Origin of the sequence: Amycolatopsis taiwanensis DSM 45107, from assembly GCF_000519205.1 — a bacterium.
GTDB classification, from domain to species: Bacteria; Actinomycetota; Actinomycetes; order Mycobacteriales; family Pseudonocardiaceae; genus Amycolatopsis_E; species Amycolatopsis_E taiwanensis.
Genome location: NZ_JAFB01000009.1, coordinates 1 through 230,686 on the forward strand (window position 1 = coordinate 1; position 230,686 = coordinate 230,686).

Annotated in this window: 136 protein-coding genes and 4 pseudogenes (1 of these 140 cut by a window edge); 77 read left to right on the plus strand and 63 right to left on the minus strand. The window is 68.9% G+C overall.

The features are described 5' to 3' along the window. Both A3CU_RS0108370 and A3CU_RS0108375 read right to left on the minus strand, forming a co-directional pair. Positions 1 to 208: helix-turn-helix domain-containing protein (locus A3CU_RS0108370; RefSeq protein WP_027941909.1), on the minus strand; the 208-nt coding region annotated here is incomplete at its 3' end. A gap of 740 nt (positions 209 to 948) precedes the next feature. Continuing rightward, positions 949 to 1,272, minus strand: coding sequence for a PepSY domain-containing protein (locus tag A3CU_RS0108375; protein WP_027941910.1), 324 nt, complete (start codon positions 1,270 to 1,272; stop codon positions 949 to 951). A gap of 135 nt (positions 1,273 to 1,407) precedes the next feature. Here A3CU_RS0108375 and A3CU_RS0108380 point away from each other — a divergent pair, with 135 nt between their 5' ends. From A3CU_RS0108380 to A3CU_RS0108415, 8 genes are all read left to right on the plus strand, one after another. Next, the gene (locus A3CU_RS0108380) at positions 1,408 to 2,109 is read left to right on the plus strand and encodes a response regulator transcription factor (protein ID WP_027941911.1); all 702 of its coding nucleotides are present in this window, start codon (positions 1,408 to 1,410) and stop codon (positions 2,107 to 2,109) included. Continuing rightward, complete coding sequence (locus A3CU_RS55095) at positions 2,106 to 3,500, plus strand: sensor histidine kinase (RefSeq protein WP_052371557.1); 1,395 nt, start codon at positions 2,106 to 2,108, stop codon at positions 3,498 to 3,500. Before A3CU_RS0108380 ends, A3CU_RS55095 begins: the two co-directional genes overlap by 4 nt. After that, positions 3,497 to 4,174, plus strand: a complete 678-nt coding sequence (locus A3CU_RS0108390; RefSeq protein WP_043840801.1) for an ABC transporter ATP-binding protein — start codon at positions 3,497 to 3,499, stop codon at positions 4,172 to 4,174. The genes A3CU_RS55095 and A3CU_RS0108390 overlap by 4 nt, the downstream gene beginning before the upstream one ends. Next, positions 4,171 to 5,001 carry an ABC transporter permease gene (locus A3CU_RS43935; RefSeq protein WP_052371558.1) on the plus strand — a complete coding sequence of 277 codons (831 nt, stop codon included), beginning with the start codon at positions 4,171 to 4,173 and terminating at the stop codon, positions 4,999 to 5,001. The genes A3CU_RS0108390 and A3CU_RS43935 overlap by 4 nt, the downstream gene beginning before the upstream one ends. Before the next feature lie 64 nt (positions 5,002 to 5,065). Continuing rightward, positions 5,066 to 5,443 (plus strand): hypothetical protein, encoded by a 378-nt coding sequence (locus A3CU_RS0108400; protein WP_027941913.1) that lies wholly within the window; start codon positions 5,066 to 5,068, stop codon positions 5,441 to 5,443. Between the two features lie 177 nt (positions 5,444 to 5,620). Beyond that, a complete protein-coding gene (locus A3CU_RS0108405; RefSeq protein ID WP_245616941.1) occupies positions 5,621 to 6,712 on the plus strand; it encodes a DUF1259 domain-containing protein in 1,092 nt (363 codons plus the stop codon). 165 nt (positions 6,713 to 6,877) lie between these two features. Further along, on the plus strand, positions 6,878 to 7,381 hold the full coding sequence (locus A3CU_RS43940) for a Chromate resistance protein ChrB (RefSeq protein WP_245616943.1): 504 nt from the start codon (positions 6,878 to 6,880) through the stop codon (positions 7,379 to 7,381). After that, positions 7,378 to 7,809 carry a chromate resistance protein ChrB domain-containing protein gene (locus A3CU_RS0108415; RefSeq protein WP_027941915.1) on the plus strand — a complete coding sequence of 144 codons (432 nt, stop codon included), beginning with the start codon at positions 7,378 to 7,380 and terminating at the stop codon, positions 7,807 to 7,809. The genes A3CU_RS43940 and A3CU_RS0108415 overlap by 4 nt, the downstream gene beginning before the upstream one ends. A gap of 137 nt (positions 7,810 to 7,946) precedes the next feature. Here the strand turns inward: A3CU_RS0108415 and A3CU_RS43945 are convergent, their stop codons facing one another. Continuing rightward, entirely contained in the window at positions 7,947 to 9,194 is a 1,248-nt protein-coding gene (locus tag A3CU_RS43945) for a permease (protein WP_084143157.1), read from the minus strand. A gap of 553 nt (positions 9,195 to 9,747) precedes the next feature. Then, positions 9,748 to 10,572, minus strand: coding sequence for a DUF72 domain-containing protein (locus A3CU_RS0108425; RefSeq protein WP_027941916.1), 825 nt, complete (start codon positions 10,570 to 10,572; stop codon positions 9,748 to 9,750). 312 nt (positions 10,573 to 10,884) lie between these two features. Here A3CU_RS0108425 and A3CU_RS55565 point away from each other — a divergent pair. Beyond that, positions 10,885 to 11,028 (plus strand): annotated as a pseudogene (locus A3CU_RS55565) (IS256 family transposase); the annotation flags it as partial. A 487-nt stretch (positions 11,029 to 11,515) separates the two neighbouring features. Here the strand turns inward: A3CU_RS55565 and A3CU_RS0108440 are convergent. Genes A3CU_RS0108440 through A3CU_RS0108450 form a run of 3 tightly spaced genes read right to left on the minus strand, consistent with a single transcriptional unit; the run spans position 11,516 to position 14,552 of the window. Continuing rightward, entirely contained in the window at positions 11,516 to 12,733 is a 1,218-nt protein-coding gene (locus tag A3CU_RS0108440) for a metal-dependent hydrolase family protein (protein WP_027941918.1), read from the minus strand. After that, positions 12,730 to 13,164: a GAF domain-containing protein gene (locus A3CU_RS0108445; RefSeq protein WP_027941919.1), complete on the minus strand. Its 435-nt coding sequence runs from the start codon at positions 13,162 to 13,164 to the stop codon at positions 12,730 to 12,732. The genes A3CU_RS0108440 and A3CU_RS0108445 overlap by 4 nt, the downstream gene beginning before the upstream one ends. Next, a complete protein-coding gene (locus A3CU_RS0108450; RefSeq protein ID WP_027941920.1) occupies positions 13,161 to 14,552 on the minus strand; it encodes an MFS transporter in 1,392 nt (463 codons plus the stop codon). The genes A3CU_RS0108445 and A3CU_RS0108450 overlap by 4 nt, the downstream gene beginning before the upstream one ends. A 137-nt stretch (positions 14,553 to 14,689) precedes the next feature. Between A3CU_RS0108450 and A3CU_RS0108455 the strand changes: the two genes are divergently transcribed. Next, the gene (locus tag A3CU_RS0108455) at positions 14,690 to 15,565 is read left to right on the plus strand and encodes a MurR/RpiR family transcriptional regulator (RefSeq protein ID WP_027941921.1); all 876 of its coding nucleotides are present in this window, start codon (positions 14,690 to 14,692) and stop codon (positions 15,563 to 15,565) included. A gap of 143 nt (positions 15,566 to 15,708) precedes the next feature. Here the strand turns inward: A3CU_RS0108455 and A3CU_RS0108460 are convergent, their stop codons facing one another. The 8 genes from A3CU_RS0108460 to A3CU_RS0108495 form a co-directional block, all read right to left on the minus strand. Next, a complete protein-coding gene (locus tag A3CU_RS0108460) occupies positions 15,709 to 16,008 on the minus strand; it encodes an acyl carrier protein (RefSeq protein ID WP_211246369.1) in 300 nt (99 codons plus the stop codon). A 244-nt stretch (positions 16,009 to 16,252) separates the two neighbouring features. After that, a complete protein-coding gene (locus A3CU_RS0108465) occupies positions 16,253 to 17,848 on the minus strand; it encodes an acyl-CoA ligase (AMP-forming), exosortase A system-associated (RefSeq protein ID WP_027941923.1) in 1,596 nt (531 codons plus the stop codon). Between the two features lie 198 nt (positions 17,849 to 18,046). Then, complete coding sequence (locus A3CU_RS0108470; RefSeq protein ID WP_027941924.1) at positions 18,047 to 19,051, minus strand: TauD/TfdA family dioxygenase; 1,005 nt, start codon at positions 19,049 to 19,051, stop codon at positions 18,047 to 18,049. Between the two features lie 12 nt (positions 19,052 to 19,063). Continuing rightward, a complete protein-coding gene (locus A3CU_RS0108475) occupies positions 19,064 to 19,261 on the minus strand; it encodes a hypothetical protein (RefSeq protein ID WP_027941925.1) in 198 nt (65 codons plus the stop codon). 33 nt (positions 19,262 to 19,294) lie between these two features. Then, the gene (locus tag A3CU_RS0108480) at positions 19,295 to 22,558 is read right to left on the minus strand and encodes a Pls/PosA family non-ribosomal peptide synthetase (protein ID WP_425388227.1); all 3,264 of its coding nucleotides are present in this window, start codon (positions 22,556 to 22,558) and stop codon (positions 19,295 to 19,297) included. Positions 22,559 to 23,178: 620 nt separating this feature from the next. Then, entirely contained in the window at positions 23,179 to 24,285 is a 1,107-nt protein-coding gene (locus A3CU_RS0108485; protein ID WP_211246370.1) for a sensor histidine kinase, read from the minus strand. Then, a complete protein-coding gene (locus tag A3CU_RS0108490) occupies positions 24,282 to 24,932 on the minus strand; it encodes a response regulator (RefSeq protein ID WP_027941928.1) in 651 nt (216 codons plus the stop codon). The genes A3CU_RS0108485 and A3CU_RS0108490 overlap by 4 nt, the downstream gene beginning before the upstream one ends. Before the next feature lie 316 nt (positions 24,933 to 25,248). Further along, positions 25,249 to 26,139, minus strand: coding sequence for a YwqG family protein (locus tag A3CU_RS0108495; protein ID WP_027941929.1), 891 nt, complete (start codon positions 26,137 to 26,139; stop codon positions 25,249 to 25,251). 559 nt (positions 26,140 to 26,698) lie between these two features. Between A3CU_RS0108495 and A3CU_RS0108505 the strand changes: the two genes are divergently transcribed. Next, positions 26,699 to 28,270, plus strand: a complete 1,572-nt coding sequence (locus A3CU_RS0108505; RefSeq protein ID WP_211246371.1) for an FAD-binding oxidoreductase — start codon at positions 26,699 to 26,701, stop codon at positions 28,268 to 28,270. 42 nt (positions 28,271 to 28,312) lie between these two features. On the opposite strand, the gene A3CU_RS0108510 is transcribed toward A3CU_RS0108505, so the two are convergent. Next, the gene (locus A3CU_RS0108510) at positions 28,313 to 29,254 is read right to left on the minus strand and encodes an alpha/beta fold hydrolase (RefSeq protein WP_084143160.1); all 942 of its coding nucleotides are present in this window, start codon (positions 29,252 to 29,254) and stop codon (positions 28,313 to 28,315) included. 193 nt (positions 29,255 to 29,447) lie between these two features. Here A3CU_RS0108510 and A3CU_RS43960 point away from each other — a divergent pair. Both A3CU_RS43960 and A3CU_RS0108525 read left to right on the plus strand, forming a co-directional pair. Next, a pseudogene (locus A3CU_RS43960) lies at positions 29,448 to 29,817 on the plus strand (N-acetyltransferase family protein); the annotation flags it as partial. Positions 29,818 to 30,579: 762 nt separating this feature from the next. Then, the gene (locus tag A3CU_RS0108525; RefSeq protein WP_027941933.1) at positions 30,580 to 30,876 is read left to right on the plus strand and encodes a GYD domain-containing protein; all 297 of its coding nucleotides are present in this window, start codon (positions 30,580 to 30,582) and stop codon (positions 30,874 to 30,876) included. Positions 30,877 to 31,281: 405 nt separating this feature from the next. On the opposite strand, the gene ykgO is transcribed toward A3CU_RS0108525, so the two are convergent. Genes ykgO through rpmB form a run of 5 tightly spaced genes read right to left on the minus strand, consistent with a single transcriptional unit; the run spans position 31,282 to position 32,389 of the window. After that, a complete protein-coding gene (gene ykgO, locus A3CU_RS0108530) occupies positions 31,282 to 31,404 on the minus strand; it encodes a type B 50S ribosomal protein L36 (RefSeq protein WP_027941934.1) in 123 nt (40 codons plus the stop codon). Between the two features lie 22 nt (positions 31,405 to 31,426). Then, positions 31,427 to 31,672: a 30S ribosomal protein S18 gene (gene rpsR / locus A3CU_RS0108535; protein ID WP_027941935.1), complete on the minus strand. Its 246-nt coding sequence runs from the start codon at positions 31,670 to 31,672 to the stop codon at positions 31,427 to 31,429. Between the two features lie 9 nt (positions 31,673 to 31,681). Then, on the minus strand, positions 31,682 to 31,987 hold the full coding sequence (gene rpsN / locus A3CU_RS0108540; protein WP_027941936.1) for a 30S ribosomal protein S14: 306 nt from the start codon (positions 31,985 to 31,987) through the stop codon (positions 31,682 to 31,684). Next, the gene (rpmG, locus tag A3CU_RS0108545) at positions 31,987 to 32,151 is read right to left on the minus strand and encodes a 50S ribosomal protein L33 (protein WP_027941937.1); all 165 of its coding nucleotides are present in this window, start codon (positions 32,149 to 32,151) and stop codon (positions 31,987 to 31,989) included. The genes rpsN and rpmG overlap by 1 nt, the downstream gene beginning before the upstream one ends. Position 32,152: 1 nt before the next feature. Then, a complete protein-coding gene (gene rpmB / locus A3CU_RS0108550) occupies positions 32,153 to 32,389 on the minus strand; it encodes a 50S ribosomal protein L28 (protein ID WP_027941938.1) in 237 nt (78 codons plus the stop codon). Between the two features lie 50 nt (positions 32,390 to 32,439). Between rpmB and mrf the strand changes: the two genes are divergently transcribed. The 8 genes from mrf to A3CU_RS0108590 all read left to right on the plus strand — a co-directional run bounded on the left by mrf (position 32,440) and on the right by A3CU_RS0108590 (position 38,367). Next, on the plus strand, positions 32,440 to 33,687 hold the full coding sequence (gene mrf, locus A3CU_RS0108555; protein WP_027941939.1) for a ribosome hibernation factor-recruiting GTPase MRF: 1,248 nt from the start codon (positions 32,440 to 32,442) through the stop codon (positions 33,685 to 33,687). Further along, positions 33,684 to 33,941 (plus strand): type B 50S ribosomal protein L31, encoded by a 258-nt coding sequence (locus A3CU_RS0108560; RefSeq protein ID WP_027941940.1) that lies wholly within the window; start codon positions 33,684 to 33,686, stop codon positions 33,939 to 33,941. Before mrf ends, A3CU_RS0108560 begins: the two co-directional genes overlap by 4 nt. Then, positions 33,941 to 34,099 (plus strand): 50S ribosomal protein L32, encoded by a 159-nt coding sequence (rpmF, locus tag A3CU_RS0108565; RefSeq protein WP_027941941.1) that lies wholly within the window; start codon positions 33,941 to 33,943, stop codon positions 34,097 to 34,099. The genes A3CU_RS0108560 and rpmF overlap by 1 nt, the downstream gene beginning before the upstream one ends. Before the next feature lie 61 nt (positions 34,100 to 34,160). After that, positions 34,161 to 34,892, plus strand: coding sequence for a class I SAM-dependent methyltransferase (locus A3CU_RS43965; RefSeq protein WP_043840805.1), 732 nt, complete (start codon positions 34,161 to 34,163; stop codon positions 34,890 to 34,892). A gap of 24 nt (positions 34,893 to 34,916) precedes the next feature. Beyond that, positions 34,917 to 35,057, plus strand: coding sequence for a hypothetical protein (locus A3CU_RS52265; RefSeq protein WP_156960288.1), 141 nt, complete (start codon positions 34,917 to 34,919; stop codon positions 35,055 to 35,057). 320 nt (positions 35,058 to 35,377) lie between these two features. Further along, positions 35,378 to 35,656 (plus strand): DUF1490 family protein, encoded by a 279-nt coding sequence (locus A3CU_RS0108580; RefSeq protein WP_043840806.1) that lies wholly within the window; start codon positions 35,378 to 35,380, stop codon positions 35,654 to 35,656. Between the two features lie 23 nt (positions 35,657 to 35,679). Next, a complete protein-coding gene (locus A3CU_RS0108585; protein WP_281174100.1) occupies positions 35,680 to 37,815 on the plus strand; it encodes a heavy metal translocating P-type ATPase in 2,136 nt (711 codons plus the stop codon). 159 nt (positions 37,816 to 37,974) lie between these two features. Next, entirely contained in the window at positions 37,975 to 38,367 is a 393-nt protein-coding gene (locus A3CU_RS0108590; RefSeq protein WP_027941944.1) for an SCO5389 family protein, read from the plus strand. Between the two features lie 124 nt (positions 38,368 to 38,491). Here the strand turns inward: A3CU_RS0108590 and A3CU_RS49685 are convergent, their stop codons facing one another. The 6 genes and pseudogenes from A3CU_RS49685 to A3CU_RS0108620 all read right to left on the minus strand — a co-directional run bounded on the left by A3CU_RS49685 (position 38,492) and on the right by A3CU_RS0108620 (position 42,761). Next, a complete protein-coding gene (locus A3CU_RS49685) occupies positions 38,492 to 38,875 on the minus strand; it encodes a hypothetical protein (RefSeq protein ID WP_052371560.1) in 384 nt (127 codons plus the stop codon). A gap of 29 nt (positions 38,876 to 38,904) precedes the next feature. After that, positions 38,905 to 39,163 (minus strand): annotated as a pseudogene (locus A3CU_RS43975) (type B 50S ribosomal protein L31). Positions 39,164 to 39,208: 45 nt separating this feature from the next. Next, a pseudogene (locus tag A3CU_RS0108605) lies at positions 39,209 to 39,451 on the minus strand (CobW C-terminal domain-containing protein); the annotation flags it as partial. A gap of 237 nt (positions 39,452 to 39,688) precedes the next feature. Further along, positions 39,689 to 40,651, minus strand: a complete 963-nt coding sequence (locus A3CU_RS0108610) for an ATP-binding protein (protein ID WP_027941946.1) — start codon at positions 40,649 to 40,651, stop codon at positions 39,689 to 39,691. Positions 40,652 to 40,929: 278 nt separating this feature from the next. Next, positions 40,930 to 42,099 carry a sensor histidine kinase gene (locus tag A3CU_RS43980; RefSeq protein WP_063628802.1) on the minus strand — a complete coding sequence of 390 codons (1,170 nt, stop codon included), beginning with the start codon at positions 42,097 to 42,099 and terminating at the stop codon, positions 40,930 to 40,932. Then, complete coding sequence (locus A3CU_RS0108620) at positions 42,099 to 42,761, minus strand: response regulator transcription factor (RefSeq protein WP_027941947.1); 663 nt, start codon at positions 42,759 to 42,761, stop codon at positions 42,099 to 42,101. Before A3CU_RS0108620 ends, A3CU_RS43980 begins: the two co-directional genes overlap by 1 nt. 182 nt (positions 42,762 to 42,943) lie before the next feature. Here A3CU_RS0108620 and A3CU_RS0108625 point away from each other — a divergent pair, with 182 nt between their 5' ends. The 5 genes from A3CU_RS0108625 to A3CU_RS0108645 all read left to right on the plus strand — a co-directional run bounded on the left by A3CU_RS0108625 (position 42,944) and on the right by A3CU_RS0108645 (position 48,767). Further along, positions 42,944 to 43,879: an ATP-binding cassette domain-containing protein gene (locus A3CU_RS0108625; RefSeq protein ID WP_027941948.1), complete on the plus strand. Its 936-nt coding sequence runs from the start codon at positions 42,944 to 42,946 to the stop codon at positions 43,877 to 43,879. 29 nt (positions 43,880 to 43,908) lie between these two features. Then, a complete protein-coding gene (locus tag A3CU_RS0108630) occupies positions 43,909 to 45,423 on the plus strand; it encodes a DUF1349 domain-containing protein (RefSeq protein ID WP_027941949.1) in 1,515 nt (504 codons plus the stop codon). Beyond that, on the plus strand, positions 45,420 to 46,196 hold the full coding sequence (locus tag A3CU_RS0108635; RefSeq protein ID WP_027941950.1) for an ABC transporter permease: 777 nt from the start codon (positions 45,420 to 45,422) through the stop codon (positions 46,194 to 46,196). Before A3CU_RS0108630 ends, A3CU_RS0108635 begins: the two co-directional genes overlap by 4 nt. Positions 46,197 to 46,464: 268 nt before the next feature. Beyond that, on the plus strand, positions 46,465 to 47,661 hold the full coding sequence (locus A3CU_RS0108640) for a type VII secretion protein EccE (protein ID WP_027941951.1): 1,197 nt from the start codon (positions 46,465 to 46,467) through the stop codon (positions 47,659 to 47,661). After that, positions 47,658 to 48,767, plus strand: a complete 1,110-nt coding sequence (locus A3CU_RS0108645) for a hypothetical protein (protein ID WP_027941952.1) — start codon at positions 47,658 to 47,660, stop codon at positions 48,765 to 48,767. The genes A3CU_RS0108640 and A3CU_RS0108645 overlap by 4 nt, the downstream gene beginning before the upstream one ends. Positions 48,768 to 49,079: 312 nt before the next feature. Here the strand turns inward: A3CU_RS0108645 and A3CU_RS0108650 are convergent, their stop codons facing one another. The 3 genes from A3CU_RS0108650 to A3CU_RS0108660 form a co-directional block, all read right to left on the minus strand. Further along, positions 49,080 to 51,104 (minus strand): hypothetical protein, encoded by a 2,025-nt coding sequence (locus tag A3CU_RS0108650; protein ID WP_027941953.1) that lies wholly within the window; start codon positions 51,102 to 51,104, stop codon positions 49,080 to 49,082. 6 nt (positions 51,105 to 51,110) lie between these two features. Next, positions 51,111 to 52,133 (minus strand): hypothetical protein, encoded by a 1,023-nt coding sequence (locus A3CU_RS0108655; RefSeq protein ID WP_027941954.1) that lies wholly within the window; start codon positions 52,131 to 52,133, stop codon positions 51,111 to 51,113. A gap of 101 nt (positions 52,134 to 52,234) precedes the next feature. Next, complete coding sequence (locus A3CU_RS0108660; protein ID WP_027941955.1) at positions 52,235 to 56,200, minus strand: type VII secretion protein EccC; 3,966 nt, start codon at positions 56,198 to 56,200, stop codon at positions 52,235 to 52,237. A 175-nt stretch (positions 56,201 to 56,375) separates the two neighbouring features. On the opposite strand from A3CU_RS0108660, the gene eccD reads away from it, so the two are divergent. From eccD to A3CU_RS0108680, 4 genes are all read left to right on the plus strand, one after another. Next, positions 56,376 to 57,776, plus strand: a complete 1,401-nt coding sequence (eccD, locus tag A3CU_RS0108665) for a type VII secretion integral membrane protein EccD (protein ID WP_027941956.1) — start codon at positions 56,376 to 56,378, stop codon at positions 57,774 to 57,776. Between the two features lie 10 nt (positions 57,777 to 57,786). Beyond that, positions 57,787 to 59,193, plus strand: a complete 1,407-nt coding sequence (gene eccB, locus A3CU_RS0108670) for a type VII secretion protein EccB (RefSeq protein WP_027941957.1) — start codon at positions 57,787 to 57,789, stop codon at positions 59,191 to 59,193. A 148-nt stretch (positions 59,194 to 59,341) separates the two neighbouring features. Next, on the plus strand, positions 59,342 to 59,665 hold the full coding sequence (locus A3CU_RS0108675) for a WXG100 family type VII secretion target (RefSeq protein WP_027941958.1): 324 nt from the start codon (positions 59,342 to 59,344) through the stop codon (positions 59,663 to 59,665). A gap of 36 nt (positions 59,666 to 59,701) precedes the next feature. Continuing rightward, complete coding sequence (locus A3CU_RS0108680; RefSeq protein WP_245616945.1) at positions 59,702 to 59,995, plus strand: WXG100 family type VII secretion target; 294 nt, start codon at positions 59,702 to 59,704, stop codon at positions 59,993 to 59,995. Positions 59,996 to 60,124: 129 nt separating this feature from the next. Here A3CU_RS0108680 and A3CU_RS0108685 read toward each other — a convergent pair whose 3' ends face one another. Beyond that, positions 60,125 to 61,390 (minus strand): S8 family serine peptidase, encoded by a 1,266-nt coding sequence (locus A3CU_RS0108685; RefSeq protein ID WP_063628803.1) that lies wholly within the window; start codon positions 61,388 to 61,390, stop codon positions 60,125 to 60,127. A gap of 80 nt (positions 61,391 to 61,470) precedes the next feature. Here A3CU_RS0108685 and A3CU_RS0108690 point away from each other — a divergent pair, with 80 nt between their 5' ends. From A3CU_RS0108690 to A3CU_RS43985, 3 genes are read left to right on the plus strand one after another with little or no spacing between them, the layout of a single operon-like run. After that, positions 61,471 to 61,890: a YbaB/EbfC family nucleoid-associated protein gene (locus tag A3CU_RS0108690; RefSeq protein ID WP_027942054.1), complete on the plus strand. Its 420-nt coding sequence runs from the start codon at positions 61,471 to 61,473 to the stop codon at positions 61,888 to 61,890. Beyond that, complete coding sequence (locus A3CU_RS0108695) at positions 61,887 to 62,213, plus strand: hypothetical protein (RefSeq protein WP_027941961.1); 327 nt, start codon at positions 61,887 to 61,889, stop codon at positions 62,211 to 62,213. Before A3CU_RS0108690 ends, A3CU_RS0108695 begins: the two co-directional genes overlap by 4 nt. Positions 62,214 to 62,267: 54 nt before the next feature. After that, the gene (locus tag A3CU_RS43985; RefSeq protein WP_043840807.1) at positions 62,268 to 143,918 is read left to right on the plus strand and encodes a preprotein translocase subunit SecA; all 81,651 of its coding nucleotides are present in this window, start codon (positions 62,268 to 62,270) and stop codon (positions 143,916 to 143,918) included. Between the two features lie 68 nt (positions 143,919 to 143,986). On the opposite strand, the gene A3CU_RS52270 is transcribed toward A3CU_RS43985, so the two are convergent. Then, positions 143,987 to 144,496 carry a hypothetical protein gene (locus A3CU_RS52270; RefSeq protein ID WP_156960290.1) on the minus strand — a complete coding sequence of 170 codons (510 nt, stop codon included), beginning with the start codon at positions 144,494 to 144,496 and terminating at the stop codon, positions 143,987 to 143,989. Between the two features lie 384 nt (positions 144,497 to 144,880). On the opposite strand from A3CU_RS52270, the gene A3CU_RS0108720 reads away from it, so the two are divergent. Further along, positions 144,881 to 145,780, plus strand: coding sequence for an SseB family protein (locus A3CU_RS0108720; RefSeq protein WP_027941963.1), 900 nt, complete (start codon positions 144,881 to 144,883; stop codon positions 145,778 to 145,780). Positions 145,781 to 145,782: 2 nt separating this feature from the next. Here A3CU_RS0108720 and A3CU_RS0108725 read toward each other — a convergent pair whose 3' ends face one another. Next, positions 145,783 to 147,465: a right-handed parallel beta-helix repeat-containing protein gene (locus A3CU_RS0108725; RefSeq protein ID WP_027941964.1), complete on the minus strand. Its 1,683-nt coding sequence runs from the start codon at positions 147,463 to 147,465 to the stop codon at positions 145,783 to 145,785. A 68-nt stretch (positions 147,466 to 147,533) separates the two neighbouring features. Between A3CU_RS0108725 and A3CU_RS0108730 the strand changes: the two genes are divergently transcribed. After that, on the plus strand, positions 147,534 to 148,436 hold the full coding sequence (locus tag A3CU_RS0108730; protein WP_027941965.1) for an SseB family protein: 903 nt from the start codon (positions 147,534 to 147,536) through the stop codon (positions 148,434 to 148,436). Positions 148,437 to 148,504: 68 nt separating this feature from the next. On the opposite strand, the gene A3CU_RS43995 is transcribed toward A3CU_RS0108730, so the two are convergent. Genes A3CU_RS43995 through A3CU_RS0108745 form a run of 3 tightly spaced genes read right to left on the minus strand, consistent with a single transcriptional unit; the run spans position 148,505 to position 151,337 of the window. After that, on the minus strand, positions 148,505 to 149,410 hold the full coding sequence (locus A3CU_RS43995; protein ID WP_052371562.1) for a 5-oxoprolinase subunit C family protein: 906 nt from the start codon (positions 149,408 to 149,410) through the stop codon (positions 148,505 to 148,507). Then, positions 149,407 to 150,018 (minus strand): 5-oxoprolinase subunit PxpB, encoded by a 612-nt coding sequence (gene pxpB / locus A3CU_RS0108740; protein ID WP_027941966.1) that lies wholly within the window; start codon positions 150,016 to 150,018, stop codon positions 149,407 to 149,409. The genes A3CU_RS43995 and pxpB overlap by 4 nt, the downstream gene beginning before the upstream one ends. After that, positions 150,015 to 151,337, minus strand: a complete 1,323-nt coding sequence (locus A3CU_RS0108745; RefSeq protein ID WP_027941967.1) for an MFS transporter — start codon at positions 151,335 to 151,337, stop codon at positions 150,015 to 150,017. The genes pxpB and A3CU_RS0108745 overlap by 4 nt, the downstream gene beginning before the upstream one ends. 207 nt (positions 151,338 to 151,544) lie before the next feature. On the opposite strand from A3CU_RS0108745, the gene A3CU_RS0108750 reads away from it, so the two are divergent. Beyond that, complete coding sequence (locus A3CU_RS0108750; RefSeq protein ID WP_027941968.1) at positions 151,545 to 151,781, plus strand: hypothetical protein; 237 nt, start codon at positions 151,545 to 151,547, stop codon at positions 151,779 to 151,781. Here A3CU_RS0108750 and A3CU_RS44000 read toward each other — a convergent pair. The 4 genes from A3CU_RS44000 to A3CU_RS52275 all read right to left on the minus strand — a co-directional run bounded on the left by A3CU_RS44000 (position 151,774) and on the right by A3CU_RS52275 (position 155,582). Further along, positions 151,774 to 152,667, minus strand: coding sequence for a 5-oxoprolinase subunit C family protein (locus A3CU_RS44000; RefSeq protein ID WP_043840835.1), 894 nt, complete (start codon positions 152,665 to 152,667; stop codon positions 151,774 to 151,776). The genes A3CU_RS0108750 and A3CU_RS44000 overlap by 8 nt on opposite strands. 1,318 nt (positions 152,668 to 153,985) lie before the next feature. Then, positions 153,986 to 154,222, minus strand: a complete 237-nt coding sequence (locus A3CU_RS0108770) for a hypothetical protein (RefSeq protein WP_027941970.1) — start codon at positions 154,220 to 154,222, stop codon at positions 153,986 to 153,988. Further along, a complete protein-coding gene (locus A3CU_RS44005) occupies positions 154,219 to 155,193 on the minus strand; it encodes an AraC family transcriptional regulator (RefSeq protein WP_052371563.1) in 975 nt (324 codons plus the stop codon). Before A3CU_RS44005 ends, A3CU_RS0108770 begins: the two co-directional genes overlap by 4 nt. A gap of 239 nt (positions 155,194 to 155,432) precedes the next feature. Beyond that, positions 155,433 to 155,582, minus strand: coding sequence for a hypothetical protein (locus A3CU_RS52275; RefSeq protein ID WP_156960292.1), 150 nt, complete (start codon positions 155,580 to 155,582; stop codon positions 155,433 to 155,435). Positions 155,583 to 155,812: 230 nt separating this feature from the next. Between A3CU_RS52275 and A3CU_RS44010 the strand changes: the two genes are divergently transcribed. Next, positions 155,813 to 159,121: a BTAD domain-containing putative transcriptional regulator gene (locus A3CU_RS44010; protein ID WP_084143163.1), complete on the plus strand. Its 3,309-nt coding sequence runs from the start codon at positions 155,813 to 155,815 to the stop codon at positions 159,119 to 159,121. On the opposite strand, the gene A3CU_RS0108790 is transcribed toward A3CU_RS44010, so the two are convergent. After that, positions 159,118 to 159,378, minus strand: coding sequence for a hypothetical protein (locus tag A3CU_RS0108790; protein WP_027941971.1), 261 nt, complete (start codon positions 159,376 to 159,378; stop codon positions 159,118 to 159,120). The genes A3CU_RS44010 and A3CU_RS0108790 overlap by 4 nt on opposite strands. A gap of 202 nt (positions 159,379 to 159,580) precedes the next feature. Here A3CU_RS0108790 and vanH point away from each other — a divergent pair, with 202 nt between their 5' ends. The 4 genes from vanH (at position 159,581) to A3CU_RS0108810 (ending at position 163,407) form a co-directional block, all read left to right on the plus strand. After that, positions 159,581 to 160,534: a D-lactate dehydrogenase VanH gene (gene vanH, locus A3CU_RS0108795; RefSeq protein ID WP_425388228.1), complete on the plus strand. Its 954-nt coding sequence runs from the start codon at positions 159,581 to 159,583 to the stop codon at positions 160,532 to 160,534. After that, positions 160,527 to 161,567 (plus strand): D-alanine--(R)-lactate ligase VanA-Sc, encoded by a 1,041-nt coding sequence (vanA-Sc, locus tag A3CU_RS0108800; RefSeq protein ID WP_027941973.1) that lies wholly within the window; start codon positions 160,527 to 160,529, stop codon positions 161,565 to 161,567. The genes vanH and vanA-Sc overlap by 8 nt, the downstream gene beginning before the upstream one ends. Continuing rightward, positions 161,564 to 162,172 (plus strand): D-Ala-D-Ala dipeptidase VanX, encoded by a 609-nt coding sequence (gene vanX / locus A3CU_RS0108805; RefSeq protein WP_027941974.1) that lies wholly within the window; start codon positions 161,564 to 161,566, stop codon positions 162,170 to 162,172. Before vanA-Sc ends, vanX begins: the two co-directional genes overlap by 4 nt. Before the next feature lie 125 nt (positions 162,173 to 162,297). Continuing rightward, complete coding sequence (locus tag A3CU_RS0108810; protein WP_027941975.1) at positions 162,298 to 163,407, plus strand: UDP-N-acetylglucosamine--N-acetylmuramyl-(pentapeptide) pyrophosphoryl-undecaprenol N-acetylglucosamine transferase; 1,110 nt, start codon at positions 162,298 to 162,300, stop codon at positions 163,405 to 163,407. Positions 163,408 to 163,569: 162 nt separating this feature from the next. On the opposite strand, the gene A3CU_RS0108815 is transcribed toward A3CU_RS0108810, so the two are convergent. Next, a complete protein-coding gene (locus tag A3CU_RS0108815; protein WP_027941976.1) occupies positions 163,570 to 164,670 on the minus strand; it encodes a sensor histidine kinase in 1,101 nt (366 codons plus the stop codon). Continuing rightward, complete coding sequence (locus tag A3CU_RS0108820) at positions 164,663 to 165,358, minus strand: response regulator transcription factor (protein ID WP_027941977.1); 696 nt, start codon at positions 165,356 to 165,358, stop codon at positions 164,663 to 164,665. The genes A3CU_RS0108815 and A3CU_RS0108820 overlap by 8 nt, the downstream gene beginning before the upstream one ends. A 375-nt stretch (positions 165,359 to 165,733) precedes the next feature. Here A3CU_RS0108820 and A3CU_RS55100 point away from each other — a divergent pair, with 375 nt between their 5' ends. The 4 genes from A3CU_RS55100 (at position 165,734) to A3CU_RS0108840 (ending at position 171,144) form a co-directional block, all read left to right on the plus strand. Beyond that, positions 165,734 to 165,868, plus strand: a complete 135-nt coding sequence (locus A3CU_RS55100) for a hypothetical protein (protein WP_281174102.1) — start codon at positions 165,734 to 165,736, stop codon at positions 165,866 to 165,868. Positions 165,869 to 166,034: 166 nt separating this feature from the next. After that, on the plus strand, positions 166,035 to 168,680 hold the full coding sequence (locus A3CU_RS0108830; RefSeq protein ID WP_043840808.1) for an HAD family hydrolase: 2,646 nt from the start codon (positions 166,035 to 166,037) through the stop codon (positions 168,678 to 168,680). Continuing rightward, entirely contained in the window at positions 168,677 to 169,726 is a 1,050-nt protein-coding gene (locus tag A3CU_RS44015; RefSeq protein WP_052371564.1) for a class I SAM-dependent methyltransferase, read from the plus strand. The genes A3CU_RS0108830 and A3CU_RS44015 overlap by 4 nt, the downstream gene beginning before the upstream one ends. 5 nt (positions 169,727 to 169,731) lie before the next feature. After that, positions 169,732 to 171,144 (plus strand): glucosyltransferase, encoded by a 1,413-nt coding sequence (locus tag A3CU_RS0108840; RefSeq protein ID WP_245616947.1) that lies wholly within the window; start codon positions 169,732 to 169,734, stop codon positions 171,142 to 171,144. Positions 171,145 to 171,174: 30 nt separating this feature from the next. On the opposite strand, the gene A3CU_RS0108845 is transcribed toward A3CU_RS0108840, so the two are convergent. Continuing rightward, on the minus strand, positions 171,175 to 171,471 hold the full coding sequence (locus tag A3CU_RS0108845) for a hypothetical protein (RefSeq protein WP_211246372.1): 297 nt from the start codon (positions 171,469 to 171,471) through the stop codon (positions 171,175 to 171,177). A gap of 174 nt (positions 171,472 to 171,645) precedes the next feature. Here A3CU_RS0108845 and A3CU_RS0108850 point away from each other — a divergent pair, with 174 nt between their 5' ends. Next, positions 171,646 to 171,858 (plus strand): DUF6086 family protein, encoded by a 213-nt coding sequence (locus A3CU_RS0108850; protein ID WP_027941981.1) that lies wholly within the window; start codon positions 171,646 to 171,648, stop codon positions 171,856 to 171,858. A gap of 459 nt (positions 171,859 to 172,317) precedes the next feature. On the opposite strand, the gene A3CU_RS0108855 is transcribed toward A3CU_RS0108850, so the two are convergent. Further along, the gene (locus A3CU_RS0108855) at positions 172,318 to 173,136 is read right to left on the minus strand and encodes an SAM-dependent methyltransferase (protein ID WP_169739605.1); all 819 of its coding nucleotides are present in this window, start codon (positions 173,134 to 173,136) and stop codon (positions 172,318 to 172,320) included. A gap of 411 nt (positions 173,137 to 173,547) precedes the next feature. On the opposite strand from A3CU_RS0108855, the gene A3CU_RS44020 reads away from it, so the two are divergent. The 4 genes from A3CU_RS44020 (at position 173,548) to A3CU_RS0108875 (ending at position 176,032) form a co-directional block, all read left to right on the plus strand. Then, positions 173,548 to 174,156, plus strand: a complete 609-nt coding sequence (locus tag A3CU_RS44020; protein WP_245616963.1) for an alpha/beta fold hydrolase — start codon at positions 173,548 to 173,550, stop codon at positions 174,154 to 174,156. 130 nt (positions 174,157 to 174,286) lie between these two features. Further along, positions 174,287 to 174,628, plus strand: coding sequence for an ArsR/SmtB family transcription factor (locus tag A3CU_RS0108865; RefSeq protein WP_211246373.1), 342 nt, complete (start codon positions 174,287 to 174,289; stop codon positions 174,626 to 174,628). Continuing rightward, positions 174,625 to 175,134 (plus strand): SRPBCC domain-containing protein, encoded by a 510-nt coding sequence (locus A3CU_RS0108870; RefSeq protein ID WP_027941984.1) that lies wholly within the window; start codon positions 174,625 to 174,627, stop codon positions 175,132 to 175,134. Before A3CU_RS0108865 ends, A3CU_RS0108870 begins: the two co-directional genes overlap by 4 nt. A 271-nt stretch (positions 175,135 to 175,405) precedes the next feature. Further along, positions 175,406 to 176,032 (plus strand): isochorismatase family protein, encoded by a 627-nt coding sequence (locus tag A3CU_RS0108875; protein ID WP_245616949.1) that lies wholly within the window; start codon positions 175,406 to 175,408, stop codon positions 176,030 to 176,032. Between the two features lie 120 nt (positions 176,033 to 176,152). Here the strand turns inward: A3CU_RS0108875 and A3CU_RS0108880 are convergent, their stop codons facing one another. Further along, positions 176,153 to 176,872, minus strand: coding sequence for a FadR/GntR family transcriptional regulator (locus A3CU_RS0108880; protein ID WP_211246374.1), 720 nt, complete (start codon positions 176,870 to 176,872; stop codon positions 176,153 to 176,155). A 24-nt stretch (positions 176,873 to 176,896) separates the two neighbouring features. Continuing rightward, positions 176,897 to 177,856 carry a dihydrodipicolinate synthase family protein gene (locus A3CU_RS0108885; RefSeq protein WP_084143166.1) on the minus strand — a complete coding sequence of 320 codons (960 nt, stop codon included), beginning with the start codon at positions 177,854 to 177,856 and terminating at the stop codon, positions 176,897 to 176,899. 35 nt (positions 177,857 to 177,891) lie between these two features. Between A3CU_RS0108885 and A3CU_RS44025 the strand changes: the two genes are divergently transcribed. Continuing rightward, complete coding sequence (locus A3CU_RS44025; protein WP_043840809.1) at positions 177,892 to 179,880, plus strand: beta-galactosidase; 1,989 nt, start codon at positions 177,892 to 177,894, stop codon at positions 179,878 to 179,880. A gap of 125 nt (positions 179,881 to 180,005) precedes the next feature. On the opposite strand, the gene A3CU_RS55395 is transcribed toward A3CU_RS44025, so the two are convergent. From A3CU_RS55395 to A3CU_RS0108925, 6 genes are all read right to left on the minus strand, one after another. Continuing rightward, positions 180,006 to 182,969, minus strand: a complete 2,964-nt coding sequence (locus A3CU_RS55395) for an exo-alpha-sialidase (RefSeq protein WP_084143167.1) — start codon at positions 182,967 to 182,969, stop codon at positions 180,006 to 180,008. 10 nt (positions 182,970 to 182,979) lie between these two features. Then, on the minus strand, positions 182,980 to 183,942 hold the full coding sequence (locus tag A3CU_RS0108905) for an oligopeptide/dipeptide ABC transporter ATP-binding protein (protein ID WP_027941988.1): 963 nt from the start codon (positions 183,940 to 183,942) through the stop codon (positions 182,980 to 182,982). Continuing rightward, on the minus strand, positions 183,929 to 185,875 hold the full coding sequence (locus tag A3CU_RS0108910) for a dipeptide/oligopeptide/nickel ABC transporter permease/ATP-binding protein (protein ID WP_043840810.1): 1,947 nt from the start codon (positions 185,873 to 185,875) through the stop codon (positions 183,929 to 183,931). Before A3CU_RS0108910 ends, A3CU_RS0108905 begins: the two co-directional genes overlap by 14 nt. Next, positions 185,875 to 186,831, minus strand: coding sequence for an ABC transporter permease (locus A3CU_RS0108915; RefSeq protein WP_245616951.1), 957 nt, complete (start codon positions 186,829 to 186,831; stop codon positions 185,875 to 185,877). The genes A3CU_RS0108910 and A3CU_RS0108915 overlap by 1 nt, the downstream gene beginning before the upstream one ends. Positions 186,832 to 186,868: 37 nt before the next feature. Then, entirely contained in the window at positions 186,869 to 188,473 is a 1,605-nt protein-coding gene (locus A3CU_RS0108920; protein WP_043840842.1) for an ABC transporter substrate-binding protein, read from the minus strand. Between the two features lie 225 nt (positions 188,474 to 188,698). Then, positions 188,699 to 189,478: an IclR family transcriptional regulator gene (locus A3CU_RS0108925; protein ID WP_043840811.1), complete on the minus strand. Its 780-nt coding sequence runs from the start codon at positions 189,476 to 189,478 to the stop codon at positions 188,699 to 188,701. Between the two features lie 149 nt (positions 189,479 to 189,627). Between A3CU_RS0108925 and A3CU_RS0108930 the strand changes: the two genes are divergently transcribed. From A3CU_RS0108930 to A3CU_RS0108950, 5 genes are all read left to right on the plus strand, one after another. Beyond that, on the plus strand, positions 189,628 to 190,911 hold the full coding sequence (locus tag A3CU_RS0108930) for an MFS transporter (protein ID WP_027941993.1): 1,284 nt from the start codon (positions 189,628 to 189,630) through the stop codon (positions 190,909 to 190,911). Between the two features lie 70 nt (positions 190,912 to 190,981). Continuing rightward, positions 190,982 to 191,920: a sugar kinase gene (locus A3CU_RS0108935; RefSeq protein WP_027941994.1), complete on the plus strand. Its 939-nt coding sequence runs from the start codon at positions 190,982 to 190,984 to the stop codon at positions 191,918 to 191,920. Between the two features lie 181 nt (positions 191,921 to 192,101). Beyond that, on the plus strand, positions 192,102 to 192,584 hold the full coding sequence (locus A3CU_RS0108940; protein ID WP_027941995.1) for a DUF6653 family protein: 483 nt from the start codon (positions 192,102 to 192,104) through the stop codon (positions 192,582 to 192,584). Between the two features lie 84 nt (positions 192,585 to 192,668). Next, positions 192,669 to 194,189 (plus strand): MFS transporter, encoded by a 1,521-nt coding sequence (locus A3CU_RS44035; RefSeq protein WP_052371567.1) that lies wholly within the window; start codon positions 192,669 to 192,671, stop codon positions 194,187 to 194,189. Positions 194,190 to 194,290: 101 nt separating this feature from the next. After that, a complete protein-coding gene (locus A3CU_RS0108950) occupies positions 194,291 to 194,905 on the plus strand; it encodes a TetR/AcrR family transcriptional regulator (RefSeq protein ID WP_027941996.1) in 615 nt (204 codons plus the stop codon). A 60-nt stretch (positions 194,906 to 194,965) separates the two neighbouring features. On the opposite strand, the gene A3CU_RS0108955 is transcribed toward A3CU_RS0108950, so the two are convergent. Continuing rightward, a complete protein-coding gene (locus A3CU_RS0108955; RefSeq protein ID WP_027941997.1) occupies positions 194,966 to 195,568 on the minus strand; it encodes a TetR/AcrR family transcriptional regulator in 603 nt (200 codons plus the stop codon). A gap of 149 nt (positions 195,569 to 195,717) precedes the next feature. On the opposite strand from A3CU_RS0108955, the gene A3CU_RS0108960 reads away from it, so the two are divergent. After that, positions 195,718 to 197,373 (plus strand): amidohydrolase, encoded by a 1,656-nt coding sequence (locus A3CU_RS0108960; RefSeq protein WP_052371568.1) that lies wholly within the window; start codon positions 195,718 to 195,720, stop codon positions 197,371 to 197,373. 90 nt (positions 197,374 to 197,463) lie between these two features. Here A3CU_RS0108960 and A3CU_RS0108965 read toward each other — a convergent pair whose 3' ends face one another. Continuing rightward, positions 197,464 to 198,426 carry a GlxA family transcriptional regulator gene (locus tag A3CU_RS0108965; RefSeq protein WP_027941999.1) on the minus strand — a complete coding sequence of 321 codons (963 nt, stop codon included), beginning with the start codon at positions 198,424 to 198,426 and terminating at the stop codon, positions 197,464 to 197,466. A 52-nt stretch (positions 198,427 to 198,478) separates the two neighbouring features. Here A3CU_RS0108965 and A3CU_RS44040 point away from each other — a divergent pair, with 52 nt between their 5' ends. The 7 genes from A3CU_RS44040 to A3CU_RS0109000 all read left to right on the plus strand — a co-directional run bounded on the left by A3CU_RS44040 (position 198,479) and on the right by A3CU_RS0109000 (position 208,116). After that, positions 198,479 to 199,768: an APC family permease gene (locus A3CU_RS44040; RefSeq protein ID WP_245616953.1), complete on the plus strand. Its 1,290-nt coding sequence runs from the start codon at positions 198,479 to 198,481 to the stop codon at positions 199,766 to 199,768. A 259-nt stretch (positions 199,769 to 200,027) separates the two neighbouring features. Beyond that, a complete protein-coding gene (locus tag A3CU_RS0108975; protein ID WP_027942000.1) occupies positions 200,028 to 201,260 on the plus strand; it encodes a styrene monooxygenase/indole monooxygenase family protein in 1,233 nt (410 codons plus the stop codon). 382 nt (positions 201,261 to 201,642) lie between these two features. After that, positions 201,643 to 204,033, plus strand: a complete 2,391-nt coding sequence (locus A3CU_RS0108980) for a sensor histidine kinase (protein WP_169739606.1) — start codon at positions 201,643 to 201,645, stop codon at positions 204,031 to 204,033. A 2-nt stretch (positions 204,034 to 204,035) separates the two neighbouring features. Next, the gene (locus A3CU_RS0108985) at positions 204,036 to 204,494 is read left to right on the plus strand and encodes a roadblock/LC7 domain-containing protein (RefSeq protein WP_027942002.1); all 459 of its coding nucleotides are present in this window, start codon (positions 204,036 to 204,038) and stop codon (positions 204,492 to 204,494) included. 2 nt (positions 204,495 to 204,496) lie between these two features. Further along, positions 204,497 to 204,892 (plus strand): DUF742 domain-containing protein, encoded by a 396-nt coding sequence (locus A3CU_RS44045; protein WP_052371569.1) that lies wholly within the window; start codon positions 204,497 to 204,499, stop codon positions 204,890 to 204,892. Beyond that, positions 204,882 to 205,460 (plus strand): GTP-binding protein, encoded by a 579-nt coding sequence (locus A3CU_RS0108995; protein ID WP_027942003.1) that lies wholly within the window; start codon positions 204,882 to 204,884, stop codon positions 205,458 to 205,460. The genes A3CU_RS44045 and A3CU_RS0108995 overlap by 11 nt, the downstream gene beginning before the upstream one ends. 187 nt (positions 205,461 to 205,647) lie before the next feature. Then, the gene (locus tag A3CU_RS0109000) at positions 205,648 to 208,116 is read left to right on the plus strand and encodes an NB-ARC domain-containing protein (protein WP_027942004.1); all 2,469 of its coding nucleotides are present in this window, start codon (positions 205,648 to 205,650) and stop codon (positions 208,114 to 208,116) included. A gap of 128 nt (positions 208,117 to 208,244) precedes the next feature. On the opposite strand, the gene A3CU_RS44050 is transcribed toward A3CU_RS0109000, so the two are convergent. Beyond that, the gene (locus A3CU_RS44050; protein WP_043840813.1) at positions 208,245 to 208,871 is read right to left on the minus strand and encodes a TetR/AcrR family transcriptional regulator; all 627 of its coding nucleotides are present in this window, start codon (positions 208,869 to 208,871) and stop codon (positions 208,245 to 208,247) included. Between the two features lie 107 nt (positions 208,872 to 208,978). Between A3CU_RS44050 and ccsB the strand changes: the two genes are divergently transcribed. The 3 genes from ccsB (at position 208,979) to A3CU_RS0109020 (ending at position 212,735) form a co-directional block, all read left to right on the plus strand. Then, positions 208,979 to 209,854, plus strand: a complete 876-nt coding sequence (ccsB, locus tag A3CU_RS0109010) for a c-type cytochrome biogenesis protein CcsB (RefSeq protein ID WP_027942005.1) — start codon at positions 208,979 to 208,981, stop codon at positions 209,852 to 209,854. Positions 209,855 to 210,297: 443 nt separating this feature from the next. Beyond that, entirely contained in the window at positions 210,298 to 211,185 is an 888-nt protein-coding gene (locus A3CU_RS0109015; RefSeq protein ID WP_027942006.1) for an ABC transporter ATP-binding protein, read from the plus strand. Continuing rightward, a complete protein-coding gene (locus A3CU_RS0109020; protein ID WP_027942007.1) occupies positions 211,182 to 212,735 on the plus strand; it encodes an ABC transporter permease in 1,554 nt (517 codons plus the stop codon). Before A3CU_RS0109015 ends, A3CU_RS0109020 begins: the two co-directional genes overlap by 4 nt. Before the next feature lie 56 nt (positions 212,736 to 212,791). On the opposite strand, the gene A3CU_RS0109025 is transcribed toward A3CU_RS0109020, so the two are convergent. Together A3CU_RS0109025 and A3CU_RS0109030 are read right to left on the minus strand one after the other, a co-directional pair. Continuing rightward, positions 212,792 to 213,373, minus strand: a complete 582-nt coding sequence (locus A3CU_RS0109025) for a hypothetical protein (RefSeq protein ID WP_027942008.1) — start codon at positions 213,371 to 213,373, stop codon at positions 212,792 to 212,794. Then, positions 213,370 to 213,660: a helix-turn-helix transcriptional regulator gene (locus tag A3CU_RS0109030; RefSeq protein WP_245616955.1), complete on the minus strand. Its 291-nt coding sequence runs from the start codon at positions 213,658 to 213,660 to the stop codon at positions 213,370 to 213,372. Before A3CU_RS0109030 ends, A3CU_RS0109025 begins: the two co-directional genes overlap by 4 nt. A gap of 145 nt (positions 213,661 to 213,805) precedes the next feature. Here A3CU_RS0109030 and A3CU_RS0109035 point away from each other — a divergent pair, with 145 nt between their 5' ends. From A3CU_RS0109035 to A3CU_RS0109045, 3 genes are read left to right on the plus strand one after another with little or no spacing between them, the layout of a single operon-like run. Further along, entirely contained in the window at positions 213,806 to 214,897 is a 1,092-nt protein-coding gene (locus A3CU_RS0109035) for a TetR/AcrR family transcriptional regulator (RefSeq protein ID WP_043840814.1), read from the plus strand. Continuing rightward, complete coding sequence (locus A3CU_RS0109040) at positions 214,894 to 215,520, plus strand: hypothetical protein (RefSeq protein WP_027942011.1); 627 nt, start codon at positions 214,894 to 214,896, stop codon at positions 215,518 to 215,520. Before A3CU_RS0109035 ends, A3CU_RS0109040 begins: the two co-directional genes overlap by 4 nt. Beyond that, a complete protein-coding gene (locus tag A3CU_RS0109045) occupies positions 215,517 to 217,031 on the plus strand; it encodes a pyruvate, phosphate dikinase (protein WP_084143170.1) in 1,515 nt (504 codons plus the stop codon). The genes A3CU_RS0109040 and A3CU_RS0109045 overlap by 4 nt, the downstream gene beginning before the upstream one ends. 27 nt (positions 217,032 to 217,058) lie before the next feature. Here the strand turns inward: A3CU_RS0109045 and A3CU_RS0109050 are convergent, their stop codons facing one another. Continuing rightward, complete coding sequence (locus A3CU_RS0109050; RefSeq protein WP_027942013.1) at positions 217,059 to 217,646, minus strand: histidine phosphatase family protein; 588 nt, start codon at positions 217,644 to 217,646, stop codon at positions 217,059 to 217,061. A gap of 24 nt (positions 217,647 to 217,670) precedes the next feature. Beyond that, positions 217,671 to 217,823, minus strand: coding sequence for a hypothetical protein (locus tag A3CU_RS52280; protein WP_156960294.1), 153 nt, complete (start codon positions 217,821 to 217,823; stop codon positions 217,671 to 217,673). Positions 217,824 to 218,095: 272 nt separating this feature from the next. On the opposite strand from A3CU_RS52280, the gene A3CU_RS0109060 reads away from it, so the two are divergent. The 5 genes from A3CU_RS0109060 (at position 218,096) to A3CU_RS0109080 (ending at position 223,670) form a co-directional block, all read left to right on the plus strand. Further along, positions 218,096 to 219,328, plus strand: a complete 1,233-nt coding sequence (locus A3CU_RS0109060) for a S53 family peptidase (protein WP_027942014.1) — start codon at positions 218,096 to 218,098, stop codon at positions 219,326 to 219,328. Positions 219,329 to 219,607: 279 nt separating this feature from the next. After that, entirely contained in the window at positions 219,608 to 219,988 is a 381-nt protein-coding gene (locus tag A3CU_RS44055; protein ID WP_027942015.1) for a response regulator transcription factor, read from the plus strand. An 831-nt stretch (positions 219,989 to 220,819) separates the two neighbouring features. After that, complete coding sequence (locus tag A3CU_RS54385) at positions 220,820 to 221,788, plus strand: C39 family peptidase (RefSeq protein WP_156960296.1); 969 nt, start codon at positions 220,820 to 220,822, stop codon at positions 221,786 to 221,788. Positions 221,789 to 221,964: 176 nt separating this feature from the next. Further along, a complete protein-coding gene (locus A3CU_RS0109075) occupies positions 221,965 to 222,909 on the plus strand; it encodes a daunorubicin resistance protein DrrA family ABC transporter ATP-binding protein (protein WP_027942016.1) in 945 nt (314 codons plus the stop codon). Then, entirely contained in the window at positions 222,906 to 223,670 is a 765-nt protein-coding gene (locus A3CU_RS0109080) for an ABC transporter permease (RefSeq protein WP_027942017.1), read from the plus strand. The genes A3CU_RS0109075 and A3CU_RS0109080 overlap by 4 nt, the downstream gene beginning before the upstream one ends. Here A3CU_RS0109080 and A3CU_RS0109085 read toward each other — a convergent pair. After that, positions 223,654 to 226,947, minus strand: coding sequence for an ATP-binding protein (locus A3CU_RS0109085; protein WP_027942018.1), 3,294 nt, complete (start codon positions 226,945 to 226,947; stop codon positions 223,654 to 223,656). The two genes, A3CU_RS0109080 and A3CU_RS0109085, sit on opposite strands and share 17 nt — an antisense overlap. 140 nt (positions 226,948 to 227,087) lie before the next feature. Between A3CU_RS0109085 and A3CU_RS0109090 the strand changes: the two genes are divergently transcribed. Both A3CU_RS0109090 and A3CU_RS49690 read left to right on the plus strand, forming a co-directional pair. Continuing rightward, positions 227,088 to 228,314: a cytochrome P450 gene (locus A3CU_RS0109090; protein ID WP_027942019.1), complete on the plus strand. Its 1,227-nt coding sequence runs from the start codon at positions 227,088 to 227,090 to the stop codon at positions 228,312 to 228,314. A 322-nt stretch (positions 228,315 to 228,636) separates the two neighbouring features. Further along, positions 228,637 to 229,404, plus strand: coding sequence for a phosphatase PAP2 family protein (locus tag A3CU_RS49690; RefSeq protein WP_052371572.1), 768 nt, complete (start codon positions 228,637 to 228,639; stop codon positions 229,402 to 229,404). Positions 229,405 to 229,508: 104 nt separating this feature from the next. Here A3CU_RS49690 and A3CU_RS0109100 read toward each other — a convergent pair whose 3' ends face one another. Both A3CU_RS0109100 and A3CU_RS44070 read right to left on the minus strand, forming a co-directional pair. Continuing rightward, entirely contained in the window at positions 229,509 to 230,558 is a 1,050-nt protein-coding gene (locus A3CU_RS0109100; protein ID WP_027942020.1) for an ABC transporter ATP-binding protein, read from the minus strand. After that, positions 230,555 to 230,686 carry the 3' portion of an ABC transporter permease gene (locus tag A3CU_RS44070; RefSeq protein WP_052371573.1) on the minus strand. 1,425 nt of this gene lie beyond the right edge of the window, so only the last 132 of its 1,557 coding nucleotides appear in the window; its start codon lies beyond the right edge, outside the window; it ends in the stop codon at positions 230,555 to 230,557. The genes A3CU_RS0109100 and A3CU_RS44070 overlap by 4 nt, the downstream gene beginning before the upstream one ends.

Here is a 230,686-nt window from a genome sequence, read left to right on the forward strand (position 1 = left end):
CCAACCCGGCCTCACCCTCGGCCAGCCAGCGCCGCCGCCACACATACACCGCATTCTGCGACACCCGCAGCCGTCTGGCGATCTCCGGCACCGCAACCTCCTGGGCCAGCATCTCCGCCGCCTGCAACCGAACCACCTCACGCCGGGCCCGGCCCTCGGCCGTCAGCCCACCACCATCGGGATAACGCACCCGAACCAGATACAGCACCCGACCAGCCAATGTCAGCCCGACACGCCGTGATCAAATCCTGACAATTCAACCTCTGTAGTTCGATGTCGGTCTTCAGAACGCAACGCCAAACACAGATCCCGGCCATCCATATCCGGAAGCCGCACATCGAGAACGATCAGAGGTTCGAGTCCCCTTAGCTCCACATTTTGATTATCCCTTTCGATCTGGCTGTTTTAGCTGGTCGGAGGGGATTTTGTTGTTGTGAAGTGCTCTTGTGTGATCGTTTCCGGTCTCGTCGGGATGTCCCCATTGGGGAGTTTCTGGAGCAGCCTGCTCCACGCCTTCGATGAACGAGCGGCCTCTTTTTCGTGGTTCCCAACGGGATGGGGTCGTTTCGGGTAGGGACTGCGGGTGGCCTTGTGCCATCGGCGCTGCAGGTCGGCAATGAGCCGGGTTTCGACCTCGGGGGCCAAGAACCGGTCGGCGTTGGTGGCGCGCGGGATCGCGTTCCAGGCGACCACCAGGCGCACGTGCCGGCGGCGACGGCGGTCAGCGCCACTTCGCGGCGTTCGCGGGCGGCCAGAACGAGAAGCACGGCGGGAACCGCGGAGCGCGCGGCGGTGTAGGCAATGACAGTCGACGACAGTATCGGTGTGGCCTTCCGGAAACCAAGCCGTGTGCGAGAAATCTACTGTGGACACCGACGCCCGAGTGATCACACTGGGCGTCGGTGCCAGGAGGTGCGACGCTCGGGCCGGCCGCGATGTGACGCGGGCTCACCCGCCGTCGGTGTCGTTTTGGTCTGCGGGTTGGATGCCGAGTACGTGGTAGCCGGGGTCGAGCCGCACCTCGACGTTGGTGCCGTCGGGTTTGGTGACGGTAACGCCGTAGCCGGTGGTGCCCTCATCGGCGCCGGTTTCGACCTTGCTGGCCCGGCCGCCGGGTACGGCTTGGGTAGCGGCGGCGCGGGCCTGGTCGGCGGCTGGGCCGCTGATGTTGCTGCCTTCGCTGTTCATGCCGTATGCCAAGCCGACGCCGCCCGCGCCGAGGGCGAGGAGTCCGGCGGCGACGCTGAGGCCGAGCTTGGTAGTGCGTTTCATGTGTTGCCTCCTTCGCCAGTGCGGTGCAACCGTGGTTGCATAGTGTTGGTGTAGGCGTGGTAGATGAAGGCCGGATGAAGACGGCTCGCTGATCGCCCGGATGGCGCCCGACACTGCCGTGGGAGGTGATGTGAAGTGCGGGTCTTAGTGGTGGAGGACGAGCCGAAGATGGCGGGGCTGCTACGTCGGGGCCTGGCCGAGGAGGGCTATGTCGTGGACGTCGCCGGCCAGGGTGTCGACGGGCTGGACGCGGCGGTGAGTCAGGTCTACGACGTGGTGATCTTGGATGTGATGCTGCCGGGTTTGTCCGGGTTCGAGGTGTGCCGCAGGTTGCGGCGCGGTCGGGTATGGGTGCCGGTGCTGATGCTCACCGCCCGCGACGGGCTCCGGGATCGGATTACCGGTCTGGATGGTGGCGCCGATGACTATCTGACCAAACCGTTTCACGTGGAGGAATTGTTCGCCCGGCTACGCGCCCTGACCCGGCGGGGACCGGTGCCGCGGCCGAATGAACTGGCCGTGGGGGATTTGCGGGCGGATCCGGCTGGCCGGCGGTGCTGGCGGGGCGAGACCGAGATCGTGCTGACCGCCAAGGAGTACGCGCTGCTGGAGACGTTCTTGCGTAATCCCGGCGCGGTCTTGACCCGGGACGTGCTGCTGGAGCACTGCTGGGATTTCGCCTACGAGTCCCGGTCCAATGTGGTCGATGTCCACGTGCGAGCGTTGCGGGAGAAGATCGACCGGGGTTTCGGTATGCAGTCGCTGGAGACCGTGCGTGGCGTCGGTTATCGGCTGCGCGCCGACGGTGGGATGCCGGCGGGGGCGGAGCCTCGATGATTTGGCGATGGCCGATCCGGGTGCGGTTGACCACGGCGTTCACGGTGATGATGGCGCTGGTGTTGTTCGGGGTGGCGGCGGCGACCGTGGCGCACGCCCGCTCCGTGCTGGACGAATCGATCGACGAGACGTTGACCTCTCGGCTGGGTGACCTGCAGTCGGCTGCGGCGGCAGCCCTACCGAACCCGATAGGCGGACGCAACACTGTCGAACAAGTTCTCGACCCCAGCGGCGCGGTGGTCGCGAGTTCTCCACCGGTATCCGCGGGATCGATGCTCAACGCCGGCGAGTTGGCAGCGGCCCGCAATGGCGCAGTCTTTGTGGATCACCCCGCCGCAGGCGGCTTGGCCGGGCCGGTCCGGCTCGCCGCCGGGCCCGCAGGGCCTCGGGTCGTGGTGGCCGCGACGAGTCTGGCCGAGCGTGATGCTGCGGTGGCCGACCTGCGGGCCGAACTCGCGGTCGCTTTCCCCCTGGTACTGCTCGCCGCAGCCGGCGGTGCGTACCTGCTGGGAGCCGGTGCGCTGCGGCCGGTCGAGCGGATGCGAGCACGTGCCGCGGCGATCACCGCGGAAGACACTGATCAACGGCTACCGGTGCCTAGTGCCCGCGACGAGATTTCCCGGCTGGGTACCACGTTCAACGACCTGCTTGCCCGCCTGCAGGCGGCACTGAGCCGCGAGCGACAGTTCGTCGCCGACGCCAGCCACGAACTGCGCACGCCGCTGGGGATGCTCACCACCGAACTCGAACTGGCGCTGCGTCGCCCCCGCAGCTCTGCCGAACTGACCGCCGCGATGCACTCCGCGCTGGAGGAGACCGAGCGGTTGTCCAGGCTGGCCCAGGACCTGCTCCTGCTGGCCCGCACCGACCAACCCGACACCGGCCAGGCCACCCGGCGCGCGGCGAGCACCGCGTTGCGGCCGGTGCTGGAGCGTGTCGCCACTCGCTACCGCCCCTTGGGGGAGGGCGACCCCCTGGCCATCGACTGCGCTCCCGACCTGAGCATCCAGGCCAGCGAGGAGGACTGTGAGCGCGCCGTGAGCAATCTCGTGGACAACGCCATGAGCCATGGCGCCCCACCAGTCATCGTCAAGGCCTGGCCCGCCGGGTCGGGGCAACCCGAGTGGGTGGCGATCGAGGTGCGCGACCACGGGCCGGGGTTCGACCCCGCGTTCCTGCCGCACGCCCTCGAACGTTTCACCCGCGCCGACACCGCCCGCGCTGGTGGCGAGGGAACGGGGCTCGGCCTGGCGATCGTCGCCGCGCTGGCCCGCCGCAACGGTGGGCAGGTGGACGCCGGCAACGATCCCGACGGTGGGGCCGTGCTCACGCTCACCCTGCCGGCCGCGCCGGCGTCGATCCTCGCCCAATACAGGGCGGTGCAGCAGTGAGTTCCGATCGTGGGTTTGTGCTCGACAACGTCAGCCTCACCGTCGGGTCGACTCAGGTCCTGGATAGCATTTCGATCCGGATCGAGGCCGGGCGGTGCACCGCGATACTGGGCAGAAGCGGTTCGGGCAAGTCCACCCTGCTGCGGACTCTCACCCGTCTTGCCGAGCCCACCAGCGGGCGGGTGCTGCTGGACGGGATACCCCTGACCAGGCTGGATGTGCTGGCGCTGCGGCGCCGCGTTGGTCTGGTCGCCCAGGGCAGCGTGCTGCTGACCGACCTGGTCGCCGACGACCTACGGGTCGGCCGCCCTGAACTCACAGACGTCCAGGTCGCTGACTTACTAGCCGGAGTGGGGTTGCCCGCTGGGTTCGCCTACCGGCGCACCAACGTGCTCTCCGGTGGCGAGGCACAACGCGTATGCCTGGCGCGGGCGCTGGCCGTGGAACCGGAAATCCTGTTGCTGGACGAGCCGACCTCGGCCCTCGACGGTGTCACGGTGTCCTTCGTTGCCCGCCTCGCGCGCGGCCATGTGGCCGACGGCGGAACCGTGGTGCTGGTCAGCCATGACCTCGCGGTGGTGCGCAGCATCGCCGAGCGGGTGCTGGTCCTCGATACCGGGCAGCTCGTCGCCGCCGGCCGGCCCGAGGACGTCGACTACCTGGAGGCCGGATGACGACCGGATTGTCCGTGCCCGACTGGGGTGAGGTCGCGGCGTCATTAGTGCTGGTCGCAGTGGCGGCGGCGATCGCCTACCGGCAGCGGCTGCGCCTGACCCGGGACTTGATCGTCGCCGCTGTGCGTGCGGGGATCCAGCTCGTCGCGGTCGGCGCGGTGTTGCTCGTGGTGTTCCAGCATGCCGGGTTACCGGGAGCCTTCGGGTGGGTGGCGCTGATGATCGTCATCGCCGGGCAGGTCGCCGGCCGCCGCGGGGCCGGGCTGCCGCACGCGCGCGGCACGGCCACCGCCGGGGTGGCCGCCGGCAGTGTGATCACACTCGGGACGCTGGTCGCCCTGGGGGTGACCTCCAGCGAATCACGGGTCGTGGTTCCGATCGGCGGCATGATCGTCTCGGGGGCGATGCAGGCCACGGGGCTGGCACTGCGACGGTTGCGGGAAGACGCCCAGAGCGCCCGGCCGGCGATCGAGGCCCGCCTGTCCCTTGGGCTGTCCGCCCGCGCGGCGTTCCTGCCGCACCAGCGCTCCGCCCTGCGCACCGCGCTGCTGCCCGCCGTCGACTCCACCAAGGTCGTCGGCCTGATCAGCCTGCCCGGCGCGATGACCGGGCTCATCCTGGCCGCGGTCGACCCGCTTACCGCGATCCGGTACCAGATCGTGGTGATGTACATGCTGCTGGCCGCCACCGCGCTGGCCGCCCTGGCCCCCACACGCCTGGCCGAACGCGCCCTGTTCGACCACGCGCATCGCCTTGTCCCCCTGATCGCTCCGACTCCACGCACCCGCTGGCGGTATGGCCCAGCTAATCGATCAGACCACGCATGACCTGACCCCGGAGGTCTGGGCTCCACTCAAACGCGCCATGCACGACGCCCGAAGGGACCGCGTTATGTCCAGCACCATCCTCGCTGCGGCGGCGGACACCTTTTCCGCCGGACACATCGCATTGACTGGCGCTATCACCGGTGTTCTCGCACTGATCGCGGCGGCGTGGCGGCTCCCGCGCCGCGCCTGGCCCGACACGATGGCCATCGGCGTCCTCGCCGGAGTCTCGGTGTTCCTCTGGCGAATCTCAGCCAACATGCCCCAACTCAACAGCGACGGCCTGCCCGGATTTTCCGCCAACGACTGGCTCGCCCCGGTCCTGACCTACGTCTTCCTCACCCTCTATGCCGACCTGCGCTCGTTGTCCAACCAGCCCCGCTTCCGCCACATTCGCGCGCTCGCCGTGGTCGCCTCCCTCGCCGTCAACGTCATCACCATCTGACCGCGGACCCGCGCGAGGTTGCGGAACGCCCCACAGTGCAACCATGGTTACAGTAATTGAGGGAGGGGATTCGGCCCGACACCCCCGACCGGCTCGCGTTCGTCGCCTGCGACCTGTATGGCCGCGAGTCGGTGGTGAGCGGAATGGCACCCCCTGTCCCGGTTTTCCCTCGTTCGCTTGTCCGGTGGGCGCCTTCATCGCTGCTTCATCTTCACCGCCTTCCATGGTCGTGCAACCACGGTTACCAGCAAGGCGCCGTGCTGTTTCACGACGAGGAGAGATGAGGACATGCTGTTCACCTGCACCACGGCAGGAATCCGCCGCGCAGCCGTGGCGGTGGCCTCGGTTGCGGCACTGGCCGCGCTGACCTCGTCCGGCGGTCCCACTCCTGCACCCGGCGGAGGCGGGACCGATCAAGGGCAGCGCCAACCCCTGCGCACGAAGCAAACCGACTGGACACCCGTTACCGACACCCTGGGCCGCACCGGAGCCTTCGGCGACGGCAACACCGTCTACCGCGTCTCGCTGCCCCGCAGCGACCTGCATGTCACCACCGGTGGTGTGGCCATCAAGCCCGGGCTCGCGCTCGGCGGCTACGCCGCTTTCGCCAGATATCCGGACGGCGTGATGCTGATGGGCGATCTGGTGGTCACCGAGGCGGAACTGCCCCACGTCACCGCTGCCCTGCAGGCTCATGGCATCCCGCAGACCGCCGTGCACAAACACCTGCTTGAACAAACTCCCCCGGTCTGGTGGACCCACATCGACGCCATGGCCGACGACCCCATCCCGCTCGCCCAAGGGCTGAAAGCAGCGCTCGACGCCACCGCCATCCCACCCGCCACACCATCGCCTGCCCAGCAACCGCCGATCGACTTGAACACAGCCGGCATCGACAAAGCGCTGGGACGCACCGGAAGCGCCGAGGGCGGCATCTACAAATTCACCATCGCCCGCACCGACACAATCACCGCCGACGGCCACGTCCTGCCCCCCACCTTCGGGACCACCGCCGGCGTCAACTTCCAGCCCCTCGGCGGCGGGAAGGCCGCCATCAATGGTGACATCATCATGACCGCACCCGAAGTGCAGAAGGTGATCCAGGCTCTGAGCGCGGGCGGCATCGCACTCGTCGAGGTTCACAACCACATGCTCACCGACCAGCCACGGCTGTTCTTCGCCCACTTCTGGGCCACCGGCGACGGCGTTGCCCTGGCCACGGCACTTCGACCCGCGCTCGACGCCACCAACCTGCAACCACCGCACTGACCGACCACGCCGCTGGTGTCCTGGACCTCCCCGTTGTCCAGGACACCGGTTCGTCGTCAGGCACCGAGTCGCCATCGCCTTTGTCGTCCCATCCAGTACCGCTGCTAGCCTTGTAACCACGGTTACACGACGGGTCCTTGGTGGACGCGGGAATGGAGAGCGCTGGTGGGGTACGCAAACCAGGGGGCGGCTCCTGGCACGTGGGTGTTGCTGTCCTACCGCCTTCCCCGTGAACCTTCCACGCCGCGCATCACGATCTGGCGCAAACTCAAGCGACTCGGCGTTGCCCAAATCTCCGACGGACTGGTTGCCCTCCCCGCCGACGCCCGCACCCGCGAGCACCTGGACTGGATCGCCGACGAAATCCTTGACGTAGGCGGTACCGCCGCGATCTGGCTCGCCCAACCCGGCACCCTCGCCACCGGACGCGACCTCGCCGCCGCGATGGCCGCGGCACGCGCCGCGGAATACACGAAGATCCTCACCGAAGCCGAAGCCGCCGCAAGGCTGGACGAGACCGTCCGGTTGTCGACCGCGCGTCGCCTACGCACGGAACTACGCCGGATCCACCGCCGTGATCACTTCCCGCCGCCGGAGCGCGATCAGGCCACGGCCGCGGTCGAAAGCCTGGTTCACCCCGCCCAGAGCCCTAAGGAGCAGCCCTCGTGAAGTGGGCGACCCGTGCCAGCATCCACATCGACCGCGCCGCCTGCGCCTGGCTCATCCAGCGCCATCTCGATCCCGATGCCGAATTCGTCTTCGTGACCGACCCCGCGGAAGTTCCGGACGACGCGACCGCGTTCGACATGCGCGGCGTCGAGTTGTCCCACCATCACGGCGACTGCAGCTTCGAAACCATCCTGCGCCACTACCACCTCGACGACCCGGTCCTGTGGCGGATCGCCGAAATCATTCACGAGGCCGACCTCGACGACGAACGCTACGACGCGCCCGAAGCGCCCGGCCTCGACGTCGCCCTCCGTGGCCTGTCGATGATCTGCACCGACCAGCAAATCCTCCGCCACACCGGCCCCGTCTTCGACGGCCTCTACGAGTACTACCGCCGCGCCACGCTCCTCGGCCACGAACCCACCTGAGCACCTACCTTGAGGAGTTCACCTCTGCCGCCCAGAGTGCTTCCGAGCCGTCGATCCGCGACCACGCTGACGCACCGAAGGCGCCCCGTGATCAGGCCGGATGCGACCTCGGCGACAAACCGGCGTCAACCGTGCCGTTAGCCGTGGTCGTGGCGCGGTTGATGACCCTGGTCGTGCCCGTCAGGCCGACGTTCCGCTCCCGATCCATGATGTGCACGGTCCGGGTGCGGGGAGTGGCTGTGGTCAGCCATGGCGTCCGGTGCGCCGCCCATCATGCGCAGCATCGCCCTGCCGCCGGTGCGGAAGAACCGCACAAGCAGCACGGCAGCGAGGATCAGGAAGGCGATGTCGAGCCAGGTGGTGTAGTTCCACGAGATCCCTTCCCGCATCACCGTCGCGGACCGCTGGGCGGGAATCAGACCGGTGCTGCCGAAGATCAGCTCGACGAGATAGCCGGCACCGACCATCGCGGCGTAGAAGGTGCCGAGCAGTGCCAGCGTCATCCGAGTGCCGTAGTACTTCCGGTAGATGTTCAGGATCGGAAGGATCAGCAGGTCGGCGAAGATGAACGCGACCACGCCGCCGAAGCTGATCCCGCCGTCCCACAGCACCGCGGCCAACGGCACGTTGCCGATCGAGCAGACGAAGGACAGGATCGCCACGACCGGGCCGATGATCGGCCCCCACAGAGCCGAGCCCAGCGGGTGATCGGTGAAGAACAGCGCACGCCACCAGGATTCAGGCACCCAGGCGCCGACCGCGCCGGCGATCAGCAGCCCGATCACCAGGTCCCGCAGGATCGCGGCCCACTCCATGACGAACACGTGCGAGACCGAGGTAAAGCCCTTCGGGGAGAGCAGCCGCCGCCAGAACGAGCCATCGCCCCCGACGGACATGTCCATCGCAGCGTGGCCCTCCATCGAACCGGCAAGCCCCTTCTGGGCCTGCTCACGCGCCTTGGCGATCAGCCGCTTGCGGACGAAAAGCCGGAACAGGACCGCGAGCAGCACGATCATGATCGGGCCGCCGACGAACTCCGCGGCGGTGAACTGCCAGCCCATCAGCAGCGCCATGATGATGCCCAGCTCGACAACCAGGTTAGTGGAGCCGATCTCGAAGGCCATCGCGGCGGTGAAGTTCGCGCCCTTGCGAAACAACGACCGTGCCAACGCGACCGCGGCGTAGGAGCACGATGACGAGGCCGCGCCCAGCAGCGAGGCCACCGCGAGAGTGCGGGGCCGGTCATCACCCATCACGCGGACGATCATGGACTTGCGGACCACCGCCTGCACTACCGCGGATAGAGCGAAGCCGAGGATCAGCGCCCACAGGATCTCCCAGGTCATCGACCCGGCCAACGCGAGCGCGTGTCCGATCTCGCTCATCCCCGCCACCTCCAAATACCCCATTAGGGTATCAGTTGGACGGTAGTCCGCCGTCCATCGCTTGTCACCCGATGGGACTACTGCTGGCCGCCTGCGGTAGTGGTTCCGCTTGGTCCTCCGGCATGTCCGGAATGGACCACAGCAATCACCGTGCCGGGCACTGTCGCGACCACGGCATACCGCTCACCTTTCGGCGTCGGAATACGAGCTACGGATCTTGTGATCGACTCCTCGCTCAGTGGGTTCAACCTCGGTCGTTTGCTCCTGCAAGGGATCTGGCCGAAGAGCCTTTCTGCCCGGGTTTCTCGGTCAACGGTTGTGTGCGGGGCTGGTCGAGTTTCCCGCGCCGCACGGGCGAGGACCTGGGACCTGCGCCGACCGGGGAGCCGGTAGCAGCACGTGATGGCTTTGGTGTTCCTGTTCACGCGGTTATGTCTGGGGCAAACCCGGGGCACGGGCCCGCGTGGAACCGCATCGAACGGCAGCCAACAGCATCCAACGGCAGCGTTTGACCACGGGATGCTCGATCTGTCCCGCTCGATCGTGACATCGCTCAGAACAGGGTCGCGGGCTCAACCGGCTCCGGCTCGGGCAGTGCGTCGAGGCCGGGAACCAGCGCTCGCACGTCGTCGTGGAACCGGCGGGCGAGCGCCGGCGCGTCGTTGTTGTCGGGGGTGTGCAAGAAAACCGTCGGCGACCGGCCCTCACGCAGCCAGCCGGCGACCACCGCGGTCCACGGCCGCCACCCTTCGACCGTCTCCTCGATCGAGTCCCCGCCCAGGTAGCGGACGATCGGCTGGTCGGTCAGTGCCCGCGTCCGCCGCGGCAGCCGCGGTTTCTTGGCCCAGGCGTCCTGCGCGGCCTCGCTGGTCGGCGGGCTCTGGAAGAAGACCGTGGTGTCGAACGACACCCACTCGGCGTCCGCGTCGGAGAGCGCCCCCTCCAGCAGCGACGTCGAGCCGACATCGGTGAAGAACCCGGGGTGACGCACCTCCACGGCGCGCCGGCGGTCGGCGGGGAGCCGGCGCAGGAAGCGGCCGAGGGCATCGACGTCCGAGGGGCCGAACGAGCCGGGCAACTGGGTCCACAGGACCGCCCGTTCGCCGAGGGGTTCGACCGAGTCCAGGAACGCCCGCATCTCGGCCTCGACCCCGACGAACCGGCGCTCGTGCGTGACGATCTTTGGCAGCTTGACCACGAACCGGAAGCCGGGGTCGGTCTGCTGCGCCCAAGTCGCGACGGTGTCCCGGGCGGGAGTCGCGTAGAAGGTGGTGTTGCCTTCGACCGCGTTGCACCAGCCGGCGTAGGCCCGCAGGCGCTCCTTGGCCGGCAGCGACTGCGGCAGGAACCGCCCCGGCCACGCCTTGTGGGTCCACATCGCGCAGCCGACATGAAGACGTGCCACTCCGTCAGCTCCCATCGATCGTCAGGTGAAAATTACTACCCGCCCTGCACACCCAGGGAGCCGCCGGCGGTCCTTATGACTGTGGGCGGGTAGTCATCCCAGTGGGGAGGGCTGCACGGTGACCGGAACGTCCAGCCCGGCCGGAGCCGTCAGCCAGGTAGGCGGAGCAGACGCCCTTACGAGCGCCGTCGGGGTGTCGTAGCGGACCAACATGGGCGGGCGCACCGGCGTCCCGCAGTTCGAAGTTCTTCGCCCAGCACTGAAGTGAGACCGGGCCGTCCAGGCGGCAGCGGTCGAGACGGCCGGTGGCCCGAGTTCAAACTCATCGAGTCCGCCCAGGCCCGCTGGCGCGCGGTCGACGCACTCCACCTCGTCGCTGTTGTCCGCGCCGGCGCTCGCTTCGACAACGGCCAACTCGTCGAGCGGCCGGAGATGGGGCCGGTGACCGTTGTAGTGGCCGACGTATTCCGTCGGGACGGTTCGCGCGTGTCGCTGGTTGTAGATCAGGAGCCGGTCTGTGCATTCGGAGCGGACGGTGTGCGAACCGTTCGGCATAGCAATTGGCCCTCGGCGTACGCGGCGGCGTCATGACGATCTGCGTTGCCTCGCCTTGGAACACATCGTCGAACGCCGCCGTGAACTTCGTGTCCCGGTCCCGAATCAGGAACCGAAAACCACCGATCCGATCGTCCAGGTCCACAGCCAGGTTGCGGGCGGGCTGAGTGAGGTGAGAATCTGGATGCGCTGGTGCAGCGTGCCCGCGACTTCGTTGAGCGCGGCGGGGTTCCACCGCTGACACCATTCACCCCGAAACACCCCCCACGTACTCGCAACTTCCCGGTCTAAGGGGTGAGCACCGAAAAGTCGGTGGCCCGCGCGTGAATTGCCTGACAGCACACCCGTAGGGGCCCCGGCGTCAGGTTCCGGAAACCACTTCACCGTCCTGGATGATGTGGCGGAAGTGCTTCGGCTCCGCCAAAACTCCGATGTCCGCCAGGGGATCTTCGTCCACCACCAGCAGGTCCGCATGCGCCCCCACGGCCAAAGTCCCGATCTCACCCGTCAGGTTCAGCAACTCCGCCGCCGTCGAGGTCGCCGAGCGGATCACCTCCAGCGGGGACTGGACCTCTCCGCGCAGGCGGAACTCGTGGTTCTGATGGCGGTGCATCCCGCCCAGCAAATCCGTTCCATACACCAGCTTCACACCACCGCGAGCCGCGCGCTCCAGGGCCGCCATGCCCGCGCCCAAGACCTCGTCGACCTTGCGCCAGCTCGACTCCGGCAGCCCGTGCTCGCGGCCCTCCTCCTTCAGCGCCCAGTACGTCACCAGCGTCGGGACCAGGTACGCCTCCCGGGACACGAACAGCTCGACACTGCGATCGTCGAGCAGGTTGCCGTGCTCGATCGAACGCACTCCCAGTTCCAACGCCCGGTTCACCGCGCGGGCGGTGTACGCGTGCGCGGCCACGTAGCGGTTCGCCGCCTCGGCCTCCTCGACGATCGCGCTCAGCTCTTCCGCCGAGTACTGCGTCGAGTCGATGCGGTCGGTCGGGGACGCGACGCCGCCCGAAGCCATCACCTTGATGTGGTGGGCGCCCTTGCGCAGCTCGTCGCGGGCGGCCGCGCGGACCGCGTCCACGCCGTCGGCCACCCGGCCGAGGCCCGCGCAGCATGGGTGGTCGTCCTTCGCGTGCGTGCCGCGGGTGCGGCTGTCGCCGTGCCCGCCCGTCTGGCTCAGCGCGCGGCCGCAGAACAGCAGCCGGGGGCCGCGGAACAGCCCCTCCGCCTGGGCGTCCGCAAGGCCGTAGTCGGCACCCGACGCGTCGCGGACCGTGGTGAACCCGCGATCGAGCATCCGGCTCATCGTGCGCGCGGCCTGAGCGGCCACATAGGACGGTGACGTCGACGACAGCGAGCCCAGGTCCGCCGTCGAGGCCGTGACGTGCACGTGCGCGTCGACCAGCCCGGGCAAGACGACCGCGCCGCGCAGGTCCAGAACAGGCACGTCGGCCGCGGCCAGACCCGGACCCACCTCGACGATGCGGCCGTCGGCGCACCGCAGGTCGCCTTCGGTGTATTCGCCGGAAAGCGGGTCGAGCAGCCGGGCGTTGCGCAGCAGCAGGGATCCGGTCACCGGTTCTCCTTTTCGAGGTCGAGCAGGGCGGACACGGCCAGCGGCGCGAGCGATTCGGCCACCACCACCGCATCCTCGTCGTAGGTGCCTTCCGCGTCGAGGATGTTGAGCACCCCGAGCGTCCGGCCATCGGCGACCACGGGCACGTTGATGATCGAGCCGCAGCCGAGCCTTTCGATCAGGTCGTGGTCGGCGAAGATCTCCCGCACCGCCGCACGGTCCGGCCCGAAGTACGGCTCCTGCGCGGTGATGCACCGGTCGAGCCAGCCGGTGGCGACCTCGACGGTCTTCTCCCCACCCACCGGGTACTCCGCCGGGTGGCTGCTGTGCACCCGCCGCAGCGCCCGGCGCTCCGGCACCCAGGCGAGCACCGTGAACAGCCGCACGCCGATCGCTTCGCGCACCTGTTCCTCCACAGTGGACAGTGTCACTTCGTCATCTCCTTCGCGGCGGCCTTCGGCGCGCCGTGTTCGGTCAGTTCTTCGAGCGAGCGGCCGGCGGTGGACAGGCCGAAGACGAGCACGCAGAGCACCCCGGCCGCGAGGACGGCCGTGGTCATGCCGAAGACGCCGGCGAACCCGAGGCTCGCCGAGGACAGGCCGATGATCGTCGGCGCGAGGATGCTGCCGACCCGGCCGAATGCGCTGGACAGGCCGGTGCCGCTGGCGCGGATCCAGGTCGGGAACACCTCGGGCGTGTAGGAGTACACGCCGGCGTAGGTGCCGTTGAGGAAGAACGACAGCACCGCCCCGGCGAGCGTGATCGACCACGGCGCGCTCGTCTGGCTCAGCCAGAACGCGCTCACGGCCGAACCGGCCAGGTACAGCGCGATGGTGTGCTTGCGGTCGAGCCGCTCGGACAGCCACGCGGCGGAGAAGTACCCGGGCACCTGGGCCAGGTAGATGATGATCGAGAACTCGAAGCTCTTCGTCACCGTGATGCCGCGTTCCACGAGCAGCGTCGGGATCCACGAGAAGAAGCCGTAGTAGGAGAAGGTGATCACGAACCAGACGGTCCAGATCACCGCCGTCCGGCGCAGCATCGCGGGGCTCCACAGGAACTTCAGCGCGCTGAAGAGGTTGACCTTCGGCGTCTCGGTGGCGGGCTGGGCGTCGGCGGCGGGCACCGGCGGGAGCGTCGAGCCGGTGGCCTTCTCGACGTCGCGTTCCAGCTTGGCGACGACGTTTTCGGCTTCGGCGGACCGTCCTTGGGCGAGCAGGAACCGCGGCGACTCGGGCAGGGCTCGCCGCCACCACAACAGCATGACGATCGGCACCGCCGTGACGAGCTGCGCGATGCGCCAGCCCTCGTCGAACGACGGCACGACGAACCGGCCGATCAGCGCGGCCCCGACGAAGCCGAAGGAGAAGAACCCGGCGAGCGCGCCGACGAACCAGCCGCGCCGCTTGGCCGGCACGAACTCGGCCAAAAACGGCGCGATGATGGCGCTTTCCGCCCCGGCGCCCGCCCCGGCCAGCACCCGGGCGCCCAGGAAGATCTCGTAGTTGGGCGAGAAGGACGCGATGACGGAGAACAGCGCGTAGAAGGCCAGCGCGTACATCATGACCTTCTTGCGGCCGATGCGGTCGCCGAGCAGGCCGGCCGCGATCGCGCCGAAGAGGAAGCCGAACGGCGTCGCGGAGCCGATCAGGCCGAGTTGGCCGTTGTCGAGGCCCCACGCCGCCTTGGCGCTGGGCAGCAGGAAGGCGACGACCGCCGAGTCCATGCCGTCGAAGGTGTAGCCAAGCCCGCCGATGAGCAGCAGTTTGTAGTGGGGCCGGCTCAGCGGGAGCCGATCCAGTCGGGCCAGCAGGGTCATGGGGGAACGCCTTCCGTGTCCGGGCGCCGGGGAGTGCGGACAACGTATACTGCACTTTCTTGGTTTTGCAATGTTCTTTGCAAATTCCAGCCGACATCCCTGCGTTACGGTCTACGCGATCGAGGGAGGGGGACGAAGTGGCGGAAACCGACGACGGCTTCGAGGCGTGGCTGCGGGACCAACTGCCCGAGCGGGGGCTGCGGCCGAAGTCGGCCGCGGTGCTGGAGGTGCTGGTCTCCCAGCCGAGGCGGGCGTCGTTCGGCTCGACGGCCGAGCTGGCGCAACTGGCCGGCGTCAACGTCGCGACGGTGACGCGCACGGCGCAGGCGCTGGGCTTCGCCGGCTGGCCGGCGTTGCAGCAGGAGCTGCGGGCGCGGTACCTGTCGTCGCTGAGCGCGCCGCAGGTGGCCGAGGAGCACCGCGGCGTCGACTCGCCGGGCTCGGCGTCGTTGCGCCGGGACCTCGACAGCCTCGCCCTGCTGAACCGGCGCTTCGACGAAGAGGTGATCCGCGAGGTCGCTCGCGCGATCGCCGTGGCCCGCCGGACGCTGGTGATCGCCGACGGCAGCTACGCGGCGGTCGGCATCGCCTTCGCGCACAACGCGCGTCTCGCGGGTTACGACGTCCACGCGGTGACGGCGGGCGACGCGGAACTCGCGAACCAGACGGCGAAGCTGACTTCGGACGACGTGCTGATGGCGATCAGCTTCTGGCGCCTGTACGAGAGCACGGTCCTGGCGGCGAGCGAGGCGAAGAGCCGCGGCGCGCGGGTGTTCGCCGTGACGGACGCGGCCAGCCCCGACCTGGCGGGCGCGGTGGAGCGGGTGCTGATGGTGCCGGCGGAGGGCGTCACGTTCTTCCCGTCGCTGACCGCGGGCATGGCGCTGGTCCAGGCGATCGTGGCGCAGCTGGCGGCGGTCGACCCGGCGCGGACGAGTGAGTCGATCGAGGCTGCGGAGGCGATGTGGTCGCGGTTCGACCTCCTCCACCGCCGCCCGTCCACGCACTCGTGAGTGAGAAACAGTGTTCCGGCCACAATCCGAGGCCGTACTGGAGCGGCTGGGGTGGAAGCCCGAGACCCGCATCGTGCGACTGGCCGAAGGGGGACAGGGACTGGGCTTCCTGGGCTACTCGGCCGTCATGCCGTGGCGCATCGCTAGCACTTGACTCCGCCGAGCGGCTCCCAGTACACCTTGGACTCCACGAAGGCCGCGAGCCGCCCAAGCGTGTCGAAGATGTCACCGACGATCTCGTTGATCTCGATCTCGATCCCGAACCGTTTCCGCAGGGCGACGATGAGCTTGACGACGGTGAGCGAATTGAGCTCGGGAAGATTGCCGTATAGTCCCGTCTCCGGACCGAGGTCATCGGCCTGGTCCTCGATGGCCAGCGTGGCCACCACGACGGCCTTGACGTCCTCGAAAATCGCTTGCGACATCTCTGGCGAGCGACTCATATGCATTCTCCTCATCGGTCATTCAGGCCCGGCGGCCTGCGAGCTACCCCAACAGCTCCCTCGGTGTCGGATGGCCGAAAACGCTGTAGGACCGGCGTCATCCGGTGGGCGCCGGCCTGAAAGAGCCGCCGCCACAAGTTCGCCGATCCCGGCACGCGGGAGGCAGACATCAAGTGCGAGCAAGTCCAGCGGGGGCACAAGATTGCGAACGGGCTGATCGTGGCGCGTGCGTGGGCGACTGTGGTCACGCGGGCTCCTGAGGGCGGGAAGCGGCGAGCTCGTGGCGAAGGGCCGCCCGGTCGAACTTGCCGTTCGGCGATTGGGGCAGGTCGCTGCGGACCATCACCTCGGCGGGCACCATGTAGCCGGGCAGTTCCTGCCGCAAGCGCGCGGTCACCGCGGCCGGATCGAAGCCGGCGGGATCGCGGGGGGTCACGACGAGGACGACCCGGTGGCCGAGCGCCTCGTCCTCGAGGCCGAGCGCCACGGCATCGTGGATCAGTCCGGTCTCGTAGGCCACTTCCTCGATCTCTTGGGGACTGACCCGATACCCCGATGTCTTGATCATGTCGTCACGCCGTCCGACGAAGTACAGGAAGCCCTCCTCGTCGCGGACGACGACATCGCCGGACCAAACCGCCAGCTCAGGCGTACACAGCTCGACTGGACGGTTCGGCGGCGGCCGGAACCGCTCGGCCGTCCGCTGCGCGTCGTTCCAATAACCCAAGGCGACGAGCGGACCTCGGTGTACCAGCTCACCCGGCTCACCCGGACCACACAGGCCGCCGTCCTCGCGGACTACGAGGATCTCCGCATTCGGGATAGCCTGGCCGATGGAATCCGGCCGCCGGTCGACCTCCCGGGGATCGAGGTAGGTGGAGCGGAACGCCTCGGTGAGGCCGTACATCAGGTACGGCGCCGCAGCCGGGAAGATCGCTCGCAGACGTTGCAGGGTGACGCGCGGGAGGCGCCCCCCAGTGTTCGCGAAGTAGCGCATCCCGGCTACGGCCTCGGATGGCCACGTCTGGGCCGCGAGCTGGATCCACAGCGGCGGTACACCGACCATCCCGCTAATGTGGTGCTCCGCGCACAGCCGGACGACATCTCCCGGCAGCAGGTAGTCGGCGAGCACCACGTTGGCACCAACGTAAAAGCCAGTCGTCAGTTGGCTCAGTCCGGCGTCGAAGCTCAGCGGGAGAACCGCCAGGATCCGGTCTTCTGCCGTGTTGTTCAGGTAAGTGCTGACACTCTCCGCGCCGACGACCAGGTTCCGGTGCGACAGCACGACGCCCTTCGGGGCCCCGGTGCTCCCCGATGTGTAGAGGATCGCGGCCATATCCGTATCGACGCCACCCGTTGGCGGACACGCCGCCTGGCTTGTGCGCTCGGCGACCTCTGACCAGGAACGCATGCGGTAAGGGGTTTCCTTGTCGTCACCAGGCGAGTCGCCCAACACGAGGACGTGGGAGAGTGACTTGCAGGTGGCGAGTTCGGCGCGCAGGGCCCGGAGCCGATCCGTGGACGTCACCATTACCCGCACGGCGCAGTCATCGAGAATGTGCCTCACTTGCCTGGCCCGCAGCGCGGGATTCACCGGGATGAACACGCCACCGGCCCGCGAGCAGGCGAACAGCGCCACGACGGTCTCGATCCTCTTGTCCAAAAAGACCGCGACGCGCTCACCACGATCGAGCCCGAGATCGCGCAGGCCGGCGGCCGCTCGCTCCGTCCGCTCGTACAGATCCGCGTAGGAGATCGTGGTCGTCCGCGCGGTCAGGGCGGGCGCGCCGGGGGCGCGTTGGGCGGACCTAGCGACGAGGTCCGGCAACCGGGTGATCATCTCGGAGGATTCCTTTCTGTTCCTTTCTGTTCCTTTCGCCCGGCAGCCGACGAGTCCCAGCTCCCCGCCCTGCGCCGGCTCGTCGCGCCGCTGACAACCGTGCCGGTGGATCCGCCGAACAGGAACCGTGCCGTCGCTCGCGCCACTCCAGCGCGCGGGCACCGGAGATGACTGCGAACAGTCGCATGAGCGACGTGGTCATCCGACGTTGACCTCGACCGTCGGCGAGCAGTCGGCCAGGCGAACCGGGTCAGCCATCCCGACGAGGACTTCGCGCGGTCCGGTGAAGGGCTCCCTGCTGTGTGCGCTGCGGATGTTGTCGACGAGCATCAGATCGCCCGCCTGCCAGGGTTCCCGCATGGTTTTGGCGTCGTACACCTCGTTGATCAGCTGCACGACGTCCACGCCTATCGGGTCGCCGCCGCCGAAGCGGGTGGTGAACGGCAGCCCTTCGGCGCCGTAGGTGTCGACCAGGAACTCGCGCACCTCGGGGTCGAGCGTCCACTCGTTGAGAAAGGCGATCTGGTTGAACCAGCAGCGCCGACCGGTGACCGGGTGCCGCACCACCGCGCTGCGGCGCTGCCAGGTGCGCAGCCCTCCATCGGGTTGCCACTCGAACTCGATGGCATTGGCGCGGCAGTAGCTCTCGACCGCGCCACGGTCCTCGGCGCCGAACGCCTCGGCGACCGACGCGCCGATCTCCTCGTTGTAGTTGCGGACGAGCATCCAGCCCTCCCGCTCGAGCCGTTCGACGAGGTCACCGGGCAGCGCGTCGAGCACGGCCGTCGAGTCCGCCACACCGGTTGCCCCGCCCTCGGCGGGCGCGGACAGGCACGCGAACAGCATCAGGCCGGGAAACTCGAGCCGGTAGCTCACTTCGTTGTGCATGCACATCGGCTGGTTCGGGGGCCACTTCGACGAGGAGTACACACCCTCGGCGTAGGTCTGCCGCTCCGCGAACGCCTCCCTCTCGGTCATCAGGCCTGCGGTGGCCAGCCCACGGAACACAGCGACGACGTCGGCCGCATCGCGGAGCCCGAGACCGCGGACCAGGACCGCACCGTGCTCGGCGACGACGGTACGCAACGCATCTCGGTGCCCGGCCGCCCAGCCCGGTCCGTCGCCGCCGGCATCGGCTCGCAGCATCGGCACCCTGCCGGGCTGCAGCTCCACGTCCAACAGCAATGACGATGAGGACGACATCTTGATCTCCCTTCATTCCGACCGGAGGAGGACGTCAGCATTTCCCGGGGCGTGTTCGCACTGCGGTAGCTCGGCCAGGTCATCGAGGGTCGCGGAGTGCTCGGCGACGCCCGGTGCCGGGTCGAGCGTCCACCGCGGGATCGCGGTCGCGCCGCCCGCGAGCAGGACAGCTCGCCGGAACTCCTGGCCGGTTTCACCCCGCTTGTCCATCGAATCATCCCTACGTTCAATGTTTGCGGGGTGTCAGCCGCCGGGGGCGAGCACGGCGGCGAGGCTGTCTTCGATGACCTTTCGGGCGTGCAGGTCGCCCGAGTGTTCGCGCATCTCGGTGGCGGGGTTCCCGCCCCACACCGCCTTCGGTGGCATTTCCTCGCCCTTCATGAGGAAGGAGCTGGTGGCGAGCACCGCGCCGTCGCCCATGGTCACGCCGTAGTGGACGAATGCGCTGACCCCGAGGGTGCAGCCGGCGCCGATAACGATGCGGTCCGACTTGAATCCGCCGTCCTCCTGTGAGTGGCACTGGATGATGGTGTCCACATTGATGGTGCAGTGGTCGCCGATCGTGGTGAATGACCGCTCGGGCACACGGAGGCCGTCATCGAAGACCTGTCGGCCGATCCGCATACCCAGCAGTCGCCAGATCACGTTCTTGAGCGGGGTGCCATTGAAGGCGAGGACATAGGTGAGGGTACTCACTTTCCAGAAGCGTTCATGGCGCCAGAAGGCGCGGTTGTAGATCGAGCAACCCTGCGGCACCAAGGCCTGCAGCGGCCGGAACAACCGGTCGACCAGGACGTTGTAGGCGACCGTGAAAACGACGACCACTGCGGTGGCCAGTGCGACCGCGAACGCACCGAGGGAGCCCCAAACGTCGATGGCAGCCAGGTAGACCACGGTGACGCACAAGAAGAAGGCCCAGCGCACCAGCAGGAACAGCGCCATGCTGATGGTGTTGTAGATGGTCTTGGCCCTAAGGCCGCGGCGCAGCTCGTCTGCCCTGCTCACGTCCAGCAGCTGCCGGTCGCGCTTGACCGATCGCGGGATCTTGAAGCTGGGCGCGCCGAGCAGGCCCACGCCTTCCCGCACCTGTCCGTCGACGGGAACCATGAGCTTCGTCGCGAGGAGGCAGTTGTTGCCCGCCTTGCTCTGTGGAGGGTAGGCGATCATGTTCCCCAGGAAGTTCTCCGGCCCGATCGACGCTTGGGACAGGCGGAAGGAAGTGCTCGAATAATCGGCATTGATGACGGACAGCCCGTCCGCGACCATCGTTCCGCTGCCGGCCGCGCTGAGGAACGGGGTGTCGTGCTTGACCATTTCGCCGAAGTTCGAACCGGTCTGCCGCACCCCGCGCAGGCGGTAGCCCAACCAACGCAGGTAGTAGATGATGTAGGAGGTTCCACCGAAGAGAGTCGTGTAGAACCTGATGTTGGTGGCGCGGGCGATCGCGCGCTGGACCCGGTAGTGGAATCCGTACAGCGGATAGACCTTGTCCGGCTTGATGAAGAGGTTCAGGAGCCGCGGAACGGTTCCCGCAAGCACGAGGCCGACGAGCCCGGAGCCGAAGAAGAGCACGGCGGAGACGACCAGCGCTTCACGAGAGAACATCCAGGTCGTGAGGGACACCGGTGCCGAGTCCAGCAGAGGGCCGAGCTCCGGGACCTGCGGGACCGCGAGGTTCGCGATGGCGAAGGTCAGCGGGAGGCCTAGCAGGAGCAGGTTCACCAGCTGCACGGCCGAGAAGAACACCCGTCGTCCTGTGCCCACGTTGCGCGCTGTGACCGTCATCTGGTTCGTCTTCTCGGCCCGCTGCGCAGGCGAGCCGACCCAGCGCTCGCCGGTAGGTATTGCCTGACCCATGTGCAGAGCGGACGAGTGCCCGAGTTGGGCCCCGTCACCCAGCGAGGTCCAGATGTCGAGCACCGTCGCCTCGCCGACGAGCGCTTCCTTGCCGAGGCTGACCGAGCCCGTCTGGAGGACACCATCGTGGGCCCGGTAGCCGTTGAAGAAGGAGTCCTTCCGGATCACCGCGTCGTCGCCGATGCTGAGCAGGTCGGTGCACACGGGCACGTTCCTGGAGAAGATGACGGCGCCGCGCCCGATCTTCGCGCCCAGTGCCCTCAGGTAGAGCGCGTAGAGCGGCGAACCGACGAACAACATCATCGGGTTTCGCTGGATCAAGGTTTTGACGACCCAAAAGCGGAAGTACGCCATGCTCCAGACGCGGATCTCCTGCGGCTTCCACCGGCCGACGAGCACCCACTTGAAGAGGATCGGAAGGGCGCACAGGCCGAGGAACATCGCGACGCCGAACGCGACCGACCGAAGGTAGACGTCGACCAGGTTCGGGCTGGTCGAAACCCAGTTGAAGCCCTTCACCCAGACGGCCGCAGTGAGGGCGGGGTAGCCGAGAAGGACCAGGAGCTGCAACGCCCCGCAGAGGACATATTCGCCATAGCGTGCTTGCCTCGGCGACTCGATGGGGGCCGCTGGGGTTGCCGGTTGTGAGGCAGGTGTGGTTGTGGTGTGGGTGAGGGCTGCTGCGAGGCTTCGGATTGTGGGGTGTTTGTAGGTGTCCGGCATGGACACTGATGGGAGGTCGGGNCGTTTGCGTACTCGGGCGCAGAAGCGGGCCATCACCATGGAGTCGGCGCCGAGGTCGTTGAAGAAGTTGCTGTCGACCGCTACGTGGTCGGTGCCCATGATGTCGGTGAGCACTTCGGTGAAGCGTCGCTCGCATTCGGTGAGCGTGGTCGGAATGGCAGGTGTGGTTGTGGTGTGGGTGAGGGCTGCTGCGAGGCTTCGGATTGTGGGGTGTTTGTAGGTGTCCGGCATGGACACTGATGGGAGGTCGGGCCGTTTGCGTACTCGGGCGCAGAAGCGGGCCATCACCATGGAGTCGGCGCCGAGGTCGTTGAAGAAGTTGCTGTCGACCGCTACGTGGTCGGTGCCCACGATGTCGGTGAGCACCTCGGTGAAGCGTCGCTCGCATTCGGCGAGCGTGGTCGCACTGGGAGCCAATGGGGTTGCCGGTTGTGAGGTAGGCGGGGTTGTGGTGTCGGCGAGGGCTGCTGCGAGGCTCCGAATTGTCGGGTGCTTGTAGGTGTCCGGCATGGACACTGATGGCAGGTCGGGCCGCTTGCGTACTCGGGCGCAGAAGCGGGCCATCACCATGGAGTCGGCGCCGAGGTCGTCGAAGAAGTTGCTGTCGACCGCTACGTGGTCGGTGCCCACGATGTCGGTGAGCACCTCGGTGAAGCGTCGCTCGCATTCGGCGAGCGTGGTCGGATTGTCAGCCGGCTCAGCGGTCAGGACGCCGTGGGAGTTTCCCATTTGGTGCACCTCTTGAATCAGAAATCGGAGCGGTCGGCGCGACAAGCGGGCCTGACTCATGACCGACATCCGCACTTGCCTGGACTGCCGAGATCGTGAAAGGAGTGGCTGCAAGTCGAGACGTGGTCGCCAGCGGCCGTCGGCCGGCGCGCTCGGACTCGATGGCCGGCGCATCATGCTGGGCCGTGCGGCGAAGGGTGCCGCGCTCCATCGGGCAGCGCCGGCGTCGCCTGAGCTTTCGCGGTGCGGACCCGTGTCTCATGCGACTGAGCTCGCGCCCATGATCACTCAGTTCCCGCCCGTGAACCGGAGAATCAACTCTCTCCATCGATTCACCACTGCTTCACGAATCAACAGCCTCGTGGAACCTGGAAAATCCCCACGAAGGCGTTCTTGACTCGCACCAGCGCGATACGGGATGATCGGAGCTAGCTCCACAAGACCGCACCCGTTTTGGTGCGTGAATCCAGACTAGTGGTGGGCGACGTCCGGCTGTCAAGCCTTCTGGAGTGATAACTTTCCAGGCTGAGTCAATCACGCGCAGGAGACAGCGCGACATTGGGGGATCCCTTGTGCGCCAGTCGTTCCAATTGGATCTTAAAGCCTGTCTTTGATCGTTGGGTGGCTGTGGCGCGCTGTTGCGCAGCGGCCTTCACACAGCAGGACCCGCTCACGGATCGCGGCGAAGAGCCGCCAGAACTCCAGCGGGCCAGAACGTGCCGTTGACAATGTATGCGTGCGTTGGCGGCCAGATTTTCCAAGGAAAGTTACCCACGATGCTGCAGTGATGCACGAGGTCATTTCGTGATCGGCAGGTGCAGGCTGATGCGGAAGCCGCCGTCACCGGTGCGTTCGGTGGTGAGTGTGCCGTGCAGGAGCTCGGCTCGTTCGCGGAGCCCGATCAGGCCGTGCCCAGCGCTGGGCAGGGAGAGGGCCTGCCGGGTTGGGGGTCCGTTGGTCACCGTCACGCCCACGACACTCCTGTCGTGCCAGAGTTCCACGTCAACTGGTGCCCCCGGCGCGTGCTTGCGCGCATTCGTGAGGCCTTCCTGGACTGTTCGGTAGATGGCACGCTGGGTCGCGGCGTCAAGGTCTTCGCGGAGTTGTCCATGCAAGGTCGCGTCGAGGCCGCTGTCGGTGACCAGGGCGTGGAGGTTGGTGAGAGTGGGCTGCGGGGCGAGGGGGGTGGCTCGACTGGCGGAAGCCTGCAGGATGTTGATCATGTGTCTGAGCTCGTTGAGAGTTTTCACGGCGAGCTCTCGTATCGTGCCCGCGGCGGCCGCGTCCGTCGGCTTCGCGCTGACCTGCAGCGCGGCGGCCTGGACCGCGATCAGGCTGACCTGGTGGGAGACCACGTCGTGCATCTCGCGGGCGAGTTGGGCGCGTTCGGTGGCGAGCACGGTCTGTGCGGCGAGTCTCTCGCTGCGTTCACGGGCTTCGACGACGTCTCGCAGCCTGGCCGTGAGATCGGCACGAGCTTGGACGAGCTGGCCGAGAAAGGCCGGGGCCGCTCCCAGGAGGGTCGAGTAGATCACCGTGATGAGCAAATCGCGGCTGCCGTGGCCGTGAAAGTCCAGCGGTGACGGGATGCCGTCTGCGACGGCGACCGTTACCGCGCATAGGACCACCACGCGCCGGTCCCGTGCGTGGCGGGCGACCGTGTATAACGCGATCAGTGCCGGCGTAGCTATGGATGTCATGATGAGCGCAGGCACGGTGAACAGAAAGGCGAGGTAGCGATGGTGACGCCGCATGAGCAGGGCCAGCAAGGCGACACCACCGCTGACAGTCTTCGCCACCGGCCACTGGGGAATCACGTGTAGCACCACGTCGGCCGTGGCCACGGCGATCAGACCGGCATCGACCGCTGCCGGGTGCCAAGCTGTCGGGAGTATCAGTCTCACGGACCGCTCACCTCGTCGGTCAGGCCCGCGGCCTGCGCCAGCAGGGCTGCCTGCACCCGACTCTCCACAGCCAGCTTGCCCAGGATGGCGACGACCTGCTCGGCGACGGCACTGGTGCTCCGCGTGAGTCTCGCGGCGATGTCGTCATTGGACGCTCCCGCCGCGACGAGCCTGAGCACGTCTCGTTCCTCTTCGGACAGGCGATCGATCTTGGCGGCGGCTTCGGTACGGGGTTCGCCGGCGCCGTCGAGTACCAGCCGGGCAGCCGAAGGGGCCAGCACGACCGCCCCCGCGGCCAGTGCCCGCACCGCGCGCGCGAGCTGTGCCGGATCGGTGTCCTTGAGCAGGAATCCGGCCGCTCCGTTCTGCAGCGCCGCCGTGATGTAATCATCCATGTCGAAGGTGGTGAGCATCCCCACGGCCGTAGGCTCCTGCATCGCGCGGATCTCGTTCAAGATGGTGAGCCCGTCCACGTCCGGCATACGGATGTCCAGCAGCACCACGTCCGGACGGTGCAGGCTTATTTCCCACATCGCATCGCCGCCGTTGGCCGTGGCCACGACGTCGATATCGCGGGCGGCTTTCAAAATCATTTCGATGCCGGACCGGACGAGCGCCTCGTCGTCCACCACCACGACTCGGATCACGGGGTCCTCCCCGTCCTACGCGGAGCATAACGACTTTACCACTCATTATGCGAGGGCCGATCCGAATGTGGGGGTTGAAGGCGTGGCACAGAATAGCGGAAACGAAACAGAAGGTGATTGGATCGGCTGATCTATACAGCGCACTGGAGCCGGCCGAGGTGGACGGAGATCCGGCGACAGCTTGGCAAGGTTCACCGGTCGCGGTGCGAGCAACGCCGGACAGCCCGCCCGGCCCATCAGCGGAGTAGTTCCTTGGGCCGTGATGTTCTGGCTGGTGGCTACGGCGCCGTTGCGGGTAGTCGGGCGGGCGGTCCGGTCAGGAACAGTCGAACCAGTGACTGATCGGGCGACCGGGGCACGATGGGCATTCGAAGATGTACACGCCGCCCACGTCTCCCAACATCAGGCCGGCCGCATCCGCCGCCGCCTTGCCCTCCTCGCTGTACCACGGCGGCTGTGTGTAGTCGGCCGCCCGGTCCTCGATTGGCAGCCAGGTGCGCCAGGATTCTCCGTCGTATTCCCGGCTGGCCACGGTGAGGAGGTGCTGCATGCGCCGGCCGCAAGAGTCACAGTCGGGCCAGGCCGGGTCCTGGGTCCAGCCTGGATAGCCACCCAGTTTGATCCCGGGGGCGTCGGCGAGATGGTAGTGATAGAGCCAACCCGTGTCGGTCTGAAGCTGTGCGAACCGGTCCTTGAGCGCGGCGTGAAGGTCGTCTGGGAAATCCCGGCTGGGGTATTCGGTCACGTGCTCGGGATGAACCACACACGGGTTGGGTACGTAGTCCTCTGGTGCTCCGGCAGGTGCGGCGGGAGTAGCCGCCACTTGGCCGACTGCGCGGGCATCTCGCCAATGGACCTGTGGTAGGGGATAGCAGTATTCGCCGTGTTCGAACGGGCACCACAGTACCTGCAGCAGATCGTGTCCTTGCGGGAACGACATGCTGGGAGCATCGCGTTGGTAGACCTGCGCGATCGGCACGACCGGCACCACCGCGTCATGCTGCCGTCCGTCCAGGTCGAAGTGTTCTTCTGCGCACACCGGCCAGGGCTCGTCTGCCGGCCACAGCAGTGGACCTCCGACCGAGCTGTCGCGGCAGGTCGGGTCGCCCGAACGGGGGTGAAGTCGTATCGCGTCTTTGCGCAGCGGTACCAGTTCGGGAAACAGCTCCTCGACGTCCACTGGTCGCGGCGGGGTGTGACGGACCATTCGCATCTCCTACAGGTCTGCGCAACAAACGCCGAGACCCTACAACCCAGATACGACATCCGACCGACGTCGGCGCCCCCGGGCCTGAGGCGTATGGACCAAAGCCTCGGTCGAGCCGCAGTTGCACTTGCGAGCATTGCACCAGGTAGCGACGGTCGACGTGCCACACCGTGACTGAGTTTCCGCTGCTTTGATTCGGTCTTCGGTCCGTCTGCCGGCAGTTCGGTGTTCTTACGCCGGCACCATCACTTATCTCATCGGGCAGGGCAAGGCGTTGGTCTCTATGGTTGAGGTCGTGGCCACGACAGGTGACCACGATCGCGCGAAACCATCGCCGGCACCATCACTGACCCCAACTGGCAGACCCAGGTGTTGGCCTCCCCGGCGAAGGCCGTGGGTATGCCAGGTGAGTACGACCGTGCCCGGATCATCGCCGAGACCATCACTGACCCAGACCGGCGGAGTCGGGCGTTGACCGGTGTGGACTGCCGCTGGTCGCGCACGCTGTGGCTGATCCGGCGCAGCCGGCCTTTGTGAGGTCGACCCACTCGGCCTGGCCTTGCGCGGCGCGCTGCCCGTCACCGAGGTCGATCGCCTCGGCCCGAAGGCTGATGGCCAGTTGATCGAGAGGATACGGAATATGCACGACCTTTCTCGTCGTCACTTGCTCAAGGCGACGGCGGCCGCCGGCGTCGGCGCGGTCGCATTCCCGGGTATTGCGGCCGGCGTTCCGGGTTCGTCCTCCGGCTCAAGCGAGTCCGGAAGCGTGAAAAGCCGGTCGGCGGAGCTGACCGGCCGTATCGTCCGTCCCGAGGACCCCGGCTACGCGAAGGCGAGTCTCGGCTGGGACGAACTTTTCGTTCACTATCCGCTGGTCATCGTCTTTGCCCAGGAGGCCCAGGACGTGGTCAACGCCCTCACGTGGGCGCGGCAGAACGACGTCGCGCTCCGGGTGCGGAGCGGCCGCCACAGCCTGGAGGGCTGGTCAAACGTAGACAACGGCATCGTGATCGACGTCAGCGAGCTGAAGTCGGTCCAGATCGACACTGCCTCTCGCACCGCGACCGTCGGCGCCGGGCTCAACCAGTTGGAGGCGGTGACCGCGCTCGGGAAGAAGGGCCTTGCGGCGCCGACCGGAACGGAGGGCAGCGTAGGCCTGTCCGGTGCGACGCTCGGCGGCGGCTTCGGTCTCCTCACCCGCTACCTCGGCATGGCTTGCGACCACCTGACGGCGGCTGAGATTGTCGTCGCGTCGGGTGCCGACGGCGCGGGCGCGATCAAGGTGGACTTGCAGGACAACTTGGATCTGCTCTGGGCGCTCCGCGGGGCGGGAAACGGCAACTTCGGGATCGTCACCTCACTCACCTATAAGGTGACTCCGCTAACGAGCGTCGCCTATGTGCAAGCGACCTGGAAAGGTCTTAATGACCTGTATGGGGTCTTCGACGCATGGCAGCGTACGGCACCGTTCGCCGACAACCGCCTCACCAGCCAGCTCGAAATCCACAAACCTCAGATCATGCTGTTTGCGGTTCTCGCGAATGGGTCGGAGGCGGAGGCGAAGGAGTTGCTAGCCCCGACCCTGTCGGTTGGCAGGCCCGATGTCTCGGTGCAGGTCGGAAGCTGGCGCGACATATACGCGGGATTCCAGATTCCGAGCACGAACGAACCCGCGAACTGGAAGTTCAACTCGCAGTTCATCACCGAGCCGTTCCCGGACAAGGCGATCAGTCTGATCGGCTCGTTCGTGCAAGACGCCCCCTCGGACGACAGCAACTACTTCACCAACGCCTTCGGCGGGGCGGTCAAAACGAGCGAGCCCACCGGCGGCACGGCCTTCCCGCATCGTGACGCGCTTTTCTATGCCGAACCCGGCGCCGGCTGGGGGACTCGCGGAAATGAAGAAAGCGGCGAGCCGACCACCCCGAAGGCCCAGGCCTGGATCGCCGAGTTCAGCCAGGCGCTGCGGCCCTACGTGAACGGCGCCTACGTCAACGTGCCGAACGTCGGAATGCAGGATTGGGAAACCGCCTATTGGGGATACAACTTCGACCGGCTGCGCAAGATCAAGGCGAAGTACGACCCCCACAACGTCTTCCAGTACGAGCAGAGCATCCCGCCCTGGTGCTGACCTCCCTGGCGGGTGGCCAGGCGGGACTGATGGCCGCTTCGCTCACGCGCGTGCGAGAATTTCGATCAGTCGGCGTGCGAATTCGGCGGGTTGGGACAGATAGCCGAGGTGACCGCCGGGGACCGTGACCGGGGCCAGACCAAGCCTGCGTGCCAGCTGCACGGTGGACTCGTGGGCCGGTAAACCACCCGACTCGCTGCCCACGGCCAGCACAAGCCGACCGGCGGATCGAGCCAGAGCGTCGAGGTCCAGGGGAAACGCCGGATACTGGCGCAACTCGCGCTCGAACCAGTACGTCTGGTTAACCAGAATGGGTGTGCCATTGGGTGGCGCTGGCGGACGGCTCGCCCGGTCCGACGGGGTCAGGTCCCGCTCGTCGAACAGCTGCTGTGCCGGCGCGGTGCCCGCTCGCCGGTACAGATCGTACAGGCTGGAATAGAAGTCCAACCAGGCGCGGCCGTCGGGCAACAGTGTCACCGCAGGCGGCTCGTACGGGACGAACGTACACACCCGCGACGGATCCAGAGTGAGCATTTCCAACGCGACCATCGCGCCGTCGCTGCTACCGAAGACGAACGATGGCTCGCTGCTCAAATACTCGATCAAGCGTCGGGCATCGTCGGCGTCGGTGGCAAGGTGATGGGCGTAGTCCTGGGCGCCACGAAGCTGGCTGCGTGAGAACCCACGGCGATCGTAGAGGACGACGGTGTAGCGCGCCGCCAGGTAACGGGTCACCTCTATGAAGCCGTCACCCGTGCCCCCGGCCCCAGGAATCATCAGCAGCAACGGACCCCGGCCGTGCGTCTCGTAGTACAGCGCCGCTCCAGGCACCTCAAGCACATTTCCCCGTGCGCCATCCGAGCTCGCCGACGCAGTGCCCGCACCAAGCAGCCCGGCGCCCACAGCCGTTCCACCGGCGAGAGCGACCGTGGCGGTGCCCGCGGCCGTCGCCTTGAGCACGTCACGACGAGAATGGTCCTGCATGGCCCGTTTCCTCTCGATCGGGTTACGCGAATTAATCGACTAAGCAAACTCTTACCCACCAGCCGACGCGGAATCCATTGTGGAGGACGGGCGGTATGAGCACCAGACCCTCGATGGTGGAGTGACCATCCGGTACACCAGTTAGTGGGTGGTCTTCCCGGCCTCGGCGGCACCGTTTCCGAACGGTACGAGGCTCGGCGCGAAATGGCTGTCCGGCCGCCACTGGGTCGCCGAGATCGATGGCGAGGTCGTCGGCTGGACCGTCGCCAGCCAAGTGTCCATGCGCGACTGCTAAGTCGGCGTCGCCGGGATCTGCGTGTACGTCGCCGACGGCTACCTCGGGGCGCGGCGTCGGAAAAGCCTTGCTGCACAAGCAAGTCACCGCCGCTGATGCGGCCGGAACCTGGACCCTGCACACCGCGATCTTCACCGAGAACCGCGCCGGCATCGCCCTGCACCATGCCGCTGGCTACCGCATCGTCGGTATCCGTGAACGCACCGCCCAACTCAACGGCGTCTGGCATGACACTATCCTCATCGAACGCCGCTCACTCGTTAACTGATCGCGCCGGCCGCTCCTTGTGAGAGGACATTTCGCGGATCGGCACGCGGTCTGCCAACTGACAGAGCGGCCCCATCTTAGTTCTCCTTAGTTATCCTCGCAGTGCGAAGGTTGACCACGCATCTCAGCGGGTTTCGACGTCCGCGGCAAACCCATCGCAACGGATGAGACAATCTCCGCACACCGAAGTGCGGTCACTTCCAGACCCTCAGCGTAGGTCGGAAGGATTTTGGTCCTGTATGAAATTGCCCCCGACGAATGCCGGTCGAATACCGGCTGTTGGATGTCGGCGTTCGGTGGGTAGCCTTGGTTTTCGTCTGGCCGGCTCCTGTTCTCGTCGTGCCGTGTGGTTTCCGGCGACGTGTGTGCTGTCCATGGTGGATGAAGAAGGCCTGGCTTCGTTGTCGTGATGAACCTTTGCCAGTGACGCCGCGCCCAGCGGTGTGCTTGTCGTGGAGAGCACGCGGAAGTCCATCGTCGTCACGCCGCCGTTGCAGACCGGTCCACCAGGCACGTAGCCAGCTCGTCCTGCAGGGACTAGGACTGCGGCGGGCATACGACGACAGGCGTCGCCCTCCGCCCGTGTCGCCAACTGCGGCCACTGGCCAGTGGTGAGGCGTCCAGCGATTGGGAGGACGTTGCGTGCTGTCATCGCTGAATGCGTTGCGTGTCTTGTGGACTGCTCATTTGACGCCAGATGCGGCCCTCCAGGTGGGCAATTAGGCTATTTAGCACCTACCTATCCTCAGGGAGGTGAGCACGCATGCCGACCTACATCACGCTATTGAGCTGGACTGACCAGGGGATCCGCGCCCACAAGGGAACCGCGGAGCGTGTTGACGCCTTCGCCGCTGCGCTACAGAAGCTCGGGGCGAAGCTTGTGAACATTTACTGGACTATCGGTCCGTACGACCTCGTGGGCGTCGTCGAGGCACCCGACGACGAAACCGCCACCGCTGCCCTCCTGCAACTCGGCGGGCTGGGCAACGTCCGTAGCACGACCCTGCGGGCCTTCGGCCGAGACGAGATCGAACGCATCATTGCGAAGACCTCCGCGTGAGAACAAGCGTCCCTGACTCACCACTATGACGCCGCGTTCGGTCGCTTCAGCACAACGGCCCGCGGCATGGGTGACAATCAGTTCACCATGGGGCCGATCAGCGCGGCCGCCCGCCGCTGGGAATCCAAACACCTACGCCTGCGACTGGGAGTCATGTTCGACCATGATCGCCCGGCGCTGCGGTATACGCAGGTCACTCCCTTCGGCACGCCACCGACGGATCGGCACCAGCAACGCCAACGAGCCTGGGGATGGTGTTGTGACGCGGTGATCGGGTACCGGCCTTCCGCCGGGCGAAGGCACCCCGCACAGTGCTGTCGTCGAGCTTCGCCATCCCGCCCGAGCCCGCGGCGATGTCCTTTGTCGCCGCGGGCGCGGGCGGTGAAATGCGTGGGCTGTCGGGCCTCAGCCCTGGCGCGCTTTCCAGCGCGGGTCACGCTTGTTGATCACGTAGACCTTGCCGTGCCGGCGAACCACCTGGGACCCGGGCTTTTGTTTGAGTGAGCGCAACGACTTGCGGACCTTCATTTTGTGCCTCTCTGATCGTGTTTCAGCTCGCGCGTTTGGGTGTGGGGTAGGGCAGCAGCGCCATTTCCCGGGCGTTCTTGATGGCTACGGCGATGTGTCGCTGTTCTTGCGGGGTGAGTCCGGTGACCCGGCGGGCGCGGATCTTGCCGCGGTCGGAGATGAACGTCCGAAGCAACTCGACGTCTGTCCAGTCGATCTCGGTGACCTGCCGTGCCCGCAACGGGTTGCGCTTGCGTCGGGTCGGGCGGGCTCGGTCCTTCTTCGCCACCTTCGCTCCTTACCAGCTCGATTTGGACACGCCAGGCAGTTCCCCGCGGTGGGCCATTTCCCGCAACCGGATGCGGGACAAGCCGAAAGCGCGGAAGTAACCACGCGGGCGGCCGTCGACGGTATCCCGGTTACGCAGCCGAGTGGGGCTGGCATCACGCGGCATGGCCTGTAGTGCCGACACCGCGGCCGCCTTCTGCTCAGGGGTGGATGCCGGTGAACGGATCACGGCCTTCACCTCGGCCCGCCGCCGGGCATAGCGCGCGACGACGGCGCGGCGCTGCTGGTCGCGGGCGATCTTCGATTTTTTCGCCATCAGCGTTCCTCCCGGAACTCGACGTGCCGGCGCGCCACCGGGTCGTACTTGCGCAGCACCAGCCGATCGGCATCGTTGCGGCGGTTCTTACGCGTCACGTACGTGTAACCGGTCCCGGCGGTGGAACGCAGCTTGATGATCGGGCGAAGGTCGTTACGCGCCATCTCAGAGCTTCACCCCCTTCGCCCGCAGCTCGGCGACCACGGCGTCGATTCCGCGCTTGTCGATGGTCTTCATGCCCTTGACCGAGACCCGCAGCCGCACCCACCGGCCCTGGCTGGGCACCCAGTACCTACGGGTCTGCAGGTTCGGATCCCACCTGCGCGAGGTGCGCTTGTGCGAGTACGAGACCTGCTTGCCGAACCCCGGCCGCCGGCCGGTCACCTGGCATACCGCGGACATCTACCCTCCCGAGTGTTAATGATAATGATAATCATTTACACTAGCTTACCGTGACAACTGAACTCCGTGTGCCTCTACTGCTGATCAGCGGTCTCGCCGGGGAGGCGGGCCGGTATCTCGCGGACAAGCTCCGGGAGACCGGCACCGCCGTTGTGGACTATGACCTGCGGCGGGTGACCGAGGGCGTGGTGCGCCGTCGGCTGCGGCAGGGCCCGCTCGATGCGCTGACCACGCTCGAACTCGCCCACGGCTGCGTGTCCTGCACCGTCCGGGAGGACCTGTTGCCCCTGCTGCGGAACCTCGCCCGGCAGCCGGCGGTCCGCCGCATTGTGGTGCGCTTGGACGAGGTGATGGATCCGGAACGGGTGTGCTGGGAGTTGCGGCATGTTCTCGTCGGTGACCGCGCGGTCACTGACGATGTGGAGATCGAAGCCGTGGTCACTGTGCTCGACGCGGCGACGTGGCTTGCCGACGCCCTCGGCGACGACACCCTGGCCGATCGCGACCTGCGCGGTGCTCCCGACGACGAGCGCACCGTCGCGCAGCTCACATTGTCCCAAGTGGAATTCGCCGATGTGCTCGTACTCGCCGGCAGCGCCCCCGATGCCTGGACCGCCGCGAAGACCGGGGCCGTGCTGGCACGCGTCGCCCCATCGGCCCCCATCCTCGATCTGTCTCATGTGGACTCGAAGGCACTGCGGGTGGCGGTGCCGCCGGACGCGCGCCGGGGCGAGCCGGCCGATCCGCACGGGACGCTGCTGCACGGCCAGCCACCCCTGGACCCCGACTGCGGGATCACGGTGCTGACCTTCGCCGCGCAGCGGCCGTTTCATCCCGAACGACTGCACGACGCCATCGACGTGCTGCTCGATGGTGTCATGCGTACGCGGGGCCGCGTGTGGGTGGCCAGCCAGCCGGATGTCGCGTTGTGGATAGAGTCGGCCGGCGGCGGTTTGGGCATCGGGCACGCCGGGCCCTGGCTGGACTCGCCCGATGGGCCCGCGTGGGAGGACGTCTCCGCCGAACGCCGCACCCTCGCGTCGCTGCGCTGGCACCCCGTCTGGGGCGACCGGGCGCAGGAACTCGTGATCGTCACCCACCAGGCCGAGACGGCGGAGATCGAACAAGCCCTGCAGGGCGCGCTGCTGACTGACGCGGAGCTCGCCGACGGACACCAGAAGTGGGCGCTCTACCCGGACCCCTTCGGCGAATGGCACGAAGAACCCTGCGACGACGATGTGACCGCGCCCGCCCGCCACGACGTCAACACCGGAACCGGAAAGGACGACACACCATGAAACCAGGCATCCACCCCGACTATCACCCAGTGGTGTTCCAGGACTCCTCGGCCGCTGACGCTGTCCTCGCCTGCTCGACGATCACCTCGGCCAAGACCATCGAAAGGAGCGACGGCAGCACCTACCCCCTCGCGGCGATCGACGTCAGCGCGTGGTCCCACCCGTGCTGGACGGGAGCACACCGGATCGTGGACACCGCCGGGCCGGTCGAAAAGTTCCACCGCGGCTACGGGCAGCGGGGAGGCCGGAAGTAATGGCGGTACCGAAGCGGAAAACCTCGCGCAGCAACACCCGCACCCGCCGTTCCCAGTGGAAGGCGACCGCACCCGGCCTGGTGCCGATCATCGTCGACGGCGAACGCATGCTCGTGCCACGCCGCCTGGTGAAACACTTCCAGCGTTTCGGGCGGTAACGATGCGTCTTCTGCCGTTATGACGATGACAATCACTATCAATTGTGCGTGAGGTGGCGGCATGAGTAGTGCTGGTTTCTACGACCGGACTGGGGAGTATGTGGCGGTCCTCTTGCCGCCGGTGTGGCGTGAGCTGGGCCCGGCGTTGGTGCGGGCACTGGAGGGACTGGATGGCGCGATGGGACCGATCGTGGATGTCGGCGCCGGCACCGGGCTGGGCACCGTGACGCTCGCCGCCGCGTTCCCGGACGCCGAGATCCTGGCCGTCGAGCCCCATTCCGGCCTGCGCACGGCCTTGTTGGCACGGGTAGCCGGAGACGACGCACTCGCGTCCCGGGTGACGGTAGTGGGTGCTGATGTGTTGTCCGCGCGACTGCCGGACCGAATCGCGGCCCTGGTCGCGATGAACGTGATCGGACATCTGAGTCCGGACGAACGCCTGTCGCTGTGGGCGATGCTGGCGGAGAAGCTGGCACCACGTGGGCGTGCGGTGCTCAATCTGTATCCCCCGACTCGGCCCGAGCCGGTGCCGGCCGGTCCGGTAGTCCAGGCCCGGGTAGGGCGGCTGCGCTACACCGGGACCGCATCGGCCGAACCCGCCGGGGAGGATGCCGTGACCTGGCGTATGTCCTACCGCATGTTCGAGGGTGAGGAGAAGATCACGGAGTTGACCGCGTCTGATCACTGGTATGTCTTCACCCCGGAGCAACTGGCAGACGAGCTCGCCGGGTGCGGGTTGCGGGTAACGCCTGCCGAGGGTGAGCACGGCCTGCAGGTCATCACACGCCGCTAGTTCCGGGTACGGGCAGGAGAAGCCATGACAGAGGCGAGTATCGCGGACGTGTTCAACGCCGCGGTGTCACGGGTTCGCGAGCGATATTGGAACGCGCTGGACACCGAGGGCACCACGACCTTTCCTGCCGCTGTCCTGATTGGACAGGACCGCCGACCACACTGAGCCGTCGCGGGCGCCTGGAGAGGCTTTCAAGTGCGCAGAAGGCCTGCTGGTGCAGGGCGTCGACGAGCCGGTCGTTGTGGACGAAGCGGGCCAGCACGGTCTTCTTCATGCCGGATTGGCGGGTGGTGGGGTTGGTGCCGGCGTAGTAGGGAAGCCAGGTAGCGAGCCTGTGGTGACGTGGGTCCGGCGTCATGACGTGGTTGGGCCCGTTGTTGATAAACGAGCCGTGGGTGCCGCATGACTTTGTCGACGCCGGTGTCACGGTGGCGTGATGCGCTGGCAGCTTCCGCGGTATGGCGTGCTGGCAAGGTGGAGGTCTGATGGTGAACGGCTTGGTCGCGAAGGCGGCGGGCGCGGTGGCGACCGGCTTCGTCGGTGCGGCCGCATACGACGGGGTGAAGCGGCTGGTCCGCTCGGCGGCGATTCGGAGCGCGACGGTGACGGTTACCTCCTGGGGTCTGCGTGGTGTGCGCGCGGCCGAGACGGGTGCGGAGAAGGTGCGTCTGGTCAGCGCGGACATTGTCAGTGAGGCGCGTGCCCGGATCGGTGAGGAGGCACCGGCTCCAGGCGCGACGAACGGTCACGGGCACAAACATTGAGTGCGTCGGCACGTGTTGCGGTGGTGGCCGACGCGGCTGGGCGTGTCCGGTTCACGAGTTCCGAACTGCGCGGGCGCACCGGGGTGGCGGTCGCGATCGAGGATGCGGTGGACCGGGTGGCGGGTGTGCGGCAGGTGCACGCGTATCCACGCACCGGCAGCGTGGTCGTCTGGTATCAGCCTGACCGGTGTGTCCGGGACGAGGTGGTGGCCGCGATCGGCACCGGCCTGGATGCGGACCCGCGCTTGGCCGGTGGCCGGACACCGCGGTCGGCGGATGTGCGCAATGGTGACCTTGTCCGGTTGATCGTCGGCGGGGTGGTGCTCGGCCTGCTCGGAATCCGTCGTTACGGGTTGCGTCGTCCCCCGGTCCTGGGCACCACCGGGCGGACTCTCGCTACCGGAGTCACGATCTTCACCGGGTATCCGTTTTTGCGGGGTGCGCTGCGGTCGCTGACCGGTGGGCGTGGTGCGGGGACCGACGCGTTGGTGTCCGCGGCGACGATCGCGAGCCTGGTGCTGCGGGAGAACGTCGTGGCACTGACCGTGCTGTGGTTGCTCAACATCGGTGAGTATCTGCAGGACCTGACGTTGCGGCGTAGCCGCCGGGCGGTGTCGGAACTGCTGGCCGGCGCGCAAACGCGGACCTGGGTGCGGTTGGCCGACTCGACCGAGGTCGAGGTGGACATCGCTCACCTGGTGCTCGGGGACGAGGTGGTCGTTCACGAGCGCGTGGTGCTTGCGGTCGACGGGGTGGTGGTCGACGGCGAGGGGATCGTGGACACCTCGGCGGTGACCGGTGAGCAGCTCCCGATGGCGGTGACCGCGGGCGTGTCGCTGCACGCCGGGTCGGTGCTGCTGCGGGGCCGGATCGTGGTGCGGGCCTCGGCGGTCGGGCCGGACACCGCGCTCGGGCGGATCATCGCCCGGGTGGAACGGGCGCAGGCGGACCGGGCGCCGATCCAGACCGTGGGTGAAACGTTCTCACGGCGGTTCGTCCCCGCCTCGTTCGCGCTGTCCGCGCTGACGCTGCTGGCGACCCGGGATGTCCGCCGCGCCATGACGATGCTGCTGGTGGCCTGCCCGTGCGCGGTGGGGCTGGCGACCCCGACCGCGATCAGCGCCGCGATCGGAAACGGCGCGCGGCGCGGGATCCTGATCAAGGGCGGGGCCCACCTGGAGGCGGCCGGCCGGGTCGACGCGGTCGTGTTCGACAAGACCGGCACGCTGACCCTGGGCCACCCGATGGTCACCAACGTCGTCTCTTTCGACGACGCCTGGTCGCCGGAACAGGTGCTGGCCTACGCCGCCAGCTCGGAGATCCATTCCCGGCACCCGCTGGCGCAGGCGGTCATCCGCTCGACGCAGGAGCGACGAATCGAGATCCCACCGCACGAGGAGTGCGAGGTCCTGCTCGGGCAGGGCATGCGGGTGCACAGCGATGGGCGGGTGCTGCTGATCGGCAGCCGAGAGCTGTTGCGCCGGCAGCGGGTGCCGATCAGCCGCCAGGCCCACGCCTGGGTGCGCCGGCTACAGCGCGCCACCGAGACACCCTTGCTGCTGGCGGTGGACGGGAAGCTGATCGGCCTGGTGTCGCTGCGCGACAGCGTGCGACCCGAATCGCGCGAGGTGCTCGACGCGCTGCGCGCCAGCGGTATCCAGCGCCTGGTACTCCTGACCGGCGACACCCCCGAGACGGCCGCCGCGGTGGCCGCGGACTTGGGCATCGGCGAGTACTACGCGCGTGTCATGCCCGAGGACAAGCAGGACCTCGTCAAGCAGCTACAGGCCGAGGGCCACGTAGTTGCCGTTGTGGGCGATGGCACCAACGACGCCCCTGCACTGGCGCTGGCCGACATCGGCATCGCGATGGGGGTTTCCGGCACGGATGTGGCCGTGGAGACCGCGGACGTGGCGCTGGCCGACGACAACCTGCGCGCCCTGCTCGATCTCGGGGACCTCGGACGGGCGACGATCACCGGGATCCGCCAGAACTACGGAATGTCGATCGCGGTCAACACCCTCGGCCTGCTGGTCTCCGCGGCGGGCGCGCTGTCCCCGGTCGTGGCCGCGATCCTGCACAACGCCTCGTCTGTCGCGGTCGTGCTCAACAGCTCCCGCCTCATCCGCTACCGGATCACCCCACCCACCCGATCCTGACCCAGGCATTCGGCAGCTCGGATTAGCCGCCCCGGGCGAGTTTGCTGGTCCGTCCTGGTGATCGTCGGCCGGATTCCTTGCTTACTGGTAATGAAAACCACTACCAGTGGAAGGGGTTGTGTTGTTCCATCGCATCGTTAGCCGTCGGAGGTTGTGATCATGTCGTTGGACGTTTCCCCGGAGTTGCTGGCGCGCGCCGAGCGCGGCGAGGTCGGTGACGGCGAATTCGTCGCCTGCGTGCGCGATTCGTTGCCGTATGCGTGGAAGGTGATCAGCGGAGTCGTGGCCGATTTGGAGGGCGGCGCGGCGGAGTTCGCGGACAACACGACTCCGCCGCCGAGTGAGACCGAACGTGGCCAGTTGTTGCGGGCGCTGGCCTCGGACGCGATCCGGGGTGGGCTGGAGCGGCATTTCGGGGTGAAGCTGGCGTTCCAGAATTGCCACCGGGTTGCCGCGTTCGCGCCCTCCGCGACGGGGAGTGCTCGGTATCGTGCGTTCGTCTCGGCACGTGGGCAGTTGCTGAATCAGAGCCCGGAGTTGCGTGACTGCTGACCCACCGGCCGCCGTGGGTCAGCCGCGTAGCCGGGGGAGTACCTCGGCTACGCGGCGGGCGACGCGCACAGCAGGTCTCCATCCTCGCCACCCGGATAGCAGGACGGTAGCGGGACGCCGCGGGTCAGTTCGTGGTGGCTCGCCCGGCCAGCGCCGCACGGAACCGGAGACCGGCGGGCAGCCGCGCAGGATCCAGGTGGGCTGTGTCCAGCCAGCGGCGGACGGCGGCGAGGTCGTCCTCACCGGACAGCGGCCCGATCCAGATCGGGAGCCCGAACGGTTGCCGGTCCACCGAGCAGGGCTGGACGACCAGCAGCGCACCGGCGGGGCGGGCGCTGCGGCCCAGGGCGTGGCAGCCGAGTCGCCCGAGCAGGCATCCGGTGGAGACGAGCACGCCGTGCCGCTGTCGCCGGACGCAGCCGCGCAGACCATCGACCACGGACCGCCCGTGCTCGTGGCCGCAGGCCGTTCCCTGGCAGACGACGGCCGTGAACGGTTCGGTGTTCACTGCGCGCCCTCGGAAGGGTTCTGGGCCGGTCATGAGCGGCCTGCCCGCTGCCCGTAGCGGCGGTGGAACTTTTCGACCTGTCCTGCGCTGTCCATGATCCGCCGCGCGCCGGTCCAGAACGGGTGCGACCACGAGGTGACCTCGACCACCACCAGCGGGTAGGTATTTCCGTCCCCCCACTGGATGGTTTGGCCGGAGGTGATGGTGGAGCGGGTGAGGAACGCGTCGCCGGTCGAGGAGTCCTGGAACACCACGGGGGTGGTAGTCGGGATGGAGGCCTGGTTTCATCGCGTTTCGTCCTTTCCTGATCCGGTGTTGACGTCATTGCGGGTCGCCGCCGGCGGAGGAGATCCACAAGGCGACATCCGGTTGGCTGGATGTCCAAGCCGGGCCTTGGATCCGTACGACACCGCCGAGCAGTACGTCGACGGCGTCGTGCGGCCGTGCCGGGTGAAAAGGCCGATGTGCGCGGAATGTCACCACGTGCACGCCGCAGTCCGGCGTCAGCGGCGGTTGCCCGCGCAGTAGCACGCCGTGCGGGTCGGTGAGCTCGCCGCGGCGCGCGTCCGGCGGGACCGTCGTCGCCAACGACTCGACGTCCGGTACGGGACGTTGGTGGTCACTCACGCCTACTATCGTAAATGACAATCATTATCGTTAGTAGGGGGATGGAGGTCCGCGGTAGATCAGGTGACCGGCCGGCGGCCGGGGTTCGGCAAGCTTTCGCACTCGCACCAGCGCACCTCGCGCAGGGGTGACCAGCCAGGGGCGGTGGGTGCGGTTGCGGGCGAAGGGAGTGAAGCTCTGCTCACCTCACGCGTCGGCCAGGGCGGCTGGGCCGGGGATGTAGTCCGGGTCGATCTGGGCGGCCAGATCCTGGCCGGTGCGGTTGTTGGCCCAGGAGCGGGCGTTGCGGAGGTGGAACTCGACCGCTTGGCGGTGGAATCGATCCCAGTCCCGCGGCGTCGAGTCCACAGTGGCCAGAATGGTGGCCAGAGCGGCCAGGTTCTCCTGCTCCAACGCGGAGATCGGGCGGGCCCGGCCGCGTTCGGCCGCGCGTACGTGGCCGGAGCCGGTCAGCCAGCACAGCAGGTCCTCGCCGACCTGCTGGCGCAGGAATTCGACGTCCTCGGTGTCGGTGGTCTTGTTGCCGACGACCGCGAGCCGCACGCCGAAGTCGTGTGCATAGTTGGCGTACTGCCGGTACACGCCGACGCTGCGCAGCGTCGGTTCGCACACGAGGAACGTGACGTCGAACCGGGTGAACAGCCCGGAGGCGAACGCGTCGGCGCCCGCGGTCATGTCCAATACGACGTACTCGTCGGCGCCGTCGACGGAATGGTTCAGCAGTAGTTCCGCCGCGCCGACTTTGGAGTGGTAGCAGGAGACGCCGAGATCGTCCTCGTCGAACCGGCCCGTGACACCAAGTCGCACACCGCCGACGTCGCGGAAGCAGGCGTGGGTGATCGGGTTGTCCTCGAAGGGCCGGATCAGCCGGGATCCGCGCCCGGGCGGGGTGGTTTTGATCATTGCGTCGGTGCTGGTGATGCGGGGGTTGTCGCCGCGTAGATGGTCCTTGATCAGGTCGAGGTGCTCGCCGAGTGTGGGCAGGGCGGCCGCGTCCTCCTCGCTCGCGCCCAGGCCGACCGCGAGGTGCTGGTTGATGTCGGCGTCGATGGCCAGCACGGGACGTCCCGTGTGGACGAGATATGCGGCGAACAGCGAGGTCAACGTCGTCTTCCCGCTCCCACCCTTGCCCACGAACGCGATCTTCACAACTCTGCCTTCCGTGTACTGAAAACGACATCGATTTTCATTTGATGGGCGCACGATACATCGAGTCTGCTCGGCCACGAACGGGTGATCACGGTGGTCGTGGCGGTGGCCAACGGTAGAGCGCGACCGTCACGGCCGTCTTCGGCACGTTACTGGGCACCGACCCCGCCACGCTCGATCCGGCACGGTCCTTCTTCGAACTGGGCGCGGCCTCACTGACACTCGTACCGGCACACGCCCTCCTGCGCACGGACCTCGCCATCGAGCTGACGGTGCGGTCACGATGGCTCTCGCTCTTGGTGATCTGGTTCGTCGTTCTTGAGCGCCCCGCTGTGCCGTCGAGTACTTCCGCTGTTGATTCCGAAGCTGACGGCGATGTCGAGTCCGCCCTCGGGCCGGGGATGTGCGGTGATCTTCGCGTGGTGGCTTTGCGCGATTGCCGAGACGATGGCCAGGCCGAGTCCATGGCCGTCGGTGCGGCGAAGACGTTGGGCGCCGGTCTGTTGGAACGGTTGGAAAAGCCGGTCGATCTCGTCGGGACGGATCGTGGGGCCGGTATTGCTTACGCTGATCGTTGCTCTGCCCGGGGCCGAGGTGGTGGAAACCTCGACCTTTCTGCTGGTGTTGTTGTGGCGAAGCGCGTTGTCGATGAGGTTGGCGATCAGGAGTTCGGCGAGTCGGGGGTCGCCGGCGGCGGGGGCGGGGGCGAGCGTGGCGTCGATGCGGATGCCGTGATCTTCGGCTTCGGCCCGGCGGCTGAGGAGAGCCGCTTCGGTGAGCTGGGCGAGATCGAACGGTTCCCAGCGCTCTACGCCTCCCTCACTGGTGGCGAGGGTGAGCAGAGCGTCGATGAGCTGTTCTTGTTGCTCGCCGAGTTGGAGCGCTTCTTCGCAGGCCGCACGCAGGGACGCGGCGTCGGCATGAGGGTCGGCGAGGGCGACCTGGAGGAGGGTTCGCTGTCCGGCGAGGGGGGTGCGCAGTTCGTGTGAGGCGTTGGCGACGAAGCGGCGCTGGGCCGCGAAGGCGGATTCCAGCCGGCTGAAGAGATCGTTGAGCGTGGTGCCGAGTTGGGTCAGCTCGTCATCAGGCCCCTTGACGGTGAGCCGCTGGTTGAGGTTGGTGGCCGAGATCTGTTGGGCGGCCGTGGTGATGGCGTGCAACGGTCGCAGAAACCGGCCGGCGAGCCACCAGGCGCCAGCCAGGGCGATGGCCGCGGCGGCCAGGCCGATGAGGGCGGGAACGAGGTCGAAGCTCCGGGTGGAGGTGACCGGATCGGGGATCACGCCGTCGGGGGCTCGGGCGGCGGTGTGGCCGTAGAGGAGATTGGTGGCGAGTAGCACGGCGGCGAGGACGACCAGGAACAGCCCGGAGTAGAGCAGGGTGAGCTGTAACCGCAGGACGGGCCGGTGGATCCGGCGAAGGGACGCGAGCGGTCGGTGGGCTGGCATCAGGCATCTCCGATGCGGTAGCCGCCCTCGCGGACGGTGTGGATGACGGGCGGGTCGCCGAGCTTGGCTCGCAGGCGCCGCATGGTGTGCTTCACGGCGCTGGTGAACGGGTCGGCCGCCTCATCCCAGACCCGTTCGAGCAACTGCTCGGTGGAGAGCACCAGGCCGGGTGCGGTGAGCAGGCATTCGAGCAGGGCGAACTCCTTGGGGCTGAGGTCCAGGCGCCGCCCCGCGCGGGAGGCCACGCGACGGGCGGGGTCAAGGGTGATGTCCGCGTAGGCGAGAGTGGGCGGCACGGGCGGCGTCGATCGACGTCCGAGGGCGCGGACGCGGGCGACCAACTCGGCGAAGTCGAAGGGCTTGGGCAGGTAGTCGTCCGCGCCGAGCCCGAGGCCGTCCACGCGGTCCTTGACAGTGCTGGCGGCGGTAAGCATCAGGACGCGGCTGTTGGCGCCCTCGGCGACAAGCCGGCGGCAGATGTCGTCGCCGTGAACGCCGGGCAGGTCCCGGTCCAAGACGATCACGTCGTAGCGGGTGACCACGAGGTGGCTGAGGGCGTCGGTCCCGTCGAGCACGACATCGACGGCCATGCCCTCCCGGCGTAGCCCGGTGCCGATCGATCGGGCCAGGACCTCGAAGTCCTCGACCACCAGCACTCTCATCGGCGACGACCTCTCGTCGTCGGAACTCGGCGGGGCCGGCGGCCGGCGGTTGCACGTGCCATGCGCTCAAGCATGGCGGGTGCCGGGTCGCAACTCGGTATCAGCCGCCGCGACCGGGTTGCACCCGCTCGGGTCGTACAAACGATCCCGACCGGCCCCACGACCCCGAACGGACAACCACTGTGAGTCAACCAACGATCGAAGTTTCCGGCCTGCGCAAGCGGTTCGGCACGACCCAGGCGCTCGACGGGATGAGCTTCACTGTGCCGCCGGGCCGAGTGACCGGGTTCGTCGGACCCAATGGGGCGGGCAAGTCGACCACTATACGGGTCATTCTCGGCCTGGACACTCCGGACGAGGGCCACGCGCTGGTCGGTGGAGTGCGCTACAAGCGTCTGCACCGACCGCTGCGCCACGTGGGTGCGCTGGTCGACGCCGCCGCGTTGCAGCCGAGCCGCACCGGGCGTAACCACCTGCTGTGGCTGGCCCGTTCGCAGAACATGTCCGCACGGCGGGTCGATGAGGTGATCGATCTGGTCGGCCTGGCCGGCGCCGCGCGTCGCAAGGCAGGGGGCTTCTCCTTGGGGATGCGCCAACGCCTCGGGATCGCCGCGGCGATGTTGGGTGACCCGCCGGCGTTGATCCTGGACGAGCCGTTCAATGGCATGGATCCCGAGGGGATCATCTGGATACGCCACCTTTTGCGCTCGCTGGCCGCCGAGGGGAGGGCGGTGTTGGTCTCCAGCCATCTGATGGGCGAACTGCAGGACACGGCCGACCAGGTGGTCGTCGTCGGCCGCGGCAGAGTGCTCGCTGATGCGCCAGTGGCGGAGTTGGTGGCCAGGGCCTCAAGCGATCAAGTTTTGCTCCGCACTCCCGAGCCATCCGAGGCGGCCGGAGCGTTGCACCGGGCCGGTCTTCGGGCGACGGTCACCGACCAGAACACCGTCGTCATAGCCGGTGCCGCCGCTCAGCGGATCGTGGCAGTGCTCAGCCAGGCCGGTGTGTCGTTCTCGGAGGTCACCACGCAACGGGCCACTTTGGAGGACGTCTACCTCCAGCTCACCGGTGACGAAACCGAGTATCGGGCAGCGGCCGGTCGGGAGCGGCAATGGTGACGGCCGACAGCGCTCTTTCGTGTTCGCCCATGGCTTTCCGGTCCGTGCTGTGGGCGGAGTGGGTCAAGTTCCGCACCGTTCGAGGCTGGCTGATCGGACTCGTCATCGCCGTTCTGGTGTGCGTGTTGTTCACCTACCTGGTTGCCAACGGCACCCACAGCGGAACATGCACCGGCACCGGCAGCACGTGCCAAAACGGCCACCCAGCCGTCCCGACCGGACCCGACGGCGAGGCTGTCGCCGACAGCTACCAGTACCTGAGCCGACCACTCAGCGGGAACGGGACCATAACCGTGCAGGTCACCTCGCTCACCGGGCTGGTCTCGACCAATCCGACGAACGTCGCTCCCACACTGTCCGCGACGCGTCCGGGGCTGGCCGGGTGGGCGAAGGCCGGCCTTCTGCTCACCCCGACGACCAGTCAGGGATCGCCCTATGCGGCGATCATGGCCACCGGCGGTCACGGAATCCACTTCCAGTACGACTACACCCACGACCAGCGCGGAACGGTCTCGGCTGATTCGGCCCGGTGGGTGCGCCTGACTCGCGTCGGGGACACGATCACCGGCTACGAGTCCGCGGACGGGACCTCCTGGCAGGACGTCGGCGCCGCCCACCTGTCCGGATTGCCCGCCACCGTCCAGGTGGGACTGTTCGTCACCGCACCCGTCACGTTCCAAGGCGAAACCGGCTACTCCACCCAGGCCACCGGCAGCTTCGACCACGTCACCGTGACCGGTACGACGGACGGTGACTGGCAGAGCCACAGCGTCGGAATGAACGAGGCCGACTTCTACCCGACCCTCGGCACCGGCGGTTCACGCTCCTCCGGTAACGGGTTCGTGCTCACCGGCTCCGGTGACATCGGTCCGGCCGTCGTCGAAGGAATCCTGGGCAGCGACACCGTTTCGAGCACGCTTCTGCTCGGGCTGATCGTCGGATTGATAGTGCTGATCGTGATCGCGGCGATGTTCATCACCAGCGAGTACCGCCGCGGCCTGATCCGCACCACCCTCACCGCCACTCCGCAGCGGGGACGGGTGCTGGCCGCCAAGGCCATCGTCATCGGCGGGATCGCCTTCATGATCGGCGCCGGCGCCGCCGCTGCCGCCGTGCCGGTCGGTGAGCACCTTCTCGCCGGCAACGGCGCCTACGTATTCCCCGCTACCGCCGCGACCGTGGGCCGCATCGTCGTTGGTTGTGGGCTGGTCACCGCGCTCACCGCCGTCGCCGTGCTCGCGCTCGGCGCGATCCTGCGTCGCAGCGCTGGGGCGGTCACCGCCGGGATCGTGGTGTTCGTCCTGCCCTACGTGATCGGGTCCAGCCTCTCCGGCAGCACCGCGACATGGCTGTTCCGCGTCACCCCGGCCGCCGCATTCTCCGTTCTCGATGTGCTGCCCCGATCGGCGCTGGTGGACTACCCCTACACCTTGGCCAACGGCTACTACCCGCTGCCGGCTTGGGCCGGACTGCTTGTCCTCGCCGCTTACGCCGCAGTCGCACTCGGTGCCGCCAGGCTTCTGCTGGGTCGGAGGGACGCATGACCGATGCGCTCCGCGCCGAGTGGACCAAACTCCGCACCCTCCCCAACACGGCCTGGCTGCTCATCGGTGCGGTCGCCCTCACGATCGGAGTCAGCGTCGTGGTCGTGGCCACCACCCACCAGTCCTCGGGCGGCGGCGGTGGCCAGGACCCCACGAAGCTCGCCCTCACCGGCATCGACCTCGGTCAAGCCGTCATCGCCGTGTTCGCCGTTCTGGTCATCTCCGAGGAGTACGGCACCGGTCTGATCCGCACCACCCTCGCCGCGATGCCCCGCCGGCGCACCGTGCTCGGCGCCAAGGCCGCAACCGTGGCCGTCCTCGCCCTTGCTGCCGGTGTGATCGCCGTTTCGGGCTGCCTCATCGCAGGACGGCTCCTGCTTCCCAGCAGCGGTCTCGACCCGGCGCACGGATACGCGCTCGTCTCGATCGCCCACGGCCCGACGCTGCGCGCCGCGGCCGGCAGTGCCGTCTACCTCACCCTTGTTGCCCTGCTCGCTCTCGGCATCGCCACCGCCATCCGCGACACCGCTGTCTCCATCGGGACCGTGCTCGCAGTGCTCTACCTACCGCCACTGCTCGCCCAAGCCGTGAGCGACCCGCTCCGGCACCACATCCAGCAGATCGCCCCGATGACCGCCGGGCTCGCCATCCAGGCCACCACCAATCTGCGCGACCAGCCCATCGCCCCCCTGGCCGGCCTCGGCGTCCTTGCCGCATGGGCCGCCGCCGCCCTCCTGCTCGCCGGGCTCCTGCTCCGACACCGCGACCCATGAGCCGGCAGGCGAATTTCGCCGTCTAGCGCGGTAATGCCGGGGTGGTCGTGCACGGCCCCGGGTTCGACATCGGACGGACGGCCTGACCGGCAGCTGACCACAAGTACCGGTCCATGGCAAAGGGAACCAGCAGGTCGGTGCCATCGCGCGAGGGGGCAGTACGGGGCGGTACGGAATACCTACGGTTTTGCCGCTGCATCGGCCGAGTTCGCACGGTGAGCGGGGTCGATTCCGGCGATATCGTTAGCTGGTGCAAGGGGCTTCGCAGGTGACCACGACTCCTCGGTCGTCGCCGGCGCGTGCGGCAGCGCGGTCCGGCGCGCATGGCGGTAAGCCCGTCGAGCCCGATCGCCGCACGCAGGGCGCGGCCTGGTTCAGCGCAGTGCGGACACGGGGCCGCCTCGGTGCGGTCAGTGTCGCCCGCCTTTTGGCGGTCGAGCTCGTCCTCGTCGTCGCCATGGTCGCCGTGCAGAAGATGTGGGCGTCGATCGTTGCCGGAATTCTCGGCGTGGCCGTGCTCGTGGTGCTGTTCGGACGCTCCGGCGGCCGCTGGTGGACCGAGAGCCTCCTGCTGTGGCTGGGTTTCCGGGCCCGCCGGGGCACGGCGGGGGAGCAGCGGGACGACCCGCGCCTGATGGCGCTGTGTGAACTGGCGCCGGATCTGGTGGTCGAGGACATCGACGGCACCGGAGAGACCCGGATGGGCATGGGCAGCGACGACGCCGGCTGGTTCGCCGTGATCGCGGTGTCCGCTCCGGGGGACGCGCCGGCGCCCGCCGTCCCAACGGCCGCGCTCGCCCGTATCGCGGCCGAGGCGGAACAAACGGGCGTCGTGATGCAGGTCGTAACCCAAAGCACTCCGGGAACCGAGGTCCGGACACGGGAGCGCTCGCTGTGGGTGGCCGTGCGGCTCGACGCCCGCGCGGTCGCCGAGTCGATGATCGGCAAGGGCAGCGAACAGGTCGACGTACCGGGGGTGCTGTCCGAGATCACCCGCCGGGTCGAGCGGGTGCTGCGGCGACGTGGCCTGCCCGCCCGGCTGCTGGCCGCCGACGAGATCGTGGACGCGCTGGCGCGATCCTGCGACCTGGTGCCCGGTACCGGGCGGCCGGGCACGGTCCCGGCGGTACGTGAGAAGTGGGATGCCTGGCATTCCGCCCGCCTGGCCCACGGCTGTTTCTGGATCAAGTCCTGGCCGGATGCCGACCGGAGCGCCGGACTGCTCGCCGCGCTGAGCGAGGTGCCGGCCGATCTGGTGAGCATCGCGTTCCTGCTCGAACCCTCGTACGAGGGCACAACGCTCCGCTGCCTCATCCGGGTCGCCGCCGATCCCCAGCGCTACCAGGAGATCTGCGATCGGGTACGCGAGCTGGCCCGGCGGTCCGGCGCCCGGGTGTCCCGGTTGGACGGACAGCATGGACCGGCCGTCTACGCGTCGGCCCCGAGTGGGGGAGGCGCCCGATGAACGCGGGGCAGTATCCGCCGCCGCAGCCCAGGCCGCCCAGGCCGATGGCCGCGCAGCCGGCAGCGCAACCCACCATCCCGCACCCCGGCGTGCCCGCCCCACCTCCGGCACGTCCCGAGCAGGGCGTGCTCGGCGCGCGGCCGATGCCGCCCGTACCGGCACGGACTCAACCGCAGCAGGCTCCGCCTCAGCAGGTTTCAGCGCAGCAGGCTCCGCCTCAGCAGGTCTCAGCGCAGCAGGCCCTGCCTCAGCAGGTCTCAGCACAGCAGGCACAACAGGGCAGCGCGAGGGAAGCGTTGGGGCGCTCGGGCCTTGCCGTCGGCATCCCGGCGCCCCTGCCGCCCGGCCCGCCGGCCCCCAGCGGTCCAAGCGGGCCGAGCGGCGGGCAGCGCCACGTCGTGCGTGAGCAACGGGAATGGCGGACGAGGCGGCACAGGTCGATCCCGCGGCTGCGGATTGGCGCGCACTACGCGTCCGAGCGTGCGCTGAACCTGCTGCAGGTGTCAGCATCGTCGTTCGGGATAGGGCTGGGCCGCGACAGCAACGGCGTCCCGATCGCGGTTTCCCTCTTCCGGCCGGAGCCGGTCACGGTTGATCTCGTCGGCGGGGCATGGGCGGCACGGCTGCTGGCCTACCGCGCGTTGCGATCCGGTGCCCGGCTGATGGTGTTCAGCGACCAGTGGGCCTACTGGGTGCAATTTGGACAGTCGGTGACCGGCCGGAGCGACCGGGTCGCGGTCCTGGCGCCGGACGCGGACGCCGGAGTGACCGCCAGTGCGGACGCGCCGGTGCTGTGCCTCCATGACACCGCACCCGCACCGGGGCAGCCACAGCCGTGGCAGACGCGTCTCCAGTTGCACAGGCGGGTCGCGCCGGAGCGTGTCGCGGCGGTCCGGGACGCGGATATGCTGCTGATGCAGCGACTCACCCCCAACGAGGCGGGGCTGATCGCGCCGGTGCTGGGTCTGCCCCCGCAGACCGTCGGGCAGTTGCAGACGTTGCGCGACGACATGATGGCCCTGATCACCCAAGGTGGGAACCGTTACGTGTGGCTGGACCAGGTCCCCGCCGAAGTCCATTGGCTCGGCCGCCCTGGCCGCTACTGATACCTCCGGGGGCAATCCCTTAGCAGCGCCTCCAGGCCGAACGATCGGTCATACAAATCGTGGCCGGTATGGACGATCGTCGGGACCCAGGCCCCGGCGTCCTTGTTTCAGCGGGTAGGCGTCACCGTCTCCGCGGTCGTCCTCCCCGCCCCCATCCCCTATCGTCTCGTCGCACGCTGACCGCGGGCGAATGGACGCACGCCGTTCCGTAGACGGCGCACGGCGTGCGCCCAACTCGATCGGGAAACGGCCCTCGCCAGAACGACAGCAGGTGTCAAGGTCACCTGCTGTCGTTCTGCGCGGGTCGCGACGCTAGTTTCCACCGCCCAGGGCGGATGGTGGGTTCGCGTGGTAGCGCTGCTCGCCCTGGCCGCCCGCGACCACCGGGCCGCCAGGGGTCTGGACCTCGAACGCGGACTCGTCGGTGACCGGCGCCTTCTCGCCGGGAACCGGGGTGGCCGGTAGTGGGCTGCGGGCGGTGCGGTCGGCGTGCACCGCGGGCCTGGCGTGCGGGTCCGACGTGGACACTTCGAGGCCGGATGTGCGCAACGCGGCCGGAATCTCTCCGGCGGGACCGACGGTGACCTTGTCCCGCTCGGCGAACCGGCCTTCGAGCATGGGTGCGGTGCCGGTGGGCAGGCCGGCGGCGAACTCCGACTCGGACCGCTTGCCGCGCTTGCGCCGCAAGGCCCGCCGGCCTTCCGCGATCCGCTCGGAGAACGTCTTGGCCGGCCCCGTCCGATGTGGATTCGACAGCACCGGTGGTGCGCCCAGACCGCCCGGCGGGGTCACCGGTGCCTCGGCCGCGCTTCCCGCGACGGATTGACCGCGCTTCCTGGCGTTGTCCAGCACGGACGGGGCGCTGCTCGGCGGCGGCTGGAAGCCCTGGGCGACCTCCGGGGCAACCGTCGAACTCGCGCTTGTCCCCTGCTGAGCCTGCCGGGGCCCCAGGCCGCCCAGCGACCCCGGCGGGACGGAACCCAGCCCCGGACTGCCCGCGTTGTCCTGCAGGCGCTTGTCCTGTTTGGACGCCGCCTGCGCTGATTGCGCGCCCGGGGGCGGGGTGACGCCTGGGGGCGGGGTGATCGTGCCCGGCGGGTACAGGCTGTTGGAGGAGAGGTTCGGTGCGCCGTTGCCGGCCCCCAAGGCCGTCTCGGGACTCAGGTTGCCCAGCGTCGGCGGAACTCCGGTGGGTGTGTTCGTGCTGAACAGGCCTGGGCCCTTGCCGGCGAACGGAGTAGGAGCGGTGTTGCGGGCGTTGAACAGGCTGGGTACGAGGTTGGGCAGGCCGGTCAGGCCGGGCGGTGTGGGGGCAGGGGCGGACGGCGCCGGGACGGTGGGCGGTGGGGCACCGGGTGGTGGGGCCGGTGGGGCACCGGGTGGAGGCGCTGGTGGGGCACCAGGTGGAGGCGCTGGTGGGGCACCGGGTGGAGGCGCTGGTGGGGCACCAGGCGGAGGGGCAGGCGGGGCACCGGGTGGAGGGGCAGGCGGCGGGGCACCGGGCGGTGGGGAAGGTGGCGGGCCTCCCGGCGGGAGGCCCGGCATCGGGGGCGTGGGTTGGCCGAAGGCCCCGGGATGCGCGACGGCATTGAGTTTTTCCACCATCTTCGCGTGCCCGGTGTTCAGCTTCGTTAGATACGGCGCGTACTCCGAAGCGTACTTGTTGGCCAGTGCTCGTGCCTTTTTGTTGTACTCCTCCTGGTTTTCCCTGTCCTTGCGGTCCATCCCGGCCGCGACATTAACGCCGCCGTAGGGGTTGGTAACAAGTTTGTCGGAGGCGTACTGCATCCCGGCGTGCACGAAGGCGTACTCGGTGTAGAGCTGGTCCATGTCGGCCTGTGCTTCACGCATCACCTGAGCAAGGCCGTAGAGCGCCACCTCGTTTTCGATGGCGGCCTGTTTCCAGACCTCGAGATAGCCCAGCGTCATCCCGACGTTGTGGAGGAACACCTGCTTGGCCTTGGGGGACTCCCAGTCCTTGATCAGATCCTGGGTCTGCTCGCGGAGCTGGTCCGCTACCCCTTGCAGCATCAACGAAATGTTGCCCCACTGCTGGGCTCGTTCCTCGGTGGTGCCCGGCTGCTCGCCCTTGATCCACAGGTGGATGGTCCCGATGTCCTTACCCGAGAAGTCCCAGCTTCGGGTACTCAGGTCGGGGTCTTCACGGTCGTCCACCTTCTGCGCGTCGGAGTAGAACGTCGGTAGCGCCGGGGCGTGCCCCGAGTACTGGCTGGTGTAGTTCGGATCGAACAGCGGCGAAGCGGGGTGTCCCGCCGACGCGTTCTGCAGTGCATTGATGTCGTAGCCGAAGTACGGATCGTTGTCCTGGTCTGACATGGCTTGTCACGCCCCGCCCGCGACGCGATTGGCCTCCGCGAGCCGCTGGTCCGCCAGCTCCGACCAGTCCTTGCCGGTGACCGGATCGCCCTGGAGCCCGATGTCGCGCTCGTTCGTCTTCTTCCCGTGGGCGTCTTCGGTGTAGTACTGCCGCGTGTGAGTGCCGTCCTGGTACGTGGTGGTGACCGTGTGGTTGGTGGTCGTCTTCTTGGGGACGACCTTGCCGTCCTTGTCGAGCTGGTCGACGGTCGTCTTCTGGTCGGTGACCTTGGAGGACTTGTCTGTTGCCGTGTCCGTGGTGGTCACCTGCCTCGTCCCACGCACCGGCTTGCCGTGCTGGTAGTAGGTCGTTGTGACCGTCTTGCCGTCGCTCGACTTCTCGATCTGGTAGACCGTGTTGCCCTTCTTGTCGGTGTACATCTCGGTCTCGCCATTCGAAGTGATCACCTTCGAACGGATCCCGCCGTCGGCCGTCTGGTAGGTGTAGACCTCGCCCGTGCCGAAGTTGAACTTGCTGAGCAGCTTGTCGCCCGAGGTGTCGGTCGGCGGGGGCGCGGTGGACTTTTCCGTCAGGCTTTCGAGCGTCTGTTTGGGATCGATGTAGTAGGGCAAATCGGCGGGCTTGTTCCCGCCCGGCATGACGAATGCCCATTCGACGGCGTTGAGCATGGCGGAGTTCTGGGCGTCCATGTCCTTGAACAGATCACCCATGATCAGCGCGACCGAGGAGATGGCGGCGAGGTTGTTGGTCAGGTCGGGAAGGCACTGTGCCATCTCTCGCGCATTGCGGCCGGCCAGCTTCTGGACGGTTGTGCCAGGGGGAAAGCCGCCCGTGCTCAATGCGACGTCCTGGCCGCCACCCGCCAGCGCCGTGTTCGCGGGCAGGCTGTCGCTTTCCAGGTTTCCCCGGAGCGTGGCCACGTTCTTGCCGTAGCCGCTGAAGGAGGACGGATCGGCCTTGAGCGCCTTGCCGTCGGTGGCCCACTTCGCGATCGGAACCGTCGGTCCCGGATCGTCCTTTTGCGTCATTGTGCCCTCCCGTAGCCTGTGACCCTCGGCGGCGGACTTTGGCGCGAACCGGTGGCCCGACCTCTTTTATTCAATCATCATCCGGCGTGTCAAGCCCAGCCTTACTGCTCGGGCGGCAGGTGGGCGAGCTGGACCAGCTGTGCCCCGCCGGCGCGGGTGATCAGCCAGCCGCGGCCCGGCGGCAGCGGCTTGGCCTTGAGATTGCCCAGCAGCGGCCCCTCTTCCGGGCTGCCCGACATCAGGATGCCGGGCGAGGCCAGGTCGCGGATCCGGGAGAGCACCGGGTCGTAGAGCGCCCGCCCGGCGCCCCCGGTCCGGCGGGTGACCACCAGATGGAGCCCGATGTCGCGGCCTTGCGTCATGAACTCCAACAGTGGCACCAGCGGGTTGTCGTGTGGGTTCGGCGCGACCAGGTCATAGTCGTCGACCAGGATGAACAGTTCCGGTCCACTCCACCAGCTTCGGGTGCGCAGTTGCTCCGGGGTGATGTCGCTTCCTGGTAGGCGCTTGGCCATCGCGTCGATGGTTAGACGCACCATTTCGGCGACGGTTCCACTCGCGGTCGCATAACCGATGAGATATTCCTCGGGCACCAAGCCGAGCAGACTGCGCCGGAAGTCGATCAGCGCGATCTGCGCCTGCTCCGGGCCGAACCGGGTCATGATGCCGCGCGCAAGCCCACGCAGGAACGAGCTCTTGCCCGACTCGACATCGCCCAGCAGCAGCAGGTGCGGTTCGGTCAGGAAATTCAGGCCGACCGGCCGCAGGTCGGCTTCCGAGATGCCGATCGGGATGCCGTGCTCGTCGGGTGCGGGAAGGTCGGCGTAGGGCAGTTCCGCCGGCAGCAGCCGGACCGCGGGCGCCGTCTTGCCCGGCCAAGCGGTGTTGACCGAGGCGACGAACTGCCGGATCCCGTCGGCGAGATCGGCGGCGGTGGACTTGTTGTCGGTGCGCGGCACCCCGGCGAGGAAGTGCATCCCGTCCGGCGCCAGGCCCCGGCCCGGTGTCTGCTCGGGCACGCTCGCCGCCTGGCGGCGACCGATCACCGAGTCGGTCGGATCGCCCAGCTTCAGTTCGAGCCGGCTGCCGAACATGTCCCGCACGGTCATCCGCAGGTCCATCCACCGGTTGGCGGTCGCGATGACGTGCACCCCGAACGCCAGGCCACGGTTGACGAGCTCGGTCACCGCGGGCTCGAGGTCCTCGAACTCGGCGCGCAGCGTTCCCCAGCCGTCCACGACCACGAACAGGTCACCGAAGCGGTCCTCCGGGAACCGGCCTTCGCGTAGCATCCGCCGGTAGGTCACCATGCTGTCGATGCCGCGCTCGGCGAACCGTTGCTCGCGTTCGGCGAGCAGCGTCCGCGCCTCGGCGACGCTGCGCCGTACCCGGTCCACCTCGCGCCGGTTCGCCACCCCGCCGACGTGGGCCAGCTCGCGCATCGCGGTCAGCCCGCCGCCGCCGAAATCGAGGCAGAAGAACTGGACCTCGGCCGGCGTGTGCGTCAGCGCGAGGCTGCCGATGACGGTCCGGACCACGGTGCTCTTGCCGCTGTGCGGGCCACCGACGACGACGAGGTTGCCGCCGGCGCCGGAAAGGTCCAGCCAGCACACGTCGCGCCGCTGGTCGGCGGGCCGGTCGATGATGCCGGCCGCGGCGCGCAGTGCTCCGTGATGCTCGGTCTCACCGGTGGTCAGGCCCCGTTCGGGACTGGTCATCAGCGGGTTGAGCAACTGGTCGAGCGTCGGCGGTTCGGCCAGCGGGGGCAGCCACACCTGGTGAGCCGGCCTGCCCTTGCCTTCCAGTCGCTCGACGAGGACGTCCAGCAGGGTTTCGCCGAGCTCGTCGGCTTCGCTTTCCGCGGGCTCCGGCGCGGCGATCTCCTCGGTCAGCCGTGGCCGGAGGAAGCGCGTCGAGTAGTTCTGCACCGGGTCGATGTGGCGGCCTTCGTCGTCGGTCCGGCCGACGACGGTGCCGCCCTTGCGGTGCACGCCGGAGACGTAGGCGGCCTTGAACCGGACGAGTTCGTCGGTGCCGAACTTCAGGAACCCGTTACCGGGCGAGCGCGGGAGTTGGAACGCGTCCGGTGAGCCGAGTACCACCCGGCTTTCCATGGCGGAGAAGGTCCTCAGCCCGATCCGGTAGGACAGGTGCGAGTCCAGCCCGCGCAGCCGGCCCTCCTCCAGCCGCTGCGAAGCCAGCAGCAGGTGCACCCCCAGCGACCGGCCGACGCGTCCGATTTGGACGAACATGTCGACGAAGTCGGGCCGCGCGGTGATCAGTTCGGAGAACTCGTCGACGATGACCAGCAGCGCGGGCAATGGGTCGAGCGGCGCGCCCGCGTCACGGGCACGGGCGTAGTCGCGCTGCGAGCCGTAGTTTCCCGCCTTGCGCAGCAGTTCCTGCCGCCGCAGCAGCTCGCCGCTGATCGCGTCGAGCATCCGGTCGACCAGATGCAGCTCGTCCGCCAGGTTGGTGATCACCGCGCTGGTGTGGGGCAGCCGGTCGAGCTTGGTGAACGTCGCGCCACCCTTGAAGTCGACCAGGACGAAGTTGAGGATCTCCGGATCGTGGGTGACCGCCAGCGCCAGCACCAGCGTGCGCAGCAGCTCCGATTTGCCGGAACCGGTGGCACCGACCAGCAGACCGTGCGGGCCCATGCCGTCCTGTGCGGATTCCTTCAGGTCCAGCTCCATCGTGCGGCCGTCGGCGGTGATGCCGATCGGCACCCGCAGCCGGTCGCGGCTCGACCGGGCCTTCCAGGTGGACGTGAGATCGAATTCGTACGGGTCGCCGACGCCGAGCAGGTCGGTCAGCTCGAGCGAGCCGGACAATGGCTGCTCACCGGTCGACAGCGCGGACAGCCGCAGCGGCGCGAGCGTGCGGGCCAAGCCGCGGATGCCTTCGACATCGATCCCGTCGGCCTTGCCGATGGCGCCTTCTCCGTCCATGGTCCGGCTGGTCAGGTTGCCGTCCGCGGGGGCGTCGAGGACCAGCGCCGCCGAGTCCAGCAGCCGCGGCGCCTTCTCGGTCAGTTCGACGACCGTGACACCTTCCAGACCGCCCTCGATCGCCAGATGCTCCGAACCAGTGGTGTCCCCGCCGTCCAGGAAAACCACCAAATGCGCCATTCCTTCGATCGGCGCCGAGCCGGGGTTGAACCTGGGCCGGTTCGCCAGCACGTCGTCCAGGATCGCTTCCAGCGCGGTCACGGACGGGGTCACCAGCCGGATCTGCCCGACCGCGTCGGTCTTGCTCGGGTGCAGGGCATGGGGCAGCCACTTGGCCCATTCCCAGGCTTCCCGATCGCGCACGCAGAACCCGATGAGCACATCGCCGGGAGCATGGAAGGCGCTCAGCTGGGCCACCATCGCGCGGACCAGCGCGCGCCTGCGCTCGTCGTCGCCGGTCAAATAGATCCGCGAGAACCCGCGCAGTGCCACGGCCACCGGAAGGTCCGGCACCGTCGCGTAGGAGGTGACGAACTTGCGCAGCGCGACCGCGCACAACGGTTCGAGTTCGTCGACCGGCTTGGTCTCCGGCGGCACCAGCGGGGTGGCGAGTTCCTGCGAGCCGAGGCCGATGCGGACCACGGTGAAGTCCCAGTCGCCCGGCCGACGCTCCCACACCCGCGTGCTCTGCGCGGTCGACCACAGCTGCGCGGGATCGGGATGCCGGTAGAACATGGCGCGGCGCTGCTGGTCGATCGTGTCGCGCACCTGCGTCCGCAGCTGCGACAGCCGGCGCATGTAACGGCGGCGGTTCGCGATCATCTCCTGCTTGCTCGCGCCCTGCCCGTTCTGACTGATGATCTGGAACAGGATCATGCCGAGCACCGCGACGCCGTAGAGCCCGCCCGCCACGTACATCAGTGGCCCGGACCGGCCGGCCCCGATCAGCAGCGCCATGCCGCCGGTGCCGGCCAGCATGGGCAGGATCATCAGCACGCGCGTCCAGCTCTTGCCCGACGGAGGCGGGTTCTCCGGCGGTGGATCGAGCACCACGTCGCCGGAGGGCAGCTCTGGTGCTGCCTGCCGAACCGGCCGTTTGACTATGATCGTTCCCAAGACTGAACCTCCCGAGCGCCCGGGGCGCCACCGTCGAGCTTCCCCGTAAACCTAGCGCCGCGCTTCAACGGGTACTCTCCCAGCCGGTCTCGGGGGCCGATTCGACAGGGACGCTGATGGGAAACGCAACATCCTGTAGCGGGAAACAACATCGTACGGGGCCGGGAGGCAGGAAATGACGTCGGCGATGGGCACGATGCTCACGAAGGTGACGATAACCACCCCTCAGCGCGGCATCGATGTCGCGCTGCCGGAAAACGTACCGGTCGCCGAGCTGCTTCCGTACATTCTGCGCCACGCAGGGGAAGAAGCGGCCGACCGCGGGGAACGGCACGGCGGCTGGTCCTTGCGGCGGCCCACCGGTGAACGCCTCGAGCCTCAGCAGACCCTTGCCGCGCAACAGGTGCGCGACGGCGAGATCCTGCATCTGGTACCGGGGCCGGTGGACTGGCCCGAGATCGAGTACGACGACCTGGTCGAGGCGATCGCCAGCGGCGCGCGCCGCTACGGCCGCAGCTGGGGCCCGGCCCAGACCCGGCGCACCGGGCTTGCGGTGTGCGCCGCGCTGCTGTCCGCCGGAAGCCTGGTGACGTTGTTGTTCGAACCGCCGTGGCTGGCGCCCGGGCTGATCATGCTGGCCGCGGCGGTGGTGCTGACCGCATTGGGGATCGTGATCGCACGAGCCGTACCGGACGCCGCGGCCGGCGCGGTGTTCGCCGGTTCCGGGCTGCCGTACGCCTTCATCGGCGGGCTGCTGTGCACCGCACCGGAGCACGCGCGCCTGCTTTCGATTGGCACGCCGCAACTTCTGCTCGGCACGGTCGCGCTGCTGATCTTCGGGATCATCGGCTACCTCGGGGTCGGCGCGCTGGGCCGGGTCTTCGTCGCGGCGATCGGCATCGGCGTGCTCGGTACGCTGGGCGTGGTCTGCGGTTCCGGACTGGACCCCGACGCCGTCGCGTCCGTGGTGGTCACCGTCGCGATTGGACTGCTGCCGGCCTATCCGTGGCTGAGCATCCGGCTCGGCAGGCTGCCGCTGCCCGCGCTGCCCCAGCGCTCGGCGGACCTGCTGAAGGACGAAGCGCAGCCACCGTCGCCGGAGGTGTTCGACGCCGCCGCCCGCAGCGACGAGATCCTCTCCGGACTGCTCTCCGGCGCCGCGGTGGCCAGCGGGTTCTCGGCGATCTTTCTGGCCACGCACGCCGGTGGCTCCCGGCTGATCATGCTGGCCCTGGTCGCCGTGGCGCTACTGCTGCGGGCGCGGCTGTTTCCGGTACCCCGGCACCGGATTCCGCTGCTCGTCGCCGGGTTGTGGGCGTTCGTCCTGCTCGGGCAGTGGTACTTCGGCACCGCCACGAACAATGCCGAACGGGGGCTGTTCCTGCTGGCGCTGGGCGTGATCGCGCTACTGGCCGCGGCGGCGGGCATGGTCTACTCGGGCAAGAATCCGACGCCGTGGTTCGGTCGCTTGGCCGACTTCCTCGACGTGGTGGCTATCGTGGCTTTGATCCCGTTCGCGGGATACATCACCGGCTTCTTCGCTTATGTCCAAGGCCTGATGGCCTCGATCGGTTGAGGGATCAAGCGTGCCCACTCGTCGCGACCAACTGCACGCCTACCAGTTCATGATGCAACGGGTCACCTCGGCGCTCATCGTGCGTGAGACCGACCCCGAGCAGACTCCGCTGCGCCGTGGCGTGGGCGGGGTGTTCGCGGGAGTGATGGTGGCGGTCCTGATCGCCGCCGGATTCGGTGTCTACGGTGTGTTCACCGGCGTGGGTGGCACGTCCTGGAAGGCCGATGGCGCGATCGTGATCGAGCGGGAGACCGGGGCGACCTACGTCTACCGCGCCGGCGAACTGCAGCCGGTGCTCAACTACGCCTCCGCCCGGCTGCTCAGCAATTCGCAGAACGCCGGCCCGCACCGGGTCGCCGGGGCCGACCTGGTCGAAATTCCGCGAAAGACCGTCGTCGGCATCCCCGGCGCGCCGGACTCGCTGCCCGATGCGGACCGGATCACCGGCACGCCATGGACGATGTGCTCGGTGCTGGGGAGCAACCTCGCCGGCGGCCCGATGACCACGACCACGCTGCTCGTGGGGCGCGCGATGCCGGATGGCACGCCGCTGGGCCAGCGAGCGATCCTCGCTCGTGACGACACCGACGGCGCCGTTTACCTGGTCTGGAACAATCACCGTTACCGGATCACCGACCCGTCCGTCATCCGCTCGGTCTTCGGGGCACAGGCGGGCACCGTCGAGGTGGGGACGGCCTGGGTGAACGGCCTGCCCTCCGGGCAGGACATCGGCCCGATCGATGTTCCCGGCCGTGGCCAGCCCTCCGCGGCGCTCAGTGGCTACACGGTGGGCGACATCGTTTACTACCCGCTCAGCCGCGGCGTGCAGTACAACCTGGTCCGGTCCGACGGCCTGGCACCGTTGACCGAGCTGCAGATGCGCATCCTCAGCGGTCAGTATTCCGTAGAGCCCAAGCCGATCCCGGCGGCGGCGGCCAACGCGGCGCCGGCGAGCCAGGCCCTGCCCGTGGTGCAGGGCGAAGCCGCGGCCCCGGTGACGCAGCCGGACCTGGCCGTGGTGCCGAACCAGGGCCGTGCCGCACTGTGCTCGCAGACCGACGACGCCCGCGGCGCACCGGAGATCTCGCTCGGTGGCGACGTTTCGGCGCTCGCCGCGGGAATCCAGACCAGGCAGGAAAGCGGGACCGGGACCAGGCTGGCCGACCGGGTGCTGGTGCCACCGGGTGGGGTGGCGCTCGTCCGGGTCCTGCCGTCCGGCACCGCGAGTGCCGGGGCGCTGAACCTCGTCACCGATGAGGGCCTGCGGTTTCCGGTGCCCTCGGAGGACGTGCTGGCGCAGCTCGGGTATTCGGCGGCGCAGGCGGTGCCCATGCCCGCGGCCCTGGTCCAGCGCATTCCCGAAGGGCCCACGCTCGACCCGGCCGCGGCGATGAGTGCGGCCACGGTGATCCCGTAGCAAGTCCGTGCCAAGACGGTTCCTGGCTCGCTCGCAGGTCACTGACGTGGGCTTTCATCCCACGCGTTGCCGACACCGTTCGATGGCGAGTTGACAGTCCGGCGTCTTATCGTTCGAGTCAAACGCCTATTTACTTGGGGGTTGCACTATGGCTTTGAAGCTGACGCCGGACCAGATCGACAGGCTCGTGAACCTGATCACGCACAAGAAGAGCGACGGCGAGGCCATCCTCAGCAACATCTACGCCGGGTACCAAAACATCGTGGGCGCGAGCTGGATGGGCGGTGCCGCGACGGCGGCGCTGGGCAAGCAGGACGAGTTTCAGCAGGAGTGGGCGAGGTTGCGCAACATCCTCGACGACCTGCAGACCGCCATCGTCGGTGGCAAGAACATCTTGACGAACCAGGACCACGACGACCGTGCGAAGATCAACGCGATCGCTGCTGGCGGCATGAACTTCCACCGGTTGTAATCGTTCGGACCAGCAGCAGAGGGAAAGGCGGGCATCATGGACATGCCAATGCGCTACGACGGGACCGTCGGCGACACCGGTAGCACCCACAGCAACAAGGCAGCCGAACTGATGCAGTTGTTCGAGGACCTCAAGCAGCAGGCCAAGAGCATCCTCGCGGACGACTGGCAGGGTGCCGCCGCCGACACCTTCGACCAGGCCCAGACAAAGTGGAACAACGAGATTTTGAATCTCAGCGACGCGCACTCGACCATGGGCCGGACCGTCGTCGACACCATGAACAACGCGTTCCACGCGGACAGCCAGGCAGCCGGCCTGTTCAACGTCTAAAGCGGATCCACCTGATCCACCAGCCGGTTCCGGTACGCACGACCTACCGGAACCGGCTCTTTGCGCGACTTGTCGACTGGGGGGAGGGGAATACTCGTGCGTTCCAGCGCCACTGCGCGCCCGAACCGGTCAGGTCCGCTTTGGACGGTCGGCGAACAGTTCGACCGGGGGTTCGGGACGCTCGTCCTCGGGCCGGTTCTGGGGTACTGGGGCGAACCCGCTGCGCCAGCGGCGTCGCCGGCCACGGGGTCCGAACACGACGATCGCGGTGACCACCACAACCAGACCCAAACCGGCCGCGGCCAGTTCGAAGGCCCAGGCGTCGCTGCGCTCTTCGGCGGCCTGCCTGGCCTGCTCTCGCGGGTCGACCGCGATCGGCGTCAGGTCCGGCAGCGCCGCGGGAGTTCCGTTGACGACACTGTCGGACACCGCGTGGTACGGGTTGACGATGCCGTAGCCGTAGCCGGGGCTTCCGGTGCCTTCCGGCGCGGGTGTGGCGGTCGCCAGCAGTCGTCGCTGGATGTCCACAGCGGACAGTCCCGGCCAGTGGGCGCGGGTCAGGGCAACCGCGCCTGCCACATAGGCGGTGGCGAACGCGGTGCCGGAGTAGCTGCCGAGCCCGGAGCCGGGCGATGTCGTGACCACGTTCACGCCGGGGGCGACCAGATCGACCCGGTCGGGGCGCGAGGACTGAACCAAGTGGCCGGTTTCCTCGATCTCTCCGACCCCGAGGACGCCGTCGTAACCCGCGGGATACGGGACGACGCCGACGGGTTCGTTCGACTGCATTTCGCCCACGGCGGCGACCACCACGATGTCGCGCTCCAGTGCGCGCCGCACCGCTTGGCGCAGCGCCCCGCTGTCGGTGTAGGTGATCGTCGGCACGGCGATCACGGTCGCGTTGCGGTCGACGGCCCAGTTGATGCCCGCGGCCAGGGTGTCCGGATCGACGGTCTGCCCCTGGCCGGAGGGGTAGGAGTCGCCGACCACCCTCGCCGCGAGGAGTTGCGCATCGGGCGCCATGCCGTGGAATCCCACCAGACCGGAACGCTGCGCGGCGATGACGCCGCCCACGCCGGTGCCGACGCCGAGGCAGTCGCCGTTGGCGCCTTGCGAGTTGCCGCCCGAGGCGAAGTCCTTCCGTTCGGCGATGTGCCCGGCCAGCAACGGGTTGTCGGCGATGCCGGTGCTGACTACCGCCACGCGTTGGCCCGCGCCGGTGCTCAGCGGCCACACCTGATCGGGCGCGAGCAATTGTTGTGCCCACGGAACGGGAACCACAACGTTGCCCGGAGCGACACATTGTTCGGCCGATGCGGCTGGCGCCGTGACCATCACGAGGGTCAAACCGGTTACCGCGGTGAGCAGTGCCGCCCACAGGCGCTTGACGTACACGGCGGAGATCGTAGCCGAGCTTCCGGTGGCGGTAGCGACACCGCGTTGCCGGACAGGACAGGGCAGGACAGGAGGTAGTCGTGGAAATCTCGTCGGACGCCGTGAACCCGGTGTTCCAGGACATGCTGGAACAGCTGAAGAAAATAACCGAGTCATTGCCGAAGACCCGGGAGAGGATGTTCGAGATCACCGGCGTGGCCTGGTCCCCGGACCGGATGGTGAAGGTCGTGGTCGGCCCGCGGGGCCAGCTCGTCGATCTCGAGATCGATCCCCGGGTGTTCCGCAGGCCGGACGCGACGCAGCTGCGCGCTACGATCCTCGACGCGTCCAGTGCGGCGGTCCGTGACGTGACCGGGCAGCTGAAGGAGCTCATGGAAGACCAGTTCCCGCCGGAGTTCACCGAACTGCGGAACCAGATGCAGCCCGAACGTGCCGACGCCGCGGAAAAGTCGCGGCTCACCGATGCCCAGCTCTACGCCGAACGGAAGGAACAGCGATGAGCGGTTACGTCGAATTCACCAGCGGCACCGGGGAGACCAAGTCCAAGGCCGGAGAGCTCGGCGTGCAGGGGCAGGATTTCGCTGCCTTGGCGAAGCAGGGCAAGGCGGAACACGAAGACTTGGCGAATCTCGGCACCTTCGGCAACGACAAGCTGGGCGCCCGGATCATGGAGCAGCTCAAGGACGTGCACACGGTCTTCGAGGCCATGGAGAAAATTGGTGGCCAGCTTCACACGGCCTCGAGTCAGCTCACCGATGGTGTCAAGATACAGGAGGGCTCGGAGCTGGAGAACTTCTTGAACGTCAACAAAATCAAGCCCTGAAGCTGAGTTTTCGCTGTCATTGCCGGCTTTTCGCGGTCCGAGTGGAGGTGATCGGTGTCGAACGCATGGGATGAGAGCTTCGACGCCTTCGCCACCGCGATGATCGAGTTCGCCAAGCAGGTCGACGACTTCATCAGAGACGTCAACAACTGGCTCCCCGTCCCGATCTTCCCGCCGATCTTCGAAGCGAGCGTGCACGGTCTGTTCGGTGACTACCCGAAGGCCGATATCGACAAGGTCAGGCAGGTCGTCGACCTGTGGACCAAGCACCAGGGCAACACCTACGAGTTCCAGGAAAAGGCCGGCCGGCTCGCCGGAGAAATCCAGGCCGGTTACCACGGCGACGCGTCGACCGAGTTCGGCCTGATGATGGCGGACTTCGCCAGCTCGGTGCTCAGCCTCGGCGACACGGCCGGCGACGTGAACCAGGGCGTGATCCAGTACCTGCAGAGCGTGGTGCTGACGAAGAACACCTATCAGGCCAACCTGATCGCGATGTCCTTCGAGGTCTCCCTGGCGCTGGCCAGGGCGATTCCCAACCTCGGGGAGCCGCTGCTCGAGATTCCCGGATACGTCACCGCCACGAGTTTCGCGCTGCGCAAGGCGTTCCTCAAGGCGGTCGAGGAAGTCGGCCAGATCGTCATCCGGCTCTCCATGAAGGATTTCCGCTATGTCGCCGAGCGGGGAGCACAACTCGGGACGGGCGCGTGGCGAGGACTGCTGTCCGGGGCCGGAAGGGGAGGTCGTGGCCTCGCCACCACCGGCCGTGGCGCGTGGAACGCGGCGAGGACCATGCCGGCCAGGATGCGGAATGCGCTCATTCCGGAGGGCTTCCGCATCGCATTCCGTACTCTGCCGAAAGACATCCGGCAGCTCGTCCTGCACAACTTTCGCCAGTTCGCCAGGAATGTCGCCGCCAGGCACGTGGCGAACGAGATCCAGAAGGATATCGTCCGGAACGCGGTCCGGAACGGACTGTCCCGGGACATCATCAAGCAGTTGGCCAACAAGGCCGTCACGCGGGAGATCGCTGAGCAGTCACTCGCCCGGTTCCGGAACGTGGCGCCGTCCGCGACGAGCCGCATTCCCGCGGAACTCCGGCCGGCGATCACCCATGCGGTAGAGAAGGCGTTCCAGGAAAGGGGCTTCACGGCGGCGGGGATGCTTCGCAACCGCCTGGTCGGCTACGGCGCGATGAGCGCGCTCAGGGTCGGGGTACCCACGGACCTGTACGCGCAGTTCAAGACCATGGCCGACACCGGCGGGTCCTACCATTACAACCCGGTGAACACCGCCGCCTCCGTCGTGGGCATGGGGCTCGGCGGCGCGCCGATGGCCTTCGCGGCCAGGATCCCGGGCATGATGGTCACCGGCGCCGTCGGTGGTGTGCTCGGCCACCTCGGCGCTACGGGCGTTAACGAGTTTAGTTCCGTTGTGGGGCTCACGGCCAAGGCCGACCGCGCTGCCGGCGAGGACCCGCTCAGCTGGCACACGCTGGCGAAAGCGGCCTGGGGCGGAGCCGTCGGCGGTCTACAGGAGAAGACCACCGGAGAAACGAGCTTGTCGGACGTCAAGCTCCAGTTCTCCCAGTTCGGCAACGCCGTGCACGATATCCGGCACACCGACAACATCGCGCAGTTCATCTCGCCGTCCCCGGTGACCGCACCGGCGATCGACGGGGTGGCCAACGTCACGGCGAGCACGTCGACCGGATCTCCGGCCCCCACCAGGGCGACGATCGAGGGCACTACGGCCACCCGCGGCCAGACCGCCGGTTCCGCCCCCACCACCCGCGGTTCGGAAAACGGAACTCCGACGCCCGAACGCGCACGGCCCGAGACGCAGGGGGCTGCGTCGAGCAGCAAATCTTCCGGCGGCAGCAACGAAACCACGCGGGCCACTGCGGGATCGACCGGCGAAAGCCACACCGCCGAACCGGAAACCACGCCGCGCCAGCGAACGGTGGCGGCAGCGGGCGAGACCGGTGCCGGGACGCAGAGCGATACCAAGGCGGGGCAGCAGGGTCACGTCACCGGGACACAGAACGGTTCCCTCGAGGCCGGGCGGCCTGCCAACGGTGCCACCACCGACAACGGGCGTCCGCACACCGGCGAGACGACCGGCGAAGACACCTCGAACCGCATCAAGATCACCGACCGGCGAGGCGCGGGGGAAGCGGTTCCCAGAATCGGTGAGCAGTCCAGTCACGACCCGGGGCAGACCGGCGAGCAGTCGACTCGCGACCCGGGGCAGACCGGCGAGCAGTCGACTCGCGACCCGGGGCAGACCAGTGAGCAGTCCACTCACGACTCGACACGGACCGGCGAGCACCGGGCCGAGCCGGCCACCGGCGAGGACCCCTCGAACAGGTCCACCGATCAGCGGAGTCCGGGAACCGGTGAGCAGTCCACTCACGACCCGGCGCGGAGCGGCGAGCACCGGGCCGAGCCGGCAACGTCCGAAGAGGACGGTCCCAGGGTCGGCGACCGCCAGGAGCCGGGGACCGCCGCGCCCCGGCGGTTCGGCTCGGAGGTGGAGCACAGCACGCAGTGGCCGGACGCCGCGAAGTCGGTCGCGGCCCGCGCGCTGCAGGAGTCGGCCGCTCACCTCGACGTCGACCCGGACACCGGGGTCTTCACCGTGACCTCGGCCGATGGCGCGATCGTCGAGGCCAAGCTGACCCTGGACAGCAGCCTGCCCGCCGGAACGGTGGAAGTCCGGCCCGGCCGGTTCGACGTGACCACGCAGACGGAACCCGCCGAGATCCGCATCTCCACGGCGGTCCCCTCGACCAGCCTGGACCACCTGAGCGAATCCGGCCGCGCCGCCATGGGCCAGGCGCTCGCGCACCTCTTCGCGCGCTCGCCGGTGGTCGATCCGGCCGCCGTCTCGGCGGCGCACGGGCAATCCGTCGCGCCGCGGGGCGGCGGGGAGCCGGAACGGGCGGGGACAGTCTGGCGCTCGCTGCCGCGGAGCATCCAGGTGGTCACCGGTAGTACCGAGACCGCGAGGGCAGTTGACGAACATGCCCTCAGCGAGGCCTTCGGCCGGCGACGCGTGGAAGCGCCGGACAGTACCGCCTTGCCGGACCGCCGCCGCGTGGTCGCGCTGACCGGCGACCCCGCCGAGGGCAGGGTGCTGGTCCATTACGAGGACGGCAGCCGGATCGCGGTCGAGCTCTGGACGGACTCCGGGGTCGAGCCGGGCCGGGTGGTGGCGGACGCCGGGTCCTGGCAGGTGCACGCCGACGGCACCGCGCACCAGACGCGCGAAGCGCGCATGTTCTTTCCCGAGACCGCGACACCCACCGAACTGGACAGTCTGCTCGACACCGGCCTTCGCGCACTGGCCGACGGCTTGCCGAGCCGAGGCCAGCCGCATGTCAACCTGCACCCGTCCGACTTCTTGCGGCCCGAGCCGATGGACGGTCAAATCCAGGTCCAGCAGGAGACCACGGAGCACCGCGCGGAGATAACCGGCGACGTCGAGGAGTATCTGCGCGGGCTGGGCGAGCAGGTAACCCCGATGGCCGTGCTCACCCCGTCGACGCCCACGCTGGGCGACCCCATGCCGCTGCCCCGCGGCAACGGCGAGAGCCTGCACGTGCCGGTGAGGGCCGAGTTCCTTGCTGACGGCCCCCTGGTCCGGCTGCACTACGGCGACGTGACCGTCGACGCGATCGTCCGGGTCGACCCGGACCTGCCGGCCGGGAGCTACCGGGTTCTGCGGCCGCAACTGGACGAACATGGTGCGCAGGCCACGCCCGCGATGGTCGAGCTGTCCGGGCAGGGCCCGGACGCGGCCGTCCAGCGGCGGTTCATGACCAGAGTCGTCGCCCGGCAGGCTCTGAGCGCGTTGCACCTGTCGATCGAGGGCCGGGGCATGCTGGCCGATGGTTCGGTCGGGTTCCGCCTGGACCCCAGGGTCGCGGCGGTCCGCGGCATGGTTTCGGACAGCTTGCCCGGCGCCGACGTGGTTCGCGATCCACTCGCCCCCGCCACCACCGGGCCGGCCGAGCCGGTGCGCGTTTCAGTGCGACTGCCGGGCGCGGACGACTTCCGCGCCGACGCCGAAACGCTGTTGACCGGACTGACCGAGCGGGGGTTGCGACTCGACTCCACCACGTTCGCCTGGGACCGGCGGGACCCCGGGGTCGTGACCGAATGGACCGATCCGAACAGCGGTCAGCAGTTCGTGGTGCGGCTGGAGACGCCGGAGGCGGTGGACGCCCGGCGGCACGTCGCCGGACTCGAGGGTTCGGACTACCTCGGGCGGCGCGAAATTCTGGACGGTGTCCTGGCGCCCCAGGAGGTCGAGGGGATCACGGCGCCGGACTCGGCCGGAACCCGCCCCAACGCCTGGGACTCGCCCGATGTTTTCCGCCATGAGGATCTTCCGCCGCTGGGCGACATCAGGCTGTCCGATGCCGTCCTGGACCGGGTTGTGGCGTCGCATGGACCGGAAGCCGTGGGCACCGGGGAATCCCGCATCGCGAGGACCTGGTTCGGCGAGGAGGGAAATCCGCGGCCGCTGATCCGCGAGCTCGTGAGCGATGTCGCCCGCCGTCCGGACCGGGTGGTGCACGACGACGAGAGCGGATTGTGGGTCGCCCGTGGCGAGCGCCGGGGCCTTGTCGTGGACGTGATCGTCCAGCCGGACGGCCACATCGTGTTCGCCTCGCCCGCCGAGGGACCGCACGTCGAGGCGGCCCCGGGCGGCGACCGCGGTTCCTGGATCTCGCCGCTGGTGGAAGCGGTGCACACCGCGGACGGAGCGATAGTGCTACCGGAAGCGGCCGGCTCGCCGGCCGATCTCGGCGCAGACCGGCCGTTGCCCTACACCGCCCGCCTGACCTCCGCCGACGATGTGAATACCGTGCTGCACGAACTCGGTGAGCGCGGCTTCACCCGCGTCGGCGAGACCCCGGACGGCCGGATCGAGCTGCGCCACGAGGATTCCGGTCAGACCGTCCATTTGCGACTGGAAGCTCCGGCGCCCGTGGCGGCCGGGGAGCCTTCGGTGCCGGTTCCACTTCGGACGGCCGTGAACGGCATCGACGGCGCGGCCGTCACCGCCGAGCCGGACGGGTCCACGCACACGGTCACCGTCCCGGCCGGCAGCTACGCGCGCGACGCCCAAGCCGTGGTGGACGACCTGGCGCGCCTCGGGTTCCAGCTCACGGACGTTGACGTCGCCTGGGGCCGGCAGGATGACCACGGCTGGGTCACCGAGTGGACCGAACCCGGCACCGGCCGGACACTCACGGTCCGGGTCACCACGGCGGAGGCGATCGACCACGCGCGCCGGCTCGCGGAGGTCGACGCCAAGATCGCCGAACTGCCGCGCGCCCAGCAGCTCGGACGTCTCTGGCTCGGTGCGCGCCGGCACGATCTCGTGGCGGGCACGCCCGTCCCGGACGGCGCGGACAAGCTGCGCCCGCCGGTTCGGCCCGAGGCCGAGCCAAACCCGAGCCCGGCCGCGGAGCCGGTCGCGCACGTCGTGGACGCTGGGGGGCAGGGCTGGCAGCACCCCGATCTGATGAACCATCCGGAAAGGCCGCCGCTGGACCGGATCCGGCTCGAGGACGACCGTGCCGTCCACGTTCTCGATGGTGACGGGACCGGTGGTGGACACCGCGCCGGCACCGGTAAGCCGGGCAAGTCGGAGTTTCCCCGGCGTTGGAACGACGACGAGTTCATCAAGGCCACCATCCTGGATGTCGCTGTCCACCCGGACCATGTCGAGTGGGAGGCGGAGCGGGGGAGCTGGCGGCTGACCGGTGAGCGCGACGGCGTGACGGTCGCCGTGGCTGTCCTGACCGACGGCTCGATTATCACGGCTTACCCCGAGCACGGCGACGGCGTGGTGACGAACCCATTGCCCGCTCCTGAGCGTTCCACCGACCCGGCCACGATCGCGCCCAAGACTCTCCGGCGGGTAGTGAACAAGTTCGGGCCGGACAGCCGGATGCCAGGAGTCGAGAAGTTCCCGGGCGATTGGTTCGACAAAGCGAATCCGACCAAGTTCGAGACCATCCTCACCGGCATGGTGGACGAGGGGGTGCGGGCCAACCGGCTCACGCCGAACCCGGAACGGTCCAATCAGGACTATGTGCTCGGCGACTACGATGGCACAAAAGCCGTGTTCGTCATCGACAAAGGCAACAAGATCCTGGGGGTGGAGCCCCAGCCGGGTGATCCGTCCGTAACACAGAACCCCGAGGGAGGCCCTGGTGCTGAACGAGGAACAGGTCGCGACGCGAATGGCGAACCTGGTGGAACGGTTCGCGGACCGGCTGACCCCGGCGCAGCGGGAGAGCGTGGCCCGCTATCGGAACGTGGGCGAATGGCTCCTGACCGTCCAGATGCTGCTGGGCGCGTTGAGCCGGGACAACCGGGCGATCTCGGCGAGGGAACGCGAGGAACTGCGGGAGTATCTGGCGACGTTCGCGGCGGTGACCCTGCCGGAACAGCTGAAGGCGGCCCTTCAGCGAATGACGGACAGCCTGGCGACGCTGACCGTGGTGCCGAGTCTGAGCGAGCAGGAAATGATCCAGCGGGTCAGGACACTGCCGAAGGTGTTCGGGGAGCGGATTCCGGACGAGGATCGCTGGGAACTGACGGACGCGGAGAACGCCCGGGACTGGGTGGATCTGACGGAAGCGACCGTGGCCCTGTTGCGGAGGCACCGGGTTCCGGTGACACCCGAGGAACGACAGATGCTCTGGCTGCTGCTGGACGCGATGGATCTGTCCCGCGCGACGCTGGCGAAGCTGACCGTGAGGTAGTCGCTCCTCGCGCGGTCAGCAGGGAGGAAGCTCACCAGGATCTGCTGAACGTGCTCAACGGCGAGGACCGCCAAGCCGCCGATGAGCTGTACCGGACGTACTACGACCGGCCGCGCGAGAGTGGACTCATCCAGCGAAAGTCGAGGGCCGCGACCTATCAGGGGCACGAGATCCCCCGGATCGAACGGGGCTCGGATGGTCTTTACCGGCTCAGGCCGGAGACCTCGAACTCCGTCGAGCCGTCTCACCCCGACACACCACCGGAGACCGGGGATCGCGGGACCCTGCCCGAGGCAAGCTCCGATGAGCCGATCGGGGAAAGGCCCGATTCCCAGGCGACGGCCGAGACGAATGACCCGGCGGCGGATGGGCAGACAGGCTCCGATGAGCCGGCTCACCGGCACCTGACTCCCGCGGAGCATGGCAGCCACGTGCCGGGTGTGGTCGTCGAGGGGGGCACGCGGTGGGTTCGTGATGGTGACGGTTGGTACGTGGCCGAGCATGCCCCGATCCTGGACCGGGGCCCGAACGCGGATGGGACGCGGTTTGTCGACCTGCCGGCCGGGTCGAAGGCGGTGGTGGACGGTTCGGGTGAGTTGCGGCATGTGGTGTTGCCGGACGGCGTCAGCTACGAGCGTGATCTGGCTGGCCAGTGGTCTCGGCCGCGGCACACCGAGGGTGAGCTGATCGTCAAGAAGATGGACGACCCGGTGCGGTTGGAGGTGGTCGACCCGGCCGGGGAGCGCTCGGAGGTGGTGCTTCCGGCGGAGAGCGAGATGGTGCATGACAAAGCCATCGGCGAGACGGTGGCTTACCGGCAGGTGAAGGACGCGGACGGGAGATGGTTGCCGGAGCCGCGCACGTTCCTGCCGGACGGTCGTGGTGGTTGGGTCGAGATGGACACTCCGCCGCATCCGTCGGGGTACGAGGGTTGGCTGGCGAGCGCGAACCAGGCGCATGAGGCGGCGCGGACGTTGTACGACATCGCGGCCCGTTCGGCGCCGGATGTTCCGGAGCACCTGCGGCTGAGCACCATGTCCGACGACGCTGTGAAGGCGTTGTTGCATGGTTCGCGGGATGACGCGATCGCGGCGGTCTATGAGGCGGCTCACCGTAAGGACAAGGTGGCCTTGCGGTGGACACAGATGTCGGCGTCGAACGCGTTCGCCGAGGGCAGGATCGTGAACATGGCTGCCGGTGAGGGCAAGTCGTGGCTGTTCCTGGTGGACGCGGCCCGGCAGGCGGTACGTGATGGTGTCGACGCGGTGCACGTGATCACGACGCGCGGGAACCTGGCGGATCGGGAGCTCGAGCACTACCAGCAGTTGCTGGAACCGCTGGGTTTTGATGTGCACCGGATGAACCCGGACGACCCGCCGCCGGCGCCGGCGGATGGCCGGCCGGCGATTTATATCGGGACCAGTCAGGATGTGGGCTTCACGTTACTGAAGAAGGACGTGATTCCGGGGCAGAGTGCCGACGGTCGCATGGTGATCGATGCCAGTGTGGATGAGATCGATGAGGCGTTCGTCTATTCGAACACGCAGTACATCATCAGTGAGGGCGCGGGGAACCTGGCGCCGGAGCATGTGGCGGCACCGGTGCGGTCGGCGAGGAAATTCCTGACCGAGCAGCTGGCCAGCGGACGGCTCACGGAGGCGGATTTCGGTCGCCAGCCGGGGCAGCGTGGTGGGCCGGCGGTGTTGACCGAGGCGGCCAAGGCCAAGGTCGAGCAGATCCTCCTGGAGAGGGGTCTGTCGCATGAGGACATCGCGAAGCGGATTGAGAAGCTGGACATGGCGGCCACCGCGCAGTGGGAATACGTCGAAAACGTGCACTACGTCCGGCACCTCGACAAGATTTACATCATCGATCAGACCACCCATGAGGTCATGTACGACCCGGAGACCTCCAGTGAAAGCCGGTGGAACGGGGGTTTGGCCCAGGCGATCGAGGCCAAACACGGTCTACCGATCCGGGATGACCCGGCCACCAGCAAGAGTGTCACCGCCCAGCAGTTGTATGCCCGGGACGTCTATCACCGGGTGGTGGGCGCGTCGGGGACCGCGTCGGGCAAGGGCGAGTTGTTCGGCCGCCAGGGCCTGTCCGATCAGATCACCGACATTCCGCGGTACTACGAATCTCGCCTGATCAGAATCGGTGACCACGACGGTACCTATGTCAGCGCCGACGAGGGCGCGAAGGTGCGCTTGGCTGCCGAGCACATCCGCGACATGCAAGCCACCACCGGGCAACCGCAGTTGATCATCGCCCCCCGCAACGATCTGGTCCCCGCGACCTCCGAGCAGCTGGACGCCTTGGGCGTGAAGCATGTCGCGATCCACGCCAAGTGGTTCCTGGACCAGGGCACCAACCGGGAGGCCGCGTTCAAGGAGGTCGCCAAGGCGGCCGGGGAAGTCGGCGCCGTCCTGGTGATCAACATGCAGGGTGCCCGCGGCTTCGACGTCTCCCTCAGCAACGCGGCCAAGGCCCTCGGTGGGCTGCACGTGCGGGTCCTCGGCCACTCCGACATATCCCGCGATATCGACATCCAGGCCGAAAACCGCGCCGCCCGCAGCGGTGACCCCGGCAGCGTGAGCTACTACATCTCCCCCGACGACGACGCGTTCCAACTGTCCCACAACCCCGACGTGCAACTCGCCGTCATCCAGTACACCGACGCCCACACCGCCGACCAAGCCAACTCCACCTCCGAAACTCGCACCAATCTCGACCGAGCCGAACAAGACCTGCGCGATCTCGTCCCTGGCCTGCAAACCAAGGCCGAGGAAAATCTCGGCATCCACCACGACACCACCACCGCGCAACCCAACGCCCCGCCGACCGCTACCTCAACCCCGACCACAACTTCCGATACCCACGAACCACGACCTGAGCAACGACCACCCAGCTCGGCCGGCCACCCCATCGGTACCCACGACCCGGCGAATCAAGATCTGTCCGATTTAGACAGTGAGCAGGAGCCGCTGGCGCCGGACACCCCGGGGGAACCGCCCGCCGCGCCGAAGCCGGATGCTTCCGTCGAGCCGGAGCTGAAGCCGGATGTTCCGGTGGGCGAGCGGTCTGCTGCGCCTGAGCAGGGGGTCGGCTCGGCGCCTCATGGCACTCCGGACTCGTCCGTTGTGCAAAACGCGGACTCCGACGCGTCATCGTCCGGAGAACAAAGCTTGCCGCACGGGGAAAGGGTCTCCCCGGAGCGGACCGGTGATGGTCTGGAACCGGCCTCCAGAGGGGAGGTTAACGAGGCCGCTCCGGACACGTCCACAACGGACAACGCCCCCGCTCGCGTGCCGTCGGTCGAAGACCACTTGCGGACGATCGAGGAGCAAATCGCGCGTGTCGCCGAAGATCCCGCGCTGGCCGCACATGCCGAGCGACTCGCGGGCTTGCGGGACCGGGCCCATGCGCTCGCCGGTCAGCCTGATGCGCATGCGTCGAGTCGGGATCTCGGCATCGACAGGCTGGCGAACCTGCGCGACCAACTGCGCGACTTCAGTCATGAGCTCTCCGAGTTCTGGGCAGCGCTCAACGCCGATGAGAAGGCGCTCCTGACCAGCCTGGGCTTCGAACCGTCCAGTTGGGACGCTCTCGACCGGGCGGCGCTCGTAGTGATCGGCCAGGACGAGCCGGTGTCGCCCGGTCGGCTTGTGGGGGTGCGCCGCTTCAGCCCGGCGATGGTCTTCCGGCAGTCCCGTGGCTTGCGGGACTTCGCCGGCACGGTCGCGGACCGGGTGGCGCAGGGGCCTGCTCAAGCGGTGAAGCGGGCCAGGGCTGATTATGCGCTGGCTTTGGGGGCGATTGATGAGGACGAGTCTTATTTGCCTTGGGTGGCGCAGCGGCTTGGTGAGCTGACTGATCAGCCTGTCGATGCTGAGCCGGTTGTGAGTGCGCTTGCGACGGTTTATCAGTTGACCGAGGGCGAGGTCCTGGCGCTGGTTTTGGAGCCGCGTGGTGTGGTTCAGAAGCGTGCTGTGACGGTTCCGCCGCCGGCGATCGCACGGGAGTTGACCGGTCAGGGTGCCGAGATCACTTTGCGTTTGGTCGGTGAGCGGCGGGAGCGGCTTTTGGCTGCGGCTGATGAGGCGGCCGGCCGGGTCGAAGAGGTGGAGCGGGACTGGGCCGAGGCTCGGGATGAGGCGCTTCGGGAGGTTGAGCAGGAGCACGGCAGGGCCCTCGAGGCTGGTCTGCCGCGGTGGGCGGCTGATCAGGTGGTGTCGTCGGCGCGGGATCGGATTGTTGATGAGGGCACTCGGCCGAGGTTCGACCCGAAGCCGGATGACCCGAAGCTGACGGAGTCGTTCGGGTCGACGGGTCGGAGTGCCCGGAATTTGGTGGGGGTCCGGCGTGAGCTGGTGAGAGCGGTGCGGCTTGCGGAGCCTCCGCGTCGGGATGCTGAGCGCGAGTACCGTGTCGCGGCGGCGGAGCTTCGGTTGGCGCGGTCGAGGGTGGCTGGCCGTAAGACTTCGGTGTCTGCTCTGTTGCGAAGCTCGGGTGGTGGCGAGGTCGCCGGCAACGTGGCGACGGCCCTTGACTTGCCGGTCCGGTATGTGACTGCTCGCCGGGCGACGGGGGAAGCCACGGCCGCTTCGTCTGCTGGTGGGAGTCTGTCTGAGCGGTTGCGTGCGGCCACCGACCGGGTCAGGGAGGACGAGGCCCGGCTGGAGCGCGCGATCATCGGCTTCCTGGTGGCCGAACAGGAGCGGGACAAAGCTCACCAGGACTACCTGGCAGAACTGAATGAGGTGATCGTCAAGGCAAGCGATCAAGGGGTCTCGCTGGGGGAGATTTCCCGGCGTACCGGCTTGACCTACGCCGAGGTCACCGAGATCGCGCGCCGGGTGGTCAGCCCGGGTACCTCCGAGACTCCGCCGCGGTATCGGCTTCCGGTGGTGGATGCCGTGCTCGAGTCGCGGGCGTTTTTGGCGCGTGCTGGGCGTCGCGTGTTCGGCATCAGCGCGATCATCCCGGACGTAGCGGAGTTGATCCGCTTCTTTGATTCGTTGGATCCGGATGATCCGGCCTCTTTGCAGGCGTTGTTGGATAAGGGTGTTTCGCCGCGCACGGCTGAGGCGCTGTTCCGTAATCGCTTGTCTACCAAGCATATGAGTGACGGCCACCACCATTTGCTTAGTTATGCGTTGGAACGAAAGACCTATCTCGGTGTTGGTAATGAGGAGTCGGAGCGGTCCCGGCTGGCCGAGGTGATGAGGTGGCTGAAGAACGAGCCGACGCGGAGCCTGGCCGAGAAGCAGTTGCGGTATCGCGAGGAGCTCGGTGACGAGGGCCGGATTTTGTATTCGGCGATCCGTGAGCGGGCGTTCGGTTTGGCGGCGGCGGGTGGTGCGACGTATTACGGGTTGATCAATGGTCTGCGGGCTGGCCTGATTGATAAGAAGCATGTGTTGGAGATGCAGGGCAAGCTCGCGGACGTGTTGATGTTCAAGATGTATCGCGAGCTGCCGCCGGATGTGCGGTGGCGGGCGGATATCGGGGTGGTCGGCACCCGGATGGATATTCCGGGCGCGTTTGGCTATGACCTGTTGACGGTGATGTTGGGTTTCACGAGCGGTGCTGAGCAGACGGCGGATAAGGAGGCGGTCGGGCAGCTGCTGGGGGATGAGGCCAACACGATCTACAGCCGGGCCTGGATCGCTCATCTTCAGCGGACGGTGGCCGCTGCGGTGCAGATCAAGAAGGACTTGGACGATCGCCGGTTCACCGAGGAGGGGGACGCGGCGCTGGCGAGGGACCTGGTGGTCGCGGATGGGCTGTCCTCGATGGACCAGGTCCGTTTCCTCGAACGCTTGGTGGAAAACGGCGACGCGTTGCGGGCGTTGTTGCGTGCGGTGGGCCGCGACAAGCTGGCGGAGAGCCTGCCCGAAAGCGTCCCGGAGATGTTCAATCCGCATTTCCTGGAGAAGATGCGGGCGAATCGCGAAACCGGTCAGATGACGCTGCTGCATCACGACAACGGATGGGCGAGGGTCGGCCTGAACGGGTTGTTCGAGTCGGGGGCGCCGGATGAGCGTGGTCTGATGCCGATGATGGCGTTGCTCGAGCACCATCCGGAGTTCCGGAACAACCACTTGACGTGGGCGCATCTGGGGGTAGGTAACTGGACGACGCTGACGGTTGATCACCTCGACCGGCTGGATTTGATGTTGGAGAAGTTCCCGGGGTTGAACTACGACTTTTCGTGGACGCCGCTGGGACAGTACATGGATGAAGATCCCGCGGTGTTCGAGCGGTTCATCGAGTTCGCGGCCAAGCATCAGGACCGGTTGTTGTTCGGATCGGATGGCATCAGTCAGATGCCCAGTGCGCAGATGTTCCGGCACTGGACGGAGATGGAGCCGGTCTTCGTCGCCATCATGGAACGTTACCCCGACGGTGCGGAGATCGTTTACAAGCTCGGTGGCGGTAACTACGTCAAGGCTCTGACGGAATCCGAGCGAGCGAGTAATCAGCGGTTCGTCGACGAGTATTTCTCCGATCACCACGACGCGTGGGTCGAGGTCTTTTCGGAATTGCCGGAGTCCTTCCAGCAGGAGTTCCACGAGCGGGCGCGGCGGTTGCGACAGTTCTTCGAGCCCGATCCTTCTCGTGCTGTCGGTCCCGGGGTGGGTCCGGAGGAGTGGCAGGGGGATTGGCGGCGTAATCCGCAGATCCAGTCCTCGATCAGGGCGCACAAGATTGTCTATGGCGATTTCGGACGCGTCGCGTCCGCCGATGTTGTGCGTTCCGACGCCATGGCGAAGATCCGCAAGTCGGTCACCGATTATTGGCAGAACCGTCGGGAACGCGGCGGGTTGCGTCCGGTGGACACGGCCGATGATCTGGGCCTGCCGGTCACGGTGCAAGCCTTGGCTTCGGCGCATTATGCGTTGCAAGCGTCTGAAGGGCTCTCGCCTGAGGAGCGGCAGGAACTGGTCGAGCGCGTGTATCGCGATGTCGAGGACACCGAGCGTGGTCGTTTCGCTTCCGACGCTTCGCAGAATGAGTTGCGTAAGTTCTGGCGCCGGCGTGCCGTCGTCGGCTGGACCACGGTCGGGGCCACCGTGGCGACGGGGGTGACGGCATATGCGATGGGAAGCGTCCCGGCTCTGACGCCGGGCGCCGTCGCACTAGCGAGCGGCCTTCAGTTCGTGGTGCGGTCGGTGCTGTCGAACATCAAGAACGCGCATACGACGGAGTTGCGGGTCACTACCGAGTCGCTCATGGAACGGGAGCGCGTCGACTTCGAGGTGGTCAACCGGCTTGCGAAGATGTTCAAGAAGCTGCTGATCCACGACATCAGTCCGGGTGGGAAGAAATTCCGCGAACGCTTCGCGGAGCACGCCACAGAGGTGATGCAGGACATCCAGAAGAAGACTACGCAGTTCGCTATCGACTATCTCGCCACTATCCATTTCAGACTGCCGAGTGGTGTTACCGCCTGGAGCCGGCGGGTCTGGGCGAACATGTTGTTCTCCCGGTGGAAGGACTACGTCAACCGGCTGGCCGGCGGGACGGTCGACTCGATCAACCGCCTGAATCCGCAGGCCGGGAAGCTCGGGCGTTTGTTCAACACGACCGTGGCCCTGACCTGGGTGGGGCATCTCCTGGTCCATCTGTATCAGGTGCTTACCCAGACCGGTTTGGCGCAGTGGGTGTCGGCGGGCTATCTGCCGGTGGACGCGATTTTCGCCGCGACCACCCTGCCCGCGATCTGGTCCGCCTACGACAAGGCCGTGGGCCCCGGGCTGCGCAAACTGCACAACATCGGTTTCCCCGTTCTGACCCTGGCCAACGCCGCACTGACTGTTCAGTACATCGCCGCCGGCCACTGGTTGCAGGCGGTCTCCGCGGTCAGCCTCACCGCGGGCACTGCCGTGCTGTCGAGGATGGGCATCAATATCGAGCTCAAGCGAGGGCGTGACTCCGCGAAGAAGGGGCCTGGCGCCATGTATGTGGCGCAAAGCGCTCTGCAGGGCGTCGGGTTGATGATGCTGAACCAGTCCCCGGAGATGATGGCGGCCGGGACGACGCTGGCGTTGTCGGGCCCGGCTATCTACCTCGCCCGTGGGGCCTGGAAGCGCTACCGCGCGCTCCGGCCGGCACCACGACACTCCTTCTACGAAGGCGACGCGCCACAACGCGCCCAACACCCCGAACTCACCGCAGCACCAGACACCAAACCAGACCACAACAACCCCCAACCCACCACGGCCCCGGAGACAGGGCCGAAGCGCCGTGTGGACCTCAAGGCGGCATTCGACGAGATCCGTCGGAGCATGCTCAACCAGATCCCGGCGGACTTCAACCCGGACATGGCCGACCCGAGCAAGCGGAACGAGGAGCTGCAACACAAGTTCGCCCAGGTTCTACAAGAACACGACACCAGGGCTTCGAAGGCCGGGGAACAAAGCGAGGAGCAAAGCCGGCCGCGCGGGGAAAGGGTCTCCACAGACACGACTATCGCTCGCGTGCCGTCGGTCGAAGACCGCGTGCGGACGATCGAGGAGCAAATCGCGCGTGTCGCCGGAGATCCCGCGCTGGCGGCACATGCCGAGCGACTCGCGGGATTGCGGGACCGGGCCCATGCGCTGGCCGGCGTGCTTCCCGATCGGCCGTATGTTTACGTGTCGAGCCGGGATCTCGGCATCGACGGGCTGGCGAACCTGCGCGATCAACTGCGCGACTTCCGCCATGAGATCGGCGAGTTCCGGGCAGCGCTCAGCGCCGATGACAAGGAGTCCCTGACCCGCCTGGGGTTCGATCCGTCCACTTGGGACCTTCTCGATCCGGCCGCACTGGCCGAGGCCGATGTCTCCTTGGACGCCTACGGGCACCTACGGCCGTTCAGCCTGCTCGCGCTGGTCAGCTTGGTCGAACGGTACGCCCCGGCCGAGCTCACCGGCGACCGGCTGCTGGAGCGGACCTTCGACTTCCGGTTCCGGCTGGAGGTCCGCGACGACGATTTCCGGCCCCGAAGCGGTTGGTACGCGGTAAGCCTCACCGGCGCGCTGGATCGGGGCATGCAGGTGATACTCGCCGACGACCGGTCGAGGCAGCGGATATCGGACGTCGCCGCCCGCTTCGTCGGTGAGCTCGCGGTCGCCTCGGCGGATCTCGCCGCGCTGGTCGATCAAGCGAGGCCGGTGGCGACTTCGCTTGTCGACCTCGAGCGTCGTCGCGACCGTGCGGTGCTGACCAGCGCCCTCGACGCACAACGCGCGTTCATGCGCCGCTACGCCGACGAAGCCGGTCAGGTGTTCCTGACGCCGTCCAATGTCTGGTTGCAGCACGCGAACTCCGGCGAACTCGACGACCAGATCGCCCGGCAGGTCCTCCGCGGCGGTGGGCTGAACCTAACCGCCGATGCGGGCACCCGGTCCTTCTTCGCGGCGAGGGCACGAGGAACCGAACTGCGCGACGGAGAGTTCGTCCGGCCGGAAGTGATCACAGCAGGGCTGGACGTGATCGCCGAAGCGGTGATGCGTGCCGAGCTCGAGTTCGGCTATCGCGACGACGGCGGCCTGCTGTCGCCGTGGGTCATGGGTGAGCTGAACCAGGCGATCGCCGAGCTCGCCGGAATCGTGCGGGAGCTCGGTCGCCCTCCGGCGACCGTGCGCGAGCTGGCCCCGTTGCTCGGCCGACTGCACACAGCGGTGGCGCGGGTCCGGGACACCTACGCCTGGTATAAGGGTGACCTCGCGTCGAATGTCGAGGTGACCGAGCGGATCGACGACTTCGTTCCGGCGGTGGACATCTTCGCCTGGGACCCGCTCAGCCTCAGCCTTCTGACGGACTTCCGGGTCGGTGAGGAAACGAGTGTGTGGGCTCGTGCCCTGGCCGCGGCCACGGTCGTGGCGTACGCGAACAGGCGCGACGAGCTGGGTGAACCGCCCACCGCTTTCTTCGCGCTGTTCGAGGATTCCGCCCTGCCCGCGCCGCACGACGTGGCGGATTACTTCGAGGGCTTGACGGATGACGACGGTCGCCGCCTGGTGGGTGCGGACGACGCGCGGTACGCCGAGGCGATGGCCGCCATCGGCCATCGCGACCTGGTGAACGACCGAGACCTGTCCATTCTGGATCTGGCCGGGCGGTACTTCGAAGACGGTTTACGCGCGTTGGGCTGGGAGCAGTCCCTGTCCGAAATCAACGCCCGCGAAATGATGCGGGTCATTCTCGCGCGGGCCACGTCACCCGCCGGACGGCTGGCCGCGTTCTATCTCCAGCCGCATGCCATGCATGCCGCGGCGATGCGGGAGCTGTTGTCGTTCCTGCCGGACGCCGACGTCGACCTGAGCTGGCGTGATGACCACACCCGCCGGGTGGGACTCACCGAAGAACAGCGGCGACTGCTCGAAACCTACCCGCGGGACATCGCCGCCAACCTGGTCGACGCCCATGGCGAACGGGCGCTCGCGGTCGCCGCGGCGGCACTCGGGGAGCCCGGGAGCGACGCCGCGGCGTTCGGCCCGCCGGTGGATCCGCGGATCGCCGCCGTGCAACGGGACGTCGAGGCGCTTGGCGACCCCGGCTCCATCCCCGGCCGGGCGCTGGACGCGGTGGCGGCTGAGTCCGCCCTGCTGCCGCCCGGCGACGAGAACCTCGCGCGTCGGCTGGAACTGGTCCGCCGGAGCGCGCTCAGGCTGTCCCAGTTGGACATCCAATGGGAAGAGCAGCCGTCGGATCCCTTGGACGCCTATCGGCACGCGACCTGGGAAGTACGCTCGCTGAGCGAGGACATCGAGCGGTACGTCGAGGCCAGGACTCCGTCCGTGGGCGACGACGCGACCGCCAGGAGCACTTTGCGGGCGTTGCGGGAGACCAGCCCGCTGAATCCGGAGAACCTGAAGCGTCCGATCGGCGGAGAGGACGGCAAGCCTTTCGTGCTGTCCGCCTTGGTCAGCGCGCACCATCTCTACGACGAGATCTCCCACGGAAGCCGCTTCGCCGGCGATCCGGACGCGCTGCCGTCGATGTGGGCGAGCGACCTTCCGCCGGGCCTGGCGTGGATCGACGGCATGACGGCCGAGGAAATGACGCTGCTGCCGTTCGCGAACGTCGTCGCCATGAACGACCACGCGGTCCGCGAGGCGTTCGGGGACGAGGCCCCGATGTTCCGGTTCGTGCTGGACTCCGGCGCTCCGGCCTACTGGAGCGTGCGGACGAACCGGCTGCTGGTCGCGGCGGACGCCACCATTGGCGACCTACTTGAATTCGGGTTCCAAGCGCTGGCGAACCGCGTGCTGGACAAGGAAGGTGAGTTCTTCGGACTGTCCGAAGTAGAATTCGGGCAGGCTGCCTCGAGTGCGGAGGTGTTCGCCCGGCGGCAGGCGGAGGTGGACCGCTACCGGCGCGCCGGTCTGTGGCGCCTGCGCAAGACGGCCGCACACCATTTCGGAGAGTCCGGCGAGGCCGTGGTCGCGGAGATGTTCTCGGACCGGCCCACGCCCACCGCGAGGCCCGCGGTCGAAGGCGAGCCGCGCTTCGAATACGGCGTTTTCCTTGACACGCCAGGCGAAGAGGGCGGCCCTGTGGTCCCGGACGGCGGCCACGGCGACAGTGGGCCGCGCACGCCCCCGGCCGCCGCGCTGCGCGCACTCGACACCGTCCCGGCGTCCTCCGGCGACGAGGGGCTGTCCGAGTCCGCGGAGTCCGTCCGGCGTCGGCTGGCGCTGATGGAGACGCGGCTCGCGCAGGCGCTGGCGCGGCTCGAAAACGGTCACGCGACCGCTGAGGGCGATGTCGTACGCCGACGGTTCCTGGTCAACGATCTCCGGATCAAGCACGCCGAGGCCGTGCACCGGGAGGCGGTCGAGGCGGCCCGGCACGAGGCCGAGGAGCGGTTCGTCGCCGAGATCCCGCGAGAACCGAGGTGGGCGACGGAGCTCTATCGCGTCGTCGAGGTGCGGAACACCGTGCGTGAATGGGCCGGGGAGCGGCCGGAGACCGGCCAGACCGCACGGCAGGTGTGGGACCTGGTGGCCTCGCTGGAGGACACCTGGCGCAAGATGGCGCAACTGGTGCAGAACGCGGACCGCCTCGGTGAGCGAGTAGAGAGCAGCGTCAGCCACGAGGTCGCCATCGCGATGCTGGCGCGCCTGGAAACCCGGATCGGCCCGCTGGTGCGGGCGTACGCGGAAACGTCGCGCCTCGGCCTGGAGGAGTCCGCGAAGGACGCGCTGATCGACCTCGATACCGAACTGCGTGCGTACAACGACGAGGCAAGGGCCGCGTTCGAGCGGCACGAGGCGCTCTGGCGGCTGCTGCCGCAACCGGCTGGAGCGGACATGCTGGCCAAGGACGGTCCGTTCGCACTGAACCCGCTCGGCCGCGACCACGCGCGCACGTTCCTGGTGGGCCAGAACGCGACCGAGACCCGGATCGTGCTCGCCGCGCTGCTGGAGGAGTCGCTCGCCGCCACCGGAGTGTCCGAAGCGGACCGGAAGGCGCAGGCCGCCGCCTACCTGGAGTTTGCCGCGACCACGCCGCTTGCGTCCACTTCGGAATCCCGGTCCCTGCTGGCCACGGTGGGACAGCGGCGGTACGCCGTGCTCGACGAGCGCAAGAGTCTCCGCCCGCTGACCGACGCCGACCGGGCCCGGTTCGACCAGCTCCGGGCCAGGCTGGAACAGCTGCACGGGGACCGGATCGTCTTCGACGAGATCAGCCCGGAAACGCTTGCGCACGCGGAGAACCTCGCCGGGTTCGACGACGCCGCGCACGTGGCGATCGCCCACTACTTCGAGACCACCGGCGGCGTGCTCACCGTGTCCGCGACGCCGGTGGACTACTCGGCGTCGCTCGTCCGGCGGGCCTTCGTCGGGCTGCACACCGGGTACGAGATCTTCGCGCCGTCGGGCGCGCTCGGCATGGCCTACCTCGCCGACCACGCGCTGGCGGTCGGCACCGACCCCCGGGCCGTGGGCTCCTCCGGCGAGCGCGGCGAGGACTCGTTCGTCTGGCACGAAAATCGGCAGTACCTGGAGGATCTGTTCGAGCTCGCCCAGCTGACCGGGGCGCACGAGTTCGCGCACATTCTCGCTCTGCTGGCCGGCCCGTCCGCGAACCGTGAGCTGCTCTACAGCGACGGGCCCGAGTGGGGCGAACTGCACGACCTGATCGTGGCGCTGCCCTACCACAACCTTTCGCCGTACGTCACCGGCGACCAGCGCGAGTCGTTCGCGCACGTGATCGGCGCGCTGCGCGCGGGCCGGGCCGGGCCGGCCGAACTGCTCGGCATGGACAAGCCGGTCGATCCGCCAGTGGTGCACGTGCACCGGGACACGGTCACCGTGTCCGCGCAGGGCGGCGTCGCCAAGGGCGTGACCGTGCGGGTCACACCCGGACGTGCCGTCGAGATCACCGACTCACACGGCACGACCATGCGCCTCGGCACGGACGGCCTGCCAGTGCCCGGGGTCTGGGTATCCGGCAACGAGTGGCAGCGCACGATCGAACTGGCCGACCTCGGGCACGGTCTCGACGCCCTGCCGGATGGCGAGCGCCCGCCCAGCACGGTCGTGACGATCGACGCGCGCGGCGTGGTGCGGGTGCGCGCCGCCGACGGTGCCACCACCACGGTCTATCCCGGTGGCGCGCTGGCGCTCGAAGCGCGGGTGCCCAGCCACGACCCGGTGGAGGAGCTCACGGGGGCCGAGGAAATCGCCGCGGTCGGCGCGGACGGCACACTGCACCTCGACCCGGGCTCGGCCGCCGTCCGCGGCGCGCGGGCCGAGCACCTCGACGGCGATGAGGCCGGGACCTACCGGATCAGCTCGGGCGACGGCCGGATCGCGTTGCTGCTCGACCAGGACGGCGGCGCCACGATCACCTCGACCCCGAACCGGGTCGGCGGGCAGCCGGACGGCCTGACCGTGATCGAACTCGCGGAGCGGATCAGAAGCTTCAACGACGGGCTGCTCCGGCCGCGCGCCGACCAGGTGTCGCTGCCCATGTGGCTCGACCACCTGGACCGGCGGACCCACCTGGGCACGACCGGCCCGCTCGACCCCCTGCTCGACTGGCTGGAGCAGCGTCCGGCCGGCCGGACGCACTTCGACGAGGCCGTGTTGGCGGACCTCGCGGACCGCTGGCGGCAGCTGACCCAGGTCGCGTGGGTCGGGCTGCGCGGTATGACGCCGGACGAGGCGCTGCGGACGCGTGCGGAGCTGTTCCGCCAGGCACACGAGCTGACCGGGCTGATCAACGCCGAGATCCGGCGGTTCGCCGACGTGGTGCGCACGGAGCTGCCCGCGGCGGAACGGCTGCCCGGCGAGGTCGCGCTCTACCAGGCGCGCCGGGCGGCGATCACGTCGCTGCCGCACGCCGCCCGCGGCCCGCTCGCCCAGGCGTTCCTCGACCGCGTTCAGCACGGCTCGAGCGAGTCGACGGCGCTGCTGGTCGCGGCCCTGCTCGACCTCGACGAGACACGCGCGGCCGACTGGTTCACGTGGGCCTCGGCGGTCGATGCGGCGCCGGAGGACGGGGTGTCGGTCGGCCACCTCGTCCGGCTGATCCGGTCCGCGATGGGGCGGCACGTCGCGGAGGGCGAGTCGCTTCCGGACCTGGTCCTCACGGCGGCACGGGCCGAGAGCGCGTCGCGCACCGGCGCGACCTTCGCCGACCAGGTGCTGCGGGACCGGCTGGAGGCCGTCCAGCAGGCCGCTCGTGAACTCGCGTCGGCGGCGCACAATGCGCTCACCGACGGCCTCGCGCCGGTGACGGAGCGGCTGCGCGGGCTACGTGCCGAGCTGGGCTACCTGCGCGATCTGGGCGTCGAGCTCCTCCCGGCGGGCAGGCCGGAGACCACGGTGGAGACACCGGCGGCGCCCAAGCGGGCCGGGGTCTCGCCCGAGGACGGTCCGCGCGAGCATCCCGGGGCGACCGTCGCCGAGTTGGAGAACGCGCTCGGCCTCGCGTTCTTCCGGGCCGGCAGCGGCGCGGCGGTGCAGGGCTACGTCGGCGACGGCGAGTGGGACATGGGCGAGCCGGGGCAGCTGGAGTGGCGGCTGCGGGTGCGCCCGAGCGACGAGGCACGGGCCGCGCTGGAGATCCCCGAACTCCGAATGGCCGGCGATCGCCTGGTGCTGGCCGGGCGAGTGGAACTCCGGCTCCCCCGGGGCATCGCGGTGGACGAGCCGGCGCTGGACCGGATGGTCGCGGAACTGCTCGACGTGGTGCCCCGCCAGATCCAGGACATGGTCGCGCACGCGCGCGCCGAGGGACGCCCGGTGCCGGAGCCGGGCAACCTCGTGCTCGGCGACGCGGAGGATTTCGGCCCAGCGGTCTCCACGGGCCAGACCGTCCATATCGGACCCGAGACCGAGGCTGCGGCCGTCGATCCGCTCGCCGACGTGCTGCGGCTCGCGGCCAAGACGCTGCCCGCGCCCAATGACCCGGAGAACGCGCACCTGCTGAACGGGTCACGGGTGGCCGTCGCGCTGGCGGACCTGAAGCGCGCACTGTCCGATCTGGACATCGACCGGCCGGGCCTCACGCTGCTGAACGAACTTGCCGAGGGCGCGGTCGAAGGCACGCCCGGCGCGGCGCACCGGGACCGGCTGCGGGCGTACGCCGCGGACCAGGCCGGAATCGACGTCGAGGGCACCACACTCGAACGGCTCGGTGGCGAGCGGACCGAACCGGCTCCGGCGGTCTATGTGCTGCGGGACGCCCAGGGTGAGGCGGTCGCGGTGCTGAGGGTCGTCGACATGTGGCGCCTGGCCTCCGAACTGGCCGCACGGGAGTTCCTCGGCCGCCTCCCGCTCCAGGACTTCCAGGTGCCGCGGCTGCACGGTGTGGCCAAGGCCGGCGCCGGGCAGGACACCCTTGGGGTGATCGTGGAGGATCTCGCCACGGGCGAGAAATGGGCGGACATCGCGCGCGAGGAGCGGTCGCGGGCGATCACCGCCTACGCCGGGGCCGTGGCGGAACTGGCGATCCTGAGCCGGAACGCGGCCGACGACGAGGGGCCGATCGGCTCGGCCTACTGGGCGGATGTCGTGACGGCGCTGCACGGGCTGCGCGACGCCGGGGCACCGGTGGACGCCCTGATCGAGGCGGCGGAGCGAGTCGCCGGGCGTGCCGCCGCCGCGCCGATCGCGTTCCGGTCCGCGATACACGGCGACCTGCACGGCCAGAACGTCCTCTACCGGGACGGCCATGTCACGCTGATCGATCTCGCGACGCTCCACCGTTCGCTGACCCCCGAGGGGGCCACGACGGGGCAGGCGGCCGGGGACATCGCCCGCTTCGCCAGGCTCGTGGCGGAACGGGCGCGCCTCGGCGGTGGCGCGGACTTCAGCGAACAGCTCCGGCGCGACTTCGAAAACGCCGTCCGCAGGCCGGTCCGCCCGGGTATGGCGACCAGCCAGGCGGCGCTCACCGCAGTGACGGAGTTGGCCGGCGCCCACCGCGCGGGCACGCCGATCGACGAGCACCTGGCGCGGCTGCGGGAACTGCTCGGCGAGGCCGCCACGACCACCGAGACGACCTCGGCTGTCGAGTCCCCGCGCGCACGCGCCGAGGGACGCCCGGTGCCGGAGCCGGGCAACCTCGTGCTCGGCGACACGGAGGATTTCGGCAGCGCGGTCGCCGTGGGCCGGGCCGTCCACATCGGACCCGAGACCGAGGCGGCGGCCGTTGTCCGTGAGGTCAGTGTTGAAGAGTTGCTCAGGCTCGTGCGTGGCACTCGTACCGGTGCGCCGGGCGAACGGTCCCGGTTGTCGTCGGAGGGCATGCGGGCCTTTGAAGACACGCTGACCGATATCCAGGGGTTCGACCCGCGCCGCCCGGCTGGTGAGCAGGTCGAGAGGTTGCGTGAGTTCGCCGCGGCGAAGATGGGGCGGCTGCCTCATGAGCTGAGGGTGGAACCGTTCGTCGAGGGCAAGGGGTGGATTCTCAAGGTCTCCGACGCCGAAAGCCGGGTGCCGCTGGCGGTGTTGAGCGTGTACGGCGACCCCGAGGAATCGCAAGCGCGGCGGCAAAATCGGCAGCATGAGGACGATTGGGGGAAGTCCGGGACGGAGCTGCTGGCGGAGCGCCTGTGGGGATTCGACCGGCTTGACCGCGAGCGTCCGGTGCATTTCGGGCTCGGTGAGGTGTATGGGGCCGGTGTCAGCCGGGGAACCGACGGGTCGGTCGGTGTCCTGCTGACCTCCTGGGCGCGCGGCCTGACCCTGACCGAGGTGGTGGACCGGATCACGGCGGCGCGTTCGGCTCAGGAGCGGGCGGAGGCCGTCGAGTACCTGCGGCGGATGCTGTCCAAGATCGCCAAGGCCTTGGCCGAGCTGCACATGCGCACCCGCGATGTGGCCAGCCCGGAAGGGGCCGCGAGCGGGTACTGGCTGGAGACCGCCGCCGAGTTCGCGCGTTCGGCACATGCGAGCGCGGTGGCCATGGGGCGCTCCGAACTGGTCGACGGCCGGCTGGTGGGGCGGCTGGCTGAGCTGGCCGACCGGGTGACGTCGTTGGAGACAGGCTTCTTCTCGTTGAAGCACCTGGATGCCCACGGCGAGAACTTCATCTATCACCTGGACCCCGTCCCCGATGAAGAAGACCCGATCGCCGAGAATGAGACTCTCACGCTGATCGACCTGGCCCGGGTGCACCAATCCGCCGACGCGGACGGCAACGCGACGCGCGAGTTCTCCGACAGCGATCCGGACACGATGATCCGGAACGTCTTGGACATCGAAACAGTCTTGAAGCGGGAAGGCCACGCGGACATCGCCACCGGACTGGCTCGCGATTTCCGGAATTCCTATGACTCCGCCGTGCACGGGCTGGCGCTCGGCTCGGCCACGAAGGCTTACCGGATATTCGAAGCCACCCAGGAATTGATGGCGGCGAGCCGGGAATTCGCGGACGGCGCCAATTCGGCGGAGCTGGTGGCCGAGCGCGCGAATATCCTGGGTGAGCTGCTGGCGGGCTTCGACCGTATCGCGGTGGCCGAGCTGTCGATCGACCAATGGGTTGAAACGGCCGCCGCGGTCGAAAGTCCGTTGGGGGCACTGCGGAACTGGCTCGCCGGGCCGGCGGCCGGGCCGGTCCGGTCGATGTTCGGTACCGACGAGGAGATCGAGCGCGTCCAGAGCGCGTGGGAATGGGTGCGGTCGCGAATCGCCGAGACCGAATCGAGCGAGCTGATCAATACGCTCGTTGTGGCGCATCAGGTCATGCTCGACACCGGCCGTCTGATGGCTCTGTGGGAGACGGCGATCACGCAACTTCCCGAGTCCGAACAACCGGCCGCGGGCCGCACGATGATCGCCGCGCAGCGCGAGAGCAGATGGTCGTTCGTGCGCGAGACCAGGGGAGTGCTCGACCCGCTTTTCCTGGATCACATCCGCCTCGACGGTAGGGAAACCACCGGCGCCCTGCTGGTGGCCGCACTGGTGACCCTCGGCCGGCTGGCTCCGGACCGGGCCGCAGACATCGCGGTGGGCATCCTCGGCACAGACGGTGGCTTCCTCAGTGATGGTCTTTCGGCCGGTGATGTGGTCCGGCTGGTCGTTCCCGGGCTCGGCGGTGAGACCCTGGTGGATCGGCTGCGTGCCGATCTGGGGCCGAGCTGGACACCGCGCAGTGTGGACGAGCTGGCGGCCGCGTCGGAGGCCGGCGATCTGGACGGCATCGTGGCCGCGCTCGGCCAGCTTCGGCCTTACCTGCGGGCTTACCGCGCCGGGGGTGCCGCCGCTTACTCCTTCCACGAATTTTCGACCGACGGCTCACCTGATGCCGCCCAGCCACGATCGGAACGCGATCTTGCGGCTGGTGACCCAGCGATGCCGCCGGTGGCATCCGGCGACGACGCCGCGCTGACTCCGGAATCCGAACCCGCCGGTGCGCCGGTCGATGTCCCTGGCACCGAACCGGCTTTCACCAGGGCCCGCACGGTGACCCTGCCCGCGCTCTCTGGTGACGTCGCGACCCCGTCGGCGCTGGAGCAGACGGTGCTGGAGCAAGCGCTCGGTGAAGCGTTCGCCCGGGCCGGCGCAGCCGTCGGCGAGTACACCGCGGGCACCACGCCCGGCCAGGCCGGTTACTGGTCCCTCACGCTGCCGGGCCAGGTGCCCGCGCACCTGTGGGTCAACTCCCGGCCGCTGTCCTCCGGCGTGCCCCAGGTGACCGTGCCGCAGGCGTGGCGGGGCGCGGACGGACGCTGGGTGTTCACCGGCCCGATCGAGTTCGCGCTGCCGCTCCTGCCCGCCGATGGGCAGGAACTGGGGCGCGTGCTGGACCAGATCGTGCCGCACCTTCTCCAAGCCATGCCGGCGATGTTCCAGGAGGCCGTACGGGCCGACCGGATCCTGCCGCTCGACCCGGACAAGGCGCTGGCCACGGCGGCCGCACGGCAGTCGGCGGCCGACGCCCGGCTGGCCACGGCAAGCGGCGCCGAACTCCAGGCCGCGCGAGCAGCGGCCAACCGCGCGCGGCTCGAGCAGGCGTACGTGCTGCGGTGGCAGGAGGCAGGGCAGGGCATCGCAGAGCGCGATGGCAGGCGCCAGGCGGAGATCGCGCGCGCCGAGGCTGCCGCCGCACGCGCCACCGCGCTGCGGGTGGAGCCGCCGGCCGCCTTCGTCGGCGAGCCACCGGCCGAAGGGTCGCTCGGGTGGCACCTGCGGAATGCGATCCAGCTGGAAGAGGACACCTGGCGACGGGCGATCGAGGCGGCCAAGGCCGCGCCGTGGAACCCGGCCTGGGTGGACGCGAGCGAGGCCGCCGCCACGGTGCTGGACAGCCTCGGGGAACTCCGCCCCCTGGTGGACCGGTTCACCACCGCGATGGCAGACGACGGCGTGCTCGACGCCGCGGCGGCGTTGACCGACCTCAGCGCCGCGATCCGGGAGCACAACGCGTGGGTGTGGTCGGTGCTCGATGCCGACGGGGAACTGCTGGACACGCTGCGGGATCTGCTTCCGCACCAACCGGTCGAGACGCTCACGCACGAAACCCAGGTGGGCGGGCAGTGGCCGGTGCGGATGGCCGGCGGCTGGACCTGGCGGCCGGAGCGGCTGAACCCGGTGCTACTGCACAACCCGGCGGGCCCGCTGCTGCATGATCCGCTGGGTGTCGCCTACGGTGCGGTGTTCGACCTGAAGCTGGGCTCCGACTCCATCTTCACCAGCGAGAGCCAGGTGATGCTGGTCGCCCTTTATCGCTCTCTGCAGGAAGCCAAGGGTTACACCGGAACCGAGCTGGCGGACCGGGTCGCCGGATACGCCGCGTTCCTGCGTGACACACCGGCGAAGCCGGAATCGCAGGGGGCGAGCCCGCTGCACGCGCTGGGCGCCAACCTCTACATCAACATCGATGTCTGGCGCGAAGGCCGGTCGGCCGCGGAGCCCGAGGATTTCCGGTCGAACCTCGCATGGCTGCGCGAGTTCTACGGCGACCGGCTCGTGCTTGACGGTGACGGCGCCAACCCCGCCGTGTACAAGCACGTGCGAATGCTTCGCCGCCAGCCCGCCTGGCGGCACGAGGAGAACGCGCGGCGGCTGGAGCTCACCAACGGCACTGTGCACCTGGGCGCCGGCTGGCTTGCCTACGTCGGCACCTTCGCCGAGGACAGCTTTGCCGGGCTGCACGTCAACTTCCCGGAAAGCGGGCAGTTCGAGGACACTGTCGGCGTCGCGAACATGGCCTTCGCCAGGGTCGCTCTCGGCAGCTCGCACCTGTCCGACCTGTCTGCTTCGGGGGAGCCGCACACCAGCGGCTACCGGCTGGTCGACGGCGAACTGCTGAACATGTCGTCGCTGACGACCGGGCTCGTCGGGCACGAGCTGGCCCACCCCGAGGACCACGAGCAGGGCCCCACTCGGGACGGGCACGAGCTGCACAGTTCCGGGGCCGAGTGGGCCAGGCTGCATCACCTGGTCGCCTCGTTGCCGGGGAACCGGCTGCGGCCGCACGCGAAGGGCGCGCTCGCGGAGTCGTACGCCGACCTGTTGGGGGCCTACCGCACCGATCTCGGCGACGGCGTCCACACCAATTACGGCGAGGTCGTCCACTCCGGCGACTTCGAGGGCTGGGTCCAGCTCGGCGAGGAGCTCGGCGTGGACCTGCCGCCGGACCCACCGACGATCAAGGTCAGGGGCCGGACGCTCACCGTGGCGGCCAACGGCGGCCGGGTCAAGGGCGTCGAGCTGCGGTTCGAGGCCGGTCGCCGCCCGGAGGCCGGCCGCGACTACCCGCTTGGATCCGATGCGCACCAGCGGATCCGGGTGTCCGACGACGGCCACGAGATCGAGTTGGCCGACCGCGGTGACGGCCTGGACGAACTGCCGGACGGGACGCGTCCGGCGGGGACCCGGATCATCTTCGACGAGGCCACCGGGGCCGTGACGGTGCGCGCCGCGAATGGGCTGACCGTCACGCTGGACGCCGACGGCAGGCTGACGGTGCTGCGCCTTGCCGATGGCCTTGAGCTCTCGGCCGAGGACGTACGCGCGAAGGTGGGCGTCGTAGTCGAACTCTCCCCGGACCGGCTGGTGGAACCGGCGGCGGGCCCGGCCAACGTCTTCGGCCTGGCCGGACCCACGGTGCGGGTGGACGAGTCGACCGGCGCCGTCCAGGCCGTCTCTGATGACGGCGTCGTGCGAGTGGAGGTGGACGCGAGCGGGGACGAGGTCACCATCACCTCGCCGACCAACCGCACTCCCGACGGACTGTCGCCGTTCGAGGTACTGGACCGGCTCCTCGAACACTTCCAGGAGAACGGCGCCAGGGCCAACGACCTCGAACTGGTCAGGTGGATCCGGACCGCAACCCGGTCGCGCAGCCCGTTGCAGAATCTGGGGGGCCTGCTGTCCGCGCAGGGCGACCTCGCACGGACCGGGTTCGACGTGGACGAGGCCACGCGGCTCATCCGGGCGTGGAGTCAGGCGCGTCGTGGTCTCGACCTTCGGCGCACCGCGGACCAACAGGTGGACCTGGCCATCGCCTTGCTGAACGCGCATGCGGTCGCGACCGAGACCACCGCTTTCCTCACGGAGTTGGAACAGCGGGTGCTGCGTGACGTGCCGGCGAAGGAGCGGTTCGCGATCGACGCGGCGTTGCGGACTGCCCGCCGGGAGTGGGCCGATGCGATCGGGCCCGGCGGCCTGCTGTCGCCGGCGCGCCTCGACCGGATCCAGCACGGCGGGCGGTGGAGCGTGGACGCCCTCCTGGCGGCCGCGCTCACCCACTATGCCGCCGACCAGCGGCCGGATCAGGTGCGGCTGGACGCCGCCATCCGGCTGGCACGGCGGCTCGTCCAGGACGGCGAACTGCCGCTCGACGGGGTGTCGGTCGGCGACCTGGTCCGGCTGTTCGCGCCCGGACTCGACGGCCCGTCGCTGACGGAACGGGTGCGCGCCGCGCTCGGCCCCGACCAGGTGCCTACCAGCGTCGAGAGGCTGGAGCGCGCGCTGTCGGGCAACGGTCGCGAGAGCGACATCGTCGAGGCGCTGCACGAGCTCCGCAGCGACCTGCGTGCGCTTGGCGCGGCCGGGATCGACGCACTTCTGCCCGCGAGGCTCACCACCGCGCCGGTGGTCGCGCAGCTCGTCAACGAGCGGCCGCGGCACGAACTGCACTCTGAGGCCGACAGCGACGGTCCGCCGAACCAGGTCGAGGGAACGCGCAGCGAACCGCGCGACCCGGCCGAGGGCGAGAACGCCCAGGTGCCGCCGGCCGTGGGCGAGGACGAGTGGCAGGCGGCCCAGGCGCCGCGGTTCCGGCTGAGCGACACTCCAGGCACGCCGCGCTTCGAGCCGGACCCGTCCAGCGCGTGGTACGCGCACCGGCCTCACCCCGATTTTCCGGCCGTTGAGCCGTTCCTCACCGACGAGCGGCTGGACCACGTCATCGCGGGCCACGGTCCACAAGCGACAGAACCCGACAAGACCCGGTTCCCGGAGGGCTTCTTCCCCGAGCTGTCCGAGGAAGGGGTCCGGGCGCGGGTCCGGGAGTTGGTGCTGCGGATCGCCCGGTACCCCGCCCCGGAGCGGATGAACCCGCACCTCGACCAGGACGGTGCGCCCGTCTGGACCGTGTCGGACACCGTCGGTGGCATCGTGGTCAGGGTCGTTGTCGCGAACAGCGGCCAGATCCTCATGGCGACGCCGGTGAAGAAGCAGTTGCTGTCGCGCACCGGCCTGCCGTACCCGGACAAGCTCCGGTTCGCTCCCGAGGCGCGCAACGCGTTCCTGTCCCTGCGCCGCCCCACCGGGCACGGCAACCCGCATCTGCGGCTACCCCATGTGAACGACGCGAGCGAACTGCTCGGCGCCGTCCAGACGGTGGCGCGGGATGCCCTGCGTGAGCCGACCATCCACAGTATTCGGTCGCATGTGGACGACTCGTTGTCGCATGTGGACAAAAAGTGGCTGGTGCGCGGCGCGTACCGTGGGTTCGATCTGACCGTGGTGGTTAGGTGGGACGGCGCGATCCTGGACGCCTGGCAGGGCGCCTTCGTCCCCGAGGACCGGCCGCGGCGCAGCGCGTGGGACGCGCCGGAGTTCGCGCCTGGATCGGTTTCCCCGGCGCCGGCCGCCTTCCGACTGCCCGCCGGCGTCCTCGACGAGATCGTCCGCACGCGCCGTCCCGGTGCCACGGTGCCGGGCACCACCGTGTTCGGCGAAGAGTTCTTCCCGGAGACGTCACCGGCCGCGATCCGGGACCGGATCGAGGACATCGTGCTGCGGGTCGCCAAGGCCCCGGCGCGCGTCGAGTTCGACCCGCGTACCAGCACCTGGACGGTGTACGGCCGGATCGACGACGTGACGCTGCGGGTCACGATGACCTTCGTCGGCGACATTACCGGCGCCCAGCCGCTGCACGGGCGCGACGCGATCACGCACCCGGGGCTCCCGGAACCGGGGCTCGACCGGGACACCGAACGCCGGATCGTGGCCGAGCGCCAGTTCAACGGCACCGGCCCGGCGGAGCAGCGGGTCGGCAAGGGCTGGCGTGGCCGGGAGATCGTCGAGGCGGCACGGGACATCGCCCGCGAGGTCGCGGCGAACCCCGACCCCGCCACCGCGATGACGCGCGACGGCCTGGTGCTCCTGCGCGGCACCCGCCGTGGCACCGAGTTCACCGTCGCGGTGCGCCCGGACGGCGCGATCGTGGATGCCTGGGTGGGCGGATTCGACGCGTACCCGCGGACACGCCAGAACACCGACCTGGCCTACCGCACGCCGGGGTGGGCGCTCGACCGGGACGGGTCCGACCCGGCCCGCCTGCCGGGACCGCGCCGCCAGGACCCGGGCACAGTCGCGAGGTACGACCAGGATCTGCCCTACGAGGGCCAGCCGCGGAGCCGGGGCTCGCTGTCGCTCGACGATGTGGTGCTGCCGTCGGGCGGCACGGTGCCGCACGAGGCGGCGACGGAGTTCTTCCGGAGCCTGGTGGACGGCATCGACTTCGCCGGGTTCGAGGTGCGGGCCACGGTGCTCGACTTGGACCCCGACATCGTGACGGTGAGCTTCGGTGTCCACGAGCGCGGCGAACACCAAGCCGGCGAGGTCATCCTGACGTTCCTGCCCACGGCCGGCGGCCAGTTCGTGGTCGAGAACTTCACGAGGTCGATGGTCGATGGGGAGCGGGGAAACGGGTTCGTCACGGCGTTCCACCGGCACCTGCGGTCGCGGTTCGAGCAATCCCGCCACTACGCCGGAACCGGTGTCAGCCTGACCGGTGACGCGTTGGTGGAGTGGGCCTTGCTCGGCGCCGGCTGGCTTCCGGCCCTCGGGGAGCACCCCGAGATCCGCGACCTGTTCCCGGACCCGCCTGACGACTACGGCCGCACCTCGGCGGCGCGGGTCTTCGAGTTGCTTCGCGAGGAGCGCACGGCCCTGGCCGCGTCCGCCGCCGAGCAGGGAGCACCGGCCGACGTCCAGCGCGATCTCGACGAGGCGGACGGGCTGCTGGCCAGGGTGGGCTATGCGGACGGGACCGGCTTCCCGACGGCCACCGAAGTCGCCCGCACCGTGCTGGGCCGGCGTGCGCTGCGCCGGATGGGGTCGGTCCACCTCTACGAGCCCCGCCGCTCGGCGACCCCGCCGAAGACTCGCGACGTCGTCACGAGCCACGTGCGCCGAGTGGTGCTGGCGCTGCGACAGGCCGAGCTCCCGGCAGGCCGGGCGGACGCGCTGAACCACATCATCGGCCGGATCGAAGAGACAGCCCGCGAGCTGGAGTCGAGCGCGAGGCACGGCGCGGCCCGGGGAGCCGAGTCCGCCGACCTGGAGGCCGAGTACGGGCGACGGCTGGTGGCGACGCTGAACGAACTCATCGACGCGGCCTACCGGATCGCGCCCGCAGGCACCGAGCGGCCCGGCACGCTCCTGGACAACGGTTTCTTGCAGAGCGTCGTGCCGTACTACGTATACGAGCGCGACCCGGCGGACATCGTCGCGTTCTTCGTATACCGCCACGTCCATCCGGACGTGTCCTATCAGGACTATCGAACGAACGTGGAGGCCAGTGGGCACAACCCGTTGCGGCTTCTGATCAACCCGGGGGCGCTCCTGGATGCCGGTATGCGGGATGCCCGCGCCCACCAGGTAGCGGTGGGTGCGGTCCTCGGCGAGGCGTTCGGGGCCCGGGACCACGTGACGGACGGGACGCCGCTGGAGCTGCTCGAACCCAGCCCCGCGCCCCCGGCGTTGACGGACGAGCTGCGGCAGCGGTGGGAAGCGCTGTCCGAGATCGACCGGGGTTGGTTGAGCCGGTTCGCCGAGAATCGCGACCGAGCCGGCCGTTATCTGTCCTATCTGGACCGGTGGAACGCCGACCCGCCGGTGCGGGACCGTGAGCTGGAGCAGCTTATCGACCACGTTCGCCGGATCGCCGCCGACCAGCCCCCGCTCGACGAGCCGGTGACGGTCGTCTACGGCATGAGCCTGCCCGACGCCGCCGAGTCGTCGGACCAGCTGGCCGGATTCCTGCATGGCGAGTTCGCGCGCGGTGCCGCGGTCACGGTCCCAGGGTTCGACTACGCGCACGTTCGGCCCGCGGTGGCGAGGCAGGATGTGGCGGGCAGTGCCCAGTCGCTGCTGGTCCGGGTCACGACGCGGCGGGTGGTCCCGCTCGGCGCCGATGGCCGGGTGCTGACCGTCGCCGAACCGGCCGAGGTCCGGGAGAACGCTTACCGCCGCGCGCTTTCGGGCCGGTCCACGGCGGTCGCCGACCTCGCCGCCGAAAGCGCCTCGGACGAGTTCTCCGCGCCGCCCGCGAATCTCGGGGAGCCGGCGCGGCCGCTGGACGAAGAGGCGGTGCGGGTCCGGGCCGAGCGGCTGACCGAGCTGTCCCGCCGCGTGCTTGGCGACTTGACGGAAACGCTGTCCGACGAGCTCGAACAGGAGCAGCTGGAGGCGTTGCAGGACGCGCTGCCGAAGATCGGCGACCTGCCGCCGGACGTGGCCTCGGACAAGTTCGGCGACGAACTGCTCGCGGGGCGCCATCCAGCGGAGCGCGAGGCGTTGCACCGGTTCGCCGCGGCGGAGCTGGGATTGCCGCCCGAGCAGGTGCGACTGGCCTTTCTCACCAAGGAGTCGAGCCACGTCTACCAGGTGGTGAACGTGCGTGGTGAGCCGCTCGCGATCCTGAGCGTCGAGCCCGACGTGGACACGCTGGCCCGCAGGCTGCACGGGGCGGAGCTGCTTTCCCGCCACAACTTCGAGCACTTCACGACGCCCGCGCTCATCGGTGCCGGGGTCATTGCCGGTGAGGACCCGAGCGAGAGTGTGGGCGTCACGCTCTCGACGGTCGCGCGAGGGCGCACGCTCGCCGAGGTGCTGGACTGGGTCGAGGAAGCCACCGGTGAGGAGCAGGCCCGCCGGGTCGACCATGCCACGCGGTTGCTGACCCAGCTCGCGAAGGCGTTCGCCGAGCTGCACCTGCGCACGCTCCCGGGCACACCCGGGGAACCGGCCGGTGCTCACTGGCTGGAGACGGCCGCCGCGTTCGTCGGCCAGGTCCACGCGGACGCGATCGGGCAGGGCAGGGTGGATCTGGTCGGCGGCGATCTGGTCGCCGCGCTCGAACGGCGTGCCCGTGCCGCCCAGCAGCGGCCCAGCGGCTGGTTCGGTGGCTTGCTGCACAACGACGCCCACCTGCGGAACGCGCTGTTGGAGGAGGTGGACGGGCAGATCCGGGTCGCACTGATCGACCTCGAGTACGTCGGTGGCGCGATGTCCACCTTGGAAGACGAGGTCGCGGGCACGCGCCCGAGCAGCGAGGCCGATGTCCGCGAGACGATCGAGAGCATCGAGGACCGGCTCGGCGGGCCGCACGACCTTTCCGGGACCTACCGTGACCTGTACGACTCGATGGCCAAGGGTTTCCCCGCTGACGGCTACCGGGCGTTCACCGCGGCTCAGCGCCTGCTGACCGCCTACCGCGACTGGCGGTCCGCGCCGGCCGGGCCGGAAGCGGACCTGCGTGAGGCCGTGGTCGCCGCCAGGGTGCGTGATCTCCGCGACGAGATCGCCGGCCGCCGCCCCGCCTCGCCGGACGCCCCGGCGGATGCCTTCACCGTCGGCCGGGACGGTGAGCTGATCCCGGTCCGGCCGCCGCGTACGCCGGAGGACAACGGGCGGGTGCCGGGCGCGTTCGCGTACCACCGCGACCCGCGGGTGACCGCCGCGGAGGCCGAGTTGAACGCGGCCCGCCAGCTGGGCGCGGCCGCCCAGCGCCAGGCGCCGGAAAGCGAGATCGGCCGTAGTGTGGACGCTCTCGTGTCCGGGATGCGCGAGGCCGTCCGGGCGGCGGCAGCCCAGCCGGCATTCCATCAGGCCGAGGCCCTGAACTGGATCGTCGACCGGATCGAGGGCGCCGTCGACGAGCTCGAGTCCGTGGCGCGGGGCTTCGCCGCCGTCACTCCCGCGGTCGCCCAGACCCGCGCCTTGCATGGCGCGCGGCTGGTCGCTCTGGTGAGCGACTTGGTCGACGCCTTCAATGAGGCCGCGGTCGAGCGAGCCGTTCCGTTGGACGGTCAGGCACTCGGCGCGGGACTACTGGTCGACGGTCGGGTGCCCGAACCGCTGTTGAGCCCGGATGTGCTGCGCCGGACCGAGGCTTCCGGCGCGGTCGCCTTCTTCGTGCTCCGGCGATTCCACCCTGAACTGTCCTATTCGGACTTTTCCAGGGTGGTCGCGGACAGCGGGCCGGGCACCACGCTGTGGACTCTCATCGGCGACGACGTCTTCCTCGAGACCAGCCTGCGCGATATCTACGACCACCGTAAGTCTCTCGGCGTGCTGACCGGCATCGCCGGGGCGCCGGCCGCCGCTACCGACGGCGAACCGGGTGGGGCCATCGGGCAGACGATCGGCTGGGAACTCGAAGCGGACGAGTTCACCCAGCCCTGGGACGCCGGACGAATCGAAGCGATGCGGCGGCGCTGGGCGGCACTGCCCGCTGCGGACCAGCGCTGGGTCGACCGGTTCCTCGCCGACCGCGACCGGCTGAGCCGGTACCTGGTGTACTCGGCCAAGTGGGACGGCAACCCGCCCGTTGCCAACCCCGGCTACGACGAGATCGTCCGGAACCTGCGCCGGATCGCGGAAAGCACCGCGCTCGACGAGCCGATGGTGTTCGCGCACGGTGTCTCGCTGACCGAAGTGCCGTGGCTGGCCGAGCTCGGCGAGCACCAGCCGGCCGGCCAGCTCCGCGCGCTCGCGGGCGGATACCTGGCTCCGGGCGAGCCGCTGACCTCGCCCACGATCAGCCACTCGTCCTGGCGGGCTGCGGACGCGAAGCAAAGTGCCAGTGGTGGGGAACAGTCGCTGTTCGTCCGGCTCACCACCCGGCTGGCCATTCCGCTGCCGACGGACGGGCAGGTGCTGATCCTGCCGGAAGCGTCGATCGTGCGGAACACGGCGTACTCGGCGTACCTTTCCGGCCGGTCCGCCGCCGTTGTCGACCTGGTTGCCGAGAGCGCCTGGCGCGACTCCGGTGGCGCGCCTGTGCGAGACGCGGCGAGTATGGCGGAGCTCTACGAGCTGGCCAAGCAGGCCCGGACGGATGGCCCCCTCTTCAAGGTGGAGGTCGGCGCGCCGGTGGTTCGAGAGCGGGTCGACGGCGAGGGCCTCGCAGCGTTCACCGATGGCCTCGCCCGGGTCGGCGGCTTTGCCCGAACCGGCGACGGCGAGCTGGTTTTCCCCGAAGGGCGTTGGTGGGAAGGACAATCGGCCGCGGCGACGAACGTCCGGCGGTACCTGGCGGAGGTGCTCGGGCGGCCGGACATCTCGTTCGCGCCGATCCCCGTGAGCGAGGCCGGAGACAAGCCGGTCTTCTGGGTCTTCAGCGGGGACGAGCGGATCGCCGTCCTGAAATTCCCGCCCATCGCGGATGCCGCGGCGGAGCTGTCCTTCCTTGGGCGTCTGGCCGAACACGGTGAGCGCGGGGTGAACCTGTACCACCAGGTGCACGGCGCGGCCGTGCTCGCGGACGAGAACGGGACGCCGTCGGGCCAGGGCCTGATGGTCGTTTCGTTCGCCGGCGAAACCTCGCCGCTGCTGCTGATGGAGGACGTGCGGCAGGCGGCGTCCGAAGCGGCCAGGTACAGGGCGCTGGTCAGGCTCGAACGAGCGGTCGTCGCCGTGGCCGAGTCGTTGTCCACTTTGCACACGTTGTGGCCTGGTTCCGGCCTCCGGGAGACTCCGAACCTGGTGGCGTCGGCTTATCGCAAGGCCCATTCGGCGGTCGCGGAACTCGCGGAGAACGAGAGCCTGATTCGGCGGCTCGGGCCGGACCAAGCCGGTTTGGCCGGCCTTCTCCGCGGCCTGGAGAATCGGACCGGTATTTCCGGCTCGGACCTGGTCGAACATATCGGCTTCACCCACGGCGACCTGAAACTCGACAATGTCCGGATCGGTTTCGACGCCGACGACAAGGTCGTCGACGTCCGGTTCATCGACGGCCCCGCCGGGCACACCGGCCTGGACGCCGAGGGTACCCCGATTTCCGACACGCAATTCGACGTGCGGCTGTTCAACACTCACCTCAAGAATCTTGGGCCCGACCGGATCGGTCAGGACACGACCCGGCGCCTGCAGGAATTGTTCCTCGAGAAATACCGTGCCGCCGGCGGCAGCTACGCGCCGAGCGACGCAGGGGCGGCCGAATACGCGGAGCACAAACACGTCTTCGACGCGGTCCGCTATCTCCTCGAGCACGCCTCGACCTTTGAGACCACCGACGATGTCGTCGAGCTGAGGAGACTGCGCAGGGGCCTGAACGTCCTGAAGCTCGAACTGGCCCGCGAAGTCCCCGTTGCCGAGCCGTTGGAGGCCGGCGCCCCGGCCGCGACCATGGACGATGCCGCGGCGCTGTTCGGGTTCGATCCGGCTGCCGAGGGGTCGGTCGAGACGTTCCGGTACCTGCTCGACGAGGCAGGCATCGGCGATGCGGATCCGGCGGTCCTGGTTGCGATCGCCCATGAGCTGACCACCACTCATGGCCTGGAGACGGGGCCGGAGCGGCAGTTGTACCTGATGGAGAACCCGGCTTGGCTCGGCGACGAGATCCGGTCCCGAGCCGCTGAGGAGTCCACATCGGACGCTGCGGAGACGGTGGTCAGCGCGGACGACATGCGGCTGGCAGTCGGGGCCGCCGTCCCGCTGAACTATCGCGACGTCGTCGGAGATCACCGAGTGCTCGTGCTCGACGGTGACGCCGAGATCCCTGCCAAGGCCGCGAAGAAACTGCGTGAAGCCGGCATCGAGTGGTACGCCACCGCCACCGAGCCGGGCGAGGCCACCACCGCGGCCATGCGCGACGCCGGCATCGAGCTCATCCCGCTCGAAGCGGCCGACGCCGAGGACGCCGTGTCGGTGCGGTTCGTGCGGGCGCGGCAGAACAACCGCAACCCCGAAAGCCTGACCGACCCGGAGGCCGTCCTCACCGCGGTCGCCACCGAGTTCGGCGTCGACAACCGTGACTTCGTCGTCCCCGGTGCCTCTGTGTTCGGCGATGGCGCCCCGGACCACGTGGTGCACCTGGTGCACGTGACCGAGACGGCCCCGGACGCCGGGACCCAGCTGGCCGAGCTCGTCGAGCCGATGCGGCGATCCCTGCGCGGCGCCGAAGGGTTCACCCCGGACCAGCAGCCAGTGGACTGGACCATCGGCGCGGCCAGGATCATCGACGCGGTCCGGCGGCTTGCCGCGGACCTGCCCGCCGACGTGACCAGCCTTGCCCTGCTCGATGACGGCACGGACAGCCTCGGCCGGGTCCGGGCGCGAGTGGAGTTCGCCTCCGGCGCCGAGACCGAGATCAACTTGACGCCGACGGTGCCCGTTTCCGGCGCGCACAGCGATCTGCGGTTCCCCGCGACCGCCCGCGACGGCGAGGGCTTCCGCCGGTCGCGGTCCCCGGTGACGGTCGGCCTCGACCCGAGTGTGTCGCAGCTACGCGAGCGGCTGCTGGAGACGCTGCGCGTGGTGGACGCCTGGTACGCGCCGTCGGACCTGATGGGCACCGTCACCACGCTCGACGACGTCACGCGGGCCCGGATCGAGGCGACCGTGTGGAACGGGGCGGTCCTGATCGCCGACGCGATCAGGGCCCGTGGCGGCGACGTGGTCGGCCGCGAGGTCCGCGCGCGAGTCCGTGACCTGCTCGCCGGCGCGTTCGAACTGCGCGACGGCGACTACGCGTCGGCGTCCGGCGTGTTCGACTGGCGCGAGCGCCGACTGGGCCTGCGCATGAACCAGCCGCTGTGGCTGGTGGCCACCACCGTGGTGAAGGAGGTCGCCACCTCGTTCCGCCCGTCGCCGGAACTGGAGGCGGCCGGATTGCGCGAGCCGGAGCTGATTCGCGACGGCCGGCCGAACGACCGCGTCGTGAATTGGCTGATCGACCGCGAGATGCAGGACCTGGAGATCGCGCGAAAGTGGCTCGCCCGGCAGCGGGACGGGCTCAGCGTGGTGCAGCAGTGGACCCCGGAGTTCCTGGCCGGCGCCGTGACGTCCGCGTACCTCGACGACACCGCACACCTGAAGCGTTTCGTGTCCGACGTGGCGCTGGGCGTCCCGCCGGTGGAGCCCAGCCTCGGCGGCGAGCACCGTGATCTCCGCCCGGAGACGGTCCGGGACGCGATCGCCGAGCAGCGAGAGCCCAACAGCGTGGACGACGCGCTCAGCCGCCTCGAGCTCCGTGCCGGCCAGGCGCCCGAGCACTGGATGTGGGAGGACTTTGGCGCACAGATCGGGGAGAACAATCCGTCGGAACCGCACCGGCGAAAGGCACGGCTTCGACTGGCGCGTATCGAAGCGGAGATGTTCGAGAAGGGCGTCCATCCCGCCAGCGTTGCCCCCGAGCACGACGCGCTGTTGCAGAAGTGGGTGCAGTCGGTGTTTGACCTGGCGGGTGTCTCGCCGGGCGCTAAAGGCCACTACAACCGCAATGTCAGGGTAGAGAGCCGCTTCGGCTTGCTGAACGTGCGAATGCCGATCGACCAGGCGCCGCCCGCTATGGATCCGTGGGTCTGGGACGAGATCGATCTGCTCAGGCACCTGCGATCGCAACAACTCGGCCTGGCTCCGGTACTGCCAAGCGTGTCCACCCTCGCGTCGAGCGTTGACGGAAAACAGATCCAGGTCTTCGAGGCGGGCGCGGTTCTGGCGCAACTCGCCCCTGCCGGCACGCCGGTGGGGGACCACGTGATCAATGCTGTCGTGGGGCTGTTCGTCGCCGCCAACGAGGTGTCGGGCGGCGAGGTTCCCCGGATCGATGGCTGGCCGCCCAGAGGTACTCGGCGCTTCGTGCGAAGCCTGACGGACCATACGGTCGGCGTTTACCGCAGCGGGCTCGACAAACACGGTCGGCTGCTTCGGGAAGCGTTCCGTATTCCAGAAAATCCGCTGGACGGGGTTCGTCAGAGCTTCGACGAGATGACCGATCGCGCGTTCGGTCTCCTGCACATGGACCTGCATCGGGGCAACATCATCGTCCGGCCGGACGGCACGCTCATGTTCCTGGACTGGGAACTGGCGCTCTATGGCGACCCGGTCGCGGACCTCGCCAACCACCTGCATCTCATGCGCTACTTGCCGGCGGAAGAGGCCCGGCTGATTGAGTTCTGGTCCGAGCGCATGCCGCCGGAGGCCATCGCGGGCTGGGAGATGGACCTCCCGCGCTATCGCGCGTACTTCAAGATCAAGTCCGCGATCGTCGACTCGGTTCGTGCCGCCGAAGCCTTCGCGGATCCGGCGGCCACGCCAGAACACCGGGAGACCTGGGTCCGTATCTCGACCCGCAGTCTCAACGAAGCCCATGAGGTGTGGGGTACCGGTCTCCACTTCAGCGAGGACGACATCCGCGCTCACCTCGAGCAGCACCGGAACTCCGGCGCCGAGGCCCGCGCCGCTCACGATGCCGTTGATCCGGGGCGGGTGGTGACCGCTCTTGATGCCTCCGTTCGGGAGGAGTTGGTCGCGTTCGCTTCGCGGGGGGTGGATGCGCTTGCCGACCGGCTCGGTGTGAGCAAGGAGATGTTGATCGGGCGGATCAGCGAGAAGGCGCGGTCGGCGTTCGATCTTGATTCGGCTGGGATCGCGGACGCGTTCCCCGGTGATGATGCCGCGGTGGCGAGGCTGGCGCCGTATGTAGGCGTTGCTGCCGGGGTTTATGACTGGGAGTCCGGTCGGGTCGGCTTGCGGTTGCGTGAGCCGTTGGCGTTGGTTGCCACGGCCTTGGTGAAGGAGGTTGTGACTTCGCTGCGGCTGCAGTCGCCGCTCGATGTGGTGCGCGTGTCGGCTGTGGCGGACCGGCCGGGTGAGCGTGCTTCCGCGGCGCGGCTGCTGCTGGATCGGCAGATTGCCGATCACGAAGCGGTTTTGGCGTGGATGCGCTCGTTGGAGGGACCGCTGCCGGCGGAAATGGAGGCGGTGCGGGCCTGGAGCGAGAGTGTGCTGCGGGGTGTGGTGGCGTCTCGTTACCTGGTCGACTTCGATCTCCCGGGTGCGGTCGTGTCCACTATGGACAGGGGGTTGTCGCCTGCCGAGCCGAACCTGGGTCCTGAGCGCCGTTCCGGCGCGAAACCGTCCACTGTAGACCTCGGGCATCGCCTGCGCGACGGGGAATGGCTCGACGAACACGATCTGACCGAGGTGCTCTCCGAACTGGGCGACATGGTCGGGCAGTGGCTGGACCCGGCCGGCGTGCAGGCAGCGGTGTCGAAGCGCGTCGACCAGATGGATGCGAACCTGCGCTCGACGCGCGCAGTGTCGTCCGTCGAACGGGCCGAAGGCTTCTACCAGCTGCACGACAGGATGCTCGTCATCCAGGAGCGGCTGCGGCGCTGGGAACAGGATTTCCGCCTGCAACCCCCGATGCCCCCTGGTTCGGGCTTGCTGGAGTACATCGGCCGGCGCACCGCGTTTACGACGTGGATGCGCGAGGTCGGCGGACCGCTGGATCGCCGCTTCCTGGCGCGAGTTCGGGCGCGCGGCGAGATGGCCCACGCGTTGCTGGCGGCCGCCCTCTCGCGGCACATCGGTCCCAGCCTCATCGACGAGTGGGTTGAGGTCGCCGACTTGCTGCTGCCCATGGACCGTCGAGCGGACGCCTTCAGCGACGGGATCTCGCTGCTCGACCTGGTCGATCTCGTCGCCACCGTGCACGGAATCGGCAACGGCGAGCTGCCCCTGGTCGACCGGGTCCTCGGCGGGGTCGAGCGCGCGTTGCGGCAGCCGGGCCTGACGGAAACGGCGCGAGACTTGTTGGGTGCGGTGGCGCGGCACGCGCGCGAACTCGACCAGGCCATCGACCGCGCTGTCTCGGCGAGCCAGGTCATGGTGCTGCGCATACCGCTGTGGGAGCTCCGCCGTAGCCTGACGGAACTCCATCGCACCGAGGGCATCGATGTGTCGGCGCCGGGGCGGGCGGGGCCCGCGGTGAGCCCGGCGCTGCCCGCTCGACCCGCGAAACCACTCCCCGGTGACACCCCCATCGGCGCTGGTTCAGGGCCGCACGCGGTCCAGCCGGCAACGTTCTGGCCGCGAATTCACCGGTCCCTCGGTCATGCCATCGCCGCCTTGGGTGCCCTGAGAGGCCATTCGAACGCGTCGTCGTTGTTGCGGCATTTCCTCGGCAATACGGGCGAGGATTTCGTCGTCGATCCGGATCGGATGTTGCGGGACATCCCGGGGTTGCTGGAGGACGTAGCCGGCCAGGTCAGGTTCGAGGTGCTGAGCATCGTGCGCGAGCACGAGGCGCAGGCTCGCGCTGAGGGCAGGCCTCGTGATGACGTCGAGCAGTTCTCGTTCAGCAGCGACTGGCGGCGATTCAACAAATGGCGTCTGCAGGACCAGAGCCCGGACTGGTGGTTCGCGATCGGGACCTTCTACTGGGCCGTCACCGGCGTGGTGACGATGCATGCCGACGAGCAGGTCCGGGTGGATTACCAGGTCCACGTCTACGATCGCTACAACTGGCATTCGGAGGTAATAACCCCCTTAGCCTCGTTCGTGCCGGGGTCGGCACCCGAACGGCTTGGCATCGACCACACCGTGTGGCAGGGGCTGCACCAAGCGGGGCTCGCGCGGGAATTCGACATTGTCGGTTCGACCGGCCGCAAGACCCATGTCGGTTCGGTGTCGTCGATGTACGAGCTGGAAGTCCCGGCCGGGGCCCCCGGGAACTGGCGGAACCGGCTGCTGGACGGGCTGCTCGGGCTGAACCGGGTTCCGTCGCCGATCTCGGTGGAGCGGGTGGCGAACCAGTGGTTGCACTTCTCCGCGGAGCAGGGCGAAGCCGACATCTGGGTCAGGCGGGACGCGGACGACTCGACGCTGACCGTGAGCAGCGGCGCTAGCCTCGAGTCCAGGCAGAGCACGCGGTGGGATGGCCGGCTGCGCTGGGATCCGTACGCGTCCGCTTACGTTGGTGAGCACGGCCGCATCAGCTTCCTGGGCAACGGTGGCTGGGGCCGGCTGACCGATGGTCATCCCGACCGGGCGTCGGTGCGGATCTTTGGACAGCCCACGCAAGAGTTCGCCTTCCAAGGGGCGTATTCGCCCGAGCCGGCGGCTCCGGCCGACGAGCACCCGGTGCGTGCGGCGTTCCGCGAGGAGCTGCGCGGACCGGTCGCGACGGCGCTGGCGCGGTTCCGGCGCAGACGGCTGACGGTCCCGGCGCGCGAGGTGCCGTTGCTGACGCACTGGCCCGAAACGGGCGGCGCGATGGCCGATCCCCATGCCGTGGCCGCGACGGTCGCGGAGGTGTTCGTCCGGGGTGTGCCGGGTGTGCGGGAGGTGCGGCCGGTGCCGGACCCCGCGGCGCCGGGCCGGCTGTGGCTGGTCGAGTTGGACGCCGGCCCCCAGTTCCTGCTGCGCGTCCGGGCGGGCGAGCCGGTCGGAACTCCGTGGCTGCACCTGCCGGAGCTGCGGGTCGTCGGCGGTGACGTGCGGACCCGGCAGGTCACTGGGCTGGGACCGGTCGAGGTCGTGGTGCCCGAGGTCCCGGCCGATGCGACCGAGCGCACGGCGCTGCTGGAGAGCGCCCTCCGGCAAGCGGTGGACCTGTTGCCGGACGGCCTGCGGGCTGCCTTGCCGGAGGCAGCCGGGGCCGGGCGCCTCGGCCAGGTGGCCGTGCCCCGCTCGGTGGTCCAGGGCGGTAGAGGCCCCGACGTCGGTGTCGCGGAGTGGCGGATGGCCGACGCGCTTGCCCGTCTCCGGCGCGGCGAGCTGGTCGACCGGGTGCGCCCGGAGGCGGGAATCGCGCTGTCGGAGGGGCTGCGAGACGGCACTCTCCGCATCGCCGACGGTGCGGTGTATCGAACACCTGACCATCCTGTGGAGCCGCATTATCTCCTACGATTGATTTCTCCGGAATTCCCCCGGCACGGGGTCACCGTTGTCGATCACGAGCCCACCCTGTCCGACGTCGACGACTTCGCCGGGGGCAGCGCGGGATCGAGGGCGGACCTGGTCGCCGCGCTCAGGCAGGCGTCGCAGGTCAAACCAAACCGGGTGTGGATCGCCGAGCACTACACGTCCGGCGGGCTGGATGTCGACGCCACGCAGGCCCACCACGGTACGGACGTGACCGGGCAGTCGCAGGTCCTGCATCGCGAAGTCGCCCTGAAGGACGTCTCGGGCTGGTGGGAGGTCGAGACCGACAAGGACGGCCGGATCACCACCAGGTGGACCGCGAACCCGGACTTCCTCGGCCCGCTTCCCAGCCTGGCCGACCAGGCGCGCATCGTCACCAGCCTCGACGGCGCCACCCAGGAGGCCATCGCCCGGTTCGCCAGGTATGGCGCGCGGGCGATCGCCGACCGGCTCGGGATCGATGAATCGGTGGTCGTCGACCGGATCAACGAGCTGGTCCGCGAGGCTTTCGTGCTCGACGAACAAGGCGTGGCCGAGGCCTTCCGCGACAACCCCGATGCCCGGGAGCGGATCAGCCCGTATGTGGGTGCCGCCGGTGTGTATGACTGGGGTTCCGGACGCGCCGGTTTGCGGATGGGTGATCCGCTGGCGTTCGTCACCGCGGCTTTGGTGAAGGAGGTGGTGACCTCCCTGCGGCCGACGTCGCCGGTCGATGACCTTCGGGCGCTCGGGATCACCGTCGCGGATCACCTGGCGTGGGCGGCACAGGAAGTGACCTTTGCTCGCGAGTTCAAGGATCACCGACTTGTGCAGGCGTGGATGGACGCGCTGGGCGACCAGGTTCACCCCGCCTTCGCCGAAGTGCGGGCGTGGCACGACTCCGTGTTGCGCGGTCTGATCCAGTCCCAGCTGGAGACCCTCGGCCACGCGCGCGAGATCCTGTCCGCGTTGACCGAGGGGCGTGCTCCGGTAGAGCCGAACCCGGGCGCCGAGCCGTTCGGCGCGGGCTTCCAGCGGGCGGTGTCCAATGTGCTGGACGATCCCGACGCGAAGTACCGGCTGCTTCTGGTCGATGTCGATCTGGCGGAGTTGTATGCGCGGTTCGGGAACGACCTGCACCCGGCCGTGGTCGTCGCCGGTGAATACGGCATGGATTACCTGCGCGGCCTGTACGAACGTTGGGCCAGGCGGCCGTGGTCGGATCCGGTGGTCCTTTCCACCGTGGGGCCACATGCGCGCGACGGCCTCGTAACCGCCCTGACCAGCGTCTTTCCGCTCGCTGAGCCGCGTTCGGTCCGGGATGCCATGCCGTGGTTCGGGTTCGATCCGCTGGAACTCGGGGAGGTAGCCCGGTTCCGCGATCTCCTGGCGCGTGCGGGTCTGCCCGATCCGTCGCCGGCCGAACTGCTGGCTTTGCGGGAGGTCGCGTTCAGCCAGGTCGGGTCGCTCGACCTGGCCGGCCGCCGGGAACTCCTCGAAACCATGCCGGGTGCCATCGGCGACGTGGTCCGGCAGGAGCTTGGGGAGGCAGCGAATCGTGGCGAACCGGGGTCGACCACGGCGGCGTCCAGGGAAACCACCCCGGCTGCCGACATTCCCGGGCAAGGGACTCCTGCCCCGGCCGTGACCGACCAGGGTGCGAATTCCGCCCCGGTCGCCGAACGCCCGGCCGACGACGGGTTGCTCAGGAGCATCGAACAGACGGGCACCGCACGGCTGGCGGGTCACCCGGTGCGCTTGGAAGCCACCCGCACGGGCCCGGATGAGCTGCGGGTCAACGTGTTCTACACCGACGACGCCCCGTTCGCCGTCGTGGTGCGCGAAGGCACCGAAACCTGGTCGTTCTACCAGGACTATCGCGATGGAGTCCGGGCGCGGGACGACCTCTTCGGGGTGGGATACGACGGGTACCAGCTCGAGTTGCCCATGCGCGCGCTCGGTGACACGTTGCCGGCGGTCCTCGCCGAACAGCTCCAGCTCATTCTGCTTTCCCGGTTCCGCCACGGCCTGACCACGCCGGCCGCGACGGGCGTCCCGCGCGGGGACGGGCCCGCGATCGCGATCTCCGCCGCCGAGGCCGGGCTGGCCTCGGCGGGCCTGGGTGACTCGGTGCGCGATCCGCGCGTGTTCGCGGATCCGGGAAGTGCGCGCGTCATCATCCGGGCGGCCGACGCGTCCCGGGCGCCGTTCCAGGTCGTGGTGCACACCATGCCGGGGCTCGACGCGCCCCGGCTGCGGCTGACCATGGCGACCCCGGATGTCCACTTGCTCGACCTGCCCACCCACTTCTCCGAGGCCGAGGTGGCACGCGCGATCGCCGACGCGCTGCGCGGGGCCGTGGCCTACCGGCATGTCGCGCTGGGGCTCGGGGACCTGCCGCCTGCCCGCGTCGAGCCGGCGCCGCCCGGCCGGCTCGCGGGGGTGCGCCGCTTCATCCCCGCGGTGGTCTTCCGGCCGTCCCGTGACTTGCGGAACTTCGCCGGCACGGTCGCGGACCGGGTGGCGCGGGGGCCCGCCGAAGCGGCGAAACAGGCTCGGGCCGCCTATGCGGAGGCGTTGCGGGCGATCGACAAGGACGAGTCCTACCTGCCGTGGGTGGCGCAGCGGCTGCGCGAGCTGACTGGCCTTCCCGCCGACGCTGAGCTGATCGTGAGCACTCTGGCGGCGGTTTACCAGCTGACCGAGCACGAGGTCGCGGCGCTGATCCTGGAACCACGTGGCGCGATCCAGAAACGTGCCGTGACGGTCCCGCCGCCTGGCCCCGACGGCGATTTGGCACGGCAGCTGATCGGCCGGCGGGCCGACACCACCCTGCGCCTGATCGGCGAGCACCGGGAGTGGCTGCTGGCCGCGGCCGATGAGGCGGCTACCCGGTTGGAGGAGGCGGAGCGGGACTGGACCGAGGCTCGGGACGAAGCGCTCCGGGAGGTCGACGAGGCGCACCGCAAGGCCATCGAAGCCGGCCTGCCGCAGTGGGCGGCCGACCAGCTGGTCTCGCCGGCGCGGGACCGGATCGTCGATGAGGGCACCCGGCCGAGGTTCGACCCGGAGCCGGAGGACCCGAAGCTGGCGGAGTCGTTCGGTTCGACGGGTCGGAGTCCCCGGAACCTGGTGGGGGTCCGGCGGGAGCTGGCGTCCGTGGTGCGGCGGGCGGAACCCTCGCGCCGGCACGCCGAGGCCGAGTACCGTGCGGCGGCCGCGGAGCTTCGGCTCGTGCGGTCGAAGGTGGCCGGCCGAAAGAGCAGGGCGCCGGGCCTGCTGCGGGAAGCGGGCGGTGCCGAAGTCTCCGGCACCGTGGCGGACGCCTTGCACCTACCGGTCCGGTACGTGACCGCCCGCCGCGCGACGGGGGAGACCACGGACACCGGCCGGTCGGCTACCGGCAGCCTGAGCGAGCGGCTGCGTGCGGCCGCCAAGGCGGTCAGGGAGGACGAGGCCCGGCTGGAGCGCGCGATCATGGGCCTCCTGCTGGCCGAACGCGCGCGGGACGTAGCTCACGTGGCCTACGTGGAAGAAGTGCGTGAGGTGATCGTCCAGGCGAGCGATCAAGGAGTTTCGCTGGGGGAGATTTCCCGGCGTACCGGCTTGACCCACACCGAGATCACCGAGATCACGCGTCGGGTGGTCAGCCCGGGTACCTCCGAGACGCCGCCCAAGTACCGGCTTCCCGTGGTGGACGCCGTGCTCGAATCGCGGGCGTTCCTGGCGCGTGCCGGGCGTCGCGTGTTCGGCATCAGCGCGATCATCCCCGATGTCGCGGAATTGATCCGCTTCTTTGATTCGTTGGATCCGGACGACCCGGCGTCGCTGCAGGCCTTGCTGGATAAGGGTGTTTCGCGGGACACGGCCGAGGCCTTGTTCCGCAATCGCTTGTCCACCAAGCACATGAGCGACATTCACCACCACCTGCTCAGCTACGCGCTCGACAACCAGTACCTCGGTGCCGGTAATGAGCGGTCGGAGCCGACCCGGCTGGCCGCGGTGATGAAGTGGCTGAAGAACGAGCCGAGGCAGAGCCTGGCCGAGCGGCAGTTGCGGTATCGCGAGGAACTCGGTGACGAGGGCCGGATCCTGTATTCGGCGATCCGTGAGCGGGCGTTCGGTTTGGCGGCGGCGAGTGGTGCGACGTATTACGGGCTGATCAATGGCCTGCGGGCCGGCATGATCGACAAGAAGAGCGTGCTGGAGCTGCAGGGGAAGCTCGCGGACGCGTTGATGTTCAAGATGTACCGCGAATTGCCGGCGGATGTGCGGTGGCGGGCGGATGTCGGGGTGGTCGGCACCAGGTGGGACATCCCGGGCGCGCACGGCTATGACCTGCTGATGGCGATGCTGGGCCTCCAGAAAGGCGCTGAGCAGACGGCGGACAAGGAGGCGGTCGGGCAGCTGCTGGGGGATGAGGCCAACACCATCTACAACCGCGCCTGGATCGCCCATCTCCAGCGGACGGTGGCCGCCGCGGTGCAGATCAAGACCGACCTCGACGAGGTGGGCCGGTTCACGGGGGCGGACGAGGCCCGGGCGAGAGACCTGGTGGTGGCCGCGGACGGGCTGTCCTCGATGGACCAGGTCCATTTCCTCGAACGCCTGGTGGAAAACGGCGACGCGCTGCGGGAGTTGCTCCGTGCGGCGGGCCATGAGGAGCTGGCGGACAGCCTGCCCGAACAAGTCCCGGACATGTTCAATCCGCATTTCCTGGAGAAGATGCGGGCGAATCGCGAAACCGGTCAGATGATGCTGCTGCATCACGACAATGGGTGGGCGAAGGTCGGCCTGAACGGGTTGTTCGAGTCGGGGGCGCCGGATGAGCGTGGTCTGATGCCGATGATGGCGTTGCTCGAGCACCACCCGGAGTTCCGGAACAACCGGTTGGTGTGGGCGCATCTGGGGGTGGGGAACTGGACGACGCTGACGGCTGGTCATCTCGACCGGCTGGATTTGATGCTGGACCGCTTCCCCGGGTTGAACTACGACTTTTCGTGGACGCCGCTGGGGCAGTACATCCGTGATGATCCCGCGGTGTTCGAGCGGTTCATCGAGTTCGCGGTGAAGCATCAGGACCGGCTGGCGTTCGGCTCGGATGGCATCAGTCAGATGCCCAGTGTTCAGATGTTCCGGCACTGGACGGAGATGGAGCCGGTCTTCGTCGCCATCATGGAACGTTATCCCGATGGTGCGGAGATCGTCCGTAAGATCGGCGGCGGTAACTACGTCAGGCTCATGACGGATTCCGAGCGCGAGACTGATCAGCGGTTCGTCGACGAGTATTTCTCCGACTACCACGACGCGTGGGTCGAGCTCATTTCGGAGTTCCCGGAGTCCTTCCAGCAGGAGTTCCACGAGCGGGCGCGGCGGTTGCGACAGTTCTTCGAGCCCGATCCAGCCCGTGCGGCCGGTCCCGGTGTGGGTCCGGACGAGTGGCAAGGGAACTGGCGGCGTAATCCGCAGATCCAGTCCGCGATCAAGGCGTACCGGATCGTCTATGGCGACTTCAGGTCCGCCGCGGCTGCCGATGTCGTGCGCTCCGACATTACGGCGAAGATCCGCAAGTCGGTCACCGATTATTGGCAGAACCGTCGGGAACGCGGCGGGCTGCGACCGGTGGACACGGCCGATGATCTGGACCTGCCGGTCACGGTGCAAGCCCTGGCCTCGGCGCACTATGCGTTGCAAGCGTCCGAAGGGCTCTCGCCCGAGGAACGGCAGGAACTGGTCGAGCGCGTATACCGCGACGTCGAAGAAACCGAGCGCGGTCGCCACGATTCCAACGCTTCGCAGAACGAGCTGCGCAAGTTCTGGCGCCGGCGTGCCGTCGTCGGCTGGACCACGGTCGGGGCCACCATGGCGACGGGGGTGACGGCATATGCGATGGGGCTCACCCCGGCTCTGACGGCAGGCGCCGTCACCGTCGCGAACGGCCTTCAGTTCGTGGTGCGGTCGGTGCTGTCGAACATCAAGAACGCGCATACGACGGAACTCCGGGTCACTACCGAGTCGCTCATGGAACGGGAGCGCGTCGACTTCGAGGTGATCAACCGGCTTGCGAAGATGTTCAAGAAGCTGCTGATCCACGACATCAGTCCGGGTGGGAAGAAATTCCGCGAAGTGTTCGCGGAGCACGCCACAGAGGTGATGCAGAACATCCAGAAGCGGACGAGGCAGTTCGTCATCGACTATCTCGCCACCGTCCACTTCAGACTCCCGCGCGGCGTCACCGCCTGGAGCCGGCGGGTCTGGGCGAACATGTTGTTCTCCCGGTGGAAGGACTACGTCAACCGGCTGGCCGGCGGGACGGTCGACTCGATCAACCGGTTGAATCCGCAGGCCGGGAAGCTCGGGCGCGCGTTCAACACGATCGTGGCCGGGACCTGGGTGTGGCACTTCTTCGGCCATCTGTACCAGGTGTTCACCCTGCACGGCTTGGCGCAGTGGGTGTCCGCGGGCTTCCTTCCGGTGGACGTCAGCTTCGCCGCGATCACTCTGCCCGCGATCTGGTCCGGCTACGACAAGGCCGTGGGCCCCGGGTCACGCAAACTGCACAACGCCGCATTTTCCATGCTGACTCTGGCCAACGCGGCACTGACTGTTCAGTACATCGCCGCCGGCCACTGGTTGCAGGCGGTCTCCGCGGTCAGCCTNACCGCNGGCACTGCCGTGCTGNCNAGGATNGGCNTNNNTATCGAGCTCAAGCGAGGGCGNGANTCCGCGAAGAAGGGGCCTGGCGCCATGTATGTGGCGCAAAGCGCTCTGCAGGGCGTCGGGTTGATGATGCTGAACCAGTCCCCGGAGATGATGGCGGCCGGGACGACGCTGGCGTTGTCCGGCCCGGCCATCTATCTCGCCCGTGGGGCCTGGAAGCGCTACCGCGCGCTCCGCCCGGCCCCACGACACGCGTTCTACGAGGGCGAAGCGCCGCAGCGCGCCCATCGCGTCGAACTCACCGCGGCGCCGGAGACCGAGCCGGACCAGAACGCCCCGGAGCTCGCCACGGTTTCGGAGGCGGGTCCGGCGCGCGGCGAACTGCGCCCGGTCGCGGGAATTGGTCCAGACCAGACGGTCGCGGAACCGGAGGCGGGTCCGGAGCACAACGGATCCGAGAATCCGGCTTCGACCGTCGAGCCCGCCGAACAGGTGGACCTCAAGGCGGGATTCGCCGAGATCCGGCGCATGGTCAACCGGATCCCGGCTGACCTCGACCCGGACGTCGCCGGCTCGCGCGAGCGGAACGAGGAGCTGCGACGGAAGTTCGCCGAGGTTCTGCGAGAGCGCGACCCTTATGGGAAGCTCCTCAAACGGGTGGAGGAGCACGACGCCGCCAGCGCGAACCCCGAGATCGGCGGCGCGAACAGGCCGCGCGATGGCCGGTCTTCGCGGCCGGATCATGGGCCGGGCGGCCGGGGACCGGGCAGGCAAGGGACGCCGCCGTCGCGGCCCAGCCAGACGGTCAGCCATACCCCTCAGATCGGCTCCGGCGCCTCCTCCGGCTCGGGCCGGACGGATCTCGCGCCGGTGACTCCGCCGCCCCCAGGCGGCACGTCGGAAGGCGGTGCCGATGCTCGTCAGCCCGCGGGCGGCGACGCGCCGCCACCGTCCGCGCCTGTTTCGGAGCCGGGCCGGGACACGCCGCGAAGGGTGACGCTGCCGTGGGCCGCCACGTCGGATACGAGTGCGGTCGATCCCGCGCTTGCCGAGGAGCTGGCCGCGAACTGGTTGCGGGCCAACGGCGCCGAGCGGGGTTCGGACGGGGTCTGGACCGTCTTCCTGCCGGATGGCAGGCAGGTGCGGCTCGATGTGGACGCGGTCGCCGCGGTCGACGAGGCGGTGCTGATCGGCCCCGATTCGGGTTCGGGACAACCCGCGCGCCTTCTGCTGCCCGCCTCGCCCGCCGACCGTTCGCAACGGGTTCTGCTGGGTGCGACGGCTTTGCGGCAGGCACTGGCCATCCTGCCCGAGGTCGTCAGCGCACCGTCTCGTCCTCGGGAAGTTCCGCCGGAGCACCGGCCCGAGCCGGCAACCCCACCGTCCACAATCGACACTCCGGCCGGCGGTGCCGATGTCCACCAGTCCGTTCCCGGCCCCGTGCCGGTCCCGGAGCCGGGGCTGGACACGCCGCGGCGGGTGGCGCTCCCGTGGGCCGCCACGTCGGATACGAGTGCGGTCGATCCCGGGCTTGCCCGGGAACTCGTCGCGGCTTGGTTGCGGGACAGCGGCGTCCAGCAGGCTTCGGACGGGGTCTGGACCGTCGAGTTGCCGGATGGCAGGCAGGTGCGGCTGGACGTCGACCCGGCCGCCATGAACGTCCCGGCCGACGAGGCGGCCCTGATCGCACCTGACCCCCGATCGGGAGAACCGGCCCACGTCCTGCTGCCCGCCTCACCCGCCGACCCGTTGCAGCGGAAGCTGCTGGGCGCGACGGCTTTGCGGCACGCGCTGGCTGCTCTGCCCGAGCTTGTCGGCCCGCCCGCTCGGGAGGCCCTGCCGGAAAACCCGGCGGTGACCGACCCGGCTGCCCCCGGGGAGTCCGCGGTGCGGCCGCGGGATCCCCGGCTCGACTTCATGCTGGAGCGGCCTGCCGAAGGCGAGTCGGCGGAGCTTCGTGGCCAGCCAGCAGGACAAGAGCCCCAGCAACCCGCCGAGCCGCGGGATCCGCGGTTGGACTTCATGGACCGGCTGGTGATCGACGGCGGCACACCGGAGGAGATCAACGCCCACCAGGGGGCGCCCGTCTCCGAGATCGTCCTGCAGACGATCGTCCGTGACCGGTCCACCGGCGGTTTCGCCGAAACGATCTACGCCGCCCGGCTTGCGCTGCGTTTCGACGGCCGGATGGTCGTGCTCGTCGACGGTGCTACGCCGGTCGAGGACATTCGCCGGGAAATGGGGTGGTTCTTCGGTGAGACCACGGTCGAAGCCGGCGCCGACGGAACGAGGCGGATCATCGGGTCGCAGCCCCGGCCGCGCCCGATGCGTCCCGACCTGCCGGCGGGCCCGCGTCTGGTGGTGGGGGGCCGTGCAGGCGATGGCGCGCGACACATCGACCCTGCCGAGCTGGGCGACGTCGCCGCGTCCAGTTCGGAATATCCCGTTGTCTTCTTCAAGAACGTTCATTTCGGGGACTTCACCGGCCCCGCGATCGGCGCGATTCCCGACGCGCTGGAGATCTTGGCGGACAACGGCGTGCTGTCGATCGAGACGGGTCACCACGCGGCGGCCCACCTTGGTGATCTGGCGGCGACCCTGGTCCGGCTCGGCGCGACAGAAGTCGATTTCGCGGGTGCGTGGCCCGGCGTCGTGGTCGCGGACGTGCGAAAGGGGCCGTACGACCCGGCGGCCTATGCCGCGGTGTACGCGGAGGCGGCAGCCCGGATCGAGGCGGAACTGGCGCGACCGTCGGGCGAATCCAGTGACGAAGAGCGCTTGCGGGCGATGCTTCAGCACGCCCGGGCCGAACACGACCTCCATACCCGCGAGGCACGGAACCAGCCGGGCAGGACGCCCGCGCCGGTACGACTACGCCTCGACAATTGGGCACACGACGACCTCACCGACAGCGTCCTGACGCATCTCGCGGCCGCCCTGCCGCCGCAGTCGACGTTGACCATCACCACCGGGCGAGCGGCTGATGACGGGCGGCTCGTCGCGATCCTGAGGGATGCCGGGGTCGATATAACCGCGGTGCACGGATCGGATCAGCGCACGATCGTCGGCGTCAAGCGGCCCGACGGGCCAGAGGATGACGACCCGTCACGACCGGATCCGGTCCCCGGGCCAGGGGCCACTCCACGGCCGGAGCCCGAGCCGCGGCCGGGCGCCTGGAACCTCCCACCTCGCACGCCCAGCCCGGCGCCCACCCCCNCCCCCGCCGAGGGCGACACCGCGGCTCCGGCCACCCCCACCGCGGACCCGGCCCCAGCCGAGGCCGCGACCCCGGCCACCCCCACCGAGGCAGCCCCGGCCGAGACGGTCGCCCCGACCGGGACGGCTTCCGCCACCCCGCCCGGCTCTACGCCGGTCCAGACCACCGCCGCTGGCGGGCTGTCCCCGCTGGCCCTGGCGAACGTCAGCCCCGTGGACCAGCGGCTGCCGCACCTGGCCGAGTTCGCCGCGGCGATCAATGCGCGCAAGGGGGACGACACACCGGCGATCACGACCGCCGAGCTGAACGCCAAGCTCACCGCGGTCCTGCCCCGCCTGCTCGACGGCCACGGCGTCACCCTCGTCCACGGCGAGGCCGAACTCGCCATGGGCTACCGGGTCGACGACGCGGCCCCGATGCCGACGCCGGTCCGGCTGGACCGCCGCGGCAGCATGGTGATGGGCATGCCCATGCTGGGTTCCATCGTGTCCCGCCTGCGCGAAAGCGCCTGGAAGGGCGGTGGTTTCCTAGGCCTCGCCGGATTCCGGTCGGGCGGGGACGCTCAGTGGAGCTTTGGCGAGACCCGCCGGTTCACCAACAGCCTGATGAGCCGCCTCGGGTCGGCGACCGAGCACCGCGGCACGTTCGAGGCTTACGCACTCACCGTCACCCCCTGGTTCGAAGGCGCCGGAAGCTGCACCGAGGCCGGCTCACCGTCCTCGCTGGCGGTGTGGGTCAACGCCGCCTACCAGCAACCGATCGGCGAGACCGTCACCTTCGCGGACGCGCACCGCGACGAGGCCGAGTTGCTGCGGGCCGGCCGCCTGGTGCCGACCGGCGACGCCGCCGAGCTCACCGGCCTCCTCGCCGGGAACCTCCCGGCCGAGGAGCGCCGTCAGTTGCTGGTGCACCTGGACAGTGAGGAACGGACCCGCGAAGCCCTCGCCCCCGGCGGTTTCCAGGCACAGCTGATGGACGGCGAGGGCAACGTCTCTCACCGGGTCATCGTGCGCACCAGGATTGAGTGGGACACCGCGAAACCCGCGCACGCCGCCGCGTCGGGCCTCTACCGCGGTCACGGTGGCATGCACACCCGCAGCTCCGGCGGCTCCCTCCAGGTGACGAGGAGCCTCCGCGGCGGGCTTTCCTTCGGGTTCTGGGCGACGGCGTTCCTCAACTGGTACCGGGAACGGGCGATGGCCACCGGTGGCCACCACTTCCACGGCCATGTCGAGTTCCCCGAGTTCTTCGACACCCGCCCGATGCACACCTACCAGGCCACCGTCGTCACGGAGGTCGAGCTCCACACCACCGGGAACGCGCTGGTCGCGGCGGCCGAGCGCATCGGCACCGGGCACGTCGAGCTGGCCGTCGAGGACGCGGCCGCGAACGGGCTGCCCGTCGGCCGGGACGAGCTCGTGTACGACAAGCGCGGCGAGATCGTCACCCGCACCGTGCGCGAGCCCAACGTCGACGAGCGCGGTGTCGCCCAGCCCGGCACCACCCAACGCCGGATGCCTGTGGTGCGCCGCGGGTTCACGCCACCGGACCCGCGGGCGACCCCGCTCCGGCCGCGCGAGACCGGGCTCGGCCCGATCGACGAGCTGACCCGCCTGACCGGCCTCGATGCCGTCCACCACGTCGTCTTCGACCAGTTGCCCGCGGCCGAGCACCAGGAACTGGAGTCGATTCTCGACAACCTGGACCCCGGCAACGCGCAGATGTGGCTCACCGAGGCACTCCAGGACGGCCATCGGGTGCCCACCTCGGGCGGCGGTGAGGTGGAGGTCCGCGCCGAGTGGGACACCGACCACGCCGAACTGCTGGGGCACCTCGACCACACACACGCCGTGACGATCTCGGCCGCGGTCACCGGCGTCGCCACCGATCTGCAGTACGAGCGGATCCGCGCCCGCATGGCGACCCTGGCCAAGTTCTTCGGCTGGACGCGGAACAACACGTTCAGCACCGGCGAAACCCGGCAGTGGGAGCAGTACGCGGGCACCAGGACCGAGTACCGCGGCCCGGCCGACAAGCTGCGTATCCCTCTCAAGTGGACGGTCACCGTGCGCGATCCCGGCGGCAGGGCCACGACGAGGGAGGTGGACGGGCAGTTCGCCGAGCTGATCGTGCCGCGCGAGCGCGCGATCGACGGGCCCGTGATCGCCACCCCGGACGGCGTGCCGCTGGAACTGCTCACCGACATGGCGTCGATGGGCCACGCGGACATTCGCGGGCTGGCCGCGGCGGCGGGCCGGGCGCTCGGTACCGAGAGCCCCGAGACCCCACTGAGCCAGATCAGCACGGGCGATATCCGCGCTCACATCACCGAGCTGCTGACCGACGGCCTGCCGGTCTCCGCCGGTGAAGGTCCCCGCGTGGTACTCACCGGCGAGGCGATCGGGCTCCAGACGGCTGCGCTGGTCGAGCGCGTCATGACCGGGCCGTTCGCGCTGACCCAGGCGGGGCAGGAGAGTATGGCGCGCCGGAGCCGGTCGGGCACGACGGGCACGCAGGTCACCGGTGAAGGGGCCACCGGCGGCGTGACCAGCGGTGGCCGCACCGTCTTCGACCAGGGGCGGCCCGGCGGGATCGAGGAGCTCGGCGCGTCTCTGCCGGGGCCCGCGCTGCGGTTGAAAGCCGACGTCGAGGTCACGGCCGGGGACGAGCGCGTGCCGGTGAGCTACGAGTGGTTGGTGCCGGCGCCGCTGATCCTCGAGTATTACGCGAACGGCATGGACGTCGTGGTGCGGGCCGTGCCGGGCGAGATCATCGACGAACTGCTGAACCGGTGGGCCGCGGGTGAGCTGAAGCTCGACCGGCGGGTGGCGGCCGGGGCGGTGCTCCGGCGGCGGGCCGGCCAGGCGCTCGTCGAGCGGGCGCTGGCGCGGTACCCGGACGCCGACCGGCACGCCCCGGATCCGGCCGCCGAACTTCGCCGCGTGTACACCGAAACCGACCACGAAGCCGAATTGGCCAGGCAGTACCAGCCGCCGGTGTACACGAACTCCTCGCCCACCGGCAGCAGGCTCGGCGCGGGCCGGGTCGTCGGCTGGCGGCCGGACCACGGCGAAGGCGTCACCCAGTACCGGCGCGCGATCCGCGTGCTGCAGCGGCTGCTGCCCAACGGCCTGGACATTCCCGGCGTTCAAAAGCACCTGAGCGCCGTACTCGCGCCGGGTGCCGCGCTGGGTAACACGCAGCGCGCCGCGATGACCCCCGGCGGCACCACCCTCTACTCCGGGGTGATCCGCCATGACGGCCGCTGGATGCGCCTGCACGGCCGGTACGAGCTGGTGCCGATCGGGGAGCCGGTGCCGGAGCTTCTCGAGGCCGCCGACGCCAGCATGGTGGGCAGCCGGGAATGGCCACATTCGAGCGTGGCGCGAATCCACACGCGGTCGATGAACGCCGGCGCGGTCGGCCACCTGTTCGGCGCCGAGGCCGAGCTCACCGGTTCGGCAAGCTGGGTGCGGGGCCTCGAAAGCGAGACGCTGTGGATGCGCGAACAGGGTGTGCTCGACACCAACGGCGCGGTGCGGTACCGGCAGCGCCACGAGGCCCGGTTCACGTGGATGCTGGAGCCCGCGCGCACCTGGCCGATGGCCCGCGTGCGCGCCGCGGTGGAGAACGCCGAACCCCGGACGAAGACGGAGGACTCGACCGGGACGCTGTATCTCCGGTACCCGGTGCACAAGGCGGCGCCGCTGCCGCACGGCCCTTACGACCGGTTGAACCATCGCAGGCTCGCGGCGCTGCCGGAGTGGCTGACCACCACGCCCGTCGAGGCGGAGGCCGAGAAGATTCTGGCGGCCGCGGAGGAGGCCGCCACGGCCCTGGTCAGCCCGGCCAAGGCCCGCCGGGTCGGGCGCACCCTGCGGGAGCTGTTCACCCCGGGGCAGCTGATCTCCAAGTGGCATGACCTGGCCCACGGCGAGGAGTACGAGATCGCCAGGCTTCCCACGGCGCCTGAGGAGCGGATGAGCCTGACCGTGCGCATGCACGACGTCGAGGTGGACATCGTTCAGTGGTATGGGCCGGGCGAGTACGGGCCGTACCGCGCCGAGCGCTACGAGCGCACCACGACCGCCGAATGGGAGTTCCAGGATGGCGGGGAAGGCGGCTTGGCCCCGGAGGGCGAGCTGCCGCTCGGCCACGGATTGTCCGTGGGCGGCGATGGCGGGGTGCGGCGCCGGGGCGAGGAAGGCACCGGGATGTCGGTGCGTACCGGGGTGCGGCACAACCTCGGTCTGGACCTGGTCGGCCCGCAGGCGCTGGTGCGGCTGCGGCCCCGGTTCGAGGTCATCGCGGAGACCGATGGTGCGCGCGCCGTGGCCGGCGTCGAGCCGGGCGACGTGTTCGTGGAGATTCCCGAGCATGAGGCGATACGGCTCCAGCGGGAGATGACCCAGCTGACGGCGTGGCGCCTGACCGATGAGAAGCCCGGTCTGGGCGAGGCCGTGGCGCGGCGGCTCGCCGAGCGGCGCCGGGTGGCCGAAGAGAACGTGCTGAACCTCGACGCCGCGCTGCGCGTCGCCACCGGGCTGCCCGGCCACGATCCGCGGTACCCGGCGCGTGCGCTCGCGGCGGTGACGCGCCGGTTGCGCCCGCAGGTGACCGAGCCGGGCGCGCTGCTGATCGTCACCAGCGATGAGACCGAATCACTGGCAGTGCACCACGAGCGGCTGGCGCCGAGGATCGTGGCCACCGTGAGGTCCACTTCGGACCTGCCGGCGGAGGCTGCCACGGCTTTCACCGAGGCCGCGGAGGAGCTCGGGCGCACTGCCGCGCTGCTGCGCGCGGCACGGCGCGAGCTGTTGGCGGCGCAGGACGCGTACCTGGCCGCGGGGGAGGACACGAAGCCCGATGCGGCCGAAGAACTGGTCACGCGCCGAAGGCGGTTCGCCGCGGACAGGCGGAACTGGATCGCGGCGATCGACACGGCCCGCGCGGTGCTCGGCGAGCTGCCGCCCCGGCTGGCCCCGTACCGGCACGAGCTGGTGCCGGCCGGGCTGACGCTCGACCCGGTGGAACTGGCCCGGGATCTGGCCGCTGAACTGTCGCCGACCGAACACGCCGCCGTCGAGATCGAGCTCTCGGTGACCGAGAACGACGGCACGATCGCGCGGTACCGCATCACCGGCGACGGCCAGGTATGGCCGGAGGCCAGGCCGTGGCCGCGGGAGGAACTCACCGGGGCGCAGCTGCGCGCGGCCGAGGACAAGCGCCTCGATCTCGCCGCGCTGCGGCTCAGGGCGCGCGAGACCGGGCGGCCGCTGGAGCGTCTGGTGATCGAGGGGCGCAACGAAGCCGCGATCCGGGCCGCCTGGGATGGCCGGTGGGTGGACGACGCGCTCGCCGACCCGCGGTCGGGCGCGAGGGTGCCGGCGTGGCGGCGAGGCCGGTTCGCCGACGAGGCCGGTTTCCGGCGAGCGCTGCTGCAGGTCATGCCGCTGCACGTGGAAACACTGCTGGCGCACAACGCGAACCAGTTCCGGCGAGGCGAGCGCGAGCTGGACCTGCGCGAGCTGTACCGGCTCTCCGGCGAGGACGGGTTCGTCGTGGCGGTGGCCGCCAACCTCACCCGGGGCGGCGAGGACGCGCTCCACACGATCGACGGCATCGCCGCCGTGTTCGGCTACGAGCCGGGCGAGGTGGACCGCTTCGGCGAGGCGCTGAGCCGGGCCGGGGTTCCGGTGGTGTGGGACCGCGGCGGGCACCTGGTGGATCTGCGCGAGGACGGCTGGGCCGCGCTGGTGGGCCTGGCCACGGAACTGGCGCTGCGGCACGACCTGTACGAGGGCTGGCAGCGCAGGCAGATCCTGGAGGTGGATCCGCGCTGGTTCGGCGACGGCTACTGGCTACGCCCGGCGTACGAGGACCCGCTCGCGACTCCGGAGGCGCCCGAGAGCGCGGAGCTGGACCGGGCGACGCGGATCGTCCTGGAGCGCTATTACCACGGGGTGCCGCTCGGCCAGAGCGGCGACGTGGTCGACGGTGAGTACCGGGAGCTGGTGCGCTCCGCGCTCCACCGACACGGCGTGCCCTACGCCGCGTGGCTCGCCAGTTCGCTGCCCGGCGCAGCCCCGACCGAGCGCCTTGCCGGCACCGACTTCGCCACCGAGACCGGGATTCCGGACGGCACCTTCGGCAGGGCGAAGCCGTCGCGGGTGACCGAGCCCGACGTTGTGGCGCTCGCGAAGCTGCCGGTGGGCCGGGAGATCACGTCGCTGGCAGACGACGCGTTCGCCATCGAGGAGGTGGCGCTCGCGGTGTCGGGCCTGCTGACCCGCGTGGTCGACGGGGTGACCGCGGAGCAGGCCGAAAAGACGGTGCGGGATCTCGTGCGGTCGATGTTCGAGCTGAGCCCCGACACGATCGGGGTCCCGTCGTGGACCCCGCTGGGCAGGGCGGCCGCCGACCCGCGGGTGCGCGCGGTGCTGGACACCGAATCGGGCCGGATGGGCATGCGGCTGACCCGGTCCGATGTGGACGGTGTGCGCCCTGCCATCGTGGCCGACGCGGTGGGGGCGGCGCTGCACGAGGCGGCCCACCTGCTGCAGGGCCCCCCGACGGGGCTGCCCCCCGAACAGGTCGTGGCGCGTGAGGTCGCGGGGCACGAGGTGGAGCGGCTGTTCTACCGGCTGCTGCCCGAGGACATGCTGCCCGCCGAGCTGGTGGCGGTTCTGGACTGGGACCGCACGATGGTCGAAGCCGTGGTGGCGTTCGCGGAGCACCCGGAGGACAGCGAGTACGTGCGGGCGCTGACGAACCTGCCCGACGGTTCCGGCGCGCTCCAGTACTCCAGGGGCGGCGATCCGGACCGCACCAGACACGGGATCCGCAAGGCGGATCTGGAGCCGCTCTCGAAAGAAGATGCGAGAATCCTGTGGCAGCACGGGATCCCCGTGGCGCCGGGCGGCGTGGTCGACCTCGAGATGCTGGCGAGGACCAAACCCGGGACGTTCACTTCCGCATGGGCGCGGATGGCCTTCGAGACGGACCGCTCCCAGTTCACGAACAGTCTCCTCCGCGATTACGGCGATACCGAGAAGCACGGCGACCTCGCGGAATGGTTGCTCCGCGAGTACGTGTGGGTCTACACCGCGGACCGCAGCGGGATGTTCCTGGTGAACCCGCGCGTGGTCGAGCTGGTCACCAAGTACGTCGATCCCGACGACCCGCGGCATCCGCAGAATCCGAATCTGCTCGTGCACCGGCCTCGGTTGCCGAGGGCCTGGCACCGGTGGACCGGGGGAGAGGACGGCGCCTTCTTCGCGGGTCTGGACGAGACCGTCGACGCGCGGCCGGACGGCATGGTGCTGCCCGGCGTCTTCCACGCGCTGGAGGCGATCGCGCTGACCCGGATGGACCTGCTGCTGGGCCTGCTGCCCGAGGACGGCCCGACCCGGTTCAAGACCTACCAGGTGTACCTGCATGACACCGACGAGAGCCGGCCCGGCCAGGTGCTGCCCGCGGGCCGGTTCGACCTGTTGCAGGTGACCGCCGACCTGCCGAAGCGCGACGCCGAGGGCACGCCGCGCTGGATGCGGCTGGTGGAGAAGGCGGTGGCGGGGATGGCCGGCGGCTACGGCCACGCCGCGAAGGAGACGGGTCCGCAGGCCGCCGCCAGGATGCTGACCCGGCTGTCCGGGCTGCCGACCACGGTGCGGGCAATCGACGCGACCCGGGCCGAGGCGCAGCTGCGTGAGGTGCTGTCTCAGCTGGGGATGGACCACCTGATGCTGGCCGACGTCACCGGCGACGGCACCTATGTCGCGGCGATCCCGGTGTTCTCCGACGGCGAGCAGAAGCTGTCGGTGCCCGAACTGGCCCGGCGCGGCGAGCGGTCCGTGCTGTCACTGCCCGAGTTCGCCGGCCGGTTGGCTGAGGGCGCGCACCTGGTGCACACGACTGACGAGCACCGGGGCGATGGCGGCGGTGGCGGAGACGACGACGGGCCGCCCTCGCCGCCTCCGCCGGACGGTGGCGGTCGCGAGGTGCCGATCGACCCGATGGCCCTGAATCCGATCGCGTCACCGTCGCGGCAGCGGGAACAGTTCGATCTCGTCGCCGCGTTCGACCACACTTCGCCGGACGGCAGGTACCGCGACAGCGGACCGGCGCCCATCGAGGACGGCCTTGCCGAGCGGTACCAGGAATACCTGGCGCGGCCGCATATCACCACCGTGCGGCTGACCGTGGACGAGCAGCAGCGGGACTTGCGCAGCTTGCGGCTGCTCGACCAGCCGGAGCAGCAGCTCCGCGGCACCCAGGCGGTGGACGAGGCGCGTGGCCGCCACACCGGGCTGATCGAGCGGATCCTGACGGAGGTGAACGAGACCTCGCCCGACCGCCCGTACGCGAGGCACGGGGTGAGCCGGGTCGAGGTCCTGCCGCCGCGCGATGGGGATCCGGACCACCTCACGCGGACGGTGGTGCTGTTCCGTTCCGGCGCGATGGCCGAACTGGAGATCCTGCCCGACGTCGCGGGCCACGGCTGGCATGCGCAGGTGAATCTCCCCCGCGAGATCCTCGTCGGCGCGGACGGTCATGGCCGGTCCGAGCCGATCCGGCTGCGGATCGACGTGGCGCGCACTCCGGCCGACGACAAGCGAGGCATGCCGGTGCTGCGGGACCGGATCTTCGAGGCGCTGGACGGGATCAACCGGAGGTACTCGTGGGTGGGGTCCGGTACCGGTGCGACCCGGCGCGCGGTGCTCGCGGCGGGCCTCGCCGGGGCGCTGGTCGCCGCGGAGCCGATCCGGCCGTTCCTGCCGGTGCTGTCCGGCCCGGCGCGGCCGGAAGGAGGTTTGGCCGGCGGCACATACCGGCTTTCGTCGTCCACATCAGACACTGCGACGGTGCTGAGAGTGGACGTGGCCGGCGAGCGCGCGGTGGGTGCCGTCGGCGGCACGATCACCACGAAATCCGGCGCCGAGCTCACCTGGTTCGCCAAGGTCGAATGGGACGGGCGGAACTCCTATCAGGGGCACATCGGCAAGGTGTCGGGCGATTCCTCGCTACTGCCCGGGTTGCGGGATACCTTCCGTACTGGGGTGCGGGTCGAGGCGGACGGCAGGGGCGGGGCCAAGGTCACGTTCTCGCCGTCGGGAATGCCAGACCTTGTTCAGGAATACCACTACGCACAAGACCATTTCCATGCGTTCACGTACGAGGTCATCCGCACGGAACACATGTACGTGCCGGAGTGGTTCACCCTGGCGAAGCGCCCGGGCGAGAGGCTGACGATCGAATCCGTGTACGCGGAACACGGTGTCGGGATGACCAAGGTCGCCGACAACACGATCCCCTATGTGCCCGCACGGGACGACTCCGGCGGTACGGGCTGGGACGTCGCCGAGCTCAACGACCTGATGGCGATGGACTCGGTCTTCCACGGCAAGGGCAAGGGCCACATCTCCGTCCTGTACCTCAGCCACGCCGGCCGGCTGCCCGAGGACGGCTTGATGATGGCCGGAATCATGTTCGACTCGCACGATTCGGAGCAGCGGCAAGGGGTCGCCGTCTTCACGAACCATCTCGGCAATGAGGCCGCCGGGATCGCGACGATCCACGAGATCGGGCACGCGCTGAACCTGACGCACTCCTTCGAAAAGCACAACGGCACTCCGTGGCTGGACTCGCCCGACAGCGTCCGCACGTTGAGCTTCATGAACTACGGCTACAGGTACCAGGCGGCCACCGGGCGCGATTACCACGCGGATTTCGAGGGCCGGTTCAGCAAGAGCGAGACGACGTTCCTGAAATTCGCCGATCGCAAGGCCATCACACCCGGTTACGACGCGTTCGGTGTCAACCACGCCATGGAAACCGCCGTTTCCGGGCTCGCCTTGACCCTGCACGCCGTGGGCGGATCGTTGCGGTTCGACGCGCTGGAGCCGGTGACGGTGGAGGTCCGCCTCACCAACACCTCGGACGCCCCGATCGAGGTGGACCGCGCGGTGCTGGAGGACGAGCACCTCGCGGTGACGGTCGCGGGTGAGGACGCACCGGCGCGACCGTGGCGGCCGTACACCCGGGACTGCTACCTGCCCTCGCCGGTCACGCTGGCGCCGGGCGAGTCGCTGTCCCGGTCGATCCTGGTGTCGGCGAGCGTGAACGGCTGGCACCTGGCCGATCCCGGCGACTACCGGATCTCCGCCATGCTGCCGGTGAACGGCGGCGTGGCCATGACGGGGGAACCGCTGGCGGTCAGGGTCGGCCCCGCGCCCACGCCGGGCCGGGACCTGCTGACCGCCCGGCTGGGCCGGGTGCTGGCGGCGGGCGGCACCCGGGACGAGGCGTCGGTGGCGGTGCTGCGGGCGGTGGTGGACCGGTTGCCGCACGGGCACGGCCTGCGGGTGCGCGCGGCGGCGGCGCTCGCGTACGGCCTCACCGTGCCGGGCCGGGCCGAGCGCGACGGGCGGATCGTGGTGACCACGTCGCAGCCGGACGAGGCCGAGCCTTTCCTCGCGGCGGCGTACCACGACGTCGCCGCGGCGGCGCGCACGTTCGGGCCGGAGCGTCTCGTCCACGACGTCCAGCGGATCGCCGGTGGACTCGCCGACGCCGGCGCGGGCGGGCGGGCGTCCGAGCTGCTGGCCCACGTCGCGGCGGGACTGGGCGGGCTGGGTGTGGCCGCCGCCCTCGTGCACACCCTGCGCACGGCCGCCACCAGGATCGCGCCGGCAGCGGCGCCAACGGGGCCGGATCTCACCCGGGTGTCGCCCGAGGACGCCAAGATCCTGCGGCGCGGGATTCCCGTCGACGGCGACTTCTCCGGGTTCGCGGTGGATCGCCCGGTGCGGATCGAGTCCACATGGGACGGTACGGACGACCCGGATTCCCGGCGCCGGGCACTGGACGAGGACCGGAGCGCGGCCGCCGGCCGGCTCACCGAACGGGACCCGGAGCGCGCCGAGGCGTTGCTACGGACGCATGTCTTCGTGTACGGGCCTTACCGGGATTCGATGCTGCTGGTGCGCCCGGAGTTGGTCGAGCTGGTCGGCGAGCACCTGGATCGCGCGAACCCACGCCACCCGGAGAACCCGAACCTGCTGGTGCACCGCCCGTCGCTGCCGTCGCTGCGGGAACGGTGGGTCGCGGGAGACGGCGGCCCCTTCTTCGTGGACTTCGGCGAGCCGGCCGGACTGCGACCGGAGGGCGTGCTGCTCGCGAGGGTCTTCCATACCGCCGAGGCGTTGCTGTGGACCCGCCCGGATCTCGTGCGCGAGCTCGCCGAGGACGAGCCGACGCGATTCGGCGACTACCGGGTGCGCCTTGCGTCCACAGTGGACGCCGGAAACGGCGTGTCCGAGCCGGGAGGCCGCTTCTCGCTCATGGTGACCGGCGACCTGCCACGGCACGACGGCGACGGCGCGCCACGCTGGTTGCGCCGGCTGGACAAGGCCGTGGCCGGGCTGAACGGCCCGGACGGTTACCGCGACACCGGCCGCTGGCCCGTCGGCGACGCGGACGACGCGCATGAAGCCGCCCACCTGCTCACGCGGCTGTCCGGGCTCACCGTGCGGAGCATCGTGCTCGACTCGCGGGATCCGGCAGGCTTGGACGATATCCTCCGGCCGCTCGCCACCGCGAAGCCGAAGCGCCCGGTGCTGGCCAGGCTCGCCGGGGAGGACGAGCCCTTCGCCGCGGTGATCCCGTACCTCGATGGCGACGAGCTACGGGTGCGGGTGCCCGAGTTGGACCGTCGGAACCAGCACTCCGACCTTTCGGTGGAGCAGCTCGCCGGGCACCTCAACGACCGCCCGGAACTCGTCTACGCCATTGTGGACGGTGACGCGGCGCTTTCGCTGCGACCGCCCCGGACGGACCGCGTGCTGCCGGTGCATCCGCAGGACCTGTCGCCGGTCGCGCCGTTCCGCGGCGCGGAGTATGGGGTGGTCGCCGCGTTCAACCCGTCGTCGCGGGACGGCGGCTACGACCCGCGGCCCGACCCCAGCGGGCCGCTGATGGGCCGCATCCTGCACACCGAGCGGCTCCGGTTCAAGTCGTCGGCGCCGACCGGTTCCGCTGACGAGGCCGCCACGCGGGAGGCGGTGGACCGGTGGCTGTCGTTGCCCGGCAACGGCATTGCCCGCGTCGGCGATCTCTGGGCGGTCACGCTGCCCGGCGGGCGGGCCGTCCGGTTCCGGGTGCTGATCAAGGCATCCGCCGAGCCGCCTGCCGTGCACCTGCTGGCACCGGGTCAGGACGCCACGGCCGAGATCGAGCTACGCCCACTGGCGGCCAACGCGCACCTGGGCCTGGAGGTCGCCACCGCCCTCGAAGAAGCCGTGCGTACCCGCCTCCCCGGCCTTCCCTTCGCGGAGGTGAAGCCGGGGCCGGCCGACTTCACCGAGTTGGATCTGCGGCTTTTCGCGCCGCGCGCCCCGCGGGAGGCCGGCCTGCTGACGGCGAACGGCGGCCGGATACCACGCACGCGGGAGGGAGTCGTCGACCTCACCGACTTCCGTCTTCCTGGGACCCAGCCGTTTCCGGTGGAGACCTGGTGGGCGGAGCCGAGCGGGTCCGCGGCCACCAAGAAGCTGTTCCGGGATCGCGATTTCGCGCTGGAGCCCGGCGACGTGCCGCCGAACGCCGAACTCGTCTACACCCCGGACAAGACGGCGATGGTGCTGGTGCGCACGGCGCTGGTCGACCTGATCGGCCCGAAGGTGGGGATCCACGACCCCCGGCATCCACGGAATCCGCACCGTCTCGTGCACCGTCCGGAAGCCCTGCCGGGCGGGCCGTACGAGTGGGAGCCGGCCACGGATGAGGCGCTGTTCCCGGGGGACGTCGTCGAGTTCGGGGAGGACGCCGAGCCCACCGGGCTGGCGAGCGAGGCGTTCTTCGACGTCGCGCAGGCACTCGCCCTCGGCATGCCGGACAACCTGGACCTCTTGGCGGTGCGAGACCCCAGTGAGTTCACCCCGACCGGCGAGCACCTGCTCACCATCTGGCGGCGCCAGGAGCCGGGCGCGGGGCCCGTCCGCACCGAGATCGCCCTGTCCGGCGAGCTGCCCCGGATCGAGGGCGCGGACCGGACCCCGCGGTGGATGCGGCTGCTGGAGGTGGCGGTCGCGGATCTCCTCCGCGAGGAGATGACGGGGGCGGATCTGGCGGAGGTGCTCACCGCACTGTCCGGGGACAACTTCGTGGCGACGCGGTTCGACCCGGCCGGCGCGCGGATCCGGGAACTGCTGGAGTGGCACGCGGCCCAGTTCACTCCGCTGCTGGCGCGACTGGGTTCCGACCCCGACCGGTTCGTCGCCGTGATCCCGGATGTGACGGAGAACCAGTCGGGGGGCTGGTGGGTGCCCGCATTCGGTTCCGCCGGCCGGCTGAGCCAGGATGAGCTCCTCGCCGCACTCCACGACGGGGAATTGGTGCACGAGAACGTCTTCGACGACGGCGATGACGACGACAATGGCGGCGGGGACGACGACACACCGCCGCCGCCACCGCCGCCGCCGGGCGGTCAGGACGCGGAGCCGATCACGTTCCGCAACGAGACGGTGGCACGTCCGGCGAAGGAATTCGGCCTGGCCGCGATGTACGACCCCGACTCCCCGGACGGCGGGTACCGAGGCGGAAAACCCACGGCGGGGCCGATCACCTGGCCGCCGGGCACGGAGGTGTTCCACCACCCTGAAATGGGTTTCGTGGTCACCGTCGGTGCGGACGTGCCGTCCCGTGCGCGAGCGGTCGCCGCCATGCTGGTGGCGGGGATGCGCAAGTTGGTGGGCAAAAACCGTCCGGCCCCCGCCGTGTCCGTGGTGCCGGCGGATCCGGCCACCGGGCCGGATGCCCGGTTCCTGGAGAAACTCACTCTCCACCTGACCGCCGAGCTTGCTTTCGAACGGGGTGACCCCGACCTGGAGCTCAAGCCGTTGGAGACCAGGCTGCGCGCTCTGGTACACCGGGCCGTGCGCCGGGAGACCGGGTCCGACCACGACGAGGTGACCGGCTACGACGTCGTGGCGCGCCAGGTGCTGCAATTCCCGGCCGGGACCTTCACCGCGCAGACCAGACACGTGCTCCAGGCGTTGGAGGAGTCGGATTCCGAGACCACCGTCGCGGTGGTGAACGGCTGGGCGGTCGGTGATCCCGGCCTGCTGATCGTGGTGCGGGACAACGCTTCCGGCGAGCTGGCGTCATTGCGCGTGCTTACGCCGATCGCGGCGAGAGCACGCCGTGGCATCCGGATCGACGGCCGGGTTCCCGAGGAGATCGAGGCCGCGTCGCGAGCGCCGAAGGGCATCGACGACTTGCTGTCCTACGAGCCGGTGGCCGCCCGGCTGTTGCGCACGGTACGCAGGGTGGTCGAGCCGGCGATCGGAGCCTCTGATCTGTCGTGGACCGACGATCCGGAAGGAGTGCCCGGCTACCAGGTATCAGCGGGCTATGCCGTCAAGATCCCGAGCAGCGGGTTCATCACGGGCGCGAGGCGGCTGCTGCGTGCGCTGTCGGACTCGGAGGCCGTGAATCTTGCCGCGGTGGTGGACGGCTGGGCGGTGGGTGATCCCGCCCTGCTGGTCGTGGTACGGGACACCGCTTCCGACCAGCTCGTGTCGCTGCGCGTGACCACCACGAACGCGGCGAGGGTGCGGCGACGCTATGCCGGGCAGCGGATTCCGGACGAGGCATTCCAGCGGTTGTGGAGGCCGACGGGTGAGGACCTCGAAAGGTTGCTGTCGCCCTATGAGCTGGTTCTGGCGGTGGCGGAGCTGACCGGCGTGGTGGTGGTGCCGGACGAGACGTCTCTCCCGCCGGGTTTCCTCGTGCGGTTGCCGCAAGACGGGTTCGCCGAGCGGGTGCGCACCGTACTGACCGGACTCGAAAAGCGGGGCTTCCGGGCCAGGACGGTCGTGGACGGCTGGACCTTCGGCTATCCCGGGGTACTGGTGCGGATGCATTCCGAGCGAAAGATGCTGTGGTTCCGGTTCGTCACAGGATCGTCCGGAGCGACAGCAGCCGCTCCGGCCGGCGTCGCCGGGCTGGTCCGCGACCTGGCTCCGGAGTCCCAGCCGGCGCGGCCGGGGGTGTCGTACCGGTTGCCCGGCCCCGGCGGACGGTTCTCCGGGACCATGGCCGCGGGTTGGGTCGCACGGTGGCCGGAACTGATCGCGGCCGTGGCGGCGGAACTGCCCGCGTTGGTGCCCGAGGTCGTGCGGGTTCAGGTCGGTTCGATAGGCAGCGACGCGAGGACCCGGATCGTGTTCGTGCGCTTCGCTTCCGGCGCGATCGCCCGGGTCGATTTCGAGATCGATCGGCACGCTGCGTTTCTCGCTACCGCCGCGCTGGTCGATTTCCCGGATCTGGTGGCCACTCCAGAGGGCATTCGCCCGGCGCCTGATGTCGCGACGCACGTCAGGCTCAATGCGAAGCTGGTCTTTGCGGAGGGCCTCGACGAGCGGCTTGCGCTGCGTGAGCTCGTGGTGCAGGCCACGAGCCTGGCATCGGAATGGTTCCGCCCGGTCATACTCAGCGAGCTGGAACTCGAGCGGCAACGGGAACTCGAGCGGCAACTGGAAATCGAGCGGGAACGGGAACTCGAGCGGCAACGGCTTGAGCGGCAACGGGAACTCGAGCGGCAACTGGAAATCGAGCGGCAATGGGAGCTCAAGCGGCAACGGAAGCTTGAGCGGCAACTGGAAATCGAGCGGCAACGGGAACTCAAGCGGCAACGGAAGCTTGAGCGGCGTCGCGGCGGGGAACTCCCTGACGCCCTTCGCCGGAAGGCCGCGGGTACTTCCTCCGTGGACGAGGGGGACGGCGGGCCGCCGGGGATTTCGCTGCACTATCACCGGAACATCGGTTTCGTCATCGCCGTCGGTCACGAGGCGCGGCCGTCGTCGCTGCGGCCCAGCGCGCAGTGGTTCGCGGACAGGGTTCTCCAGCTGAACGGTTCGAATTCCGACGAGGATGTCATCGTCGTACTGTCGGCCCTGAACAGGCACGACGGTGTGCGTTTCGCCGAGCGGTTCGGTCTCGCGGTAGCGAGTCAGTTCGATCTTGTCCTGAACGATCCCGATGCCGGGACGGCCGGGCGCAAGATCTACGGCTGGGCCCAGAACGGGCCGAGGGTGTCCGCTGTCGCCTTGCTCGAGCAGGATCGGCCGCGTGGCATCACCCTGCACTTCCACCGGGAGGTGGGGCTCATCGTCGTTATCGACGACAAGACGAGCGGCTCGCCGAAGGAGGCCGCTGAGTGGGTCGCGGCCCAGATCTGGAAACGGTCTCCGCAGGGCCTGAGCTGGCCGGTTTCGGTCACCGTGCCGGCACTGGGGGAGCCCGCCAATCCGAGTTTCCGGCAGTCGTTCGGTGAGGCCCTGTCCAACGAGCTTGGCATCGAGTTGGCCGAACCGTGGCCTTCGGAGACCGCTGAGGATATCGATCTCCCCATCGATCCGCGCCAGGTCACCCCGGGCGACCAGCACTTGCTGGAGGCGTTGGCGGACGCGTTCGGCGTGGTGGTCGATGACCGCTATGGCATCCGCGACATCCGCACCCCGGACGGCGACCGGCTGCCACCTGACGTCGAGGCGTTGCTGATCGAGGAGGCGCGTCGGGTCGGGCTCCCGGTCGAATACGGCCCCGGGCCGACCGCGCCGTCGGACGTGCGGAGCCAGGAAGGCGTTCGCGCGAACGCGTCGCGCAAGTTGGACTCGCCGGTGCCGTCGCTGCCACGGGACCCGGCGATCGTGCGCTGGGTGGCCGAACTGGCCGGCCTCGACACGTCAGGGGTCGAGCTCGAGATCGTGTCCGACGCACAGGTCAGGTTCAACCGGCTGTTGGACGACAAGCAGGCCGCGGCCGCCACCCCGGTGGGCGGCCGCCGGAGGATCCTGCTCGGCCCGCGCGCCTTCGCCGACCGCACCACGCTGGAGCGGGTGCTCAAGCACGAGCTGCGGCATGTCGCCCAGCTCGACGACGGCGTCGTGCCCGGCCCGGACACGATGGCCCGGCTGGAGGAAGACGCCCATGCCGCCGAGGCCGGCACCGAGGGACCGTCCTTGGACGAGGTCAGCCGGACCGGGGTCTCGCTGGAGAAGTTCCTCTTCCACCGCGAAGACGGTGCGCACAGCGATGGGGCCGACCCGGTCCAGACCATGAACGACGTCGCCGAGGCACTCCGGATGGTGGCCCGGACCCGCGGACTGCGGTTCCGGCACGATGTGGTCGAGCCGACCCGGTTCCTGGTCGGCTCGATGGAAATCTTCGCCTTCCTCAGGGAAGGCGAGCTGCACGGCTTCGTCCACAAGCGATACAGGCGGCTTGACCGCCACCAGATCAATATCTTTATCCCCGAGGGTATTGCCCTGGATGAGCTCGCCCTGGCGCTCCCGACAGAGCTCGACCGCATCTTCCGGGCCGTCAACCTGAAGCTGCCGCACGGCAGGGGGATCGACCCCGTGACGGCAGAGGCGCTGCTGCGGCTCGAGGTGGCCGCCCGCCGGCGGCGCTGGGCCGCCTCTCGCCCCCAACTCGGCGAACCGTCGCTCGACCCGTTCGCCGAGGCGACGGCCGCCGCGCGCGCGGCCGTCGGCGATGGGGCGTGGGAGAAGATCGTGGCAAGGCACTCCTCACCCACCGTGCGGGCACTGCTGGCCGCGCCGGCGTACCAGGCGCACATCGATGCCCGTGCGGCCCTTCCGCGGGAGCTGACGCCGGAGGAGTGGGAACACCTTCCCGACGGCGTCCGCGACTCGGTCAACGTCGTCACAGACCCGCTGCGGCCCGCGAAGACGGAGCGCGCGAAGCCGGTGGCGGGGCTGTTCCCCCCGACCTCGGCCTCTCGCGTGCATGGCGTCCGCGGCGGCCATCGCGAGCCGTTCACCGGGCACGACTCGATCCTCCTGGACGCAGTGTCCACAGCGGACACCGAGATGTTCCTGGATCGGCTGCCGCTGTTCAACGGGGCCTGGGCCTGGTCGGATCCGACGCGGCTGCTCAACGGCGTCGAGGCCGCGATGGTGATCCACGACGCCTGGACCGGCGTGACCGTCGCGTCCGCCGCGGCACCCACCTTCGACGGGTTCGCCGACGGCGACGTGGACAAGCCGATCTGGCACGAGCCGGACTGGGCGGGCCGGATCGAGGATCGCGGCGGGCGGTTCCAGCGTGTCCAGAGCGGGGCGTCGATTCGGGACGCGCTGGCGGCCATGAGCTGGCGGGCGCTGGCGTACGTCGTCGTGCCGGACGGAGAACACGCGCCGCACGTGCTGGTGGTGCTCGCCGAGAACGCGCGGGTCAGGGCCGTCGTCGACGCGGCCACCGGCCAGAAGCTCACCGACATCCCCGACGGCGCGGTCGACGCAATCGTCTTCAAGGGCAACGGAACCGCGGTGCCGCTGGCCGGCCGGCCGCTGAGCGGGATCAGCTCGCGCCCACCCACCGAGGACTACCTCGCCTTGCTCGCACCGGCCGACCAGGAACGCTGGCACGCACACGCGGCGGAGATCTTCGAGGCCGAGGTGCTCGACTTACCGGTACACCTCCCGCCCGACCTCATCTCGTTCTACCTCGAACTGACCGACCGGCGGGCCCGGCTGGAACTTCGCGCGCTCACCCTGGCGCTCCACGGGGACGAGGCGCCGTTGCGCCGGGCGATCGAACGCCTGCGGTCGCTGGCCGAATGGCAGGGGATTTCGACAGAGCGGTTGCTGGCCCAGCGGTGGGACACGGGCCTTGGCACCGTCGATCTGGCCCACCACCCGTCCGACGCGCGGCCGGCCCGGCACGAGCTGCCGGCGGGTGCCCGCCGCTCCGCGTTCCAGTCGAGTCCCCGGGAGGTGCTCGCCCGCATCGCCGAACTGCCCGAGCATGAGCGCGCGGACCTGGTGCGGGCGCATCCGGGGTACTGGGCGATCCTCAATGGGACGGTCAATCCGGTCGACACGTCCGGCCACGTCGGCGTGCCGTACGAGCAGCCCGGCGGGGTGGTGCCGGGGAACCGGGACGAGCAGCAAACGCTCGAGGGGGTACTGAAGCTCCCGGACGGCTCCTACCCGACGACCCCGGCCCCGAGCCGCTGGCACCTGCCGGTCATGCGGAAGAAGAACATCGAGCTGGGTGAGCGGTTCCTCGCAGCGCGCTCCATCTACCAACTGGGCGAGCCCCGGCTTCCGGTCGAGGCCACCATCGACGGCTTCCTCGGCAAGAAGATGCGGCCGCTGCGCGCCGAGTTGGGCCTGTGGGGCCGGGTGGAGCAGGACACCGGGGCTCGCCTCCAGACGGTCACGTCCGGCGAGGACGTCGAGACGGCGCACGAGGCGATCGAGGAAGCCCTGCGCGGGGCCGGCCACGGCGCGATGGCGGTGGTCCTGGCCCGGTCCGACGAGGACCCCGAGGGCCGCCATAACGGATACGTCGCAGTCAACCACCACGGCGACATTCAGCGCTTGGACGAGGCGGTCGACGAGCAGATCGAGGCCATGAACGCGCTGGCCGCCGGCTTGATCGCGGCGCCGGCCCTGGGGGCGGCGAATGGTCACTTCCCCGCTGGTACGCACACCGTGGAGGCGCTGATCGTAAAGCTCGACGGCGATCCGGTGGTGCTGCCGGACCGGCCACTGAGCGACTTGAGCACGCTGCCACCCACCGCGGCCTACGCGCGTGCGGAGTACACCGCCCGGCTGGTCCGGCTGGTCCAGGAGGCGGCCCGGCGCACCGCCGCCGAACTGTCCGAACCGGACGGTCTGCCGCCGGACCTCGCCGAGCGATACCGCGGGTTCACCAATCCGAAGGCGCGGCGGCAGTTCCACGCCTGGTACGAGCGCACCGGTAAGAACGTCGCCCTGCTGCGGCGTGGGCTGGACACCTTCGCCGCGTACACGGCCGACCGGCTCGGCATCGCGGTCGACGAGGTGAGCGCGGAACAGGTCGAGGCGGCGCTGGCGCGGGCCTGGGACGAGCAACTGGGCGCGCTCGTGCCGGACGACTTGGCCGAGGACGCGGTGTTCGCCGACGAGTTCCGGTCCCAAGCCTGGCCCGGCGAACCGCACCCGGCCCTGGCCCCCGGCCGGATCGCCGAAGCGCACCTGCGGGAGCTGGCCCGGCACGTGCCGGTGCTGGCCGAGCTGATCCGCAAGTACGGAGTTCCCGGCCTGCCGGGTGGTTTTGTCGACGTTTCCGCCCTGGCCCCGGCCGACGTCCCGGTCCATCCGGCCGTGCTCGACTTCATCGACCACTATCTCAGCCGGGACGATCCGCGGCACCCAGCGAGCCCGTACCGCCGCGTGTCCCCGCTCGATTTCGACCCTGTCGAGCACCAGCCGGACGGGACGGTGACCTACGAACAGCTCCGGATCGCGGGGGAGCTGTCCGAAGTGGACGTGTTCGCGGACGGCGAGCCGGACACCGCCCGCCGCTACCTGGTCGAACTGTCCGAAGTGGAGCCACGGGGACACGGGTTCGTCCCCGCGCGCCGGGTCCGGTTCGTCGTGGACCGCGACGAGCTTTCCGCGGCCGGACCCGAGCTGCCCCCATGGCTGCAGGCGCTGGTCGTGGCGCAGGCCCGCCTCGGGTTCACCCAGCCCGCCGGGCCGCGGCGCGTGGCGGAACTGCTGGCGCAGGTGAGCGGGCGGCCGACCATGGTGGGTGCTGGACTACCTGAGGACCACCCAGTCCGGGCCGTCAACTCGGACGAGGTGTACTTCTCCTCGAATCCCGCGTTCTTCGATGGCACCTTCGCGCCGGGCCACCTGCGCGTCCAGGTGGGGTTGGTCGCCGAGCTGGAGCTCACCGACGTCGAAGCCACCCTCCGGCTGCACGAGAGATGGCTCGCCGTAAAGGAATCGACCACGCGCGATCCCGAGGACATGCCGGGGAATGGGCGTTTCCAGCGGGTCACCGCGACCGCGGCGGAGGCCGGCCGCGGATACCGGCTCGTCGAGGAGGCCCTGCGGCGCACCAGGGACCGGGGCTACGCGTACGTGCTGGCCCACCTCGGCGACGGCACCCGCTCGATGACTTCGATCTCCGCACGCGGCGGTGCCGACCTCACCTACCTGGACGCCGCGCACGGCCGGCACGGCGACCGGCCGTTCGAACACGAGGCGGAGGTGGTCGCGCTCGACGTCATCGTGTTCGACGACGGGAAGGCGGTGCCGATCGACGACGTTCCGCTGAGCGAGGTCAGCTTCCGCCCACCGACCGCGGCCTACCTGAAGGCGATCCCGCAGGCGCAGTTCGCCGCGTGGACCGAACTGGCGAGGGAGATCCGGCGCGCCGAGGCCGTGACCGGTGGTGCGCTCCCACCGGCGGAGTTCCCGGTCGCGGTGGCCGAACTCTACAACCGGCTGGACGAGGATCCTCTTGCCCGGCGCGGGCTTCGCGCGCTCGGTGCGGCCATCGGCGCCGACCGTCCGGACGAGTTCGACCGCGTGGTGGGGGCACTGGACCAGAACCGGGTGGCCGAGTACCTCCGCGACCTGTGGACGAGCACGCTCGGCACGCTCGATCCGGCGATGCTGCCCGCCGCCGACACACCGACCCTCTACGAAATGCCCGAGGGCACCTCAGCCGCGGAGATCGAGCAACGCAACAAAGCCCACCTCGCCCACGTGTCGCGGTTTATCGAGGCACTCTCGACGCAGGAGCAGAAGAACCTGGCCGAGGCGCGACCGGAGCTGTGGGCGCTGCTTCACTCCTGGTACGGCACGGGCGAGTCGTTCACCGAACCGAGCGCGCCCTACCTCCGGCGCCGCGGCCTGCGGCCCGTGCCGAACGCGCTGGACGAGCGGTTCCGTGCCAAGTTCAAGAAGGACGGCGACGGGCAGTTCCCGCTGCACCCGGACCCGGCGAAGTGGGTCAAGGACTTCTGGACCCCGGGCGCCGGTGGCCCCGAAGTGGGTCTCAAGGCCCGCCTGACCTTCCGCTACCGGAACCCGCGCCTGCCCGCACCGGACACCATCGAAGGCTACGACGGCGTCGAGCCCCACGGCGCGGAACTGGGCGGGCTCGGGCGTGTCGAGCAGGTGACGGGTGAGCGTTTCCGGCGCTGGGGCGACTGGGATGGGGCGTACAGGAGGATCGTAACAGCGCTGCGGGATGCGGGCGGCGGTGCGATGGCCCATATCGTGCACCACTCGGGCAAGGACGTCATCGGCTACGTCGTCGCCTTCAACCACGGCGGCGACATCACCTTCCTTGCCAAGGAGGGGGTGCGCACCTGGCGCGGGGAGATCACCACCGCCAGTCCCTTCGACTTCCCGGAAACGGAAATCTCGTTCCTGGTGGAAAGTGTGGACGGCTCGCCGGTTCGGCTGTCCAGCCGGTTGAGCGAGCTGAGCTCGGTGCCGCCGACCGCTCCGTACCTGCCGGCCGTACCCGACGAGCGCCTGTTCACGTGCCTGAGGCTGGGTGCCGCCGCGCTGGTGGGTGCGCTGCCCGAACCGCGCGGCCTGACCCCCGAATCGGCCGAGATTCACCGGGGGCTGTCCGACCGGCGTGCGCTGGGTCAGTTCGCCGTGTGGTTCGAGCTGGCCGGCCGGGATGCCGGGTTGTTCCAGCGGGCGCTGGACACGTTCGCGGGGCGGCACCCGGATGTCCAAAGTGGACTGATCGAGGACTGGGAGACCGGCCTGGGCACGATGCTGCCGCGCGTGGCGGAGGATGCCAGGGTCAGTCCGGGTGAGCTCCCGGCAGTCCTCGCCCAGCCCGTGCGGGGCGGGCTGAAGTTCGAGGACGAGGCGCTGGCCCGCTTCGCCGAGCACTCGCCGGTGGTGGCGGAGTACCTCCGGCGCCACGGGGTCGCGCGGGACGAGCATGGCGTGCTCGACCTCACGGCCCTGCGCCCGGCTGCGTCCGGCGAGCCCATCCCGGTGAACTCGCCGTGGCCGGCGCCCGGCACACCCGAGCCGGCACGGGTGAAACTGGAGGCCGACCAGCGTGCGGCCCGGCAACGGTTCGAGCGCGAGCGTCCGGAGGCCGTGGGCCTGCTGGCGACGCACGAGTTCTACTACACGCCGGACCGGACCGCGATGATCCTCGTCGACCGGGCGCTGGTGGACCTGATCGAAACAAAGTTCTGGCCAAGCGATCGGCATCACCCGGCGAGCCCGTACCGGGTCGTACACATTCCGTCGCTGGACGGTGCCTTGGCTTCCGTGGTGACGATCCGGGCTGGTCAGGTGCTGCGCGGGCTGAGAGAGAAGCGTCTCCCGGCCGAAGAGGTGAGGCGGTTCAGCGAAACCGAATACATGGCTCACCAGTACGGCGTGGCCGCGGACGGCGACGGTTACCGGCCGACGGAACGGAAGGCCTTCAGTGTCACCGGCGCGATACCGGGACCAAACGAGATGGCATCGGCCATCGTGCACGCGAAGGTCCTGGAGCTGGGCCAACCGGGAGCTGGCACACCGGATCTCGCGATGATCGTCACGGCGATCTCGGGCCGCCCGGCCACACGCACCCCGGTGACCGGCAGCGAACCGGACAGCAGGTTCCTTGACCTGCTTTGCCGCCACGCCGAGGCCGGCCTGCCGGTGTGGGTCGACTCGGGCATCGACTACCGCGGGGTCACCACGGTCCTGCCCCGGCTGGATGGCGAGGGGTGGCTTCGGTTCCGGTTTCTCAACGACTTGGTGCCCGACCGGCTGCGCCTGGACGATGTCCATTCCGGGCCCCGGGTTCGCGACGAATTGGTGCGCGACGGCAGGCGGCACGACGAGCTGGCATCGGACGAGTTCCTGTTCTGGCTGCGCCTGGAAGCGGCCACGCTGGTCCATATTGTCCTGCCGGACGACGAAAACCCGGACTCCGGTGGGGGCATGCCGCGCCCGATGCCACCCGGCCCCCGGCCGCGCGGCCCGGTCCTGGACCCCCGCGCGCTTGAGGGCCGCATCGATGAGCCGGGCATCGACCCCGTGGCCCCGGTGACCCACCGGAAGGGGCGTCGCCCCGACGTCGAGGGGGGCATGACCGCACACCGCTTCCCGCCCGGCGGCGGTGGACGCGAGCTACCCGGCGCCCAGCCGCCGGCTCGCCACGCGCAGTCGCCGGTCCCCGAGGCGCCGACGACCGCGCGCGCCCAGCCGGCCATCCAAGCCCGGCAAGTTCCGGAAACGCCGCGGCCCGAGTTCGCCGAGGACCGGCAGGCGCTGCGGGACGCCACCGAACTACGCAGGCTGGTCCTGGCGCTGCGGGACGGCATCGAGGAACTGTTCCAGGCCGTGCGTACCCCGCCGGCCGACGAGTCCGGCCTGCTCGCGATGATCGAGCTGGGCCAGGCGGTCGGCCAGTTGCTGGCGGCCGTCGAGGACCGTGCCGAGGAACTGGCCGAACGGGCACCGGATCTCGCGGATCGGCATGAGCGGCCGTCCGATCCGGGCTTCGCCGGTGTGCGGACCGCGTTGGCCGCGCGCTACCGACTCCTGGAGGCCGCGCTGGTGGAGCTTCGGTCCGCGCGGCACGCGCTGGCCCAAGGCTCGTTCGACGAGCTGACCGGCTGGGCCGCGGAAATCGAGGAGGGCGAGCCGTCGCAGCTGCCGGAAACCCTGCCCGCCGGCGTGACCGGGCTGTGGGAGGCGTTCGACCACGCCGCGGCGGGGCTGGCGCCGGTGATCGAACAGCTCGCGGACACCCACGCCGAGTACCCGATACTGGCCGCGCCCGGCGAGACCATCGATCCGACGGCCGACTCCGAACGCCTGCTCCGTGCCACGATCGAACGGGGTCCCCTGCGCGCGCCACACGAGTACGGCGAGCGCGACGTGGCGGCGGTGGGGCATGCGCTCGACCTCGCGGCCCGGCAGTTCCGGCTGGTGTCGGAGCTTCAGCAGCTCGGCTATCCGGGCCGCCGCGCGGCGGACTTCGCGCACCTGGTGGGCGACGAGATCGCGCACCCGCGTGCCCGCGTGCTGGCGGGCGAGCTGGCCGAGGTCGAGCGGCGGCTTGTCCATCTGCTCAACGGCGACCCCGATGCACCGCGCGTGGACCACGGGCTCGGCCTGAGCGAGGTGGTCGACGGCAGCGCTACCCGGATGCGCCGGCTCCGGGAGATCGTGCTCGCGCATGAGCGGTTCCTGGACCGGCCCGGCAAGCTGGCCGCGCTGGACCTGATCGCCGAGCTGAGACAGCGCGCGGAACACCCCCTGCCGGGGATCGCGAACGCGCTGTTCCTGTTGAATACCAAGGACTTCGCCGGCCCGTCGGTCGTCGACTTCGATGGGCATCCGGTCACCTCGGTCACCGTCGAGCAGTCGAACGAGGCGCCGATCCGCCAATTCGATTTCCGGGTCGAGGAGGTCGACTGGGGCGACCCGATGGCCTCGCTGGAGCCCGAACTGCGGAACGTGCTGCGCATCAGCTGGCAGGTCAGGGAGTCCAAGTCCACCCTGCCGACGCTGAATCCGGGCGCCACCATCCAGCTCGTGACGACCGACGACCCGGACGCTCCGGCGGCCCGGCGCGCCGACTGGTTGCCGCACGGGTGGACGTCCGGCAGCCAGTTGGTCGTCGTGGTGCGGCGGAACGCCGGGGTCGAGGAACTGGAGCCGGCGCTGGCGGAGATTGTGCGCGGGCTCGTCGCCGAGGTCCGCACGACGATTCCACCGCTGCACACCTTCCGCCGCGTGACCAAGCTGGGCGCGGGCTTGGACGTGACGGGCTTCTCGCTCGGGACCGCCGCGACGGTGCTGCTCGGACTCGCCTCGTGGGGCGCGTCCGTGCCGATGGCAGTGGGCAAGGCCCTCACCACGATCTGGTCGTTCCTCGCCAACCCGACGGTCACGCAGCGCTTCCTTGCCAAGATGTCCCAGGCCATCGACATGAAGGCCAGACAGCACACCGCGCTGCGTGGTGCGTTTGGGCCAAGCGAGGAATCGTTGACCCGGCAGGCCGGCGAGACCGTCGAGGCGCTGGCGCCGGTGGCCGGGCGGCTCGGCGTCGCCGTCGGAGAGGCACCGGTCTGGGAGGCGCTGGACCGGCTCGACGACACGCAACTGGCCGCGTACGCGGATCGGGTGCCGAAGCTCGCCGCGCGGTTGGCGGACAAGCTGCGGGAGCTGTCGGAGGCTTTGCGGTCCTTCGGCGACGAGCAGTTCGACGAGAAGAACAAGGAGCGGGTGAACCTTTTCGACGAGCTGGCCCACGCGGAATTCATCGGGTACCTGCCGCGAAACCTGAAGCTGCTCAAGGTGATCCGGGACCTGCGTGGCATCCGCTGGGGGCCGCCCGGCAAGGCCGCGCAGGACGCGACGGAGCATGAGGAGGTCCACGACTTTGGCACGCTGACCGTCGAACTGGGCACCGGGGAGACCGTCACCATCCCGGTTTTGCTCGGCGTGTACCCCACGTCGTACTCGGTCTTCGTCGGTGGCGATGTGCCGAACCTGGAGCTGCGGTTCTGGCTGGGCATCTCGCCGAACCTGCACAAGCGTGACGACGCCGCGATCGAGGACGCACTGGCGGTGCAGATGGTCGACCTGTTGCTGTTCGGGTCAAGCATGTGGGCGCAGCCGGACCTGAGCGACGACGCCAAGACGTCGTTCGGCGGGCTGGCGTTCGAGCTCGGCGCGGCCCTCACCTTCGCCGTCTCCACCGGACGATGGGACGCCGTCGTCGCGCTCGCGCTCGGAAGCACCGGCGCGAGGGCGGGTAACCTGCGGGCCCACCGAGCCAACTTCCGCTATGTCACGCTGCACGATACGGTCAAGTGGGGCCTGGTCCGGCGGCGACTCGGCTTCCGGATGCTGGTCAGTTTGACCGCCATCCGCGCGTTGGGTAACCGGGTACTGCGCATGCAGACCTCGGCCATCGAGGTCGCCGGGCGCCTCCTGGAGCGGGCCGGTGTCCGCGAGCCGGTCGCCGTGCCCGAGGACCCCGCCGCACTGCTGGATATGGTGGCCGACGCGCTGCTGACGCATGCGAACGCCAGGCCGGATGTGCGCGAGGCGAACCTCGAACAGGGCACGCACGGGCCGGTACTGGCGATCACCACAGCGGAGGTGGGCCGGTTCCGGCAGGCGCCGCCGCGCGAGGTCCGGATCCAGCTCGGGGTGAGCCGGGAACTGCTGGGGCCCATCCCGATGACCTCGGACGGCCCGGTGCGCCCCGGGAGCTCTCGCACTCCCCGCATGTTCACCATGCAGCTGCCGGACCCGGAGACTTTGAAGGAGACCGGGACGTCGGTCGACGAGCTGATCGAGCTCGCCGTCGACGACTACGACACCGTGCAGGATCTCGCGGCCACGCACCATCCGCGGCCCTCCCTCCAGTTTGCCGCCGCCGAGGCCATCCGCGCGGCGGGTGGCGACATCCCGAACGCGCTCGCCAGCGCACAATCGGGGGACAGCTACAACGTGAGCAAGGACCTCGCCGGGGTCGCCACCGGGGCCGGGGACGGCGCGATGGCCATCCATCGCGAGCGGGCGGGACTGGCGAAGTGGGCCACCCAGATCCAAAAAGGACTGGATCCGACCTCGGCCACGCCCAGATCGCTGGACGTGTCGATGCGCATGCTGGCTCTCCGGGTGCACCGGCTGGAGCTGCTGCGCTGGGAGCGGGCGGGCCGCCACGGCCCCCCGCCGACGCACCCGGACCAACTGCTCAACGACTTCGAGCGCATGCGTTCCGACGGTGAACTCCTCAAGCGCATCCCCTACCTGGCCAAAGTGACGCGTGTCGACCGCGGCGGCTATCTCTTCTATATCGACCGGGTCGTCGACGCGGGTCCTGCGGAGATGAAGGCAAAGCTGCGGGGTACGCACCGCCAGCAGGTTCTGGTGCGGATCGTGCCCAGCCTGAGCGGGACGCCACCGGTGATGGTGGCCAACGCGACGGACTCGAGGTACCTCGTCGCCGGCGACGACATCGAGGCACTGCTGCCCAAACTGGTCACCATGGTGGCCAGGGAGCATCACGGGGAGGACGGCGTGCCGGGCCCGCTGGGCTTTCTCTGGCCGGAGCTGGGCTCGGCCAACCTGGGCCAGCTGCTCCGGCGGTATGCCATCGAGACCGTCGGGCCGCATCCGGACCCGGTAGCTCTCGGCGCCGCGACGGTGGCCGGCGTCATGTCCGCGGCGGTCAAGACCAGGGTGGGTACGTGGGAGGCCCGCGGGGTGGGACTGTCCAGCTCCACGTTCGAGGCTCGGTACCTCTACGGCGCCGAGTCGCCCTCGGCGGACCGCGACCAGCTGCACATGTACCTGACGAGGATCGCCGCGCGCCGCCTGGCCGAGCTGGCGGCGGACCTGGCCGAGTGACCGCCCGCATGGGGTCACTCCAGCCGTGCGGGACACCGGTGTCGTGGTGATATCAGACCACAGAGCCGTTATTCGGCCTCGAAGCCGCCGCGTTCTCGGGCGAGGGCGAGCCACTCCAGCCAGCTGACCCACTTGGGATCGGTTTCCAGGACGGCTCGTTGTTCAGCCGAGACTTGCGCGTAAGCCGCCAATGCCTCATCGATCTCGCGCGTGGTTACCAGCCACCGATCGTTCGATTCGAGTTTGAATGCGGGAATTCCGGTCTTCCCCGGGACGGTCTGTGACCGCCAGCGGAGGTGGGCCGACGCTCGGTCCGGTTGTGCCTGTTCGTTGTCGGGAGCGTTGGCCAGGATCGTCTCGGTTTCGGGCTCGGCCTGGTAGCCCATCCCGGTAAGCCGCATGTTCTCGTTGATGTCCCTAAAGCGGCGGTACGGGAACTTCGAGGGCCCGCGGCCAAGGAGACGGCAGAGGTTTTCCGCGCAGCCGGGGGCATGCGCGCAGGGTCGGCCGGAACCTTCGCAAGAGTCGAGCTGGTACCGAGCTGCGGCGACGTCGGCCAGTTCCAGATCGATTCCCACCCGGTGATGATCTTGCTTTGTCCGCCCCCGAGGCAAGTCGATTTCCGAGACGAGCGACAACGAGCCCGGAAAGTACGGAGTAGCTACGGAAACGCACGGAGGGCCCGTCGTGGAGCAGTCCTGTCAGGACATTTCTCGGTCGGACAGTGGCGGCGGGCCGGCGGCCGCGGTGAAGGCGGGGTCACCGTGGGCGCGGTAGTGCGGGACCGATACGACCCGCGACCCCGGATCGCGCACGACCGACGGCTGTTGGCGGAACTCCCCCCGTACGATGAAAGTGTCCGTGTCTCCTGGCGGGTTGCGGACTTGCACCGGGTTCCCGCTGTTGACCATCCATCGGGTGGCGCGAGAATCGAAGGCGGGAAGACAAGGAGGAAGTGGCGAGTGGACTACGGATGGCAACCGGCCGACGAGGCCGAAAGCGAGATGCTGGCGGCGTTGAAGGCCAACGACAGCCGGCGCTACGCCCGGCTGTTGCGGTCGGCCACGTTGTATATGCCGGCCCCGCCGGACCCCGGTTCGCCGTGGCCGCCGAGCCTGCCGCTGCCGGAGGGCAACCACGCGATCGTGTTCACCTCCACGGACGGGCTGGACTGGATACTCGGTGGGGTTGTGGAGACCTACACGGAGACCACCGTGGCAACGCTGGCCGAAACCCGGTCGCCCGACACCCAGCTCGTCGTCAATCCGGGGCTGCCGATCGGGGTGTTCCTCGGCCTCGGCGAGGTGGACGATCTGGCCGAGGGCCGGCAGTCGCTGGTGCCCATCGAGGACGTGCAGGACGCCATGGTCGACGAGGTGCTCGCGGAGGTCCGGCGGCTCGCGGTGGCCGAGCTGGGGGGAGACGCCGACGCCGCGTCCGAACTGAAACCGGCCAATCAGCTGGAGGAGCGGCTGCACGATGCGGTGTCGCGTTTGGACTTCGACGAGTTCCTGCTCGCGCTGATCGGGGCGGACGTCGTGCTCCCGGTCACCGAGCCGGTCACCGATCCACAGCGGATCGAACGGGACGACTTTCCCTGGCGCTTCCTCGGGGACGAGGAGTCTCCCGTCGTCCCGATGTTCAGCTCCGAACGCGTCCTCGACACGATCGCGGTCGGGAATCCGCCCCGGATCTCGGTGTCCTTTTTGGACGTCCTGGTGCACTGGCCGAGCAACGACCACGTGCTCTGCCTGAACCCCGGCACCAGCATCGAGCTGACCCTGCCCGGGGACAGCGTGCCGGAGCTGGTGTCCGCCCTGGCCGAGGCGGCCGCCGCCGGTGGGCCGGCGACCGGCGCCTGAGGTCAGGCCGTGCCGCGGACGGCCTCCAGCAGGTCGTCCAGGGTGAGGGTGCGCAGGTCGTCCCGGTCCGGCCGCCGCCCGAGCGTGCGCAGGCGGGACGACTGCGCCTTGCGCATTCGCTCCAGCAGCTTGCGGGCTTCACGGGCGTTGCCGAAGTTCTGGTCGCGCTCGATCTGGCTGAACCATTCCAGCAGCGCCAGGTCGAGGTTGTCGCCCAGCAGGTAGTCGTCGCCGGTGGCGAGGCGAGCGCTGATCTGGACCAGTTCCTCGGGGCTGTAGTTCTCGAAGTCCAGCGTCTTGGCGAACCGCGACGCGAGACCCGGGTTGGCGTCGAGGAATTTCTGCATTTCCCCGGTGTAGCCGGCGACGATGACCGCGACCTCGTCGCGGTGGTCCTCCATCAGTTTCACCAGGGTGTCGATGGCTTCCTGGCCGAAGTCGGCGCCGCCGCCGCTGGACCGGGACAGCGTGTACGCCTCGTCGATGAACAGCACGCCACCGCGTGCCTCGTCAAACACCGACGCGGCCTTTTCCGCGGTGTGCCCGATGTACTGGCCCACCAGGTCGCGCCGGGACACCTCCTTGAACCGCCCGTTGGGCAGGATGCCCAGTTCCTTGAGCAACTGGCCGTAGAGGCGCGCGACCGTGGTCTTGCCGGTACCGGGTGCGCCCGCGAACACCAGGTGGTTGCTCACCGTCCCGACGGAAAGACCTTCGCTGCGTCGCCATTCGTTGACCTGCAACTCGTCGATGAGCCCGCGGACCTCGGCCTTGACGCCGGCGAGGCCGATCATGCCGTCGAGTTCGCCGAGCAGTTTCTCGACGCCCTCGAGGTTTTGGTGGTTGCCGGTCGTCGCGACCGCGCCCACCACGGGCCCCTTCTTGCCCGGATCGGGTTCCCGGACCTCGGTGCGTGCCCCCTCGGCGAGGAGGATCTTCGGCACGGCGGTGTTTTCGATCCGGCAGTCCTCGATCAGGCCACCGCAACCGCGGCCGACACTGATCCCGACGCCCTGGGTGTCGTGCACCCAGCAGGTGCTGATCGTCGGCGAACTCTGGTCCGCCACCGCGATCCCGGCGTCGCCGGTCTGCGAGATGTCGCACCGTTCCAGGCTGGAACCGCCGGCCTGGTACATGTACACGCCGCGGAAACCGCATCCGGCCAAGGTCGAGTGCTGGATGGTGACCCGGGCGCCCAGCCGCAGGATCACCCCGTCGTCCACAATGTCCCGGACCTCGCATCGATCGATCACACCGTCGGAATCCTCCACGAGGATCCCGCACTGGGCACCGGTGACCTGCGTGTTGCGGACCTCGATCCGCCCCGCGCCGGCCACGTCGATCGCGGCCGCGTACCGGGCTTCGGCCGCGCATTCGACGATCTTCGCCTGGCCGCCACGGATGCGGATGGCCGCGTGGTCCGAGGATTTCAGCGTGAGCCCGATGAGTTCGACCTGGCTGTCGGTGGTGGAAAGCGCCGGCTGGTCGGGGAACGGCGAAGTGATCGTGACGCTGCCCGGTTCTCGTGCCGACAGGACGACATGCTGCCCGACGATGCTGATGGGCTCGTCGTAGCTACCGGGCGCGATCGAGATGACGGCCCCTCTGTCGGCGGCTTCGAGCGCGTCGCGGATCGTGGGCAGGGCGCCGCGCTGGTCGGGTGCGACGAAGAGAGTGCGTGCCATGATTTCCGTTGGGGATCGGGGGCTTAGGGTCTATGGATATAGAAGGTACCGCAGGAGGGCAAGAACGCATGGAGTCCGTTTGGCAGCCGGCCAACGAAATCGAGCGTGAACTGGTGCGCGCGCTCGAAGAAGAGGACAGCAAGCGGTACGCGGAGATCGTGTTGTCGGCCCCGCTTTACCTGCCCGTCCTGCCCGAGTCCGGAACACCGGAGTGGCATGAGCTGATGCGCCTGCTGCCGATGGACGATCCGCATGTGATTGCGTACACATCGGCGGAGACGCTGGCGGAGGTGCTGGGACGGTTCACCCGAGGGCATGTCGAGACCACCTACCACGCGATGGCCGCGGGCTGGCCGCCCGAAGCCGGCCTGAGCCTGGCGCTCAATCCCGGCCTGCCGATTGGTTTCGCCGGCTCGGTCGAGGCGATCTACCAGCTGGCCGAGGGCCGCGAATCGCTGGTGGCCATCACCGATCTGCAGGACGCTGTGCTCGCCGAGGCGCGCACCCAGATCCGGCAGGGAGTTCTCGCCGAACTCGGCGGAGGGCCGCCGGAGTCCGCACCGGCCAATCCCCTGGAGAACGAACTGGCCGAGGCAATCGGCAAGCAGGACCAGGAGGGGTACCTGGCGGCGCTGCTGGGTGGTCAGGTCGTGGTCCCGACCACCGAGCAGGTGCCCGGCCCCGCCGCGATCGACGCACCCGGTTTTCCCTGGCAGGTCCGGAAAATCCGGGACCTGCCCGTGATCACCCTGTTCTCGTCCTCGGCGATGATGGCGCGCATCGCGCCGTCGGTTCGGCACAGCCTCGTCGTACCGTTCCTCGGCGTGATCGGGAACTGGCCGGACGACGAGCACGCGCTGTGCTTCAACCCGGGTGCCGACAGCGAGCTGATCCTGACCGGTGACGGCGTCATGGACCTGGTCGGGCAGGTGGCCGAGGTGTTGCAAGCAGAGTCCGGAGCCGGCAGATAGATGCACGAGCCGGCGGCCCGGAAGCCACTGCCGCCCTGGTGACAACGGCTTCCGCGGCTTCCGCGAGGTCAGACCGCGGCCGCCCACGGCACGTCCGTGGCGTGGCGTGGCAGGGAGCGGGGCACGAGGCGGAACGAGACGGGCTGGCCGGGACGGGCCTGGGCCAGCACCGGCAGGTCACCGGACAGTACGACGCCGATCACCGGGTATCCACCGGTCACCGGGTGGTCGGCGAGGAACACCAGCGGCAGGCCCGACGGGGGCACCTGGATCGCGCCCGGCACCATGCCCTCGCTGAGCAACTCGCCGGTACGTGCACGGGTCAGCGGCGGACCGGCCAGGCGCACACCGACGCGGTTGCTCTCCGAGGTCACCTCGTAGGTGGCCGTCGACAAGGTCCGCAACGCTTTCCCGGTGAACCAGTCGTCGCGCGGGCCGGGTATAACCCGCACGATCAGCGCTGTTCCGGCCGGCCCGGGCACCGGCGCGACCGCCACCGCAGGTGGCGGCCCGCACTCGTCCCGGCCGATGGGCAGCACGTCGCCTTTGCTCAGCACCGCCGGCCCCAGTCCCGTCAGCAGGTCCGTGGACCGCGAGTCGAGGACCTTGTCCACGCCGATCCCGCCGCGCACGGCCAGGTAGGTGCGTAGCCCGGTCGACGGCGTGCCCAGCGTCAACTCCGCGCCCGGCCAGACGGTGAACGGAGCGTTCATCGCCTGGCCCGCTCCGTCGCGCCGGATCGGGCACGGCGCGCCGGTCACGACGACTCGCGCCGCCCGCCGGAACCGCAGCACCAGCCCGCCGAAGGTGGTCTCCAGAACCGCGGCACCGTCGAGGTTGCCGACGAGTCGGTTGGCCAGCGCCGCCGACCACCGGTCGGCCGCCCCGGATCCGCAGACCCCCAGGGCGGCCAGCCCCGGACGGCCCAGATCCTGCACCGTGGTCAGTGGCCCCGGCCGCACCACCTCGATCATCGAGCCTCCCGGAAGCGGACGCGAGTACCCGGCCGCAGCAGGGCCGGCGGATGCCGGGCCGGGTCCCACAGCGAGACCTCGGTCCGGCCGAGCAACTGCCAGCCACCCGGCGATGGCCACGGGTAGATGCCGGTGAACTCACCGGCGATGGCGACCGTCCCGGCCGGCACATGCGTTCGGGGCGTGGCCCGGCGCGGTAGGTGCAGTTTCGGGTCCAGCCCGGTCAGGTAGCCGAACCCGGGAGCGAACCCGCCGAACGCCACCGTGTACTCGGCGGCGGTGTGCAGCTCGACGACTCCGTCCCGGCCGAGGCCGGTGTGCCGGCCGGCCTCGGCCAGGTCGGCCCCGTCGTAGTACACCGGGATCTCGATCAGCTCACCGCGCATCGTCTGGGCGGGCACCGGTTCGGTGCCCGCCAGCACTTCGGCCAGGTCCTCGGCCGGGATCACCGTCGGATCGAAGCGCACCAGCAGGGTGCGCGCCGCCGGCACCAGTTCCGTCACGCCCTCGGGGCGAGGATCGGACAGTGCGGAGTACAGGCCGAGCACCGTGTCGATTCCGTCGGTGTCGATGAGCAGCGCCTGATCCCCGCATTGCAGGATGTTCACCGTAGCGCTTCCACCGTCTCCGACGGAACCACAATCGTCTCTTCCGGCGCCTTGCGGCTCAGGGCGACACCAATGCCGGTCGCCACCGCGGTCACCACCACGTAGAGCGCCACCACGACCCACGAACCGTAGCTGGCGAGCAGGGCGGTGAAGACCAGCGGTGCGACGGCGCCGCCGAGCACCCCGGCGAGGGTGTAGGCGAGCGAGCTGCCGGTGTAGCGCAGGCGTTCGGAGAACTGTTCGGTGATCAGCGCGGCCTGCGGGCCGTAGAGCAGGGCGTGGATGGCCAGCGCGACGACCATGCCGACCGCGATCGCCAGGTAGGACCTGGTGCTCGCCATGGGAAAGAAGACGAACGGCCAGACGGCCGCGGCGATCGTGCCCACCAGGTACATCGTGCGGCGGTTGACGCGGTCGGACAGCGCACCCGCAGCCGGCATCAGGAACAGCTGGAACGCCGACCCGATCATCACCGCGGTGAGGCCCTGGCTACGGCTCATGCCCAGCTCACTGGTCATGTAGGTGAGGACGAAGACGGTGAACAGCGAGTACAGGACGTCCGGGCAGATGCGGACCAGGATGCCGGCGATCAGGGCTCGCGGCTCGTGCTTGAAGACCTCGGTCAGCGGGGCCTTCGGCTTCTCGCCCTGCTCGGCGATCTTCTTGAAGACCGGGGTCTCCTCGAGCTTCGTCCGCAGCCACAGGCCGAACAGCACCAGGAGAGCGGACAGCAGGAACGCGATCCGCCAGCCCCAGGACTCGAACGCGGCCGTGGGTATCGTCGCGGCCAGCAGTGCGATGACACCGTTGGCCAGCAGGTTGCCTGCCGGCGGGCCGATCTGGGCGGCGGAGGCCCAGAATCCGCGCTTGTTCGGATCACCGAACTCGCTGGACAGCAGCACGGCGCCGCCCCATTCACCGCCGACACCGACACCCTGCGCGAAGCGCAGCAGCACCAGCAGCGCGGGTGCCCAGCCGCCGATCGCGGCGTGGGTCGGCAGGATGCCGATCAGGAAGGTGGCGACACCCGCCAGCAGGAGGGTATAAACCAGCACCTTCTTGCGCCCGAGGACGTCGCCGAGGCGGCCGAAGACGAACCCGCCGAGCGGGCGCGCTAGATACCCGACCGCGTAGGTGGAGAACGCCGCCATGGTGCCGGCCAGGCTGTCTCCCGAGGGGAAGAACAGCTTGCCGAACAGCGTCGCGGCTGCCACGGAGTAGGCAGCGAAGTCGTAGTACTCGAGGGTGGTGCCCGACAGGCTTGCCACGAACGCGCGGCGCAGGGAGCGCTTGTCCGTGGTCTCGGTTGACTCGGTCATCAGGACGTCCGTCCATTGTAGGGAGTGAGGTAGGTCGTGAAGGTAAGTATTGTTCAACGATCAGTCAATACTTTCAGGGAACATGAGCGAGTGTCTCGAAGCGCTTGGATCGACTTTTCGGTGGATAGTCGCAGGTCGGAACGTCATCCGAGCCGCTGATTAAGTTTCGGTTACACGGCTCGACTCTTGATGAACCGCCAGGCTCGAGTGGACACCCGAGTCCACGGGCTGATGAACCGCCAGGCCCGAGTGGACACCCGAGTCCACGGGCTCGATGCTCAGCACCGTTCTCGAATCGCCAGGCGCGAGCTGGTGCAGTGCGCCGTGCTACGGGCGACCACCAGCCCGCCGGGGAACAAGCTGCAGACGGCCGAGGCTGCGGTTGCCGACGGGCAGGACGCCAGGAACATCTCCCCGTCCTTCGAGGCGCGCATTCTCAACTGAGAAGGGAGAAGCGGATTCGCATGCCAGGCCGCGCCTGGGCTGCCTTGTCCACATCGGACGACACGACGACGGCGATGACGGGGTAGCCGCCGGTAGCCGGGTGGTCGGCGAGCACGAGCGTCGGCCGTCCCGACGGCGGAACCTGCAAGCAGCCGGGCACGACCGCATCGCTGCCGGCTTCCCACTTCTCGCGATGGGCCAGCGGCGGTCCGTCAAGCCGGATCCCGATGCGGTTGCTTTCCGTGGTAACCGTGTACGGACTCGTCAGCAAGGTTTTCAGCGCGGTTTCCGTGAACCATTCGTGGCGGGGCCCCGCAATCACGCGAAGGGTCAACTCGTCACCGGCCGGAATCGCCGGTGGCGTGAAATCGACCGGCGGTGGTGCCGGCGGGGCCGGCCCGATGGGCAGTTCCGTTCCCGGCCGCAGCGGGTCCGGCCCCAGTGCGGACAGGAGGTCGGTCGACCGCGAACCCAGCACCGGCGGCACATCGATGCCGCCGGCAACGGCGATGTAGGTTCGCACGCCGATTTCGCGCCGGCACAGTCGCAGCGTCGCACCGGCAGGCACGGTCAGTACCGTGTTCATTTCTCCTTCGGCACGGCCGATTGTGATCCCGCAAGGCGCGCCCGTCACCGCGACCCTGAGCTCACCACGCGCACGGGCGCTGAATCCACCCCAGGTGACCTCCACCGCGGCAGCCCCCTCGTGGTTACCCACGAGGCGGTTGGCAAGCCGGAGGGAGCCCCGGTCCGCGGCGCCGGAGGTACCGATGCCGATGCTGGCGAATCCGGGCCGGCCCAGGTCCTGGACGGTCGCGAGGGTACCGGGGTTCTCGACGAGGAGGCGACGGGAAAACCGGAACTCGGCGGGCCAACGTCCTGACATCGCTCGTCGTCTCCTCACGGTGTCCGTGCCGCGAGCCAGGCCGTGTTCTGCAAGTCCGGTCTGCATCAACGGCAGCTGAATTTCGACCCATGTCAGTACTTGCCGGTGCCGGGCGGGCCGGGGAAGACCACCGTCCTCTTTGGCGGCAACGAGATCCAGGGTGCCGGGGTAAGCGATGATGTCCCGGTTGAGCCCGCGGGCGTGGTCGAACCCGAGCTTCTCCAACGACTTTCGGCTGGGAAGCGGGCGGCGCGGATGCGGACCTCTCCGCCGTGCGACTCGCGGGCGGCAACCGCGCGTTGCGGACAGGCCACCAGAAATTCCTTGTGGGTTCACCGATTCCGCCCGTGCCCGCCCGGCCGGCCGAGCGGGCACGGGCAACGTGGGTCCTTTGAGTACCCGGGTCGGGTAAGCGATTTCGGCGGTGAGGTCTCGCGCTGTTGCGCTTCTCTTTGGTCGTGGTCGCCATTACGCCACCCCGTCATCGATCTCACTGATGCTCACCCGCCGTCGACAGCGAGCAGAGCGCAGTGACAATGCGGCTTAGGAAGCCACCTTGAGATTCGTCGCCGCTCTTGTCGGTCGCTTGCAGTGCAACCTGGACATGTCGCGTCCCAGTGGTACTGAAACGCGCGAGCGGGGCAGAGGCTTGGCTGCCCCCCTCCGCGTCCGCGGTCTGGGCACGGCAACTACAACGCAGCTGTCGCACGACGTCTCGCGCGAAGTCACGACGCCCGTCTCGTGGTCGATGACGGTCTCCAGGCTCCGGCCGTCTGCGCTACCGCAGGTTTCGCACCGCATCGTCATGCCGGTCAATGTACGGATTGTTGAACGATCCGGCAAGACTTTTGTTGATCCGATTGGCGTACGCGTCGACGACCTGGCTATTTGTGAGCTTCGGTCCGTTTCGGGGCAGTCCTGGCCCGGGTGGACCGACGCTTCCCCACCATGCGGATCCGGAGGAGCCGGCCCCACTCCTCGCGCCGCTTGGTGGCCGTCCGTTTCCGCACGAGGCGGCGGCGTGGGGTGTCGCGAGCCAGTGTCTTTCTGTTGGCGCAAGCTTCACAGGACACCTCTCGCGACGTCACGAGGCCGGTGTTGTAGTCGATCAGGGGCGCCAACAGCCAGCCGTCGTTGCCACGGCTGCCGCAGATCTGACAGGGGGAGGTCATCTCGCTCACGACTTCTCCGTCTTCTCGGGAGTGTGTCCAGTGTGCCCGCCGACGCTTGCGGATCGGAGGCGTCGTCGGCGGCAGAGTTGAGCTGGAACCGCACGTCAGGGGTTCCGCTGGGCCAGGCGTACGGATCGGCTACGGGGTCATTCGAAATACACTTTGGACTTCTGTGGCAGCTGGCGATCCTCGTCGCGGAAGTCTTCGAGATCGGTGATGGTCAACCGGCTGTGCTGGCCGCGATTGTTCACTATGGACATTTCGGATGCGGTGCCGGCCGCGCTGGCAAAACGAAAAACCGCGCGCCGGAGCATCGCTGCGTCCGCCGGTTCAACCGTCGCCCGGCCGGCCAGATCGCGACGCTCCGGAAGCCGAACGCTCATCGGGTGCGAAGTTCCCCGCGCGTTTCGCGAGGGGAACAGCCGAAGTGTTTCCGGTAGGCGTGGCTGAACGCGCTCGGCGAGGTGAAGCCGACGGAGGCCGCGATGGCGGCGATGGTCTTGTTGGCCAAGGCCGGGTCGGACAGCCGAACGCGGGCCAGGCCCAGCCGTTCACCGCGGATCAGTTGGGTGGGTGTGGTGCCCTCGCGGGCGAGCACGGTCTGGATGTAGCGGGCTGACCAGCCGACGGCCGAGGCGATCGCGGTGATGGACAGGTTGGGATCCGTCGCGTGCTTGCGGATGTAGCGCCGGACCTGCTGGACCACCGTGGCCCCCGCCGAAGCCGTGGGCGGCCGGTCCGCTCCGTCCCTGGCCAGGCAGATCAGGTCGACCACCCGGTCGCAGGCCGCGTCGAAGTCGGAGCCGGACAGGTGGTCGCGCTCGCCGAGCAGGCTCACGATCAGCTCCCGGCTCACCCGGCCCAGACCCTTGCCCCCGAACATGCGGTGACCACGGATCCCGTATGGACCAAGCCGGTGCTCGATACGTTCGGGCGGAATGATCAGGGTGAGGGCGGCTGCGTCGGCGGGGTGGGCCACCTTGAACGGGACGTCGATCGAGACGAGGATCATCTCGCCGGGCCGGAGCAAGGACAGGCGGTCGTCCCGCCCGATGTGCAGGTCGCCGCTCAGGGGCACGATGAGTTCGTAGTGGCCGCGGGAGTCGCGGCGGACATCGCGCGCCCGGCGGGTGATGACCTCGGCGTCCCCGGTCCAGGCGATCAGCTGGTACGCCGAGGTGCGCTGGCGGAGCAGACGCGCCCGGTAGTCGTCCACATCGAACTCGAAGTCGAGTCTGCCGTGCGCCTGGCAGCACCAGTCCCGCCACGCCTCCCGCGCCGCGGCGCCGACGGTGGCGCCGTTGCCCACGGTCAGACCGTCCAGGTGGTACATCGTGATCACCTCCGGCCGCATTCGTATCGGAGCATAAACGCGGGGAAGGCGCGTTGACGACAGGACTCTGCGCCGTTACGAATGACGGGCACACCCGTGACCGGTTTCAATGCCTGCATACCAATCGGGTAACGACAAGACGGAGGAAGGCATGCCGCCCAGCATGGTGGAGACCGGAACAACGAGCGATGTCTACTAAGTACGCCCGCTGCTGCCCGGTTCACGATGCGGCTGGACATCGGTGATCGCAGGACTCAGACTCACACCTGGCACCGCTCGGCTTCGCCCACCAGCAGCTCGGTGATCTCGCCGAGGCCATCAGGTGTTGCCACCGCGCGATCGAGCTGTACTGGGAGGTCGAGACCGAACTCTACGAAAGCCGCACGTTGAACCGCATCGGCGAGCTCCACTTTCTCAGGGTGAAACCCGCCAAGCCGGCAACGCGTGGCAGCGGGCGCTCGGCGTCCGGAGAGGAGCCCGGGCTGCAGCGGAGGAGGTCCGCCGCAAGCTCGTCCGGCCGGCGGCGCGAAGCGCTTACCAAGCGCCCTGGGAGAGCGCTATGGCATGATCGATTTCAGTCTGGGGGCACCCGCACGGGTGGTTAGACGTTGGTGCTTTTCCTGACTGAGGGCGTGATCGAATGGCTGTTGGTCGCTACGGACGGCTGGCGGGGATGATCCGGGGGTTCCGGCGTCGTGCCGGTTTCACCCAACGGGAGACCGCGGAGCTCGCCGGCCTGAGTGTCGGCGCGTTGCGCGACATCGAGCAAGGGCGGGTCTCGCGACCGCGTGCGTCGACATTGAGGCGGCTGGGAAACGTCCTTGAGCTCTCCCGTGTCGAGCGCGCCGATCTCATGCGCGAAGCCGAGGACGAGCCGGACGTGGCCGATGGCTTGCGGGTCGAGGTACTGGGACCGCTGCGGGTGTGGATCCATGGGGAGACCGTTGAGCTCGGATCGGAGACACAGCGGCTCCTGTTGGGGATGCTCGCGCTGTCCCCGAACGTCCCGGTGATGCGGGACGCGCTGGTCGAAACGCTTTGGGGCGCACAGTCCGGTGGGGGCAATGTCGATTCCTTGCAGTCCCGGGTTTCCCGGCTTCGCCGGCGGCTGCAGCCAGGCGGGACTGACTCCGAGTCTTACGGGGTGCTGGTCTCCGAAGGTGGCGGCTACCAGTTGACGGTGGCCGACGGACAGCATGACATGCTCATTTGTCGACGGCTCGTGACGCAGGCCAGGCGCGCCCGGGAGGCCGGAGAACTGACCGAGGCGTGCCGGCTTTTCGCCGGCGCGGTCGCGCTGTGGCGTGGCGACCCCTTGGCGGGACTGCCCGCGTTGCAGTCGCACCCGACCGTCGTCGCCCTGGTACGCGACTACCGGACGCTCGTCGTGGAATACGCCGAGACCGCCTGCGAACTGGGGCGGTATCGCGATGTGCTGCCGCTGTTGCAACATGCGGCCGAGGCAGATCCTTTCCACGAAGCAGTCCACGCGAAACTGATGATCGCGCTGGCCGGCAGTGGGCAGCAAGCGGCCGCGTTGAGTGTCTTCGACAGCTTGCGGCGGCGGCTCGTGGAGGAGATGGGCGCCGACCCCGGAGCGGAACTGACCGCGGCCTACCAGCAGGTTCTGCGGCAGGAGGTGTCCGGGCCGGAAACCGCTCCCGTGGCGGCGTATCGGCAGTTACCGCCGGACATCGCCGATTTCAGCGGCCGGGACGAGCAGTTGCGGGAGATCGGCGCAAGCCTGTCGGTCCCGGCTGGTGGCACCGCCGTGACCATTGTCCAGATCGAGGGCATGGGCGGCGTGGGCAAGACCAGACTGGCGATCCACCTGGCGCACCGGTCGCTCACCACCGGCCGCCACGGCGATGTCCAGCTGTACGTGGATCTACGAGGGCATGCGGATCAACCGCCGGCGGATCCGTCGGCGGTGCTGGCTTCCTTCCTGCGGTTGCTCGGTGTCCCCGGAGACCAGATTCCCCCGGGGATCGACGAGCGGGCATCGCTGTACCGGGACCGGCTTTACGGGACGAACGCGCTGGTCCTGCTCGACAACGCGGCCGACGAGAACCAGGTGCTGCCGTTGTTGCCGGCCGGGCCGGCGAATCTGGTGCTGATCACCAGCCGTCGAACGCTGGCGCTCGACGGCGCGCGGACGTTCCCGCTGGACGTGTTCACCCCGGCCGAGGCCGGGGAACTGCTGGCCAGGGTGGTGGGCGCCGAGCGAGTGGCGGCGGAGCCGGAGGCCGCGTCTCGGGTCGTGGAGTTGTGTGGCCGATTACCGCTCGCCGTCGCACTGGCGGCGCGACGGCTACGATCCCGCTCGGCGTGGACGATCGCCGATTTCGCCACGCGGCTCGAACAGGCCGACGACCGGCTGAATGAGCTGGCCGCGGGCAGTCGACGCCTGCGTGCCATGTTCGACCAGTCGTACCAGGCGCTGTCCGGCGACGAACAGCGGGTGTTCCGGCTGCTGGGGCTGCATCCGGGCGAGGACTTCGCGCGGGATTCAGTGGCCGCGCTCGCCGCGCTGCCCCCCTCGCAAGCGCAACATCTGCTGGACCGGCTCGTCGACGAGAACCTGGCCGCGGTCGTCGCGCGAGGGCGTTACCGTGTGCATGGTCTGGTCCGTGAGTACGCCCGCGCCCTCGCGCACGAGATCGATTCTGAGGAGCGGCGGCACGAAGCGCATACCCGCCTGCTGGATTTCTACCTGCGCGAGACGGCCCGGGCGGCGCACCTGCTCACAGTCGGCGAGGAACTGATGCGCATCGAGTCTTCACACCTGCCGAATTCGTCGTCCAGGGACGAGACCTGGCGGTGGCTGGAAACCGAGTGCGCCTGCCTGGTCGGCGCCGCCGAGTTTGCCGCCAGGAACGGGTGGCGAACGCACGCTCGCCGGCTGATCGGCTTTCTGCGCCAGTGCCTGAGCTGGACCGGATGCCACCCGGACCCGGACTGGATGAGGAACCAGGAAAGCGCGCTCCCGGCGGCCCTGGCCGCCGGGGATTCCACGGGCGCCGCGCTGACGCACGAGTTGGCCGCCGCGGCGTGCCTGCATCGCGGGCGGACCGAGGAGGCTCGCGGGCATCTCTTGCTGGCGTTGGAACTTCACCGTGAGGCGGGTTTCAAGTCGTTCGAAATCGGCCCACTGGAAGGGCTGATCGTGACCTGCTCCAGGCTTGGCGAGTTCGCCGAAGCCCTTCGCCACGCCAACCGAGCGCTGACGCTGTGTACGGAGCACGCCCCGCAGCTCGAAGCGACTGTTCTCGGCTCGGTGGGACACGTCTTGACCCTCCTCGGCCAGTTCGACGATGCGATGGGCGTCTTCCGGAAGGCACTCGCGCTATCCCGGCAGGCCGGCAGCGCCGACGGGGAAATCCGCGCACTGGCCGGTATCGGTGACCTGCACCGGCGAATGGGATGCCACACCGAGGCGATCGCCGAGCTGGAGCGGGCGCTGGTCCTGGGCCACGAGGCGGTGCCCATCACGGAAGTCGCTCGTTCACGGCACGTGGTGGGCAACGTCTACCGAGGGCTGAGCCGGTTCGATGCCGCGCTGGCGAACTTCAGCGCGGCGTTGCGGTTCGTGCGCGTGACGGACGCGACGGACGCGACGGTGATGGAAAGCGCGGTGCTGGTCGATATGGGCGCCACCTACCGGGAGATCGGGAACCTCGCACTGGCGTCCGATCTGGTCGACCGGGGCCTGCGGCTGGCGATCGCCCGGCGCGAGCGCTATCAGGAAGCCCGCGCGCTCCACGAACTCGCCGAGCTGCACCGGTGCGCCGCGCGTGTTGAGCTGGCACTGGACCACTGGCGGCAGGCGCAAACGCTGTTCGAAGAACTTGGCACGCCCGAGGCAGACGAGCTGCGTCCGCTCATCGACGATTCCGCTTGGGGTATCGCCTGCGTCGTCGGCACCGAGCACTCGAGACTCGCGGGCTAGTTCTTCACCAAGCCCGCGACGGCGCCGTGGATGTAGTAGCGCTTGAAGCGGAAGAACAGCACGGCGACCGGGATCGTCGACAGCAGGGCCGCGGTGGGCTTATGCGGCCACCGCGACGCAGGCGAGGTGCGCTGACACCGCTCGCGCCCACGTTTCGGGCGCCCAGGGAAACCGGCGGCGATGAAGAAGCCGCCGCGCCGACGGCGGCTGCCGGGAGTTCCTCGTCGGCTCCGGTGACCTTCGTGGACCGTTCGCATGCGCTGAATCGCTGGTAAAGCGCCCTGCGCTCGATGCTACCGGCTGGTAACATGTCGTCGGCATATCGAAAACCGCATACGGGCCGGCAACACCACACTGCCTTGACTGGAAGGCATGACCTACAGCGAACCGGCACGAACGGCGGCCCGCCGCACCCGATCGCTGGCGTCCTCGTTCTCCTCGGCCGTCCCGGCAACGGGAATCACGATTTATGGATGCGGGCCGGACGAGGCCGTCCTGTTCCGAGAGCTGGCGCCTCGCTTTGGTGTGCTGCCGACCATCACCGAGGCCGCGGTATCCGAAGCCAATATCGACCTGGCGTCCGGAAATCGATGCATCAGTGTCGGTCACAAGACTCGAATCACAAACTCGACGCTGCTCGCTCTTGGGCAAGCCGGCGTGCGTTACATCTCCACCAGAAGCATTGGGTTCAACCATATCGATGTGGAATACGCGGAGAGTGTCGGGATTTCCGTCGAAAACGTCACCTATTCTCCCGATAGTGTGGCTGATTACACGTTGATGTTGATGCTGATGGTGGTGCGAAACGCGAAATCCATTGTCCGGCGTGCCGACGTTCATGACTACCGGTTGAACGATGTACGCGGGAAAGAGTTGCGCGACCTGACCGTCGGGATCGTTGGGACGGGACGCATCGGCGCGGCGGTCATGGACCGGCTGTGGGGTTTCGGCTGCCGGATGCTGGCCTATGACAAAAACCCCACGATCTCTGCCGACTACGTTCCTCTCGACGAGTTGTTGCAGCGGAGCGATATTGTGACGCTCCATACGCCGCTCAACGCCGGTACACGCCATCTCCTCCATCGTCGACGTATCGAGGAGATGAAGCACGGCGCTTTCCTCATCAATACCGGACGCGGTTCACTTCTTGATACCGAGGCCCTCGTCTCGGCCTTGGAAAGCGGCAGACTGGGCGGCGCGGCACTGGATGTTCTCGAAGGCGAGGAGGGAATATTCTACGCCGACTGCAGAAACAAGCCCATCGAAAGCAAACCGCTGTTACGGCTACAGCGGATGCCGAATGTGTTCATCAGTCCGCACACCGCCTACTACACAGACCACGCCCTGCGTGACACCGTCGAAAACTCTATTACCAACTGCCTGAAATTTGAAAGCAGGACCCGGCATGGATAGGTTGAAAATCGGAATCATATTCGGGGGTTGTTCCGAAGAACATCCCGTCTCCGTCAAGTCTGCGCAAGAGGTCGCAAAGAGCCTCGATACCGAAATGTATGAGCCGTTCTGGATCGGGATCACGAAGGGTGGTGCCTGGAAGCTTTGTGACGGCCCTGCCGAAGATTGGGAGAACGGAAGTTGTCGTCCGGCCGTTTTGTCGCCGGACCGAAGCTTGCCCGGGTTGCTGGTCCTGGAGCAGGGACGATACGAAACGATCAGCCTGGACCTGGTGTTGCCCGTTCTGCACGGCAAACTCGGCGAAGACGGTGCGATGCAGGGCTTGTTGGAGCTCTCCGGCATCCCCTACGCAGGCTGCGATGTCCAAAGTTCCGCCCTGTGTATGGACAAATCCCTGGCCTACGTCGTAGCGAGCAGCGCGGGAATCGCTACGCCGAATTTCTGGACCATCCCGGCGAACGAGAACATCGATCCCGACCAGCTCACCTACCCCGTCTTCGTGAAGCCGGCCCGTTCGGGGTCATCTTTCGGCGTCAGCAAGGTATCTCGCAAAGAAGAACTGCAGAGCGCCGTGGAGACCGCGCGACGGTACGACTCAAAGGTTCTGATTGAAGAGGCTGTCGTCGGCAGCGAGGTCGGATGTGCGATCCTGGGGAACGATCTTGATCTGATCACCGGCGAGGTAGATCGAATAGCGCTGTCTCATGGCTTTTTTCGAATCCATCAGGAGAGTGACCCCGAAAGCGGTTCCGAAAACTCGTTGCCAATCGTTCCCGCCGATATCTCGGCAGCGTCGCGCTCGCTCGTCCAGGAGACGGCAAAGGCCGTATATCGCGCGCTGGGATGCAGGGGGCTGTCCCGGGTCGACATGTTCCTGAAGGACGATGGCACAGTGGTCCTCAACGAGGTCAATACGTTGCCCGGCCTGACCTCATACAGTCGTTACCCGAGAATGATGAAAGCCGCGGGGTTGCCGCTTGCCGAAGTGATCGACCGGATCGTGTCGTTGGCCTTGACGGGAAAGGTTCGATGAAAGACGATTTCGTCTTTGTGGACGAGTTCGTACCCGGCATACGCTGGGATGCCAAGTATGCCACCTGGGACAACTTTACCGGTAAGCCCGTGGACGGATACGTGGCAAACAGAATTGTCGGCACGAGGGCCTTGTGCGCGGCCCTGGAGAGAGCGCAAGAAAAGGCCGCGTCCCTTGGCTTCGGCTTGCTTCTTTGGGATGGGTATCGTCCGCAACGCGCCGTGGATTGTTTTGTGCGCTGGTCGGAACAGCCGGAGGACGGCCGGACGAAGCGGCGACACTACCCGAATATCGACAGACCCGAGATGTTTGAAAAGGGATATGTCGCCGCCAGGTCGGGCCACAGCCGGGGCAGCACCGTCGACTTGGCGCTCTACCAATTGGCCACCGGTGAACTTGCCCCCATGGGCGGTGCCCATGATCTAATGGATCCAATCTCGCATCATGGTGCGCGAGGAATCACGGCAGTCGAATCGAGAAACCGGCAACACCTTTGCTCCATCATGGAGGACTGCGGTTTTGTCCGGTACGACTACGAGTGGTGGCATTACACATTGAGTGACGAACCCTATCCGGACACGTATTTTGATTTTCCGATCAAATAGTCGAGCCGGCCGGAGACAGGAAAGGGAATGTCGCGTCAGGAATCCGTTTCGACTGGCGTCTTCAGTGTGGACACGGTCATCGCGAGCGTGCTGACCTCCTTCGCCCTACCACGACGGGGGCAGGCGTGACGGCACCACGCATCGTCGTCGCCGGCGGCCATTCGGCCGGGCACATCGAGCCCACGATGAACTTCGCCGACGCGCTGCGCCGGCTGGAGCCCACGGCGGAGATCACCGCCCTCGGCACCGTCCGCGGCCTGGACACCACGCTCATCCCCGCCCGCGGCTACCCGCTGGAACTCATCCCGCCGGTGCCGCTGCCGCGCAAACTGAACCGGGCCCTGCTGCAAACGCCGAGCAGGCTGCGCGACTCGGTGCGAGCAGCCAGCGCGGTGCTCGACCGGGTGCGAGCCGAGGTCGTGGTGGGCTTCGGCGGCCACGTGGCCGTGCCGGCCTACCTCGCCGCCCACCGGCAGGGCCGGCTGATCGTCGTCCACGAAGCGAACGCCCGGCCCGGAGTGGCCAACCGGCTGGCGGCCCGGATGACGACGCACGTGTTCACCGCCGCGCCGAGTGTCCGGATGGCTCATGCCACCGCCATCGGGATCCCGCTGCGGCCGGCGATCACCGGACTCGACCGCGCCGCGCTGCGCGAGGCCGCTCGGCAGCGGTTCGGCCTGCGACCCGACGGGCCGGTACTGATGGTCACCGGCGGTTCGCAGGGCGCCCGGGCGATCAACGCGGCGGTGTCCGGCGCGGCAGCGGCGTTACGGGTGGCCGGCGTGCAGGTCCTGCACATCACCGGGCCGCGGCGCGTGGTCGAGGTGCCGGAGGGCGGCCCCGCCGACCCGCCCTACGTCGTCATCCCCTACGTCGACGAGATGCAGTACGCCTACGCCGCGGCCGACTTCGTGATCTGCCGCTCGGGGGCGATGACATGCGCCGAACTGGCCGCTGTCGGCCTGCCGGCCGCGTACGTTCCGCTGCCGCTGCGCGGCGGTGAGCAGCGGCTGAACGCCGAGCCGGTCGTCGCGGCCGGCGGGGCGCTGCTCGTCGACGACGCCGACCTCGACCCGACCTGGATCGAGACCACCCTGATCCCGGTGCTCACCGATCCCGAGCGGATCGCGGCGATGTCGGCCCACGCGTCGGCGGCAGGCGCACCTGACGCCGACGTCATCCTGGCCCGGCACGTGCTCACCGCGGTCGCTGAGCGGCGCAGGTTCGCCTCATGAGGACTGGGGTGAGTCACATTTTCTGTTCGACGAAAGAGTTGGAAGCACCCAGCCGGGGATGTCTTCGGAGGGAGGTCACCAGCGCGGACCGACGGCCGGACGCGCACAGGGTTCTACCAACGCCGCGGGTACACCGGCCAAACAGGAATATCGTCCCGCTTCCTACGGGACCTGCCCGCCGCGCGGTGACGCGGCGGGCAGTTGCACCGTGACGCGGAGCCCGCCGGCGGGGCAGGGAGTGAGGGTGAGGGCTCCATCGTGTGCCTGGGTGATGCTTTTGACGATGGCCAGGCCGAGGCCGACACCTGCGTGGTCGGTGCGTATGCGCCTGGTGCCGCGCTGAAACGGCTCGACAAGCGTGGAAACCAGATGGGGGCTGAGCTTCTCGCCGGTGTTCTCGACCGTGAGCACCACGCTCCCAGGGTGAACGCTGGTCGTGACCCACACGGTGCCCTGTTCGGGCAGGTTGTGGACGATCGCGTTGTGGACGAGGTTCGTGGTCAGCTGCTGCAGGAGCGCGTGTGAGCCGATGGTGGGTGCCATGTCGCCGGAGGTCTTGATGGTGACACCGCGTTTTTCTGCGAGGGGGAGGAGCGTTTCGGTGGCTTCTTCCGCCATGAGGGACAGGTCGACATGTTCTCGGGTGAAGGAACGTTGGTCGGCGCGGCTGAGCAGGAGCAATGCTTCGGTGAGGTTGATCGCTCGGGTGTTGACGGCGTGGAGGAGGGCGACGAGTTCGCCGGTGTCGCGGTTGGGATCGTTGCGGGCCACGTCGAGAAGTGTCTGCGTGATCGCCAGTGGGGTGCGCAGTTCGTGGGAGGCGTTGGCCGCGAATCTCTGCTGTTCGGCGGCGTGTGCTTCGAGCTGTGCGAGCATGGTGTCGAAGGCGTCGGCGAGTTCGCGGAACTCGTCTTGGCGGCCCGGTAGCCGGATTCGGTGGGAGAGTGATCCGTTCGCGGCCAGGCGGGTGGCGTCCGTGATGCGCGTCAGCGGGGAGAGCATGCCCCCGGCGAGAATCCACCCTCCCACGAGACCGAACACCAGCAGGAACGCCATCGCTGCGGCTGCCTTCGGAGCGAAGGCGCGCAAGAGGTCGTACCGGCTGGGAACACGAAGGCTATAGCCGACGAGCGGACCGCTGGGCACATAACGCAGCAGGAAGTACCACACGACCGCGAGTAGCAAGGCACCTGCGAGCATGAGGAATCCGGCGTAGCTAAGGGTGAGTTTGAGGCGAACGCTCAAGCCTGGGGCTCTATCCACGGTCGCCGCTCTCACGCTCGGTGCCGGGTGCTGTGTGAATGCGGTAGCCGACGCCGGGGACGGTGGCGATGATCCAGGGTTCGCCGAGCCGTTTGCGCAGGGCGGAGACCGTGATGCGCACGGCGTTGGTGAACGGGTCGGCGTTCTCGTCCCACGCCCGTTCCAGCAACTCTTCGGCGCTGATCACACCGCCTTCGGCGGCGACGAGGACTTCGAGCACGGCGAACTGCTTGCGGGTGAGCGCGACGTAGCGTCCGTCGCGGTAGACCTCGCGGCGGAACGGGTCCAGACGCAGGCCTGCGATCTCTCGCACGGGTGGCCGGTGGTGGGCGCGTCTGCGGTCGAGTGCCCTGAGACGGAGTACGAGTTCCCGGAGGGCGAACGGTTTGGTGAGGTAGTCGTCGGCGCCGAGCTCGAACCCGGAAGCCTTGTCGTCGATCCGGTCGGCGGCGGTGAGGATGAGGATCGGCATGCCGCTGCCGGAGGCGACGATGCGTTTGGCGATCTCGTCGCCGGAGGGCCCGGGAATGTCGCGGTCGAGGACAGCGATGTCGTAGGCGTTGATGCTCAGCAGTTCCAGAGCGGTGTCGCCGTCACCGGCGATATCGGCCGCGATCGCTTCCAGGCGCAGGCCATCGCGGATCGCCTCTGCCATGTAGGGCTCGTCCTCGACGACCAACACACGCATGCCCCGATGCTACGAGCCGGCCGATATCGTCGGCATATCAAAAACCTCATATGTGCTGGCAAACACCACGCTGCCTCGACGGAGGCAATGCGGAGGAGATCGGCGGCGGGGGCGTCAACGGTATCGAACGACACCGAATTTCACTTAACGACAGCATTTTCCTGGGATTTGGTCGTCTCTGCCGGCGGAAGGGCCTGGACCACTACCAAGTCCGCCGTTATGGCGCCTGGTACCGGCACACCACCCTCGCCATGCTCGCCCACACCTACCTCGCCGTGACCGCCCCAACAGCCAGGCGGTTGGGGGCATAGCGCCCGAATGTGTAACACCTGACCGGGTGCCTCCGACTGCACATCGTAACCACGGGAGGCCAACTTGAAGAAGACCGCCGCAGCCATTGCCCTGGCGCTCGCCGCCGCCTACTGGATCCTCCGGCTGCGAGCCGCAGACGAGGGCGTGCAGTGGATGCAGCAGCAGCGTGCCGCGCACGACCCGCTCCACAGGAAGTAGCACCTCGACCCGCGGTACCCGCCCGCCGGGCCGTAGGGGCACCGCGATGGCCGACGCGGCATGAGTTACCGGCCGACTTTCTTAAGCGGGTAGTAACGCTTTGACCCGTATGGGTGATACGTGCAATAACACGCTGTGCGCCACTTTGCTCACGAAGGGAACATCCATGCCCGTTTTGCTGGGGGGCACCGGTCACCCGACGCTGGACCGGGCCAGCCGGATGGTCGCGGACAGGTCCTGTTCGGTGCTTTCACTGGATGTGTTCGACACGATCCTCTGGCGCAGGACACCGCGACCGACCGACCTCTTCGCCCTGTTGGGCGCCCGTCTCCAGCGCGACGGCATTTCCCCTGAGTGGATGACCCCAGCCGGATTCCGCCTGGCTCGAATCGATGCGGAGCGGGCAGCTCGGCGCAGGCCTGAATCGTTGGGCAACGAGGTCTCGCTGTTCGACATCTGGCAGCGCATGCCCTTGCCGATCTTCGCCGCTTCCCCGGCTGAACTCGTGCAGGCGGAAGTGGAGATGGAACGAGCTTTCACCGTCCCCGACCTTGATATTGCGGATCTGATCGATCTCGCGCACCGCAGTGGTGTTCCGATCGCGCTGGTCTCGGACACCTACTTCACCGAAGAACAGCTTGCCTACCTGCTCGATCGGCCCGAGCTCCCCGGCCTGCGCGGCGCCCGTGTGTTCCGTTCGCACCAGCACGGCCTGGACAAGGCCTCCGGACTGTGGGAAATCGTGCTCGACCAGCTCGGCTGCCGCCCCGAACAGCTCCTGCACGTCGGCGACAATCCGGTGGCCGACCACGAGGTACCTGGTGAACTCGGCATTCGCACGGTGCACTACGAGCGCGGTGACGAGACTTTCACCGAAATACTCGACCGGGAACGGGAACCGATCGACATCGATGATCCGCTCGGTGAACACCTCGACCCTGAACAGGGTGACTTCGGCCTGACGAGCCTGCGCGCGAAGATTCTCCAGCGGGCGGACCCCTCCGCGCTGACCAGTGTCCGCACGGCGTGGCGGTTCGGGGCGGCGGTCTTCGGGCCGGTGCTGACCGGATTCGCCGAATGGGTCGCGCAGCGCGCCCACGACGCGGGCATCCCGGTGCTCTGGTGCCCCATGCGCGAGGGAACGCTACTGTCCGCGCTGGTCAACAACGCGGCGCAGAGCCGTGGCTGGAAGGTGGAGGCCAAACCGATCTGGCTCTCCCGCCACGTCACCTCCATTGCGGCGCTGGATCCCGCGGATCTCGACTCCCTGCGCACCTTCGTGTGGCAGCGCTACCAGCTCACCGTGCGACAGTTGCTGACCGTGCTGCACCTGCGTCCGGGCGACGTGCCCGTGCTGGGCGAGTTGCTGGACACGGTGCTCGACAACGAACGCACGATCGACACCGTCTGCGCGGCCCTCACCGAGACCGCGCACCTGAAGAACCGCCTGACGGTCACGGTGACGATGATGCGCGACCGGCTGCTCCGTGAACTACGTCGCGCCGGAGCACTGGCTGACCGCGAACTCGCGCTCGTCGACGTCGGCTGGGGCGGCACGATCCAGCACTATCTGGCGCAGGTCCTGCGCGTGGCGAACGTGGACGTCACGCCCACCGGCTACTACCTCGCGACCGACCGTCGCTCCGCGCGCGTCTACCAGGCCGGACTCCGCATCGAGGGCTACCTGAGCCAGGCCGGGCATCCGCACGAGATCGCGGCCACCCTGAGCCGGAGCCCGGAAGCGCTCGAGCAGGCGGTCAACGATCTTTGCGGATCACTGCTCGACTTCACCGAGGACGGCTCTCCCGTGCTGGGGCCGGCGCCGGACTCCGACGGCCAAAAGCTGGAGCGCACCGCCGCGCAGGAAGGAATCCTTGCGTTTCAGGCGGAATGGAACCGCTACGTCACGGCACATGAGGGCAGTTGGCCTGAACTCACTGGCGAGGCGAGGCACCGGCTGGGCAACATTCTCGTCTCCGCGCTGAAGGCCCCTGGCTCGGAGGAGGCGGCGGTCTTCGGGAACTGGGGACACGAGGACAACTTCGGCTCCGCCGCGATCACCCGTGTCATCCCCGAGGACCTCACGCCCGCTGTTCCCTACCTCTCGCCGAACGATCTCGACGACCTCAGCATGCGGGACGCCTTCTGGCCGGCTCTGCTCGCCGCGTCCGATGCCACGCTCGGGACCGCGGCCCGTGCCCTGGCGTACGGCCAGATCGATCCGCGCGTGTTCGAGCCGTCCGGCGACCCTTTCCAGACTCGGCTGGCCTTCCGTACGGCCGACGGTGCATGGCACGACGGCCCGGCCCGCCGGGTCCGTATCAACCACAACGGCCTGTCCTTCGCCAGGCTCGATTTCCGTTCCGCCGGCGGCGATGTCACCGACATCTCGCTGGCGATCCCGGGCAGGCCCGCGCTCGTGCGCGTGGACTGGATCGAAGTCAAGGTGTTCGCGGGCGGCCAGAGCACGCCGCACGTGGTGCGCTGGGACCAGCCGGACGACTTCGCCGGGCTCATCCACGCCGCCTGCCGCTGGCTCGGCGGCAATATGATCGAGTTCGAAGTGGACGAATCGGCGATCTGGCTGCCGGTGGCGAGCCGGGTGGGCCAGCCGGTGAGTTCCGGACAAGTCACCGTCGCGTTCGCCATGCTGCCCAAGTCCAGGACCGGCATGGGGGGCCGGTTGCCCGCGGCCTCCCGCCTCGTCCGCGTGTCGAGCCGGGCCCGCGAGGAGTACAAGGCCCGTGGTCCGGCCGGCCTGGCCGCCGCGATGGCCCGGATCGCCGTCCGCCAACTGAGGAACAGCCGATGAACCCGGCGGCCGCGTTCGGCACCCGAGAGGACCCGCACGCGCAGGCCCGATGGGCCCGGCAGCAACCGCTCCTGCTGCATTCGCTGTCGTGTTTCCGCGAGATCTTCGAGCTGATTTACGCGCACCGCGTGATCTCCACCGTCGTCGAGGTCGGCGCGGAGTCCGGCCAGATGAGCACCTTGTACGCGGAGCTCGGCGCCACCTCGGTGTACTGCGTCGATCCCGCTCCCAACCAGACGCTGAGGACAGCCGTCGCCGGGAACGACGCGCTGCACCTCGTCGAGCGGCCGTCCCCGGATGTCCTGCCCGAGTTGCCTCCCGCGGACCTCTACGTCCTGGACGGCGATCACAACTACGCGACGGTGCGCCCCGAACTGACCTGGGTGCTGGAGCACGCCCCGGACGCCGTGATCGTCCTGCACGATCTCCTGTGGCCGTGGTCCCGGCGCGACCTGTACTACGAGCCTTCCCGCCTGACTTCCGAAGACCGTCACCCATCAAGCCCGGACGGTCCGACGATCTGGCATGACGAACTCACGCCGGCCGGCTTCGTCGGCCTCGGTGCCTTTACTTGCTCCGAGGAAGCGGGTGGGGAACGCAACGGCGTGCTCACCGCTGTGGAGGACGCGCTGGCGGCGGCAGGCGCGGACTGGTGGCTCGTGCTCGTACCGGCGATCTTCGGGCTCGGTGTCGTGGTCCGGGACGAGGGCGGGTCCCACCCCCTGCTCGAGGCTCTCCGGCCGTACACCGATTCGAGGCTGCTGGCAATGCTGGAGAACAACCGGCTCGCGCTCTACACCAGGGTCCTGCAACTCCAGTACGAGGCGGTGGCGCACGCGGCGGACGCAGACGCGCTCGCGAACACGATCGCCGCCCAGCGCCACGAGCTCGACCGGCTCACCGAGCAGGCCGGCCTCGCGCAACGTCAGCAGGCCGAAATAGTGCGGCTGAACAAGGAGAACGAGCAACTGAAGAAGGCCATCGCCGAGCGCCCCGCAGGAGCGATCGACCTGCTCAAGAGCCTCTCAGCTCGGCGACGGAGGTGACCGTGGTGGGGCACGCCACACTCACCGCCACGAACAAACCCGGCGACGGGCTCACACGGGCGACCGGCACTCGCCGTCGCGGCCTGATCGCCGCGGTGGCGGGCTGGGTGCTGGCCGCGACCTGGCTTCAACTCGTCAGGGGACCTGGGCAACGCGCGTACGACGTGATGTGGGCCGAGGACAGCACCTTCCTCAACCAGGCGATGCGCCACGGCCTGTGGCACAACCTCACCACGCCGCACGCGGGTTACCTCCAGGTGGTCGCGCGGCTGCTCGCCCAGCCCGCCGCCCATCTCCCGCTGGAGTGGGCGGCGGCCTGGCTCGCGGCTAGTGCCGCGATCGTCGTCGCCCTGATCTCCGTGCTCGTGTGGTTTGCCAGCGGCCGGCTGCTGAGGTCCCGGTGGGCCCGCGGTCTGGTGGCCGCATTGGTCCCGCTGTTGCCCCAGGCCGGTTTCGAGATCAACGCGGCGGTCAACGACCTGCACTGGTACCTGGCCTTCGCGGCGTTCTGGGTGCTGCTGGCGGCCCCTCGCTCGGTTCGCGGGCAGGCCGGTGCCGCAGCGGTGTGCGTACTGGCGGCTCTGTCCGACCCGCTCACCGCACTCGTCCTGCCGGCCGCCCTGGTCGGCGTGCTCCGCGCACCACGTAAGCGCATCGCCCTCATCGCGCCCGCTGCGATGCTGGTGGCCCTGGCCGTCCAAGGCTGGGTGCACCTGGCCTGGGCGACGGACTACCGCGCCAGCACAACCGACCTCACGGATCTCCCGGTCATCTACGGCCTGCGCGTGGTGCTCAGCGCGCTCACCGGTGATCACCTCCTGGGCCCGGTGTACCAGAGCTTCGGCCTCCTTGCCGTGATCTTCGCGGTGCTGGTCGCTGCGGCAGGTCTGGCCGTGCTGATCCGGCTCGCCACACCGACGGTCCGCCCAGTCGTCGCCGTGAGCCTGGTCAGCTCGATCGCCTACCTCGTCGTCGCCGTGGGACTGCGGGGCACCGCAGACTTTCTCGACCGCGAAGACTTCTCGCTGGGCGGTTCGCGCTACACAGTGGTGCCGCTACTCTTGCTGTGGACGGCGATCATCGTGCTTCTCGACCAGCTCCGTACCCGCACGTTCGCGGTGGGCATTACGGCGGCCTTTCTCGCCGTGCAGTTGCTCAGCGACTGGGCAGCGCCGACAGTCCGGTCGAACGGCCCGTCCTGGCGGAGCGGGGTACGGACCGCCGCGGAAGAATGTAAGAAACCCGCCGGGCAGCACGGTAGCCAGGCCACCCCACTGGTGGCCGAGGAAGCGCCTGGGGCCGCCGCGATTCCGATTGTGCCCGGTCCGGACGACGTGACTGTGCTCGTGGCGCCGCAACCGGTGCCGGGCCAGCAACCGCTGTTCGCCGTCGTCATTGACTGCACGGACCTGCGTTGATCCAACCAAGCGCGTCGACGGGGCCGAGCGTCACTCGAGCCAACGGGCAGCGGCCTCATAGGTAGTGGCCGGATTGCTGTTGAACGCGATGGCCGCATCGGGTGCGTGCTGCCGAACCAGGTTGATTATTTGCTCGAGGAGTTCGACTTGATCGTCTGAGTGCCGCAGGCCACCGCCGACGGTGACGCACTCCCATGGATGGGCTCGCAGCGCATTCCCGACGACCGCTTCCACGTCGTCACTTCCATCGAGGCCGATCAGGCAGGTCTCGACGCCCACGCCGTGTTCGGCGAACTTGGCCAGTCCCGCCTCGATCGCCTTGACCACCGGCTCGGGATCCCACGGTCCGGGCACTCGACACGGATCAAGCCCGATGACGAGGACGCGGGGTGAAGCAGTGGAGTCCATGTCTGGACGATACGCCCCGAACGACCAAACTCATCGCCGCTGAGAATCCGGACTTCCCTGGCCTGGAAACCTGGCTCACGGAGTGGACCGCTGATGATTGATCCGGCGGGGATGGAGGTGTTCGTCCGGGCGGCGCTGGACAGTCCCGTCGTCAGAAATTCGGGGTACTTGAGGTTGGCTCGCGGTTTCCTTGGAATCAGTCTCGCCATGCTCTTTCGTGCCGGTGTCGACATTGAGCCGGTGAACCACGAGCAGGCCGAGTTGGTTGCGGCCGGGCGCGAGCCGGCTCGGATAATGGTGCGCTGACCAACGGTGTAGACGGGGTGAGACCGGCCCTCCCCGTCGCCGGGTTACCACGCCAACGTTGCTTGAAACGGCACTAGGGCCTGTGTCGAAGTCGGCTGGGGTGGGTTGGGCTGATCTTGGCGTTCTTGCCCGGAACCCCGGAACCCGCCACAAACCCAGAACTCACCTCCCCGAACCCAGAACTCGCCCACCCGAACCCAGAACTCGCCCTTCCCAGCCGGGGACACGCCAGCACCGGGCGTGTCCCCGGTTCAGGCACGTGAGTTCCTGGCTCGGGCACGTGAGTTCCCGGTTCAGGCACGTGAGTTCCGGCTTGCGAACACAGACACCGAAGGCCGGACTACCCCAGCGGGAACACACCACGGTCACCACCCGCTACGACGAACTCGCCACCGCTACGAAGCCACCGTCCACCCCGCCGCACTCAACCAATGGCTCTGATCGACATCGATGCAGACCCTAGGCCCCTGGTTTGACCGCGGCCGCGGCCAGGGCACGTGTCTCGTGTGCCGGTCGCTCGAAGGGCTCGTCATCGTCGGTGGCGAGTTCGGGATGCCATTGTGGAAGCCAGACCAGGCCAGGATCCTGGAGAGTCCAGCCGTCGAAAAACTGCCGCACGGTTTCGGGCGGGCGAATGTAGAGCGGACTCGTGGACTCGTGGGTGTAGCGGTCGAGCACCTCCATGGTCTTGGCATAAGCCACCGGGTCCTTGTCCGGATCAACCCAGCCGTGGCTGATGATCAGCATGCTCTCCGGCGCCAACGCGTCCTTGAGGAAGTCCAGATGCGCCTGGGGCTGTGAAGCCGGAGTCAAACAATGGAGCAGCGCCACTGCCAACAGCACCACTGGCTTGGCGGGGTCGATCACTCCGGTGCCGAGCACCTTGTCCCAGAGGTCCTCGGGCTCGGTGAAGTCGGCGAACAGAGCCTTGTGGCGCTGTGGATCAGCGTGTTTGTCCAGCAGGTATTCCGCATGTGCCTGCGCGACCGGGTCGTGGTCGATATAGACGACCCTGGTGTCGCCGGGACGGATCTGGTCAGCCACGTCGTGTACGTTCTTGGCGGTCGGCAGGCCGCTGCCGATATCCACAAACTGTGTGTGGCCGGCGTCGACGGCGTAGCGGACCGCTCGCCGTAGGAACGCCCGGTTCTGGCGGGCGAACGTGATGATGTCGGGCAGCGTGGCACTGATCTGTTTTCCGAACTCGGCATCGATCGCGTAGTGATGCGTGCCGCCCAAGTACCAGTCGTACGTGCGTGCCACGCTGGGCTTGTCCATGTGGGCAGCCAGAAGAGCGGGCAGGTCGTCTTCAGCTTTGGGGAAGCCTCCGACCATCAGGTGTCCCTTCCATGGATGACGGGGTCTGGACCAAGGCTAACGGTTGGTGTGCTCTTCCTTGCGGTGAGCCACCCGCGGACGAGATGGCCCAGGAGAGGTTCCGCCGGATGCGATGGTCTTTCGTGCCGGTGCCGTGCCGGTGGCGTGCCGGCATTGAGCCGGCGAATTCCTGCCGTAGTCGTGCAGAGGTCCTTCGTGGTCAGCAAAACCAGCCGCTGGGATCGCCGATGTGCAGAATCGGTTCATGAATCCGCTCGCGCCTACGCTCCTGCTTGTTCATAGTCCGCTGGTAGGCCGTTGACCTGGGAGTTGACGGCGGCGCATCTGCGACGCGAGGGCCAGCGCGTCGTCGTGCCATCGCTTACGGCTGTCGTCGAGGAGGGACCGCCCTACTATCGGAGGTTCGCTGAAGCGGCGGCTCGCGCTCTCGACATGGACGGAAGTCATGGCGCCGTGGTGTTGGTCGGTCACAGCGGCGCCGGGGCGCTGCTGCCCGCCGTTGCCGAGGTAGTCGGGACCGATGTTCACGGTGCTGTGTTCGTGGACGCGTTGCTTCCGCATCCGGGTAACAGTTGGTTCGACACCGCCCCTGTTCAACTGCGCGAGCAAGTGGCCGGTCTGGCTCGTGCCGGGCGGCTTCCCCGTTGGCACGACTGGCTTCCATCCGATGTGCTCGACACGTTGGTGTCCGACGTAGGTCTGCGCGAACGGTTCATCGCCGAGCTGCCAACCATGCCGGTGGCCTACTTCGAGGAACCGGCGCCGAATGCGCCCGGTTGGCCTGCCTCCCGCTGCGCCTACGTGCGCCTGAGTGAGGCATATGCCGGGGCGGCGGATGAGGCCGAACGTCAAGGCTGGTGGGTGCATCGCGAGAACGCGGACCACTTGGCGCTGCTCACTCAGCCTGCCCGGATCGCCGGCGTGATCGCTCGGGCCGTCGCCGTGGTGGCTGATACGTGAGTGGCCGCTTTCGGGACCAGCGGTCCAGTCGCCATGGTGTCGGTCGGCCGCGGGGGCGGCGTACCGCCGGGACGGCGGAACCGGCGGCCGAGCGACCCGCGGGCGTTGGGACCCGTTGACATGTGACCAAATGGTCACATATATTTCGGGGGTGACGGACGAGGATCTGGTGTTCAAGGCGCTGGCCGATCCCACCCGCCGCTACCTTCTCGACCTGCTGTTCGCGCGCGACGGCCGCACGCTCACCGAACTGGAGTCCGAGTTGGCGATGACCCGGTTCGGGGTGGCCAAGCACCTCAAGGTCCTCGAACAGGCGGAACTGGTCGTCGCACGCAAGTCCGGGCGGGAGAAGAAGCACTACCTCAACCCGGTGCCTATCCGGTTGATCCACGACCGGTGGATCGACAAGTACACCGAGCGCCACGTCTCGGCGCTCACCGAACTCAAAAGACAATTGGAGAAGGACTCATGACCAGCACCGAATCGACGACCCAGGTGTACCGGGTGTACATCAAGGCGACCGCGCAGCAGGTGTTCGACGCGTTGACCAAGCCGGAGTGGACGCAGCGCTACGGCTACGGCGGGCTGACGGACTTCGACCTCACACCGGGCGCGAAGTTCGCAACAGCACCCGACCCCGCGATGGTTGAGGGTATGAAGGCGGCGGGTTACCCGGTGCCCGACGTCGTCATCGACGGCGAGGTGATCGAGGTCGACGCGCCGCACAAGCTGGTGCTGAGCTGGCGGATGGTGATGGACCCGGCGGCCGCGGAGGAGGGCTTCACCACGCTGACCTACGAGATCACCGAGTCCGCGGGTGGGGTCAAGCTCACCCTGCTCCACGATCTGGCGGGCAAGCCGCAGCACGCCGCGCAGGTCGAGGGTGCCGGGGACGCCGACCAGGGTGGCGGCGGGTGGCCGTGGGTGCTGTCCGACCTCAAGTCCCTGTTGGAGACGGGGTCCCGCCTGGCGGGCTGACGGCCGGGAACACGCAACGGCGGGGGGGGTCCCGTGCTCGGGACACCCCGCCGTTGCGGTGTTCGTGGCGACCAGGTCCAAACGCCGATTGCGCCCTCGTAGGCGGGCGATATGACGCTTTCCGCCTCGATGCCGGCCCTCTCGGTATGAGACTCCCAGGGACTTTCGGCACTTGGCCGCGACCGGATCCTGCCAGAGCATGAGGACGCGCTTCGCGCAGGACGTGCGCCCTACTGCCGGGTTCACTCGCTGTGAGGGGGAGGAGGATGTGTTGTCCACGAACAAGTTCACCGAGCACTTGACCCGCGACAACGCGGCCGTGGTGCTGGTCGACCACCAGGTCGGTCTCTACAGCGGTGTGCGAGACATCCCAGTCGGCGAGCTCAAGCACAATGTGGTGGCCCTGGCCAAGGCCGCCCAGGTACTGGGGCTGCCATTGGTGGTGACCACCACCGCGGCGGAGAGCATGTGGGGACCGGTCATTCCCGAGCTTGCCGCGGTGCTTCCCGATGGCTTGCCGGTCATCGACCGCTCGACCGTCAACGCGTGGGACGAGCCACAGGTGGTCGAGGCGATCCGGGCGACCGGCCGGAACAAGCTGATCATTACGGGCATCTCCACCGAGGTGTGCTGCGCCCTCCCGGCCATCAGCGCCACGGCCGAGGGGTTCGGTGCCTACGCGGCGATCGACGCGTCCGGCACCTTCTGGCAGGCCAAGCGCGAGACGGGCCTGCTGCGCATGCAGCAGGCCGGCGTGATCCTGATCGACTATTCGACTGCCATCGTCGAAATCCTCGCCGACAACGCTGATCCGCTGGCCGCTCATGTCTACGCCGCGCTCGACATGCCGTTCGCGGTGCTCGTCGGCCAGATCGCATCGGCGGTGTCCAAAACCTGATGGCGGTCACGTGCCGGCCCATCCGGGTGATCGATCGGGCGGCTGCCCGCGTTTTCCGGGCAGCAGCGCGCCGATGAGGATGGCGGACCCGATCCCGTCCGCCCATGCCTCGACCGGGCCTTAGCTCGACCGGATCTGGGACACCCGTGCGTCGAGGTTGCGGAAGTGTTCCACCATGGCCTGCTCCGCGCGGGCGACGTCGTGCTTGCGTAGGGCCGTGACGATCGCGCGGTGGCGGCGGACGGTCTGCATCGGGTTCGGGTCGGTCACGCCGAGGCGGTCGTTGACGCGGTGGAAGACGTCCCAGAAGGCCCGAAGCAGCTGCGTGACCAGGGCGTTGTTGAGCGAGCGGTACAGCAGTTCGTGGAACTCGCGGTCCGCCTCGGCGAACGTTTCGTCCGCCGAGGCGTGTGCGGCCATCCGCTTGGTGACTTCGTCCAGCGCGGTCAGGTCATCTTCGGGCATCGACGCGGCCACCCGGCGGATCAGCGCCGCCTCGAGCGCCTCGCGGACCTCGAGGATCTCCTCCATCGATCGCAGGTCCTGGCCGGCGTCGTGCAACGCCCGGAAGGTGAGCCCGTCGGCGAGCGGGTCGAGGGAGAGCCGGCCGACGTAGGTGCCGTAGCCGTGCCGGATCTCCACGATGTCGAGCGCCTGCAACGCCTTCAGCGCCTCGCGGATGGAGTTGCGGCTCACCCCGAGCGTCTCGACCAGCTCGGTCTCGGTCGGCAGCGGATCACCGGAGCGCAGGCCACGCGCGAGAATCAGACTGGTGATCTCATCCCGGACCGCTCGGCTCAGCCTGGTGCCCAGCTTCGCCGGCGGGTTCTGCTCCGTCACCGAAAACCTCCCAACGTCACAACCTTAGAGCAGTTCGGCCGCGACCAGTCGCTGCCGTACCGCGGCCCGTTCGGTGTCGTTGAGCGGGATCATCGGCAGGCTCGTCGTGCCGCCCGTGATCACCCCGCGCGCGACGAGGCCCTCCTTGAACGCGCCGATGGCCGACGAGTAGCGGCCCATGCGGCCGTCGCCGACGTGGATCACCTCGAACAGCTTGCGCAGCCGGGTCTGCTCGGCCCGTGCCGCGGCCCAGTCGCCGCGCTTCGCCGCCTGGTAAAGCCGCAGGAAGCCGTGCGGGTCGACGTTGCCGATGCCCGGCACCAGGCCGTGTGTGCCGATGAACAGCGCGAGGTCGGCAAGCGTCTCCGAACCCGTGTAGCAGACCAGGTCGGTCGCCTCCAGGACCGCACGCAGACCGTCGAGGTCGCCGCTGGAGTCCTTCAGCGCGGACAGCGTGCCGTCGGCCGCCAGCTCCACCACCACCTCGGTGGGCAGCTTCGACCCCACCGACACCGGGATGTCGTAGGCGACGAGTGGCAGGTCCACGGCCGCGCGAATGGCGCGGAAGTGCCCGGGGAATTCCACCGGGTGCGTCGGTGCGTAGAACGGTGCGGTGGCCACGAGCGCGTCGGCGCCCGCCGCCTTGGCCGCGCGGGCGTGCTCGATCACCCGTGGCGTGGTGGTGTCGATGATGCCCGCGAGCACCGGCACCTGCCCGGCCGAGACCCCGGCGACCACTTCGAGCGCCCGGTACCTGGTCTCGTCCGGCAGGTACGCGACCTCGCCGGTGGATCCGGTCACGAACAGTCCGTGCATGCCGGCGTCGATGAGGAATGCGGCGAGCCGTTCCAGGGACGGCACATCGAGTTCACGTTCCGGGGTCAGGGGGGTGCACACGGGTGGCACTACACCGCCGTCGAGCTGTGTCAAAACGTCTCCCTTGCGGACCGAAGTCGGTTCGGCATACGGTCGGACATCCCACATCCTATGTCCTAGTCGGTTCTACGAAAGGTGCGGTCGTGCGTTCAGTCGTCAGGCATCGCCTCGGCAGGTTCGGTTTCGGCGCGGACTACAACCCCGAACAGTGGCCGGAGTCCGTGTGGGACGAGGACATGCGGCTCATGAAGGACGCCGGCGTCACGATGGTCTCGGTCGGCATCTTCAGCTGGGCGGTGGTCGAGCCGGCGCCGGGCGAGTACGACTTCGGCTGGCTCGACCGGATCATGGACCGGCTGGCGGCGGCGGGCATCGGCGCGTGCCTGGCCACCATGACCGCGTCGCCACCGCCCTGGCTCGCACATCGCCATCCGGAGACACTGCCGCGCCGCGCGGACGGGACCGTGCTGTCCGTCGGCTCGCGGCAGCACTACTGTCCGTCCAGCCCGGTCTACCGCGAGCACGCCGCGAGGCTCGTCGAGGCGGTCGCCACCCGCTACGCCGACCACCCGGCGCTGGCGATGTGGCACGTCGGCAACGAGTACGGCTGTCACGTGCCGGAATGCTTCTGCGACACCTCCGCCGCCGCGTTCCGCACCTGGCTCGCCGACCGCCACGGCGACGTGGACGCACTCAACGACGCGTGGTCCACCACGTTCTGGTCGCAGCGCTACAGCGATTTCGCCGAGGTCGGGCCGCCGCGCGTGGCGCCGTCGTTCCCCAACCCGGCGCACGTCGTGGACTACAAGAGGTTCTCGTCGACAGCGCTGCTGGAGTGCTACCTCGCGGAGAAGGAGATCCTGCGCCGCGTCACCCCGGACGTGCCGGTCACGACCAACTTCGTCGGCGCGTGGCACCGCATCGACGCGGCGCAGTGGGCGCCGCACCTCGATGTGGTGTCCTACGACTCCTACCCGGATCCGCACGACCCGGACACCGTCATCCAGGCCGCGTTCACCTACGACCAGATGCGTGCGTTGCACGGCAGGCCGTGGCTGTTGCTGGAACAGGCGCCGAGCGCGGTGAACTGGCGCACCCGCAACGCGGCCAAGTCGCCCGGCGAGATGCGGTTGTGGAGCTACCAGGCCGTGGCCCGCGGCGCCGACGCGGTGATGTACTTCCAGTGGCGGCAGTCCCGCGGCGGCGCGGAGAAGTTCCACTCGGCGATGGTGCCGCACGCCGGGCCGGACACCAGGGCCTACCGCGAGACGGCGGCGCTCGGCGCGGAACTCGCCCGCCTCGAACCGCTGCTGGGGTCCGAAGTGGACGCTCGGGTCGCGCTCGTCATGGATTGGGCGAGTGGCTGGGCGTTGCAGGGCAGCGCACTGCCCGCCGGCGACCTTTCCTTGGAGGAGACCAACTTCGCGCACTACCGCGCGTTGTGGCACGCGGGAGTGATGGTCGACGTCGTGTCGCCGACCGCGGACCTGTCGCGGTATCGACTGGTGGTGGTGCCCAACCTGTACTCGGTGGACATCGAGGTGGCGCAGCGGCTCGTCGCGTACGTACGCGACGGCGGGCACCTCGTGATGTCGTTCTTCTCCGGCATCGTGGACAGCGACCAGCGGGTGCACCTCGGCGGCTACCCCGGCGCGTTCCGCGAACTGCTGGGGCTCACGGTCGAGGAGTTCTGGCCGCTGCCCGACGGCGGCACGGTGGCGCTCGGCAGCGGCGGCACCGGCACCGTGTGGTCGGAATGGGTGACGCCGGGGACGGCCGAGGTGCTCGACACGTTCACCGACGGCGCGCTGGCGGGCCGCCCGGCCATGACCAGGAACTCCTTCGGCGCGGGCGTCGCCACCTACCTCGGCACCCGGCCGGACCGCGACACCATGGCCGCGGTGTTGCGCAGGGCGCTGTCCGACGCGGGGGCCGGCCCGGTGCTGGGCGAGAAGCCGGACGGAGTCGAGGCGGTCCAACGTGGACAGTGGCTGTTCCTGTTGAACCACAACGACCACGAAGTGGACGTGCCGATGCCGGCGGGCACGGTGGACGCCCTCACCGGCGCCCCGGTCGGCGACCGCGCACCGCTGGACGCCCGCGGCGTGCTGGTCGCGCACCTGCCCGGATAGGCGGTGTTTTATCGGCGCACCGGTCGTCTCAAGCAGATCACCCACCTTTGAAACACGCGCTGGCCCAGACACCCGGAAGGGCGCCGGGACGGCGCCCTTCCGGGTGTGGCGCGGGCCGGTCGCCATCAACCCAGGTTCCGCATCGGGATCTGGGTGTAGGTGATGCTCTCGTAGGTGCCGGTCACGCCGGTCTCGTACAGCAGGCCGACGGTCGCGCCGGACAGCTGCACCAGGTCGGAGTAGGCGGCGGGCGCCGGGGACACCACGAGCGCCTGCCGCCACGTGCGGCCGCGGTCCGAGCTGGCCCTGATCGCGAGCGCCTTACGGGCCGAGGGGTCAGACGGGCCGGAGAACAGCAGCAGGTCCGGCCGGTTCGTCTGCAGGACGCTGCCCTGCACCTTCGGGATGGTCAGGCCGGGTTGCGGCTGGTACGGCGCGACGAGCGACGTGCCGCCGTCGGTGCTGTACGCGTCGACCCGGTTGCCGGTGGCGCCCTGGTTGCGGCTGTTGAAGTACAGGCTGCCGTCCGGCAGTTCGGCCACCGTGCTCTCGTTGGCCGCGATGCCCGTGTCGGCCCGCTCCTCGGCGAAGCCGATCCGCCACGTCCGGCCGCCGTCGTCGCTGATCAGGTCGTGACCGCCGTAGTACTTGGCCTCGGTGCCCATGTCGGTCGAACCGGCGGGCGGCGAGCCGGAATGGTTGGCGGGCACCACGATCCGACCCTTGTGCTCGCCGTGCTGGAGCACGATGGCGTGGCCGGGACCGGTGGCGTACCAGCGCCAGCCGGCCTTCTTCGCCACGTCGGTGATCTCCTGCGCCGGCGACCAGCTGCGGCCGTCGTCGGTGCTGCGCTGCACGAACACACGCCTGCTGTCGGCGGCCGACGCGGTGCCGGACATGATCTCCTTCTCGGAGACCCGGCCGTTGCGCGTGGTCAGCAGCACCACGTCACCGTTCGCGAGCACCACCGGCGCGGGGTTGCCCGCGGTCGCGTCGCTGTTCTCACTCACGACGGAGAGCGGGCCCCACGTGCAGCCGCCGTCGGTGGACTGCTTGAGCACGACGCGGATCGCGCCGGAGTCGCCGCCGCCCTCGAGCCGGCCCTCCGCGAACGCGAGCACCGAACCGTTGCCCGCCTTGACGATCGCCGGGATGCGGAAGGTGTGGTAGCCCTCGGTGCCCGACACGAACGGCACGGACGTGCACGCCCCGTCGGCGCCCTTCAACTTGTCCATCGGCAACCGCAACACCTGTCCACTCGGAACGTCCGCATTGGACTGGCGGATCTGGTCGAGTTCCGCGGACGAGAGCGCCCGCTTGTACAGCCGCACCTCGTCGAACGCGCCGTCGAAGCGTTGCTGGTAGTCCTGGCGCTCACCGAGGTGGATCTGGAACGCCACCCGCTCGCTGATCGAGCCGCCGACCGCGTTGCCGGTCGCCGCCTGCTGGCCGTCGACCCAGAGCGTCAGCTTCCCACCGGCGCGTTGCAGCACCACGTGGTGCCACTGGTTGTCGTTGTACGCGGAGGTGGTGGCGATCGACGCGCTGCCCTGCGCGGTGGTCATCAGCGCCACCAGCCGGTTGCTCGCGGGCTCACCGCGCAGCCACAGCTGCGGCGCGGTGGAACCCATGCCGCCCAGCCACAACAGCGCCTGCTGCCCGGTGCTCGCGCCGTAGCGGAACCAGGCCGTATAGGTCAGGTCGCCGTCGCCGGGCAGTTGCTCCTCCGCGTACGGCACCCGCAGGTAGTCGTCCACGCCGTCGAGTTCCAGCCCACCGCCGAACTTCCCGGCCGTGAGCGACGCGCCGCCGAGCACGTACGCGTCCGCCTTCGTGCGCGAGGTGTCCGGCGTCGTCGGTCCGACCGGACCGCGTGGCCCGAGGTTGGACTCGGTGAAGCGGGTGAACCGGATCTCGTCGCGCGCATCGACCGGGCCGCCCTCGTAGAGCAGCCCAACTTCGGCGTTTGCGACGTCGTTCCCGCTGATCTGCACCAGGTCCGAGTAACCGGACCAGTCGGCGGTGATCCGGGTGCCCTGCTCGGCGCTCTCCCAGCTGCGGCCGCCGTCGTAGGAGGAGCGGATCATCATCCAGCGCCGCCGGTCGGTGTCGGACGGCGCCGAGAACAGCATCCGGTCCGCACCGGGCCGGTCCAGCCGCAGCACCGAGCCCTGCACGGTCGGCGTCACCAGGTCCGGGATCGGGGTCCACTGGGTACTGAAGGTCGCGCCGCCGTCCTTGCTGATCGCGTAGGACCGGTTGCCGACCGACGTGCCGTTCTGGTCGCGGGCGCCCGCGTAGACCGAGCCGTCGGCCAGTTCGGTGACCGTGACCTCCTGCGGCTTCTGGGTGAACGTGCCGCCCTTGGGGAACGTGGTGCGCCCGTTCGCGCCCACCTGCCAGGTGCGGCCGTGGTCGTCGCTGTACACGAGCGCGCCGTCGTTGGCGTAGGCCTGCTTGCCGTCGCTGACCTCGCCGCTCACGCCGAGCACGAGGCGGCCCTTGTGTGCGCCCTTGGTGAGCTGGATGCCGTGCACCGGGCCGGTGGCGTACCACCAGTCCCACTCCGGCAGCTTGGCCTGCGCGCTCAGGTCGACGGGATCGGACCAGGTCGCGCCATCGTCGTCGCTGTACTGCAGGTGCGGGGTGCGCGGACACGGCGTGGCGCACGCCTTGTCGTCGTTGCGGCCCGCGTTGTAGGTGGTGAACAGGAAGATCCGGCCGGTCGTGCGGTCGACGATCGGCACCGGGTTGCCGTGCGTGTCGCCGCCGCCCTCGTTGACCAACTGCAGCGGCGACCAGGTGCGGCCGCCGTCGGTGCTGCGCTTGAGCACCAGGTCGATGTCGCCGGTGTCGCCGCAGTTGTCCACGCGGCCCTCGGCGAACGCCAGCAGGGTGTTCTTGACCGACTTCACGACCGCCGGGATGCGGAAGCAGGAGTAGCCCTGCTCGTTGGCGGCCTTGAACAGCACCTGCTGTTCTGGCGCGGCCGCGGCCTGGGTTGCGATGGCCGCCTGGGTCGCGGCCGCCGCCGGGGCCAGACCGGCCACCAGGGCCGCCGATAACAGTCCGGTCAGTATTCGTCGCACGGGCACCGTCCTATTCGGATTCGGGATGGATGCAGCGAAACGTGTGGCCGGCGCCTGCCGTGGCGAGTGGCGGCAGTTCCGCCGCGCACTCGTCGGTGGCCTTCCAGCACCGGGTACGGAAGTTGCAGCCGCTGGGCGGCGCGGTCGCGGACGGCACGGGTCCACTGAGGACGATCGGCTCGACCGTGTGCCGCAGGCTGGGCGTGGCGGAGAACAGCGCCCGCATGTAGGGGTGGTAAGTGTGGGCGGGCACGGCCGCGGCCGGCGCCTCCTCGACGATCCGGCCGAGGTACATCGTGATGATCTTCTCGCTCATCCGGCGGACCGTCTGGATGTCGTGGGACACGAACACCATCGCGAGCCCGAGCCGCTCCCGCAGGTCGATGAGCAGGTTGAGGATCTGTGCGCGCACCGACACGTCGAGCGCGGACGTGGGCTCGTCGGCCACGAGCAGCTTCGGCCGCAGTGCGAGCGCGCGGGCGATGGCGACGCGCTGCCGCTGCCCGCCGGACAGTTGCGCCGGCACCGCGTCCGCGACGCTGCCGGGCAGGCCGACCAGCGACATCAGCTCCCGCACCCGGTCGGCGCGTTCCGTGGCCGTGCCGTCGTCATGCACGTCGAGCGGGTCGCGGATGATCCGGGCCACGGAAAGCCGCCGGTTGAGCGCGGTCGTCGGGTCCTGGAACACCATCCCGACGTTGCGGCCGAACTTCGCCGCGCGCTCGGCCGTGGACATCTCCCACAGCGACTCGCCCTGGTACCGCACGGTGCCCTGCGTCGGCTTCTGCAGTCCGACGATCACCTTGGCGAGCGTCGACTTGCCGCAGCCGGACTCGCCGACCACGCCAACGGTCTCGCCCGGGTCGAGCGTCAGATGCGCGTCGGTGAGCGCGTACACGTTGTCGTGCCCGAACAGCCGTCGCGCCCTGATCCGGTGCACGACGTGCACACTGTCCAGCTCAAGCAGATTCATGGGTCACCAGCTCTGTCGCGGGGAAGTGGCACGCGGTCTCGTGCACGCCGTCGGCGACCACGGGCGGCCGCTCGGTGCGGCACACCGACCGCGCCGCGGGACACCGGTCGGAGAACCGGCAGCCCTGCGCGAAGTCGGCAGGCGAGGGCACCACGCCCTTGATCTGCGTCAGCCGCGCGTCGTTCTCCTCCAGCGACAGGACCGCGGACAGCAGGCCGCGCGTGTAGTGGTGCTTCGGCGAGCCGACCACGTCCGCGATGGCACCGGTCTCGGCCACCTGCCCGCCGTACATCACCACCACGCGGTCGGCCACCTCGGACACGAGCGCGAGGTCGTGCGACACCAGGATCAGCGCGAACCCGAGTTCTTCCTGCAGCCGCAGCAACAACTTCATGATCTGCGCCTGCACCGTCACGTCGAGCGCGGTGGTCGGCTCGTCGGCGACGATCAGCTTGGGGCTGCGGGACAACGCCATCGCGATCAGCACCCGCTGCCGCTGCCCGCCGGACAGCTCGTGCGGGTAGGACCGCAGCGTGCGCTCGGGATCCAGGTTCACCAGCTCCAGCAGTTCCGCCGGGCTGCGGGTGCCGCCGCGCCGGGTGAACTGCTTGAGCTGCGCGCGGATCGTCATCGCCGGGTTCAGCGAGCTGAGCGCGTCCTGGTAGATCATCGCCAGGTCGTGGCCGAGGTAGCGGCGGCGCTGCCGCGGGGTGAGCGCCAGCAGGTCCTGCCGCGCGAACCGGGCCTGCCCCGATACCCGCGCTGTGCCGGGCAAAAGGCCCATCACCGCGAGCGAGGTGATGGTCTTGCCACAGCCGGACTCGCCGATCAGCCCGAGCACCTCGCCCGCCCGCACGGAGAACGACACGTCGTCCACCACTCGCACGCCGTCGTGCCGGTCCGCGAACGAGATCGACAGGTGTTCGACCTCCAGCACCGGCTCGCGGCCGGCGAGATCCCTGGCGTTGGCGGCCAGCCGTTCGCCGGTCTCCCGCAGCCCGGCGATCGGCAGGACCTCCGCGCGCTCCTCGGGGTCGACTGGCGCCTCTTCCGCCTGCTTCGCGGCCCGGCCCGCCTTGGCCTGCCGTGCCGACGGCGAAGCCCATGCGTCGGAAATCCCTTCCGACAGCACGTTCAGCGCCAGCACCGTGATCAGGATCAGCAGGCCGGGGAACAGCGTCGCCCACCAGCCGCCGGTGAGCACCAGTTCCTTGCCGTTCGCCAGCACCGCGCCCCACGACGGGTCCGGCGCCTGGATCCCAGCGCCGATGAACGACAGCGACCCCTCGAACACGATCGCGTCCGCCACCATCACCGTGCAGAACACCAGGATCGGCGCCGCGCAGTTCACGGCCACGTGCCTGGCCAGGATGTAGACCCGTTTCGCACCGATGAGCCGCTCTGCCGCCACGTAGTCCTCGCTGTACTGCGCGAGCACGTTCGCCCGGACCACGCGGGCGATCGAGGGCATGTACAGGAAACCGATCGCGAAGATCAGTACCAGCAGCCCGCGGCCGAACACCGCCACCAGCACCGCGGCCAGCGCGATGCCGGGGAACGCCATGATCACGTCCAGCACCCGCATGATCGTCTCGCCGGCGCGGCGCCCGGAGGTGGCCGCCAGCGCGCCGATCACCGTGCCGGCCACCAGCGCGATGGCGATCGCGCCGAGCCCGACGGCGAGTGACCAGCGGGAGCCCCACACCAGCCTGCTGTAGACGTCCCGGCCGGACGAGTCGGTGCCGAACCAATGCTCGCCGCCCGGCCCCACGACCGAACCCCCGGTCAGGTACGGGTCGTGCGTGGCGACCAGCGGCGCGAGGATCGCGGCCAGCGCCAGCAGCACGAGCACGCCGAGCGCGATCCACGACGGGACGCCGAGCCGCCGGAAGTTCGCGCCGCGGCTGAGCCGCTCGGCCAGTCCCCGGCGCATCACGGGTGGCTCCGCAGCCGCGGGTTGGCGATCACGTAGAGGATGTCGACGATCAGGTTGACCAGCACGAAGCCGGCCGCGATGGTGATCACGAAGCCCTGCACTTTCGAGGCGTCGCCGTCGGTGACGGCCTGGATCATGTTCTGCCCGAGACCCGGCAGCGCGAACATGGTCTCGATGACGACCGCGCCACCCAGCAGGTAGCCGATCCGCAGTCCCAGCACGGTGAGCGGGGTGACGAGCGCGTTGCGCAGGACGTTTCGGCCCACCACCACGAACGGCGGCAGCCCGCCGCCACGCGCGGTGCGCACGTAGTCCTTGTCCAGCTCCTCCACCATGGACGTGCGGATCACCCTGGTCAGCTGCGCGGCGACCGGCATGGCCAGTGCCACCGCGGGCAGCGTCATCGAGTTGAGCCAGCCGGAGAACGAGTCCTGTGGGCTGATGTAGCCGCTCGTCGGGAAGAGCCCCTGCCCGACGGCCAGCCACTGCACCAGGAGCAGCGCGATCCAGAACGCGGGCGCGGCCACCCCGGCCAGCGACACGAGCCGGATCACCTGGTCCGGCCACCGGTCCCGGAACACCGCGGACGTGATGCCCATCAACAGCGACAAGACGATCGCGATCACGACGCCCATCAACGTCAGCTGCAGGGTCAGCGGCAGCGCGGTGGTGATCGTGTCCGCCACCGACTGCTTGGTGATGACGCTGACGCCGAAGTCGCCGTGCAGCAGCTGCCACACGAACCGGCCGTACTGCACCGGCCACGGATCGAGCAGCCCGTTCTCGGCCCGGAACCGTTGCAACTGCTCCTCGGAGGCGTTGGCGCCGTCGAACGCCGCCAGCGCCGGGTCGACGGGGGAGAACCGCATCACGATGAAGACGAACAACGTCACGCCGAGGAGCAGCGGCACCAGCGACAGGATGCGGCCGAACAGCATCCGCAGGATGATCACGCCGCGCTCGCCGTCTGCACGCGGGCCCGGCGGCGGCTCACGCCGGGCCTCCCGGCTTGGCCTGGTTGAGGTTGATGCCCGGGTAGCCCTGCGCGCGCACCCCCGAGATGGTCTTCGGGTCCCACGCGGTGCCGAGCTGCGTGAACACGACCGGGTACACCACGGCCTGGTCGGCGAGCAGGTCCAGCACCTGTTTCGTGGTGTTTTCCCGCGCGCCCGCGTCGGTCTCACCCGCGGCCTTGTCCAGCAGCCCGATCAGCGCGTCGTGGTCGGGCCCGGACCACTGCGCGTACTTGGCGGCGACGCCCGCGCCGGCGTAGTAGTAGCGCACCAGCAGGTCCGGGTCGTTGCCGAACTGTTCCGCGTTCTGCGTGGTGGCGACGACCTGGAAGTCGAATCCGCCGTCCAGCTTGGAGAACAGCGCCTTGGTGTCCTGAGTGTCCAAAGTGGTCTGGACGCCGATCGCGTCCCAGCCTTCCTTGATCACGTTCACGCAGTCCGCCACCAGCGTGGTGTTCGTGGTGGACAGGGTGACCACGAGGTTGGACACACCCGCCTGCTGCAGGAGTTGCCTGGCCTTGTCCGGGTTGTAGCCGAGGTCGTTCGCGGCGGGCTGCGACCCGGACGTCTTCGGGTTGATGAACGAAGTGCCCTCCGAGCCCTTGCCCTTGAGACCGACCTCGATCATTTTCTTGCGGTCGACCGCGTGGTGCAGCGCTTGGCGCACCAGCTTGTTGTCGAACGGCGCGTGCTTGGTGTTGAACATCAGCCACAGGTTGTTGCCGCCGTCGGCGAACTCGACCGTGCGCCCGTCCTTGGCGAGCTGGTCGGCGTTGGCGGGCGGGATGTTCTCCACGATCTGCGCGGCCGGCTTGGCGCCGGAGATCTTCGCGACCCGGGGCGAGGCCTCCACGATCGAGTTCCACAGCATGGTCTTGTAGACCGCCGGGCGCGGGCCGTTGTAGTCGGCGAACTTTTCGAACTTGGTGTGCGACAGCGGCGCCTGCTCGGTGACCTGGTACGGACCGGAGCCGACCACCTTGCCGGACACCGCCGCCTCCCAGCCGCCTTCGAAGACGTGCTTGGGGCAGATCTTCACGGTCTGGAGCCGTTTCAGCACATAGGGGAAGGGCTGGGTGAGCACGAACTCGACGGTCTTGTCGTCGACCTTCTTGACTTCCTGCAGCCACGGCACGAAGAACGTGCGCACCAGGACGTTCTCCTTGGGGTCGAGCACCCGGGCGAAGGTGAACACGACATCGTCGGCCGTGACCGGCTGCCCGTCGTGCCACTTCGCCCCGTCTCGCAGCGCGATCTCGAACGACGTGCCGTCGACCTTGGGCAGTTCCTTGGCCAGCCCCGCGTACGGCTCGCGGCTGATCGGGTCACCCTCCACAAGGGACTCATAGGTGTGCAGGATCGCCGCCATCGAGAACGCAGACGCCGTCTGCAGCGGGTCCCACGTCTGGTTGTTGCCGTAGCCGATCACCGCGGTGATCGAGTCCGTGGTGTTGCCGGTGGCGTTGGTGGACGCCGGCCCGCCGCACGCGGCGAGTGTCGACGAGAACGCCGCCGCGACCCCGGCCATACCGGTGAAGCGCAGCATGTCTCGGCGGCTGAACGATGGACCAGAAGTGGGCACCACGCCTCCTGTCTTCGTCACCAGCGACGACATAGGACATGGGATGTCCTATGTTGCGCAGAACCATAGGTGCCGGAAGACGGATGGTCAAGACCGCACGGCAACGGCCAGGTCATGAGTGCTCGACCGGCCTTGCCTACGCTCGTCCCCATTGCCGCGAGTACCTGTGCACTCCCTTGAAGGCGCGCGTCGAATTACCGCGTATTGCCGACCTGGCCCCGGAGTTCACCGGCGGGGGAGGCCGATGGCGAGTTCCTTCGCCGCTTGGCGGAGCGGCTCGAGATAGGTGTGCATCTGCTCGACGGAGCTGCGGAACGCCGGGGCCGCCGTCGACAGCGCGGCGACGGCGATCCCGGCCGGATTGAGCACCGGAACGCCGATCGCGAGGATGCCTGCCTCGTGTTCCTCATCGGCGATCGCGAAGCCCTGCTGGTGAACGCGTTCGATTTCGGCCCGGAACCGATCGCGGTCGGTGATGGTCTTCGGGCCGCGCTGCGGCAGGTCGAGTTCGGCGATGAGCTGTTCCCGTTGTGCGTGCGGGGCGAACGCGACCAGACACTTACCCATCGAGGTGCAGTGCAACGGTCCGCGTCGGCCGGGCTCGCCGATGATCTGGATCTGTTGAGTGCCTTCGACGTAGTGCACGTAGAGCTGGTCGCGCCCGTCGAGCACGGCCATCAGCGTGGGCTCGCCGGTCTGCCGCGTGACCCGTTCGAGGACCGGGGTGGCGATCTCGGTGAAGCCGCGTGCGTGCAGCACCCGTTGCCCGAGCTCGAACAGCTGGAGTCCGAGGTTCCAGCGACGATCCTCGTCGAGGACCGCGAAGTTCTCCTGGGCGAGCGACTTCAGCAGCCGGTGGGTGGTGCTGACCGGGTAACCGGCTTGGTGCGCGAGGTCTGACAGCGTCGTGCCGCGCGGTGCTTCGCCGAGGAGGACGAGCAGGCGCAACGCCTTGCGCACCATGTCGTCGCGCGGAGCCTTCGACGCGCCTGACGGTTCCGGCATCGCCTTCCTCCTGTGCCTGCACTCCGTGTCTGCACTGCGGCCGTTCGGAGGTCGGCAGCATTGACACCCATTATCTACGGTCCTTATCGTTTCCACGATAAAAGAAGCGTTACCACATAGTGGTAAAAGTGCCGACAAGGGAGTCTGCCTTGACACCACCCGTCGAGCTCGGGCGGCAGCGCTGGCTGCGACTGCTCCCCGTGGCCTTCGTGACCTACTCGCTGGCCTACCTGGACCGCTCGAACTTCTCCATCGGCGTCGCGGGAGGTATGAAGCACGACCTCGCCCTCAGCGGCGCGATGTCCTCTCTGATCGGTGCTTCGTTCTTCCTCGGCTACACCGCCTTCCAGATCCCCGGCACCCTCTACGCCGAGCGCCGCAGCGTGCGTGGGCTGATCTTCTGGTGCACGCTCGCGTGGGGTCTGCTGGCCGCGGCCCAGGGCCTGCTGAGCAACCCGGCGCTGTTCATCGCCGTGCGGTTCCTGCTCGGCGCGGTGGAAGCGGCGGTGCTTCCCGCCATGGTCGTGTTCCTGGCCCGGTGGTTCACCAAACGCGAGCGGGGCAGTGCCAACGCGATCCTCATTCTCGGCAACCCGATCACGGTGATGTGGCTCAACGCCGTCTCCGGGTACCTCATCGAGCTGACCAGCTGGCGGGAGATGTTCATCATCGAGGGAGTGCCCGCGCTGGTGTGGGCGTTCGTCTTCCGCGCGCTCGTCTCCGACCGTCCGGCCGAGGCGAAATGGCTCAACGAAGCCGAGAAGTCCGCCGTGCTGGCCGAACTGGACGCCGAACGCGCGCAGGCCACTCCGGCGAAGACGTTCGCGGCGGCGTTCCGCTCTCGGCCGGTCGTGCTGCTGTCCCTGCAGTATCTGCTGTGGAGCATCGGCGTGTACGGGCTCGTGTTCTGGCTGCCCAGCATCGTTTCCGCCGGAAGCGGCCGGGGGATCGGCATGAGCGGTCTGCTCTCGGCGATCCCGTTCGGTGTCGCGGCGTTGCTGATGGTGGTCAACTCGCGGATGTCGGACCGCGCGGGCACCCGTTCCCGCTACGTGTGGACGTGGCTGCTGCTCGGCGGCGTCGGCTTCTTCCTGTCCTACGTGCTGGGGCCGGGCAACTTCTGGTGGGCGTTCGTGCTTCTCGTGGTGGCCGGCGGCGCGATGTACGCCCCGTACGGGCCGTACTTCGCCCACGTGACCGAAATCCTGCCGAAGAACTTCGCGGGTGCGGGCGTCGCGTGCGTCAACACCGCGGGCTCGGTCGGCGGATTCGTCGGGACGTATCTGGTGGGCTGGCTCAACGACGCGACCGGATCGACCGCGGCGTCCTTCGTGATGATGGCCTCGACGCTGGTCCTGGCCGCGCTGGTCATACCCCTGGTCCGCGGCGACGCGGCGCAACTGCGGTCGGTGCCCCGGGAGACTCCCGCTTGAGGATCGTGCGATACGAGTCCGTCGCGTATCCGTCCACATTGGTCGAGCTGCCCGGTGGTGAGGAGCGCGGGTGCCTGACGTGGTGACCTTCGGCGAGGTCATGGCGATGTTCGTGGCCGTCGAACCCGGGCCGCTCGACGAGGCGGAGCACTTCGGCGTGCGGTTGTCCGGTGCCGAGATGAACGTGGCGGTCGGACTTTCCCGCCTCGGCTACACCGTGGGCTATTTCGGGGCGGTGGGCGACGACCCGCTCGGCGTGCGGGTGCGCCGGGAGCTGGTGGCGGAAGGGGTGGACACCGGTCACCTCGTCAGGGATCCCGGCGCGCCCACGGGTTTTCAGCTCAAGAGCCGCGTGCTCAGCGGTGATCCGACCGTGGTCTATTTCCGCCGCGGATCGGCCGCATCACGACTGCGATGGTCCGGTGAGGCGGAGAAAACGGTCCGATCCGCGCGCCACCTGCACGTGACAGGCATCTTCCCCGCGCTGACGCCGCACACCCGTGACTTCACCTTCCGCGCCGTCGAGGCGGCTCGCGAGTCCGGGGCGACGGTTTCGTTCGACCCCAACCTTCGGCCGGTGCTGTGGGCGGACGAGAACGACATGGTCGACACGATCAACAGGCTGGCCGCGCTCGCCGACACCGTGCTCCCCGGGCGTTCCGAGGGAACGCGGCTCACCGGCCACGAAAACCCGCGCGCCATCGCTGATTTCTACCTGAACCGGGGTGCCCGCGAGGTGGTTGTCAAGCTCGGCAGCGACGGCGCGGCCGCGTACTACAGAACCGGCACCGTGTGGGAACCGGCGTTTCCGGTGCGGGTGGTGGACACCGTCGGCGCGGGCGACGGTTTCGCCGCAGGGTGGATCAGCGCCCGGCTGGACGGGCTCGACGAGAGGGCCGCGCTCCGACGCGCCTGCGTGGTGGGAGCGCTGGCCACCACGAGCGAAGGCGACAAGGACGGCCTGCCCACGCGGGTGGAACTGGGCGAACTGCTCGACGACGCGGCGTGAGGCCCTGAGCGAGGAGCACGCGGGCGGCGACCGTTCTCCCTATGACCGGCGCGGCGAACGTGGTGCCTGGCGGGGTGCCGGGGGTCACGGTCGCCGGTCTTGTGTACGTTTGCTGAATCTGTTTTTATGTTCTGGACACACGGTCGCAGGGGCCTTGTGCGGAAGACTTCGAGGAGCGGTCATGAAGACAACCGAAGCGGTCGCGGCGACGTTCGGAATGACGGACGAGGCGTGGAAACGGCACGCGAACGCGTGGAGTGTGTGGAGCCGGATGGCCGGGCTGGCGCCGATCCTCGCGCCGATCTTCTTCCGGGAAACGCTGGGCTGGTGGGCACTGGCGATCATCGTGCCCGGGATTGCCTGGATGTGGCTCAACCCGCGTGCGTTCAAGCCCGTCCAGCACCCCACGAAGTGGGCGGAAAAGGGGATCTACGGCGAGAAACTGTGGTCGGCGGGCAAGTCGGCGGCCCTGGCCGGGCACCGGACGGCGATGCGCCTGCTGATCGGCCTGGCCGGCGCCGGTGCCCTGATCATGATCTACGGGCTGGTGTTCATCGAGGCGTGGCCGGCGATCTTCGGCATCACCCTGGTGCTCCTGAGCCAGCTGTGGCAGATCGACCGGTTCGTCTCGATCTACGACGAAAGCGTGCGCGGCGAGCAGTAGTGCCCGGCCGAATCCCACCGACGTTCCCCCGCCCTCGGGGCCCGCCCGGGCTCCGAGGGCCACCCGATCCTGCGGAGAAAACCCATGCACACCCCCGGAACCGCACATCCACGGCGCTGGTGGATCCTCGGCGCGCTCTGCCTGAGCCTGCTGGTGCTGACCATCGACAACACGGTCCTGAACCTCGCGATTCCCGCGCTGATGCGCGACGTCGGCGCCGGTCCGGCCGAAATCCAGTGGATCGTCAGCGCCTATACGCTTTCCTTCGCCGGTTTGCTGCTGACCGCGGGCGGCCTGTCCGATCGTTTCGGCCGCAAACGCCTGCTGCTGATCGGTCTCGGCCTGTTCGGCGCCGCGTCCCTTGCCGCGTCCCTCGCGGCGAACCCCGCCCAGCTGATCATCGGGCGGGCGGCGATGGGCGTCGGCGGCTGCCTGGTCATGCCCAGCACTCTTTCGATCCTGATCACCGTGTTCGACGCGGCCGAACGCCGCCGGGCGATCGCGGCCTGGAGCAGCGTGTCCATGGCCGGTGTCCTGGCCGGCCCGTCGCTCGGCGGATACCTGCTGGACCACTTCGGCTGGGGATCGGTCTTCCTGATCAACGTGCCGGTCGCGGCGCTGGCGATGCTCGCCGCGCTGGTGTTCATGCCCGAGTCCACCGCGCCGGCCCGCAAGCCCGATGTGCCGGGCGTGCTGCTGTGCACGGTCGCCATGGTCTCGATCGTCTGGGCGATCATCACCGCGCCGGACGCCGGATGGGGCCGCCCGGACACCGGCGGGGTGCTGGCCTTCGGGCTGCTCGTCCTGGCCGGGTTCGTGGGCTGGGAACTGCGTGCGCCGCACCCGATGCTGCCCTTGCGGATCTTCCGGGATCGCGACTTCTCGAGCGGCACGCTCTCGGTGATGCTGCTCGCCTTCGCCGCCGCCGGGATGATGCTCGCGCTCACCCAGTACGTGCAGTTCGTTCTCGGCTATCCGGTGTTCGAGGCGGGTATGGCCTTGCTGCCGTTCGTCGCCTCCGCGGCGGTGTGCAACCTGCTCGGTGCCACCCTGGGCCGCAAACTCGGCAACCGGACCCTGGTCGCCGCCGGCATGCTGGTCACGGCCGCCGGGTTCGCCATCCTGCGCACGATCGGCCCGGACAGCGGGTACCCGCTGCTCGGCCTCGCGCTCGTGATCATGGGGCTGGGTGCGGGACTGGCCACCCCCGCGGCGGTCACCGCGCTGATGGGCGCCATCCCGCCGGAATATGCGGGGACCGGTTCGGCGATGAACAGCACGCTGTCCCAGACCGGCAGCGCCCTTGGCGTGGCCACGCTCGGCAGCCTGCTCGCCGCCGGGTACAGCGCCGGGCTCGCCCCGGAGGTTCCCGGCACCGCCCGCGCCTCGCTCGCCGACGCGCTCGCCACCGGCGACCCGCGCGTGATCGACGCGGGCCGGGCGGCGTTCACCGGGGCCATGTCCACCACCATGCTCACCGGGGCCGTGCTGTCCGGCGTGGCGGCTGTCGTGGCCATCACCTTGCTGCGCAAGAAAACCGTCAAGTCCACAGCGGACACACCGCCGGTTGGGGACGGCCGGCCGGCCGAGCGCGCCGCCGCCTGACCTGGCTCCCGGACGCCCTGATTTTCCTCCGATTCCCCGTCGCCGGCCGGGCACACCGGTCTGCGACCATATGACCAGAGCATTCGCAAGGAAGGTGCCGCATGCCACCCGCGTTCTCCGCCGAAGAGAAGGCCCGGATCACCCGGCAACTCCTCGACAACGGCTACCAGCTGTTCACCCGCCAGGGGCTGCGGAAAACCTCGCTCGAGGAACTGGTCGCCTCCACCGGGATGGCCAAGAGCAGCTTCTACCAGTTCTTCGACTCCAAAGAAGCGCTCTACCTCGAGTTGATGCGGCGGGAAACCGGCACCGTCAAGAAGAAGGTCATCGACAACGCGTTGCGGGCCACCGACGACACCCGCGAGGGGCTCCGCAGCTTCCTGCGGGCCACGCTCGACGAGCTCACCGCCAACCCACTGTGGCGCCGGCTGACCACGCACCCGGAGGAGATGACCGCCGTTGCCCGCAAGGCCGACCTCCAGCAGGTGACCGCCATGGCGGACAACCCGGCCACCGCGCTGGTCCACTACATCACCGAGAAACAACACGACGGTGAGTTGGTCGACGCCACGCCCGAGGTCATCGTCGGTGTCCTGCAGACGGTGCTGCTCGTGCCGCTCTACGCCGAGCGTCTCGGCGACCCCGGCGACTACCCCAAGATCATCGATCTGCTCATCGACATCATCGCCACCGGTCTCACCCGGAACCGGTCCTGAGCACCCGGCTGACCACAATGCTCGCCGCGGAAACGGTCCATTGTGTACGCCACGGCGCCATCACCCGGCCGGGTTTTCGGTGAGCCCGTTCAGGAAAACGTCGATCATCTGCCGTTGCAGTCTTGGTGTCGTCGTCTCGGGGGTGAGCAATGCCAAGGTCTGCACCCCGTTGAGGATGGCCAGGAGCTGCTCGACGATCACCTTGTCGGACACCGGCGTGCGGATGGTTCCGGCCGCGCGGCCGGCCCGGAGAAACTTGCGGATCTGCTTGCGCCACACGTCCATCGCGCCGCGGTAGACGGATTCGAGATCGGCGTCGGCGAGGGCGCGTTGCCAGAACGGGAGCACCACCCGGGCCTCGAGTTTCGTGACCTCCTCTGCCGGCATGACCTCCTGGCAGAAGATGCGCAGTCCGTCGAGTCCGGTCGCGTCGCCGAGTCGCGCGCTGATCCGCGCGTTGGTGTTGTCGAAGATCCGGGTGAACGCGGTCCGGATGATCGCGTTCTTGTTGGGGAAGTAATGCTTGAGCGCGCCGTTGGCCATGCCCATCGAGTCCGAGATCGCGCGCATGGTGGCCGCATCGACGCCATGCTCGGCGATCAACTGCCAGGCGGCGGTCGCGATTTCGGTGCGCCGCTGGTCGTGGTCAACCTGCTTCGGCACGGCACGCCCCGCTGAACCTCGTCATGTCCCCACCGTAGTGGTCGCGGCTCGCGCCCTGGTGACACGACGGGAACCGCAGAAGATCTTGCGCTCCGCGGCAGGATGCCACACCCTGTTTGTCTACGGTTGGAGAAACTAGGAGATCAACGATGACCTCGGCCCCGCCCGTGCGCACCGTCCACCGCAACGCCCGTATCCATACCCTCGACCCGGCCCGTCCCTGGGCGTCGGTGCTGCTGGTCGCCGATGGCGTGATCACCGCCGTCGGTGACGAGGAACTGCTCACCCGGCTCGACGGCGACCCCGAAGTCGTCGATCACGGTGGCGCGTTCCTGATGCCCGGCCTGGCGGACGTGCACAACCACCACCTGGAGGCGGGGCGGGCCGACCTGTTCCAGCTCCAGCTCGATGGCACCGCCGAGCTGCCCGCGGTGCTCGACGCGATCCGGGCGTGGTCGGCCAGGCTGCCCGCGGACGCGTGGGTCGTGGGCGGCGGCTGGGGCTCCAGGCTGATCCCGGAACTCTCGGCGGTGAAAGCGCTGGCGAGTTTGGACGAGGCGGCGGGCGGACGGCCGGTGTTGCTGTACGACGACAGCCACCACAACCGGTGGGCGAGCTCGGCGGCGCTCGCGCTGGCCGGGATCGGTGCCTCCTCGCCCGACCCCGACGGCGGTACCGTGGTCCGCGACCCCGCCACCGGAGAGCCGACGGGCGTGCTCATCGAGGCCGCGCTCATACCGGTCGAGCGTGCGTACGCGGCGACGGCCGCGGTGGGGGTCGAGGACAATGCGCGCGCGAGCCTGCGCGGCATTGAGATCCTGCATTCCTTTGGTATCACCGCATTCCAGGACGCCGCCGCGTCTCTGCCGATGCTCGAAGCGCTCAAGCACCTGGACGGCACCGGGCGACTGGACGCCTGGGTGGTGACCTCGTTGCTCGTCAACGACAGGATCTTCGGCGCTCATCCGCTCGGGCAGGACCTCATCGACGTCCGCGAGCGCTACCGCAGCACGCACCACCGGCCCGATTTCGTCAAGATCTTCCTCGACGGGGTCCCGCCGTCGAAGACCGCGGCGTTCCTCCAGCCGTACCTTCCAGACGACGTGCACGGCGCCGAATGGCGTGGCGAGACCACGATGAGCCTGGAGGAACTGACCGGGTGGCTGCTGCGGGTGGCGGAGCAGGGGCTGTCCGCGAAGATCCACTGCACCGGCGACGGTGCGGTACGCATGACCCTGGACGCGGTCGCCACGGTCCGCGCGGCCGGACATGTCGCGCCGGCCTTCCACATCGCGCACGGCCAGTACATCGACGAGGAGGATGTGCCGCGCCTGGCCGAACTTCGCGTCACCGCGGACCTTTCGCCCGCGTTGTGGTTCCCCAGCGCCATCGTCGACGCGATCTGCGCCTGCGTTCCGCGTGAACGCGCGGAACGGGTGCACCCGAACCGCAGCCTGATCGACGCCGGGGTGCTGGTGGCCGGAGGATCCGACTGGCCGGTGATGCCGTCGCCGAACCCGTGGCTGGGCATCCAGGGACTCGTCACCCGCGCCGATCCGACCGGCACGTTCCCGGGGACGTTGTGGCCGGAGCAGGGCATCACGGTCGCCGAGGCGCTGCACGCCTACAGCCTCGGTGCGGCGCGCGCGATGGGCGCCGCCGACGTCACGGGCTCGCTGGAGGCGGGCAAGTCCGCCGATTTCGTCGTGCTCGACCGTGACCCGTTGGCCGTCCCGGCCGACCAGCTGGCCGGGACCCAGGTGGTGCAGACCTGGTTCGCCGGCCGCAAGGTCTACGAGAACTGAGTGATCGCCGGCGGCCGGCGTGAAGGTGTCCCGAGGCCTGGCGGGGAGCTGTTCCTCTCCGAAACGGCCCTCGGGATGCGGTAGAGCTCGTCAGGCCGCGCGCCAGGTGTTGCGGTAGTCGCTGGGCGCGGTATGGAGATGCTTGGCGAAGGCCGCGCGTAGGCCGGCGGCCGTCCCGAAGCCGCTGCGTCCCGCGACGGCGTCGATCGTCAGGTCGGTCTGTTCGAGGAGTTCTTGGGCGCGACGGAGCCGTTCACGGATGAGCCAGTCGCCGGGCGTGCGGCCGTACGTTTCGAGGAAGCGGCGGGTGAGCTGGCGTTCGCTCAGATGTGCTCGGGCGGCCAGATCCCGGAGGCGGATCGACTGGTCGAGGTGGGCGATCGCCCAGGCGGTCACCTCCGAGAGGGGAGAGGTGTTCGCCGAGGGGAGCGGAGTCAGGATGTATTGCGCCTGATCCGCTCCCCGATGGGGCGGAGTCACCATCCGACGGGCCAGGGCGTTCGCGACGGTGGTGCCGTGGTCCTGCCGGACCAGTTCGAGGCACAGGTCGATCCCGGCAGCGGTGCCCGCTGAGGTGTGGATTCGGCCGTCCTGCGCGAAGATGACCAGCTCGTCGACATCGACGCGCGGGAAGCGGCGCCGGAGTTCGTCGGCGTGCATCCAGTGGGTTGTGGCGCGGCGTCCGTCGAGCAGACCCGCTTGGGCGAGGACGAACGCGCCGGAGCAGATGGCGGCGATCCGTGCTCCTCGGGCGTGTGCCTCGGTGACGGCCGCGACGAGGTCGGCGGGCTGCCGCTCATGGACGTTCCTGCAGGCCGGCACGATGACGGTATCGGCTGCCGCCAGGTCGTCGAGGCCGAACGGGGTGGTCGCGGTGAACCCCCCGGCGATCGTGGCGCCGGCTTCGGTCGCGCAGAGCTGGAATTCGTACCACGGGTCGGCGAGCTCGGGCCGCGGGATGCCGAACACTTCGCAGGGCACGGCGAGCTCGAAGATGGGCGCGCCAGGCAGCACGGCGACCGCCACTCTGTGCGTGTCTGATTTCTTGCGCATGCGGTCAATCATGACACTGGCGGGGTCGGGCGGAAACGCCTGGGATTGTGCGGTGAGCACCAGAACCAGGACTTCAACGACCACGACAGCGCAGACCATCGGGCTGGCACAGGCAGTGGCCCTGTACGTCTGCGCGATCCTCGGCGCCGGAGTGCTCGTCTTCCCCGGCCAAGCCGCCTCGCTGGCGGGTCCCGCGTCACTCGTCGCATGGGGATCCAGTGCGCTGATGGGCCTTCCGCTGGCGTTCACCTTCGCCGCGTTGGCGTCCCGGTTCCCGGACTCGGGCGGCGTCGCCACGTTTGCCGCGAAGGCATTCGGGCCTTCCGCCGGCGGCATCGCCGGCTGGTGGTACTTCATCGCCGGGTCTGTCGGGCAGACCATCGTCCCGCTCACTGCCGGCTACTACGTCGCCGCGGTGCTCGGCCTGGAGCAGCGCTGGGCACCCGCGATCGCCGCCATCGTGCTCGCGGTGGCGGTCGTCGCGAACCTGGCCGGCTTGAAGCTCGGAGCGCGCGTGCAGATCGCACTCGCGATCGGAGTCGCGGCGATCCTGCTCGTGGTCATCCTCGTCGCGCTTCCGCAGATCCGTTTCGAGAACTTCACTTCGTTCGCTCCGCACGGCGTCCCGGGGATCGGCCAGGCGATCGTCGTCCTGTTCTTCGCGTTCGCGGGCTGGGAGGCGATCGCGCACCTGTCCGCGGAGTTCCGAGATGTGAGACGCACCCTGCCGCGGGCGACGCTGCTGACGATCCTGATCGTGACCGTCCTCTACCTGGGAGTCGCCTTCGCCGTCGTCGGCACGGGCTCCTACGGCACCCGCGCCCTCGATCGGATCTCCCTCGGAGCGATCATCGAACACGGCCTCGGCCTCTCCGCGTCCGGCGTCGTCGCCATCGCTGCGGTCGTGATCTGCCTGGGCACGACCAATGCCTTCGTCGCGTCGGTCTCCCGGCTCGGCTATGCACTCGCCCGTGACGGATGGGCACCCTCGCTCCTGTCCGGCCGGAACCGGCACGGAGCACCGCACTTTTCGATCTTCGCTGTCGGCGTGATCGGTGCCGCGGGCCTGATCGGGGCGGCCCTGTTCGGCTGGGGCACGGACGACATCGTCTTCGTGCCCTCCGTTCTCGTGCTGGCCACCTATCTGCTCGGCACCGCCGCGGCGGCCCGCCTGTTCGATCGCGGGCTTCGCGTCCTCGCGCTGGTGGCCGTCGCCCTGCTGTTGGTGACGGTGCCGTTCGCCGGATGGCACCTTCTGGTGCCGCCCGTGATCGCCATGATCGCTCTTTCCGCTCATTGGCTTGCTCGAGCATCCCGCAGGCGCCGCGGTGAATCTGCTTGAGGTTCTCGCATTCGACCGGAGTGTCACCCATATGGCGTAGTTGTATGACGGGGTGCCCTGGTCTTCACTCGTTCGGACTAGTGACGGAGGGGGTGTTACGGAAAAGGCCCGTCGCTTGAGCCGTCATGCCCGCTCTGATCGAGGGAGGACCAGCCATTCCCCGGCCAGGCCTGGCCTGACACAGTGAACGCGTCACCGGCGGGGGAGCTGAGTGCCGGGATTCATTGACTGAAAGCACTTTGGAGTTATTAATATGGGAATGCGGCTGCTGGTTGTCGGCGGCGGAGAAAGCGCGTTGCAGATGGCGGCTCATGTGCGGGCCGGCGGCGGGCAGGCCACCGTACTCACCACGACGCCCCCGGACAAGCTTGCCTCCGGCCCGGTTCGCTCCACCCAGGTGAAGGTGTGGCGCACCCGCGAACACGAGCGGGGTCTCGGTCTGGACCTGTGGCCGGAAGCGCCGCAGATCCAGGGCCTCTGGTTCCAGATGGTCAATCAGGGCCAGGTCGTGTTGGAGTTTCGCGGCCAGTTGAGCAACCCCGCCGTGTCGGTCAACCAACCACACCGGTTCGCCGCCTGGAGCGGCCTCCTCCAGGACCGAGGGGCGCAGATCCACGCCGAAACCGGGCAGCCGATCACCTCGGCGTACCTCGAGCACGTGGCGCAGGACTACGACCTCGTGGTCGTCACCACGGCGCCGAGCGGCAGTGATCTCGCGAACCTGTTCCCCTTGGATCCGAGCCAGCCCCCTCAGGCACCGGCCCGTCACCTCGCCGCTGTCTATTTCGACGGTGTCGACCCGACCCCGACCAACGACGCCCAGTTCACCGTGCTGCCGGAGGGCGAGATCCTGCTGATCCCGGCCTATTTCGGCGACCGTGCGACCGGGGATGGACGGCCCTGCCACATCGTCTTGATGGAGGCACGTCCCGGGACGGCGCTGGACGCGTTCGGTGAGGTGCGGGACCCCGACGCGCGCGCGGACCTCATGCTGCGTCTCCTCCGTGATTTCGCGCCCAACGTGGCCGCCCGGTGCACCCGGGCCAAGCTGGTCGACCAGCGCGGCACCCTGGCCGGTGCGGTCCGGCCGACCGTGCGCCAGCCGGTGGGCTACCTGCCGCAGTCCGGGCGGCCGGTGGCCTCCCTCGGTGACCTCGCGGTCAGCATGGACCCGTTGGCGGCGCAGGGCGCCAACAGCGCCTCCGACGGCGCCGCCATCTACGCTCGCCGCGCGCTGGCTCATTCCGGACCGTACGACGAGCAGTTCCTGGCCGCCTGCTCCGCGGAATGGCGGCAGACGCGCGCGTACCCGTCGCGCCAGCTGACATCCATGCTGCTGGAGCCGCCGCCGATGGTGGGTCAAATGCTGGCGAGTGCGGCCCAGCAGCCCGAAATCGCCAACAGCATCGCGGGCCTGTTCGAAGCACCCTGGATGGTCGAGCAACTGGCCAACCAGGCGGTCGCGCCGAACGCGGCGCCGGCAGTCGGGTAGCAACGACCCGCGCTGGCACGCGCCCCACCGCCTGGGCGGAGCCCAGGCGGTGGGATCGCCGCGCACACACCAGGGCCGACAACCCCACGAGCACGAACGAGCCACCGCTCCCGGCGGCCGGTGGCGTTGCGCATCGTGTTCGGTTGTCGCCCGATATGGGCACATCTCGCCCGGATGTGGATCTCACGGTCATTTGGCGCCGGTGTACTGTGCACGCCACGAAACCAGTGCCCCGCCGTAACTGGCTGCGTCTCACCCGAATGACGACCGGCGCCAGGAATCGAGAAACATGAGGAGTAAGCAGGTGCGCGACCGGCACTCGGACGTGACTGAGCCTCAGCGGCGCTTCCGCTCGATCGGGACTCGGTTGCAGGTAGCGACCGTGAGCATCGTTGCGCTGTTGATCGCAATGGTGGTGCTGGGGATCGCGGCGGTCGGTCTGCCCAGCCTGAAGCTGATGATCATCGGGCAGGGCGTCCAACAGGCCTCGGTGCCGGCGGTCCCGGCGCTGGCCGCACTGCAGGCCGAGCGGCAGCAGGCGCTGGCCTACCTGGCGGCCCCGAACGCCGACCTCGCCGCCCTGCAGCAGCAGGAAGCCCGGACCTCGCAGGGCTTGCAGGAAATGCAGGCGGCGGCCGACAGCGCGCTGTCCGGAGCCCCGGCGGAGATCGTCGACCGGCTCAATGCGTTCGTCGGTCTGCTGGGCGAACTCCCGCAGCAACGGAGCATGATCGAGGCGCGGTCCGCGACCTCGGCACAGGTGTTCAACTACTACAACACCGTCCTGGACGCCGCGACCCGCTTGTTCGACGCCCAGGCCCGGGTCGTGCCCGACGCGCCCATCACGCAGCACGCGATCGCCGCCGTGGCGCTGTTCCGGGTGGCCGACGAGATGTCCCGCGCCGGCTCACTGGCCGCCGGCGCACTCGCGGACCAGTCCTTCTCCGGCCAGGACTACCAGCAGTTCCAGCACCTGGTGGGGGCCTACCACACCGAACTGGACACGACTTCCCAGTACGTCCGGCCCGAGGTCCAGACCCAGTACTCCAGCGTTGTCCGCGGATCGGCGTTTCGACAGCTGAGCACCCTCGAGGACGCGTTGATCGCGCGTGGCCCCGATCCACACAAACCCGCGGTGTCGTTCCCGGTCACGGCGGACGAATGGTCGAGCGTCACGTCCGCGGTGTCCCAGCAGCTGGTCGACCTCACGATCAAACAGGCCAACGCCATCGCCACGGAGGCCGCCGACACCGGCGCGAGCCAGTTCTGGCTGACGGCATCGATCCTGGGCGCCCTCACCGTAGCGGCGGTGGCCGCGGCCATCGTCGGCATACGGCTTGCCCGCAGCGTTTCCCGGCGCCTGGGAAGCCTGGCCCAGGGCGTGCACAGGGTGGCCACCGACGAGGTGCCGGAGTTGGTCGACCGGATCCACGCCGACCACGACATCGACATCCCGGCCCAGGTGGAGCTTCTCGACGACCGGCACGACGAGATCGGCGGGGTCGCCGTCGGCTTCCGTGACGCCGTGGTCGCCGACCTCGAGGCGCGGAAACGAGAGATCCTCCTGCGTGAGGGCACGACGCGCGTGCTCAAGGAGCTCGCCCACCGGATCCAGATTCCGGTGTTGCGGATGCTGGACACGCTCTACGACGCGCAGCAGAAGGAACAGAACCCGCGCGCCCTCCGGCTCCTCTACACCATCGACCACGAGGTGATCCGCGCCCGGCGCACGGCCGACCACATGATCGTGCTCGCCGGTGACCAGCCGCGTCAGCAGCGGCGCAACCCGGTGCCGCTGTACAACATCCTGCAAGGCGCGGCCACCGAGACCTCGCCCCCGGAGGCCTCGGACGCGGAGCGTCAGCTCGAGCGGTTCAAGCTGCAGAACATTCCGACGGTCTCCGTCAAACCGCTTCTCGCGCACCAGATCGCTCATTTGCTGTCCGAGCTGATGGACAATGCCGTGCGGTATTCCCCGCCCCAGAGCGTGATCCGGGTGAGTGGCATGCCGACCGCGCACGGCGTCGCGATCGAGATCGCGGATGCGGGTCCGGGCCTGTCGGAGGACAGGCTGGCGTCAGCCAACGCGCTGATGCGGAACCCACCGGAGTTCGACGTGATGGTTCGCGAGGAGGCGATCAGCCAGCTGGGGTTCTTCGTGGTGGCGCACCTTGCCCGCGCTCTGGGGATGAAGGTGGCGTTTTCGACTTCGGCCTTCCAGGGCCTGTCGGCGATCGTCATCCTGCCCGAGGACCTGCTGGCACCCGTTTCCGAGGAGCCCCAGGACGTGCCCGCCCCGGAAGCGGAATCCCCGGCCGCACCTGCCACTGCCGACTCATCATGGTTCCGCGCCGAGAACGCCGCCGAGGACGACGCGGACCTCACCGGGAACCACGCGAACGTGACGCAGCTGATATCCGCGGTGGCGGCCCCGGCACGGCCGGCACTGGTGAGCACCTCCGGGGGCAAACATTCGGCCAGCCCACCGTCGGCCCGCGTAGCGGCGCCGACACCCGAGGCGCCGGCCGCGCCGAACGGCTTGCCCCCGCAGCTGCCCAAGCGCCGACGCGGCGCTACCCTCAACCAGCCCGACACGACCGCTGTTCGTGTCAACGTCGATACTCCGGCAGATGACCACGCGGTCGAGACCACCAGGACGCAGTTGAGCGCTTTGCAGCGTGGCACGGAACGAGGTCGCCGGGCCGCCGAAGCAGAGCAGTCGGGATCAGATCAGTGGCCAGCCTGGCCCCGTGAGGATGGGGAAAGCCGATAGCGATGACCGACCGTGTCCAATACCTGCTCGAGAACCTTCTCGCCGCGGATGGTGTGCCTGGCCTGCAAATGGTGATCGCCGTGACGTCGGACGGCATGCTGAGGGGCTGTGCGTATCGGAACTCCGATGCCGCAGATCCCGCCGAGGCCGAACGACTGCGTGCCGAGGCCGAACGATTGGCGGCCGGCACGGCCACGCTCATGGCGCTTGCCGGAGCCCTGCTCAACGAGCAGGGCGACATGCTGCGGCAACTTCCGATCGAGGGGCGTCATTGCTGGTATATCGTCATTTCCGCGGGTCAACACGCCTTCCTGGCCGCACGGGCCCACCACAACGCCAACCTGGACAGTGTCTTCTATGGTCTGAACCGAATCGTCGGCTCGGTGGGACAGGAACTGGCCGCGGTGGCGCGCGGGGGTGCCGAGCCGGGCCGGGTCCCGTCTGGTGCCAGTGAGTACTGACCATGGCCAGGCACGGTGACGAGGAGGAAGACGAGCCGTTCGTGCGGCCCTTCGGGCTCACCGGCGGCCGCACTACGCCCAGCCGCACGGATCTGGATTTGACCACCCAGGTGGTGGCCGGCGGTGCCGGCCACCCCGCCGCAGGATGGCAACGTCACCAGCTGGTGATGTCACCGGAAATGCACAAGATCGTGTACCTGGCCGCACGACCCATCGCCATCGCTGAGCTGGCTGCGCGGACGGCGCTACCGCTGACCACCGTGCAGATTCTCGTCGGCGACCTGGTCGACGACGGAATGCTCACGATCCAACCCGGCGTCCAGGCCGGCGAGATACACGGCCAGGCACGGCTTGCATTCCTGCAACGCGTCAGGAACGGACTTATCAATGCACTATGAAGGTTGGTTCCCGCCTTCCGCGAAGATCGTGGTGGCGGGAGGGTTCGGTGTCGGCAAGACGACCCTGGTCAACACGATCAGCGAAATCGAGCCACTCACCACGGAAGCGCCACTGACGGAGAACAGCGCCGGTGTCGACGATCTCACCGGCGTCACCGGTAAGACCACCACCACGGTCGCGCTCGACTATGGCCGTCTGACCCTCGACGAAGGTCTTACCCTCTACCTGTTCGGCACACCCGGCCAGCACCGGTTCTGGAGCATGTGGGACTACATCGTCATCGGTGCGGTCGGTGCCATCGTGCTCCTCGACACGCGCCGGCCCACCGACTGCTTCGCGGCGATCGATTATTTCGAGAGCCGGTCCGTCCCGTTCCTGGTCGCCGTCAACGACTTCAACGGCGAAGCGATTCATGACATCCCAGCGATCCGCGACGCTCTCGACGTCGATCCGGAGACCCCGATCATCCGGTGCGACGCGCGCAGCCGGGACGCGTGCAAAGATGCGCTGGTGAGGCTGGTCGACCATGTCATCGACAAGGAGACTGTGCACGCCGGCCAGTGGTGAACCGGGCGCCTGCCCCGATCCCGCAGGTACTCCACCCCGTAGCCGGGTGGCAGCCGCGCCGGTCTCCCATGGCCGGCTGACGATGGTGTGGCCCACCGTGGCTGGCCGCGGCGGCGTTGTCGGCAACCATTACAGTGGCACCCCGGATGCCTAGTCGTGGTAACTGACTGAACGCGAGGAGTGCGGTATGGCCAGGGACCTCTCGGGGGCTCTGCCAGCCGAACCCGACCTGTTGATCGGCCGGGACGACCTCGCGCACCGCATCATCGGTCACCTGCGCGGCGGTGCGCGGGTGGTGACCCTGACCGGGTCCGCCGGTGTCGGCAAGACCACGCTGGCGCTGCACACGGCCTGGCAGATGCGGCGCGACCTCCCGAAGCTGGTCGTGCGGTGGGTGCGGATGACGTCCTTGCCGTCCGACGCCGAGGCCGAGCAGGTGGATCGGGTGGTCCGGGATGCGTTGAACGCCACCGACTACGGGGACCGCCCGCCGTGGGACGCGATCACCGAGTACCTCCGTGTTCCCGGTCGCCACACCCTGCTGGTGCTGGACAACTGCGAACACATCGTGGTTCAGGCCGGCGAGTTCATCGCCGCCCTGCAGGCGACGGTTCCCGGCCAGGTCACCGTCCTGGCGACCTCCCGGGAACCGTTGGGCTGTGTCGGCGAGCACGTCGAATACGTCCGGCCGCTGCCCTATCCCCGGGAAGAGGACTCGCTGGACGAGCCCTGGCCGGCGCTGGAGATGTTCGCGGCCCGTGCCGACGCGTTCGGTCATCCGTTGTCGGCTGCCGAGCGGGTGATCGCCGCCGAACTGGTGCGCAGTGTGGATGGGCTGCCGTTGGCCATCGCCATCGATGCGGCCCGGTTGCGGTACGAGTCCCTCGCCGAGATCCGGAACAGCCGGCTGATCGACTCCCGCCGGCCGGTCCGCGACCGTTATCCGGGACTGGACGATGTGGGCGGGAGAGTGAACAGCGTCCTGGTCCCGGCCGGGCTCCGGCAGTCGTACACCGGCTCCTACGACCGGCTCGACGCGGCCGAGAAACGGGTCATGGACTCGCTCGGCGTGTTCTCCGGTGGCTTCGATCTGCCCACTGCCGGACAGATATGCAGCGACGGGGAGTTGAGCCCCGACGACGTCGTCCGGGCCGTCAAGAGGCTGGTCGACCGGTCACTGGTGCTGGCGGACACCAGCGGCGGGGTGCATCGCTACCGCCTGCTGCAGTCGGTACGGATGTTCGCGCTGGAAAAGATCAACGACAGTGGCGATCCGGGCGCGCTGCGCCGCCGGCACCTCCGCTATTTCCGGAAGCTGGCGGCACAGTACGCGACGACATGGTTCAGCGCCAAGGAAGTCTCCATCCTGGAAGACGCGCGCTGGCAGCTGGGAAACTTCGAAGCCGCCATGGCGTACGGCCTGACCGAGCCCGAGTTGGCCACCGACGCGCTCGCGATCGCGGTTCACCTCGCCCAGTTACGCGCGTGGCACTACTGGGGCAAGCTCGACGAGGGCAGGAAATGGCTGCTGAAGGGAGTGGAGGCCACCGCGCAGCTCGGCGTGGCACATCCGATGCGGATCGTGGCCCAATCGCTGGCCGCCTGGATCGCCCTTTGCCAGGGACGAGCCGACGAAGCACGCCGCCTGCGGGACGCGTGCATCGACGCACAGCGACAGCTGAGTGAACAGGGGGCCGACGGCGCCGGCGATGACCCGTTCGCCGCGGCCGTGAACCCGGCGGTGCGGTACTTCGACGGGGCGTTCCGGATGCTCGTCCCGGGCGTGGACGACACCTACGACCTCGGGGCCATCGACGTCCTCGAGCAGGCAGCGGCGGAGTTCGCGGCCCTCGGTGATCGCGGCGGCTGGGCGATGAGCATGTTGTTCGCGGGTCTGGGGGCCGCGTTCCACTTCGCCGACGATCCCGCCAGGGCGGTGGCGTTGACCAGCGAGTACCTCGCGGCCTGCGAGGCGGCCGGTGCCCAGTGGGCCATCGTCTGGGCGCGCATCGCGCACGCGATGGCGTTGGCCTGGCACGCCGACCCGAAACAGGCCGAGGCACTGGTCCACGACACCGTCCTGATGGCGCGTGACCTGGACGACGCGTGGGGCACCACCTGGCTGGCGCACGTGCTGGTGTGGGTCCTCGCGATCCTGCTGGAACAACGCCGCGGCGACCACCCCGGTGGCACGGGCCAGGGTGCCCAGCCACTGAAACGAGAGGCATTCGAACTGGCGCGGGCATGGGGGGCCGCGGAAGCACAGCGGACTCGAGTGAACGTCCGGCTGGAGGGGCTCGGGCCATTTCTGCGGGCCCAGCAACGCGCCGAGGTGATCATCCGTGCCGCCCTGGGCTCGGACGTCGAGCGCGTGGTCGCCGACGGTCGCGAACTGGACCACCGGCAGGCCATGCTGCTCCGGATTCCGCAGGAGCCGGCGGGTTTCGCGGTCCGCTGGCAGGGCCTGCCACCGGACCTGAAACGGATCGCCAGACTGGCCGCACTGGACTGGACCAACAAGGAGATCGGCACCGAGGTGCACCTCTCACACCGCACGATCGAACACAAGCTGCCGATCGCCTTGCACAAGCTCGGTCTCCGGCACCGGAAAGAGCTGGTCAATCTGCGGCTGGTGATCGAGGCTCTGGCTGATTAGCGCCCTGCGGACCGCCTCGACCGGGCCCCGCCCGCGCGGGTGCACCATTCGCGACGACCTGCCCGCCCGGACGATGAGCGCCGCGACCACCCTGTCCTGCAACTGGCCCACGCAGGAGCCGTTTCCGGTCACCTCCCGCTCGGCCTGGGCGGCTTACCCAGTCCCTTCCGCGCCTTCGCGGCCGTCTCCTCGCCCACGTACTCGGGCGAGATGATCGCGAGTTGCGCGGCGGCGATCCGGGCGAGCCCCGCCGGGCCGGCGGCGTCGACGCCGAGCGCACGGGTCAGGTGGTCTTGCAGCACATAGATTCCCAGCCGCATCGCGACGAAGACGGCGGCCTCGCCGCGGGGGTCGGCATGGTCGCCGGCACGAGCCCGCTGATGGTGCTCGGTGATCGCGACCAGTTCGTCGAACAGAGCGGCCGTCGCGTCCGAACCGTCCGCCAGTGCCCGGCCGAGGTAGCGGAAGACCGGGGCGCCCGCGCGGCGGGAACTTTCCATGAACTCCGGGTCGCCGAGCCGGTCCTCGTCGACCGCACCGGCCAGCGTGGCGCGGATGAACTCCACCACGTACGCGTCACACGCCTGGCGCAGGCCGGCCTTGTTCCCGAAGTGGTACTGCACGAGCGCGAGGGAAACGCCGGCCCGCTCGGCGACTTTGCGCATACTCGTGCCGGCGGCGTCGTGTTCGGCGAACAGCGCCAGCGCGGCGTCGCGGATGCGCGCGCGGGCGGTGAGGTCCTCGGCTGGTCGCATGTTCAGTATGCTATACATTTGACCTGCCCGTGCCGGAGCGGGGTAGGCACGGGCAGGTCGCCGCGTGCCCCGTGCCTCCCGGTACCGGACGCAGGAACTACGGGGGTTTGATTTTGGGGTTCACGGTCGCCACCATCAGTGACTGGTCCTTTCTCACCGCCACGGGCATCTACCTGCTCGCGATGGTGTTCGCCACGGTGTCCTCGTCGGCGAATACCCGCATCCCGGTGGCCGTCGGCGCCCTGGAGCCGCCCCTCCGCGACGATCGCGCCGGCCGGATGGGGCTGGCACTGACGTGGCTCGGCTTCGGGCTGCACGCTGCCGCCGTGGTGGCGCGTGGGATCGCCGCGCACCGGTGGCCGCTGGGCAACCTCTACGAGTACGTCATGGTGATCACGCTCGTGGCCACGGGCGGGTGGCTCATTGTGGCGAGCCGGTTCCCGGTGCGGCACATGGCTGTCTGGGTGCTGCTGCCGGTCGCCGGGCTGATGGTGCTCGACGGCAAGGTGTTCTACGCCCAGGCGGCTCCGGTCTCGCCCGCGCTCCAGTCGTACTGGCTGATCATCCACGTCACCACCGCCGCGGCGGCCACCGGCGCACTGGTGGTGCCCGGGATCGCGAGCGTGCTCTACCTCGTGCGCGCGGCGCGGCCGCACCTGAAACTGCCGCCGTCCGAAACGCTCGACCGGGTCGCCTACCGCGCGACGATCATCGGGTTCCCCCTGTTCACCTTCGCGGTCATCTGTGGTGCGGTGTGGGCGGAATCGGCGTGGGGCCGGTTCTGGGGCTGGGACCCCAAAGAGGTCACCTCCTTCGTCGCGTGGGTGATGTACGCGGCCTACCTGCACGCCCGTGCCACCGCCGGCTGGCGAGGCGTTCGTGCCGCGGTGCTGAACGTGCTCGGCCTGGCCGTGCTGGTGTTCAACCTGACGTTCGTCAACCTGGTGACCTCGGGCATGCACTCCTACACCGGCCTGAACTGACCGGGCCGAGGGGCGGCAATATCCGTCGACGTGCGGGGCCTGGTGACGGGCGGCATAAGGTCGATACCGCGGGGTGCCGGCGAGCCACCGATCCGCGCTCACCGGTGAGGTCGCGGCCGCGGTGCCGGAGTTCGGACGAGCCGGCGAGTGTCCATTGTGGATCGATAATCGCAGCGAACATTGCTCTCCTTCAGCGGATTCCCCGCGCCAGGCATGGCCTTTCGCTGTACAAAGCCGGATGACACGACGGTGGAACTGTACGATTGACCAGTATGCTGGTCAGACGTATAGTACGGTCCTATGAGATCTTCGGACGACGATCCGACTGCTGTCACCGAGCCCGAACGAACTGCCATGATCGGCGCCGGACAGCCCGAAATCGTGTCTCTTCGCCGGCACACGCGAACCAGCCTCGATCGCTGTTGGACCGGAAAGGAATGACGGTGACCGAGGCATTGGTGCTCCAGGACATTCGTAAGTCCTTCGGCCGGACGCGTGCACTCGACGGCCTGACGATGTCGGTGCGAACCGGTGATATTCATGGCTTCCTCGGCCCCAATGGCGCGGGAAAGTCCACCACCTTGCGGATCGTGCTCGGCCTGCTGCGGGCTGACGCCGGCACTGCGCGTCTGTTGGGGGGCGACCCGTGGCGAGACGCGGTGCACCTGCACCGGCGGCTGGCCTACGTGCCGGGCGACGTGACGCTGTGGCCGAATCTTTCCGGCGGCGAGATCATCGATGTACTCGGCCGGATGCGGGGTGGGGTGAACGAGCGGCGCCGGGACGAGTTGATCGAGCAGTTCGAGCTGGACACCACGAAGAAAGCCCGCACCTACTCCAAGGGCAACCGGCAGAAGGTGGCGCTGGTCGCGGCGCTGGCGTCCGAAGTGGACCTGCTGGTGTTCGACGAGCCGACCTCCGGGCTCGACCCGTTGATGGAGGCGGTTTTCCAGCAGGCGGTGGCACAGGCTCGCCGACTCGGCCGCACCGTGCTGCTCTCCAGCCATATCCTCGCCGAGGTCGAAGCGCTCTGCGACCGAGTCACGATCGTTCGTGCGGGACAGGTCGTCGACGACGGCAGCCTCGCCGAACTACGGCACCTGGGCCGCACGTCGGTCACGACCGAACTGGCCGACGCGCCGGGGGAACTGCTGAAAATACCCGGCGTGCACGACCTCGACATCCAAGGCCGGCACGTGCGTTGCGAGGTCGACAACGATGCGCTGGACGAGCTGTTGCGAGCGTTGACCAAACTCGGCGTCCGCGCGCTCTCCGTTCATCCGCCGACCCTCGAAAAGCTGTTCCTCCAGCACTATGGGGCGGCGTCATGAACGGACTCACCGGGACCCGTTCGGTCATCCGGCTGATTCTCCGGCGGGATCGCTTGATCCTGCCGCTGTGGATCCTGATAGCGGTATCGGTGCCCTACGGGGTGGCCGCGGGCGCGGCGAATCTGTACCAGACGCCGGACGAGCTGCGTCGCTACACCGAGGGAGCGCTGGGCAACCCGGCCGAGGTCGCGATGCGCGGTCTGATCTACGAGCCCAGCCTGGGCGGGGTCACCGCCTGGGGCACCGGGATGGCCGAGGCACTGATCGCCACCGTGGCGAGCCTGCTCGTGGTGATCCGGCATACCCGCGTCGAGGAGGAAACCGGGCGGCGTGAGTTGCTCGGTTCGACGGTGCTCGGCAGGCACGCCGGCCTGACCGCCGTGCTGTCGGTGGTCGCGGGCACGAACCTCGTCGCGGCGGCGCTGATGGCGACCACGTTGACCGGGCTCGGTCTGCCTTTCGGCGGCGGCCTCGTGCTCGGCCTGTCCACCGCCGGGACCGGCATCGCGATCGCCGCGGTCACCGGCATCGCGGCCCAGGTGACCACCGGCGCCGGTACGGCACGCGGGCTCGCGTTCGCCGCACTCGCGATGCTCTTCCTGCTACGTGCCGTCGGCGATAGTGGCAACGGCCTCACGTCCTGGCTGTCGCCATTCGGCTGGGCACGGTTGAGTCGCGCGTACACCGGTGACCGGTGGTGGGTTCTGTTGTTCTTCGCGGGATTTGCGGCAGCGGCAACGGCCATCGCCTATGTTCTCGCCACGCGCCGCGACAACGGCGCAGGCCTTCTCTCGGCCCGTCCCGGCCCGGCGTCAGCCTCCCCCGCGTTGCGGGGCATGTTCGCACTCGCTTGGCGGGCACACCGCGGCGCGGTCCTCGCGTGGACGGTGTCCTGCGCCGCCATCGGAGCACTACTCGGCGGGTCGGCCCGGGACGCGGCCGAACAGGTTTCCGGCTTGTTCTCGGGCGCGGATGCGTTGTTCTCCTTCACGTTTCTCGTGCTGGCCCAGGCCGTCACCGCCTTCACGATCATGACCGTGCTGCGCCTTCGCACCGAAGAAGGCAACGGACTCGCCGAGTTAGGGCTGGCCACCGCACCCAATCGGTTCCGATGGTCCGGCTCGCACCTGACGGTCGCGCTGACCGCGTCCGTGGTGATGCTCGCGGCCACCGGGCTGGCCTCCGGGCTCACCTACGGTGCGAGTGTCGGCGACGTCTCCGGCGAGGTGCCGAAATTGCTTGGCGCCGCGCTGGTGTGGCTCCCCGCGGTCTGGATCACGACCGGTATCGCGCTGGCCTTGCTCGGACTGCTACCCAAGGCCGCCACGGCCTTGTCGTGGCTCGTACTCGGCGTGTTCCTGGCGCTGGAGCTGGCGTTCGAATTCGGACAGGTGAACAAAACCCTGCTGGACCTCTCACCGTTCAGCCACGTACCCCGGGTGCTGCTCGGTGCACCGCTCACCACGAACTCGCTGATCATCCCGGTGGTGATCGCGGTCGCGCTCGGCGCCTCGGGACTGCTGGGGCTGCGCCACCGGGACATCGGCTGAACAACGAAAACAGCCGCCAGGGCGGGGCGTCGTGGGTCTGTTGTCGCGCGGTGTCTTCAGCCCTCGTCGTCGAGTTCGCGGTAATCCCAAGCTATGGCGGCTGAGGGCAGCAGGACAGCGCTGCCGAAGGTGCCGAACACCAGCGGCTTCCAATCGACGGTACTGAGCACGAGACCATCGGCGATGGTGAGCACAACGGCGGTCCCGAGGAGAATTAAGAGAGCGACGTAGGCGCCCTTGAGCGCCTGGTTCCGATCGTCCAGTTCCCGCTCGTCAAGGTCGGAGTCGGGGATCTCGCTCAGCTCCTTGGTCGCCCGTCGCAGCAGGCCCAGGCCCGCCAGCACGGCGATCGCGCCGACCATCTGCACCCCATACGTCACCAGTGACTCGGCGGGTAGATAAGCGCTGGCCGCGCCGCAGGCGAACGGGATCGCGGCGAGGCCGGCGAGGGTCCGCCGGCTCGTGCGGGTCGCCATCCACCGGGGGAGGGGCCGGGCAAGCCGCCGGTCCCGGGTCTCCCGCCGAGCGGTCTCCAGCAGCGCCCGGCGTTCCTCCGGGGTGGCGTCCTTGGCCGCGGCCAGGACCTGACGATGGTGCTGCAGGCGGCTTTTCCGGCTGGTGCCGGCCGACGGGGTCATGGCTGTCCTCCAGTTTCGTTGGGTCGGTAGAGCTGGCTCGACATCGGCGAGAAAGGCCGTAGGGAGAACACCGCCTCGACGGGAAGCTGGAAAAACTCGCCGATCCTCAGTGCCAGTTCCGCGGACGGGCCGTAGTCACCGCGTTCGAGGAAGCCGATGGTCTGCGAGTTCACGCCGACGGCCGTAGCCAGCTCGGCACGAGACACTCCGCGCTCGGCGCGAAGCACGGCGAGCCGGTTGTGCAGGCTCGTTCGTTTTCGTCCACGCGGTGATGTGTTGCTGGCCACGAGCTCAATGTTGCACATACGCAATGCTTTGGCAAGCTGGACAACACCCGGCTGGCGTCGTGTGCTTGGCTCGGAAGCTTTCAGATGTTTAGAACATCGGAATGTTGTGTGTATCCTAGTTGCGTCGGCGAGAGAAGGAACGGTGATGGTTCGACTGACCCGAGCGCAGCAGCAAGCGCGCACGCGTGCCGCGGTGCTGGCGGCAGCACGGCAAGAGTTCATCGAGTACGGGTACGGCCCGGCGAAGGTGGATCGGATCGCCGATCGTGCGGAACTGACCCGGGGTGCGGTCTACTCGAACTTCCCGAGCAAGCGCGCGCTCTACCTCGCCGTGCTGATGGATCAGGTGATTGCAGCCAGCGGCGCGCCGAAGGTGCAGAAGGTGGATTCGGTGGGTGAAGCGCTCGCGGCGTTCGCCCGGACCTGGCTGGAGCGACTGCCGCTGGTCGATGACCATGCCGCGGGCGGGCGCCTGCAGTTGCGTTCTTTGGTCGGCGTCGTCGAGGACGACCGCGGACGGGCCGTGCTCGCTCAGACGGCACGGTTGGAGGCATTGTTACTGGCCGTCGCGCTGGAATCCTGCACACCCGGGGACGCCGGTGCGCGGCGCGTGCGGTTGGCCGAGTCGGTCCTGACGATGTTGGGCGGTTCGAGCCTGCTCGCCGAGCTCGCGCCGGGCTTCGGCGACCCGTTCGATCGGGTTCGAGCGTGCGCGCATCTGGCGAGCCTCGACCTCGAAGATGCCTGGGCGCCGCCCCACCTGCCCTACGTAGCGCCGGCCACACCATGCCGCAGGACGTGGACCCCGCCGGGCGACCTTTTCGATCAGATCAGTGGCGACTCGGTCGAGCTGCGCACGGACGGCGTGGTGGTCGTGCTCGGTCCCCGTCGGGTGGGCGCGGCCGAGGAGGCCCTACGGTCGGCCCGTTCCGGTGAGCAGGTGACGATCGTCGTGGTCGCAAGCGACCCGGCGGAGACCGGCCGGCTCGTGCGGCTGCGGGTCAGTGATCTGGTCTCCTGCCTGCGGCGCGTGTTCCCGTTGCAGTCGTGGGAGCGGCTCCGGCTGGTGATCGATGACACCGCTCGCGTCGCGGAGGCTGTCGGCGTGAGCGACATCGACGACGAGACCGAGGTCGCCGTGCGAGTGCACAGTGGCGCCATCGTCGCACGCGCCGATGGTCGTGGCGCGGCCTACGCGGCAGCGACCGCCGACGTCGATCAGGAGTCGGCGTCATGACGAAGCCCGCAGACCAGCACACCGATCCCAACCTGTCGGTGCTGCATGCGCTCCGGTGCGGCGGCTATGCAGCGCTGTCGCGCTTGGCCGCCGCCACGGGGCTGAGCGAGTCCAATGTGGAATCCGAGCTGATCGATCTGGCCGTCGACGGTCTCGCGACCCGCCTCACCGGGGGGCTCAAGGCCTGGGGCATGACCGAAGCCGGCCGTGCCGCCGACGCCGAACGCATCACTGCCGAGTTGGAGCGCGCCGGGGCGCGGCCGGCAGTGGTGGCGGCATTCGACCGATTCCTGGTGCTCAATCCCGAACTGCTCGACCTGTGCACGGCATGGCAGCTCCGCACGGTCGACGGTGAAGCGGTCGTGAACGATCACCGCGACCCGGCCTACGACGCTCGCGTTCTGGATCGCTTCGCCGACCTGCACCAACGTGCGCTGCCGGTGCTCGCGGACTTGGAGGCCGCGCTGCCGCGCTTCGGCCGCTACCGTGCTCGCCTCGCGTTCGCCCTTGATCGCGCCCGCGCCGGTGAACTGGGCCATGTCGCCGACCTCACCGCCTCCTATCACACGATCTGGGCCGAACTGCACGAAGATCTCCTGGCCACGCTGGGGATTCCACGATGAAATGGATTCGCCCCCTAGATGCCGACATCGCGGAATCCGCCGACCTCGTTGGTGCGAAAGCCCGCGGACTGGTCGAGTTGCACCGGCTCGGGTTACCGGTTCCGGCCGGATTCGTCGTCACCACCGAAGCGTGCCGGGCATTCCTGCGCGACGGTCACCTCCCCGCGGGGCTCGGGGACGAACTGGAATCCGCCATGACAGTCCTGGAAAAGGCCACCGGACGGCGATTCGGCGGTAGGCCGCCGCTGGCGGTATCGGTCCGGTCCGGGGCAAGCGTGTCGATGCCGGGCATGATGGACACCATCCTCAATCTCGGCCTCACCGCCGAGAACACCGCCGCACTCGCGGCGGAGACCGGTGAGGCCCACTTCGCGCTGGAATCACGGCTGCGATTCGAGCACGCCCTCCGAGAGCTTCATGGGGGCGCGATCCCGAACACCCCGGCGGAACAATTGAAACTGGCCGTCGAGACCGTGTTCGCTTCCTGGCGGTCACCGCGCGCACGAACCTACCGGGAACTCCACGCCATCGACCACGATCTGGGCACCGCGGTGATCGTCCAGGTGATGGTGTTCGGTAACCGGAACGAGCGCAGCGGTACCGGGGTGGCCTTCAGCCGGAACCCCAACACCGGCGAACCGACCGCGTTCGGCGAAGTCCTGTTCGCACACCAGGGCGAGGACGTCGTTGCGGGGACGTCCACGACCCTGCCGTTGGACGACCTCGCCACGCGGCAACCGGAGGTGTGGAAGGTGCTGGCGGATGCACTGGAGCGCGCCGAAACCCACTACCGCGACGCGGTCTATGTCGAGTTCACCTTCGAGGCCGGAAAGCTGTGGCTGCTCCAAGTCCGGCCCGGCCGCTTCACCGGCGCCGCCGCGGTTCGCGTCGCCGTCGACCTCGCCGGCGCGGGGCGGATCGCACGCGAAGAGGCCGTGCTTCGGGTGTCCCCGCGAAATCTCGATCACGCGCGCACGCCTCGCATCGATCCGAGCGCGGATACCGTCGTGCTCGGTCGAGCCATCGGCGCGTGCCCTGGGGTCGCCACCGGTCGTCTCGCCACGACCACCGAGGCCGCGATACGGATGTCGTCCGATGGGTCGGTGATTCTGGTGCGTCCGGAAACTTCGCCGAACGATATGAACGGCCTCGCCGTCGCGGCAGGCATCCTCACCGCGCGAGGCGGGCCGGCCAGCCATGCCGCGGTCGTCGCCCGAGCGATGAACAAACCCGCCGTCGTCGGCCTCGTAACGCTTACTGTCGAAGACACAAACGCCGCCGTCACGATAAACGGCCGCGCACTGGACGAGGGCACGTTGATCACCATCGACGGAAGCAGCGGCGAGGTTGTGCTCGGTCGTGCTCCGCTCCTCATCGGCGGCGCTGACGAGTACACGGAGCAATTACTCGGGTGGGCCGATGATCTTTCAGGAGACCACGGCACCGGTCGCGGCGCGGCTGAACGACTTGACGCCGCCCGATCCGCACTTCAGCGAAACCTGCCGCGATAAGCGATGAAACGGCCGGGCAGACGCCGGTCAGGGGCGTACACCCGGCCCGAAACCGGTCCACCGCAGATCGTCCGGCAGGTGCCCCATGTCGTTGTACAGCAACACTGTCGGCGCACCGCTGTCGTAGTAGTCGATCGCCGTCAACGCGGTGTTCCCGCAACTGAGCCCCAGCCACCGTTCGGGCGGAGCGGCCAACGCGTCTCGCACCAACCACGCAACCGGATACGCATGAGTGACCAGCACCTCATGCGTCTCGGTCTCAGCGGGCCGGGCGAACCGGCCCAGCAAGGCTGTCGCGATCCGAGCGCCCTCCGCCGCTTCCGTGGGGTCGTATCCGTCGAACAGTCCCCGCCACGCCGGCGGCGGGTCGGCCGGCACATGCGGCACGTTGTCGACCAACTCGGCCGCCTCCTGCACCGTCGCTCCCGGGATGCGCTTACCGACGATTTCCGCGGTCGCTGCCGCGCGAGGCAGGGGCGAGTGCCACACCGCGTCCACCGGCAGACCAGCGAGCCGCTCGGCCAACAACCCCGACTGCTGCCGGCCCTCATCCGTCAGCTCACCGAATGCGTCCGCCGCGCCGTGCCTGACCACGTACAGATGCCGCACCGCCACTGCTGCTCCTCTCTGCAACGAGGGTCACGATGTTAGCAACATCACGATGATGGCAACATCTGATTTCTGGCTGTCGAGCTGCTCGCGGACGGATTCGGTTTCCGGCAAGGGAATCCGGCACGGCGAAACCAGTCGGATGAGGGTCCGCTGGCACATCTGGAGCAGCCGGGTGTCCACCAATTCGCACCAGCCGGCCGCGCGCCGGGCGTCCTCGGTGTGGTCGGAACATCAACTTCCGTCCTAAGATCCGAATATCCCGCTGGTTTTGTTCAGAACTTTTTACTGGACATTCTTCACATGCGCCTGTTTTTCGGGCGGCCGGTCGTTGTGATAGCGCTTTCTCGCGGAAAAACAACCGACTTTCTCCGGTATTCCTGCGTTTCCCGAACGTTTAATGTCGGTCTCGCCGGATCCCCCGGTCCGAATTCCTGCGTCCCCTGGAGGTTTTCGTGCGCAAAGTCCTTGTCCTGCTGGCGGGAATGGTGATGGCCTTGGCCACCGCCATGGCCGCCGAAGCGTCGCCCGCACCGCCAAGCCAAGCACCCGCGCCGGCAAGCCAAGCACACGTCCAGCGGTCCTGCGCGGCCGCTCCGGCCGGCTACGCTGCCTGCAATGCGTGGGTCAGAACGGATATCGTCCAAGGGCAGGGCATTGGTCCGGCCGCTGCCACCCCGTCCGGCCTGTTCCCGGCCAACCTGAGGTCCGCCTACAACCTCGCCTCGCTCTCCGCGAGCGCGGGCGCCGGCCGGACGATCGGCATCGTGGATGCGATGGATGACCCGACCGCGTTCAACGACGTCAACGTCTACCGGTCGCAGTTCGGCATACCCGCGCTGGCCTCCTGCACACCGTCGACGATCAACGCGAGCACGACGCCGTGCTTTGCGAAGTCGAACCAGACCGGCGGGACGACTCCGCCCCGCGTGGACGGGGGCTGGGCGCAGGAGATCTCGCTCGACCTGGACATGGCGTCGGCGATCTGCCCGAACTGCAACATCCTGCTCGTCGAGGCGTCCAGTGCCACCATCGCCAACCTCGGCACCTCGGTGAACACCGCGGTGCGGCTGGGCGCCGACGTGGTCAGCAACAGCTACGGCGGCGGTGAGTATTCTGGCGAAACCACCGATGAGAACACCTACTTCAACCACCCGGGCGTCGCGATCACGGCCAGCAGCGGCGACTCCGGCTTCGGCGTCGAGTTCCCCGCCGCGTCGCGTTTCGTCACCGCGGTGGGTGGCACCAGCCTCCGCACGGCGTCGAACACCCGTGGCTGGACCGAAACCGCGTGGAGCGGTGCGGGCAGCGGTTGCTCCGCGTTTGTCGCGAAACCGTCGTGGCAGACCGACACCGGCTGCGCGCGTCGAACCGTTGCCGACGTGAGCGCGGTCGCCGACCCGGCGACTGGTGTCGCAGTCTTCGACAGCACCGCGTTCCAGGGCCTCAGCGGCTGGTTGGTGTTCGGGGGAACCAGCGTGTCCTCCCCGATCGTCGCGAGCGTTTACGCGCTCACCAACACCTCGTCGGTCAACGGGGCGAACCTTCCTTACGCCCACACGTCATCTCTCAACGACGTGACCAGCGGCAGCAACGGCTCGTGCGGTGGAACGTACCTCTGCACCGCACGCGCCGGATACGACGGTCCGACCGGTCTCGGCACCCCCAACGGAGCCGGCGCGTTCTGACCTGACGTCCACAAAGGAGCGCCGCGACGGTGTCAACCGTCGCGGCGCTTTGCTGTGCGGGGATCAGGCCTGATCGACTCAGCGAAGTTTCACGGCTCCAATGGCGGTGAGCGTAAGCATCGCAAAAACCGCGGCGAGTCCCAGTGCCGCAAGGATGAGCGGGAGCGCATCGGTGACGGTCAGTCCGCCGGAGCCCCCGAGCGTCGTCGAGCCGAGATTCAGCGCACGCGTGTTGATGGCCTGGGGAGGGCGTAGCTCAGCGGTCGTAAGGCGACCGAGGTGACCGTCGCGAAGCCGATGACGCAGCCGAGCAGGCAGATCGCGACCGGTGCCGCGAACGACTTCAGCGGCATCGACAACAGCGACTGGCTTGCCGACGACCAGCCGTTGTTCACCGGCGGCGCCGCGATGATGCTGGCTGCCCAGCCGGACACGCGCGTCCTGTGGCAAGCCATCGACGGCGCCGATGCCATCAGACAGCACGTACGGCAAGCGCCCGACATGCTGCTCCTCGACATCCAGATGCCGGGAACCGACGGGCTCGCCGCCACGCAGCACCTGGTCGATGGCGGCACCGCCACGAAGATCATCATCCTTGAGCACCTTCGAAGCCGACGAGTACGTGCTGACCGCCGGGGGGGCCGCCGGGTTCGGTGTTGAAGAACACCCCACCCGAGCAACTCGTCGCCGCAATCCGCACGGTGGACTCCGGCGACTCCGGCATCTCCCCGGGGCCCACGTCGGCAACCTCATGACGAAGACAGGCAGGAGGGATCGCGTCCAACTCGTTCTCTTCGCACTGCGAACGGGGATTGCCGGCCGGTGAATTACTTACCGTCCGGGCGAACTCTTTCGTAAGATCTGCCGCCATGATTTTGGTGCACGCGCACACCTTCAGCAACCAAATGATCGGTTTCCTTGACCGGCTCCCGGCTCTTGTGTGTCGGACGTCACGGTCACTTTTAATCGATCTTCACCGGCGGGAATTGCGGGAATTCGATCTCGGTTCTGCTGTCGCGGGAATGGGCCCTGTCGATCATGGATCTGTTAGTGCAAATGTCGCCCGTCGATTCGATCTGGTGATGCAGGCCGCATTGAAGTGTTCATAACGCCTTGGTTACGGTCGCGGGAGTGCCTAGCGCTCTGGCCACGAGGTCTCACCCCGAGAGACCAACCGCACCCCGACGGTGATGGCCGGAGCATCCCCGACATCGAAAGGCGCACGTGCCTAAGCATCGCAACGCGGGCGATCGCACCCCGAAGGCTGTGGTCCGCGCACTCATTGACAGGTTCCACGCGTATTTGGACGGTCACACTCCGAAGACCGTGCTTCGCGCGCTCGTTTTCCATTTGTATTCGGTCGGTCGCGCTCTGCAGACCGTCGCTCGGGTACTTGTTGACCGGCTTCATCTGTATTCGGTTGGTCGCAGATTGCAGGCGGTAGCCCAGGTGCTGGCTGACCGGCTCCCTTTGTATTCGGCCGGTCGCAGATTGCAGGCCGTAGCCCGGGTACTGGCTGACCGGCTCCATTTGTATGCGGCCGGTCGCAGGCTGCAAACCGCGGCCCGTGCACTCGTTGACCGGCTCGGCCCGTATTGGCGTGGTAACTCGCCGGAGGCCGGTGCCCGCGCGCTCGTTGAGCGGTTGTTCCCGTTCTGGGGCGGTCGCACGCCGGAGGCTGTGGTTCGCACGCTCGTCGGCAGGCTCTACCCGTCTTCGGACGGTCGTGTTTGGCCGCGCACAGTGTCCGGAAAGGCCCTCTCGGCGGTTGTCATCAGTGGTGCGATCGTCGCGGTCGCTCATCCGCTGATCGCGGGCGTGGACCCGGAGCCCGCCCCACCCGCCGCCCAGGCGGCGCCCCAGGCTCCGGTACCGGCGGCACCGGAGATGCCGGCGGCACCCAGCGAGCCAGAGGTCGCTCCCCAAGCTCCCCAACCGGTTACCAAGTCTCTTCCCGTCGTTTACCAGGCGCAGCGGACCGATTACTGGTGCGGCCCCACCGCGGCCCGCATCGCACTGTCCAGCATGACCAACGATCTGCCGGACCAGCGCACGCTCGCCGCTCAGCTCGGCACCACTGTGGACGGCACGGACTACATCGGCCAGGTCGTCGCCGGGCTCAACAGCGAGCTGGCGGGAACCGGCATCTCCTACGTCACAAGGGACTGGGGCGGCCGTTCGCTGACTTCGGACATGATGCAGCAACTGTGGTCGGACACCATCCGCGACGTCGACGCCGGCAAGGCGATGGTGGCCAACATCGTCGCGAAGCCAAGCAACCGGCCCCCTGGCTACCCGTCGAACCAGACGATCTACCACTACGTGGCGGTCGTCGGCTACAACTCGGCGGACGGAACGGTGCACATTTCCGACCCGGCCCGGTTCAGCGGGATCGAGGATTACTGGCTGAGCCTCGACCACCTCGCCTCGCTGATCCAGCCGAAGGGCTACGCCGCCTGACAGACAATCCATGCCACGGAAGAAGTCGATAGACGAGAGCCGCGGGAGTCGAAGCATCAGCAGACTTCGGCTCCCGCGGTCGTCAGCAGGTCGCCCATGCCGTGTCAGGGGTCATGTCAGGGGCTGTGTCAGGTCGAGGGCAGGGCGGTGTCAGGGCGGCCGGTGACAGTGGCCGCATGACGGATTTGGCGATCATGGCTTCCGGGCTGCGGAAGGCATACCAAGACAAAATCGTGCTCGACGGCATCGATGTTAATGTCCGTGCGGGTACGGTTTTCTCCCTGCTCGGTCCGAACGGGGCCGGCAAGACCACCACGGTGAACATACTGACCACGTTGTTGAAGGCCGATGGTGGGACCGCACGCGTTGCCGGATATGACATCGCGTCCGAGACCAAGGCGGTACGCGCGGCGATCGGCGTCACCGGTCAGTTCGCGTCGGTGGACGATCTGCTGACCGGGGAAGAGAACCTGCGGTTGATGGCGGACCTGCAGCACCTGGGACGCCGCGAGAGCAAGCGGATCGTCGAGGGCTTGCTGGACCGGTTCGATCTGGCGGAGTCGGCACGCAAGATGGCGTCGACCTACTCCGGGGGCATGCGCCGCAAACTGGATCTCGCGATGACACTCATCGGCAGGCCACGGATCATCTTCCTGGACGAGCCGACGACCGGGCTGGACCCGCGCAGCCGTCGGACGGTGTGGGACATCGTCCGCGCACTGGTGGCCGACGGAATGACGATCTTCCTCACCACCCAGTACCTCGAGGAGGCCGATCAGCTCGCCGACCGGGTCGCGGTGCTCGACGGAGGCAAACTGGTCGCCGAGGGCACCCCCGGCGAGCTCAAGCGGCAGGTTCCCGGCAGCCACGTCCGGTTACGGTTCGCCGACGCGGCGCGGTTGGACGCGGCGGCGCGAGTCCTGACCGATGCCACCCCGGATCACGAGAGCGTGGTGCTTCGGGTGCCCAGCGATGGTGGCGTGAAATCGGTGCGGTCCGTGCTGGACCGGCTCGACGAGTACGCGATCGAGGTCGAGGAGTTCTCCGTGCACACGCCGGACCTCGACGACGTTTTCCTTGCCCTCACCGGTCACTCGAGCACGGAGGTCCTGGCCAAATGAGTACCACTTCGGCACCGCTGGCCGATTCGGCGACCATGTTGCGCCGCAACTTCAAACACACCATGCGGGATCCGGTCGTGTTGTTCAACGCGGTCCTGTTCCCGATCGTCATGATGTTCATGCTCGTGTATGTGCTCGGTGGCGGTTTCGACGTCGGCGGCGGCGAATACATCGACTACGCGGCACCGGGCATGATCATGCTGGCCCTCTGCTACGGGATGGGTGCCACCGCGACGGCGGTGAACTCCGACATGACGAAGGGGATCATCAACCGGTTCCGGGTCATGAACATCTCCCGGGGCGCGGTGCTGACCGGCCATGTCGTGTCCACCGTGCTGCGCACCGTGGTGGGCATGGCGGCCATCGTCGGTGTCGCGTTCCTGATGGGATTCAGCCCGTCCGCGACCTTCGCGCAATGGCTCGCCGTGGCCGGGATCCTCGTGCTGACGGTTTTCGCGGTCACCTGGCTGACCATCGCGTTCGGCCTGGCCGCGAAGACACCGGAATCAGCGGGGTTCTTCGCCGTGCCGCTGATCATGCTGCCGTTTTTCAGCAGCGCGATCATTCCGGCCGACAAGATGGGGCCGGGCATCCGGCAGTTCGCGGAGTACCAGCCGTTCACGCCGATCATCGAGACCGTGCGTGGATTGCTCGACGGCACACCGTCGTCCGGTCACACGATCGCCGCGCTCGCCTGGTGCGTCGGGATCGGTGTGTTCGGTTACGTGTGGGCACTGAGGAAGTTCAACAAGCGAGCGTGACTTCGACCAGCTCACGCCAGTCCGCCCGCGCCCCCTCCTGCGTCGCCTCGGTGAACCGCGTGTCACCGAGGCGATGCCGTGCGATCTGCTCGATCCGGGCCGCATCCGGTTGGGAACGATCCGGCAGCCCGCGCACGGCTTCGCTGGCCGCGAGCAGCCGCGCTGACTGCTCGTACTGTTCGTTACGCAGCGCCAGATCCGCGACCCCGACGAGTACCCGCGCGATCATCGGTGCATGCGCCGACTCCGACACCGCGCGGAACGCCATGGCGCGGTACTCGCGGGCCTCGTCGAGATCCTCGGCAAGGTAGCCGAGCAGGTCATGCGTCGCCCCCCGGAAGTACGGCTCGTCGTCCCCCAGCACCGCTCTGGCCTGGGCGAGCTGGTGGTACGCCTGGTCCGGGTCGCGTTGCCAGCGCGCGAGCTCCGCCTTCGCCAGGGCCAGCGCGGCCAGCGCGTCCGGCCAGACGATCCGTTCCGCGCACCGCTGTGCTTCGGCCATGGCGGAGGCGCTCGAAGAAGCGTCGCCGGCCAGCCAGTACGCCTGCGCCTGCTGTGCCCGGATCCGGAGCACATCCTCGATCGCGCCGACCTCGGTGATGCCCTCGGCCGCCTGCTCGTAGTGGCGGCACGCGCGGTCGAACTCTCCCCGCATCGCGAGCCGTTCGGCCAGCGTGGTCAGCGCGAAGGAGATCCCCCAGCGCTCGCCGATCGCGCGGAACTCGGCGAGCGCCGTCTCGATGTCCGCGTCCGCGTCGCCTGCGTCGCGGCCGAGGATGATCCGCATCCGGCCCCGGGTCAGCCGTGCCTGCGCGCGCGTCCACGGATCGTCGTCGAGAAGCAGCGGTTCGTACGCGGGCAGGAAGTCGGTCGGCTCCCGCAACATGCGTTCCAACGGCGCGACGAACCCCAGCGCCGGGTGATGGCTGCGCACCCGCCGGCTGAGTTCGTATGCCTGATGGATCCAGTCCTGCGCCTGGTACACGTCGGCCTGCCCGGAGGTGACGAAATACGCGGCGAACGCACACGCCGTCGCCCGCACCTCGTCGCTGACCTCGCCGGACATGCCGGCGGCCGCGGTGGCCAGTTCGATGCCTTCGGCCCGGTGCCCGCCGAGCAACCAGTACCAGCCGGCGGCTCCCGCGAGCCGCATCGCCCCGTGCGCATCGCCGGCCGCGAGCGCACCGCGCATCGCGGCGGCGATGTTGTCGTGCTCGGCTTCGAGCACAGCCAGCCATTCCACTTGCTCGGCGCGGCGCAGATGCGGCTCCGCGGCTTCGGTCAGTTCGGTGAAGTACGCGAGATGCGCACGGCGCGCCAGATCCGATTCCCCGGCCTCCGCGAGGCGCTGCTCGGCGTACTCCTTGATCGTGCCGAGCATCCGGTAGCGCGGCGCTTCGCCGCCCTCGGCGACCACCAGCGATTTCTCGGTCAGCGCGGTCAACAGTTCGAGCACCTCCCACGCCTGGACCGCTGCGCCATTCCCGCTTCCCTGCCCTGTGTTTTCCCCACCCCCCGTGCTTGTGCAGACCCGCTCGGCCGCTTCCAGGCTCGCGCCACCGGAGAACACCGACAGCCTGCGCAGCACCATCCGTTCGGCGTCGCCGAGCGGCTCCCAGCTCCAGTCGATCACCGCACGCAGCGTCCGGTGCCGCGGCAGCGCGGTACGGCTGCCACCGGTGAGCAGGCGGAACCGGTCGTCGAGCCGGTTGGCGAGCTGATCGAGGGACATGGTGCGCAACCGGGCCGCGGCGAGCTCGATCGCCAGCGGCATCCCGTCCAGCGCCCGGCAGACGCGCGCCAAGGTCGACCAGGTGTGGGCGTCGGCTGTGTTCCTCCCGCCCTCCCGCCCTGTGTTCTTCCCGCCCCCCAGGATGTCCTTGCGCACCGCGCTTGCGCGGTCCAGCAGCAGCCGGACGGCCGGAGCGGACTCGATCTCGCCGGGGCCGGCCTCCGCCGCGGGCAGGACCAACGGCGCGACCGGCCACAGTGCCTCGCCGGTGATGCCGAGGGGTTCCCTGCTCGTCGCGAGGATCCGCAGCCGCCGGCACTTTCCGAGCACCCGATGGGCGAAGGTCGCCGCGGACTCGATCACGTGCTCGCAGTTGTCCAGGATCAGCAACATCTCCCGCTCACGGACCGCGGCGATGACGCGATCCGTCGGCCCCGCGTCCGGTTTCTCGCCGAGCAGCGCATCCCGCAGTCTGAGCGCGTCGAGCGTCGCCTGCGCGATATTCCACCCGCCCCCCTGCCCTGTGTTTGTCCCGCCCCCCTGCCCTTCGGGCCCACCCCCCGTGGGCCCACCCCCCGTATCGCCGTCGGCGCTGATGGCCGCGAGCTCGACCAGCCAGGCCCCGTCCGGCAGGTCGCCGAGCAGGGTGCGCGCGGTTTCCGTGGCCAGCCTGGTCTTTCCCGCACCGCCCGGCCCGATCAGGGTGATGAGCCGATGTTCGGTGATGAGTTCGCGGACCGCGGCGACATCGGCGTCCTTGCCGACGAAGCTGGTCAGCTCGGCACGCAAGTTGGTCTTGTGGTTTTCCTCCCGCCGTCCCAACTCGCCCCGCAGCAGCGCGACGTGCAATTCGGACAGTTCCGGTGAGGGGTCGACGCCCAGCGTGTCGGCCAGGGCTTCTCTCGTGCGCTGGTACACGAGCAGCGCCTCGTTGTCGCGACCGGTCGCGACGAGGGCACGCATCAGCGCGGCGACAAGCCGTTCCCGCATCGGATGCGCGGCCACCAAATCGGTCAGTTCCGTGACCAGCTCCGCACCGTGGCCGAGGCCGATCTCCGCATCGAACCGGTCCTCCATGGCCGTCAGGCGTAGCCCTTCGAGCCGGGTGACCGCCGCGTCGAACGCGGCACTGTCCTGCAAACCGATGTCCTGCATGGCCGCACCGCGCCACAATGCGAGGGCTTCGCGCAGCCGCGGCAGCCGACGTGGATCCTCGGCATTGTGGGTCTGGCCGAGGAGGCGTTCGAACCGCACGGCGTCGACAGCGTCGGGTTCCACCGCCAGCCGGTAGCCGTTCGTCTGCCCCTCGACCAACCCGTCCGGCAGCACCTTCCGCAGTCGGGAAGCCAAGCGTTGCAAGGCATTCGCCGCGTCGGAGGGCGGGTGCTCACCCCAGATCCAGTCGATGAGCGTGGCCTTTCCGACCGTGTGGCCCCCTTCGAGGGCGAGGGCGGCCAACAGCGCGCGCAGCCGGGTGCCCGGCACGTCGGCCAGCACGCCGTCGTCCGTGCGAACCTCGAACGGTCCAAGTATCCCGATCTGCACCCGGCTGATTTTGCCATGGGCGATCGGCAGGCCCGGCGATCGCCGACGCGGCACATGGTCGGTGTCTGAGCGGTGTCAGTCGCGTGTCAGGACCGTCGGCGATTGTGGTCGCAACAACCGCTTTGGGAAAGGCAAATCCGATGACGCAAACGGCTCCCATCCCGCACGGCCTGCCCATGGAGCGCGACGCGGGCCCCTTCGACCCGCCCCGCGAGATCACCCGCCTCCGCGAGGCTCGCCCGGTCAGCCCCCTGGTCTTCCCCGACGGTCACGAGGGCTGGCTCGTCACCGGTTACGAGGCGGTCCGCCAGCTCATGGCCGACACCCGCTTCAGCTCCCGCCAGGACATCGGCGTTGTCCACGTGCCCTATGAGGCTCCCGGCATGCCCGTCCCCACCGAGCCGTCCCCGCAGGTGCCGGGCCTGTTCATCGCCATGGACCCGCCGGAGAGCACCCGGCTGCGGCGCAAGCTCACCGGCGCCTTCACCGTCAAGCGCATGAAGCTGCTCGAAGAGCAGATCATCGCCATCGTCGAGCGCCAGCTGGACGAACTGGCGCGGCTGTCCCCGCCAGTCGACCTGGTCAAGGAGTTCGCGCTGCCGGTGCCCTCGCTGGTGATCTGCGAACTGCTCGGGGTGCCCTACTCCGACCGGGAGACCTTCCAGGTCAACTCCGCCCAGTTCCTGGTCAAGGACCAGTCGCTCGAAGAGAAGATGGCCGCGTACGGCGCGATGACCACGTACCTCGCCGAACTGGTCACGCGCAAACGCGCCGAGCCCGGCGAGGACATCCTGTCCGACCTGGCCCGCGACGACGACGTCACCATCGAGGAGCTGGTCGGCGTCGCCTTCCTGTTGCTGCTCGCGGGCCACGAGACCACGGCCAACATGCTGGGACTGGGCACCTTCGCGCTCCTGGAGCATCCCGAGCAGCTGGCCGAACTGCGCGCCGACCCCGAGCTGCTGCCCGGTGCCGTCGAGGAACTGATGCGCTACCTGTCCGTCGTCGACGTCCTCTACCGCTACGCCACGGAGGACATCGAACTCGGCGGTGAAACCATCGCCAAGGGCTCGACCGTCGTCGTCTCGATGCTGGCCGCCAACCGCGATCCCCAGCGCTTCGAGAACCCCGACACCCTGGACATCCACCGCAACGCCCGCGGTCAGCTGTCCTTCGGCCACGGCGTCCACCAATGCCTCGGCCAGCAACTGGCCCGCATCGAGATGCGCGCCGGTTTCGGCGGACTGCTGCGCCGCTTCCCGGCCCTCCGGCTCGCCATTCCCGCCGGCGAGGTGAAACTCCGGACCAACATGAACATCTACGGCGTCCACGAACTGCCGGTCACCTGGACGGACACGCCCTCCTGAACGGTCGGCCGAGCGCGTCACCGATAGCGACGATCTCCTCGCCAGGGGAGATCGTTGTCGCTCCACTGTGGACAGTTGCGGAGTAGCTCGACGCGTAAGCAGGGCAAAACGGGAACATCCGGTGACCCGGTTGAAATCGGGTCACCGAAGTCTCAGCCGGTCGGCCCGTTTGGGTGTGCCCTCCCGTACCCCAGTAGCATCTACGAAACTTGTAGAAATTCGGCTGTGTTGCCGGAACACCGGCGGTGCGAGTGCGCCACGACCTGCCTTCGGTCGTGCTGGACGTGACCCGCCACACCCTGCGGCAAGTGAGGAGTTGGTGATGGCCTCGGCGAACACCTCGTCCAGGACGGGTGTGAAAACTCTGGCAGGTGTCGTGGCGTTGTTGGCGGTGGCGGCGTTGGGTGCACTCGCGCTGACGTCCTCGGTCACCAGCGTCGACCTGCGTGTGGACCAGGCGCTGCAATCGTTGCGGTCAGACGGGGCGACCAGCGTGTTTCTGGGTCTGACCAACTCCGCGCAAGAGATCGTCGGGTTGGCGGTGCTGGCGCTGGGGGTCGTGATCCTGCTGCTGCGGCGCCGCCGCTGGGATGCCGCCCGCCTGTTCGTGATGGCCGGTGCCGCCTGGGCGCTGGCGACGGTGGTCAAGTACCTCTTCGACCGGCCCCGCCCGCCGGCCGGCCTGTGGCTGATGGCGCCCGATTCGCCCCGAAGCTTTCCCAGCGGCCACACCACCACCGCCACCGTGATCGTCGTGATCGCCGCGATGGTGTTGATCGGTACCGCCTGGCGGGTCGCGGCCATCGCCCTGGCCGTGGTGTTCGCCCTGGCCGTGGGCTTCAGCCGGGTTTACCTCGGTGACCACTATCCCACCGACGTGCTCGGCGCCTACCTCACCGTCACCGCCGTCGTCCTGATCGTCTCGGCGTTCACCGACCTGCCCCGCGTGCGCCAGCTGGGTGGCCGTCTGCTGCGTGACCCGGAATTGGCCGGGGGACCGGCGTCGGGAGCGCGCCAGGCTGACGCGGACACCGAAATCATCCACCTGCCCCGGCCGAATGCCGGTGCGCCCGGGCGGCGCCGCGCGTGAGGCGAGGAGCCCGCCCGTAGCGTCAGGCGCGGGTCGGCTTCACGTTCGAGCCGGTGCCGTCGCGGCGCGGCGGTGGTGAGGGGCCGGGGCGTTGAAAGTCCCGGTCAGTCTGGGAAGGCGCCCTTGTCCGCGGGGTAGGCGAGGACGTCGCCGCTGACCGCGAGGCGGATCATCGTTCCGGGCTCGGGCAGGTCACCGGCGCCAACCCGGACGGTGATCTGTGGCCCCCCGGGCAGGAGCATGGCGCGCAAGGTCGCGTCGTGCCCGTAGTAGCTCAGATCGTCAACGCGTGCGGTGATTCCGGTGGCGGCCTGTAGCCGGATCTGCTCGGGCCGGATCAGCACCTGGGCGGGCCCGTCGGCACTCGGGTTGCGGACGACGAGGGTGCCCAGCACACAGTCGGCCTTGCCGCCGCGGATCTCCGCCGGCAGCAGAACGGCGTCACCGATGAACTGGGCGACGCCGGGATCGTGCGGTCGCCGGTAGAGCTCGGCCGGGGTGTCGAACTGGACAAGCCGTCCGTTGCGCAGGACGGCGACTCGGTCGGCGAGCGACAGGGCTTCGGCCTGGTCGTGCGTGACCAGGACGGCGGTCGCGCCGGTCGCGCGCAGGGCAGCGGCGACCGCGCGCCCGGTGCCTTCTCGCAGACCCGCATCGAGGGAGGAGAAGGGCTCGTCGAGCAGGACAACGGACGGCCGCGGGGCGAGGGCGCGGGCGAGGGCGACGCGCTGCTGCTGGCCACCCGAAAGCTGGTGCGGGAAGCGTGTCGCCAGCCTTTGGTCCAGGCCGACCAGCGTCAGCAACTCGTGCAGCCGGTCCTGGTTGCCGCGGTCGCGGCGCGGTAGTCCGAAGGTGATGTTGGCGGCGACCGTCCGGTGTGGGAAGAGGGCGCCTTCCTGGGGCACGTATCCGACCTTGCGCCGTTGCGGTGGAACGGTACGCCCGTCGCCGAACACCGTCCGCTCGCCGAATGCGATGCGGCCGTCGTCCGGGACGGCGAATCCGGCGATCAGCCGCAGCAGCGTTGTCTTGCCGCAGCCGGACGGCCCCAGGATCGCGATCAGGCCCTGCGCCGGGACATGCAGGTCGATGCCCTCCAGTACCCGGTGCGTGCCGAAAGATTTGGTGACTTCGTGCAGGCTCAGCGCGGTCATGGTCTGGTTGTCCTCGTGGATTCGCGGGTGAGCAGGAAAGTCGCCGGTGCCGAGAGCACGACCATGACTGCCGCGTAGGGCGCCGCCGCACCGTAGGCGACGCTGTCGCTGTAGCTCCAGAACTGGGT

Bases quoted from the DNA above. Each gene is read 5' to 3' on its own strand.
- A3CU_RS0108995 (WP_027942003.1), top strand. From the start codon at position 204,882: ATGCACTATGAAGGTTGGTTCCCGCCTTCCGCGAAGATCGTGGTGGCG.
- vanX (WP_027941974.1), top strand. From the start codon at position 161,564: ATGAAAGACGATTTCGTCTTTGTGGACGAGTTCGTACCCGGCATACGC.
- A3CU_RS43995 (WP_052371562.1), bottom strand. From the start codon at position 149,410: ATGATCGAGGTGGTGCGGCCGGGGCCACTGACCACGGTGCAGGATCTG.
- A3CU_RS0108850 (WP_027941981.1), top strand. From the start codon at position 171,646: ATGATTGATCCGGCGGGGATGGAGGTGTTCGTCCGGGCGGCGCTGGAC.
- A3CU_RS0108830 (WP_043840808.1), top strand. From the start codon at position 166,035: ATGCCCGTTTTGCTGGGGGGCACCGGTCACCCGACGCTGGACCGGGCC.
- A3CU_RS44015 (WP_052371564.1), top strand. From the start codon at position 168,677: ATGAACCCGGCGGCCGCGTTCGGCACCCGAGAGGACCCGCACGCGCAG.
- A3CU_RS0108465 (WP_027941923.1), bottom strand. From the start codon at position 17,848: ATGATCACCCGGTTGCCGGACCTCGTCGCTAGGTCCGCCCAACGCGCC.
- A3CU_RS0108675 (WP_027941958.1), top strand. From the start codon at position 59,342: ATGGCTTTGAAGCTGACGCCGGACCAGATCGACAGGCTCGTGAACCTG.
- A3CU_RS44010 (WP_084143163.1), top strand. From the start codon at position 155,813: ATGGCTGTTGGTCGCTACGGACGGCTGGCGGGGATGATCCGGGGGTTC.
- A3CU_RS0108770 (WP_027941970.1), bottom strand. From the start codon at position 154,222: ATGAGCGTTCGGCTTCCGGAGCGTCGCGATCTGGCCGGCCGGGCGACG.
- A3CU_RS44050 (WP_043840813.1), bottom strand. From the start codon at position 208,871: ATGCGACCAGCCGAGGACCTCACCGCCCGCGCGCGCATCCGCGACGCC.
- A3CU_RS0108620 (WP_027941947.1), bottom strand. From the start codon at position 42,761: ATGAGAGTGCTGGTGGTCGAGGACTTCGAGGTCCTGGCCCGATCGATC.
- A3CU_RS0108745 (WP_027941967.1), bottom strand. From the start codon at position 151,337: ATGACCGAGTCAACCGAGACCACGGACAAGCGCTCCCTGCGCCGCGCG.
- rpmB (WP_027941938.1), bottom strand. From the start codon at position 32,389: ATGTCCGCGGTATGCCAGGTGACCGGCCGGCGGCCGGGGTTCGGCAAG.
- A3CU_RS0109100 (WP_027942020.1), bottom strand. From the start codon at position 230,558: ATGACCGCGCTGAGCCTGCACGAAGTCACCAAATCTTTCGGCACGCAC.
- A3CU_RS0108375 (WP_027941910.1), bottom strand. From the start codon at position 1,272: ATGAAACGCACTACCAAGCTCGGCCTCAGCGTCGCCGCCGGACTCCTC.
- rpsN (WP_027941936.1), bottom strand. From the start codon at position 31,987: ATGGCGAAAAAATCGAAGATCGCCCGCGACCAGCAGCGCCGCGCCGTC.
- A3CU_RS0108925 (WP_043840811.1), bottom strand. From the start codon at position 189,478: ATGCCGGAACCGTCAGGCGCGTCGAAGGCTCCGCGCGACGACATGGTG.
- A3CU_RS0109075 (WP_027942016.1), top strand. From the start codon at position 221,965: ATGACGGATTTGGCGATCATGGCTTCCGGGCTGCGGAAGGCATACCAA.
- A3CU_RS0108975 (WP_027942000.1), top strand. From the start codon at position 200,028: ATGCGGCTGCTGGTTGTCGGCGGCGGAGAAAGCGCGTTGCAGATGGCG.
- rpmF (WP_027941941.1), top strand. From the start codon at position 33,941: ATGGCGGTACCGAAGCGGAAAACCTCGCGCAGCAACACCCGCACCCGC.
- eccD (WP_027941956.1), top strand. From the start codon at position 56,376: ATGACGTCGGCGATGGGCACGATGCTCACGAAGGTGACGATAACCACC.
- A3CU_RS0108950 (WP_027941996.1), top strand. From the start codon at position 194,291: ATGCCACCCGCGTTCTCCGCCGAAGAGAAGGCCCGGATCACCCGGCAA.
- A3CU_RS44045 (WP_052371569.1), top strand. From the start codon at position 204,497: ATGGCCAGGCACGGTGACGAGGAGGAAGACGAGCCGTTCGTGCGGCCC.
- A3CU_RS0108790 (WP_027941971.1), bottom strand. From the start codon at position 159,378: ATGCGAACGGTCCACGAAGGTCACCGGAGCCGACGAGGAACTCCCGGC.
- A3CU_RS0108425 (WP_027941916.1), bottom strand. From the start codon at position 10,572: ATGTGGACCCACAAGGCGTGGCCGGGGCGGTTCCTGCCGCAGTCGCTG.
- A3CU_RS0109020 (WP_027942007.1), top strand. From the start codon at position 211,182: ATGAACGGACTCACCGGGACCCGTTCGGTCATCCGGCTGATTCTCCGG.
- A3CU_RS0108495 (WP_027941929.1), bottom strand. From the start codon at position 26,139: ATGGTCCGTCACACCCCGCCGCGACCAGTGGACGTCGAGGAGCTGTTT.
- A3CU_RS43980 (WP_063628802.1), bottom strand. From the start codon at position 42,099: ATGCCAGCCCACCGACCGCTCGCGTCCCTTCGCCGGATCCACCGGCCC.
- A3CU_RS0108460 (WP_211246369.1), bottom strand. From the start codon at position 16,008: ATGAGTCGCTCGCCAGAGATGTCGCAAGCGATTTTCGAGGACGTCAAG.
- A3CU_RS43935 (WP_052371558.1), top strand. From the start codon at position 4,171: ATGACGACCGGATTGTCCGTGCCCGACTGGGGTGAGGTCGCGGCGTCA.
- A3CU_RS0108960 (WP_052371568.1), top strand. From the start codon at position 195,718: ATGACCTCGGCCCCGCCCGTGCGCACCGTCCACCGCAACGCCCGTATC.
- A3CU_RS0108695 (WP_027941961.1), top strand. From the start codon at position 61,887: ATGAGCGGTTACGTCGAATTCACCAGCGGCACCGGGGAGACCAAGTCC.
- A3CU_RS0108525 (WP_027941933.1), top strand. From the start codon at position 30,580: ATGCCGACCTACATCACGCTATTGAGCTGGACTGACCAGGGGATCCGC.
- A3CU_RS0108885 (WP_084143166.1), bottom strand. From the start codon at position 177,856: ATGTGGGATGTCCGACCGTATGCCGAACCGACTTCGGTCCGCAAGGGA.
- A3CU_RS0108730 (WP_027941965.1), top strand. From the start codon at position 147,534: ATGGAGTCCGTTTGGCAGCCGGCCAACGAAATCGAGCGTGAACTGGTG.
- A3CU_RS0108855 (WP_169739605.1), bottom strand. From the start codon at position 173,136: ATGGACAAGCCCAGCGTGGCACGCACGTACGACTGGTACTTGGGCGGC.
- A3CU_RS52265 (WP_156960288.1), top strand. From the start codon at position 34,917: ATGACAGAGGCGAGTATCGCGGACGTGTTCAACGCCGCGGTGTCACGG.
- A3CU_RS0108470 (WP_027941924.1), bottom strand. From the start codon at position 19,051: ATGTCGTCCTCATCGTCATTGCTGTTGGACGTGGAGCTGCAGCCCGGC.
- A3CU_RS0108940 (WP_027941995.1), top strand. From the start codon at position 192,102: ATGAAGACAACCGAAGCGGTCGCGGCGACGTTCGGAATGACGGACGAG.
- A3CU_RS0108400 (WP_027941913.1), top strand. From the start codon at position 5,066: ATGTCCAGCACCATCCTCGCTGCGGCGGCGGACACCTTTTCCGCCGGA.
- A3CU_RS0109080 (WP_027942017.1), top strand. From the start codon at position 222,906: ATGAGTACCACTTCGGCACCGCTGGCCGATTCGGCGACCATGTTGCGC.
- A3CU_RS0108580 (WP_043840806.1), top strand. From the start codon at position 35,378: ATGGTGAACGGCTTGGTCGCGAAGGCGGCGGGCGCGGTGGCGACCGGC.
- A3CU_RS0108510 (WP_084143160.1), bottom strand. From the start codon at position 29,254: ATGCAGGACCATTCTCGTCGTGACGTGCTCAAGGCGACGGCCGCGGGC.
- A3CU_RS0109035 (WP_043840814.1), top strand. From the start codon at position 213,806: ATGGTTCGACTGACCCGAGCGCAGCAGCAAGCGCGCACGCGTGCCGCG.
- A3CU_RS0109025 (WP_027942008.1), bottom strand. From the start codon at position 213,373: ATGACCCCGTCGGCCGGCACCAGCCGGAAAAGCCGCCTGCAGCACCAT.
- vanA-Sc (WP_027941973.1), top strand. From the start codon at position 160,527: ATGGATAGGTTGAAAATCGGAATCATATTCGGGGGTTGTTCCGAAGAA.
- A3CU_RS0108965 (WP_027941999.1), bottom strand. From the start codon at position 198,426: ATGCGCAAGAAATCAGACACGCACAGAGTGGCGGTCGCCGTGCTGCCT.
- A3CU_RS44005 (WP_052371563.1), bottom strand. From the start codon at position 155,193: ATGCGGCCGGAGGTGATCACGATGTACCACCTGGACGGTCTGACCGTG.
- A3CU_RS0108635 (WP_027941950.1), top strand. From the start codon at position 45,420: ATGACCGATGCGCTCCGCGCCGAGTGGACCAAACTCCGCACCCTCCCC.
- A3CU_RS0108865 (WP_211246373.1), top strand. From the start codon at position 174,287: ATGGTCACATATATTTCGGGGGTGACGGACGAGGATCTGGTGTTCAAG.
- A3CU_RS43945 (WP_084143157.1), bottom strand. From the start codon at position 9,194: ATGAGCGAGATCGGACACGCGCTCGCGTTGGCCGGGTCGATGACCTGG.
- A3CU_RS0108590 (WP_027941944.1), top strand. From the start codon at position 37,975: ATGTCGTTGGACGTTTCCCCGGAGTTGCTGGCGCGCGCCGAGCGCGGC.
- A3CU_RS0108820 (WP_027941977.1), bottom strand. From the start codon at position 165,358: ATGCGTGTGTTGGTCGTCGAGGACGAGCCCTACATGGCAGAGGCGATC.
- A3CU_RS0109000 (WP_027942004.1), top strand. From the start codon at position 205,648: ATGGCCAGGGACCTCTCGGGGGCTCTGCCAGCCGAACCCGACCTGTTG.
- A3CU_RS0109040 (WP_027942011.1), top strand. From the start codon at position 214,894: ATGACGAAGCCCGCAGACCAGCACACCGATCCCAACCTGTCGGTGCTG.
- ykgO (WP_027941934.1), bottom strand. From the start codon at position 31,404: ATGAAGGTCCGCAAGTCGTTGCGCTCACTCAAACAAAAGCCCGGGTCC.
- A3CU_RS0108655 (WP_027941954.1), bottom strand. From the start codon at position 52,133: ATGACGCAAAAGGACGATCCGGGACCGACGGTTCCGATCGCGAAGTGG.
- A3CU_RS0108985 (WP_027942002.1), top strand. From the start codon at position 204,036: ATGACCGACCGTGTCCAATACCTGCTCGAGAACCTTCTCGCCGCGGAT.
- A3CU_RS0109090 (WP_027942019.1), top strand. From the start codon at position 227,088: ATGACGCAAACGGCTCCCATCCCGCACGGCCTGCCCATGGAGCGCGAC.
- A3CU_RS43965 (WP_043840805.1), top strand. From the start codon at position 34,161: ATGAGTAGTGCTGGTTTCTACGACCGGACTGGGGAGTATGTGGCGGTC.
- A3CU_RS55095 (WP_052371557.1), top strand. From the start codon at position 2,106: ATGATTTGGCGATGGCCGATCCGGGTGCGGTTGACCACGGCGTTCACG.
- A3CU_RS0108630 (WP_027941949.1), top strand. From the start codon at position 43,909: ATGGCTTTCCGGTCCGTGCTGTGGGCGGAGTGGGTCAAGTTCCGCACC.
- A3CU_RS0108870 (WP_027941984.1), top strand. From the start codon at position 174,625: ATGACCAGCACCGAATCGACGACCCAGGTGTACCGGGTGTACATCAAG.
- A3CU_RS49690 (WP_052371572.1), top strand. From the start codon at position 228,637: ATGGCCTCGGCGAACACCTCGTCCAGGACGGGTGTGAAAACTCTGGCA.
- A3CU_RS0108650 (WP_027941953.1), bottom strand. From the start codon at position 51,104: ATGTCAGACCAGGACAACGATCCGTACTTCGGCTACGACATCAATGCA.
- A3CU_RS0108725 (WP_027941964.1), bottom strand. From the start codon at position 147,465: ATGGCACGCACTCTCTTCGTCGCACCCGACCAGCGCGGCGCCCTGCCC.
- A3CU_RS0108560 (WP_027941940.1), top strand. From the start codon at position 33,684: ATGAAACCAGGCATCCACCCCGACTATCACCCAGTGGTGTTCCAGGAC.
- A3CU_RS0108645 (WP_027941952.1), top strand. From the start codon at position 47,658: ATGAACGCGGGGCAGTATCCGCCGCCGCAGCCCAGGCCGCCCAGGCCG.
- A3CU_RS0108910 (WP_043840810.1), bottom strand. From the start codon at position 185,875: ATGCGCCGGGGACTGGCCGAGCGGCTCAGCCGCGGCGCGAACTTCCGG.
- A3CU_RS0109045 (WP_084143170.1), top strand. From the start codon at position 215,517: ATGAAATGGATTCGCCCCCTAGATGCCGACATCGCGGAATCCGCCGAC.
- A3CU_RS0108475 (WP_027941925.1), bottom strand. From the start codon at position 19,261: ATGGACAAGCGGGGTGAAACCGGCCAGGAGTTCCGGCGAGCTGTCCTG.
- A3CU_RS0108680 (WP_245616945.1), top strand. From the start codon at position 59,702: ATGGACATGCCAATGCGCTACGACGGGACCGTCGGCGACACCGGTAGC.
- A3CU_RS44035 (WP_052371567.1), top strand. From the start codon at position 192,669: ATGCACACCCCCGGAACCGCACATCCACGGCGCTGGTGGATCCTCGGC.
- A3CU_RS44000 (WP_043840835.1), bottom strand. From the start codon at position 152,667: ATGTCAGGACGTTGGCCCGCCGAGTTCCGGTTTTCCCGTCGCCTCCTC.
- rpmG (WP_027941937.1), bottom strand. From the start codon at position 32,151: ATGGCGCGTAACGACCTTCGCCCGATCATCAAGCTGCGTTCCACCGCC.
- A3CU_RS0108905 (WP_027941988.1), bottom strand. From the start codon at position 183,942: ATGAATCTGCTTGAGCTGGACAGTGTGCACGTCGTGCACCGGATCAGG.
- A3CU_RS0108450 (WP_027941920.1), bottom strand. From the start codon at position 14,552: ATGACCCTGCTGGCCCGACTGGATCGGCTCCCGCTGAGCCGGCCCCAC.